The organism is Brevibacterium aurantiacum (assembly GCF_007558825.1).
GTDB classification, from domain to species: domain Bacteria; phylum Actinomycetota; class Actinomycetes; order Actinomycetales; family Brevibacteriaceae; genus Brevibacterium; species Brevibacterium aurantiacum_A.
Genome location: NZ_VLTK01000006.1, coordinates 115,344 through 297,035 on the forward strand (window position 1 = coordinate 115,344; position 181,692 = coordinate 297,035).

Genomic DNA, 181,692 nt, shown 5'->3' on the forward strand with positions numbered 1-181,692 from the left:
CGGACCTCTGACCAGGGAGTTCTCTCATGTTCTTGGTTTCGAGGTGACCTTCGGGTTCGTCGTCGATCCCGAGCTCGACGTTCCGATCAGGTTCGAAGATCTCATCGGCGAACCCACACCGGGATCACCCATCGAAATCGATCCGGAGACGTCCACCTCGGCGAGGGGATCTACCGGGTCTCCTGCCTATGCGCCGTCACAGACCGCGACCGCTCAGCCTCAGACCCCGGCACCCTACAACCGCGCCCCACATCCGCAGCCGCAGATGCCCAGGTACGAGGACACCGGGCCAGCGCCCAGCAACGGGGCACCTGTGGAAAGAACGACGCGAGAGATGAAGATCGCCGAGGCGACCGCCGCCCAGTCGACCCCACCGGTCGAGGTTCCCGGCGTCGCCCAGCTCAACCCCAAGTACACCTTCGACACCTTTGTCATCGGAGCGTCCAACCGCTTCGCCCATGCTGCGGCCTTCGCCGTGGCCGAGGCACCGGCCAAGGCCTATAACCCACTGTTCATCTACGGCGATTCGGGGCTGGGCAAGACACACCTCCTGCACGCGATCGGGTACTACGCGACGCAGCTGTTCCCCGAGATCAGAGTGAAATACGTCTCGAGCGAAGAATTCGTCAACGACTTCATCAACACGATCGGTTCGTCGAAGACCTCGAACTCCCTGCGACCAGCATTTCAGCGTCGCTACCGCGAGGTCGACATCCTGATGATCGATGACATCCAGTTCCTGCAGGGCAAGGATGCGACGGTCGAAGAGTTCTTCCACACATTCAATGCTCTGCACAATGAAGTCAAACAGGTCGTCATCACCTCTGACCAGCCCCCGAAAATGCTCAAGGGCTTCGAGGAGCGACTGCGCTCACGCTTCGAGTGGGGCCTCCTGACAGATGTGCAGCCCCCGGACATGGAGACGCGCTTTGCGATTCTGCGTCGGAAGGCGGCCGGCGAACAGCTCGATGTTCCCAATGACGTGCTCGAATACATCGCCTCGCGGATCTCCTCTAACATCCGCGAACTCGAGGGGGCTCTCATTCGTGTGACAGCCTTCGCCAACCTCAACGATCAACAGGTCGATGTCAGTCTGGCCGAGACCGTCCTGAAGGACTTCATCACCCAGGACGACACCCCAGCCATCACCGCTGCCGACATCATGGGTCAGACCGCTGCCTACTTCAGCCTCACTCTCGATGATCTGTGCGGCACGTCCCGATCACGGACACTGACCACTGCTCGACAGATTGCCATGTACCTGTGCCGTGAACTCACGGAACTGTCGCTGCCGAAGATCGGACAGGCATTCGGCGGCCGCGATCACACCACCGTGATGCACGCGAACAAGAAGATTCGAACTCAAATGGCTGAACGACGGGCGGTCTACACTCAGGTCACCGAGCTAACAAACCGCATTAAACAGCAACATCGCCTATAGAACGCGGTATACACATCTGTGGATAACCATGGGGACAAACCACGTAACCTGGGGATAGAATGGTGGATAACTTCACGAAGTGAGTGGACGGATGTGAACTACATGGATGTGCTTACCCAGGCGCCCACCGAAGCATGCGTGAGCGTACACAGGGGATCCACACCCTCGGAGGTCGCTCAGCCCTTGATTACTAGGGCGTAACAGTTGGTTGTCCACAATCTCCACAGGTGCTAATACTTCTACTCCATGAATTGAAGTTGTAAGAGGGTGACCGCCACCGACTGCATCGGCTCGGTCGGGAAGCTCTCGAGGAAGAGCTCGATACAGACTTTGACCGCAGCCAAATATTCGAACACATGGTCACGGTCGATTCTCGAATGCGAGATCCTGCAGGTCCTAGTCTGAGCAGAGCCTGCGGCTGATCATGTTGTTGTCAGCCCGATGCCCCGAGGCTGAGATTTCCGCTAGGCTGTGTAGAGTTTTCCGAGCAACGTCAAGCCAGTGTCTTGAAGACGTCGGGTGGTCGCCCCGAAGGAGTAAAGTGAACGCCGAAGCATCTCCCCTGAAGTTCAAAGTCAACCGCGATGTCCTTGCCGATGCGGTGACTTGGGCTACCAAGACCCTCCCCAGTCGTCCTTCCGCACCAGTGCTCACCGGCATTCTCATCACCGCCGAGGCTGGTGGGACCGTTCGTCTCTCCGTCTTTGACTACGAAGTCTCATCCCGAGTCGAGATCTCAGCCGAGGTCGTCACCCCCGGCACCGTCCTCGTCTCCGGCCGACTCCTTGCCGACATCTCCAAGGCCCTCCCGAACCAGGAAGTCACCCTCGAGCAGATCGATTCGAAGGTCGACGTCACCTGCAGCTCGTCTCGGTTCTCACTGATGACGATGCCTGTAGGCGAATACCCATCGTTGCCACAGGTCCCCGACGCCTCAGGAACCGTGGCCGCCGGCGAATTCCAGAACGCCGTCTCACAGGTCACGATCGCAACTTCGAAAGACGACACTCTGCCGATCCTGACCAGCGTTCGGGTCGAGATCGAGGGCGAAAAGGTCACGCTTCTGGCCACCGACCGCTATCGACTCGCTGTCCGGGAGTTCACCTGGAATCCCGGACGCCCTGACGTCTCCGCTGTCGCACTGCTGCGCGGACGCACTCTCTCCGATGTCTCGAAGTCACTCGGCGGTGATGTCACGATCGGTCTGAGCAACGATGCAGGCAAGGATCTCATCTCCTTCACCTCGGCGGGCCGAGTCACAACCTCACTCCTCGTCGAAGGCGAGTACCCCAAGGTTCGTTCGCTGTTCCCTGATTCCGTGCCGATCCACGCAATCGTCGAAACCGGCGTTCTGCGTGAGGCTGTCCGTCGTGTCTCCCTCGTCGCCGAACGGAACACTCCGCTGCGCTTCGAGGTCAGCGACGGAATGCTCACACTCCACGCCGGAACCGGCGACGATGCCCAAGCGTCGGAAGCCGTCGAGGCAGTGCTCCAAGGTGACCCGATCACCGTGGGCTTCAACCCTCATTACATCGCCGAAGGTCTCGCTGCCATCGAGAGCCCATATGTGAACTTCTCGTTCACCCAGCCGATGAAGCCCGTCATCATCTCGGGTCAGAAGGATCTGGAATCGTCGGCCGACGAATCGTATCGGTACTTGCTCATGCCAACGCGTATCTGAATGTGGATATCCCGACTTTCGCTGCGTAACTACCGGTCCTATCCCGAACTCGACCTCGAGTTCGAACCCGGGGTGACCACATTCGTGGCCGACAACGGGACCGGCAAGACCAATATCGTCGAAGCCATCGGGTATCTTGCTCATCTGCGCTCTCATCGAGTTGCCTTTGATGCGCCGCTGGTCAATGAATCCGCCCAGACGGCAACCGTGTCCGCTCTCGTCAACCGCGATCAGCGACATGCCACGGTCGAAGTCTCGATTCAGTCCAAGGGCGCGAACCGGGCACGGGTCAACCGCTCCCCGGTGAAGATGAAGGAGATACTCGGACTCGTCTCCTGTGTCGTCTTCGCACCAGAGGATCTCAGCCTTGTCCGGGGCGAACCAGCAGAACGACGTTCATGGATCGATACACTGGTTGTGTCCCGCAATCCTCGCTATTCCTCGGTGATCACAGATTTCGAACGTGCTCTCAAACAGCGCAACGCGCTGCTCAAACGTCTGCGCGAGGATCGCGACCCCGGCCTCGAGGCTACTTTGGACATCTGGAACATGGCCTATGCGGACTCCGCCTCTGAGCTCGTGTACGGCAGGCAGAGGATCCTCGCCGATATCGTCGAGCCGTTGCAGAAGAACTTCGCCTATATCGCTGCCGATGCTCGACTGGAACGCCAGGGAATCAAGGCTCGCTACGAATCACGCATCGACTATTCTCAGGCCGAGTCCGCTGCCGAATGCCGGGAGCTGCTGCTGGCCGCCCTCGAGCGCAGACGCACCACGGAGATCGAACGGGGTCTGACCCTGCACGGTCCCGGTCGTGACGATCTGGCTCTGACCATCGGCGAACATCCGGCGAAGGGCTACGCCTCACACGGCGAAACATGGTCGCTGGCTCTTGCCATGCAGTTGGCCGGATGGGATCTGCTGAGTTCCGATGCCGGGTCGGCCGCCGAGCAGCCGGTCCTTGTCCTCGACGATGTCTTCGCCGAACTCGACACTGGGCGTCGGAACCGACTTGCCTCTCGGATCACTGAAGCTGAGCAGGTATTCATCACTGCAGCCGTCGACGGAGATCTGCCAACAGGTCTTGAGGGCCGAAGGATCGGTCAGGAGCGTCTGCTCCCATGAGCGGGATCGAGAAGGACACCTCAACTCCGGTCGCGGCACTTGAAGCTCTTGATCGGGTGCGTCGGATGGAAGCGACCGAGGCGAAGTTCGTCCGCAGCCGTCGTCGGTCACGACTGCGAGGCGAAGCCATCTACTCCTCGCCGGGCAAGGACAAACGTGACCCTGCGGCGATCTCATCGGCGCTGGGAAAGCTGATCTCCTCCCGAGGTTGGTCATCTTCCATCGACATCGGCAAGGTGCTGGGCCGGTGGCCCGATCTGGTGGGACAGCAGGTCGCAATGCACTGCAAACCCGTCGACTTCTCTCCTCCGCTGCTGATCATCGCCGCCGACTCGACGACATGGGCGACTCAGCTGCGGGTGCTCAAGCCCACGATCCTCAGAGCATTGGAGGCTGGTCTCGGCTCGCAGACGATCACGGAGATTGAGATCCGCGGGCCACGAGGACGCAGTTTCAAGAAGGGTCGGCGCAGTGTGTCCGGTCGGGGGCCACGGGACACCTTCGGCTGAGGAGTTTCTGAGTCTGCACGGTGGAAGAGATGAGAAACCATAGAGGGCCTTAAACGGCGATAGCCGGTCCCGTTCGTGCCCGGGGGTACATCTGGGGCTTCAAAAATCCGCATATGCACCTTAATGGGCCGCTTACGGGCATTTCAGGGTGTGGCGCGGTAGAATAGGAAGCTGTTAGCGCCCACCCGCACTAGGAGTCATATGACGACCGAGGATCTACCCCATTACGATGCCGGGGATATTACGGTACTTGAGGGTCTCGAAGCAGTTCGCAAACGACCTGGCATGTATATCGGTTCGACTTCGGAACGCGGTCTCCACCACCTGGTTCAGGAAATCGTCGACAACTCCGTCGATGAGGCGATGGCCGGGTACTGTGATCACATCGAGGTGACGATCCTCGCCGACGGCGGTGTGAGAGTCGTCGATGACGGGCGTGGAATGCCGGTGGCGATGCACCCCACAGAGGGTAAGCCCACCGTTGAGGTGATCCTGACCGTTCTGCACGCCGGCGGCAAGTTCGGCGGAGGCGGCTATGCTGTGGCCGGCGGTCTGCACGGCGTGGGTTCGACAGTGGTCAATGCGCTGTCCGAGCGCCTGGAGGTCGAGGTCCGACGCGACGGCTACGTGTGGAACATGGACTTTGAGAAGGGTGTTCCCACCGGGGAGCTTCGCCGCGGCGAGGAGACTTCCGAGACCGGCACGATGGTGACCTTCTGGCCGGACTCGACGATCTTCGAGACCACCGATTTCTCGTATGAGTATCTGCGCGCCCGCTTCCAGCAGATGGCGTTCCTCAACAAGGGCCTGAAGATCAGCCTGACCGATGAACGGCACGTTCAGATCGACGACGACAACGTTCAGATCGACGAGGACGAAGACACAGACGCCAAACCGCGTGAGGCGACGTATCACTACGAGCACGGTCTGCTCGACTACGTGCAGTACCTGAACGCGACGAAGAAGGCCGATCTCATCCACCCGGATGTCATCGTCTTCGAGTCCGAGGAGCCCGGCGAGACGCTCTCTCTCGAAATCGCGATGCAGTGGACGACCTCCTACAGCGAATCGGTTCACACCTACGCCAACGTCATCAACACTCATGAGGGCGGCACGCACGAAGAGGGCTTCCGCACGGCACTGACCTCGCTGATCAACAATTACGCTCGGGAGCAGAAACTCCTGCGGGAGAAAGACGCGAACCTCACCGGTGACGACATCCGTGAGGGGCTGACAGCTGTCATCTCGGTCAAGCTCGGCGATCCGCAGTTCGAAGGCCAGACGAAGACGAAATTGGGCAACTCCGAGGTCAAGGGCTTCGTCCAGCGCGTTGTCCGCGATGAACTCGGCCACTGGATGGAATCCAACCCGGCTCAGGCCAAAGACGTTGTACGCAAGGGCCTCCAGGCATCCCAGGCGAGATTGGCTGCACGCAAGGCCCGTGAAGCCACGAGGCGCAAGGGACTGCTCGAATCCTCGGGCATGCCCGGCAAGCTCAAGGACTGCCAGTCCAAAGACCCGACGATCTCCGAAGTCTTCATCGTCGAGGGTGACTCCGCAGGCGGCTCCGCAACACAGGGGCGCAACCCGAATACCCAGGCGATTCTGCCGCTGCGCGGCAAGATCCTCAATGTGGAGAAGGCTCGACTCGACCGGGCGCTGGGCAACAATGAGGTCCAGGCCATGATCACGGCCTTCGGCACCGGCATCGGCGAAGAGTTCGATCTTGACAAGCTGCGTTACCACAAGATCGTGCTCATGGCCGACGCGGATGTCGACGGCCAGCACATTACGACGTTGCTGCTGACCTTGATCTTCCGTTACATGAAGCCGTTGGTCGAACACGGCTACGTCTACCTGGCGACTCCTCCGCTGTATCGGCTCAAGTGGTCGAACGCCCCACACCAGTTCGCCTACACCGACAATGAGCGCGATGGTCTGCTCGAAACCGGACGAGCCTCCGGTAAGCGTCTGCCCAAGGACATGGCGATTCAGCGCTACAAGGGTCTGGGCGAGATGAACTATGAGGAGCTGTGGGAGACCACGATGGATCCTGACCACCGGTTGCTCAAGCAGGTGTCGCTCGACGATGCGATTGTGGCCGATGAGATCTTCACGGTGCTCATGGGCGATGACGTGGATTCGCGTCGACGCTTCATCCAAGAGAACGCGAAAGACGTTCGCTTCCTCGATATCTGATCCTCACCGTCGGTTCTCGGCCATTGCCGGGAGCCGACGGTCACAAAGACTCTCACGAATTCACTCACCGCCGTGCTGCGCGGGTTAAGACACAAGGGAAGAGCCCACATTGGCTGACGAAAACGATATCGGAACCGAAATCAACCGTGTCGAACAGGTTGATCTCAATCTGGAGATGCAGAGGTCGTACCTCGATTACGCGATGAGCGTGATCGTCGGCCGTGCCTTGCCGGATGTCCGCGATGGACTCAAGCCCGTCCACCGGCGCGTGCTGTACGCGATGTTCGACGGCGGCTACCGCCCGGACCGCAACTTCTCGAAGTGCTCACGCGTCGTCGGCGACGTCATGGGCCAGTACCACCCGCACGGCGACTCTGCGATCTACGATGCGATGGTCCGCCTCGTGCAGCCGTGGACGATGCGCTATCCGCTCGTCGCCGGACAGGGCAACTTCGGGTCACCAGGAGATGACGGTGCTGCCGCTCCTCGTTACACCGAGTGCAAGATGGCTCCTCTGGCTCTTGAGATGGTCAGGGACATCGAAGAGGGCACTGTCGATTTCCAGGACAACTACGACGGTAGGAACCAAGAGCCGACGGTTCTGCCCTCGCGGTTCCCGAACCTGCTGGTCAACGGGTCCTCTGGTATCGCCGTGGGTATGGCCACGAACATTCCGCCGCACAATCTTCGTGAGGTCGCTGCCGGAGCTCAGTGGCTTCTCGCCCACCCCGAAGTCAGCAAGGAAGAGGCGCTGGAGGCGCTGCTCGGCATCGTCAAGGGCCCCGACTTCCCGATGGCCGCGACGATCCTGGGCCGCAAGGGCATCGAGGACATGTATCGCACCGGCCGCGGTTCGATCACGCAGCGCGCCGTCGTCGAGGTTGAGGAGATCCAGGGACGCACCTGCTTGGTCGTCACGGAGCTGCCGCATATGGTCAACCCCGACACCTTGGCAGCGAAGATCGCCTCCTACGTCAAGGACGGCAAGGTCGCCGGCATCGCAGACCTCCGTGACGAGTCATCGGGACGCACCGGACAGCGTCTGGTCATCGTGCTCAAGCGCGATGCGGTGGCGAAGGTCGTACTCAATAACCTCTACAAGCACACCTCGCTGCAGGAGAACTTCTCTGCGAACATGCTGGCGATTGTCGACAGCGTACCGCGCACCCTCAGCCTGGACTCGTTCTTGCGCCTGTGGGTCAAGCACCAGATCGAAGTCATCGTCCGGCGCACCGAATTCCGTCTGCGCAAGGCCGAGGAGCGCGCGCATATCCTGCGCGGCTACCTCAAGGCACTCGATGCCCTCGACGAGGTCATTGCTCTGATCCGTCGTTCACCTTCATCAGACGAAGCTCGCACAGGTCTGATGGAGCTCCTCGAAGTCGATGAGATTCAGGCCAACGCCATTCTCGATCTGCAGCTGCGCCGCCTCGCCGCCCTGGAACGTCTGAAGATTCAGGAAGAGGCCGAGAAGATCGAACAGCAGATCGCTGAGTTCAAATACATCCTCGCGACTCCCGCCCGCCAGCGTGAGATCGTCTCGGAAGAACTCGATGAGATCGTCGATCGCTACGGTGACGACCGCCGAACCAAGATCCTGGCCGGATTCGACGGAGATGTGTCGATGGAAGACCTGATTCCTGAGGAAGAGGTCGTCGTCACCATCACCCGCGGCGGATATGCCAAGCGCACCCAGAACCACCTGTACCGGGCACAGCACCGGGGTGGAAAGGGCATCAAGGGTGCAAACCTGCGCGGCGACGATGTCGTCGAGCAGTTCTTCGTCACATCCACACACAACTGGCTGCTCTTCTTCACAAACACCGGTCGCGTGTACCGGGCCAAGGCCTACGAGCTCCCAGAAGGATCACGGGATGCCAAGGGCCAGCACGTGGCGAACCTGCTTGCTCTGCAGCCGGGTGAGACGATCGCCAAGGTGCTCTCCATCCGAGATTACGAAGAGGCTGACTTCCTCATCCTGGCCACGATGTCCGGTGTCGTGAAGAAGACCCGTCTGAGTGAGTACGACTCGAACCGCACGGGCGGCGTCATCGCGATCAACCTCCGTGAGTACAAGGGTCAGCCGGATGAGCTGGTCTCGGCACGGATCGTCAGCTCCGAGGACCATCTCCTGATGATCTCCCGCAAGGGAATGTCGATCCGGTTCGCAGCCGACGACGACTCGATTCGCCCACTGGGACGGGTCACCGGTGGTGTGACAGGAATGAAGTTCAAGGGTGATGACGAGCTGCTGACCATGGATGTCATCCAGCCCGACACCTTCGTCTTCGTCGTGACAGAGGGCGGCTATGCGAAGCGGACTCCGGTCGACGAATACCGTCTGCAGGGCCGCGGCGGCCTGGGAATTCGGGTTGCCAAGATCACCGAGCAGCGCGGAGACTTGGTGGGTGGACTGATCGTCGATGAGGGAGAAGAAGTCCTCGTCGTCATGGAGCGCGGTAAGATCGTTCGGTCGAATATCGATGAAGTTCCGGCTAAGGGACGCAACACGATGGGTGTGGTGTTCGCGAAACCGGGCAAGAATGATCGTATTATCGCAGTAACGCGTGGACCCGAGACCGTGGTCGAAGAACTTGACGAAGAAGCTGAGGAACCGGAGGGTGAGGACGTAGAGCCTCAGACCGGCAGCGAGGATGTGGAAGAGTGAGCGACAACAAACAGCCAGGCTCAGGCAAGATCATACGCACGTCCAGTGGTTCCACCCGCTTGACGGCAGATTCGTCGAAGAACGGGAAGAAGGCTGACCCTTCGGCCAGCCCCGGAAACTCGGCAGGTTCGGGCAGCTCCGGGAATTCGGGCAAGTCATCCGATAAGACCCGGGTGGTGGCTCCTCCTGCCCCCAAAGCCTCGCCGAAGCCCAACCGGGCTCCTTCTGCCGGGCAGTCCTCAGGAGGTTCGGCTGCGGCTGGACAGCCTTCGTCTGGAACTGCCGCAGGCGGCTCCGCGCCGTCGAGCCAGGCAACCGGGTCACAGAAGGCCTCGTCCGGAAGTGGTCCTGCCACCTCGGCGATGGGATCAGCGGCCAACACCATTCGCGCCAGCTCCGGCAGCGTGAAAATGGGCGTCAAGAACATGGTCGACAGCGGCAAGGGCAATAAGAAGAAGAAGGGTCCGCGTACGGTTCGCCTCACCGTGTCGGCGGTCGACCCATGGTCGGTCATGAAGATGTCGTTCCTCATGTCCGTGGCCATCGGCATCGCCACCATCGTGGCTTTCGTCGTGCTCTGGATCGTCCTTCAGGCCACCGGCGTCATGAGCGGTCTGGAAACGACGATATCCGAAGTTGCGGGCGCGGAATCAGCTGAGAAGATCGTCGGGATCTTCGGGTTCGGCCGAGTCGTGGCAGCCGGCTTCATCATCGCAGTCATCAACATCGTGCTGATGACTGCCCTGTCGACTTTGGCTGCGTTCATCTACAACATCGGATCCCTCATCGCGGGTGGATTCCATCTGACGCTGACCGACGACTGAGAACCGACGACTGAGAGTTGCAGTACCCCGCTTAGGCTCTCATCTGCCCCTCCCTGACTCCAGAAGCCGACGCCGGCTCGGAATCCCAACTCGGAAATTCCGAGCCGCTGTCAGGCGGTTCTGGACAGATCTCAGAGTATGATGAGGTCATGTGAGGCGAGTCACTGTCAGCCGATTTGTGTTGGAATGAGCCGTTGGGTATCGTTTTACTTCGGGTTCACCCCCTGAAAAGGGCCTATAGCTCAGGCGGTTAGAGCGCTTCGCTGATAACGAAGAGGTCCCTGGTTCAAGTCCAGGTAGGCCCACATCCTTTCGAGGAGGATCATGAAGAAATGGATTCTCAGCAGTCTCACTCTGGTGGGGCTCGGTGCATTCTTCGGGTGGCGGCACAAGAATCAAAGTGCCCAAGCCGAATGGTCCGAACACACCGATTCGGTGTGAAGGTGAATCCCTTATGGGGGGGTATGGCGCAATTGGTAGCGCACCTGCTTTGCAAGCAGGGGGTTAGGGGTTCGAGTCCCCTTACCTCCACCATCGAACGAAGGCTTCGAACCATTGTGGTTCGGAGCCTTCGTTGTATCTCTGCGGCGACGACGGAACCTTTACCTTCCGTATTGCTCTCACCCCTATGTAGGCAGACGAGGGTCAGTGATCAAAGGGACAATGATCAGAATGGAGCCGGAAGCCATTTCCATTCTGTTCGGATGCCGGCCCTGCCGAGTTCGATCCGTCCGTTTGCCCATAGCAGCGTGAACTGGATCGTTGCCGAGTTCGACCTCGGGAAACAGGCGCTTGAGTACCTTGGCAGTGAGTTCCACGTCCGGCCGAAAATCCAGCCCCAGCCCGTCAATCGCATCCCAGGTATGCGTCGATCTCACGGTCTTAGATATGGAGGGTCCGGTCGCCTCTGTCGTTCTGCTGACAGACAACAAGGACCACAAGAGAGTTGTATCACGATACTGTCAGATTGAGGTTTTCCCCACCGACAATTCGGAGCCGACGGAATAAGCTGGAGTGTATCCTCGTTGACCCCTTTGTCTGCACGCACAGTTGGCGGCTGTGAGCAGTTTCCCGCCCAGTCCGGGCGATGACAGAACCTTTGATCGGAGCACCCCTTTGTCCAGCGACACCTCCCACTCACGTGCGAATGACGCACAGGCTGAATCCATCGATCCTGCCGGAATGCGGGTGATCTGGCTGCTCCTGGTGGCCGCCTTCGTCGCGATCCTCAACGAAACGACGATGGCCATTGCAATCCCAGAGCTCAACGCTTCGCTCGGGATCCCGCCGGAGCTCGGCCAGTGGCTGACCAGTGCGTTCATGCTCACCATGGCCGTCGTCATTCCGACGACCGGATTCCTCTTGCAGCGCTTCACCACCCGCCAGATCTTCCTGGCAGCGATGATTCTGTTCTCCACGGGCACCCTGATCTGCCTCGTGGCTCCCGGATTCTCCGTCCTGCTCGTCGGACGCGTCGTCCAGGCAGCGGGCACGGGCATCATGATGCCCCTGCTGATGACGACCATGATGAATGTCGTCCCAGCGCACTCGCGCGGTCGCATGATGGGCCGAGTCGGCCTCGTCATCTCACTCGCACCCGCAATCGGTCCGACGATGTCGGGCATCGTGCTCGACTCTCTGGGCTGGCGCTGGCTGTTCGCCATCGTCCTGCCGATCGCGCTCATTGCACTCGGCCTCGGCGCGAAGTGGATGACGAACCTGGGTGAGAGCACCCACACACCGATCGACTACGTCTCCGTCGTTCTCTCCGTCTTCGCCTTCGGCGGAATCGTCTTCGGCCTCAGCCAGTTCGGCGGAGGACATGGCGACGCGGGAGGAAGTTCTTCAACCGGCTTCGCCTGGACTGCGATCGCCGCCGGACTCGTCTTCCTGGCCCTGTTCGCCTGGAGACAGCTGATACTGCAGAAGGAAGATCGGGCGCTGCTCGACCTGCGCGTCTTCTCCGCGAAGAACTATGTCATCGCGGTCATCATCATGGCCGTCGTCGCACTGGCTATGTTCGGCACCTTCTCCCTCCTTCCGCTGTACCTGCAGAACGTTGCCGGGCTCAACGCCACTCAGTCCGGTCTCGTCCTGCTGCCGGGATCGATCCTCATGGGCGTCCTTGCTCCCGTCATGGGCCGCATCTACGACGCACGAGGCCCCAGGACCCTGCTGGTGCCGGGATCGATCATGATCGCTGCAGCGATGTTCGCGTACTCCATGGTCGGCGCGGGTACTCCGACCTGGGTCCTCGTCGTCATCCAGACCGTGATGTCGTTGGGACTGGCCGGGTCGTTCACACCCCTGTTCTCCGCCTCCCTGGGGTCGCTCGAGCGCAAGCTGTACTCGCATGGATCCGCTGCGCTCAACACCATGCAGCAGGTGGCAGGAGCGGCCGGAACCGCGCTTCTCATCTCGATCTACTCCTCCGCCCTGCACTCGGGCGAGGCCGCAGGACGCTCCGTTGCGGAGTCGGGTGCGCCAGGAGCGCACAATGCGTTCCTGCTGGCCGCAATCATCGCTCTGGTGCCCGTGGTGCTCTCGTTCTTCATCAAGAAGCCTGAAGACCAGGACGAGGCCCACGCCGAGGTGGTCGACTCAGCTGCGGAAACGTTAGCCGAATGATGTGATCTGAGGTTCGATGCGGCCCAGGTGGCTGGCCCTGAGGGGTCAGCCACCTGGGCCGCATCGCTTTGCGGACCGAGGCAGGGTCAGGCGGACTGCCCGGACTGCGCGGTCACATTCGATGCGGTCACAGTCTGTGGCTCCCCGGCTGCTGATTGCTGCCCGGCATCCGCCGCGGTTGAACTGCGACGCAGCTCTCCGCCCCGGCTGAAACCGGCGNCTGCCCGGCATCCGCCGCGGTTGAACTGCGACGCAGCTCTCCGCCCCGGCTGAAACCGGCGATGACGAGAACGACGAGGCCGACGGCTGTGACCAGAGACCCTGCCCACAGCGGAGATGCGTAGCCGAGGCCGGCGGCGATGGTGATTCCGCCGATCCAGGCACCGAAGGCGTTGCCCACGTTGAAGGCCGCGATGTTGGCTCCCGATCCCAGCGTCTGAGCCTCTTTGGAGTGACGCATGATGCGCATCTGCATTGCCGGGACTGTGGCGAAGCCGAAAGCGCCCATGAATACCAGTGCGATGATCGTCGCGATCTGGCTTCCGGCGACCTGGGAGAACACAGCCAGGATGATGACGAGTCCGATGAGCAGGGTGATCAGCGTGGCCCCGAGGCTCTTGTCTGCGGCCCGTCCCCCGAGGAAGTTGCCGATGAACAGTCCGACTCCGAAGAGGACGAGAAGCCAGGGCACCGATGAGCTGGCAAATCCCGAGACCCCCGTCAACGTGAATGCCATATAGCTGAAGGCGCCGAACATTCCCCCGTAGCCGAGGACCGTGATGAGAATCGATGCCCATACCTGCCCGGACCGGAAGATGCGGAACTCGCCGAGGATGCTGCCGGTGCCGCGCGCCTGTGCAGCGGTCGCCGGGATGAGAAGGACGATGCCGACGAGCGCGATGACCCCGATGATGGAGATCACCCAGAATGTCGATCGCCAGCCGGCGGCCTGACCGAGGAAGGTGCCCAGAGGTACGCCGAGAACGTTGGCGCTGGTGAGACCGGCGAACATCATTGAAATCGCAGCTGCTTGGCGATTTGGTGCCACGAGGCCGGCGGCGACGACGGAGCCGATTCCGAAGAAGGCACCGTGGCAGAGTGCGGCGACGATTCGACCGATCATCATCATGTCGTAGCTCGGTGCGAGAGCGGAGAGGACATTGCCGATGATGAACAGAACCATGAGCACGACGAGTGCGACCTTGCGGTTGACGCGGGTCAGAGCCACAGTTATGAGGATGGCGCCGACGGCGACAGCGAGGGCATATCCCGAGATCAGATAGCCGGCGACGGTCTCGGAGACCCCGAAGTCGGCGGACACCTCGGGCAGCAGTCCCATGATGACGAACTCCGTGAGTCCGATTCCGAACCCGCCGATGGCGAGAGCGAGAAGTGCGAGTGGCATGGTGTGTAACTCCCTTCGCGCCAAGATGGCGGACCACCTCGGCGCGTGTGCAATAGAAGGCGTATGCAGTAGTTGCAAACGCAACGGTATAAATACTTGCACACGCGTTCTATCCGCGCAAGTGGTGTATTCTGTGATGAAGACGATCCGAAGGAGAGACACATGGGCATCAGAGATGACGCAGTCGAGATCCGGTCTCGTGGCTGGCGTACTCTTGCTGCTCTGCACGCATTGATCGAGGCCGAGCTGGAGCGCTCTCTGCAGCGCGAGCATCAGCTTTCGGTCGTCGAATATACTGTCCTGGACGCACTCAGCCGGCAGGACGGCTGGCACATGCGGATGCGGCAGCTGGCCCGTGCGGCAGCCCTGTCGAGCAGCGCCACGACGCGTCTTGTCACCCGTCTTGAGGATCGCGGACTTCTGACAAGGATCCTCTGCGATGACGACCGTCGGGGAATCTACACCGAACTCACCGAGTCCGGATGGAAACTGTTCGCCGCCGCCCGCCCGACGCATGATCGGGTTCTCGAAGCGGCGCTGGCCGATGCCGTAGAAGTGCCGGAGCTGGAGCCTTTGGTCACTGCTCTGCACTCCGAGGTGGCCCAGGCTTAGGCTGCTCCGTGCGCGGACATCCTGGCCGATGAGAGTCGGCACTGTGGTCACGTCGGGCGTGCGGGAGTAGTGTGTCCGACACAGTTCGGAATCAGGAGAGGCTCATGGACACTCAGATCCTTCCCGCCACAGCAGAGCGCTTCGATGACGTGGAGACGATGCTCGGACCCAAACGCGGCCCCGATGCCATCGCCTGCTGGTGTCTGACCTATCGGCTCGGCGGCAGAGCGTCCTCCAGGCTCGATGCTGTCGACAGGAGGGACGCCGTCTACGATCTGTGCTCCCAGTCGCCATCACCGGGGATTCTGGCCTATCTCGAGGATGAGGTCGTCGGGTGGTCTTCGGTGGCACCTCGCTCACAGGTTGCAGAACTGGCCGATCCCAAGAAATATCCGAGAGTCGATGATGTCGAACCCTGGTCGATCTTCTGTCTGCGTACACGCGGAGGGAAGCGACGGCAAGGAATCGGACAGCAGATTCTCCGGGGAGCAATCGATTTCTCCTGGGCCAACGGCGCCGAGGTGATCGAAGGCTACCCGCTCGACACCACGGAGAAATTGGCACCGATCTTCACCTATCCCGGTCTGCGGTCGATGTTCGAGAAGGAAGGATTCACGAAGGTCGCCGACACCGATTCCGAGGTGGGAGGCGCGAGGCGCGTAGTGATGCGGCTGGAGTCCGCGTGAGCAGCAGAACCCTCGTTCTTGCGTCCGATTGCGCAGTCAGCGTCTGAGCGGGTAATATCGGCCTGTACTCCGGGGGTATGGCGCAATTGGTAGCGCACCTGCTTTGCAAGCAGGGGGTTAGGGGTTCGAGTCCCCTTACCTCCACTCGAGAAGCTATTGAGACAGCACTCGTAAAAGAAGATCCCGCCGACAGCGATATGGACGCTGTCGGCGGGATCTTTGTCTGTACTCTTATCCGTGTGTCTGAGCCGAAGACCAAGGCCTGGAGCTCAGGCCTTGGTCTCTCAGTTTCAGGCGTGAACGCGGATCAGGTGCTCATTCGTGAAGGCCTGGAAAGCCCACTGAGCGTTCTCGCGACCGTAGCCTGAGCGGTTGATGCCGCCGAACGGGTACTCCGGTCCCGATTCCATGTGTCCGTTGATGAGAGTCATTCCTGCGTTGATCTTGGCGCCGAATTCCTCTCCCTTTTCGAGGTCATCGGTCCACACCGAGCTCATGAGCCCGTATTCGGTGTCATTGGCCAGACGCAGCGCATCCTCTTCGTCCTTGGCCCGGTAGATCATGACCGCGGGACCGAAGAGCTCATTGCAGCCGAGGTCCGACTTCGGGTCGATGTCGGAGATGACTGCCGGCGACATGAACCAACCAGGGCGGTCGAGCTTCTTGCCACCGGTGTGCAGAGTGGCACCATCGGACACAGCCTTGTCGATCATGGCGACGATCTCATCAAGTGCACCCTCGGAGGAGACAGGGCCCATGCCGACATCCGGGTCGTCGAAGGTCGAGACCTTCGTCGCCTCGGCGGCCTTGACGGCCTCGGCGAGGAACTCGTCATAGAGATCATCGACGACGATCATGCGCTTCGGCGAGGTGCAGACCTGACCGGCGTTCGCCAGACGCAGGCCCACGAGCTTCTTGGCCACAGCCGGCACGTCCTTCGAATCGAGGACGACAGCGGGGTCGTTGCCGCCGAGCTCGAGGACGGCGCGCTTGTAGTACTTCGCAGCGATGGAGGCCACGGAGGCACCTGCTCCCTCGGAGCCCGTGAGGGAGAAGCCTTTGACGCGGAAGTCCTTGAGGACCTCCTCGGCGTGGGAGCTGTCGAGGTAGATGTTCTGGTACACGCCCTTGGGCAGACCCGCCTCGGTGAGGAGATCTTCGAAGTACTGCGAGGACTTCGGGCAGATCGAGGCCTGCTTCATGATGATCGCGTTGCCGACCATGAGGTTGGGCAGCACGAAGCGGGCGATCTGGTTATAGGGGAAGTTCCACGGCATGATGCCCAGCAGAACGCCCAGCGGCTGGTGGCGGACGTAGCTGCTGGCCGCACCCGCTGCTGCGAGGTGTGTGGGTGCCAGGTGGGTGGCGGCGTTGTCGGCCATCCACCGTGCCGTGCGAGCAACCTTGTCCACCTCGCCGAGGCCCTGCTTCTTGACCTTGCCCATCTCGCGGCCGATGATGTCGGTCATCTCGTCGGCATTGGCATCGACGAGGTCGGCGAACTTCCGGAGGATCGTCGCGCGCTCATGGAGCGGCGTCTCCTTCCACGAAAGGTGAGCCTCGTGGGCACGATCGATGTAACCGGGGATCTCTTCCTTCGTGACGGAAGCGAACTCTTCCTCAACCTCACCGGTGTTGGCGTTTGTCACTGCGAACTTGCTCATAGGACGTCCTCTCGTGAATAGATTCACCTAAGTATGACAACACGCGGAATGGCCCGGCAATTCCCTCTCCATCGTGAGACAAGAGGGCAATCGGGTCGAACTGTGGGGACCCGTCTTCGCATGAAACGGGTGTGGCTCAGTCCTCGGTCGACGATGTCACCTGAGCAGCCGCCTCGGCGGGGACGATTGTCCTCTCACGTGCCTGACGATTGCGTCTGACCGCGAATGACAGGGCGGCAGCGACAGCGCACATCACGGCCCCGCCCCACCAGGCATAGGTGTATTCGCCGAAGACATCGCGGATGACACCGGCGCCGAAGGCTGCAGCCGCGGCGCCGAGCTGGTGCGCTGCGAAGACCCAGCCGAAGACGATCGTGCCTCGATCGCCGAAGACCTCACGACACAGCGCCGAGGTGGGCGGAACGGTCGCGACCCAGTCGAGGCCGTAGATGACGATGAAGAGCACCATGGACGGATGCACGATGTCCGAGAGCAGCCAGGGCAGGAGCAGGAGTCCGACGCCGCGGAAGGTGTAGTAGGTGAGCAGAAGGATGCGCGGGTCGAATTTGTCGGTCAGCCACCCGGAGAACACGGTTCCGGCGATATCGAAGATCCCGACGACCGCAAGCAGGCCCGCCGCTGTGGTCGTCGGCATGCCGTGGTCGTGTGCGGACGGGATGAAGTGAATGCCGATGAGACCGTTGGTCGTCGCCCCGCAGATGGCGAACGCAATGGCCAGAGCCCAGAACGATCGATGTCGAGCAGCGAAGGCCAGGCCGGCGAAGGCGCGCTTGGCGGCTCCGCCTGTAGGCCGCTCGTCGGGCATATAGGTCTCGGGATCGGCGCCATAGGGCAGGACACCGCGGTCCTCTGGACGGTCGCGGAGGACGAACCACACGACCGGCACGGCCACGAGAGCCGCTGCCGCGATGAGCAGAGAAGCCGGACGCCACCCCGTCGACTCCGCGATCGCGGCGACAGGAGGCAGGAAGATCAGCTGGCCGGTGGCCGAGCCGGCGGTGAGTATGCCCATGACCAGTCCTCGGCGGCGGATGAACCACCGATTGGCGATGGTTGCGGCGAAGACCATGGCCATCGACCCAGTACCCAGCCCGATGAGCAGCCCCCAGAAGACGAGCAGCTGCCACGAGGCGGTCATGATCACGCTGCCCCCGGCGCCCGCTGCGACGAGGATGAGAGCAAGCGCCACGATCTGGCGGATTCCGAAGCGATCCATGAGTGCCGCGGCGAATGGGGCCGTGAGCCCGTAGAGGATGAGATTGACGCTGACTGCCAGGGACATGACGCTCATCGACCAGCCGAAGTCATTGTGGAGCGGGATCATGAGCGCGCCCGGGGCTGCCCGGAAACCTGCCGCGGCGAGCAGTGCGAGGAACGCGACTGCGGCCACCCACCAGGCGGGGTGGATGCGGCGACGCTTGCTCGTCTTGGCGCCAGGGGGACCCACTGGAGTGGTCGACATCGATCCCTCATACTTTCTTGAAAGAAGTTATACTGGAGGCAGTATAACCAGACTTCTCTGAAGAAAGGTAACGCTCATGGCGTTGAGATCCGACTGGTCCGAGGCGCTCTGCCCCGTCGGGCGCTCTCTCGACGTGCTCGGCGATCCCTGGGTGCTGCTCATCGTCCGCGACGTGCTCCACGGACACGGACGCTTCGACACACTGCGCGAGAATCTGCGGATCTCCGAGGCGGTCCTCAGCAGACGTCTGCACTCGATGGTCGAGGCCGGTCTGTTGGAGAGAGTCGACTATCAGGATGGGGCACGCACCCGTCAGGGCTACGCCGCCACTGAGGCCGCGGCCGATCTGCTGCCGATCCTTCAGCAGCTCGTGGTCTGGGGCGAGAAGCACACCACTATGCCGACCGGCGGCGCACACATGCCGATGATCCACGACACCTGCGGGCAGGAGACGACCCAGGGTGAAGTCTGCAGCTCCTGCGGCGAAGTCCTCGTGTCCGAGGCGATGACCTGGGTCAAGCCCTGGAAGGTCGAGAAGGGCGGCGAGGGGCAGGGAGGACAGAAGGGCACCCGTGAGAAGCTCCAGCCCGCGGGGACGCTGGTCTAGACTGATTCAGAAACGCCGAACTGATTCAGAGACGCCGAGGAGCAACGATGCCCCAGCACCGCAGACTGAAGTACTTCGTCGCACTCTCAATCGACGGCTTCATCGCCGGCCCAGATGGCGGCGACCCCAGCGGATGGTGGCCCATCACCGATGACTACATCGACTTCATTCGCACCGAGTATCCCGAAACCCTGCCCGGACCAGCCAGAGACGCGATGGGAATTGCGGGCCCGGGACTCCACTTCGACACAGTCATCGAGGGACGCCGGTCCTTCGAACTCGGCCTGGCCGCAGGACTGCCCGACGCCTACCCTCACCTGCGGCATCTCGTCGTCTCTTCGACGCTCGGGGCCTACCCGGAGTCCGCTGTCGAAATCATCAGCGATGATCCCGTAGGACGGGTCCGCGATCTCAAGGGTGAGCAGGGCAAGGACATCTGGCTCGTCGGCGGCGGAACGCTGGCCTCGAGCCTGCGTTCGGAGATCGATGAGCTCATCATCAAACTCGGTCCTGTCACCCTCGGCACGGGTGTGCCGCTGTGGGGCTCTGAGTGCGACTTCAACACGGAGATCTGGACGAACACCGAGGTGCGAGCGTTTCCGGGCGGAATGACCTTGTTGCGGTTCGAGCGGGCCGGGGACCGCTGACGGACGGTCGTCGGCTGTGCTGACTCAAGACCCGTCCGGGGCGATGTGCACTGTGAATGGTCGAGTAGCTGAGTCATAGGCAGCTGTCGTGCCGGTGGCCGGGACAGCGGCAATTTGTCTGTCGCTGGAGGCGTACTACCGCTTCATGACCGATCGGATTCAGGAGCTGTTCCGGGAATACTGTGAATCGGAGGCGTCAGGCGACAGCGTCTGAGGAATCTTCGGGCGTCGCGACACCGATACGAGGGGTCCAGACCCGTTCGACTCGGATCGCAGCCGCGACGACGACGAGGGAGGCCAGCGCGAGGACGATCGCGACGACGACGGGAGCCTTGAACCCCCATCCGAATGCGATGACTGCGGCGCCGAGGGCAGGCCCGACGGCATTGCCGACGTTGAACGCCGAGGTATTCACGCTGGCCGCCAGGGTCGGCGCCTGTGTGGCGATCTGGAATACCCGGGCATTGAGCGCCCCGGCAATCGAGAAGCCGCTGGCACCGATGAGGACGATCATGACGATCGCCGCCCAGCCGGTATCGGCCACCAGCCACAGAGCGAAGAGACTCAGTGCCAGGGCCGCGAGGCTGCCGATGATGTTGCCGAAGATGTTCCTATCGGCGAAGCGTCCGCCCGCGACGACTCCGATGAAGGCACCGATGCCGAAGGCAGCCAGGACTCCGGGGACCTGGTCGTGGGAGATTCCCGACACCCGGGTGAGCAGCGGCGAGAAATATGAGAATGCGGCGAAGACCGAGGCTTGGAAGAGTGCGGTCGTTGCCAGTGCCAGCCAGATTCGTGGGCCCTTGAACGCTGCGAGCTCGGCCTTGAGGAGAGTGGGCAGGTGCTGGCTTGACCCGGTGTCTTCATGCGCCGGGTTCCGAACTGTGAGCGCGACGAGGACCGCGGCGAGTGCGGTGACGATGGCGACGGCCCAGAAGGTCGCTCGCCATCCGTACTGCGTACCCACCCAGGTGCCCAAGGGCACGCCCACGAGGTTGGCAACTGTCAGCCCGCCGACGAGGCTGGCCAGGGCACGACCATGCACCTCGGCGGGGGCGATGCGCGTCGTATGGACAGCGGCCACTGCCCAGAACCCTCCGCAGGCGATGGCCGCCAGGACGCGGGTGACCATGAGGATCGAATAGCTCGGCGACAGCGCGGCCAAGATGTGCAGTGCGGAGAACGCAATGATCGAGATGATCATCGTGGCCCGACGGGGAAGCTTGAGCGTCAGCAGTGCCATGGCCGGTGCCCCACCGATCATCCCCACCGCGAATCCGGTGATGAGCAAGCCGGCCTGTGGGATGCTGACCTGCAGATCCGCACTGATGGGCTCGAGGATTCCGGCGATCATGAACTCGCTGGTGCCGAGGCAGAAGATCACTGCTGCCAGAAGGTAGACCTGACCTGGGACACGGACTCTTGCCTGAGTCGAAGTCGTCACTGTGCGCTGCCTTCGGTAGAGATGAGATGTCCGGGCGCTTTGCCGTCATATGTGTTGAGTGCCGTGTGGTTGTGAAGCGCTGTGATTCCTTCGGGTGTGCACAGTGCTTCGATGAACGCGCTCGCCTGAGCCTGGACGTTGTCAGCAGGCATGACCCGAGCAGCGATCCTCAATCCGGCGAGGACGCTGTAAATGAGCTCCGCGTGCACTTTCGTGTCGACATCGGGGCGGATGTGGCCCTCGACCTGTCCGCGCTCGAGGACGATGCTGTAAGTCTCCAGCCAGGCCCGGCGGTCGGGATCGAGGATCGTGCACACCGCGTCGACGTCGCGTCCGAGTTCGGCTGCGGTGTTGGCCGACAGGCATCCGATTCGCTTATCGTCCTCGCACTGTTTGGCCAGTTCCCCGCCGAGGCGGTGCATGATGAGCGTCGGAGCCGGTGCTGTTCCTGTGCGCAGCTCCTCACGAAGCGAGGTTCCGGAACCTGTGTATTCGCGCAGTGCCCGCAGGAACAGGGTATCGAGGCTGTCGAAAGTGTTGTAGAAGCTTGAGCGGCCGATGTTCGCACGTTCGCAGACCAGGCCGACGTCGGTGCCGGTGTAACCGTGTTCGCTGAAGACGGCGATGGCGGCCTTGATCACCATCTGCTCGTCGAAGGTCTTCTTCCTGCCCATGGTGCGAGCCTAGAGTATTTTGGACAGTTCTGTCCAATAAACTTTCGGAGCGCGTTCTGGGCTGTTCTGACATCGCTGGACGTTGACAACAGGTGTAGCGTGACGGCAAGGAACGATGGCACCATTTCGCGTGGGATGCCCGAGCGAGCTGTCCGCGGTGAAGAAGGGAACACGTATGAGCCCAGTGAGCAAGGAACGCAGGAAGCAGCTTCGCGATGATGATGCGAACTGGAAGCTCGGAATCTTCTACTTCTGTCCTCGGGACCCTTCGTTCTTAATTCCGAAGCGTGTCGGCATCGGATGGTCGCTCAACTTCGGGAGTCCGTGGTCGCTGCTGTTACTCCTCGTCGTCATCGCGGTACTGGTGTGGGGCGTCTTCTTCTGAAGAAGGGTTCGGGCACCGAAGGCGTCGGGCAGACAGGGTCCAATAGATTCCTGCGCTGCGCCCACGCACTACTTTCTGCGTGATGAGAGCACGCAGAACTCGTTGCCTTCCGGATCGGCCAGGACAACCCAGGGTTCGTCCTCGGTCTGGCCCACATCGGCTCGGTGGGCGCCGAGTGCGAGGAGTCGATCCACTTCGGCGGACTGGTTTTCGGGACGGAAGTCGAGGTGAAGGCGATTCTTCACGGTCTTGGTCTCCGGGTCGACTCCGAAGAGAAGGCCTGGGAGAGAGTGTTCCTCGGCTCTGATCTCCACTTCGTCCTCGTCCTCATAGATGACAATCCATCCGAGAGCCTCCGCCCACCAGTGGCCGAGCACATGCGGATCGTGGGCATCGACGACGAGCTGTTCCCATTCCAGTCCCATGTCCACAGACTAATGTGTCCATAGTCGACTGTGAATGGACCTATGCTGCTTCAGGCACCGACATCCTGCAGGTGGTGCTTGAGTTCGTGAAACCCATAGCGGGTCAGCGAGGTCACCGTGAACCCGCACTCGGCGCACCCGGCCTCGAGTACATCAGCCCAATCCCGTGTGTCCGGTTCGATGCCGCGCTGGACATCGGTATTGGGCTCGGTGCCCTCTGGCTCTGTTTCGCTCACGTCATGTCCCTGTCCGGTTGTGGTGTGGTTCCAGCCGTGTCGCAGCTGCGACTGCCGGAGACTTATTTCCTATCCAGAACTTGTTTGAGCACCGTCGCGTCGCTGATGTCGTCGCGCTTCGAAGCCGTGATGAGGGTCAGTTTGCCCTTCTTCGCGTACTCCTTGAGCTGCTCGAGCGCCGCGGCATGGTAATCGTCCTTGAGCTCGTCGCGGTAGCGCCGCGAGAACTCCTCGAACTTATCGGGATCGTGGGAGTACCACTTGCGCAGATCACTCGAAGGAGCCAGTTCCTTGAGCCAGTCGTCGAGTTCGGCCTTGTCCTTGCTCACTCCGCGTGGCCACATCCGGTCGACGAGGATACGAGTGCCATCGTTGTGAGCCGGGTCGTCGTAGGCCCGCCGAACCTGTACCTGATGCTTCTGCGTCATGAGCGGCCTCCATGCTGTCGTGCTGGCCTCAGTGCTGTCGTCCTGACCCCAGTGTAGAACAGACGAAGTGCGCGGCAAGGGGCACGTTCGCGGTTGTCGAAGACGGATATCTCCCGTTGTCAGAAGGTTGCCGACCGTTGTCACAGGGGGCGTATACTGACCAGTCAAGCACCATTGCGATGGCGCAGTTCACCTCGATGATCATTCTTGCGACCGAGGAGATGACGGCGTGACGGTACAGAACACGGCGCTTCCGAACGGGAGGACCCCGCGGCACATTCTGGGTCCGCCTGCCCCCTTCGCGATCTTCCTCGTCGTCGACGTCCACCCGGGCGCGGAAGCTGAGGTCAAGGACTTCCTCGGTGATGTCAGCGGACTCGTGCGCAGATGTGCTGTTGATGGGTGACGCACCAGCCGACGCACCAGCCGACGCCTCGAACGTGAACAGGCTGTTCCCCGCACCACTGGCGACGGTGACTCTGCCTGAGGCCTTCGCCTTCCCCGAGGATGTCGACCAGTGGGTGCGCGCAGTGTTCGTGGCCTCGGTCGATGGGGCCGGGACCATCGCCGGTCACGCCGGAGGTCTGGGCAATGACATCGACAAGCAGCTGTTCGCCCTCAACCGGGCATCGGCAGATGTCATCCTCGTCGGCGCCGGCACTGCCAGGACCGAGGTCTACGGTCCCGCCGAGGACGATGCGCAATGGCGGCATCTGCGTGAGAACCGCAGCCCCACGGCACCAATGGCGGTGGTCTCACACAGTCTGGATCTCGATTTCTCAGCCTCGCTGTTCACCGAGGCTTCCCGCTCTGCCCGGACCATGCTCATCACCTGCGCAGACGCACCCGCTCAGGCACGTGCACAGGCTGCTGAGGTCGCCGAGGTGATCGTGACCGGTCAATCGTCGGTGGACCTGAGCGCGGCGATCGCTGAACTCCGGTCGCGTGGATTCGCCAGGATCGTGTGCGAGGGCGGACCCCAGCTGTTCACCGACCTGCTGGAGGCAGGAGACGTCGACGAACTGTGTCTGACCCGCAGCCCGACTCTGGTCGCCGGGAACGAGACGAGGATCCTGCGCGGTGCCCAGTTCGATCCGCCGGTCGAACTCGAGCTGAAGACCCTCTACGGCACCGACGACGGATTTCTCTATCTGCTCTACCAACCTGCAGGTCGGTAGAGGCGAGCTGAGACACCACGGGAGCAGCGGACGCTAGTTCAGCTTCACTCTCTTCCGCGCGCTATCGCTGAGGTTGCTCAGCACCACGGTGCGAACCTGCCGGTCGATGTACTGGCCGAGACTGACCTGCGTCTGCTGGAAGTACCAGTGCTTGAGGGCCCACATATGAGCCAGCGTCATGAGGTTGTGTCCGAGCGTACTCGCATCGACCTCGTGCAGGTCACCCTTGTCGGCAGCCTCGGCGACGACATCGATGAGCGGCTGCAGTGTGGCCAGCTCCTGGGACTGGATGGACGCCAGTCCGGCGCGTGAGAGCGACCTGGACGTCTGATAGGTCAGGACGACGGCCTGACGATGATCATCGACGACCTGACAGAACTCGGTGAAAGCCGCAATGATCCGATGCACGGGATCCTCGGTCGCCTCGATCACCGCCGGCACGCGCAGCCGGAAGTCCTCGAGAACCCGGGTGATCGCGGCCAGCACGATCTGCTCCCGATCTGAGAAGTACTTGTACAGCAGTCCGACGCTGACACCGGCAGATTTGGCGATCGCCTGCATCGACACGGCATGTGAGCCCTTCGTCTGCATGAGGCGGACGGCGGCATCGACGATCTGCTTCTCACGGAATTCCGCGCGAGCACCGCGAACTACGGCGTTGACGTCATGAGTCTCACTTGTCATGTCTGCTGACCACTTCCTCCCGCAGCTTGAACTTCTGAATCTTACCGCTCGGGGTCCGCGGGAACTCATCGAGGCACTGCAGGGTCTCCGGCCAATAGTGTTTGGTCACGCCCTTGGAGGCGAAGAATTCGCGCAGGTCATCCATGGTGAACGTGTGGCCTTCTCGCAGTGTGACCACGGCACACGCGATCTCCTGCAGGCGGGGGTGGGGCACCGCCACTATCGCCACTTGGGAGATGGCGGGGTGCTCGTACAAGATGTTCTCGACGTAGGCGACGGGAATGTTCTCTCCACCGCGGATGATGATGTCCTTCGATCGACCGCCGATCTTGATGAAGCCCTCACCGTCCATCTCTGCGATATCGCCGGTGTCCAGCCAGTCGCCGTCGAAGGCTTCGTCGGTGAGCTTCGGTTCGCTGAGATACCCGACGAACAGGAACGGGCCCTTGACCTGCACCTTTCCCTCGGTTCCGGCGGGGACCGGTTCGCCGAGCGGATCGACGATACGCACCTGCATATCGCCGAGCGCACGACCGTCTGTGCTCGTGACCTTGTCATCGGAATCGCCGGGGGCGGTCATGGTGACCAGTCCGCATTCGGTCTGCCCCCAACCGCCGAAGACGTTGAGGTTGGGGAGCAGCTCCTTGGCCTCGTGGACCATGACGCGTGGAATCGGAGCGCCCATGCAGCAGAAGTGTCTGAGACTCGAGAGATCACGATCCGTGGTCTTGGCGGCCTCGATGAGATCGTGCAGGAATGGGGTGGCGCCCGAAGTGTGCTCGATGCCGAACTCTTCGATCAGTCGCGCGAACTCCTCGCCGTTCCAGACATCCTGGAACACACCGCTCCCGCCGATGAGCAGCGGTAGGCAGACTCCGTACATGTACCCGGTGAGATGGCCGAAGGTCGAGGCCATGTGGATGACGGAGCCGTTCCCGAGGCCCAGGCGATCGGGCCAGGGCAGTGACGCGGAGAGCACCGAATTGTGTGTGTGCATGACCCCCTTGGGGTCACCTGTCGTCCCTGAGGTGAAGAGGATCAGACCGACATCATTGGGATCGGGCCTCCGCGTCTCCCAGTCGATGCTCGCCGCTGCCGCGGCCGGTCCTGACGAACCAGCTGACCCCGGTGAGCTTCCCGTGCCGCGATCCAGGAAGTCCGTCCATCGTTCGAAGCCCTCGCGGGAGGTGAATGGATCTTCTCCGGGGGCGTCGAGGACGATCGTATGCCGCAGATCAGGCAGTTTGTCCCTGAGGCGGTCGACCATATCCGGGTAGTCGAATCTGCGGAACCGGTTGGGGACGAAGAGAACCGTGACTGCGGCCTTCTTCGCCATGTATCCGATCTCGCGGTCGCGGTAGATCGGGATGAGACCGTTCGTGACCGCCCCCGCCTTGAGGGCGCCGAGGTGGATGACCAACCATTCGTACCAATTGGGCAGGTGGATGCCCACCACCTCACCCGGTTGCACACCGAGGTCGACGAGGGCTCTGGCACACGCCTCGGCGTCGGCGGAGAGCTGTCGGTATGTGTGGCTTCCATAGGGGTCTCGAGACACGACCGAATCGGGAGTCTCGCTCGTCCAACGGTCCAGATGATCGAGCAGCGTCTTGTTCTTCCAGGCACCTGTCGAGGTGTGCTTGTCGATGAGGGTGTCGGTGAGGATCGTGTCGAATCGGGTTGGCATGTCAGGGCTCCTTTGCGCTGGTCTCGTGCCGGTGGTTGTGGATCGTTGAGGTGAATCGGTGGGAGAGGGTCAGGCCATGGTGAGTCCGCCGGAGACGGAGAGCGTCTGACCCGTGACGTAGGTGGATTCGGGACTGGCGAAGAAGGCGACGGCATTCGCCAGATCGTCGGGCTGTGCCAGGCGGCGCATGGGGATCGCCTTCTCCAGTGCAGTGCGCAGCTTCGGGTTGTCCTCGGAGATCTCAGCGAACAGCGGAGTGTCGGCCGGTCCCGGGCACACGCAGTTGGAGGTGATGTTGTGCCGTGCGACCTCGCGGGCGAAGGTCTTGGAGAAGGAGATGATGCCGCCCTTGGCCGCCGAGTACACGGCCTCACCGCTCGAGCCCACGCGTCCGGCATCGGAGCCGATGCTGATCACAGCCCCGGATTCGGCGGCGATCATGTGGGAGGCGACCGACTGCGTGCAGTTGAGGGTGCCGATCAGGTTGATCGCGATGACTCGGTCCCAGGTCTCGGCTGTCGAGTCCATGAAGGGTTCGACCTTGTCCCAGCCGGCATTGTTGACGAGGACGTCGATGCGGCCGAACGTCTCTATCACCTGGGTGGTCATGGCATCGACCTTGGCCCGATCGGTGACATCGACGGCGACGCCGATGGAATCATTTCCCAGCGCCGAGGCGGTTTCCTGTGACTTCGTCGCGTCGAGGTCGGCGACGACGACGGTGGCTCCGTCTGCGGCCAGGCGGGTGGCGATGCCTTTGCCGATCCCCGAGGCGGCGCCGGTGACGATGATGATGCGATTGTCCAGTGCAGACATGATGTGTGGTCCCTTCGGATGGTGCTCAGATGTGCTGGTCAGCTGCCTTTGTCGAATGTGTGCGGGCCAAGATGTGTGCTGGTCAGGGGGCGAAGGCACGCCCGGCCGACTCCCTGGCGATGACGAGTTTCATGATCTGTGCGGTTCCGTCCCCGATCTGCATGCCGAGCACGTCCCGGAGACGCTTCTCCACGTCACGATCCTGCTTGTAGCCGTTCTGGCCGTGCAGAAGAAGGCATTGATGGATGGCGTGATAGGACTCCAGGGGAGCCCACCACTTGCACATCGCCGCCTGTGAGGTGTGAGGCAGACCTTCGTCGCCGAGCCATAGAGTGTTCAGACACAGCAGCCTGGCGGCGGTCATCTTCGTCTCCGCCTCGGCGAGGGGAAATGAGACGCCCTGGAACTTCGACAGCGGCTGGTCGAATGCCTCCCGGCCCTTCACATAGTCCCAGGCGTCCTCGATCGCTCGGGTGGCACTGCCCGTGCACTGCAGGCCGATGAGAGCACGGGAGAAGTCGAAGCCCTGCATGACCTGGGAGAACGCTGCTCCCTCCGCGCCGAGGAGGTGATCGCCCGGAACCCTGACATCGGTGAAGTCCACCGAGCCACGGGCCACCGCGGACTGTCCCATATCGGTGATCGGGGTGCGGACGACTCCCGGGGTGTCGAGGTCGACGAGGAAGGCGGAGATGCCCTTGCCTCGTTTCGCGTTCGGATCGGTCCTCGCGAAGATGACCGTGGCCGTCGAGGTCAGCGCCAGTGACATCGATTTCGTGCCGTTGATGATCCAATCCCCACCGTCACGCTTGGCGGTGCTCTGGGGATTGCCGGCATCCGAGCCGGCGTCGGGCTCGGAGAGGCCGATGGCCACTGTTTCGGCACCGGAGGTGATGAGGCGGCAATAGTGTTCGGCCACCTCGGCGCTCGCGTTCCGCGCGATGACCTGACCCATCAATGAGCCCACCACCTGCAGATACGCCACGTTGAGGTCGCCGCGAGCAATCGCCTCGGTGACCAGTCCCGCGGTCACCTTCGTCTGGCCCTGCCCGCCGAGGTGGGGCGAGAGTTCCGGGGCGATGAGACCGGCGCTGCCCATCTCCAGTGTCAGATCGGTGCCGATCTTTCCGGCATTCTCCCGGTCACGTGCCTCGGAGATGAGGCGCTCCTCGAAGGCCGCTGCAGTGTCGAGCAGCGACTGGGTCTCTGGGGTGATTGCGAAGTCCACTGTGATCCTCTGTTCTGGTGGGCTGGTCCGCCTGATTGCCTGTGGTTCAGTACGCGTTGTCGAAGCTGCTGAAGTCGGGATCGCGCTTCTCGGCGAAGGCGGCAGCGCCCTCATGTGACTCGGGTGAGTGCGCGTACAGGTCGAGGGCGCTCATTGCCAGATTGGTGAAACCGGTCTGCATCTCGGAGTCGGCATTGAACGACTGCTTGAGGAAGCGCAGGGCCGTCGGCGCTTTGAGACCCAGTGCTCGGGCTCGTTCCTTGGCTCGGGGTATGAGCTGGTCAGCTTCGACGATCTCATTGGCCAAGCCCCACATCTCGGCCTTCCGGGCGTCGATGAGTTCGCAGAAGTACCACATCTCCCGTGCCCGCTTCTCGCCCACGACTCGGGCCAGGAACGCCGTGCCGTAGCCGGCGTCGAAGGATCCGACCTTGGGTCCGGCCTGGCCGAACCGGGCATGGGAGGCGGCAATCGTGATGTCGCACAGCGTGTTGAGGACATTGCCCCCGCCGACGGCGACGCCGTTGACGGCGGCGATGATGGGTTTCGGCACGGATCGCATGGTCTTGTGGAGTTCAGAGATGCGGAACATCCCGTAGCGGCTAGGGCCGTAGTCGCCGGTCTTCGCTTTCTGCTTGACGTCCCCTCCGGCACAGAATGCCTTCTGCCCGGCACCGGTGAGGATGATCGAGCGGACTTGATTATCGCCCCAGGCCAGGGTCAGCGCCTCGATGAGCTCGTCGACTGTCTGTGAGCGGAAGGAGTTGAACGACTCTGGGCGGTTGATGGTGATGACCGCATAGGATTCCTCGACCTCGTAGAGGATGTCGGCGAACTCCTGCGCAGCGGCCGCGGATCCGTGTGTAGCTGGCATCTTTGCCTCCTCAAGCTGGTGTCCTTCGGGCGGCGGCAGCCGATCCCGAAAGTAGGTGAATCAACGTTCACCCCAAGTGAACACCAGTTCAGCGCGAAGGTCAATACCCTTGAGTCGGTGAGGTCTGAGTGGTGAAGTCGGAATCGTGAATCTCCATCGTTTCTGCGGGTTCACCGGAACATCCGGTGCGGAGTGCGAGAATGTGAGGGTAGAACCGATCCTCGTATTCCCGTGGTATCCGTGCACACTCGAGAGGGCAGTGATGACTCAACCCCGTAAGACCCGACCGCAACCGGCTGCCGGTGCGGAGGTCGGCTCCCTCATCGGCGGAGCATTCGGTTTGGTGTTCCTCATCATCAACAGCGCATCGTTTTCGACCCTGGGCCGTATCCTCGTACTCGTCACGGGGATTGCGGCCTTCGCCGTCATCGTGTTCTTCGCGATTCGTTCACTGAGCCGCATGAAGCGCGCCCAGGTCTCCTCCGCTGCGTCCGTTGAGTCCGCCGAGGGGCAGGCTGCGGCCGGGCCGCGTCGGACCGTTCCCTTCGGACGCAGCTACTGGATCATTGTCGGGATCGAAGCACTGGCGCTCTTCGGCGGCACGCGCCTGCTGAGCGGTTTAGGACATCCAGAACTCGGCGTGGCCTGGGTGGCGTTCGTCGTCGGCACCCACTTCTATGCGCTGGGCCACGTGTTCAAACTCGACCGGTTCCATATTCTCGCCACAGTCGTCACCCTGTGCGGCATTGCCGGCTTCATCGCCTTCTTCGCCTCGATTCCAGCATTCATCCCCATCTTCAGCGGGATCGTCTCCGGATTCGTGCTCCTAGCGTTCGGCCTGTGGGCACTCGTTGCCGTTCACGGTGAGCGTGCGTGAAACGCCGATTTGCTGTCCACAAACGGTCGCCAGGTCGTTCTACGGCGAACGTTTATAGACAGTGAAAACCGATTGCGGACAGTAATCGGCTGACCGAAGCCCGTGGCCAGTCACTATTGACGAACAGATCGCACCGCAGGCTGTAGCGTTTGTGCAGGCCCAGGCCCAGGCCCAGATCCTGGGCCTGAGCCTGGTGCTTCGTTGGAGGGCCGGCTCCGTGGGCGTTGGAGGGCCGGCGCCGCCGGGACTACTCCATGGCGCCGCCGCGGGGACTATTCCGTGGGCGTCGCCGGGACTACTCCGTGGGCGTCAGAGGGCTGGCGTCGCCGCGGGGACTACTCCATGGCGCCGCCGCGGGGACTACTCCATGGCTCCGTCGCGGGGACTACTCCATGGGCGCCGCTGGGGCTTGAGGCTTCGGGGGTGTTTGCACGCGCGGGGCCGGGAAGTCCGGGGGCATGGCCGCAGGGGTCTTCTCCAGGCTGGAGAGCACCTCGGCGATGGCACGGTCGAGTTGCAGATCGTCGTCACTGAACAGCTGTGAGGGGTCATGCTCGACCTCGATATCAGGTTCGACGCCGTAGTTCTCAACATCCCAGCCTTTGCCCTCAAGCCAGAAGGAGTAGCGCGGCTGAGTCACACCGGTGCCGTCGACGAGGTCGTAGCGGCCGTCGATGCCGACAACTCCGCCCCAGGTGCGCACACCGATGACGGGTCCTAAGCCCTTGGCCTGAGCACGGGCATTGATGATGTCGCCGTCGGAGCCCGAGAACTCGTTCGCGACGAAGGCCACGGGCCCTCGGCGTGCGTCTTCGGGGTCGGCGATCATGGCATCGTAGTTGCGCACAGCGTTCCAGGCGATGACACGATCGGCGAAGCGTTCGGCCACCAGCGCGCTGGTATGGCCGCCGCGGTTGAATCGGACATCGACGATGACAGCGTCGGCCGACATCGCCTGTCTGAGGTCGCGGTGCAGCTGTGCCCAACCGTTGGGCATCATATCCGGGATGTGCACATACCCGACACGTCCCTCGGACTTCGACGTCACATATTCCCGCCTCGACCGTACCCAGTCCTGGTACCTCAGCTTCTCCTCGCTGGTCAGCGGCACGATTGCCACCACGCGGTCCTTGCGGCCACGGCGCAGGGTGAGTTCGACGATCCTGTTGCCGGCTCCCTGCAGGTGGGCGGCGGGGCCGCGTACCTCATCGACCCGTTGGCCATCGACAGCCAGGATGATGTCGCCCTCCTGAGCTCCGACACCTGCCTGGCGCAATGGCGATCTTGCCGCGGGTTCGCTGCTCTCACCGGGCAGAATCCGTGCGATCTGCCAACCGCTCGGCGTCCGTTCCAAGTCAGCACCGAGGAAGCCGAGTCGTTTCGACGGGTTTCCCAGGGCATTCGAGGGCGTGACATAAGCATGAGAGGTGTTGAGTTCTCCGACCGTCTCCCACAGCACATCGACGAGATCATCATGGGTCAGTGCCTTCGCGGCGACTCGGCGCCACCGCAGGGTGACCCCTTCCCAGTTCACGCCGTTCATGTCTGCACGCCAATAGTGATCGCGCATGATGCGCGAGTTCTCTTCGAACATCTGCAGCCACTCGGCACGCTGGTCGAGTTCGAAGCGCAGCCGGGAGAGATCCACCGCGACGCACTCGTCATCGTCGTCTTCGACCTTGCGGTTGCTGGGACGCACCGTCACATCGCCGTCATCGTAGACGACCATGAGCTTGCCGTCTCCACTCACCCAATAGGCATCTGCCTTGTCGACGATGGTGACGAGTTTGCGTTTGGCGAAATCGAAGTACTGGATCGACTCTGTGGGAGGGGCATCAAGGTCGGTGCCGAGCACGCCGTCCTCGGATTCCCCGGCACGGATCCACAGGACACCGCCGACAGCCGCCTCAAGCTTCCGGAAGACACCGGCAGAGACGGGGAACGCGAGGATCCGCTCCTCGGCGCCCTCGACATCCAATTCGACGGTGGTGACCTTGGACTTCTCCGCCTTGGTCTTGTCTGTCTTCGACGCCTCATCGGTCAGTTCGCTGATCGCCCAACCGCTCGAGGTCGGTCCGAAGGGAGCCGGCTCAGTGGCGCTCAACGGCAGCAGCCACGGTCTGGTCACACCGTTGAACGACAGATCGAAGGAGTGCTGATTGTAGGCAGGATCGAAAGTCCGGTCAGACAGGAATACCACGTATTTGCCGTCGGCGGTGAATGCGGGGGAATAGTCGTTGTACTTCCCGCTGGTCAGCGCCAGCGCCTCACGGTCTGATTTGGTGTCGACGAGCATGAGCTGCGCCAACTGCTCCTCACCCTGAGTGGGCTGTGACCAGATGAGGTACCGTCCGTCGGGTGAGAACTCGGGAGACCTGGCCTCACCGAAGCCCGAATGTCCAACCAATCGGGTCTTGCCGTTCCCGGCCTCGACGAGACGGACGCTTCCGTCGTGGGAGATCGTGGCTAAGGTCTTTCCGGACGGATCGGAGGTCATGTGCAGAACTCGGCCGAGAGCGCCCGCTCCTATCCGACGTTCCGTAGCCGTCGCCGAGGTGGCGCGAACTTCGATGGCATCCTCGCCTTCGACGTCGGTGACGTAAGCCGCCTGTCCAGTCTGTCCTAGCACCACTGGGAGGCGTGTGCGGATCGAAGAGTCCGCGCACAACGCTCGTGCGGGGCCCTCACGATGAGCCAACCAGAAGGTCTTTCCTCGCCATTCGATGAGGGAGGCGTTACCCTCGTGATCTGGGGCGATGGCGCCGATCCTGGACTTCGAGTCGAGGTTGAGCGGCTGCACTTGGGTGCCCGGAAGCTGTACCGCGAGGGTCCGGATGTTGGCATCGAGGCTGTCGAGGATGCGGATCTCACCGCGGCTGTGCCACACGATGCGCGTGCCGTCGGTCGTCGCATTGCGGACGTACCCTTCGGCTTCGGTTTGGAACGTCAGCTGTCGAGGTTCACCCGGATCCCCACCGCTGCGTGTGGCCAGGCCGTCCCAGATCCAGAGGTTCGCCTGCTCGTTGGCATGATGGGGGAAGCTCGCGGCCTTGTCAGAAGTGATGACCAGTGAGTCTCCCACCCACAGAGGGTCGGTCAGTGATGCCTCTTCGTTGCGCAGCAGCCGCTGCCACTGGACTCCGCTGCCCGTGGCGTCTGCGCTGCGATCAAGCCAGAGTCGCGGAGCGGTTCCCCCTCGGTAGCGCTTCCAGTGCGCGGGTTCACGACTGTAGGGAGTGGACAGGGCGGTCACCGATGAGTGATGGTGGGCCATTCCCGAGGCTCTGCCCCAGGACAGGCGTTCGACGCTGCCGTCGATTCCGACTGCTCTCACCACGTGATTGCGTGACTCGAACTCGCTGGCGTTTGAGCCGATGAGGACGCGTTCATCGTCGGCCCAACCGAGCATCGTCATCGCCGTCGACCCCAGCCAGGTGAGCCGGTGCAGAGAACCGGAAGCCACCTCGCCGAGCATGAGCTCAGGGTGGCCGTCGCGGTGCGAGACATAGGCGATATGGGATCCATCAGGAGAGAACCTGGGGCTGCGCGCGGGAGCATGATCCGAAGTCAGGCGCCAAGCACGCCCACCCTCGGCGGCGACGAGCCACACGTCATCGTCGGCAACGAAAGTGATGAGATCACCGTGGATGTGCGGGTACCGGAGATAAGTGTTGGAATTCACGTGACCCACATTACAAGCATGCACGGACACGGAGCTGTGAAAGAGGAGGATGCCCAGCCAATTTGCACGCTCTGCGAGATCTCGTCGGCGCAGATGCTCGGGCTTGGGCGCCGAGGTGACGCGGCCCATGCGGCGCAGTCGGGCCCTGACCAATAGAATAGTGTCATGCCATCTTTGACTTCGCTTCTCAACGATCGTTTCGCACTCGCCCTCGAACAGTCCTTCGGCGAGGATTTCACGCGACGCGACCCTGTGATCAGGAGCAGCCAGTTCGCCGACTTCCAGGCCAACGTGGCTCTGCCCTTGGCGAAGGAGCTGAAGTCCAAACCGCGCGACATCGCGACCACGATCGTGGCCAACCTCGATCTCGAGGGGATCTGTGAGACCCCGGAGATATCCGGTCCCGGCTTCATCAACCTCACCTTCACCCCCGAGTTCCTGGCATCGACCCTGAACCAGGGAACCGCCACCGAGGTCGAGCCAGAGACGAGCCCAGCGCGGATCGTCATCGACTATTCGGCGCCCAACGTCGCCAAGGAGATGCACGTCGGCCACCTGCGGACCACCGTCGTCGGCGACGCGCTGGCCAGGACCCACGAATACTTCGGCAACACGGTCGTGCGCCAGAACCACATCGGTGACTGGGGCACTCCCTTCGGCATGCTCATCGAGCACCTCCTCGACGTCGGCATCGAATCGGAGACGGCCCAGGACATCTCGGCCAACCCGAATGCCTTCTACCAGGCCGCGCGCGCGAAGTTCGACAGCGACGAGGCTTTCGCCACTCGCGCACGTGCCCGCGTGGTCGCGCTGCAGGGCGGCGATGAGCAGACCTTCGAACTCTGGGAGCGCCTCGTCGGGTTCTCAAGGATCTACTTCAACAACATCTACTCACTCCTCGAGGTCACCCTGACCGATGAGGACCTGGCAGGTGAGAGCATCTACAACGATGACCTTGCCGCGGTCTGCGCAGAGCTCGAGGAGAAGGGCCTGGCCCGCATCAGCGACGGTGCACTGTGCGTCTTCCCCGAGGGCTTCACCGGTCGTGAGGGCGAACCTCTGCCGCTCATCATCCGCAAGTCCGACGGCGGCTACGGCTACGCCACGACGGACCTCGCGGCTGTCCGCCATCGGGTGCGCACACTCAGTGCCGATCGTGCCCTCTACGTCGTCGGCACCCCGCAGGCGATGCATTTCGAAATGATCTTCTCCATCGCTCGAGCCGCCGGTTGGCTGCCCGAGGAGGTTGCGGTCGAGCACGTGAAGATCGGCAACGTGCTCGGTGACGACGGGAAGATCCTGCGTACCCGCAGCGGTGCCCCCGTGCGCCTGGCCGAACTCCTCAATGAGGCCGTCGCCCGCGCGAAGACCACACTGCAGGAGTCGAACGCCGAATTCAGCCCCGAAGAGGAAGCCGAGGTCGCACAGATCGTGGGCATCGGTGCCGTGAAGTACGCCGACCTCTCCGTCGCCCACGACACGAGCTACACCTTCGACCTCGACCGGATGCTCGCCCCGATCGGCAACACCGCACCCTATCTCCAGTACGCCGGAGCCCGGATCCGCTCGATCCTGCGCAAGGCCGACGGGGATGCGTTCACGGCTGCGCCGATCCACCTCGGCGAGGCTGCCGAACGTGACCTTTCACTGGCGATCCTCGGGTTCTCCGATGTCCTCGCCGAGGTGGTCGCCGGCTCCACGCCGCACCGGCTGTGCACGTACCTCTTCGACCTCGCCCAGTCGTTCACCTCGTTCTACGAGCAGTGCCCGGTCCTCATCGCCGAATCCGTCGAGGTGCGCGATTCCCGGCTGCGTCTGAGCCAGACGGTCCTCGAGGTGCTTGAGGCCGGCCTCGGCGTCCTGGGCATCCGCGTGCCCGAGCGCATGTGAACCAGCCGGACCCGTTCGTCGCCCGGCGGATGCTGCCGTGGATGGTCGTGGGCATCGTCGTTCTGGCGATCAATCTGCGGGCACCGATCATCGCACCGACCGCCGTCCTCGGTGACATTCAGGACGACACCGGGCTGAGCGCTGCCGGGGTGGGCCTCCTCACCGGTCTGCCGGTGCTGCTGTTCGCCCTCGTCACCCCTGTTGCGGGGAAGACCATCGGACGCTTCGGTGCGGAGGCGACGGTGCTGTCCTGCCTCACCGGTGTGCTCCTCGGAACCGTGCTGCGCTCGCTCGGTCCGCCTTGGCTCGTGCTCGCGGGCACCGGAATCATCGGCTTCGCCATCGCTCTGGGCAATATCGCTGTGCCGGTGATCATCCGGCGCGAAGTCCCATGGAGCCAGGTGTCGATGGTGACGGGCCTGTACTCGGCCACAATGAATGTCGGCTCCATGATCACCCTGCTCGGCACGGGTCCCCTGGCTGCAGCAGTCGGGTGGCGGTGGGCCGTGGCCATCTGGGGTGCTCTGGCCGTGATCGGACTCTTCTACTGGCTGTTCGTGATCCGGCTGCGGATCCGACGCAACGCAATCCTCGCAGCCTCGGCGGATGCGCCGGCATCACCAGCACCCACACCGGCACGTCGTCCTTGGCGCGAGGCACCTCCCGAATTCCGTGCCATCATCGCACTGCTCGTGATCACCTTCAGCGGACAGTCGATTGCCTACTACACGACCACCACGTGGCTGCCCTCGATTCTCTCCGAAACAGGAGGGTTAGACTCGGCAGCCTCGGGCGGGACCGCCTCGCTGTTTCAGATCGCTGCCATCCTCGGAGCATTCGGTGTTCCGCTGCTGGCGGCCAGAACCAAGCCCTGGGTGCCGGTGGCGATCATCGCCGCGCTGTGGCTCTCGCTCCCGACAGGGCTGCTGCTCGCTCCGAGCTCATACGTACTGTGGGCGATCACCGGCGGAATCGCCCAAGGTGGCGGATTCACCGCGATCTTCTCCATCATCGCCCGCTCCGCCGGAAGCGACCGGGAAACCGCCTCTGCCTCGGCGCGGGTGCAGGGAGGCGGTTACCTCGCTGCCACGTTGGCCCCGCCGTTCGCAGGTTGGCTGGGCAACGTCACCGATGGGTGGACGGCCCCGATTCTGCTCATCCTCGCAGCGACTCTTGCCTTCACGATCGCGGGGCTGCTGGCGGTCCGCATCTCGGGTCGCTTCCGGGGTGGTGGGCCGGCCAACAAGCGTGAGGTTCTGGGTGAATGACGAACGGCCCCCGCAGCTGTTGTTCTCACGTCTTCACGTGAGCGAACTTCAGCGGCGGGAGCCGTTCTCTCTGTCTGGGCCGGTCGATCGACCGGTCAGTTGACCATGTCAGTCGACCTCTCCGGACAGATCAGTGCTTGGCGTTCTTGTCTTCCACCGTCTCGGCGGCTGACGTCGAATCCTCGGCAGGCTTGACGATGGTCGCCGGCGTTGCCTTGGTGTCCTTGGCCTCGGTTGCAGGCTTCGGAGTCGGTGCTGCCGTGGGGGCGGCCTCGGCAGTCTTCGACTCGGGTACTGCAGTCTGCGAAACCTCGGGTGCCGTTCCCTGGCGGGACGCGGGGGTCGAGCCCACCGGACGAGCATCTTCCGGACGGTTGTTGGGCAGCGGTGTCGACCATGGGTCCTCGACCGGCTGCGCCTTCTTCCACACGTAGTAGCCGATTCCGGCTGCCGAGCCGATGACCAAGGTCCACACGACTGCGGCCTTGCGGCCGCCGGACTTGCGTGCAGTGTCCTTCTGGATCCGCTTTCCGGCGTTCGTGAGGGCCTTGCGGGCCTTCTTCACGGCCTTCTTGTCGCCGGTCAGGCGCACAGCGAGATCGTCGACGAGCTGGGGGGTCTCAACGGCTGCCAGCGAGTTGGCGGCATTGGTCGCGAACTTGCCGGCACGTTCGGTGGCCTCGGGGCGGTAGGCATCGAGCTTGTCCGCCCAGGCGTGAACCTGGTCATTCGCCTTGTCGGCGAATGCTTCGACCTGAGGGCGGGCTTTGACGGCAAGACCTTCGGCCCGATCGGCCAGTGCTTCGACCTGCGGTCGAGCCTTTTCTGCAAGCGCCTCGACCTGAGGGCGTGCCTTGTCAGCGGCTTCGCGGAGTTTTGGACTTGCGGCCCCGCTGGCATCGGCCAGGACTCGGAGTGACGTCTTCTTCGCGGAATCGAGCTTCGAAGTGAACGGATCTCGAGCTGACTTCTTCGACATGAACATTCCCAATCCTCTTTGTCGGGGTCAATTGATCAGTCTCAGTCTACGGCCTAGGTGCAAGCCGCCGGACATCACGCCGTCATGAAATTGTCTGCAGATACGCTGACAGAGTCTGCAAACCGAGCCGGCCGAATCTGCGGAAGACTCCGGGGCGTGGAAGAATGGCCCTATGACTACAGCTTCTACGCATACAGCAGTCCTGCACACCAACCATGGTGACATCACCATCAACCTCTTCGGCAACCACGCGCCGAAGACTGTTGCCAACTTCGTGGAACTGGCCAAGGGTGAGCGCGAATTCACCGACCCTGCCACCGGCGAACCCACCAAGCGCCCCTTCTACGACGGCCTCAACTTCCACCGCATCATCTCGGACTTCATGATCCAGGGCGGTTGCCCGCTGGGCACCGGCACCGGCGGCCCGGGCTACACCTTCGATGATGAGATCCACCCGGAACTCCAGTTCGATCGCAAGTACCTGTTGGCCATGGCCAACGCCGGGAAGCAGATGGGACGCGGCACCAACGGCTCGCAGTTCTTCATCACAACCGCCGAGACCCCATGGCTCAACGGCAAGCACACCATCTTCGGCGAGGTCGCCGATGAAGCCTCGCAGAAGGTCGTCGACGAGATCAACAACGTCCGCACTGCTGCCATGGACAAGCCAGTCGAGCCAGTCGTCCTGGAATCGGTCGACATCAACGGCTGACTCCGATTCGCCGGTGAGCATCGGTACCTGCTGTCCTGGGGTACTGAGACTGACTGAACTGAGTACCATGGTGTGATGGACACACCTCAGGAGGGCTCGGCCCGGGAGACCGGCCGGGCCCTTTCTGTGACCCCTCCGCTGGTCACCAGTGTGATCATGATCCTCACGGGCGTGATCTTCCTGGCTCAACTGCTGCCCAGCCTGGATCTGACCCATCGGCTGAGCTTCGTACCCGCCCTCGTGCTCGAACAGCCGTGGCGGGTTCTCACGGTGGCACTGGTGCACGACCAGCCCTCACCGTTCCACCTCCTGGCCAATATGATCGGCCTGTTCTTCTTCGGATCATTCGTCGAGCGAGCTCTTGGCCGCTGGCGATTCCTCGTCCTCTATCTGCTGGGAGCGATCGGTGGATCCGTCATGGTCCTCGTTCTCGCGAAGCCGTTCTCTGTGGATTGGGTGACGAACAACATCGGTGCCTCCGGTGCGGTCTTCGCGATCATCGGCGTGCTGCTGGTGCCGACCCGGAAGCTCGACCGCAACATCACGGGGGTCGTGCTGTTCGTTGCCCTCAACTTCGGATACGGATTACTCGTCGCAGGAGTGTCCTGGCAGGCCCACCTCGGCGGACTCATCGCCGGTTTCGTGCTCGGCTGCGGTGCTCTGTTGGTGCCGAAGAAGCAGTCGACGCTGATGTTCGCACTCGCGGCCCTCGGGCTGCTTCTCATGATGCTCGCTGCCAGCGCGTGGCAGATCAACGACGCCTGGCAGATCGCCGCCAGGTGAAGAGCACCGCCTTGTGAAGAGCACCGCTGACCATCCACACAGGTGCGCGCAACGACTCTCAGGCTTGTATCAGACTTCCGCGAACAATTGGCGTTCTCGCGGACCGAATATAGTTGTCCACAGCCTTTATCCACATGGTGGATAACTTACATGCGTGTATTTCGCCAGGTCACAGGCTCATAATAAGTTATGCACAAGCGACATTCCCGGCTTGGGTATAACTTCGTCCCTGTGGACAAGTGCCAGTCGAGGCCGTTGAAACGTCAATTGCGGTCCGACAACTCACCCGCAGGTGACCTCCGTGGGGCCTGGGGTGACGACGGGAACGTCAACGAAAAACGGGGGCCGCGTCGACTTGCGGGTGCGCACACCCGGTTGTCGACGCAACCCCCGTCATTCGTAGGCAGGCGCGGTGCCTGCCGCCTACCTCCAGCGCGTGGACATGATCAGCCCCGCGACGAAGAAGGCGAAGCCGATGAGGATGTTCCAGTTCTGCCAAGCCTCGACCGGGAACGCTCCCTGCGAGACATAGAAAGTCACGAGCCAGATCAGGCCGATGAGCAGGAGGCCGATGAGCACGGGCAGGAACCAGCGAGGATTCGGCTTGATCGTCTGCTGGCCGGACTGCGAGGTGTAAGAGGCGGTCTTGCGACCCTGAGGGCGCTTGGCCGGATTGCCAGAACGCGAGGTGCGCTTGGCCGATGAACCCTTGGCAGCAGAGGCCTTAGCCGATGAGTCCTTGGCAGCAGAGCCCTTAGCCGATGAGTCCTTTGCGGAGGCACCCTTGGTGGTCTCGCTCTTCTCGGCAGGCTTGCTGTCCTTGCTGTCCTTGCTGTCCTTGTCGGACTTGGCTGCCTTGTCGACCTTCTCTGACTTCTCAGTCTTCTTGGCGTCGGCGGTGGACTCGTCGGCCGTGTCGGCTGCATCAGCCTTATCGGCGGCGGCAGTCTTCTTGGACCCGGAGCCCTTCGATGTGGACTTCTTGCCGGTGGCGGCTGCCGCTGCCGTGGACTTCTCGGCCGACTCGTCAACTGCAGCGTTGTCATCGCCGAGCGTGGAGGCATCGGCGTCGGCAACTCCGGCGTCGGCAACTCCAGCGTCGCCGTCGATGTCATCGTCGTCGGCAAGCACGTCGGATTTGTCGGAGGAGTCATCCAGGTTGAGGAGGTCGCCCTCGAGGTTCTCGTTCCCCAGATCCTCCGTCTGTTCGACCTGCGAGTCCTCTACTGCCTCGACATCGTCGTTCGGCTGGGTCTTGGTTTCGACATTGGCCTTCGACGAGTTGCGAGAAGTGCGCTGGGGGCGCTGGGTCCGTCCGTTGGACTTGGCCACGAGTACTCCTTATACGGCCGACCATTGCTGAGGTCAGACGATTGATGAATAGGGACAATCGGACATCAGTCTACTCGTGACATCCGGCAGTTTTAAAAACTCCAACTACCCTGAGAACGACCTGTTTGTGCAGTTTCATGCGATAAAGTGCAATACGGTGTCCCCGCTTGCCCTCTGGGCGAGCTCCGGATTCGAAACAATAGGCACGGTGCAGCAGTGGTGAATGGTCCCTTCCCGGGTAACGAATCAGACGCAGACGCGTCATCGCGACCCACTATTCGTCCTGCTCAGAGGCAGAACTCCTCGCATTACCCGGCCACTGAACGACACCAGTCACAGGGTGGATACGGCGGTTACGAAGCGAACCCGTCCACAGAACCCATGACCTCCGCACCCGACCTCGGCGGGGCACCGAATTCAGGCGCAGGTTCGAACCCGGGATCCGGCTCGCTTTCAGCGACCGATCAACCACTTCCCAGCCGTCGTGAACTCCGACGTCGCGAGGCTGAAGCTGCGGCCGCAAACGGGGCTCCGACCGCCGTCTACTCCGATGCGCCGCTCGGTTACTCGGACTCGACTCAGGTCATGCCCGCGGTCAACAGCGGAACGGATCCCAACCTCGGCGCGCATGCGGGAGCAGGTGCGGACGCTGCGAACTACAGCGCACAGAACTACAACGCACACAACGACGGCGGACACAACGACGGCGGTCGTCGCACCAACCGTCGGAGGCAGAAGCCGGAGCGTGAGCCGCTGGGCCCAGTTCGCGGCACCATCCGCACCTTCGGTGAGCTCTGCATCACCGCCGGAATGGTTCTCATCCTGTTCGTGGTCTGGCAGCTGTGGTGGACCGATATCGAAGCCAACCGCGACAACGAGGTGCTGGCCGACCAGCTCACCGATGACTGGCAGAACCAGGACCCCAACGAGCTTCCGGACGATCCGGATGAACCTGTCGTGGCGGATCCGGTGGAGAAGAACGAGGCGTTCGGCATCTTCTACATTCCGCGCTTCGGCGACGACTACTACCGCACGGTCGCCGAGGGCGTGGATCTCGAACCCGTCCTCAATCGGATGGGCGTGGGTCGGTACCCGAACTCGGCGATGCCGGGCGAAGTCGGCAACTTCTCGATCGCCGGCCACCGCGTCACCTACGGCAAACCGCTCAACCAGATCGCGAAGCTGCGTCCCGGCGATGAGATCATCGTCCAGACCAAGGACGGCTTCTACACCTATACGTTCCGCAACTTCGACATCATCCTTCCCGATGCTGTAGAGGTGCTCGCACCGGTCCCCAACGAACCGAAATTCAAGGGCAAGGACCGGATCCTCACGATGACGGCCTGCAACCCGATGTTCTCGGCCCGAGAGCGCTACGTCGCCTACGCCGAGCTCACCGACTGGACTCCGGCCGGCGACGGTGCACCGGAGAACATCAAGGACTCGAAAGCCTACGACAAGGTCAGCAAGAACGGTGGTGCCTGAGAATGTACGGTCTGATCTGGCGACTGCTTCCGGGCAATTGGTTCATCAAACTCATCTTCGCCCTCATCCTCATCGCGGCTGTGGTGCTGCTGCTCATGCAGTACGTCTTCCCGGTCGTCGCCCCGTACATGCCCTTCAACAACGCAACTGTGACTGATGGAAGCGGTGGCCAATGACAAAGATCCTCGTCGTCGACAACTACGACAGCTTCGTCTACACGCTCGTGTCCTACGTCCGCGAGCTCGGAGCCGACACTCACGTCATCCGCAATGACGATCTGAGCGCCGAGGCTGTCGTGGCCCTGGCATCGGAGTACGACGGTGTCCTACTGTCACCGGGTCCGGGAGTGCCGGCCGAATCGGGAGTCTGCCCGGACCTCATCGCCTGGGCGGAGACGACTGGCACCCCGGTGTTCGGAGTCTGCCTGGGCCATCAGGCGCTGGGAGAGGTATTCGGCGCCACAGTGACCCACTCGCCGGTGCTCATGCACGGAAAGACGTCGGTGATCACCCACGACAGTCAGGGCATCTTCTTCGGCTGCAAGAACCCGCTGACCGTGACTCGCTATCACTCGCTGGCGATCGTTGATGAGACCATCGATCTCGAGAAGTTCCTGGTCACTGCCCGCACCGATGATGGAGTAGTGATGGCCATCGAACACCGTGAACAGCCATTGTTCGGTGTTCAGTTCCACCCGGAGTCCGTGCTCACGGAATGCGGCTATCTGATGCTGGGCAACTGGCTCGAGGTCTGCGGCATCGACGGTGCCGCCGCGCGGGCCGCCGCGATGTCCCCGATGGCCTCGGCGATCGCGGCGAAACCCATCCCGGCCGCCTCTCCGGCTTAAGCTGCGGTTCCGGCTTACGCGGCCGCCACTCCGGCTTAGGCACCTGCCTCGGCTGAAACAGCTACTCCGGCTCAGACGGTCACCCCGGCTCAGACGGTCACCCCGGCTCAGACGGTCACGACAACGAGTCAATCCCGCTCAGACTCTTCCTGCGGCCCTACTCGGCATATTAGGATCGTGAGACACCCTGAGAGGACCTACTGATGTCAGAGTCGAGTATCAACCGGAGCGAACCATTCCTCGAACTCACCGTGTTCGAGGCGACGTCGGTCCCCACCGCCGTCGTAGAGGTCAGGAATGTCGCCATGGAGGACCTTCCAACCCACTTCGACGCCGCCTTCTCCGGGCTGTTCCCTGCCCTGGCAGAGGCTGAGCAGGAAATCGCTGGTCCCGCATTCGCGCTGTACACGCGCCAACCCAGCGACACCGTCGACCTGGAGATCGGCCTTCCGCTCACCTCGGGGCTGAAGCAGGCCCTGCCTCTGGGCGAGGGCCTCATCGCGATCCCGTCCCAGCTGCCCGGCGGATCGATCGCCGCACTGACCCATACCGGTGGATATGACGGATTGGGTGAGGCTTGGGCGGGGTTGATGAAGGCGGTCGTCGACGCCGGACACCACCCGGACCTGCCGTTCTTCGAGGTCTACGTGACAGAGCCGAAGCCTGATATGGACCCGGCGGATCTGCGCACCGACCTCTTCCTCACTCTGTCCTGAGAAGACGAACTGGGGCCGCCACCGAGACTTCTCGGTGGCGGCCCCAGCCGTTTCAGACCTTCGGCTTGGTCGGACTCACTCAGCGGTTGCCGTCGGCGCCTGAGTCGGAGAAGCCGTCAAACCAGTCGCCTCCGCCTCCGCCTCCGCCGATGGCCTCGGCATCCGAGTCACTGTCCTTGTCTTTGTCCTTCTCGCCGCTACCGGTGTCATCGCCGCTGTCATCGCTGCCACCGTCGTCAGACGGCGACGTGGGGACCCCTCCGGGGATGGACGGAATGCTTGGCGACGATGGCTCCTCCGGCGGCTTCTTGGCTACCTTGACCGTGATCTCCGAGCCCTGCTTGACCTCGCTGCCGCCAGCCGATGACTGTTCGAAGACCTTCTTCGCGGGTTCGTCTGCGGTCTCGACCTCTTCGGTGGTGCACCCCAGCTGGTAGTCGTCGCCCTCGAGGATCTCACATGCCTCCTCCGCGGACTTGCCCGTCACATCGGGGACCTCGACCATTCCCGAGGACACGACGAGGTCGACGTTTGAGTCCACATCCACCTCGGAGCTGGCGCCGGGCTTCGTCTCGATGACGACACCCTTCTCCACGTCCGGAGAGTTCTGGGAGATATGCGTGCCTGCCTGGAGCTTGGCGTCGTTGAGGATCTTGCGGGCACTTTGCTCGGATTTGCCGGAGACATCGGGGACCTTGACGCTTTCGGGGCCGGAGGAGATGACCAGCTTCACGACGCTGTCCTGCTCCACCCGCTGGCCGCCGGCGGGATCGGTCTTGATGGCCTTGCCCTCGTCGACGTCCTCGCTGTACGACTCGTCTCTGTCGACTCTCAGGCCCTGTTGGATGAGAGCGGACTCGGCCTCATCGGCGTCCATATTCGCCACGTCAGTGACCTCGACCTGGATGATGTCCGGTGGTTTGTTGATCTCGTAGACCCACAAAGCGATGGCGGCAAGAGCCAACAGCACGAAGATGCTGCCGATCCAGATCCAGGCGCGCGAACGCCTCGGCGGCGGTGGTTCGTCCTGCTTGGCCATGATCGTCGACACGGCACCCGTCTCAGGCTCCACCTCGGCGTCCTGAGCATACTGCGGAGGACCCATCATGGCCCCGGCCATCGGGAACGCCTGGGTGCGATCCATGTCGTCGTCGAAACTCAGGGGACGACCGTCACGAGCCGCGAGGACATCCTCACGGAAGATGTAGGCGTCCTGGTAGCGCTCGTCACGATCCTTCAGCAGCGAATGCATGAGGAGGCGGTCGACCTCGGGGGGAACATTCGGATTGTAGAAGCTCGGAGGCTTCGGCGTCTCGCCCACGTGCTGGTAGGCGACCGCCAGCTGCGAATCTCCGACGAACGGGGGCCGGCCGACGAGGAGTTCATAGAGCAGGCAGGCCGTCGAATACAAGTCCGAACGGGCGTCGACGACCTCACCACGGGCCTGCTCGGGGGACAGGTACTGGGCGGTGCCCACGACCGACTGGGTTTGGGTCAGCCCGCTGTTGTCCTTGAGCGCGCGGGCGATGCCGAAGTCCATGACCTTGATGTCACCCTCGGGGGTGAGCATGACGTTGGCTGGCTTGATATCGCGGTGGACGATTCCGTTGCGGTGGGAATACTCGAGTGGGGCGAGCACACCGGCGACAACGTTGAGCGCTTCGTCGATGGTCAGGGTGCCGTGCTCGTTGAGGACCTCGCGCAGCGTCTGGCCCTCGACATACTCCATGACGATGAAGGGCACGGAGACATTGGAGCCTCCGGTCTCCACGAAGTCCTCTTCGCCCGAGTCGTAGACAGCGACGATGCCCGGATGGTTCAGCCCTGCCGCGGACTGCGCCTCACGCTTGAGACGTGTGTGGAACGAAGGATCACGAGCGAGATCGGACCGCAGAAGCTTGATCGCGACGCGCCGGCCGAGCCGGTTGTCGACGCCCTCGTGCACTTCTGCCATGCCCCCACGGCCGAGGAGCGCACGAACCTCGTACCGCCCCGACAGCACCTTGGGTTCATTCATTCTGGTCCTCCGCTTGGTTCACCCACGTCGTGGGAAAGTACTCCGCATGTCAAGTAGATTACTCGTCTTCTCAGCGCATGGTGTCAGCCAAAGATCGACTCGTCCAAGTCTGTGCCGGCACTGGGGTCTTCGTTGCCGCCGCCTCCGGACTGGTTTCCGCCGCCGTCGTCGGAGCTGTCGGACCCGCTGTTCGGGTTCGAACCGCTGGTGTCATTGCCGTTCTGGCCGCCGTTCGGATCGCTGCTCGAGCCCGAGTCGGTGTCAGCTCCGTCGTCTGTGCTGCTCGAGTCGCTGCCCTCGGAATCACTGGCCGAAGCACTGTCGGAATTCGACGAGCCGGTATCGTTCGAGTTGCTGCTCTCGTTGCTCGAGGAGCCCCCATCGTCGTTGCTGCTCGATCCCGATCCATCGTCGCCGCTGGTCTCTGACGGTGTGGGAGTGTTCGAAGGTTCAGGTTCCTCCGTCTCCACCGGCTCTTCGGCCGGGCCAGAGGAGATGTAGAGCGTGACGGTATCGCCCTCTTCGAAGGTGTAGCCGTTGTCGCCCTCACCCACATCGGCGACCGTGCCCGCTGCGCGGGAGGACTCGATGGTCTGGGTCTCGGCTTCCAGCCCCTGCCGTTCGAGGTTCTGAGTCGCCGAGGATTCGGTCAGTCCGATGTAATCGCTCTTGTCGATTTCGATCGTCTTCGCTGCCTGCGACGTCGTGGGGGCGCTGGTGCTGGGGTCCGGCTCGGGCTCGGCATTGCCTCCTCCGAGGAAGAACCACAGCAGCGAACCGACGGCGATGAGTGCGACGATCGCGAGGATCCAGATGAGGGCGCGGCCCTTCTTCGACTGCTTCTCGTCGAGCTCCTTGTCCTCTTCGTTCTCAGCGTCGAGTTCGCTGCCATTTGCAGCTCCGGCGCCCGCTGCACCGGCCGCACCTGCACCAGCAATACCTGCGGCAGCTGCACCCGGGTAGGCACGAGTCTCCTCGTTGGACGCCGTGACCGGCATCGCCTTGGTCGTCGGCACGGGTTCGGGGCTGTTGAAGACCTGGGTCAGTGCATCGGAGGCGGCGCTGCCCAGTCGCATCTGCGGCAGAATCTCTTCGGCACCTGCGACATCGCCTGCGGCCAGCGCATCGGCGGCCCGGGATACCGCCATGGCATCCGAGGGCCTGCGTTCGGGCTTCTTCTCAAGCAGGCAGTCGACGAAGCGCCGCAATGGCTCGGACACTGTGTCCGGAAGCGGCGGATGCTGCTGGTTGACCTGGGCGATGGCGATCGCGACCTGCGAGTCACCGGTGAACGGACGTTGCCCGGCCAGTGCCTCATAGGCGATGATGCCCAGAGCGTAGAGGTCGGAGCCGGACCCCGAACCCTTGCCTGTGGCCTGCTCCGGTGCCAGGTACTGGGCGGTGCCCATCACCTGGCCGGTCTTCGTCAGCGGGGCCTGGTCGGTGACGCGGGCGATGCCGAAGTCCGTGATCTTGACCCGGAAGTCCGGGGTCATGAGGATGTTGCCGGGTTTGATGTCGCGGTGGATGACTCCCACCTTGTGGGCCGCCCCCAGCGCCTGCGCGGACTGGGAGACGATGCTCAGAGTATCCGTCTCCGACAGGGGTGCGCTGCGCTCGATGATCGCCGACAGTGCCTCACCTGGCACGTACTCCATGACGAGATAAGGGGATCCCTGCTCATCGCCGTAGTCGAAGACACCGGCGATACCGGGGTCCGATGCGCGTCCCATGTTCTGTGCCTCGGCGCGGAACCGCGCGAGGAAGGTCGTATCCGAAAGGTATTCGTCCTTGAGGATCTTCGCCGCAATCTCACGGCCGAGCACGGAGTCGACGCCCTTCCAGACCTCGCCCATGCCGCCCACGGCAATGCGAGAGGTGAGCTTGTATCGGTTTCCCAACAGGGTGCCTTCGACGGGTCTCATTTTTCGACCACCGCTTCCATCATGTCCTTGGCGATCGGTCCTGCGACCGTCGCTCCATAAGCTTCGTTGCCCGCGTTTCCGCCGTTCTCCACGACGACCGCGACTGCGATCTTCGGATCATCGGCTGGGGCGAATGATATGAACCACGCGTGCGGGGCCGCACCGGGTCCGTGCTGTGCGGTGCCGGTCTTCGCGGCGACCTTCGTGCCGTTCATCTTGGCCACCGAGGCGGTTCCGTCCTCGACCACGCCTTCCATCATCGTGGTCAGCTGATCGGCGGTCTTACCCGAAACGGGCCGCGACATCTGCGCTGGGCGCATCTCCTTGATGGGTTCGAGAGTGCTCGCGTTCAGAACCCGGTCGACGAGCTGCGGCTTCATCATCTTGCCGCCGTTGGCGATTCCCGCCGTCATCATCGCCATCTGCATCGGCGTGGACCTGACCTCGTACTGTCCCAGCGAGGACTGAGCCAACTGGGGTGGATTGAGGTCCTTCGGGAACGTGGACGCACTGACGTTGAGCGGAATCTCCATCTCCTGGCCGAATCCGAACTTCTCCGCCTGTTCCTTGATCGCATCCTCGCCCAGATCCATTCCGAGTGAGGCGAATGAGGTGTTGCAGGACTCGGCGAGCGAATCGGCCAGGGACGGGCTTCCGCCGTTGCGGCAGGCGCCCGGATGGGAGTTGCCGATCGTGGAGGTGGTCTGGGGCAGGTCGAGCTCTGCCGGACCGTTCAGCGTCGAATCCGGCTTGTAATCGCCCGATTCCAGCGCGGCCGCAGCCACGAGGACCTTGAACGTCGAGCCCGGAGGGTACAGGTTTCCGCCGATGGCGCGATTATAGGCAGGCTTGTCCTCAGCGTTGTTGAGAGTCTCGAAGGCGGACTGCGCGGTCGAGGAGTCATGACTGGCGATGGGGTTGGGGTCCCAGCCAGGTGTCGAGGCCATGGCGAGGATCTTGCCGGTCTTCGGATCGAGTGCGACCGCTGCACCGTTCTGGTTGCCCAGTCCGTCCCAGGCGGCCTTCTGCACCTTCGGGTCGATGCTCAGCTCCACGGCCGCACCGCGGGGCTGCTCACCTGTGACCAGGCTGCCGACCTTGTCGTAGAACAACGCGTCGGAGTCGCCGGAGAGGTACTCGCCGGAGGCACGCTCCATGCCCGAAGCTCCCGAGACGATGGAGTAGTACCCGGTCATGGAGGCGTAGGCACGGGGATCGAGGCCCTCCGAGCCGTACTTGCGCTGGAACTTGTACTTGTCGTCGACTGGTTCCGAGTAGGCGATCTTCTTGCCGTCGACGAGGATCGGACCCCGGTCGCGAGCCAGCTGGTCGAGGACCTTCCGGTTGTTGAGCGCATTGTTGTTCAGTGAGTCGGCGGTGACGAACTGAACCCAGCTGGTGGAGCTGAACAGGAGCGCGAACATGACGAACCCGACGATGCTGATGTGCTTCAGTGGCTTCTTCATCGTTCACCTCCGGTAGTGCCCAGATTGGTCGTCGGGTCCTCATCGGACCGGTCTGTCTCGAGATCGGCGGCGCCGAAGTTGGTCGTCGGCGCATCGTCGCTGGTGGCGCGATTCGTGGCGAGACCGCCAGTCGCGTGTTCGTGTGCTCCCTCGACACGTCTCGTGTCATTGCGATTCCCGGCCGCCCGCGCCGAGGCGGTGGCGTCGTCGGGATCCTCCGTGATCTTGAGGACACCGGTGTGGAACTCCTCCACCGGTCGCCTGGCATTGTCGGAGATGCGCAGGAGCAGCGCGATGATCATCCAGTTTGCGATCAGAGATGACCCGCCTTGGGCGAGGAACGGCGTGGTCAGACCCGTGAGCGGAATGAGGCGGGTGACGCCGCCGACGACGACGAAGACCTGGAGGGCGATCGTGAAGCTCAAGCCCGTGGCCAGCAGGGTGCCGAAACCGTCGCGCAGCTGCTGGGCGGTCTTGATGCCGCGCTGGAAGATGAACAGGTAGCAGAGCAGGATCACGAAGAGCCCCGCCATGCCCAGTTCTTCGCCGAGGCTGGCGTAGATGAAGTCGGATTCGGCATAGGGGACCATGTTGGGTCGGCCCTCACCGAGTCCGGTTCCGGTCAGCCCGCCGTTGGACATGCCGAACAGACCTTGGACCAGCTGGTACGAACCACCAGGGGTTTTGTTGTACTCCTCGGCAGTGAGTGCATTGAGCCAACCGTCGACACGCTGCCCGACGTGGGAGAAGAGGAAGGTCGCTGCGACCGCGCCGGCAGCGAAGAAGCCGAGTCCGAGGATGATCCAGGAGACCTTGCTCGTCGCAACATAGAGCATGGCGACGAACAGGCCGAAGAACAGCAGCGAGGTGCCCAGGTCCCTCTCGAATACGAGGATGCCGACGCTGGCCACCCAAGCGATGATGATGGGACCGAAGTCACGCAGGCGCGGGAAGCGGATGCCGAGGATCTTCGGGCCGGCCAGAACCAACTGGTCACGATAGGACACGAGGTAGCCGGCGAAGAAGATGGCCAGCAGGATCTTGGCGATCTCACCGGGCTGGAAGGACATCGGGCCGACGCCGATCCAAATGCGCGCACCGTTGACCGTCTTGCCAAGGCCGGGAAGCAGCGGGAGCATGAGGAAGATCAGCGCAGCGAACCCCGAGAGGAAGGTGTAGCGGCGCAGCCACCTGTGGTCACCCAAGAAGATGATGATGCCGACGGCCAGAGCGACGCCCAAGGTCATCCAGATCAGCTGGGTGACTCCGCTGTTCTGGTATTCGTCCCGGCCGAGGTCGACGCGGTAGATCATCGCCAGGCCCAGGCCGTTGAGCAGAACCGCGATCGGGATGAGGACAGGGTCGGCGTACTTGGCCTTCCACCACACGACGATGTGGATGATGAGACCGAGTGCGGCCAACCACGCCGCGTACTGGTAGACATTGGCGGGGATCGTGTCCTCGGTGCCGAGTCCCACGAGGGCATAGGCGCTCGTGGATACGGCGATGGCGAGGATGAGGAGGCCGAGTTCCGCCAAGCGATAAGGCCGTGGCCGCGCGCCTTGGTTGGGATTCGCGGACATTATTGTGACTCCTCAGTGATGGCATCACTGGGATCGACCGCTTGGGAACTCGGTGGTGACGGTGCGGGATCGCTGGGGCTCGCGGCGTCTTCGGCATTGCCTGAGACAGTGCCGGACTTGTCGGCTTCCTGACGCAGGTTCTCGATGATGCGATCGGCCTCGTCGCGGGAGTCAGCCTGGATGGAGCCGCGCAGACGATCCTGCGAAAAGCTGTTGAGGGTGCCGACCTCGATGTCGGTGGTGTCCTCGAGCTGGCTGAGTTCGATGGGTCCCAAGGTGGTGTCGAGGCCCCGATAGAGGGTGACTTTCCCATCGAGATTCGTCAGGTAGTAGTGGTTGTTCATGTAGTTATAGGCGAAGAATCCGCCCACGGCGATCGCGACGATGACGATGGCCGCGATGATCCAACCCAGGTAGGACCGCTTTTCGACCTCGTCGTCGTCAGCGTCGAGGTCATCCTCCTCGGTGGGTTCGTCCCTGTCGGACGTCTCCGTGTCGGTGCGCTGGGAGGGTGGGACCACCTCGGCGGTGGGCTCCTGCTTATCGGAGTCGGACACCGCCTGCAGGGGAACGGTGTCGGTGGGGATGTCGCCGTTGCCGTAGTGGGGCTGAGTCTCCGTGGTGGCTTCGTCGACGTCGGGGTTCGTGCCGATCGTGGCGTACTTCGGGTTGAGGTGGACGGAGCCGACGGAGCTGCCGTGCACGGTGTCGACGGTGCCCTCGAGCACGTCGCCGATGACGACGGTGACGTTGTCGGCACCGCCCCCTGCCAGGGCCAGGTCGATGAGCTGACGGCAGCATTCGTCGGGATCGGAGACCTCGGCGAGGATGCGGGCGATGTCGTCGATGTCCGCGAAGCCGGTCAGTCCGTCCGAGCACAGCATCCAGCGGTCGCCGACGTGGGCTTCACGCAGAGTGAGGTCGAGATCGGGGGAGGCTCCGACGTCGCCGAGGACCTTCATGACGACCGATCGCTGCGGGTGGGTCTCCGCCTCGTCAGCGGTGATGCGACCTTCGTCGACGAGCATCTGGACGAAGGTGTGGTCGTGGGTGACGGTCTGAAGTTCCCCGTCGCGCAGCACGTAGCCGCGGGAGTCGCCGATGTGGGCGAGTGCGAACCGGTTGCCCGGTGCCCTCAGCAGAGCGGTGACCGTGGTGCCCATGCCGGCGAGCTCGGGCTGTTCGGCGACACCGCGGCAGATGCGGTCATTGGCCTCGAGGATCGAGGTGCGCAGGATCTCCAGAGCGTCCTCGCCGCTGGGTTCGCGATCGAGGTCGGCGAGGCGGGAGACGGTGATCGCCGAGGCGACGTCCCCGCCTGCGTGACCGCCCATTCCGTCAGCGATGAGTAAGAAATTCGGACCCGCATAGCCGGAATCCTGGTTGTTCTTACGCACCAGCCCGGTGTGAGACCGGGCTGCTGAACGGAGGGTGATCGTACCGTCGGTCGTCACGATTGGGTCTCCAGCGTCGTATGGCCGATGGTGATCTGGGTGCCGATCCGCAGACTGATGGGCGAATGCATGGGCGAGCCGTCGACGATCGTCCCGTTCGTCGAGCCCAGATCCTCAAGGACCCAGGAGCCGTTGGCGGCCACGATTCGCGCATGATGGCTGGAGGCGAAATCGTCATTGATGACGATCGAGTTGTCCGGCGCACGCCCGAAGGTCACCGGCGCCCCGGAGAGAGTGATCAAGGTCCCGGTCAAGGGCCCACCGGTGACGCGGACAGATCCCGGATGCGCTTGAGACCTCGCGGGAGCAGGCGTCGGCGCGGGGACCGGTGCTGGTCTGCTCGGTGCCGGGCTCGGAGCTGCATTACGGGAGGCTCTGCCACCTCGGCGAGACTTCCTGGGGGCCTTTTTGGCACCGAAGATGTCGCGTCTGAGGACACCGGCCACTCCGAGCACGAAGAGCCAGAGGATGATGAAGAAGGCGAACCGGAAGACGGTGACGGTGAATTCGCTCACTGGGCGTCCTGTTCGATCTCGTGGTAGCGCACCTCTGCATCTCCGGCCATGAGGACATCACCGTCGGCGAGGTTCGCCGAGGTGAGCTTGCGGCCGCGCAGAAGTGTTCCGTTGGTCGATCCGAGGTCGTTGGCGACCGCGTGATCGCGCTCGACGGTGATCTCGAAGTGCCGGCGGGAGACGCCGGGGTCGTCGATGACGTAATCGGAGCTGGATGAGGAGCGTCCGAAGACGTTCGTGCCCTGGTGCAGTGCGTAGTCCTGTCCGTGGATGGTGACGCTCGCATCGATCGTGCGCGACCTGGACGGTGCGGCCTGGCGCACTGGCGCTGGTGTGGGTTCCGGGGTGCGCCTGGGCGGGACCGGACGGGAACCGGAGTTGGCCTGTCCTTCACCCACGATGTTGTGTGAGCGGGACACGGGGTCGTAGCCGCCGCGGTTGGCCGGTTGGGCTGCGGGCGATCCGTCGGGACGCTGTGTGCTTGAGACGACACGGTACATTCCGGTGTCGAGATCTTCTGCTTCGACGAATTCGACGGAGACGGGACCGACGAAGCTGTAGGCCTGCTCGACCGCGTGATCACCGATCACCTGTCGCAGGTCCGAGCGGAGTTCATTCTCAAGCCCCGAGAGCCGGTCGAAATCTGTGGGTGACAGCTCGATGCTGTAGTGGTTGGCGGTCAGTGTCCGTCCGCGCGAGACGACTGCGGCCTTGTTATCGGCTTCGCGTCGCAGTGAGCCGGCCAGCTCGACCGGTTCCACCTGTGAGCGGAACGCTTTGGCGAAGGCGCCGTTGACGACATTCTCCAATCCCTTCTCGAAACGATCGAGAATCCCCATGGCACCTCCTCATCCAGGTATCGTGCGCGTGACGAACGTTTCGCCACCAGCCCGGACTGTGCGTCCGAGCGAGTCTGTCTAGGTGATTCCACGCTCGGAAAAGGACACCGAGATGGAGACACCAACACCCAATCCTAACGCGGTGAAGCTCTCAACTCACGTCACTGGGTATTTCGGGGCCGAGGTCTGCTCGGATTCCCGGCGGTCGTCCAGCTTAGGGGTTGTCGCTGAGTACTCCTTGAGCCTCTGACGAGCGCCGATGTCATGGGAGATGAGGCGTGCGTCACCTCAGACGCGAAGCGGACGGGCATCGAATGTGAACGTCGACACGTTTCGGGCGTTTCGGCTGAGCTCGGTTTCATTCTTCGGGGTCGCGATGCTAGAGTTTTCTCTTGTTCGCGCGAGTGGCGGAATTGGTAGACGCGCTGGCTTCAGGTGCCAGTGATCGCAAGGTCGTGGGGGTTCAAGTCCCCCCTCGCGCACAGTGAACAACAGCCCTTCACCAGGGTCCTTCGGGGCCACGGTGGAGGGCTGTTTCGCGTCTGCATACGTGTGAGGTGCCCCCCTGAGAGTTGAGAGGCGATCGAAGGAGGTCACGCTGAGTAGGCCTGAACCAGCTGAGTTTGACTTCGACTGTGGACTTCCACCCTCACGCCGGTCGCCGTGGGTGGGTTCTGCAGCAGTGGGCAGGATCTGTCCGATCCATCAGGATTCGAGAAGTGCCGCCTCGCGGACACAAGTACTGTGGGGATACGGATACCCCACAGCAAGTCGAAGTGAGGAACGCGCGATGTCCCCCAACGCCACAGACGACAGCAATGCCAGAGACGATGGATTCTCTGACCAGGAGCGCGCGGCGATCAAAGATCGGGCAAAGGAGCTCAAGACCCAGGCGAAGCGACGCAAGTCTGAGGACAAGGCCGCGGCGGATGAGGCCGACCTGCTGGCGAAGATCGAGCAGATGCCCGCCGGTGATCGTGAGATGGCCGAACGTCTCCATTCGATCGTCGGCTCCGTCGCACCGGATCTGGCGCCCAAGCTCTATTACGGACAGCCCGGGTATGCCCGGAAGGGGAAGGTCATCTGCTTCTTCCGCAGTGGAGGGATGGACAAGGCCCGCTACTCCACATTCGGGTTCAGCCCGGAAGCCGCACTCGACAACCCGGATGGATTCTGGCCGACCTCCTACGCCTTGGAGGATCCGAGTGAGGCTGCGTGGGAGGCCATCGCGGACCTCATCAGTTCAGCGACCGCCTGATGACCCTGGGTGGATGACATGCTCACAAGCGTTCTCACAAGCTGTCTTCTCCTTGCGATCGTCCTCAACGGGCTGTTGGCCGGACTGTTCTTCGCCTTCAGCATCGCCGTCATCCCGGGCTTCCGACGTGTCGATGACAGTACCTACGTTCGATCCTTCCGGGCGATCAACACTGCAATCCTCAATCCACTGTTCCTGCTCGTGTTCTGTCTGGCACCCTTGTCGGCTGTGGTATCTGTGGTCCTTCGGCTGTGGGGCGGAGGTGCGGAACCCGTGTTGTGGCTGGTGATCGCGGCTCTCTGTTCGATGTTGACCTTCGTCATCACTGCCGGCGCGAATGTTCCCCTCAACAACGCCTTGGACAGGTCAGAAGTCGACACCGAGGCACGTCAGAGGTTCGAGTCTCGCTGGAATCGGTGGAACCATGCTCGGACTCTCACCAGCATCGGTGCGTTCGCCTGCTTCACTGCTGGAATGGGTCTCGGATAGATGCCCCGGATGCTCCGATGACCGAGAGCAGCTGAAGCTTCGCACTGGAATCGCTGCCGAGTTCGGTGATGACCCCACCGAAACGGCAGACGACCGACGACGGCTTCGAGCTCCACTTCGGCTCCAACCACCTCGGCCACGTCGCACTTGTCGGTCGTCTGCTCCCGCTGTTGAGAGAGGGGCGGGCGCAAGTGACTTCGCAGGTCAGCATCGCGGCCAACCGAGGCGGCACCAACTGGGAGACGCCCTTTGACCGAATGAGGGCCTACAAGTGAAGTGAGAAGTCACCCTGAGTCCTGGGAACACAGCCTGCCGAGGTCAATCCTGACAGCGATCGCCAGCACAGCCGTCGGCCTCGTGTTCGCCGGTGAGCACAGACACTGGAGCGGCGCAGCATGCGTCCCCGCGCCACGACTCGATACCCTCTCTGATGGCGAAGACGGCGATCACGAGAGCAGCGAGGGAGTCCGCCCATGCCCACCCGAGGATGCTGTTGAGCAGCAAACCTGCGAGCAGAGCGACAGAGAGATATGTGCAGATCAGGGTCTGTTTGGAATCTGCGATCGCCGAGGCGGACCCGAGTTCGCGCCCCGTGCGACGTTCGAACCAGCTGAGGAACGGCATGACGAGAAGGCTCAGGGCGGCGATGACGATGCCGACGGTGGAATGCTCTGGATCGCGCCAACCGGACAGGGAAGCGATCGCATCGACGCTGACGTAGATTGCCAGGGCGAAGAAGGACACCGCGATCACGCGCAGGGCCGTCTTCTCCCTTCTCTCGGGGTCGGGCGCTGCGAATTGCCATGCCACGGCTGCCGCAGAGAGGACTTCGACGATCGAGTCGAGTCCGAAGCCGATGAGCGCCGCCGAGGAGGCTGCCCCACCTGCGATGAGAGCCACGACGGCCTCGATGACGTTCCACGTGATGGTGATGGCCACGACGATCCTGATGCGTCGACGCAGAACCTGTATGCGTGGTGGAGCTATGAGAACAGCCGTGTTGCTCACGCCTTGGCCCGATTGTCACGGTCGTCGGCAGGTTCGCGATCGCAGCAGCCGGGCACGGTGCAGGAGGGGTTGAGGCAGGGGGCGCTCTCGTCGACTGCGAGAGTGACGTCGAGCAGACTGTTGAGGGCCGAGCTGATGTGGGGATCCGCGATCTCGTATCTGGTCTGTCGCCCCTGCGCCTCGGCCACGACTATTCCGCATCCGCGCAGACAGGCGAGATGATTTGAGACGTTCGTCCTGGTCAGATCCAGATCGCGCGCGAGCTGCGCAGGATATCCGGGACAGTCCAACAGCGAGAGTAGGATTCGCGAGCGGGTTGAATCGGCCATGGCCCGACCCAGACGGTTCATCACGTCGACGCGAGAAGCAATGGTCAGCATATGCTGACCATACAGTATGCGCTGACCTATATCGAGAGGGCTGAACGTATTCGTCGGCCTGTTGGATCCTGCACGACAACGAAATTCACCGGCTCCGGACAGCGCAGAACACGACATTTGCGGGCCGGATCTCACTCTGTCCTGCACAGGCAGTAGTTTGGTTCCATGACCTCACCCGATTCTGCCCCCGCTGCGTGGTGTGTGATCGGCCGTGCGCCCGATCGTGCCCTTGGCGGCGTTCGGGGTATGGGTTCGATGATCGCCGTCGTCGACCTCGACGATGCCAGGCAGCGGATCGGGCGCCACCAACTCGGCGTGGATGAGCTGCCGGAATTCGTGCGAAGCCGAGAAGCAGAGGACCGGCCCAGGTGGGTCTTCAGCGACACTCCGAATTGGTACCCAGCCCTGTTGGCCGCCGGGGTGCAGATCGAACGCTGCTATGACCTGCGACTGACCCACGCGATACTCATGCGCTCGGAACTCGTGACCGACCGCGGAGGGGTTGCGGCCGCCGAAGAATGGGAGGCGGGCCCCGTGAGCGCCCCGACCGCGCCCGAGGCGGAGGCGCTCTTCGAAGTCACCGAACGACGCAGCCACATCAAAACGGTCCCGCACGACATCGAGTCTGCGCTCGCCGAATTCTCCCGTCAGTCCACCGCCGTGCAGACTGCCTCCGATCCCGGCCGGCTGCGTCTGCTGCTCGCCGCGGAATCCGCCGGTGGGCTCGTGGCCGCGGAGATGCAGGCGGCCGGAGTGCCCTGGGACGTCGCCGAACACGACCGAATCCTCGCTGAGGAGCTCGGGCCCCGTCCTGCGCGGGATGCGAAGCCTGCGAAGATGCTCGCCGTCGCCGAGGAGGTCAGAGCCGCTCTCGACGATCCGCGGGCCAATCTCGACTCCCACGTCAAACTCCTCCACTCCCTGCATGCCGCCGGAATCAATGTCGCCTCGACGTCGAAATGGGAGCTCGAGCAGAGCGAACACCCCGCCATCGCACCCTTGCTGCAGTACAAGAAGCAGTCACGTCTGCTGACTGCCAACGGTTGGCATTGGCTCGACGAATGGGTCTCCGAGGGCCGGTACCGTCCCGTCTACGTGCCCGGAGGAGTCGTCACCGGTCGCTGGGCAGCCAGCGGCGGCGGTGCTCTCCAGATTCCCCGTCAGCTGCGACCGGCCCTGCGCGCGGACCCCGGCTGGCGGCTGATCTCGGCCGATGTCGCCCAGCTGGAGCCACGGGCGCTCGCCGCCATGTCCGGGGACGCAGCTATGGCCGAGGCCGGTCGTGGCCGTGACCTGTACTCCGGCCTCGTCGCCGAAGGCATCGTCGGCACCCGACAGGAGGCGAAGATCGCCGTGCTCGGCGCCATGTACGGTTCCACGACCGGTGACAGCGGCAGACTCGTGCCCCGCCTGCGCACGAGCTTTCCCGCCGCGATGGGCCTGGTCGATTCCGCCGCCGAGGTGGGTTCACGCGGAGGAGTCGTCTCCACGTGGTTGGGCAGGACCTCACCGGCGCCAGGCGAAGGGTGGCGTCGTCTCCAGTCCGCGGCGAACCAGTTCGACGCCACCCCACAGGACGAGAACCGTGCCCGGCGCGCCGCCGGTGACCAGGGACGCTTCACTCGCAACTTCGTCGTCCAGGGAACCGCCGCCGAATGGGCACTGGCCTGGCTGGCCGACTTGAGACTGAGGTTGGGCCGGCTGCCGACCGTCGATGACGGGAACCCGGGAGCTGCCTCGGCGGGGGAAGCGATGGGGAACGTGGCCACGGCCTCGGGGCCGGTGTTCTCACGACGAGCTCACCTGGTGTTCTTCCTCCACGATGAGGTCATCGTCCATGCCCCGGCCCAGCAGGCCGAAGCCGCGGCGGAGGCGATCAGGGAAGCGGCCGCCTCGGCGGGGAAGCTCCTGTTCGGCAATGCACCGGTCGACTTTCCTCTCGATCTCACGATCTCCGAGCGGGCGGCCAAGGGCTGACGGCGGGCGCACATCTCGGGACGGGCTCTGAGGCCCACCTCACGACAGATAAGTGCCCGCGCATGGAATAGGACCCGCGTGATGCGTGTTTGGGTTGTGGCGCTGTGCCCACAATCGGCACCGGAGCCCATCTTCAGCAACGGAAACACCACTGACTTCGAGGAGTTCACATGAGCATCACCGTCAAGGCACTGCAGAAGACCGGCCCCGACCAGCCGTTCCAGGTTGCCAACATCGAACGCCGCGACCCACGGGCCGATGACGTGGTCATCGACATCAAGGCCGCCGGAATCTGCCACAGCGACATCCACACCATCCGCAACGAATGGGGCGAGGCGCATTTCCCCCTGACCGTCGGCCACGAGATCGCAGGCGTCGTCGAGGCCGTCGGCTCCGACGTCACCGACTGGAAGGTCGGCGATCGCGTGGGCGTGGGCTGCATGGTCAACTCGTGCGGAGAGTGTGAGGAGTGTCGGGCAGGGCAGGAACAGAACTGCCTCAAGGGCCAGGTCGGGACCTACAACTCCACCGACGTCGACGACACCATCACCCAGGGCGGCTACGCCGAGAAGGTCGTCGTCAACGAGCGCTTCGTCTGCCGTATCCCCGACGCTCTCGACTTCGACGTTGCGGCCCCGCTGCTCTGCGCCGGCATCACCACCTATGCGCCGCTCAACCGCTGGGGCGCAGGTGAGAGCAAGGACGGAGCACCGAAGAAGGTCGCCATTCTGGGACTCGGCGGACTCGGCCACATGGGTGTCCAGATCGCCGTTGCCATGGGCGCGGACGTCACCGTCCTCTCCCGCACCCTGAATAAGGAGAAGGCGGCGCTCGAGCTCGGCGCGAAGCAGATGCTCGCGACGACAGAGGAGGACTTCTTCAGCAAGCACCGCGGAGAATTCGACCTCATCCTCAATACGATCAGCGCGGACATTCCCGTCGACAAGTACCTGAGTCTGCTCAAGGCCCGAGGAGTCATGACCGTCGTCGGTATGCCTCCGGAGAAGCAGTCGCTGTCCTTCGCCTCCGTGATCGGCGGCGCCAAGGTGCTGGCCGGATCGATGATCGGCGGCATCGCCGAGACACAGGAGATGCTCGACTTCTGCGCGAAGCACGACATCGCCGCCACAATCGAGACCGTGAGCATCGACGAAGCGGATGCGACCTATGACCGCGTCGTCGCCGGCGACGTCTACTTCCGTGCCGTCATCGACACCGCAACATTTGAGGGCGCCGAGGTGACCGCGCTCGCCTGATTGCTGAGGTGAAGGGGCCGTTTCGCTGATTATTCAGCGAGGCGGCCCCTTTTCTGCAATGCAGCCTGTCCCTGCGCTGGAACCGCTCACGCCGGTCCTCGGGGTGGTTCTCAGCGATGAGGATCGACGAACTCAGTGCCCGATTCGTCGGCTGAACGGTCGAGGCCCCGGATTGCGGGTTACCGCAATCCGGGCGCTGTCATCAGGTATCGGCGGTAGTCTGAGCCGCATGGCGAGTCGGCAGAGACGGATGGGCGATATGCCCCTGGTGCTGCTGATCTTCTACACCGTCTTCATCGGCTTCATGACGCTGACCCCCTACCAGCTCGACGTCAGCCCGGCGGGTCCGATCGGCAGGCTGCTCCAGTTCTTCGCCGATCATCAGGTGACGTCATGGCTGACTTATACACTCGTCGAGAAGCTGGCGAATGTCGCCATGTTCGTTCCCTTCGGATTCCTGCTCGCACTGCAGATGGGGCGTCGGCGCTGGTGGGTCGGTTGGGTGGCGGGCGCGGCCTTCACGTGCCTGATCGAGGGGGCCCAGGTGACTCTGCTCTCGCCCACTCGCTACGGCACGATCAGCGATCTCATCACGAACACGCTCGGTGCCGTGATCGGTGCCGTCCTCGCGCTGGTCCTCATGGTCCTGCTGCCTTCTCGAGATGAACCGGACGAGGTCGATCGCGTCGTGCGTTGAGGACCCGCACCTCGGCGACCTCAGCTCTCGGGTGCGCCCTTCATGTCCTCATTCTCGAGGGCGCTGATGCACAGATCGAGAGCCTCGCCGAGGTGGCGTTTGAGTTCCTCGTCGAGCGGGGAGACCATGAGTGCCGAGATCCTCTCAACACGTTCGACGGCCCGGTCGAGGGTCCTCCCTCCTTCATCGGTCAGGGTCGTCGGCAGTGCCCTGCCGGTTTCAGCTTTCGCCGCCCGCGTCACGAGACCCCGGTCCTGCAGGCCCTTCAGCAGGGTATTCATCGTCTGCCGGGTGACGAAGGCCCCGCGGGCGAGTTCCGAGTTCGACGCTCCCGGAGCCCGACGCAGCAGCTCGAGGCAGGCATACTGCGGTGTTGAGATGCCCAGCGGTCGCAGCGCCTCGTCCATGTGCGAGCGCAGCACCGACTGCAGGTGCTTGAGCTGATATCCGATCAGGGCTTCGAGTGCATCTGGTGCCTGTGGTGGCTCTTGACTCATGTAAGTATTCTGACATACATTGCTTATGTCAGAACCCTGACATATATTTCAGCGGCAAGAGATGGGAACGATCATGACTGTGACAGGACCGGATTTCCTCGCACTGCAGGTGCGAGACCTGGAGAAGTCGGCCGAATTCTACGAGGAGACGATCGGCCTGACGCGGGCGCCAGCAGGGCCGCCCGGAGCGGTGGTCTTCGCGACCTCTCCGATATCGTTCGCCGTGCGTGAGCCATTGCCCGGCGTTGATCTCGACTCGGTCGATCGCCCCGGAATCGGGGTGGCGCTGTGGTTCAACTGCGATGATGCCCAGGCTCTGCACGACCGCCTCGTCGAATCAGGGGTCGAGATCCTGCGCTCCCCGGCGCCGAGCCCCTTCGGCCTGACGTTCGCCTTCGTCGATCCCGAGGGCTACACGGTGACCATGCACGACGCCAGGTGAGTCTTCGGCACCCGGCCGGCTGAGGAGTGCCTGACGGTGACCTGGGATGTTGACCTCTCGCAGGGTGCTCACCCCAGGGAATCGACGATCTTCGCGATCCGGCGCTCCCGCGTGGCCTCGGCCTTTGCCGATTCGACCTGACGCACATGCTCCTTGCGCTTCGAAGGGGCCAGCCCGTCGAAGACCACACGGACGCCGGCACTGTCGAGCGCCTCGGCGAGGTCATCGGGAACCGGGGTCTCGCGCGACGAGGTGTCGTGGGTCAGTGTCACCTCGTGGGTCTCGTTGCCGGACACGCCCGCCGCCTCACGATGTTCCTTGGCCAATGGGAGGAGGAACTTTCCGCCCATCACCGCGGTCGTGGAGGGATAGGAGTACTCGGCGATCGTGACGATGACCGGGACTCGTTTGCCGACTCCGAAGCCGAGCACGATGTCCTCGGGCACCTCGATGCCGACATTATTGCCCAGCTGCAGGAGAGTCGTTGTGAAGGTGACCATGGCCGAAGCCTACGCCCGAATGGGCGCGTGCTCTAGTAGTCGTTGCGGTCGGCGCGGGCCCCGTCGGCGTCGACGTGGATGTCCGCGGCGCGGTCCTGTTCGGCCGCAGCGTGGTCATGTTCGACCTCGGCATGGTCCGCATCGGCCTCGTCCTCATCGTCATAGTCCTCGTCGGCCTGTGAGAACGTCGGGATCCAGCAGGAGACTCGTGCCGCGTAGTCGTCGTACTCGGCCCCGAAGCGCTGATGCAGGTCGGCTTCCTCGTGCGGGCGGATCAGCCAGTTCCACAGCAGAGAACCGGCGATGGCGTAGGCGATGACCATCCATGAACCGATGAAGAGCCCGATCGCCACACCCTGGACGATGCCGGCGATGGCCATGGGATTGCGAACGAAGGCGTACGGTCCCCGCTTGACGAAATGGTGGGCCATCGCGGCGGGCAGGGGTGTACCGGAACCGAAGTTCGCGATCGTCCGCGCAGACCACACGCCGAGGACGGTGCCGAAGGCGAGAAGGGCGAAACCGGCGACGATCACAAGGATCGGGAACTTCACGGACAGGTTCCAGCGTTCCTCGAACGAATTGATGATCCCCGGAATGACGATGAGGAACAGGCCCCAGAAGACCACGATCTGGATCGTGGTTCTGATCAGGAGCTGAGACCTCACGCGGGTGTGAGAGCTGCGGAAGGCGAATGGGCCGGTGACGAGGCGTTCGGATGGGATCCTGCCGAGGATCATGAGTGTCCCGGCGAGGACGCTGCCCACTGCTGCGGCCACCATGAGGACGGCGCCCAGGCCCGCCTCGGTGGTGACGGTGGCATAGATGACCATGCAGAGGGCGACGAGAGTCGTCCAGGCGGTGGCCACCCAGACGGCCCAGCGGAAGTTGAGTGCTGCCAGAGCCGAGCCGATGACGAACAGCGGGACGTCGACGATGGCGACGAGCAGCGGACTGAGACCACCCAGCGTCGCCTCACGCAGTGCTGGAAGCGTGATGGTGCCGAGCCACCACGCGGCGCCGGCGAGTGCCTGGAGGGCGAAGTACATTCGACCGTGGAAGATCCGCACCGGCTTGTTCTGTGCGGTGGGCTTTTTGTGCCTGCTCGGCATCTTCATCGATCGGCTCATGCGAACGCCGTCCCTCGGAAGCACACGGTCGTGGATCCGCCGACCCAGACCTCATCGTTTTCATGGGAGATCGAGACGACACCGGCTCGTCCGAGCGCGGTGCCCTGCGTGACGGTGTACTTCTCCGGCGCAATGCCGGAAGCGATGAGCCACTGCGCGACTGAGGCATTGAGGCTGCCCGTCACGGGATCCTCGGCCACGCCTGCGCCGGGGACGAACGCTCGGATCTCGAACTCATGCTCGCTCTCATCCGGGTGGGAACCCAGGACGCCGAGCTTGGCGTCGGGAATCTGCGAGAAGTCAGGTTCGAGGTCGAGGACCTGCTGCGCACTCGTCAGTCTCACTGCGGCCCAGCCTGGTCCGTTGTCGACCCACTGATGACCGAGGATCTCTGCGCGGTCGATGCGGAGTGCGGAGGCGATCTGCTCGACGAAGCCTTCGTCGAGGTCACCTGTGCGGATCGGGTCGGGAGCGGCGAACGACAGGGTCTGGCCACCTCGGCGAAGATTGACGAGTCCGGCACCGCACTCCTGGACCACGGTCGACTCGCTGCGCGGGACGCCTCCTGCCTCCAGCCATGCGGCCGCCGAGCCGAGTGTGGGGTGCCCGGCGAAGGGGAGCTCGCGGGCAGGAGTGAAGATCCGCAGGCGGTAGTCGGCGCGTGGGTCGCTGGGTGGGAGGACGAATGTGGTCTCCGAAAGATTCGTCCAATTCGCGATCCGAGCCATGTCCTCATCGGCCAGCCCCTCTGCGTCGAGGATCACGGCCACAGGGTTGCCGCGAAAGGGCTCGCTGGAGAAGACATCGACCTGGGCGAATGCTCGATTATGAGGCAAGAGGGGGAACTCCTTCGTTGAAAGGGCGCTGTTTCTTGAGGGTGCGCACTTCCCATGGTAATGGGGTGAAGCTCCAGGTGGGGGATCAGGTCCTGTTGCGTCGGAGTGTCAGAACCGCTGTGGGCACCGCGAGTGACAAGATAGCCTGCTATTTGTGCTGACGTGGTCTGTCGTGTGTCGAGTCGTCGTCACCGGTTGAGGGCGGCAGCGATCCGGTCGGGAGACAGGGCCGCATCGATGGCCAGATGCGCCGCGCCCAGTATGGCGGCATCTCCGGCTGCGCGCGAGGGGGCGATCGTCAGGTGTTCGGTCGACAAAGGGATGGAGCGCGCATAGACGACTTCGCGAACACCGGCCACGAGATGTTCGGCCGCCTGCGCCATGGTCCCGCCGATGAGGATGAGGGAGGGATTCATCAGGCTCACGCATGTGGTGAGGACCTCGCCGAGGTCGCGGCCGGCCTGACGGACGGCCTGTATCGCCGCCAGATCACCGGCCTTGACGAGCCCCACCACGTCGGCCGGAGTCCTCGTCCCCAGCCCCGACCGCGCGAGCTCGCGCGCAATCGCACGCCCCGAGGCGACCGCTTCCAGACACCCGCGATTGCCGCAGGCGCACGGAACGTCGGCCGCGCGAGGCAGGGCGACGTGGCCGATGTCACCCGCGGCTCCGTGCGAGCCGCGGCGCAGTGAGCCGCCGGAGATGATGCCTGCTCCGATTCCCGTGGCGACCTTGACGAAGATGAGATCCGTGGTGTCGGGCCAGGCTGAGCTGCGTTCGCCGAGGGCCATGATGTTGACGTCGTTGTCGACGAGAACCGGGGCGGAGAACGTCTCCTTGAGGGCACCCGGCAGATCGAACCGGTCCCATCCGGGCATGATCGGCGGATTGATCGGACGACCCGAGGAGAATTCGACCGGACCGGGCAGGCCGATGCCCACCCCGACGACATCCACGGCACTGCGATCAGCCTCGGCGAGCAGGCGCAGCGCCGAAGTGGTCAGCCACTCTATGGCGCTGACGGGTCCTTCGGAGATCTCGCGTTCCTCGCCGAGTTCCGCGAGGACGGCGCCGGTCAGATCCGTCACCGCCAGCCGAGCGTGTGAGGCGCCGAAGTCCGCGGCGACGACCACTCTGGCTCGAGGATTGAAGGCGAACTGCGAGCTCGGCCGGCCGCCTGTCGACACGGCGTCGCTGACGGGGGTGATGAGCCCCAGGCCGAGAAGCTGGTCGATCCTCTGCGCGACGGTGGGACGTGAGAGACCGGTCGACTTCGCCAGATCGGCCCGAGTCCGCGGCTGACCGTCGCGCAGGAGTTGAAAGAGCCCGCCGGCATGCGACAGGTCAGGGGCTTGCGAAACTGTCACCTGGCTCATCCCTTCAGTAAAGCACATTCGGTAAAGCACATTGCCCAAAGGTGACGATTGATAACTTACTTTTAAAAAAGGCTTGACAGAAGTAGGCAAGCTGGCATCAGAATGATTCATGGACACTGTCGCCCAGGCTTTCGCCCCTCCACCTCGAATCGGGATGGTGGGTGGCGGCTTCATGGCCCGCACGCATACCCGTGCCGCTCGCGCCGCCGGAGCTCACCTCGAGGTGATCGCAAGCTCGAGCGCCGCCGGCAGCCGCAGCGCTGCAGCTGAACTCGGCTACCGGGCAGCCGCGACCGGTGACGATCTCTTCGACCACGAGCTCGACGTCGTCCATGTCTGCACCCCGAACAGCACCCACGCCGAACACTCACGGCGAGCCCTCGACTCCGGCTCCCACATCATCTGCGAGAAGCCGCTGGCCGTTGACGCAGCCACCGCGCGCTCGATCCTCGAGCATGCGACATCGTTGGGACTGGGCGGAACCGTTCCGTTCGTCTACCGCTATCACCCGATGGTGCGTGAGGCCCGCGCCCGAATCCGGCGAGGAGACACCGGGGCTCTGCTGACCATCGATGCCAGCTATCTTCAGGATTGGATGCTCAGCGCCGATGACGACAACTGGCGTGTCGATGCCGGCTCCGGAGGCCCCTCCCGCGCCTTCGCGGACATCGGCTCCCACCTCGTCGATCTCATCGAGTTCATCACCGACGAACGCATAGTGTCCCTGGTCGCAACGACGAGAACCGTCCACCCCCGCCGAGGCGGAGCGACGGTGACCACGGAAGACACAGTTGCGATGACGGTCGAGATGAGCGGCGGTGGAATCGGCTCGGTCCTCATCTCCCAGCTCGCGCCGGGACGTAAGAACGGCCTCGTCATCGAGGTCGCGGGATCCAAGGAAAGTCTGCGATTCGCCCAAGAGCAGCCCGAAGAGCTGTGGGTGGGCCGTCGTGCCGGCAGTCTGCTCTTGATGCGCGACCCAGAGGTCCTGTCGGCCGATGCCGCTCGGCTGTGCAGGGTCCCGGCAGGACATCCGCAGGGCTATCAGGATGCATTCAATGCATTCGTCGCCGATTCCTACGCTGTCTTCGCCGGTGAGGAGCGTGAAGGTGTGCCGACCTTGGCCGACGGCGTTCGCGCGGCATCCGTGACAGAAGCCGTGCTCACATCGGCAGCCGAGCGCACGTGGGTCGAGGTCGAAGCGCCATGACCGATGCACCGGTGCTGCGCGCCACGGGGATCAGCAAACAGTTCTTCGGAGTCGAAGTGCTGCACGATATCGCGCTCGAGGTGCACGCCGGCACGGTCCACGGCCTTGTCGGGGAGAACGGAGCCGGAAAGTCCACGCTGATGAAGATCATCGCCGGCGTCTACCGCAGGGACGGCGGCGAGGTGCGCATCGATGGCCAGGTCGTCGACTTCTCCCATCCCGTCGATGCCGGCCGGGCAGGCGTGGCGACGGTCTTTCAGGAATTCAACCTGCTGCCCGATCGCACCGTCGCGCAGAACGTCTTCTTGGGTCGAGAGCCCCGAAGACGCGGCCTTGTCGATGTGCGCACGATGCGGTCGAAGACCCAGACTCTCCTCGATGAACTCGACGTTCAGGGAATCACCCCCGATGCGAAGGTCGGCTGGCTGACCGTGGCCGAACAGCAGATCGTCGAGATCATCAAAGCACTCTCCGTCGATGCCCGGGTGATCTCCATGGACGAACCCACCGCGGCGCTGTCCGACAATGAGGTTGCAGTCCTCTACCGGGTCATCGAGACTCTCAAATCCAAGGGCGTGGCGATCATCTACGTCTCGCACAGACTGCAGGAGGTCTTCGACCTCTGCGACACGATCACCGTGATGAAGGACGGTGCTCTCGTCACCAGCGAACCGGCGTCCCAGATGGATCAGGCGGGGCTCGTGCGCGCCATGGTCGGCAGGCCCATCAGCACGTTCTTTCCCGAGGCCGAGACGGGAACGGAGATCGGCGACACAGTGCTCTCGGTGACCGGCGGAGGCAACGAACAGCTTGACGGCATCGCCCTCGACCTGCGCGCCGGTGAGATCCTCGGGCTGGCCGGCCTGCAGGGTTCGGGACGGTCGGAACTGCTGTCCGCGGTCTTCGGTGCTGAGCCGTTCACCCGCGGTACGCTGCACCTCGACGGCGAGGCGGTCCGCATCGCCTCCGCCCGACAGGGCGTCCGGCGGGGTCTGGCTCTGGTCACGGAGGACCGCAAGGGCACAGGTCTGGTGCTCTCCCAATCCATTCTCGACAATGCGCTGCTGGCGATCCGCGCTGTCTTCCCCTCCCGCACTTCCGGTATGCGCGCCGAGATCCCGGGGATCCTCGAATCTCTCGAGGTCATCAGCCGCAACGCGGACCAGGAGGTCCGAGCGCTGTCGGGCGGCAACCAGCAGAAGGTCGTTCTGGCCAAATGGCTGGCCACCTCCCCACGTGTGGTGCTGCTCGACGAACCGACCCGAGGAATCGACGTCGGCGCGAAGGTCGCGGTCTACAAGCTGATCCGCAGCCTCGCCCGCCGAGGTGTGGCGATCGTCCTCGTCTCCAGCGAACTTCCCGAGGTCCTGGGAATGTCTGATCGGGTTCTCGTCATGTCGGATGGCCGAATCGCCGGGGAGCTTCCTCCGAGTTCGACGGAGGAAGAGGTCCTGGCCCTGGCCACCGGCACCGAGGCCCAGGTGGTCGGTGATGACGCGCACGTCAGCGCTGACTCCCGGGCCAGCGCTGACTCCCGGGAGGTGGGGGAACGATGAGAACCCAGCTGCGTCGCCTCGATACCACCGCACTCGTCTATCTCGCACTCATCGGAGTGCTCATCATCGGTGCCGTCCTCGTGGCCACGACCGGTCGCAACTTCTTCAGCCCGGGCAATGTCCGTGACATTCTCACCGGGATGAGCGTCTTGGGTCTCGTCGCCATCGGACAGACGCTCGTGATCCTCGGAGCATCCCTTGACCTCTCCGTTCCCTATGTCATGAGCTTGGCCAGTCTGGTCGCAGCGCAGACGATGAACGGCAGCGATGCATTGGTCCTCCCTGCGGTGCTGCTGACGTTGGTGGTCACGGCCGGCATCGGTCTGGCCAACGGACTCATCGTCACCGTCCTCGGAGTCCACGGTTTCGTTGCGACTCTGGGAGTCGGTCTCATCCTCAAGGGGTATCTGGACACGAACTACCAGGGCACAGAGGGCAGTGTTCCCTGGTCGTTCCAGCTCTTCGGCGCCACCGGCGTCGGACCGGTGCCGATCTCGACGATCGTCATGCTCGCCCTTGCCGGCCTCGTGGCATTCCTCCTGGTCCGGACCAGATTCGGCCACCACCTGTTTGCCGTCGGCGGCAACTCGGAGGTCGCCCGACTCTCCGGCGTCCGGCAGCGCCTGCCACTGATCGGAGCTCACATCGGCAGCTCCGTCTGTGCAGGATTGGCGGGTCTGCTGCTGGCGAGTCGCCTGGGTGTAGGCAGCCCGACCGTCGGCTCACAGGGCAGCTACGATCTGCTCTCGATCGCCGCGGTGGTCCTCGGCGGAACAGTTCTCATGGGCGGACGCGGTTCGATCTGGGGGACCATCGGCGGTGTCGCGATCTTCGCAGTCCTCGACAATCTCATGAGCGTCATGCAGTTCAACCCCTTCCTCAAGGACGTCATCCGCGGACTCGTCATCATCATCGCCGTGGCGCTCTACGCTCGCCGCCGGGTCATCGCCCGCAGAATCCGCTTCGCCGATGCGCCACCAGGACCGAACATCGCCACCGGGGCTGTGCCCGAGCGTGACCCCGAGACTGACCGTGACCCCGAGCGTGACCTCGAGACCGACCGTGAAGGGAGCCGAGGATGATTCCGAGAACTCCGGAGACCCGCCTCGGCGATGGGGGACTTCGTCGACTGATCGAACGGGCTGTGGATCCGCGGGGAGCCGTGGTCGTCCTCCTCATCGTCATCCTGATCGCCATCGTCGTCCTCAACCCGAGTTTCGCAGAGCCGGGTGCGCTCATGCGCTTCATCCAGCGGGTCTCGCCCGTGGTCATCGTCGCCATCGGCCAGTACTTCGTCATCGTCAGCGGCGAATTCGACCTGTCGATGGGCGCAGTGGTCACCGCGCAGGTGATGACCGCTGGCCATCTCATCGGCGAGGACGACTCGAAGACGGTGCCGGTGCTCATCATCATGCTGGTCATCGGCGTCGTCGTCGGCATCGTCAACGGGCTGGCCACGACGCTGCTCAAGGTTCCCTCGTTCATCGTCACCCTCGGCACGATGCTCGTCATCCACGGCGCAGTCATGTGGTGGACGGGCGGAGCGGCGACAGGCAATCCCGCCGAATCCTTCCGGCAACTCGGCCGGGGCGGGATCGAGGGGATCGCGATCCTCGGCCTCCTACCCTATGCCGTCCTGATTCTGGTGGCAGTCATCGTCTTCGCCGTCTGGATCTCCCGGAGACCATTCGGCAGGACCGTGGTCGCCATCGGCGACAACGCAGAGGCGGTGGCCTTCGCCGGAGCGAACGTGTGGAGGACGAAGACTCTCGCCTTCGTCCTGTCCTCCCTCGCAGCGACAGTGGCAGGAGTACTCCTCGCCGGCTATGCCGGGGTCCATCCCTCAGTCGGCCAGGGCTACGAATTCACCGCCATCACGGCAGTCGTTCTGGGAGGCGTGGTCCTCGGCGGCGGACGGGGAACCGTCCTCGGCGCACTGATCGGAGCCTTCACGCTCGAGTCACTCTTCACCCTGCTCAACTTCACCTCGGTGCCGGCAACGATGCGCGACGCGATCCAAGGAGCCATCATCATCGCTGCGGTCGCATACTCCGGTGTGGTCTTCGCGAAGAAGCGCAGACGGCCTGCCACCTCGGCGACCACGAGCCCGACGAATGAACAGACCGACCCAAGCACAACCTCGGCGGGGACACCTTCGCCGATCCAACTCACCGGCGGCGACGAAGCCGCACGGAAATGACAAGGGAGAGAACATCATGAGAAGAGGACTGAGGAGCGCGCTCGGCATTGCCAGTGCCGCCGCTCTCATCGCATTGGCGGGGTGCACGACCGACCCGTCTGTGGAACCGGCGGACGAAGGCGAAGGTGCGCAGGAGGAGGCACCGGCCGAGGAATGGTTCGACCAGGAGCTCTACGACCAGCAGTTCAAACAGCGTGAGGTCGAACCGGATGGCGCGGAGGACAAGCCCTACCTGCAGATGATCAACCCGAAGATGGGCGACACCTCGGAGTTCAAGTCCGATGGTGGGAAGAAGATGTGCTTCGCGAATGCATCGATCTCCAACCCCTGGCGCCAGACGGGGTGGATCACGATGAACGAGCAGCTCAAGGAGCTGAAGAAGAACGGTGTCATCACTGAGATGGAGACGCGTGATGCTCAGGACAACGACGATACGCAGATTGCGGACATCGACTACTTCATCGCCGAAGGCAACTGCGATGGCTTCATCATCTCGCCCAACTCGACGGCCGCAATCACACCGGCCGTCGAACGCGCATGCAAGACAGACAAGCCCGTGATCGTCTTCGACCGTGGTGTCGAAACGGACTGCGCCGTGACGTTCATCCACCCGATCGGCGGATTTGCATGGGGCATCGACACCTCGCAGTTCCTCATCGACAACCTCAGCGAGGGCGACAAGGTCGTGGCGCTGCGGATTCTGCCAGGTGTCGACGTGCTCGAACAGCGCTGGGCGGCAGCGGACAAGCTCTTCGGTGAGGCCGGAATCGAGGTCGTCGACTACTTCACCGAAGGTGACCCGGCCGAGATCAAGAAGGTCGTCTCAGATGAGCTGGCGAAGGGCGACGTCCAGGGCATCTGGATGGATGCGGGAGACGGCGCCGTATCCGCGATCGAAGCATTCGAGGATGCTGGCAAGGACTACCCGGTGATGACCGGCGAGGACGAGCTGAGCTTCCTGCGGAAGTGGAAGGACACCGAGATGACCGCTCTGGCTCCCGTGTACACGAACTTCCAGTGGCGGACCCCGCTGCTGGCCGCGGAGAAGATCTTCCAAGGTGAGGACGTCCCGACCGAATGGGTGCTGCCCCAGAGCCCGATCACGGCCGAGGACCTCGATGAGTACCTTGACCGGAACAAGGGAATGCCCGATGGCCACTATGCGAAGTTCGGCGGCGAGGACATGGCCGGATATCCAAAGGTGTGGCAGGACCGAGTCATCCCCTGATCGGGGAATGGGGATGACTCGGCGTGTGCGGATGAACGGGAGTGAGGACATGATCGGACCCCGTGAGATCGGCGTCAACACCTGGGTGTGGACGTCTCCGCTGACGACGGAGAACCTCGGCGATCTGGCGGACCGGGCCCGACGATTCGGGTTCGGTCTGCTGGAACTGCCAGTGGAGAACCCGGGTGAATGGGACCCGAACTCCGCCGCTGAGGTGCTTGCCGGGTACGGAATGGGTGCGCGGATCGTGGGGGCGATGGGTCCCGGTCGTGACCTCATCGACCCGTTGTATCGTGCGGATACCCAGGACTACCTCCGGCACTGTGTGGATGTGGCTCTCGCCGTGGGCTCGCCCACCGTGGCGGGTCCGTTCACGGCCGCGACCGGCCGAGTGTGGCGGATGGATGCGGGCGATCGGAGCAGGGTCGTGGAGGTGCTTCGGGAGGCACTGCGTCCCGTTGCCGACTATGCCGCCGAACGCAGCGTGACCCTGGCTGTGGAACCTCTCAATCGGTACGAGACCAGCATCATCAACACCGTCGACCAGGCCCTTTATGCTCTCGAACCCCTGCTGGACCGTGGTGTCGGGCTGGCTCTGGACAGCTATCACCTCAACATCGAGGAGCGTTCCCCGGCAGCCGCGATCCGGGCCGCCGGGGAGCATTGTCGGGTCGTGCAGGTATGCGGCAACGATCGCGGGGCCGTGGGCGGGGACCACACCGACTGGGACTCCTTTCTCGATGCTCTCGATGACATCGCCTACGCGGGACCGCTGACACTGGAGAGCTTCACCGCAGACAACGACACCATCGCCGTGGCTGCGTCCATCTGGCGTCCCCTGGCAAGGACCCAAGACGAACTGGCAAGATCCAGCGCCGAATTCCTCACCGAACTGCAGCTTTCGCGGGCTTCCGGTACGGGAGCGGCGGGCAGGAATTCAGCCGACGGGGACGCGGCGGACGGGGATTCGGCGGACAGGGTCCCGGCGGACACGAGCCCGGCGGACAAGGCAGCGAATATATCTGCGAGGGAGCAGCAATGACCGATTCATCTCATCCAGTCACTCTATTCACTGGTCAATGGGCCGATATGCCGTTCGAGGAGGTGGCTCGGCTGGCGGCATCCTGGGGCTATGACGGGCTGGAGATCGCGTGTTCCGGTGATCATCTCGACCTCGCCAGGGCTGACGAAGATCCTGCGTACCTGCAGTCACGCCTCGATGTTCTGGACAGGTACGGTCTCAAGGTGTGGGCGATCTCGAATCACCTGGCAGGCCAGGCCGTGTGCGACGACCCGATCGATTTCCGCCATCAGGCGATCGTGCGTGACTACGTCTGGGGCGATGGCGACGCGGAAGGGGTGCGCCGACGAGCCGCTGAAGATATGAAGCGGGCAGCCCGGGTGGCCCGAAAGCTCGGTGTAGACACTGTAGTCGGGTTCACGGGATCGAAGATCTGGCCGTATGTGGCGATGTTCCCACCTGTCCCAGCCGAGGTCATCGATGCCGGCTTCGAGGACTTCGCAACTCGGTGGAATCCGATCCTCGACGTCTTCGATGGCGAGGGGGTGCGCTTTGCTCACGAGGTTCATCCGTCTGAGATCGCCTACGACTACTGGACGACGGTGCGGGCACTGGAGTGCATCGAACACCGGGAAGCCTTCGGCCTCAACTGGGACCCGAGCCACCTGCTGTGGCAGGGCCTGGACACGATCGGCTTCATCACCGACTTCGCCGATCGCATCTACCACGTCGACTGCAAAGACACACGACTTCGGCCTGCGAGCGGGCGAAGCGGCATCCTCGGTTCGCATCTTCCGTGGGGTGATCCTCGGCGAGGGTGGGATTTCGTGTCGACGGGGCACGGGGACATGCACTGGGAGGACGCGTTTCGAGCGCTGAGGTCGATCGGCTACACCGGGCCGATCTCGATCGAATGGGAAGATGCCGGGATGGATCGTCTCCACGGTGCCGCCGAGGCGGTCGTGCGCATCCGTGAACTGCTGTGGAAGAAGCCTGACGCGTCCTTCGATGCCGCGTTCTCGAACCAGTAGGTGCTGCTCGGATGACTGAGCGCAGTGACCCGGACCAGTGGGCGCAGTGACCCGGACCAGCGGGCGCAGCAACTCGGACCAGTGGGCGCAACGGTGTCCGTCTACTGACTGGCGAAGGCCAACGTTCCGCCCAAGCCGATGAGCATGCCGCCGCCGATTCCACGGATGCGCGACATCCGCCTCGGCGAGCGAGCGAACCAGCTGCGCGCGGTACCGGCGATGAAGGCCCACGACCCGTCCGAGAACAGGGCAAGAGCCTGGAAGAGGAGACCGAGGACGATCATCTGCAACGGCACATGCCCGGCCTCGATCGAGACGAACTGGGGGAGGGCTGCGACGAAGAAGATGATGGTCTTCGGGTTCGAGATGCCGACGATGAAGCCCTGCATGAACATCGAGCGATAGGTGACTTCACGACCAGCGGGGACGAAGGAATCCGCTTCGGTCTCAGCCTCCAGCGCCGATGATGGGTCCTCGGGCACCTCATTGCCGACCTTGCGGTGTCGGATGCCCTGGACGCCCAAGTATACGAGGTAGCCGGCGCCCAGGATCTTGACGATCGTGAAGATGACGACCGATTGGGCGACGATGGTGCCCACCCCGAAGGCCACGGCCACGATGATCGGGATGATGCCGACGCTGCCGCCGAGCACGCTCGTCAGGCCTGAACGTCTGCCGTGTGAGAGTGATTGGCCGACGACGAAGAGCACCGTCGGCCCCGGAATCACGATGATGACGAGGGCTGCGGCGAGAAAGGCGAGAAGAGCGTCGGTGGTCGGCACAGAAGAATTCTATGGTCGCGGCTCAACCGCAGGTAAGGGTCTGACGCGGAGAGTTCGATCACATGACCGACGACCCGTGCGGACTTTCGGAACGGAGCCTGAAGACGTCACTCAGGGTCGGTTCATAGACTGGGCCGCTATGAGTGAGCAATTGACGACGGAGGTGCGTGCATGGACCTGAAGCAGGGAGTTTCAACCTGGTGGGAGGCCATCACTTCCGGGTTCGGGCGCCAGGACGGGCTGGAACCCGATGCCGTGCAGCTGGTCCTCGTCATCGGCATTCCTCTTCTCGTCACGCTGACGCCGGGAATCTGGCGATTCTTCGGCATGTTCGTCACCTTCGTGCACGAACTCGGCCACGCCTTCGCCGCATTGATGACGGGGCGGGTCGTCAAGGGAATCTCCCTGAACTTCGACCATTCCGGTCAGATGAACTCCTTCGGCAAGGTCGGATTCTCGGCGACGTGGTCGGGATTCTGGGGATATCCGGCACCCGGTGTCCTTGGATTGGTCCTCATCACCTCGGCGACTCAGGGGTGGGCGCCACTGGCTCTGTCAGTTGGGGCGCTCATCCTTCTGGTTGCGCTCATCTTCATCCGGAACCTCGCTGGTGCCATGATCGCAGTGGTCACGGCGGTGGCCGCGCAGCTCGTCGTCGTATTCCTGCCGGTCGAGTGGCTCGCCGTGTTCGTCGCCGGCCTGGGAACGGCCCTGATGATCGGCTCGCTCAAGGACCTCGTCAAGGTATTCCGCGTCCATACCCGCAGGCGCCACGTCCAACAGTCGGATGCCTACATCCTCGCCCAGGGTTCGAGCCTGCCAGCGGGAGCCTGGCTGAGCCTGTTCGCACTGGTGATCATCGTCTGCGCGCTCGCCTCCGCATACATCCTGTACTCGGCGTCCACGATTGCGATCGGCTGATCTGAGGTCACGCAGGGTCACTTGGGGCAGTTCGGATCTGGGGTCGCAGCAGTTGGGTGGGGGCTGGAAGTAGTTGGGTCGGTGCTGGAAGCAGCCCGCGCCCAGGGGCGGGAGTAGTCGGGTCAGTGCCGGATGGCAGAATCGGAGTATGAATCCGAGCCCGAAGTATGCTGCTGTGCTGTTCGACTGCGACGGGGTGCTCGTCGATTCTGAGCGCCTCACGAACTCGGTTCTCTGGGAAATGCTCAATGAGCTGGGGTGGCAGATCTCGCGAGAGGAATGTGTGTCCCGATTCGTCGGGAAGATGCTCCGCGACGAGGTGGACGTCATCGAGGAGCATTCCGGTTTCCGTATCGACGCTGAGTGGCTGAGTGTGTTCCGTGGGCGTCGCAATGATGCTCTGGAGGCTTCATTGGAAGCAATACCGGGAGTCGCCGAGGCGGTCCGTGTCCTTGACACGGCTTACCCCGGTAGGCTCGCGTGCGCGTCGAGCGCTGACCGCCCCAAGATCAACCTGCAGCTGCAGAAGATCGGGCTCTTCGACGTCTTCGACGGTCGGATCTTCTCCGGAATGGAGCTGCCTCAGTCGAAGCCGGCGCCGGACGTGTATCTGGCGGCCGCCGATGCTCTCGGCGTCGATCCTACGGAGACAGCAGTAATCGAGGATTCGCCGACCGGTGTGACAGCAGGAGTTGCGGCTGGCGCACGCGTGCTCGGTTTCTGCCCCGACTCGCCAGTCCATCAGAGACCCGAGGCGCTCGAAGGCGTGGGAGCCCATGAGATCTTCACTGCGATGGAGCAGCTGCCGGGCCTGCTCTTGCGCTGAGGTGCGCTCAGAAGCGCGCGGGATTCCCCGGACTTCGGTGTCAGGTGGTTGGCCGGTTGAGGGAGCAGGTGATGGTTGAAAAGATCCTCTCTGTTACGTCCATTATGGCTTCATGATCGAATAAGGATCGAACGAATATATCGTTTGTTATCGACTCGTGATGTTAATCACTGACGATCACGACTAGAATTGAGGTAGGCACTCACATCGACGTGAAGATCAGGTGACCACCAGTGAAGTTCCCCTCCGAATCCGACAGCACCGGTTCCGAACCTGCTCGTGACTCCGATGGAACCTCTCATTGCGCTGAGAAGCCTCAACCCAATGCCACTTCAAACTCCGATGGGTCCACTTCGGGCGACGAGACTGGTCCGGCATCTACCGCTGGCGCCGATACCGATACCGATACCGATACCGATACAGGTGCTGATGCTGGCGGAGCGGCCCGCGGGCCAACTCATTTCTCTCGCCGCCTCCGCATTGATGCGGATTCACCTTTTGCGGACGCTGCGAAAGTATTCGCCGTGAGCGATCAGGCGCAGCTATGGGCACTGGACGTCTCTGCTGAACTCTTCTTCAATGAAACTGTAGAGAATCTGCGCCTCCACAATCCTCATCCTGGGCAGCCATATGCTCACGCGACGATCGCCGAAACCGTTCGCCGGTTCCAGCGTGACCGCCGCTCTTCCGGAGCTGCGAAGTCCAAGAACCCGGAGAACCCCAAGAAGGGCAAGCGGCAACTCCCGTCCTTTCCTCGATTCAGGCTGGACCAGACCTTCTACGGCTGGGTTCACGAACTCTCCCAGGCCGAAGACATCGCGGAGTTCACAGCCGTTCTGGGGACGACGACCGCGCGGGCGTATTCCCAGATAACCTCGGCGATGATTCTCTTGCATGGGCTGCCCAAATTCTTTGCGCGCTGCCTCGCCGGTGAGTTCACGATCGAACACGCCCATGCCACCGCTCATGCCTGCAGGGACATCAAGTTTGAGAACCTCCCTCTCATCGACGACTACCTTGCGGATCGTCGCGCGGACATCACGCTCGAAACCTTCAAGAAGTCTTTGGGCATGAAGATCGCAGTCGTCGAACCTCTTGAGGAACGTGTGGAAGAGGCGAGCAAGCGTCGACGTGTCGATATAACGACGACCGCCGATGGAACTGCGTTCCTCACCTTGGCTGGACCAGCGCCCGAACTACAGGCCTGCTATCTGCGAATAGCGGCCTTTGCGCGAGCGATACGGTCCGGGAACATCGCGGCCTTCAGTGACCAGCTGGCGCCGGGCACCGAGATCGACGATGACCGGGGAATTGACGCACTCATGTTCGACATTCTCACGCGAACCATCCCGCAGCTCAGCATTCAGGTCACTGCGACCGATACGACGACAGGGGAGACGTCAACACACGACATTCCTCTCGATGTGCCCGCTGAGCAACCGCCTAGCCCGGCCTCTGTCATCAACGCTGTGAACGAACGTATCACCGAGGCTGGTGACGCGAGCGCCAGCGCCGCTGCCGCCGCCACCGCCTGCGGATCCATTTCGGAAGCCGACGAAGAGGCGAGCAGAGTGGAAGTCGCTCTCACGATGCCCACTCACGAGCAGTGGCTGGGCTCGCAGGCCAAGATGATCACCACAGTCCCCTTCCTCACGCTCGCTGGCTCCTCAGAACTTCCCGGCACATTCTCCGACGGCTCTCCGATCCCAGCAGATACTGCGCGTCGCGTCGCCAGACATGCGAAGTCCTGGACGCGGATTCTCACGGACCCTGCCAGCGGCACACCGGTCGATGCGAAGGCTACGACCTACCAAATACCCGAGAGCGTCCGTCAGACCTTGATCGCCAAATGGCAGGCATGCACGATTCCCGGTTGCACGCGCAGGGCAGAGAGCACGGAGATCGACCACATCGTGCCCTTCGACCATGATCATCCGGCAGAAGGCGGGCTTACCCGATTCGGCAATCTCCACCCGCTGTGCAAACTGCATCATCAGGCGAAGACTGATCGCAAATACTCGGTGCGGATGAACCGCGCAGGATTCCTTCAGTACGTCTTTCGACACGGAATGAGAACCGAGGTGGCGGCTGGCGACCATCCGATCAATGCCGCTCACGCGAAGATGTTCGTTGAGATGCAGCGACAGGCTGCCCGCACATCTGATCCGCCGAAGACGAAAACACGTGCGGCAGATGAGCCGTGGCATGGCGACAAGCGAATATCTCAAGAATGTCCGGGGCCACTCGCTGCCGACGGTCAGGCCGGGTGGGTGAAGAACACCTCAATGCTCAACGACCGCGCGAAGGAAAACGAATGGATCTGGGACGCCGGTGGTCCACCGCCATTCTGAACTTCCGATCCCAGTAGAAAGCCGCCGGTGGTGGGCGCGCATGCACCACCACCGACGGCTGGAACTGAGGGTCTAGGCGGAACCTCTGGACGGAACTGCTTGTTCAGCAGGAGAGCGTCAGTCTTCTGTCTCTCTGATCACTCGGCGCACATCGTCTTGAGTCTGCGCCTCGCCCTTCTTGATCGCCTCCACAACCTTTTCGTGCTGCTGCTCCGTGACGACAGGAACCTCCTCGCCGTTGCAGTCGACGATCTTCCCGTCCTTGACGGTGTCGCCCTCGGCGAGCAGTGCCTCATGGTTGATGAGTCGCTCGAGCTCGTCTCTGCGGATGACTCGGCCGGTGCCTGCAACGAACACCGAACGTTCGGTGCGGTCCTTGTTTTTCACACCGATGTGGTTGAAGACCAGGTTGAGCAGCACGGCCATGAGAGTGGCCGAGGAGATTCCTGAGTGGAGGATGATTCCGACCCACGAGGGGAAGGAGTTGTAGAAGTCGGGCTGGACGACCGGGATGATGCCGAACGCCAAGGACACCGCCACCAGGATCATGTTGAGGTTGCCCTCGTACTCGACCTTCGACAGGGTGCGGATGCCCGAAGCAGCCACCGTGCCGAAGAGGACGATGCCTGCGCCGCCGAGGACGGGGGAGGGTATCGCGGCAACGACTCCTCCCATGACAGGCAGCAGGCCGAGGACGACGAGAATGACACCGCCGGCTGTGACCACGAAACGAGACTTCACCCCGGTGATCGCCACAAGTCCGACGTTCTGGGCGAAGGCCGACTGGGTGAAGGAGTTGAAGATCGGTGACACTGCCGAGGACAGCATGTCCGCGCGCAGGCCATTGGAGATCCGCTTGGAGTCGACCTTGGTCTTGACGATTTCGCCCACCGCGATGATGTCGGCAGTGGTCTCTGCGAAGGTGACGATGATGACGATGAACATCGAGATGATCGCCGCAGCAGAGAAGGTCGGCATTCCGAAGGCAAACGGTTCGGGGAACGCAAACACGCCCCGATCGAGCACGTGAGAGAAATCGGCCCAGCCGAAGATGAGGCAGATGACAGTTCCGACCACGATTGCCAGAAGGATGGACAGGCGGGAGATCGCGGCCACGGGAATTCGGCTGAGTAGGAGGACGACGGCAAGGGTACCGACAGCGATGAGGATATTGCGACCGCTGCCGTAATCGGGTGCCTCTGCGTTTCCGCCCATGGCCCAACCTGCGGCCACTGGCATGAGGGACAAGCCGATCGTCGTGATGACGGTGCCTGTGACGACTGGAGGGAAGAACTTCACGATGAGCGCGAAGCCTGGAGCGACGATGAGGCCGATCACCGAGGCGACCAGGACAGCGCCGAAGACCTCCGGAAGCCCTTCACCTCCCGCGAGGATCGAGGTCATGGTGGCGACGCCGGCAAATGACACTCCCTGCACCAGCGGCAGCTGTGAGCCGAAGAACGGAACGCCGAACGACTGCAGAATCGTGGCCAACCCGCCTACGAACAGGCATGATGCGATCAGCACGCTGATTCCGGCGCCATCGAGGCCGGCGGCCTTGCCGATGATGAGGGGGACGGCGATGATGCCGCCGTACATGGTCAGAACGTGCTGAAGACCGTAGGCAAATGAGGTGCCGACCGGAAGCCGTTCATCCTCCGGACGGGCCGCTTCTGCCCGGGAATTCTTGGGCGTCTGCTTTGATGTCGACATCTATCTCTCCGTTGAGTTCTTCCCTGAGTAACAGCCTCGGGGCCCTCGCTTGGATAAGCGATTCGGGTGGTCGACTGAATGTGAGGGATCTATTTCAATGCTTCCAGGATGCGAAAATTTATTTCCTTATCGCAAAATGCTAGGCGAATCTTTTGGGGATGGCAAACTCATTTCGTGATCTGCCGCACATGCTAGAGTGCAGTCTTGCCGGTGGATGCCTTGGAGGACAAATAAGTCACACCTGAGGTGCAGCACCTGGAGCTGGGCGGTAGAGCGCGGTATCACCTCGAGTGCGGAACACACTCACGGACCTGCGTCCCGTACACCTTCACCGGACGGCGGAGCAGCAGACGCCGAGAAACCTGAGCTGGCGGCGATTCGCCCCAGTCGTGTCGCCGCACAACGGTCGATGTGATGATTCGGCCGAATCAGCATTGAAAGGCGGCAGATATGACCACAGGTATCGAACCCTCAATACCCAGTGCGAATGCAGCTGGAACTCCGGCAGCCGGCGCCCGAACAGAGGGCACCCAGACAGCCAGCACCCAGACAGCCAGCACCCCAACGGCTGGCGCTGCGAATGGCTCCACGCTGTGGCTGCGCAATCCCATGGCCGTCCATCTCGGCCGCGACACCGCCCCGTCTCTGGCTTCTGGCGGAATCGTCGTGGACACACAGTCCGGGCTGATCGTCGAACTTGTTCCCGCAGGTGGCGAGCCCACCGGAGGGGCGCAGTCCGTCGCCGAGGTGGTCGATGCGAGTGCGCATGTCATCACTCCGGGGCTCATCAACACTCACCATCACTTCTACCAAACCCTGACACGAGCGTGGGCTCCCGTCGCGGACCTGCCACTCTTCGGATGGCTGACAAATCTGTACCCGGTCTGGGCCCGACTGACGCCGAAGGCCCTCGAGCTGGCCACTACTGTGGCCATGGCCGAACTCCTCGAATCCGGGTGCACAACAGCCGCCGACCACCACTACCTGTTCCCCACCGGCATGGACGATGCGATCGATATCCAAGTCGAAGTGGCCAGGAAGCTCGGCATGCGCGCCATGCTCACCCGCGGATCCATGTCTCTGGGCGAAAAGGACGGCGGGCTGCCGCCGCAGCAGACCGTGCAGGATGCCGACGTGATCCTCGCCGACTCCCGCCGCCTCGTCGAGGCCTATCACGAACGGGGTGCTGGGGCGCAGGTGCAGATCGGATTCGCCCCCTGCTCGCCCTTCTCCGTGACCACCGAACTCATGCGCGACAGCGCGATCCTCGCCGAGGAGCTCGACGTCCGACTTCACACCCACCTTGCAGAGACCCTCGACGAGGAGGAGTTCTGCCGGGAACGATTCGGGCTGCGCACCGTCGACTATCTCGAGTCCGTGGGATGGCTGAGTGACCGATCGTGGTTGGCCCACGGTGTGCACTTCGATACGGATGAGATCACTCGCCTCGGCGAGGCAGGTGCCTCCGTGGCGCACTGCCCGACGTCGAACATGCGCCTGGCCTCGGGCATCGCTCGGGCTGTCGAGCTCGAAGACGCCGGTGTCAACGTCGGCCTCGGTGTCGACGGATCGGCATCGAACGATGCCTCGAACCTCATCCGTGAAGTCCGGCAGGCGCTCTACATCCAGCGCCTGCGCTACGGCTCGGTCGACGTCACCTGCGCTCGCGTGCTCGACTGGGCCACTCGCGGATCAGCGGCGGCACTGGGGCGTGAAGACATCGGACGCATCAAGGTTGGCAAGCAGGCGGATCTGGCGATGTTCCGCCTCGACGGTCTCGCCTTCTCCGGCTCACACGATCCGATTCCTGCCCTCGTGCTCTGCGGAGCGGAGAAGGCGGACAGAGTCATGGTCGCCGGTCAATGGCGAGTGCTCGACGGCAACGCGATCGGCAGCAACGGTGGACAGCTCGACAAGGAAGCTCTCATCGCGGCCCACCAAGAGGAGGCCCGCAAGCTCGTGGCCGGCTGAGACGCAGTCCACAGCCCGAGCTCAACCAAGCTCGAGCTCAACCAAGCCCGAGCTCAGCTCTCGGGCTTCCGGAACACCTTGCGCATATGATCACTGGTGAGGAAGTCACCGACGCCGATCATAATGAGGCTGAAGACGATCGGCTCGGTGATCATCCAGACCGGATAGAGGCCGGGGATGGCCGCCATGACGAGGGTGATGACCGGGAAGATCTGGGCGAAGAGGCGCAGTCGCTGGTAGCCCCAGTAGTAGCCCTTCGTCGAGCGCCAGAAGAAGTAGAACATGGTGGCGGTCATTCCGAGAACGACGACGGTACGCATCCAGACTGCGAACGGCACGGGTTCGCCCGCGCGGGCGATGATGACTGCGAAGACGACAGCAGCGACGCCGAGGACCAGCTCGAACGCGAGCAGCCCTGTGATCCACGCGAACGCGCGCGTCGTCTTCGGGTGGGCGAGCCCTTCGGCAGGAACGATGAGTCCTGCTTTGCTGCCGCCCGCAATGCGGTCGATCTTTGCGAACAGATTCTCCATGGACATGCTGTCAGGCTAACCGTCACTGGGCCGGATTCCCTGCGAAATGGGGAGGTTTGAGGGTGTGAGGACGAACATCAATCAAAAGTTGGGATAAGAGTTCAATCCTCTGGGTCAGGATTCGAATGCCGGATCTTGATGAAGTAGAAGCATGAAGAAGATATTCAACGCGGCATTCGCATACATGATCATCGGCGTCCTCTCCGGCCTGTTCTACCGGGAGTTCACCAAGGCCAACGATTTCCCAGAAGGAGGCTTCACCCAGCTCAGTGTCGTCCACACCCACCTGCTCACGCTCGGCTTCATCGTCCTGCTCATCGTCCTCGTCCTCGACAAGGTCTTCGGCCTCTCGGGAACCAAGATGTTCTCCTGGTTCTTCTGGACCTACAACGCAGGCATCATCCTGACCACAGGCACTATGATCTGGCACGGCATGCTCACCGTGCTCGGCCTGGAGTCCAGCGCCATGATCTCCGGCATCGCCGGACTCGGGCACATCGCGCTCTCCGTCGGCATGGTTCTGCTCTTCCTGTCACTGCGCAAAGCCATCGTCGCGGACAAGGTCGTCACCACGTCCAGAGCTCGGTCGATCGTCGGCTGACCACCCCTCGGATCTCAGCTCAGATCTCAATTCGGAATAACCACTCAAATAGGAATAACCACTCAAACACCGCCGCCGAGGTGGTGCCGGGGTCCGTGCTCAACGACGTCATCGTCGAGCACGGACCCCGCTTCGTCTGCCTATCTGTCACGTTGTCGGCTTCAGAGTTCTGTTGCAGTCGAGACCTTGTCGGCTTCATCCCATTCTCGGATTCGAGACCTTGTCGACGGCTCCGGTTCGCATCGGTGACAATGGTCGGCATGAGCGAAGTGAGAATCCTGGTCATCGAACACGAGAGCGGCGCTGGCCCGAAGAGGTTCGGCGAGTGGCTGTCCGAAGCTGGCGCCGAGGTGGTTGTCGTTCGTCCCTACCTCGGCGATGAGATTCCTTCCGCTCTCGACGGCTCCGCTGAGCTTGTCGGCTCCGCTGATAGTGACAGCTATGCCGCTCTCCTCGTCCTCGGCGGGTCTGCCGGGCCCCTCGAGGACACCGTCAACCCATGGCTGCCCCAGGTCAGGGACCTGTTGCAGCGATCGGCGGCGGGGGAGTTCCCGAGCTTCAACATCTGCCTCGGCGGGGAGCTCCTGGCCGCGGCCACCTCGGCGAAGATCATCCGCCGGGAACACCCGCAGATCGGGATCTACGATCTGCACACCACCTCGGCGGGGGAGGAAGATCCAGTGTTCTGCGCCATTGCAGGGGAGACGTTTCCGGCGGTCCTCTTCCACCAGGAGGAGATGGAGCTGCCAGACGGCGGTGAACTCCTGGTCACCGGGTCCGATGCTCCGATCCAGGGTTACCGGGTAGGGGAATTCGCGTGGGGAACACAGTTCCATCCCGAATCCGACGCCGCGCAGGTTCAGCAGTGGCTGAGCTCGGACCCGCTACAGCTGCCCGACGGCAAAACCAACGAATCCATCAAGGCGGAGGTAGCCGAGGCGGACGCCGATCTGATCCGGATCAACCGGACACTTGCGCACGGCTTCGTTGACTTCCTGCGCGGACGCCAGTGACTAGTGGATGAGGGCGGTGGCCCCAGGCTTCGTTGAAAGCTGAATATCAGCTGACAGCTTGTGAAGTTGTTGCTAGGTTGTCTTCAGGCGCCGGTGCCGGACCGATCCTCCGGACGAATCGCAACCAAGCGCCCGTGAGAATGAATCCCATAATTGAAAATTCTGACCAAGTCCACGACATCGCTGTCTTGGATTCCATGCCGATCAGTGCCGACCGGATGATTACCGCTTCCCCAGCCCTTGACGTTTCAGTGGCCCCCGATGTCACAGCAAGCCCTGTCATCACAGCAAGCCCTGACATCACAGCTTCAGGCGTCGACCAGGCAATCGAATCGTTCTTCGGTCCGATCGCGCAGGCCTTCAGCAACATCGTCTTCTTCGAGCTCACGATCGGCGACCTAGCCATTCCGCTCATCGTCGTCTGGCTCATGGCAGCCGCCGTCTTCCTCACCGTCTATCTGAGATTTCAGCCGGTCACAGGGTTGAAGTACTCGCTCGGAATCATCCGCGGGCGATTCACACGCAAGACCGACCCTGGTCAGGTATCGAGCTTCCAGGCGCTCGCCACAGAGCTCTCCGGCACGGTGGGCCTGGGCAATATCGCCGGTGTGGCCGTCGCCATCACCATCGGCGGGTCCGGGGCTGCTCTGTGGATCATCATCTTCGGCTTCTTCGCCATGACCGTGAAGATGGCCGAGGCGACCCTGGGTGTGAAGTACCGAAAGGTCCATGCCGATGGGACAGTCTCCGGTGGCCCCATGTACTACCTGCGTGACGGGCTGGCCGAGATCGGCCGCCCCAAGTTGGGAAGATTCCTCGCAGTCTTCTACGCCGCAACCACTGTGATCGGTGTGATCGGAGCAGGCAACCTGTTCCAGGCCAATCAGGCCGCCTCGATCCTCGTCAAGGCCACCGGTGGTGAAGGCAGCTTCCTCGACGGAAAATCGTGGCTCATCGGTGTCGTGTTCGCGGCTCTCACAGCTCTGGTCATCCTCGGCGGAATCAAGAAGATCGGGCAGTGGACCTCGAAGCTGACCCCGATGATGGCGGTCCTCTACTTCCTCAGCGTTCTCGTCATCCTCACTATGAATGTCAGCGAGATCCCGCACGCATTCGTGCTGATGTTCACCGGGGCATTCAGCCCCGACGGCGTCACCGGCGGAATCATCGGCGTCGCCATCGTCGGCATCCAGCGTGCCCTGTTCTCAAATGCGGCAGGCGTCGGCTCGGCCGGTATGGCCCATGCCGCATCGAAGACGACGAAGCCGGCGACAGAGGGCTTCGTGGCGATGTGGGAACCGCTCATCGACTCGGTCATCGTCTGCACCCTGACCTCCCTGGCCATCATCACCACAGGCCTCTACGATTCGACCTCCGAAGACGGAATCGGCTTGACGTCCGAGGCCTTCGCGAGTGTCGCCGGATGGTTCCCGGTCCTGCTCACGATCTGCGTCGTGCTCTTCGCATTCTCGACGATCCTTGCCTATGGCTACTACGGCCAACAGGCTCTGGGGTACCTGACGGGCAGCTCGAAGAAGGCAGACAAGGCGTACCAGGTCTTCTGGATCCTGGCCGTCATTGTGGGTGCGTCGATGTCGCTGGAGTCAGTCATTGCGTTCTCAGACGCGATCTTCTTCCTCATGGCCTTCCCCAACCTTCTGGGCCTGTACTTCTTGTCCAGGATCCTGCGTCTTGAGATTCTGCGGCTGCGCAAGCGCATCGATGTCGGCATCATGCGTGAGATCACACCCGCCGAGCTGCAGGTCGGCATGGGTGATCATGAGCCGACGATGGAGCAGATCAGAGCCGCGGAAGCGGGCCGTCGTCGTAAGCGCGACAAATTGCGTGAGGTGCGGGATTCGCTGAAGGCCAAGAAGCTGGCGCGTGCCCAGAAGGGCAGCTGACCCCGGTGCTCGTGGAAACTGCGTGGTGAGCATCGTTGCGGCGTTGCCCTGGCAGTGATTCGGTGGGAAACTTCTGAGGAGAAAATTCTTGGGCGCAGGACCGCTTGGCCTACAGCCGTCGTGAAAAAGTCGAATCGAAGTGTTGACTCGACGTCGAGGACCGATATACTCGCCAGTAACACCTGCTAGTAACTTACGTCACGATATCGGCGCCGACATAGCAGTCGGTGTCGTGAGGAGAATCAATGAAGTTCCCCAGCATTCGCAAAATCGGTTCGTCACATGCAGGGCGCATCGCGCTCGTGGCAATTCCTACCGGAGTCGTATCCGCCATTCTGATGGGAGGAGTGGCTCAAGGCGCCGTCCCAGTCTCTTTCGCAGTCTCGGGAAGTCAGTTCAAGATCACCTCCTCGCAGCTTGAGGGGACCGGGTTCTCCCAGTACAGCGGAACCGCGAAGGGCAGCGAAGGTGAAAAGCACTCGGTCGTGATGGCCAACATCAAGGACGCGACGCTCGCCGACCTCTGCCAGTCGGCGGTCACCGACACACCGATGGGCAAGGTGGGCGTCCTCATCACCGCCGGTGGCGGCAAAGAACCGGCATCCGCCAAAAATCTTCAGATCGGCATGACTGGGCTCGAGGGCGACGCCGAGTTCAAGAACATTCGGATCGGCGTTGACGCATCCGATGTCAACACCAAGGAAAAGGGTGACAAGGGAGACTTCGCCCAGGACTCCGACACGGTCTCGATTACGGACCTGAAGCAGGACTCGTGGACCACCACGGCTTCGGTATTCACCCTCAAGGACATGAAGTTGAAGCTGACAGACGGATCTGAAACGTGCGATTGATGGAAGATCCACCAACCGACGGGCAGCGGAGCACAGGGATCCTGACTTCGCGACGGAGCCGTCGCGAAGCTGAGGAGGCGGCCATCGGCATGGAGAATTCCGAACCGGAGAACGACGAGTTAAAACAGTCCACGGCGAAGAAGAGTCACCGTTTCCGCAACTGGCGTCGGCAACGCCCCTTCGTCGGCGGACTGCTGGTCATCATCGGAGGAATCGAACTCTTCTTCTCCGGACAGCTCGACACCGGAAATCTGCAGATTCAGTTCGGTATCGAGGGGCTGCAGGCCACGGTTGTTCCGATTGCACTTGTGGCGCTTGGGCTCTTCGCGACCTACAAGCCGACCCACCACATGTTCTACGGAATCATCGCGCTCGTGCTCGCGGTCTATTCCTTGGTCGGAGTCAATCTCGGCGGTTTCATCATCGGCATGTTGCTGTCCACCATCGGTGCAATTCTTGTTGTTGCTTGGATGGGACCGCGCGACAAAGTCGCTGGCACCGAGGGGCAGGGTCCCGGGAAGCCGGCAGCAGATGCGCCTCGTTCCGAGGACCAGGAGACTGAGGAGTTCGAGGCACTGAGTGCCGAACGGAGGGGAGACGCGGAGTCCGCCAGCGAAGAGGAGAGCTCATGAGGAAGTCCAGCCGCCGTGGCGCGCTGCTCCTGGCAGTACTCGCCTTGAGCGTTCCCTCGACGTTGGGATTGGCGTCGATGACAGCCCAATCAGCCCCACTGTGCACCCCGAAGACCGGGTGCGAGAGTCCGGATACATCCGGTCCAGGAACGGATACGAGGCCCTCGACTCCGATCAAGCCGGGAACTCCGACGGAGACACCGACGGATCCGGCTGCTCCGGGACCCAGCGAATCACCGACACCATCGGATGAGCCGACAGATCCAGCGACACCGGATCCCACCGAATCTGGAATTCCGACCAAAGAGCCGACCGAAGAGCCGACCGAGCCTGTCGAGGCGACGAAAGACGACGACGCACCGATGTTCACGGAGACTCCTGCGGCGTTGGGTTCGGAGTCGCTGTCGTTCAAGGGTCTCAGCGGGATCGCGATCGTCAGTGTTCCCACAGCTGATGGGGGATCCACCCGCGCACTGAAGATCTCGGCGGACGAGATCTCGATCGCCGGATTCTCACTCACGGTCAGTCCGCCCTACGAGCCCGAGGGCGGTGGGCTGTTGACTACGGCCGACACGATGACGCTCAAGGGAGACGTCGAAGTGTACATCGGTTCGATCACCGCCACGACAAAGGATGGTTCTTCGCTGACGATCGGCACCGACACACCGCCGACTCTGGATGACGTCAAGCCAGGACTGCTCCGGGTGACGATGGGACTGGTCGGCGCCACTGCCGGTTCGATCGAATACTCCAACACAGACCAGGAGATCGTCGAACCCTGAACCGCCTCGTGCTGCGTTCGTACGCTGCCCATCGATCAGGCCCCCGCCCCCGCCGCTTCACAGCGCCGGGAGACGGGGGCCTGATCTGACTCGGGGCTCCGAGGACCTGCCGAACCGAATGGGGTGTCCCCCATCGGATTCGACCCGATCACCGCACCGGAGCGTCTGGGCCCAGCGGGATGCCCAGGCCCCACCAGAGGAAGAAGAGCAGGCTCCACATGATTGTCATGCACACCGCCAACGGCAGGGTGTGGGAGGCGAGGGTGCCGATGCCGGCGGACTTCTGGTAGCGCTGCATGAAGCCGAGGGCAAGGATGAAGTAGGGGCTCATCGGGGTGATCGAAGTCGAGCCCGAATCGGCGATGCGGAAGATCGCCTGCGAGGTCTCAGGCGGAACGTCGAGGAGCATGAGCATCGGCACGATGACCGGGGCCATGATCGCCCACATGGCCGATCCGGAGGTGATGAGGACGTTGACGACCGAGAGGACGAGCAGCACGAGGATGAAGATGACCCAGGTCGGCAGACCGAGGCCGGTGAATAGTTCCGAGCTCGACACTGAAACCAGCATGCCGATGTTCGTCCACTCGAAGTACTCGAGGAACTGCGCGATCGCAAAGAACAGGACGAGTACCGGGGCCATGGACACGATGCCCTGGCTCATGAGCTTGGGGACGTCGGCGAACTTCTCGATCGTGCCCTCACGGAACCCGTAGACCATGCCGCCGACGCCGAAGAGCATGGCGATGATGAACGCGATGCCGGTCAGAAACGGGGACTCTCCGATGGGACCGTCTCCGCGCAGGGGAGCGTTGTCCGGGACCACCAGGACGACGACGAAGAGGAGCATCGCGATCACTGCGAACATCGAGTACCGCAGGGCTGAGCGTTCCCTGTCGGTGATGACGAGGTCTTCGTGCTCGGCGTCCTCGTCGGCCTCGAGGTTCTGCCGCTTCGTGAGCACGAGCTCGGTGACGATGGTGATGACGATGGCCAACAGGATTGAGCTGGCGATGTTGAAGTACCAGTTGCCGATCGGGGTGACCAGATAGTCGGGATCGATGATGTGGGCCGCCGCCGAGGTGATTCCTGCGAAGATCGCATCATTGGGAGTCGGGATCGGGCTGGCGTCATATCCCGAGGCGATCGAGGTGTACGCGACGATGACGCCGAGGACGGGAGAGCGGCCGACCGCCTTGAACACCATGCCGCCCAGCGGGACGAGGATGACGTAGGCCGCGGCCGAAGCAACGTGGGAGACCGTCCCCATGAACGCGACGGTGAAGACGATGAGGGATGCGGGTACCCGTGCGATCGAGACCTTCATCGCCGTGGACAGGAGTCCGGTGCGCTCTGCCAGGGCCACGCCCATGATGACGACCATGATCGTGATCAGCGGTGGGAAGGCCTGGTAGGCGTCGAGCGAGGTGCTCACCGCCATCGCGATCCCGTCGCCGCTGAGCAGGTTGTTCACCGGTGTCCATTCTCCGGTGCCGGGGTCGTTGACCCCGACTCCCATGAAGGAGAGGACGAGGCTGAGGACGGCGAGGATGCCTGCCAGGATCCAGAACAGCCAGAAGGGGTGCGGGAGTCGGTTGCCGACGTTCTCGATGACGTTGAGGAATCGGATGACGCCTGGGAGTCGCTCCCGAGTGGGTTTGTCGGTGGTGGTCGTTTCCATGGCTGGCTCCTGTTTGTCCAGGTGATGAAGGAGCATTTGGGCACGACTCGGCGCTACCCGTGAACTCCATTGGTCAGAGAGGTGGGACTGAGATGGGGAAGGTGTGGCGGTGGCGGAAGTCTGCTGGGGCAGACGACCGCTGAGATCAGGCGGCGAAGGCTGTCATAGGCGCAGCATCTCCCGGGAGTAGGCGACTAGTGCAGAGATGACCTCGCCGAGGATGTCCTGCCCTGCCGCAGCCGTGGCGGTACGTGGATCCCCGAGGACCCCGTTGTCAGAGTATTGGTCGAAGGTGACGGCGCTCGACGGTGATTTGGTCCGGGTCAGTCGCGCCCGCGGAGACAGTTCGTCTAATGCTGTGGCTCCGGCGCTCAGATGGGCCGAGTCGACGAGGCGGTCGTCGATGGCCAGCATCTGCGAGGTCTCTGATTCCCCGGAGTGCCCGCTGACTTCGGTGCGGGGCAGTGCCGCCGTGGTCTCGGTGGCCAGGCCGCTGACCGGTGAGTAGGCGAAGGCGAGTTCCGGGTGGGAGCTCAACAGCACCTGTTGGGCGACGCCGAGGGCGGCGATATTGCCCCCGTGGCCGGTGATCACCAGGATGCGGGTGAAACCGGAGTCGCAGAGCTGGCCGGCGATCGTGGTGACGACGTCGACGAAGGTCCGCGGATCGAGGCTGACCGTCCCGGGCAGATTCCCGTGATGAGGAGACACTCCGTAGTCGATGCTCGGGAGGACGAAGGCCCGGCCAGGCACGGTTCTGTCACTGCCGACCAGATCTTCGGCCGCCGCCGGTTCTTCGGCCACTGCCAGTTCTTCGGCCACCGCCATGGCCACATGGTCGGCTCGGATGCTGTCGGTGCTCAGAGGGAGTCCGTCGCCGTGCTGCTCGCAGGCACCGACAGGCAGGATGAGGAGAGCGTTGTCCTCCTTCGCGACTTCGACCTCGAGCGAGGTCAGTTGCCCGTACTTGCGAACCTGTGGTCGGATCACGGTCACGCTCTGACGGGTCACTGCTCGGTTCCTTCGGTGAGTGCGGGCGAATCGGTCGCAGCGAGGGACTCGGCGGCCGTGGCCTCCTCGGCGTCGGTGCGTTCCGACCAATCGGCGAGGACGGCGGCCCTGATGCTCTCGAGGTGCTTACGGGTCCGATGTGACGCTTCGAGTCCGTCGCCGCGCTTGATGGCATCGAGGATGTCGGCGTGCTCATCGTGGTCGCGGAGACGGTCGTAGGTGAACCGGGCCGCCTGCTGAGTGCGGGAGTGGATGGCCAGCAGCGAGACGAGCATCTCGTGCAGGGCTCGGTTCCCCGCGGCCTTGGCCAGCTCCACGTGGAAGTGTCCCGCAGGCACCTCGGTGTGCAGCTGCAGTGCATTGTCGACCGCGGTCTCCATCGTCTGCACGGCATCCTTGCCCTGAACGCTCGCCGCAAGCTCTGCGATGCCGGGTTCGATGGCGATGCGAGCATCGAGCAGCTCGATGGCGGCGGCGAGGTCGACGGGCACATAGTGCGGGTTGTCGAGGATCCGGCGGTTGATCGCCTCCCGCACATAGGTCCCGGAACCGTGCTTGAGCTCGACCGATCCGGTGGCCTCGAGGCGGCGCAGGGCCTCGCGGACGGTGGGGACTGTGACCTCGAAGCGTTCTGCCAGGGCTTTGGCCGAGGGCAGGGTCTGGCCGGGTTGCAGGTTCTGTGAGCGAATGGTCTCGACTATCTCACGAGTGAGTCGTTCGACGAGTCCGATGGGTGTTGTCATGGCTCTCTCCTTCAAGTGTTTAAGTCATCTAATCACTTAGTGAATCGAGTGTCAAGGGTCACTCATCGATGCGTGGGTGATTCTCGAAGAAGGCCCATATCGTTTCCGTGGCGGAGAAGTGCTCGGTGACATAACCGCCTCCGCTGTACATGGTCTCACCTGGCCAGACGTGCCCGCCGTCGGCAACAGAATAGAGTTCGACATCGGCCCCGTCCTGGCAGTTCTGCCACTGGGTGCGCACGACTTTCTCACCCTTCTTGCCGACTTTCCTGTCCTTCGAGCCTGTGCAGCCTGCGGCCTCTGTCCATGGCTCCAGCCAGGTTCGCACTGCCGGATAGATCTCACCCTGGCGCTCGCCCCCCTCATAGTGCATGGTGGCGTCGCCGGTGCCGTGGATGGCGAGCATCGGCGTCGGATCGGAGTAATCACATCCCGCGAAGGACTGCGGGTAGTAGGCGCCGGCGACGGTGGCGAAGGCGGAGAATCTGTCCCGCAGCTGGCAGGCGAGGACCGAGACCATCCCGCCGCCGTTAGACTTTCCGGTCGCGTAGACGCGATCGAGATCGATGCAGTATTCACTTTCGATCGAGTCGAGCAGATCGGCGACGAAGCGCACGTCGTCGGCTCCGCTGGCGTATGGCGCGCCCTGCCAGGCACGTTTTCCGTCCTCGGCGATGCCGTCGGGGAAGACCGTGATGGCAGGCAGTGCGGGGAGTCCGGTGTAGTTCTGAAACTCCGCTCCGTCGGAGCCCCTGCCGTGGAAGCCGAGGATCAGCGGCAGCGGGGCGGTGAAGTCGTAGTCGCGGGGAATGTTGACCCGGTAGGTTCGTTCCTCGCCCGCCGAGGTGATCGTGCCCTGGTCGTTCCCTGGCTTATTCTCGACCCCGCACCCCGATGAGGTGTGACTCTGGTCCTGGCTGGGCGGGGAGGCGGCGGCGTCGGTTCGCGGTGTGAGTGCAAGTGCCAGGCCGAGCACGAGGGCCAGGATCAAGCTGATGGGCAGTGTGCGTTTCATCATCGAATGCAATGTTCTTCCTTTGATCGTCGGTGATCGTGGGCATAACAATACACGAGACATCTAATCACTTGATGAATTAATTTGAACGCGCACTATCCCGGTTGGGTCAGCAGGCGGGGTCAGTCGGCCCTATCGCTGGTGAGTGTTGACCAGTTCTCGCATGTCAGTGCCATCGCCCGGTCGGCGTCGCCGGCACGGACGGAGGCAACGATCTCCGCGTGCTGCTGGGGCGAGGCGGATCCCTTGACGGAATCGAAATGCAGATATTCGGCTCGGCGCAGCGTCGCGGTGACGACTTCCAGATGATCGGGAATGAGGGGATTGCCGCTGCGAGCCAGTGCGACCTCATGGAATGCATCATCGGCGGTGATGGCAGCGTCGATGTCGGCATTGCGCAGGGCCGATCTCAGCTCTTCGTTGGCGGCTTCCATTCCGGAGATATCGGATTCGTTGAGGTGCGGGAATGCGAGGCTCATGGCTAAAGCGTGCAGCTGAGCCGCGATCTGGCGGGCGTGGACGACTGCCTCGGGATTCTCCGGTGCCACGCGGGTCATGCGTCCCGGTTCGGCCACGACCAATCCGGCCTGTGCCAGGCGCTGAAGAGCCTCGCGGACAGGAGTGCGTGAGACCTGCAGCCATGCGCCCAGCTCCTGGTCACGCAGCTGTTCCCCGGGAGCCAGTTGGCCCCGAACGATGGCGTCGCGGATCGAGCGATAGACGTCATCGCGCAGCAGCCTCCGCTGGGGGATCGGCGCATTCGTGGGAATCGGCACTCTCGACCTCTCGATCCTGATCTATGGGGTGGATGTCTACAGGGTGGACGCGCCCGGCAGTCCTGGCATGTGGGACAGGGCGCTGGCCCCATTGTAGTCCTCACCAGAATGCAATATATTGCATATCGCCGGCACTTATCGGCAGCGGCTTGAAGCAGCTGCTCTCCAGCTTCCAGCACCACCAGACGAAGAGGACACCATGCCAATCACCGATTTCGAACGCTACCCGCTGACCTTCGGGCCCAGCCCGGTCCACGAGCTGAAGCGACTGAGCGACCACCTCGGTGGGGCTCGGGTGTGGGCCAAGCGAGAGGACGTGAACTCCGGTCTCGCGTTCGGGGGCAACAAGACCCGCAAGCTCGAATACATCGTTCCCGACATCCTCGCCTCCGGCGCGGACACGCTCGTCTCGATCGGCGGTTACCAGTCGAACCACACTCGCCAGGTCGCTGCCGTCGCGGCGCACCTGGGGCTGAAGTCGCGCCTCGTGCAGGAGCGCTGGGTCGACTGGGATGACCCGGTCAACGACAAGGTCGGCAACATCGAACTCTCCCGCATCATGGGCGCCGATGTGCATCTCGACTCGGCTGGATTCGACATCGGCATCCGGTCCAGCTGGGAGAATGCCATCGCGGAGGTTGAGGCTGCAGGAGGCAGGCCCTACCCCATCCCGGCCGGTGCCTCTGAGCACAAGTTCGGTGCACTCGGATTCGTCAACTGGGCCTACGAGGTCGCCGAGCAGGAGAAGGAGCTCGGCGTCTTCTTCGACACGATCATCGTATGCACGGTCACCGGCTCCACCCACGCGGGAATGATCGCGGGCTTCGCCGCACTCGAGGCGGCAGGAGGTCCACATCGCCAGGTCATCGGCATCGACGCCTCTGCAACCCTGGACAAGACCCGTGATCAGGTCAAACGCATCGCGAACAACGCAGCAGGTCTCATCGGACTCGGTCGGGAGATCACCGATGAGGATGTCGACATCCGCTCCGGCTGGGAAGGCCCGGCCTACGGCATCCCCGACGAATCGACCATCAACGCGATCCGCACAACCGCGGAACTCGAAGGTGTCATCCTCGACCCTGTCTACGAGGGCAAGTCGATGGCTGGCCTCCTCGACCTCGTCGGCCAAGCTGATGCCGTCGGCCCAGCTGGTGCCGACGGTCAGGCTGAAGACGAAGGCCAGGCTGATGCCGGAGACCGGGGCGCAGTGGCGAAGGATTCGACGGTTCTCTACGCTCACCTCGGCGGACAGCTGGCGCTCAATGCCTACAGCTCGATCTTCTGAGCCGTTCCGTCACAACGAAGGGTTGGCCGCCTCGTTCAACGCTGAGTCAGAATTTCGCTGTTGCCTTGACGCAAAAACCTGACTCAGCCTTGAATGAGCGCCGCGGCGCGGTGCAGATATCGTGAGCCCGTCGTGCCGTGGATGCGGATTTCGTGACATCACCCGCGAAATCCGCACAACCTCGGCGAGGGTGGTCCGGGCTGTCGCGAACTGATGATTCCCCCAGGTTCCGCCACTTGTTGCGCACGTCACGTGTTGATAGCGTGAGAGGCAGGCATACGCGATCCGTCGATTTCGGCGGTGAACAGCGATGCAAACGCCTTATCCGGCGCCACCAGGGCGCCACTAGTCAAAGGAGTCTGGAATGAGCAATGTAGGCAGTGCTGCAGGCGGCTACCGTGTCGAGAACCCAGCCACGGGCGAGGTCGTCGAGAGATTCGACAACGCCACTGACGCGCAGATCGAGGAGACTCTCGACGCAGCTCACAAGGGCTTCCTGAGCTGGCGCGAGAAGACGATTGAGGAGCGCGGTGCGATCGTGAACAAGGTCGCCGCCCTGTTCGGTGAGCGCAAGGAAGAACTCGCGACGGTCATCGCCTTGGAGATGGGCAAGCCCGTCGCCGAAGGCATCGAAGAGGCCGAGTTCTGCGAGGCCATCTTCAACTACTACGCGGATAACGGCCCGAAGTTCGCCGCGGACGAGCCGATCGAATCGATGTCGGGCGGCAAGGCATTCATCCAGCGCCGACCCGTCGGAGCACTCCTGGGCATCATGCCCTGGAACTTCCCGTACTACCAGGTCGCCCGCTTCGCGGCGCCCAACCTGGTGCTGGGAAACACGATCATCCTCAAGCATGCGGAGATCTGCCCCCGTTCATCGGCGATCATCGCCGACATCATGAAGGAGGCAGGAGTTCCCGAGGGCGTGTACAACAACATCTACGCCACGCATGAGCAGATCGAGACCGTCATCGCCGATGACCGGGTCGAAGGCGTCTCGCTGACAGGCTCCGAGCGTGCCGGTTCGGCCGTGGCCGCCACAGCGGGCAAGAACCTCAAGAAGGCTGTCCTCGAGCTCGGCGGCTCCGATCCCTACATCGTCCTCGACACTGACAACATGGACGAAGCTGTGGACACGGCGTGGGGCACCCGCCTCTACAACACCGGTCAGGTCTGCAACGCGAACAAGCGGATGATCGTCATGAATGACATCTACGATGACTTCGTGTCCGGACTGACCAAGCGCGCCCAGGATTGGACGAAGGGCACCCCCGACGAGGCGGGCGACGGCAAGTATTCGCCCATGTCCTCACGTGGTGCTGCGGAGAACCTGCGCAAGCAGCTCGACCGTGCAGTCGAGCAGGGTGCGAAACTCGTCGGCGGCGAGCTCGCCAGCGACGGTTCCGCCTACGTATCGCCAGCCGTGCTGACCGGGATCACCTCGGACATGGACGCCTACCGCGAGGAGCTTTTCGGACCCGTGGCCACCGTCTACAAGGTGAGCAGCGACGACGAAGCACTCACGCTGGCCAATGACACCCGCTTCGGTCTCGGCGGCGCCGTGTTCTCGAAGGACGAAGAGCGTGCTGCGAAGCTGGCTCAGCGTCTCGACGTGGGCATGACGAACGTCAACACACCAGGCGGCGAAGGTGCGGAGATTCCGTTCGGCGGCACCAAGCGTTCAGGCTTCGGCCGCGAGCTCGGCCCCTACGGCATGGACGAGTTCGTCAACAAGCGCATGTACTACGTCGCTGACTGACCGTCACGCTGAGCTGCAGTTGACCGGCGCGTAACGTCGATCGCTGCTGAGTAAAGGAGCAATCAGTGCGGAATCCGACGTGATTCTCGCACCGATTGCTCCTCTACTCTCTTTCGCGGACGATGGGAGTGAATATAGTCGGAGCCTCGACATGTGTGTGGGGCGGCACAGAAGTTTCAGCTGGTCGCGATGCGGTGAGAGCGCAGCCCGCCCAGTGCTGTCGTCACCTGGGCGGGATCAGTGCTGGTGTCGGCGAACCATTTCTGAGCCGCCGCCTCCGCGAGCCCTTCGGCCTGGTCGATGAGGAAGGCTCCGCTCTCGGTGAGGACGAAAGTGCCGCTCTCGGATCGCTCGACCCAGCCGAGCTTCTCCAGGGGCCGCACTGCGCGCAGAGCCTGTGAAGCTGACTCATCCATCGCCTCGGCGAGCTCGGAGCGGGTCAGCCCTTCGTCCGAGGTCTTCGAGCCGTCGTCGCGGCGGCCGATGGCCCGCAGGCGTCGCAGATCGTCGAAGGACAAGCCGACCCGTTCGAGTGCTCCGGATATGCGCATGTCCAGTCCGCTCTTCGAGCAAGACACAAGCAGTGCAGCCGCGAGGCTCATCGACTCACCCTTCGACACAGCTTGACGTCCTCGACGCAGACCGATGAGATGTCGACGAGTCTGCCGCTTAGGCCCCTCTTGTCGAGGTCGGCCTTCGCGAGCTCTTCGGCGCGCAGATGGGCGATCACTTCGGCATCGTCGGGAGATTCCTCCTCGACAACGATCTCGAACCGGTGCTGATAAGTGACCAGTTCGGACGTGTAGAGGAACGTGCCCTCCGAGGTGAAGCGCGCGGTGAACATATCGTGATCGTCCTGCGCCGCTCGCAGTGCTGTGCGCTGGGAGTCGTTGAGGTCGGCGAAGCGGCCTCGGACCGTAGTGCGGTAGGTGCGGATCATGAATGTGTTCCTTGTGGATCTGCGGTTGTGGTGCTGCGGGTGGCGTGGTCGAAGAGTGCCAACAACTCAGAGGTCATGGCTTCTGTATGGGCGGATCCTCCTCTGCGGCTCAGGCTCGCGGCCGTCGTGTCGAGGACCGAACGGAGTGCCAGAGCCATCGTGAGCGGGTCGAATCTGCGCATCTGCCCGAGTCGTTGTCCCTCCTCGAACAGTGCGACCAGATCGCCGGCGGAGTCCTTGGCCCGATCGTCATAAGATTCGGCGCCGCTGCGGCTGAGGTACTCGACCGCGGCGACGATGGCTGCCGCCGAGGCCGGTTTGGTTCGGGAGTAGTCCATCGAGGTGGTGATGTAGTTCGCCAGCCGTGTTCTGGTTGAGGCGGGGCGGGACAGAACTTCAGTCAGCTGTGTGCCCAGGTCAATCGCGACCGAATGGACCACGGCGCTGGCGAGTTCGACCTTGTCGGCAAAATTCCCATGTATCGCACCCCGGCTGAAGCCTGCGTGCTCGGCGACCGCATTGAGCGGGGAGCCCGCCACGCCATTCGTGGCAAAGAGGTCGATTGCCGCAGCGATGAGGTCGCTGCGAGTTCTCTCCTGGCTCTCTCTGCGTGTGAGGCGGGGACGCTTGGGTGATGATGCCATGCATTCAGGATACATCAAAGTATCTGAATACTTTAAAGTATATTAAATTCAAATCTATGGTCATCGACGCGAACTCGCCCGTGCCTCCAGATCTCAGGGCGCGGGCGAGTGCGGTGGTGCGCGGGGAGCTCGTCGAGAAGCTGTCAGTTTCCGGCGGACTTTGCAGCGGCGCGCTCCTCGGCGGTTGGGATCTGAACGATCGGTCCGAGCACCACCGTGTAGAAGAAGATGCCGATGCCCAGGATGACTCCGCAGACGATGAACGCGGCTCCGAAACCGCCGGTGGCCTGAACAACGAAGCCAGTGACGATCGGTGCCGAGACGCCGATGAGGTTGTTCACCGAGTTCATGATCGAGCCTGTCGCACCGATCCCGCCCTCGGGGGCGATGAGCGCAGGCAGGGAGTTGGTGACGCAGAAGGAGACCGTGATCCCGCTGGTGCCCAGGGTGATCCAGAACAGGGCCCAGCCCGGGTCCTCTGTGAAGGCCGCCCCCATCACCGTCATGGCCAGGAGCATCCCCGCAACGATGAAGGTCTTGCGGACAGCCGTGCCTGACTTCCCGATCCGCATCAGGTGGTCAAGCAGCCAGCCGGGGAAGATGAACTCGACGGCCACGGCGACGAGCCAAGGCAGGGCAGTGAAGATACCCGAGGACATCACGCTCATGCCCATCTCCGACTGCAGGTAACCAGGCAGCCACGTCAGGAGCATCCACTGCGTATAGCCGGCGCATCCGAGGCCCAGGGACATGCCCCAGACTTTGCGCTGCTTGAGGATGTAGCCGAGGTTGGCCAGAGGGTTGGGGCGAGGTGCGTCCTCGTCCTGCGCTCCACCCTCACGTATGTATTCGAGTTCGGAGTCGTTCAGCTTGCCAAGACGGTTCATCTCCTTGGGGTCGCGATACTTCCAGAAGAAGACGAACACATAGGCAAGGCTGAGGATGCCCATGGCCACGAAGGCTCCGCGCCAGCCGAAGGACACGACGGCAATGGCCACGAGTGGGAAGCCGATGACATTGGACAGGCGCTGACCGGAGTCGAAGATCGCTGTCGCCGTTCCGCGTTCGGAGCGCGGGAACCAATAGCCCGTTGCCTTCATCGCTCCGGGGAAGATCGGTGATTCGGCCATGCCGAGGATGATGCGAGCCAGAATGAGCAGACCGGTGCCGCTGATGATCGCAGTGATGAAGCAGGAGACGCTCCACATGATCGTCGCGACCCTGAAGACCCACTTGATGCCGATCTTGTCGAGGAGGAGGCCGGCAGGAATCTGCATGAGCACGTAGGACCAGCCGAAACTGGACAGGACGATGCCCATCTCACCAGCGGTGAGCCCGAAGTCCTCCCGAATATGGCCCTCTGCCACAGCGATCGAGCTGCGGTCGATGTAGTTGATGAGCACACCGAAGAACAGCAGGATCGCAATCGCCCACCGCATCTTGCCGATGCCCGACCGGTTGGGTTTCACCCCCGGAGTGTGGGTTTCCTGCGGGGTGAACTTGAGCTCGTCCGGATCGGCGCTGTTCGCCTGGGGCTGAGGCTCCACAGTGAGTCCCTTCGTTGGTATCTCGGTATGGGTGTCTCGGTCGTCGATGACCGAGCGACATGGGAATGGACTCTGGGGCGGCAACGCCCGTGATTCCACGATATGGAAATGGTATTTCGTTAGAGCCAGGTCAACGTATAACGGCAGTTAATGGAATGTCAAAGAGCCTGCTTTGCTGAGTAGTTCCGGGCGGTTATCGAAAGCAAGGGAAAATGGATGATGCGCCACGTCTGCGCTGGTAGCAGGGTCAGGTCGAAATTTAATCCGATATTTCGGATTGTCGTCTCCGGTTAGACAATTGCGCGTTTTCGCGCCGATCGACCGAAGCCCGATAATTGAATGATTACAGATTAAGAATTGAAACCGGTGACTCCTATACTGGGGAAGCGGCCCAGACCGGGCCCATCGGCAGGCTGAGGACGCACCCGGATCCGGCCAGGCCGCAGCTATCTGGAGGTCATACGTGCCGATCACCTCGACAGTTCTCAACGTCGCTGGGAGCCATCCCGAGCAGCTCGCCCTCGTCGGCGCTGACGAGCGGCTGACCTACTCCGAACTCGTCGAAGACTCTCGCCGGATGTTCGCCGTCGTCGATGAACTTCATCGAGCGCAGACCGACCCGCCGATGCCCGCGCCGGAGACCGACGGCATCCCTATCACTGCCATCAGCATCACCTCGGCGTTTCACACCTCGCGCATCATCGCCGGGCTTGCCGGGTACCGCGCCGTGTCCGCGACCATCGATCCGCGCTGGCCGCTGACCCACCAGGTCGGTGTCATCCGGGCCACCGGAATCGGTGTGATCATCAGTGACTCACCCACTCTCGCCGAGGCGCTCGCCTCCTCCTGGACCGGTACAGTCATCAGCCTCGCCGACTTCCGCGCCCGCGAAGCCGCCCGCACACACGCCACCGCCTCCACTCACGGGACCGTCGCCGCCGGTGAGCCGCCCGCGAGTCCGACCCCCGCACCCGCCGTCCGCGATGCGTCCGAGCCCTTCCTGATGCTCTTCTCCTCGGGCACGACGAGCAACCCGAAGGCCTTCATCAAGACGCGGCAGCAGTATCGCGACAATGTCTCAGTCTCCTCAGCCCACCTCGAACCGCTGCCCAGAGTCGCGACACTGGCACCTGGCCCTGTGTCCTACAGCCTCACGCTCTACGCGATCATCGAGAGCCTCGCGACCGGGGGCAGCGTGCACGTCGCCGACGAGTTCGACCCGATCACAATGGGTCGGCGCATCGAATCCGAGGCCATCTCCCGTGTCGTCGCAGTTCCCGCAGTCGTCCGCGCCCTCGCCGAGGCGGCCCGCCGTGACCCCGAACGTTTCACCCACCTCGACCTCGTCGTCACCGGCGGAGCCAATCTGCCGGCGAGCATCCGCGACCGCCTCGCCGAGATCCTCCCGGAAACACGACTGATCAGCTACTACGGTGCCGCAGAGATCGGTTTCATCGGCGACAGCCGTGACGGTGACGGCACCTGGATCACCGTCTATCCGACCATCGGTGCTCAGATTCGGGACGAGTCCGGCGCCGAGGTTCCCGAGGGAGAACTCGGCACGCTGTGGATCCGGGCCGCGGCCTGCTCATACGGCTACGTCACCGGCACCACCGACGCGGTGCTGCGTGGAGCAGACGGTTGGGCCACAGTCGATGACCAGGGGCGGATCGAGAACGGCAGGCTGCAGCTGGCCGGTCGGGCCGGCGATATCGCCATCACCGGTGGTCACAAGGTCTCATTGCCGCAAGTCGAGCGGGCATTCGAAACGTACGACAACCTCGGCGAGGTATGCGCCATCGCCCTCGAGGACCCGGCGTTGGGCAGCCTCATCGCCCTCGTCATCGAAGTGAGCGCAGACAAGACCGCGCTGCTGAAACATGCACGTGCCCGCCTGGCGCCGCAGTTCGTTCCCCGTCGCGTCTATCGGCTCCAGCACCTGCCAAGGACGGTCGGCGGGAAGATTCGGCGCGTCGAAACCGTTGACCTCATTATGGACGGACTAGGACAGCGACTGTGAGCGGACAGGTCTCCACAGGCCGGGGCGCACCGACCACCGAAGGCAGCCGCGTCGTCATCACCGGAATGGGCGCGATCACGCCGAGCGGCAACGACGTCGACGCACTGTGGGACTCCGTGGTCACCGGCCGCAGCGCAATCGGTCGACTCGAGGGGGAGCAGTTTGCGGATCTGGCGGTGCGCATCGGTGGCCAGGTGACAGGTTTCGACGCTGAGGCGGTCCTGCCCCGATCTCTCGCTCGCCGACTCAGCCCGGTCCAGCACTGGGCCATCGCCGCCGCAGACCAGGCCCTGGTGCAGGCAGGAATCGCACGCCCGGACACGGGGGCGAAAACGGATGCAGGAGCGCAGGCCGATGACGCTGACGGCCTCCCTTGGGACCGATCCCGCGCAGCCGTCATCGCCGCCACCGGCTCCGGCCCCGTCGATGCCATGCAGAACGCCACACGCTCACTGCTCGACGGCGGCCCCCGCTCGGTTCCCCTGACATTGGCGATCCACGGTGCACCCGACTCGGCCGCGGCGCTGCTGAGCCAGCGCTACGATTTCCGCGGGCCCGGGCAGGGAATCTCGGCCACCTGCGCCAGCGGGGCCATCGCCCTCGGCGAAGCAATGCGCCGCATCCGTCACGGATACGCCGATGCGGTGCTCGTCGTCGGAATGGAGGACTGCCTCAACGCGGTCAACCTGGCCTCGAACGCGAACATGCGAGCGCTCGCCGCCGGCTTCGAAGACGATCCCACATCCGCCAGCCGGCCCTTCGACAGTGCGCGATCCGGGTTCGTCATGAGCCAAGGCGCCGGTGCGATCCTCCTCGAATCCGAGGCCGGAGCCGCCGCCCGCGGGACCACCGTGCTCGCCGAGCTGGCAGGATTCGGAGCCGCCAGCGACGCCCACCACCCGACGAACCCGCACCCCGATGGCCGAGGTGCCGCCTCAGCGATGAGCCAGGCCCTGGCCGACGCTGGGCTGGACCCGGAGGGTATCGACCACATCAACGCCCACGCCACCGGCACCCCCGCCGGCGATGCGGCAGAGCTCAAGGCCTTCGACGCCGCACTCGGCGCCACCGCCCACTCGATTCCGATCAGCGCCACGAAGTCGTCCACGGGCCACCTCCTCGGTGCCTCGGGGGTCGTCGAAGCCATGATTGCCATCCGAACGATGATGGAGCAGACGCTGCCCCCGACTCTCAACCTCGAGACCTGCGAATTCGACGGATGGAACATCGTTTCAGGTCAAGCACGCAACATCGGCCGTGACGGTGTCGACGATGCGCCGATCGCCACAGTCCTGTCGACCTCGTTCGGATTCGGCGGGCACAACGGTGCGATCATTCTGCGTCGGCCCCGCTGATCAACGTGGGACTTCGACTCGCTGCCCCCGATCCAATGGGGAATCTGACCCCGTCCGCTAGGAGACATGATGACCGACCGTGAGACCCGCCTCGGAGAACTGGCCGAGAAATACCTTCCCGCCGAGGTGTGTGAGCGTTTCCGCGAACGTGCGGGCGTCTACGACCGTGAGAACCGCTTCTTCGACGAAGACCTCGAGGAGCTGAAGTCTCTGGGCTACCTCACTCTGTTCGTTCCGGACGCCTACGGAGGTCCGGGGCTGAGCCTGCACGAGGTTTCGCGTCTGCAGCAGCGCCTGGCCTCGGCGGCTCCGGCCACGGCATTGGCGATCAACATGCACCTCATGTGCACCGGTGTCGTCAAGGCACTCAACGACCGCGGCGATGCCTCATTGAACTGGGTGTTCGACGAGGCGATGGCGGGGGAGATCTTCGCCTTCGGCATCTCCGAACCCTCCAACGACTGGGTCATGCAGGGGTCGAACACTGAGGCTGAACCGACCTCTGACGGCGGCTACCTGCTCACCGGCGTGAAGATCTTCACCTCACTCTCACCCGTGTGGACGCGCCTCATCGTCCACGGAGAGATCGCCTCCGAAGAGGAGGGAATCGCCGGCCCCGATGCAGACCAGCCAGCCGAGGGTCAGTTGGTCTACGGCTTCATCGAACGCGGAGCCGAGGGCATCACGGTCTCCGACCATTGGGACGTCATGGGAATGCGGGCCTCCCAGTCACGGGCGACGATGCTTCACCAGGTGCCCATGCGCCCCGAACGGGTCTCGCGCACCATCCCGGCAGGCAAGCACCCCGACCCGCTGACCTTCGCGATCACCAGCAACTTCCAACTGCTCATCGCCTCCGTCTATGCCGGCGTGGCCGCCCGCGCGCTCGAACTCGGCGCTGCCGGGCTGAAGAAGCGGAAGTCTGCGAAGTCCGGGACCACCTTCGCCGAGGTGCCCGAGACTCGCGCTCGCCTCGCCGACGCGCACCTGGACTACCTCGCCGTCCCCGCCATGCTCGACGCCTACACCAGGGACTTCGACGCACTGGTCGACCACGGGGCCGGTTGGCCGCTGCGATTGGTGGGAGCCCGGATCAAGGCCTCCGATGCGGCCAGGAACGCGGCTGAGACGGCTCTCATGTGTTCCGGTGGCGGCGGCTTCGACAACAGCCACGAACTCTCGCGCCTCTACCGGGATGCGACCGCCGGACTGTTCCATCCGCCGAGCGCTGACGCCGCCCGCCCGATGTACGCGGCAGCCCTCCTCGACGACTGAGCGGCCCGAGCGGTGTTCGTCCGACCGGGCAAGCTGTCAGGGCGGCGCGACGGGTCTACAGCGCTGAGGGGTGAACGGCGCTGAGGGTTGAACGGCGCTGGGTGCTGAACGAGGCTGAAGGTTGAACGGCGCTGTCGGGTCTGGCGTGGCACGATGGTGGGTAACTCACACCAGCTGCAGAGACGGAGCATCCGATGGACGAGAGAACACCGACGATCGTGCGCGCGAACTCGATCGTGTCGCAGGCGAGGACGCGGCAGGGCGCCCACAGGTCCCTAGCAACGCCTGATTCCCTCACCGGCTCAGCCGCCAGCTCGGCTCTCGAACCTGAGGCGTTGGCGATCACCGGCGAGACCATCACCGCCACCGGCTCAGTGTCAGAACTGCGAGACAGGTTCCCCGCCGCCGAGGTGCTCGACTTCGGCGACTCGACCATCATCCCCGGTCTCAACGACGCCCACATCCACCTCGCCCTGACTGCCGGTGACGCCCTCCACCTCGACCTGTCCCATGAAGCAGTCAGAGACGTTCCCACCCTGTTGGACACGATCGCCGCGGAGGTGAGGGCAGCCTCGGCGGGGGTGTGGGTCAAAGGCAGTCGCTATGACGATGAGAAGACCGGGATCGTCCTCCGCGACGAACTCGACCGGATCGCGCCCGAGACCCCGGTTCTCGTCAACCACGTCGCCGGACACTGGGGCGTGGTCAATTCGGCCGGACTGCGATTCCTCGGCATCGACGAGTCCTCACCCGACCCGGACGGCGGCCGCAATGACCGCTATTCCGACGGTCGGCTCAACGGGAAGCTCATCGAGCGGGCGCTGATGAACGTCCTCATGCCGGCCACTGCCCGCGGGGAGCGTTTCATTCCCGGGGACACGGTCGAGGACCTGCAGCTCGGCGCCGCGCGGACGATCGCTAAGTGGAATGCCGCGGGCCTGACCTCGATCTGCGACGCACTCATCAGCCCCCAGGACATCGGGATCCTCTCAGCATTGCGCGCCGACGATGCACTCGGCCTGCGCATCGGCATGCTTCTGTCCATCGACCACTATGACAAGGCCGCCGAGTTCGGAATCGGCAGCGGTTTCGGAGACGATCGTCTTAAGCTCATCGGTGTCAAAGCCTTCCTCGACGGGGCGATCGGTGGGCGGACCTGCCTGCTCTCCGAGCCGTTCAACGACCCGAGCTATCAGGGTGTGCAGACCACTTCGACCGAGGAGCTGCGAGCCGACGTCGAGCGCGTCCATACCGACGGCAACCGCATCGGCGTCCACGCGAACGGCGACGCCGCGATCCGCCTCGTCCTCGATGCCTTCGAAGACGTTGCTGCCCGGATCCCGCGCCCTGGTCTGCGGCACCGGATCGAACACTGCAGCCTCATCGACGACGACATCCTGAATCGGATGAACCGCCTCGGCGCCGTTGCTGTCCCCTTCGCCGGATATCCGGGCTATCACGGTGGGGCGCTGAACTCCTGGTACGGCGAGGAGAGGATGGAGCGGATGTTCGCCCACCGCTCGTTCCTCGACGCCGGAGTCACGGTGGCCGGATCATCGGACTATCCGTGCGGGCCCTATCAGCCGCTTTTCGGACTGCAGTCGCTGGTGACGAGGACCGGCGTCGACGACGGGATCACCGTCGGAGCCTCGCAGAAGGTCACAGCAGCCGAGGCGCTGTCGATCTTCACTCTCGGATCCGCCGAGGCCTCAGGGGAGGAGTCCTGCAAGGGCAGACTGGCACCGGGATACCTCGCCGACTTCACCGTCCTCGGAGACAACCCACTGACAGTCGACCCTCACGGAATTGCGGACATCGACGTGCGCGCGACGTATGTCGGTGGGAGTGAGGTGTACGGGGGCTGAGGCCCAGAGGGTGTTCGTACAGCTGGCCACGTCCTAAGACAGGGTCGAGACCTGCTGCTCGAGCACCATCTGGCGAAGCATGTCGAGACGGATTGAGCGCGCGGTGGTGAAGTGGCCGCGGGCGATCTCGCGAGCCCGAACGGGATCCCTATTCTCGATGGCGTCGATGAGGGCTTCGTGCTCGTCGAGCGCTTCCGCCCAGCGGTTGCCGATCGAGAGTGTGGAATGCGGGGCGTGGACCAAGTGGGTCGTCAGCCTGTTGAGCAGATCTTCGAGCACGGGATTGTGGGCAGCGGACCACACCGCGGCGTGGAATTCCAGATTGCTGCGGATCAGTGTGCGGTCACTGGCGTCATCTAAGCCGCGGTCTCGTTCGAGCAGCGCCTGCAGCTGGAACACGTCGCGGATTGAGCGCTCCATCGCGGCCTGTCCGGCCACTTCCTCTTCCAACAGGATCCGGGTGTCATAGACCTGGACGATCTTCTCGGTATCGATGGCCGCGACCTCTAATCCACGCGCCTTGCGAGAGACGAGGCTGGCTTCCTCCAGTCGGCTCAGCACTTCCCGAATGGGGGTACGTGAGACTCCGAAGCGCTCGGCAAGGGCAACTTCCTTGAGCTGAGTCCCCGGGGTGATGGTTCCGTCAAGAATGTCCATCCTCAGCGCTTCGAAGATCGAATCGCGATCTGTCAGTTGAGCGGCAGCGGAGTTCTTCATACGACCGCACGTCCCTTCTGGCTGGTTTGTATCGCATTCAAGCACTATGTATACAGTACGCCATGGCTCCCGACTCGACAGTGCGAGAACGAGAAGCCATGGCGTACCGAACACCTGATTCCAGAGCGAACCGATAGACGGATCGCTCTGGAAACAGTGCGATCCTGCTCAGGCGATGGAACCGGCGCGGCGACCGAAGACGCAGCCTGCGGCCAGTCCGGAACCGCCGGGGTAGTTGAGGCTGAAGAGGCCACCGAGCATCTCGCCAGCCACCATCAGCCCGGGAATCGGCTGACCCGATTCGTTGAGCACACGTCCCTCGAGATCGGATTTCAGGCCTCCGAAGGTGAAGGTGATTCCGCACGTGACCGGGTAGGCGTAGAAGGGGCCCGACTCGATCGGTGCCGCCCAGTTGCTCTTGACCGGAGTGACATCGGAGCTCTTTCCGTCCTTGATCGTCGGGTCGAAGTCGACGTCGCGACGAACTCCTACGTTGTATTCCTCGATCGTGGCGGTGAACGCGTCCGGATCGATATTCAGCTTCTCGGCGAGCTCAGGCAGAGTATCGGCGATGACCTCGGAGATCTCCGGCATTTCGTACTCTTCGCTGCGCAGCATCGGGCGCAGATCGCGGTCGAAGATCTGATACGCGGTGGAGTCCGGCTGTTCCAGAATCACTTTGCCGTACTTCGCATAGGTGTAGTTGCGGAAGTCCGCCCCCTCATCGAGGAACCGCTGGCCCTCATTGTTGACAAGAACGCCGAGGTGGTAGGACTGCCGGGTGAGACGGTTCGTGAGTTCCCGGTTGGATTCGTTCTTCGGGGTGAACGCATCCCACTGGACGCTGTGGCAGGTCGACCAGTCTCCACCGCGTGCGGCCCCCAGATCGAGGGCGGCACGGAGCATGTCTCCCTTGTTGAGGGGAGTGCCACGGACCTTGGCATTGGCCCAGCGCTCGCCCATGTGCTCGGCGCGCATCTCGGCATTGGCTTCGAATCCGCCCGCAGTGAGGACAATGGATTCGGCGCGCAGGGTGACCACTCCGTCCGGGGTCTCGGCGCTGACTCCGCGCACCTGACCGTCTTCGACGAGCAGTTCCGTGGCGCGATGGCCGTATCGGACGTCGGTGCCCATCTGCGTCGCGACTTCGGTGTGGTCGGCGATGAGGCCCTGGCCGCCGTCGACGTTGCCCACGTGCAGTCCGCCCCAGAACAGGTAGGAGCCGTCGGGACGTTCATAGGCCTGTCGTTCATACATCAGGCGGTACTTCAGACCCAGCGACTTCAGCCACCTGAGGGTCGAGTGAGACTCCTCGGCGAGGACGTCGGCGAGCTCGAGGTCGGTCCGTCCTTCGGTGACCCGGACAAGGTCGGCGATGTACTCGTCCTTCGAATAGGGCGGGACCTCACTGACGGGGTGGCGGTCATCGGCCTCCACCAGGTCGGTCAGGTCATCGATCCCGTTGTGGACGATGCGGGTGGCACCCGCAGTGTAGAAGCTGTTTCCGCCCGCACTGCCGTCGCTTCCTGCCTCGAGAAGGATGACTGAACGTCCTCTTTCGCGGGCGGCATGTGCTGCAGTGAAGCCGGCATTGCCGCCGCCGACGACGATCACCTCAGCATCGAGTTCCTGATTCTCTGTGCTCACAACGAGCCTCCCTTTATGTGTATCAATGGTCTGAGAAAAATGCAGACGCTTCAGAAAAAGTACTTGCAGTATACGAGTGTACTCGCTTACGCTTCAATGTATACACGGAATTCGAGTGGCGTCACAGGTGCCGCCCGAAGGAACGGCGATGGAACGAGGAGGTTCCCTACGACATGATCAAGACACGATGGGTACAGACAGGGTTCGCCGCAGTGGCTGCCGTCGTAACTGTGCTGGCCGGCGTCAGCGCAGCGACATCTGCAGGAGAGGCCTCAGCGAGGAGCAACCTCACGGCGATCGTCCCAGCAGCCACAGGCGGAGGATGGGATGGATTCACCCGCGAGGCACAGCAGGTGCTGCGCTCCGATGGGATCGTCAACAATGTTCAGGTCGTCAACATCCCCGGTGCCGGCGGAACGATCGGACTGAGCCAATTCGTCCAACAGGAGGGCAGCGACGACACGCTGATGACCAGCGGCGGAGTGATGGTCGGCGCGATCGCGCTCAATGACAGCGAGTACGACCTCGGCGATGTCACACCGATCGCCAGAATGGCCGACGACTTCTCCGCATTGGTCGTCCCCGCTGATTCTGACATTCAGACACTCGATGACTTCATTGCCCAGTGGAAGAAGGATCCGCAGGGACTCTCCATCTCGGGTGGCTCCTTGGGTTCAATCGACCATCTGCTCTCCGGCATGTTGGCGAAAGAGGTCGGCATCGATCCGGCACAGGTCAATTACATCGCCTATTCCGGGGGCGGCGAAGCGCTCAACTCGCTCCTGTCGCACTCGACGACTGTGGGAGTCTCCGGTTACAACGAGGTTGCCGACCAGATCGATGCCGGTACCCTTCGTGCCATCGCGATCTCCTCGGAGGAGAGGGTCCCAGGAGTCGATGTGCCGACCTTCAAAGAGTTGGGCGCCGATGTGTCGATGGCGAACTGGCGCGGTTTCGTGGCTGCTCCCGGCATCTCCTCCGAGACCAAGGCCGAATACCTCGAAATCATCGACGAACTCCATTCGAGCAAGGCATGGAAGCAGACGCTGAAGCGAAACAACTGGACGGATTCGTACATGGTCGGTGATGAACTCGACCGCTTCATCGCGGACGAGACCGAAACCGCCGAACGCACCGTCGACGAACTGGGAATGTGATGAGTACGAAGACTAAGACCACAGACAAGGCAACGGTTTCAACCCCCGCCGCGACCACCTTCTTCTGGCGCCGCAGCGAATTCGTCATCGTCGGCATTCTGCTGGCGATCGGCATCACCCTGGTGGTGGGGTCGCTGACCATGGACATCCTCGGTGACTCGGTTCCCGGTCCGGAGTTCGTGCCCAGGATTCTCGGAGTGCTCCTCATCGCGAACGCTGTGGTGCTCGCCGTCGACGTGTATCGGCGGCCCGAACTCGATCAGTCCTCCGGCGTTCCCGATCGCGCGAACTTCTCCACAGACATGCTCCACGATCTGGGGCGTATGGAAGATTCAGATGACTCGGTGCACCGGGTGGGCGACCGCGAGGGCCCTGCCGATAAGCGGATGCACAGTGACTGGAAGACCATCGGCATCGTCGTGGCGGCATGTATCGGGTTCGTCGTTCTGCTGCAGCCCCTCGGGTGGATTCTGACCGCAGCAGCTCTGTTCTGGACGATTGCCCGTGCCTTGGGCTCTGTGCACCCGATCATGGATATCTGGGTGGCGGTGTTCCTGTCCTCGACGGTCCAGCTGCTGTTCGGCGGACTGCTGGGCCTGCCATTGCCTGCCGGATTCATCGGGGGTCTGTGATGGAACAGCTGCAACTTCTTCTGGAAGGGTTCGGCGCCGCGCTCACGCCCGCGAATCTGCTCTTCGTCTTCATCGGTGCCGTCTTGGGCACAGCAGTCGGTGTGCTCCCGGGTCTGGGATCGTCGATGGCGGTCGCACTCCTCCTGCCGATCACTTTCTCACTCGACCCGACGGCGGCGTTCATCATGTTCGCCGGAGTCTACTTCGGCGGTCTGTTCGGTGACTCCACAGCGGGAATCCTGCTGAATACTCCGGGACAGTCCTCGGCGATCGCCTCGACCTTCGAAGGCCACCGCATGGCTAAGAGCGGTCGTGCGGCAGCGGCTCTGGCCACTGCCGCGATCGGAGCGTTCATCGGTGGTCTGATCTCGACGACGATCGTGGTGTTCTTCTCGCCCTACCTGGTCAGACTGGCGACCATGTTCGGCCCCGCCGAATACTTCGCTCTGGCGGTCTTCGCCTTCATCGCGGTGAGCTCTGTCGTATCGGAATCTGTGGTTCGCGGCCTGGCATCGCTGGGCATCGGTGTTTCGCTGGCCTTCGTGGGCATCGACGGACCATCGGGAACTTCGCGGTTCACCTTCGATGTTCCGCAGCTCTTCGATGGCATCAACATCGTCGTCATCACCATCGGGCTGCTCGCCCTCGGCGAGGTCTTCCACGTGGCCTCGCGGATCCACCGGGATCCGGAATCGCTCAAGGTCTCATCGGAGGGAATCGCCCGACTGAGCCGCAAGGACTTCCGTGCCGCACTGCCAGCATGGCTGCGCGGTGCCGCCTTCGGAGCCCCGTTCGGGCTTATTCCTGCAGGCGGAGCCGAGGTCCCCACCTTCCTGGCCTATGGCACGGAGAAGCGCCTGGCCACTATGCGCGGCGACAAGGAGTTCGGCACGGTCGGTTCGATCAGAGGACTGGCGGCACCTGAGGCTGCCGGCAATGCCACCGCCGGAACTGCGATGGGAACGATGCTGGCACTCGGCCTGCCGGTCTCTGCCACCGCAGCCATCATGCTCGCGGCGTTTCAGCAGTACGGTCTGCAACCCGGACCGCTGCTGTTCGAACGATCAGGTGATCTTGTCTGGACTCTGTTGGCCTCACTCTTCATCGGCCTCGTCGTCCTTCTCGTGATCAACCTGCTGGCAGCCCCGGCCTGGGCCCGGCTGCTCCGCGTTCCACAGCACTATCTCTACGCGGGAATCACGGTCATCGCCATGTTCGGCGCCTATGCCATCTCGGCGTCGTTAGTCGACCTGATCATCCTCATCGTCCTGGGGTTCCTCGGTCTGCTCATGCGCCGTTACGCGATCCCCGTCGCGCCACTGCTCATCGGCGTCATCCTCGGGCCCCTTGCCGAGACCGAGCTGCGGCGCGCGCTGGCAGTCGCTGACGGTGATGCCGCTGTGCTCGTGGGCAGCCCGCTGACAATCGGAATCTATGCCGTGCTCGCCATTGCGGTGCTGTTCACAATTGTGCAGCACTTCAGGCACTCACAGTCGACGAAGAAGCAACAGGGACCAGCACTGACGGAAGCAGTGTGACAACCACCCTCGCCGAGGTGGGCCCCAATCTCGCCGAGGTGGCCCCCAATCTCGCCGAGGTGGCCCCAGCTGAGGGCCGACCTCGGCGGTGGATGGTGTGCCTAGGTCACTGCCTCAGGCATTCACCGGCACCCGCTCGGTGGCCGGGACCCAGCGTGGGTCCGGCTTGGCGAGGGTGACGATGACGACGATGATGAGGTTGACCGCGACTGCCCACAGGCCGCCGTTGATGCCCACCAGCGGATCGTGGCCCGTGTAGTGCAGGGCCACCATGGTCACCGAGCCGACGATGAGGCCGGCGGCAGCGGCCTGCTTGCTCATCCGCGGCCAGTAGAGTGCGAGCAGTGCGGCGGGCACGACTTGGGCGAGACCTTCGTAGCTGAGCACGGAGAGCTCTACGAGGGCATCGGGCATGAGCAGGCTCATCACCAGCGCAATCACACCGACGATGAGGCACACCCACTGGGACAGCGTCTTCTGACGCAGACCCCGCGCGGCCAGCTGTTCCTTCGTCATCGACGCGGAGTTCTTCGGGCCGGACAGCCCTCCGCCAAGAACCGTGCGACCCCACATCGAACCGATCGAGAGCATGTACACGCTCATCGGCACGATGGCTGACAGTGCACCGGCGACACCGATGACGGCGACGAGTGGGGCCGGCAGTGAGTCGATGACCACGGAGAACAGTGCCAGGTCCGCATCCTTGAGGGCGGGAATGACGAAGAGCGCGGCCACGCCGACCATCATCGGCACGAGGAGCAGCAGCTGATACCAGGGCAGGATGATGGAATTGCGGCGCAGGGTGTTCGCCGAGGTGCCGGACAGGTATCCTGCGATCGACGTGGGGAAGACGGTGATCGTGATTCCGTTGAGGATGATCGTCGAGATGAACCAGGCGCTTCCATACGTTCCTTCGCCGGCACCGGGGAAGGTCAGCCACTGAGACTTCTCACTCACGAGCCGGTCAAGGAGTTCGCCCAACCCGTCGAAGTAGTGCAGCGGCACGTAGATTGCGAGGAAGGCGACGGCGAGGATGACGAGGCCGTCCTTGAGGGCGCTGACCCATGCGGAACCGCGCAGACCGGAGAAGAGGATGAACGCCTCGGCGACGATGAAGGAGATGATGGCGGCGACCTTGAGGTCGATCGCCCCATAGCTCATGGCGTTGACGACGGCACCCATGCCCTGGATCTGCAGCTGGATGTAGGGAACGATGAACACGGTCGCGAGCACGGCGACGAGGATCGCCAGACCCCGCGAGCGGAAGCGGTGCTCGACGATGTCGGAGAGGCTGACGAGCTTGTGCCTGGCCGCATAGGTCCAGAACAGCGGGCCGACGAGGTAGGCGACCACGAGTCCGACGCTGAGGTAACCGATGAGGTAGAGGATCGGCACACCATAGGAATACGACCAGCCGGCTGTACCGAGGAACGAGAAGCTCGTATAGGTCTCGCCCGCCATGAGCAGGAGGATGAAGACGAACCCGAGTCCGCGCCCGGAGACCGACCATTCGTCGAGTGACTTCTCACGCCCGCGGCCCGACCAGATGCCGATGCCGATGGTCGCGAGCATGGCAACGCCGAAGATGATGCAGGCGATGATCGCTGAAGTGCTCATCTGTCGGCCTCCTCGATCGGGTGATCCTCACCGAATGCCACATCGGCCGGGACGTATTCGGCCTTGTCACCGCGGTAGTAATGATCACCGCGGGCGGCCATCCAGACGAAGAACCAGGTGAGGATCGTGACGCCGATCGTGTAGGTGAGGATGAACGGCATCCCGAAGATGCGTGGCTCGATCGAATTCGCGACGAACGGCGTCAGGACGTAGCCCACGACGGGAACGATGAGGAGCAGCAATGAGTACCGCCGCCGAGGTGGCCTCGACGGCGGTGGTGAATCGTGAACTCCCGACATGCGCAACCTCTTCCGCCTCGAATGGACACCGCTGGTGAGCGGCCTGCGCCAGGCTAGTGGTGCGTGTCACGGAAGGTGGAGATCAGTCCGAAATGTGGAATCGGGGGTGTCTCCGAGGTCAGTATGCGCAGAGAATAAGGCGAATCAGCTGATCACAGCTCCGGCAGCAGCGAGATCGGGTTCTCGATGCAGTCGGCGACGAACGTGAGGAATTGGCTCGGTTCGGCACCGTCGCAGGCGCGGTGGTCGAAGACGAATGACAGGAACATGACCTTGCGGACGGTGAGTTCCCCGTCGACAACCCAGGGGCGGTCCTTGATCCGCCCGAGTCCGAGCATCGCGACCTCCGGCAGGTTGATGATCGGCGCAGAGCCGTCGACCCCGAACACGCCGTAGTTATTGAGAGTGAATGTGCCGCCCGTCAGCTCGGCCGTGTTGAATTTGCCCGTCGACGCCTTGCCGACGGTCTCGGACACGGAGTCGCGCAGCTGCCGCAGGCTCATCTCATCGGCGCCGTGGACGACGGGAACCATAAGGCCACGCGGGGTCTGCGCGGCCAGGCCGAGGTTGATGTCACCGTGGGTGACGATCTCGTTGGCTCCGGTGTCGATCGAGGAGTTGATGATCGGGTGCTTCTTCAGCCCCGCAACGACGAAGCGGGCCACCAATGAGAGAAGAGAGTACTTTTCTCCGGTCCTGGCTTCGAGAGTGCGCTTGGTGCTCAGCAGCTCCGTGGCGTCGACGTCGAGCCAGATGGTGGCCTCGGGAATCTCCTGCCGCGATTTCGTCAGTCGTTCGGACACGACCTTGCGCAGTCCCGTGATCGGGGTCCGGGTATCGCGGTTGGCAGACGCCCCGGAAGGGGCCGCTCCCGCCGAGGTGGTGGGGCCGCCCTGGTCGGCACTGGTCAGGGTCATGTTCTTCGGGACCGAGGCAGTCGTTCCGGTCGTGGGTGCTGGTTCCGGCAAGGTTGTGGTGCCCGAATCGATGGCTGTGAGCACATCTGCCCTGGTGACGATGCCGCCAGGGCCGGTGCCTAGGAGATGTTTGGCACTGAGTCCATGATCCTTCGCAAGCTTGCGAACGAGAGGAGAGGACACCGGAGAGATGACGGCACCGGCACCGGACCCGGATGCGGCACCGGACTGGGGTGTGGGCTCGGAATCGGAGGCCGGGGGAGTGGCCGCCGACGAAAGTGTCGTCGGGCCCGGTGAGGACGGTTTCTGCGTTGAGGGCGCTGTCGCTCCACTGCTCTTCGTCCCACCGTTCTTCGCACCGAAGGACCGCTGCTTCATCGACCGTGCTTTGGGCTCGGACGTTCCGTAGCCGATGAGGTTCGCACCGCCGCTGTCAGTCGCGGCCCCCGAAACTGATGCCTTGCTTGAGACAGGGCCGGCACTGGAGTCCATGTCCGCACTCGAACCAGTACCCGCCTCGGCGACGGAGAGCAGGGCCTGACCTGCGGACACCGTGTCACCGGCGTTCGCATGCAGCGCCTCGATCCGACCGGCGAACGGGCACGGCAGCTCGACGACGGACTTGGCGGACTCGACCTCGACGACCATTTGGTCGACGTGGACCTCATCGCCGACATTGACAAGCCAGCTGATGAGCTCGGCCTCGGTCAGTCCCTCGCCCAGGTCGGGGAGGATGAAATCGCGGGCGCTCGTCGTGCGTGCGGAATTCCCAGTGCCGGCAGCACCGGACACACTCGTCTCGGCACTCATCACAGCTCCCAATCCCAGGATTCGAGAGCATCGAGAATGCGTTCGGCGGTCGGCAAGAAGTACTCCTCGAGCTTCGGGGACGGGTAGGGCACATCAAATCCGGTGATCCGCAGGATCGGGGCCGACAGATGGGTGAAGTTGGCTTCGGTGACCCGGGCGGCCACCTCGGCGCCGTAGCCTCCGAACTGGGCGGCCTCATGGATGATCGCGGCACGGGACGTCTTGCGCACCGATGCGGACACGGTCTCATCGTCGAAGGGCGAGAGCGACCGCAGGTCGATGACCTCGATCGACAGTCCGTGCTCGGCCCCTTCCTCGGCCGCGGCCAGAGCGGTGCGCACGGTGGGCCCGTAGGCCAGAAGAGTCACGTCCGACCCAACGCGTACAACCTGAGCACGATCCATCGGCGCGGTCTGCACGGGCAAGCTGAGCTCGTCCTTCATCCAGTACCGCGACTTCGGCTCCATGAAGATCACCGGATCGTCGGAGGCGATGGACTCGCGCAGCAGCGAATAGGCGTCGGCCGGATTCGACGGGGTGACGACGGTCAGGCCCGGGGTAGAACACCAGTAGGCCTCGGACGAGTCCGAGTGGTGCTCGACGCCGCCGATATCGCCCGCATAGGGAATCCGGATCGTCAACGGCAGGCTGACCTTGCCCTTCGTACGGTTGCGCATCTTCGCCACATGGGACACGATCTGCTCGAACGCAGGATAGGCGTAGGCGTCGAACTGCATCTCGACGACCGGGCGCATCCCGGCCATCGCCATGCCGATCGCGGTGCCGACGATCCCCGACTCCGCTAGCGGAGAATCCCAGACCCGTTCGGGTCCGAATTCCTTCCGCAGGCCCTCGGTGACACGGAATACCCCGCCGAGGCGACCGACGTCCTCACCGAAGACCAGGACGTTCTCGTCTTCGCTCAGGCCGTCGCGCAGAGCCTGGTTGAGCGCTTTTGTCATCGTCACCGAGACCGGCGTCGGAACATCCTCTGCCGTGGTGGCAGTGGTGACGGTCATGCCTGTGCCGCCGTTGCCAGCTCTGCCTCGAGCTTCGCCTGCTGTGTGGCAAGGTTCGCGCGAGGGGTCGCATAGACGTAGGCGAAGAGTTCGCTCGGATCGACCGCGGCATCGGTGTTCATGGTGTCACGGACCGAGGTGGCAAGCTCTTCGGCGCTCGCCGTGATCTCTGCGGCGGTCGCGTCATCGAGGACCCCGGCGGCGCGCAGGTGCTTCTCGAGGCGATCGATGGGATCGAACTGCTTCCAGTGCTCGACCTCTTCGGAGTCACGGTACTTCGTGGGATCATCGGAGTTGGTGTGCGATTCCATCCGGTAGGTCAGGCACTCGATGAGGGTCGGGCCCTCGCCGTTGCGGGCGCGTTCGAGAGCCGCTGTGACGGCGGCGAACACAGCGGCGATGTCGTTGCCGTCGATCCGGAGGCCGGGCATTCCGTATCCGGCGGCGCGGTCGGCGAGCATCGTCGCATTCGACTGTTCACGCAGCGGTGTCGAGATCGCATACTGGTTGTTCGCCAGCACGAAGACGGTCGGGGTCTGCCATACCGAGGCGAAGTTGAAGGCCTCATGAGTGTCACCCTCACTGCTGGCGCCGTCGCCGAGGAAGGTCAGGGTGCAGGCGTCTTCGCCCTTGAGCTTGGCGGCCATGGCGAAGCCGGTCGCGTGCAGAGTCTGCGTTGCCAGCGGTGTCGCCGCAGGTGAGGTGTGATACTCGTTCGGATCGAATCCACAGTGCCAGTCGCCGCGGAAGGCGGAGAGGATCTCGGTCACGGGAACCCCGCGGGTCAACAGCGAGGCAGAGTCGCGGTAGGTGGGGAACAGCCAATCGCCCGGTGCCAGAGCAGTGGTGGCACCGACCTCGATGGCCTCCTGGCCGGCGGCAGACGGGTAGGTCGCGAGTCGTCCCTGCCTGGTCAGGTGGGTGACCTGAGCCTCGAACCGACGGACCTGCACCATCTTCTGGTAGAGCCCCAGGAGGGTGCGATCGCTGGGGATTGTCAGCCCATCGGTGGGGACATCGGTGGGCTGACCGTCTGCACCGATGAAGCTGACCGGCTGCAGCTGGGGCAATGAACGCTGAGAGCGGGAGGTGGGAACGTCAATGGTCATGACCCCATGGTGGCGTGACCCGCATCACCGATCCAGGGTCTGCGAGCAGGTCCGGACGGGGGTGCCACTTGTGTCGGGAAGAGTGGACGAAGTGCTCGGTTGCCCCGTGGGCAGAGGGACGTTTGGCCCGGGTGGTGGACGCAGGTTTCGGGGATCGAACTCAGTCTTCGTTGGTCAGATCTCGCCCCACCGGTAGCCGCGTGAGGTGAATGCCTCGGCGACCTTGTCCTTCTTCCCTTCGACGTCGCCCCTGTACGCCTGGTGTCCCCCTTGTGTGAGGATGGTCAGCTTGCCGTCGTCGAAATAGGCGGTCGAGAACGAGGCCCGGGTGATCCGCAATGGGTGATCATCGGCTCTGCCGATGACGATCTCGTCATCGGCGACGGCCAGGGGAGTGGTCGAGACGCTGATGACGACAGCGGTGATCACGCCGAGGACGGCGCCGATGATCGGACGGGCGATGACGACCCAGGCCTGGTCGAACTTACTCAGCTTCTCGATGACGTCTCCGAACGGGATCGGGAACCGCGCCGCGAAGGCCCCCACTGCCGGGAGAAAGAATCCGAGGGCGATGCCGACGCCCACGCAGACGACGCCGACGACGAGGATGTCGGCCCGGCTCAGTGCGAACACCTCGGCGGACGTGCGCGCTGCGGAACTGCTGTTCATGGTGTTCCCTGTGGAGCCGCCGTCCGAGGTCGGATCCCTGTGTGTCTCTGTGTGATCGATGTCGTGATCGCGCTTTGCCATGGTCCTACTCCGAGTTATGTTCCAGCGCTTCTCGATGTCGTCGAGCTTGAGGAGTGCTGGTATGTCGAATTCCTATGTGGGATAAAATTGTACCAAAGTGGAACACGCATGTACCACAATGAATGTGATCGGGCATGATGGGTTGAAGCCAAGGCTGGCCGAAGGGGTGAGTGGTTGTGGTGAGTTCAGGGGGCAGGGGAATGCGCCGGCTGGGGAAAGATGCCCTGGTAGCAGAGGCGATGTCGGTGCTGGCCGAGAATTCTCGGGCGTCGATGATCGAGATTGCGAATGAGATCGGCGTCGGGCGGACGACTCTCTATCGGCACTTCGGTGACCGCGAAACCTTGATCGCCGAGGTGGCGCGGCAGGGGGCACGCCGGTTCATGGATGCCCTCGTGAGCGCTCGCCCTCACGTCGGCCCCGGTCTCGAAGCCGTGGAGCGCGTATGTGCACAGCTGTTCACCATCCCCGATGCCCTCACCCTCATGTTTGCCGACAACCCGATCATCACCGACGACTCCTTCGCCGAGGCTGCACCTGAGCGTCAGGGTGAGGCGGACGGCGAACCGAGCGCCGATGCTGCGGGCTTCGACACGTCGACGCCGGGTGAGCGGGACCCCCTGGAGGCGGTGATCGGCAGGGGCCAGGCCGATGGGTCCATCGCCCCTGATCTGCCGGTCGAATGGGCCGCGATGTATGTCTTCCTGACCATCGGCTCGGGGCACCTCTTCGATGTGAGTTCTCGTTCTGGACGTCGAGACCCAGGAAACCGCGCCCTAGCTCTTGACCTGACGATCCGGGCAGTCAGGAAAACACTGAGCGCAACGTAGGGCCTCCTCGGCGACGAACATCGCGGTGTTGGGCGACGAAAGCCGCGAATGATCAGTTGTGAGCCGCTCCTAACTTAGGTTAGGCTGACCTCTGAGACTCAAGGGGCATCTGTGTGCATGAAGGCGGTTGACACCTGCTTGAAGCTGCGAACCCCTGGTCTCGATGTTTCATCCGTCAAGAGACCCTCGGAGCCGAATTCATGCCGCGTACTTCCAGGCCCATGCAGGTGTTGCCGATCGTCCTGCGTGAGGTGGAAGTCACCGGCATCGCGGATATCACGCCGAACATGCGGCGCCTGACAGTAGCGGGCGACCAATTGTCGGCAGGTGTGGTGAACGGGATGCCGCGGCCGCAATTCCACTCCGAGGGTTTCGGCGATCACGTGAAGCTCGTCATACCGACTCCCGAGACCGAATCCCTTGACATCGGTGAGCAGGGGGAGTTCCGGTTCAATTGGAACCGAGAAGCTCTCCGTTTCACCCGCGATTACACGGTCAGCAGTGTCGATGCAGATTCGAATTCGTTTACCGTTGACGTCGTCCGTCACGACTCGGGCCTTGCCGCTGAGTGGGCCTTCAGCGCCTCTGTCGGCGACTCTCTGAAGTTCGCGGGCCCGAAGACCAGCGCCGGCATCAGCGAAGGCATCGACTTCCACCTGCTCGTGGCCGATGAGACCGCCCTGCCCGCAGTTCGCCGCTGGCTCGAGACCGCACCTGTCGGAACTAGCGGACACGTCATCGTCGAGGTCCCGACCGCCGAGGACATCCAGGAGATCTCCACCGCCGCAGACGTCGAGATCGATTGGCTGATCCGCAGCGGCACCTCTCCTGGGGACTCCACCCTCATGTATGAGGCCGTGAAGAACCTGGTTCTCCCGGTCGGGCGAACCTACGCGTGGTGCGCAGGCGAGGCCCTGACCATCGCGCCCATCCGCCGTCACCTGCGCCGCGAACTCGGCCTGCCCAAGGAGGACGTCGAAGTGATCGGGTATTGGCGCAAGGTATCCGCCGTCACGAAGACCGGGTCGGCATCGGGCGAGATTGCTGGAGATGCCACGAGCGAAACCGTCACCTCTCAAACCGCTGGCTCCCAGGCCGCCACCTCCCAAGCCGCTGCGTCCGACGGTGTGACCACCGCAGGCGGCGATGAGGTCGCGGACGTGTCCGAAAGCAGCCAGAGCATCGTCGGCAACGTCCACGAGATGACCGAGATGCTGCCCCCGATCATCACTCGGATCGCGGTCACTCTCGGCATCGGCGATCTCGTGGCAGGAGGAATCACCACCGCCGAGGCGATCGCCACGGCGGCCGGCATCGATACCGAAGGCGCACGCGTCGTCCTCACTGCGATGTGTGCTCTCGGACTCCTCGAACGTGACGGTGCAACGTATCGCAACACCCAGGCCGGTGCGGTGCTCATCGGTGACGGCGCAGGGGACGGACTCAATCTCGACGATCCAGCAATTCGAGATCTGTTCTCAATCGTCAATCTGCTCGACGTTCTCAGGAACGGACATGGCGACAAGCCCGCACCCGCCTCGGCGGGCAAGGCTCTGACCCCGGCGGGCGAGGTTCTGACCCCGACGCTGAAGGCTCCCACCTGGAGGGCCCAGCGTGGAGTCGATGCCGCCCTCGACACCGCTCACCGATCTCACACCCTCGATCACCTGCGCTACGTCCTCGATATCATCCTCGAGCTCGAGCCCATTGCCACAGCTGCAAGCGTTGCCCTGGCGGGTGATGTCGAAGCCGAGGTGTCGGCCGCCCTCACGCGCAAGGCATCGGAGTCCGACCGGAGCGTCCACATTCCCGGCACCGCCAGCGTCGGCGGCGATCAGCCCTGGCCAGTCGTCGACTGCACCCTGATGCTCGCGGGCCTGACCGGACGCTGCCGCACAGAAGCACAGGCTCTCCTGGCACGCATCCTCGAATCCAGCGCCAGCATCGTGATCGTCGAACCCCTCACCGATGAGGCCGAGCGCGATGATCATCAGGCAGAAGAGCTCGTCGCAACATACGCCATGACAGGCAATGCGTCATGGACGAGCGAGGAGCTGCGCGAATGTCTCAGCGATCTCGGCGTCGCTGCGGTCGAGGTCGTCGACATCGGGTGGGGGTTCGGACGCTTCCGCAGCGCCGTCATCGCCCGCATGGCCTGAATCTTCCCTCTGCCCTAGAGGGTTCATCAGTCGCGAGCCACAGGCTCGACGTTGAAAGGAACACATGAAACTCAATCGCATCATCACAGCTGTGATCGCGTCAGTGGCGAGCGTCGGCCTCCTCGCCGGGTGCTCAGGCGATGGAAAAGGTGACTCCGAGGCCTCTGGCGGCGCCGAGACCCGCACTGTCACTGATTCCAGCGGCGCCGACGTCGAAGTCCCTGCCGACCCGAAGAATGTGGCGACCCTGCACTACGCTGCGACCGAGACCCTCATGGACCTCGAACTGCCTCCCGTCGGGCAGGGCGGCTACCAAGAGCCCACCGTTCCCAAGGACTGGGTGGATGAACTCAGTGACATTCCGGTCGTGGCCCAGGAAGAGCCCGACCTGGAGAAGCTCGCCGAGGTGTCGCCCGACCTCATCCTCGCCCCCAACATCCTTGAGCCCGACATGATCACGCAGATGGAGGAGATCGCGCCGGTCTACCAATTCACCCTGCGCGGCGGCGACCGGGCGAACTGGCAGCAGCGAGTCCAAGAAGTCGCCGACGCCATCAACCAGACCGACCAGCTCGCGAAGCTCGATGCCGACTTCGAAGCCGAACAGAAGCGGATCGCGAAGGAATACGGTGACGCCATCGAGGGCACGAAGCTCGGCGTCGTCTCCTCCTACGAAGACAACTCCGCCTATCTGTGGGGCAGTGAGAACATGGTCAGTTCCCTCTTCACGCCACTCGGATTCGACTGGTCGGCCAAAGAGGATGAGTCCATCAAGAAGTACGCGAAAGCCACTCAGGGCGGAAATAAGTCGGGCATCAAAGAGCCGGAGGCACAGATCTCGATGGAGGTCCTCGACAAGAGCCTGTCCGATGCCGACATCATCTTCGTCACCTCGAATATGCGCGGAGAGTACGACGAACTGACACAGAAGATGCTCGACTCTGCGGTGTTCAAAGATCTGCCTGCAGCCAAGGCTGGGCACGTCTACCCGCACGGCAAGGCCACGATCGCCGGATACGCCGATGCGAAGTACGGAGTGGACATGGCCGAGAAGGCGATCCGGGACTACCAGAAGGGCTGAGCCCGAGGATCAGTGACCCGAACCGGGACGGTGTCCTTCCGCCTCATCGAGGATGAGCAGCGAGCGGGAGGAGACCACACCCGGAACTTCGTGGATCCTGCGCAGAATGACCTGGGACAGTGCAGTGTTGTCGGGGGCATTCACGGTCACCAGGGCATCGATGTCACCGCTGACGGCTTGGACCTTCTCGACGAACGGCAGTTCGGCGAGGTCATCTCGCACCCCTGGCCACGGCCGATCACCGATCTTGACGACGACCACAGCGGTCACGGTCATTCCGAGGGCGCTGCGGTCCACCTCGGCGGTGAATTTTCTGATCGCTCCGGATTCGACGAGCAGGGAGAACCGCTTGTGGGCGGCCGATCGCGAGATGTGCACCTGCTCGGCCAGCTGGCGGACGCTCAGGCGCGAGTCGTCGACAAGGGCAGCGATGATGCTGCGGTCGATGTCGTCGAGGTCGAATGCCACGAGGCGCTCCTTCAGCGTTGATGCGGGCGTCGGACTCACCGGGTCGCTTCCGTTCCCAAGGGCAGTCGTTGCCTGGTCACGGTCGGTGGCTCCATTCTAGGGCCCGTTCCTTGAGCGCGCTCTCACTCCTTCTGCAATCGCTTGAGTCGCCACGATGAGGGCGCAATCGGTCTGTGCGGGTAGAATTTGTTCGAACGTTCGTACAATAAGCATGTTAGCTGCAGCACACAGGAAGTAAGATGTCTGACTGAGTACTTTTCCGGGCTTCCTCGCGGACCCGGGTGTCGGACGAGAACGTGCTGACTGTAGATTATGAGGCAGAAGTCTCATTTGCAGATGAATTGCCTCACGGAAATAGGAGTCATCCTTGAAGATCGCGGTGTTGGTCAAAGAGGTCCCGGACACATACGGGGATCGGAAACTGAATTTGGAGACCGGTTTGGCGGATCGTTCCGCTTCGGAAGCGGTCCTCGACGAAATCGGCGAGCGTGCCCTCGAAGTCGCTCTCTCGTATAAGGATGGCAGCGACGGAACCGAGGTGACCGTCATTTCGATGGCACCCGACACCGCGACCGCCACGATTCGCAAGGGCCTGGCCATGGGCGCAGACAACGCCGTGCACGTGTCTGACGAGGAGCTCCTCGGTGCCGATCTCGGCCTCACCGCCGAAGTCCTGGCAGCAGCCATTCGCCGTGGCGGCTTCGACCTCGTCGTGACCGGCAACGTCTCCACCGACGGCAACGGCGGCATGATTCCCGCAATGCTCGGCGAGCACCTGGACTTCCCGCACGTGACCGGCCTGACCTCGGTTGAGATCAGCGACGGCAAGGTAGCAGGAACCCGCGGAGTCGAGGGCGGCAAGCAGGAAGTCAGCGCGCAGCTTCCAGCCGTCATCTCCATCACCGAGGCGCTTCCCGAGGCCCGGTTCCCGAACTTCAAGGGCATCATGGCGGCCAAGAAGAAGCCGTTCGAGGTCATCAGCCTGTCCGACCTCGAGGTCGATGCCAACGACCAGTCCACAGCACGATCGATCATGGTCACGGTGGCCGAGAAGCCGCCGCGTGAAGCCGGAGAGAAGATCGTCGACGAAGGTAACGGCGGAGCAGATCTCGCCGAATACCTCATCAAGAACCGCTTGGCCTAAGGAGAATCGATATGTCCGAATTCCCACAAGACTCCATTCTCGCCGTCCTCACCGCCGATGCCGAAGGTCAGCTGGAGAAGCCTGCCGCTGAGCTGCTCGGCGGCGCCGGTGAGATCGGTTCGCCTGTCGCGCTGGTCCTTGCACCTGCCGGCCAGGGCGAGGCAGCTGCGCAGCAGGCCGCATCTTTGGGCGCCGTGCAGGTTCTCACCGCCGAGGTGCCCGAGGGCAACTCAGCTCTCGGAACCTTCGCAGTCGACGCCCTGGGTGCTGCGAGCGATCTCGTCGCCCCCGACGCCGTCCTCCTCTCGCACTCGATCGACGGGCGCGACATCGCCGCACGCTTCGCGGTCCGCAGCGGTTCGGCTCTGTCCGTCGATGCCCTGGGTGTCGAGCGTGACAGCGAAGGCGTCGTGGCCAACCACTCCGTCTACGGTGGCGGCTACACCGCATCGTCGGCACCGACTTTCGGCGCCCCGGTCATCACCGTTCGTCAGGGATCCATCGAGACCCGTGGCGAAGCACAGTCGGCGAACTCTCAGGCTCTCGAGGTTGCCGATTCCGGCAAGCGCTCGGCCCAGATCGACTCCTTCGATGCCGTCGTCGAGACCTCATCTCGACCCGAGCTGCGCGGTGCCTCGAAGGTCGTCTCCGGTGGCCGCGGTGTCGGCTCAGAGGAGTCCTTCGAACTCGTCGGCGAACTCGCCGATGTCCTCGGTGCCGCAGTCGGTGCCTCACGCGCGGCCGTCGATGCCGGCTACATCGCCCAGTCCCATCAGGTCGGACAGACCGGTGTCTCCGTGTCGCCGCAGCTCTACGTGGCACTCGGCATCTCCGGCGCGATCCAGCACAAGGCCGGCATGCAGACTTCGAAGACCATCGTCGCTGTGAACAAGGACGGCGAAGCGCCGATCTTCGACATCGCCGATTACGGCGTCGTCGGCGACCTGTTCAAGGTCGTCCCGCAGTCGATCGAGACCTTGAAAGCGAAACAGTCCTGATATGGCCACATATTCCAGTTCGCTGCGCTCGGGCCTGCCCAGAGTTGAGGGCGGTGATCCGTGGCCACCTGAAGGTGTCATCGGTGAGCCGCTCGAGCCGGGCGCCTCAGTTGTGTCGGAAGAGTCCTTCGAGCCGGAAGATTCGGCTGCCCCGAACGAATCCGTCGAGCCGGATTCCACTGATGCCAGCGCCGAGGTGGATAGCTCGGTAGACGCGGGTGAACCCGCAGTCGCCGAGCAGGCGGTTGAGACCGAAGAGCCCGCCGAGGATTCCGGCTCAGTCGGGACCGGTGCGGCCGTTGGAACTGGTGCTGCCGTTGGCGCGGCTGGTGTCGCGGCGGGTGCAGCTGCTGGTACGGCCGCCGTTGCCTCCGATTCGAATCCGGAAGCGGATTCAGTTGATGACTCGGAGGCTGAAGAAGGCCCAGGATCTCTTGAGGGCTCAGCGCCCGTTGAGACGCTGGAGCAGCCGTCTGAGTCGTCCGAATCTGTCGCCGAGGCGAGCCGTGAGGTTCCGCTGCGTCGTGGTCTGCCCCGCGTCGAAGGCGGCGATCCGTGGCCGCCGGAAGGCCTCGCACCTGCCGGTGTGAAGGCTCCGTCCAGCGGCTCGGCTGCTTCTGCCTCTGCAGACTCTGTCTCCGGGCAGGTACCAGTCGCTTCGGATGCCGAGAGCGAACCGGAATCTCAGTCCGACTCTGAGTCCTCTGCTGCTCCGGCCGCCGCTGTCGCGACCGCGGGTGCAGGAGCAGCTGTCGGCACAGCCGCAGTGGCATCAGGCTCCGGCGCTCAGGACGCAGCCGCGTCGGATGAACCTGCTGCAGCTGAGCCTGCGCCGATTGAGTCCGCACCTGCTGAGTCCGCAGCGACCGAGTCCGCAGGGACTGAGCCTGCACCTGCTGGCGAAGTTCCTCTGCGTCGGGGACTGCCTCGCGTTTCCGGGGGAGATCCGTGGCCACCAGAAGGTCTGGCTCCGGCTGGTGCGAAAGCCTCCTCGGCCACATCTGCATCCTCATCGGCGCCGGCAGCTGCGGCTGCTCCGGCCGCCGAAACCTCAAGCGCATCGACAGATCAAGAAGCTCCAACTGCAGGTGAACAGCCTGCTGAGGCGGACAAGTCGTCGGCGGTTCCAGCCGCTGCAGCAACTGCCGGTGTCGCCGGTGCTGCTGTCGGCGCTGGTGCGGCGGTTGCCGCGTCCGGGAAGAAGTCCTCCGGCGAACTCAGTGACACACCACTTCGCCGCGGATTGCCGCGAGTCGCCGGTGGCGACCCATGGCCGCCCGAGGGCTTTGCTCCAGCGAGTGCAGGTGCCACCTCTGCGTCGACTTCTGCCTCGACTTCTTCCTCGACCAGCGCGGACGCTTCAAGCGCAGACCCGGCCGACAGCTCGTCGACCGGCGCCGCTTCGACGCCTGCTGCTAAAGACGCGGACTCTGCTGCCCAGGCTGAGGAGCCAGCAGCGGACTCGTCTGCACAGGCAAGCACTTCCGCACAGGCGGATTCCTCCGCACAGGCGGATTCCGACTCCTCTTCGGCGGCTCCGGCCGCCGCCGCGGCCGTCGGTGCAGGTGCGGCCGGTGCCGTGGCGGCGTCGTCGAGCTCGGACGAGAAGCCAGCAGCCACCTCGGCGGACGACAAGCCTTCCCGATCCGGACTGCCGAAGTCCACAGGACCGGCGCAGCGGAAGCCGATGGCCAAGCCTGCTGCTAAGGCCACGGACAAGCCGACTGCGAAGCCAGTAGCCAAGCCGGCAGCCAAGCCGGCAGCCAAGCCTGCCGCGAAGTCGAGCTCCGCACCGGCGAAATCGGCCTCTGCCCCGAGCCCGGCCGCAGCCAAGCCTTCTGCCGCGAAGAAGAAGGAACCGACGATGATCGGTTCGAAATCCGTGGGTCAGTGGGCGAAGCTCGGTGGCCTCGGACTCGGCGGACTCATCGTGGCTGCAGGGATCATCATCCTCGCGGCTCGGGGAGTTACGACTCTGCCCGGTGTGCCCGAGTTCCTCGAACGCTACCCGGGCGAATACCACCTGCCCGAGTTCGTCGACCCAGGGTTCCCGGCGTGGGCACGCTGGACGCACTTCCTCAACATCTTCTTCATCGTGCTCATCATCCGTTCGGGTCTGCAGGTGCGTCACCAGCAGAAACCGCCGGCCTTCTACACCCCGAAGAAGGGTGGCAAGAAGGTCAGCATCAACCTGTGGCTGCACACGAGCCTGGACTTGCTGTGGTTGGCAAACGGTGTTGTCTTCGTCGTCCTGCTGTTCATCTCCGGACACTGGGCGCGGATCGTGCCGACCAGCTGGGAAGTCTTCCCGAATGCTGTATCCGCGATGCTGCAGTACATGACTCTCGAGTGGCCCGCTGAGAACGCGTGGGTCAACTACAACTCGCTCCAGCAGCTCATGTACTTCATCGTGATCTTCATCGCGGCTCCCCTGGCTGCGATCACCGGCGTGCGGATGAGCGAATGGTGGCCGAAGGACGCCACCAAGCTCAACAAGTTCTACCCTGCACCACTGGCTCGTGCGATCCACTTCCCGACGATGATCTTCTTCGTCGTGTTCGTCCTCATCCACGTGTTCCTCGTGTTCACGACGGGGATCCTACAGAATCTCAACCACATGTTCGCAGGCACCCACGCGGATAACTGGGTCGGATTCATCTGGTTCGTGGTCTCGCTGGCAGTCGTCGTCGGTGGTTGGTTCGCCGCCAGACCGATGCTGCTGGCACCGATCGCGAATATGTTCGGCCGGGTGTCCAGCCGGTAGCGAAGCTGGCTCCGGCGGACTGGCTCCGGTGGCGCAATCCGGCGGATTGTTCCGGCGGCGCAATCTGGTATCGGGTCGCGCGCCACGCGGGCAGGAAAACGCGGCATAGGCGAAGGCCCTGCGGGACGATCATGTCCCGCAGGGCCTTTTTCGCGCCCTATGGCACGGCCTTGGTGCAACGGTTGGTAAGTTCGTGTCGATCAAGACCGATTTTTCGAAGCGAACTTACCAACCGTTGGCGCGCGGCGGCTGGCGCGGGTGCGAGGCAGTTGGCGGCAGGGGTGTTGGCGCGGGCGCGGGGTGGTTGGCGGCGGCTCCCTTGGGGTCAGGGCTTCGGCGCTGACGCTCGAGCGCCAGCGCAACTCAGCGCAACTCAGCGCAACTCTGCGCAACTCAGCGCAACCGCTCGAGCCGCAGCGCAACTCTGCGCAACTCAGCGCAGGGCGGCGCGCAGGGTTTTGTCGAACTCGCGGACGTGCTCGGCGGCGTGGGCTTCGACGGCCGACTCCTTGCCCTCGAGGATCGCTTCGAGCAGATCGATGTGCTCGCGGATGTGGGTGATGAGGTCGGGGATGCGGGGGATGACCAGGCACCAGATCCGAGTCGCCAGGTCATCGAGGCGCACCAGAGTCTCCATGAGATGCGGATTGTCCACCGAGGAATAGATGAGGCGGTGAACCTCGAGGTCGCGCTCCATGAGGGCCCGCGGAGCGTCGGTCTCTTTGAGCGCCCGTAGGTCAGCGATCGTGGCTTCGAACTCGCGACGGCGTTCAGAGGTGAGGTTGAGGGCGGCCTTGCGGGCGGCGATGGGTTCGAGGACCTCGCGCATCTCGGAGATCGTCGACAGGTCCTTGAGGTCGACATTGCTCGCGAAGGTTCCGCGTCTGGAGTAGGAGACGACGAGATGGTCGCTCTCCAGACGCTTGAGCGCTTCCCTGATCGGGGTTCGTCCGACCTCGAGCTCTGCGCTCAGGGCAGCCTCGTTGATGGGGTCACCCGGGGCGATGTCGAGCATGATGAGGCGGTGCCGAAGGATCTCATAGGCGCGTTCGGCCAGGGAAACCTTCGGTGAGCTCACGGTAGCCGACGACGACATTATCAATCTCCTGAAATCACCCATTGCACTTTCGTGTTTTCTCGTCATAGGCTACAGGAACGCATCTGATATATTAGTTGACGATCAAATGGTCGAAGGAGATCACATGACAGAACAGCTCGTCGAGCCTCTCGAGTCGCCCACCCAGTCGCAGGCGCAGCCGTCTGCTCAGTCGCTCGTGCCCTCGTCCGTGGACTTCTCCAGCCGGGAGCCGGTCGAACTGAGCACCCCCCTCGGGCAACTCGACCCCGAGATCGCCGGACTCATCGATGCCGAGCTCGCTCGTCAGCGCGAGGGGCTCGAGATGATCGCCTCGGAGAACCACACCGCCTCCGCCGTCATGGCCGCGCAGGGATCGGTGTTGACCAACAAATACGCAGAGGGCTACCCCGGGCGTCGCTACTACGGTGGCTGCGAGCACGTCGACGAGGTCGAGCGCCTCGCAATCGCCCGTGTCAAGTCACTCTTCGACGCCGAATTCGCCAACGTGCAGCCCCACTCCGGCGCTCAGGCCAACGCCTCTGTCATGCACGCACTCATCCGGCCAGGCGACACCGTGCTCGGTCTCGACCTCGCCGCCGGCGGGCATCTCACCCACGGCATGAAGATCAACTTCTCCGGTCGTCTCTACAACATCGCCGCCTACGGTGTGCGCGAGGACACCAACTGCATCGATATGGCCGAGGTCGATCGCCTCGCCCAGGAACACCAGCCCAAACTGATCGTCGCCGGCTGGTCGGCCTACTCCCGCCAGCTCGACTTCGCCGAATTCCGCCGCATCGCCGATTCCGTCGGTGCCTACCTCATGGTCGACATGGCTCACTTCGCCGGGCTCGTCGCGGCAGGGCTGCACCCCTCTCCGGTCCCACATGCCCACGTCGTGACCTCGACGACGCACAAGACCCTCGGCGGTCCTCGCGGCGGGATCATCCTCACCAACGACGCCGACATCGCGAAGAAGGTCAACTCCGCAGTCTTCCCCGGTCAGCAGGGTGGGCCGCTTGAGCACGTCATCGCAGGCAAGGCCGTGGCCTTCGGTCTCGCTGCCTCCGAGACCTTCGTCGAGAAGCAGCAGCGGACTTTGACCGGTGCCGCGGAACTCGCTCGACGCCTCGGCGAATCCGATGTTGCCGACCTCGGGATCACCGTCCTCACCGGCGGTACCGACGTCCACCTCGTCCTCGTCGACCTGCGCAACTCCGTCCTCGACGGTGGACAGGCCGAAGACCTGCTCGCCTCGATCGGCATCACCGTCAACCGCAATGCCGTGCCGAACGATCCGCGTCCGCCGATGGTCACCTCCGGCCTGCGGATCGGCACCCCGGCCCTGGCCAGCCGTGGGTTCGGTTCCGCCGCCTTCGCCGAGGTGGCCGACATCATCGCCGAGGTGCTCAAGGCCGGTGCTGCCGAGGCTGGTGCCGAGTCCGGTGCCGAACCGCAGGTCATCGCCGAGCTCAGCGACCGTGTGTCGGCTCTGGCGACCGCCCACCCGCTCTACCCCACCATGAACGAAATCGGAGCACGCTGATGGCTGATCAACTCCCCGAACACCCCGACTTCCTGTGGCGCAACCCGGAACCGAAGAAGTCCTACGAGGCCGTCATCATCGGCGGCGGCGGGCACGGTCTGGCCACTGCCTACTACCTGGCCAAGAATCACGGCATGACCAACATCGCCATCCTCGAACGTGGTTGGCTGGCCGGCGGCAATATGGCCCGCAACACGACCATCATCCGCTCGAACTACCTGTGGGACGAGTCCGCAGCCATGTACGAGAAGTCGCTCAAACTCTGGGAACAGCTGCCGGAAGAGCTCGACTACGACTTCCTCTTCTCCCAGCGTGGAGTCCTCAACCTCGCCCACACCCTGCAAGACGTGCGTGAATCCCAGCGACGGGTGAATGCGAACGCACTCAACGGAGTCGATGCCGAGTGGCTCGACCCTCAGCAGGTCAAGGAAGTCTGCCCGATCATCAACATCGGCGACGACCTGCGCTACCCGGTGATGGGCGCGACCTATCAGCCGCGCGCCGGCATCGCCAAGCACGATCACGTTGCTTGGGCATTCGCCCGCAAGTGCGATGAGATGGGCGTCGATATCATCCAGAACTGCGAGGTCACCGGGATCGAGCGCATCGGCGACAAGGTCGTCGGTGTCGAGACCACCCGCGGCCACATCGCCACCGAGAAGGTCGCCATGTGCGTGGCCGGAGATTCCTCGGTGCTCGCCGACATGGCCGGCATCCGTCTGCCGATCCAGTCCCACCCGCTGCAGGCGCTCGTGTCCGAACTCTTCGAACCCGTGCACCCGACCGTGGTCATGTCCAACCATGTCCACGTCTACGTCTCCCAGGCGCACAAAGGCGAACTCGTCATGGGTGCCGGGGTTGATTCCTACAACGGCTATGGCCAACGAGGCGGCTTCCACGTCATCGAAGAGCAGCTGGCCGCCGCTGTCGAACTGTTCCCGATCTTCGCCCGAGCCCATGTGCTGCGCACCTGGGGCGGCATCGTCGACGTCACTCTCGACGCCTCGCCGATCGTGTCGAAGACCGAGGTTCAGGGCCTCTACGCCAACTGCGGCTGGGGCACCGGCGGCTTCAAGGGCACGCCCGCCGCCGGGCTCACCTTCGCGCACACGATCGCCAATGACGAACCCCACCCGCTCAACGCCCCCTACGCCCTCGACCGGTTCGAAACCGGCCACCTCATCGACGAGCACGGCGCTGCAGCCGTGGCGCACTGAGCGAATACGAGACAGAAGGACCTGCCATGCTTCTCATCAGCTGCCCGTACTGCGGGCCACGCGACGAAACCGAGTTCCACTACGGCGGCCAGGCACACGTCGCCTACCCGGCCGACCCCCACGCGCTCAGCGACAAAGAGTGGGCCGAATTCCTCTTCTACCGCGACAACGACCGCGGTGCCTACGCCGAACGGTGGAGTCACAGCCTCGGGTGCCGCAAATGGTTCAACGCCATCCGCGACACCGTGACCTATGACTTCAAAGCCATCTACCCCATGGGCGAGGCCCGTCCTACGACTGCGGACCCTGCGACGAAGCAGCCGGCGACCGCGGAACCGACTCCAGCACAACCGGCACCGACTCCAGCAGAAGGCGAGGGTGCACGATGACCACCGCAGAAACGAACTCCCGCCTCGAGAACGCGAACGGCATCGACCGAACGCGTCCCATCCGCTTCAGAGTCGACGGCCGGCAGTACTCGGGTTTCGCCGGTGACACGATCGCCAGCGCCCTCATCGCCGCCGGACGCATCGACTGCGGCAACTCGACCTACCTGGGCCGGGCCCGTGGCATCCTCGGCGCCGGAATCGAGGAGTCGAACGCCCTCGTCCGAGTCAAGGGACGCATCCCCGGCGACGTCAGCGAATCCATGCTGCCCGCCACCCGTGTGCCCATCACCGAAGGACTCGAGGCCGACTACCTCGCCGGACTCGGAATCCTCGACCCGGGCCAGGACGAGCTCGTCTACGAACACAAGCATGTCCACACCGATGTGCTCATCATCGGCGCCGGACCCGCCGGACTCGCCGCCGCCCGTGAGGCTGGAAAGTCGGGAGCCAGAACGCTGCTGCTCGACGACAGGTCCGCTCCCGGAGGGTCACTGCTGTCGAGTTCGGCCGACAGCGTCGACGGCATGCCCGCCGCCAAGTGGATCGAGTCCACCGTGGCTTCCTTCGCCGAGGCGGAGGAGCTCACCTACCGAGGAAACACAACGGTGTTCGGCAGCTATGACTCGAACTACTTCGTCGCGCTCGAGGACCGCACGCTCGACCTCGTCGAAAGCGGGGGATCGGGTGCACAGGAGCGCGGCACTTCCCGCCCGGGCACCCGCCAGCAGGTCTGGCACATCCGGGCCCAGCAGGTCGTGCTGGCCACCGGAGCCCATGAACGCCCGATCGTCTTCGCCAACAACGACCGTCCGGGCATCATGCTCGCCTCGGCCGTGCGCACCTACCTCAATCGCTACGGCGTCGCGGCAGGACAGTCCGTCGCGATCGCTGCGACGAACGACTCGGCATACGAACTGCTCGCCGATCTGCACACGGCAGGCATCGAGGTGCCCGCGGTCATCGACTCGCGGACAACCGCCTCGGCGATGGCAGAGTACGTTGCCCGGGAAACCGGAACTCGGCTCATCCTCGGGTCCGCGGTCAGCGACACTGCAGGTGAGGGACCTGCCGGGCGCGTCAGCGCGATAAGTGTCTCCGGTCTCGACGAAGACGGTGTGGCCATCGGTGACCCTGAGATCATCGATGTGGACCTGCTGGCCGTGGCCGGCGGATTCTCCCCTGTCATCCATCTGCACGGACAGCGCAAGGGGCCAATCGCCTGGCGACCCGACATCGCTGCCTTCGTTCCGACAGCACCCGTGCGCGACCAGTTCACCGTCGGTGCGCTCACCGGCGACTACTCGCTCGAATCGGCCCTCAGGCAAGGTTCGGAGGCTGGTCATGAGGCTGCCAAGCGCACGGGGTTCTCCGCTGCCCTGAGCGTTCCGAGAGCGGCGTCGGTGCCCTTTGCCGAGGCCCGCCCACTGTGGTTGGTCACCTCGGCCAGCGCCGATCACGCCGAGCTGACCACGCATTTCATCGACTTCCAGCGTGACCAGTCCGTTGCCGATGTGCAGCGGGCGATGAACGCAGGCATGCGCTCGGTCGAGCACATCAAGCGCTACACCTCGATCTCGACGGCCAATGATCAGGGCAAGACGAGCGCGGTCAACGCCATCGGTGCCATCGCGCAGGTGCTGGGCGAGTCCGACCTGGGCTCGGTCGGCCACACGACCTTCCGTGCGCCCTTCGCGCCCGTGCCGTTCGCGGCGTTGGCCGGCAGGCGCAAGGGCGAGCTCTTCGACCCGGCGCGGGTCACCTCGATCCACCCCTGGCACATCGCCCACGGTGCCGAATTCGAAGACGTCGGTCAGTGGAAGCGGCCCTGGTACTACCCGGCCGACGGGGAGGACATGGACGCGGCGGTGCTGCGCGAATGCAAGGCCGTTCGCGAATCGGTCGGTTTCCAGGATGCCTCAACCTTGGGAAAGATCGAGATCCGCGGCACCGACGCCGGCAAGTTCCTCGGCCAGATCTACACCAACGGCTTCGCCAAGCTCAAGGTCGGCAAGGGCCGCTACGGACTCATGTGCAAACCCGACGGAATGGTCTTCGACGACGGGGTGACCCTGCGTGTGGCGGAGGACCGCTACTACATGACCACGACCACCGGTGGAGCAGCGACCGTACTGGAATGGCTCGAGGAATGGCACCAGACCGAATGGCCCGAACTCGACGTCGTCTTCACCTCGGTGACCGAGGAATGGTCGACCGTCGCGGTCGCCGGACCGAAGTCCCGCGAGGTCATCGCCAAACTCGCTCCGAATCTGGACGTGTCCAACGAGGCCTTCGAATTCATGGGCTTCAGGGAGACCACCCTGGCCAACGGGATCCCGGCTCGCATCTGCCGCATTTCGTTCTCCGGTGAGCTCGCCTTCGAGATCAACGTCGACACCTTCTACGGGCTCACCGTCTGGGAGGCCGTCGCCGAGGCGGGTGCAGAGTTCGGCATCACCCCCTACGGAACCGAGACCATGCACGTTCTCCGTGCCGAGAAGGGCTTCATCATCGTCGGTCAGGACACCGACGGGACCGTCACCCCGCAGGACGCGGGCATGGACTGGATCGTCTCGAAGCTCAAGGACTTCATCGGCAAGCGCTCGTACTCGCGGATCGACACGTCACGTGAGGACCGCAAGCACCTCGTCGGAGTCCTCCCCGTCGACGGCACGACCCGTCTTGCCGAAGGTGCCCAGCTCATCACTTCGGGCACACCTCTGACCCCGGAGGCGGGCCCGGTCCCGATGATCGGACACGTCACCTCGTCCTATATCTCACCGAGCATGGACCGACCCTTCGGCCTTGCGCTCGTTGAGAACGGCCGGAACCGGATGGGTGAGATCGCCCAGTCTCCGGTCGGCGGCGAGCTTGTCGACGTCGAGATCACCTCACCCGTCTTCTACGATCCAGAAGGGAACCGCCGCGATGGCTGAAACCACCCAGAGCACACAGACGCTCGAGGCAACTGACGAGATCAATGCCCTCCGCGTCTCCCCGGCAGCGCACCTCACCGAGGAGATGGCGACCGCCACCAAGGCGGGCGGGCGGGCCGTGGGCCTGCGCGAACGAGCGTTCACCGTCCAGATCGGTCTCAGATGCACCCCGGGAACCGCCTCGGCGGATGCCCTCGAGTCCGCACTCGGGATCACGCTGCCCAAACAGGTCGGCGAAGTCACCGGGGACGGGACCGGTCTGCACACGATCTGGCTGAGCCCCGACGAATTCCTCGCCGTCGATGTCTCGCGCCAGCAGCGTCCGGGCGAGACCCTCGTCGCCGAGGCGGCCCTCGAAGGACTGCCCGGACAGGCCGTGGATCTGTCCGCGAACCGAACGATCATCGAGCTGACCGGGTCGAAGGCCCGTGAGGTGCTTGAGAAGAGTGTCCGCGCCGATCTCCACCCCCGTGCCTTCGGCGTGGGCACGGCGCTCGTCACCCAGCTGGGGCCGGTGCCGGTCATCCTGCACCACTCCTCGGAGGGTGAATACCGTGTGTACCCGCGGGCGAGTTTCGCGGACTTCACCGTCCGCTGGCTGCTCGATGGAATGGCTGAGTTCGTCGCCGACGACGCCAGGGCGCCCGCCGACGATTCCGAGAGCACCGGCTGATGGCACTCGGCGTTCTCGACCTCTTCTCCATCGGCCTCGGCCCGTCCTCCTCGCACACAGTGGGCCCGATGCGGGCGGCCGTGCGATTCGTCGATGAGCTGGCTGCTGATGGTCACTTCGCTCGAGTCGAGAAGGTCAGCGTCGGTCTCTTCGGCTCCCTGGCCGCCACGGGAATCGGGCACGGCTCCGATTCCGCGGTCCTCGCCGGGCTGAGCGGGTGCGAGCCCGAGACTCTCGATCCTGATGCCGTGGGTCCGCTGGTCGCCGAGGTGCGAGAGCAGGGGACGATCAACCTCGGCGGACGCAGGACCATCCCCTTCGATCCGGAGGCCGACCTCACGCTGCATCGGCGTGAATCCCTGCCGCAGCATCCCAACGGGATGCGGATGAGCGCCGAGGTGGACGGGGAGGTCATCGAACGCGAGTACTTCTCCATCGGCGGTGGCTTCGTCGTCACCGCCGATGAGATGGGAGTCGAGTCAGCGGACTCCCGCGACGTCCTCGATTTCGCCACCGCCGATGAGCTGCTCGAGCAGTGCAGCCGGCATGGGGTGTCCATCGCCGAACTCATGGCCATCAACGAACGCGAACGTCAGGACGACGAGCTCCTGCGCAAGCAGCTGCTCGACATCTGGGCGGTCATGCGCGAATGCGTGCACAACGGGTGCACACGCACTGAGACCGAGCTTCCCGGCGGGTTGAAGGTGCGCAGACGCGCGCCGGAACTGCGGGCGCGGCTCGAGGACGCAGAGTACAGAGCCTCGGGTTCCCTCGATGCGCTTGAATGGGTCAACCTCTACGCACTTGCCGTCAACGAGGAGAATGCCTCGGGCGGACGCATCGTCACGGCACCGACGAACGGGGCCGCCGGCATCATCCCGGCGGTGCTGCACTACATGGATCGCTTCGTCGTCGGCGACGGGGAGGCCGGTGACGATGCTGCGGGTGCCGAGGATGACGGACGAGCCGGCGACGACGCCGTCGTGAAGTTCCTGCTGACCGCGGGGGCCATCGGGATCCTGTTCAAGCGCAATGCCTCGATCTCCGGGGCTGAGGTCGGCTGTCAGGGCGAGGTCGGCTCCGCCTGTGCGATGGCTGCCGCAGGTCTGTGCGCCGTGCTCGGCGGCAGTCCCGAGCAGATTGAGAACGCCGCAGAGATCGGACTCGAACACAACCTGGGTCTGACCTGCGACCCCGTCGGGGGCCTGGTGCAGGTCCCGTGCATCGAGCGCAATGCCATTGCCTCGGTGAAGGCGATCAACGCTGCGAGACTGGCCATGCACGGCGACGGCAGTCACCGGGTCAGTCTCGACCAGGCGATCGAGACGATGCGCCAGACCGGCGCGGATATGAAGTCGAAGTACAAGGAGACGTCACTCGGCGGACTCGCCGTCAATGTCATCGAGTGCTGACGAACGAGCAGACAACCTCGGCGGGTCGAAGTTGACCGTCTGAGCCGAATCACCCAATGATTAGGTACACCCTATCGAGCAAGGAAGCAGTGGATATGCAGGACTACATCTTCACCCTGGAATGCGACGAACGACCAGGCATTCTCCATTCCGTCACCGGCGCCCTCCTGACCCACGGCGGTGACATCAAGGAACTCAAGCAGTTCGACGATCAGTATGCCGAACGTCTGTTCCTCCGCATCGACTTCAGCATCAAGGAAGGCTCGAACGGAGCGATCGACGACCTGCGTCGGGACTTCGAAACCATCGGCACAGACTTCGATGCGACCTGGCAGCTATGGCCGCAGGGGGAGAAGCGCCGGGTACTCATCATGGTCTCGAAGTTCGAGCACTGCCTCAACGACCTGCTCTTCCGTTCCCAGATCGGCGAACTGCCCATCGAGATCGCGGCCGTGGTGTCCAACCACCCCGACCACAGGGAGCTCGTCGAATGGCACCACATCCCGTTCTTCCGCATCCCGGTGACCAAGGAGACCAAGCCCGAGGCGGAGGCGAAGCTGCTCGAACTCGTCGATCGCTTCGAGGTCGACCTTGTCGTGCTCGCCCGCTACATGCAGGTGCTCTCCGATGATCTGGCCCGTGAGCTGACGGGGCGGGCGATCAACATCCACCACTCGTTCCTGCCCTCGTTCAAGGGCGCCAAGCCCTATCACCAGGCCTGGGAGCGGGGAGTCAAGACCGTTGGGGCGACCGCGCACTTCGTCAACAGCGAACTCGACGAGGGGCCGATCATCGCCCAGCAGCTCGTCGAGGTCGATCACGCCTTCGGCCCACAGGACCTCGTGGCCGCCGGTCGCGACGCCGAGTGCAAGGCCCTGTCCAATGCCGTCAAATGGCACTGCGACGGCCGGGTGTTCCTCTCCGGGAAGCGCACAGTCGTCCTGCGGTGAGTCAGCGGGGCCGGGTCGCAGCGCCGCTGCGTTGCATCGCGGGGCGACCTTGGCGTCGAGAGCAGACTCTGGGGAGTGTGCTCTCGACGCTGAGCTGTGCCCTCGACGCCAACCTGTACCCTCGGCAGCGGGCATGCTCCTCACGCTACCGCAGGAGGTTCAGTCCGACTCAGCCACGACGTTGAAGGTGTCCATCCTCGAATCCTGGGCTCCGCGGACATAGCCGGAGGGAGCGGCCGCTGTTGTACGAAGGAAGTCGACCACCTCGGCGCTGAGCACCTCACCAGGCAGAACATTGGGCACGCCGGGAGGGTACGCGGCAAGAGCATCGGCAGAGACCTGGCCGACCGCCTCGGCGAAGGGAACCGTCCGGGGTGTCGCGAAGTACGCATCGCTGATCTCCAATCGCTTCTCGCAGCTGCCGGGCAGAACGATGGGACGCTCCGGCTCGGACTCAGAGCGCGGCAGTTCCTGCAGCGCGGTCCAGAATCGTTCGACATCGACCGGTGAGGTTGCACCGATGAGCAGGAGCAATGCCGAGGGCGTCGCCAGCTCGCAGTAGATCCGGTGGTCGCGGATGAGCTGGTACTGGGCATCAGCGCCGGTGATCCCGGCACCGCGGGTGTCGATGACGACCTTGAACGGATCGTTGGCGATCGCATCATGGCCGCCGAGGATGTCAGGGGTCGCGTCGCGGAACCTCGAGTCGTTCTGAACTCGAGTTCGGATCTCCTCGGCGGTGGCCAGTGCTTCGTCGATCGCCTCCGGGTGGGTGACGAGATGACGACGTGCCTCGTCGAGGGAGGACAGGAGGATGGCACTGGACGAGGTTGACTGATAGGACTTCACGACCCGATCGACCAGGGTCTCGATGCGCTGTGCCTGCCGTCCGTGGCCGAGGTGGACCATCGCGGACTGCGCCAAAGATCCGGCGCCCTTGTGGGTGCTGGAGACGACAAGATCGGCACCGAGGCGGACCGCATTGACGGGCAGCTTCTGGTGCATGCCGAAGTGGGAGCCCCAGGCCTCATCGACGATGAGGGGAACATCGTGGCGATGGGCCACCTCGGCGATGGCGCCGATGTCGGCCACAGCGCCGAAGTAGCTGGGGGAGACGAGGTAGACGGCGGCGGACTCCGGGTACTCGCTCAGGGCGTACTCGACCTGGGCCGGAGTCACACCGTGGGAGGAGCCGAGGCCAGGATCGACGCGACCGTGGATGAAGTGCGGGCGCAGTTCGGCGTGTGTGACGCCATCGATGACCGAAGAGTGGACGCTGCGCTGGAGGACGAATTCGCGTCCCAAGCCGCGCACAACGGTCGTCGCGATGTGGTTGCCTCCGGAGGCGCCATTGGTGATGAACCAGGTGCGGGCTGCGCCCCAGGCATCGGCGGCGAGCTGCTGGGCAGCCATGATCGGAGTCACGCGGTCATGATTGATCATCCGCCAGTCCTCCTGGTCCACACCGCTGAACAGCATGGGGAAGTCGATGCTCATGCCGGCCTCGCCGACGACCTCGGCCAGTCCCGGTGCATGGTCGCGGCTGCCCTGGTGGCCGGGCACGTGCAGACGCTGCCAGTCCTCGGCGGCCAAGGAACGCAGCGCCTCGGCATACGGCGCGGTGTATTGGCGAGGGTCGATGGCGGTGGCCGCGGTGGGGCGCGAGACTGGTGTTTCGCGGGCGGCTGACGTTGCGTCGTTCGCGGTCGCAGAGGTAGTCGCGGTGTCCGGGTGCAGATGAGTTTCGGCGAGCATGAGTCCCACACTAGGACTCGAAAGCTAGCTAGGATATAGCAAGAAATCGTTCACAGTGGCATAGTCTCTAGGCCATGATGAATCTGCAGCAGTTTCGGGTGCTCTTAGCGATCAGGGACGAGGGAAGTCTCAACCGGGCCGCCGAGGTGCTCGAACACGGAGTCCCGACCGTGACCCATCACCTGCGCACCCTCGAATCCCATCTGCGGGTCAAGCTGGTCGACCGGGCGCGGAACGGAACTCGACTGACGCCCTTGGGCGAGTCCTTCGCCGAGGAGATCGAACCGGTGCTGGCACGCATCGATCGGGCCGAGCAGCTCGTCACCGCACAACGCGATGCCGGAGTGGTGTCCCTGCGCGTCGGGTCGTTCTCCTCGATCGGCTCAAGACTGCTCCCGGCCGCAATCGCAGAGCTCCAGCAGCGGACGTCCGTGCGCGTCGAGGTCGTCGAAGCCGAACCCAGCGAGGTCGTGCGGATGCTCCACAGCGGTGAGGTCCACGCCGGCCTCATCTACGACATCCCCGAACTGCCTGAATTCGCGGGCCCCGAGCTGCGGCTGCGCACCCTCCTCGACGAGCCCTACCGGGTCATGGTCGCCGGCAACGGAGAGCTGGCGGGACACGAGATCCTCGACTTCGCCACGATGGGCGACGTCGACTGGGTGCTCAGCCGAAACGAATCGGAAGCCTCCGTGCGGGTGCTGCGGCGGATCTCCCGGGGACTGGGATACGAGCTGCGCGAACTCATGCGCAGCGACGACCTCTACATGATCCACGGGCTGGTGGCCGAAGGTCTCGGATGCGCATTGACCACCGAGGTGGCCGTGGACACCGACTTCGACGTCGTCCTCAGGCCGGCCAAGCAGGATCTGGGTCAGCGTCGGGTCTCGTTCGTGACCAGACCCGGCCCGAACCCGGCAGCGGTGGGGTGGCTGGGCGAGATCCTGAGTGCGGTGGCCACGCGACTGGAGGCCGCCTCGGCGGGATGAGTGGCGGTGTCGGTGCGAGGGCGGTGATCAGGGATCGGCCTGCGTGCCCAGCGCCTCGGCGATGGCTTTGGCCTCGCGACGGAGCAGAGCGACGAGGCGTTCGACGCGGGAGCCGGTGACGCGGTCGGCGATGCTCGCGATCGACAGGGCCGCGCGAGGGCGGCTGCCGCGGATCCGCAGCGGCACGCCCACGGCCCACGACCCCTGGGCGAAGAGGCCGGGATTGTGGACGAAACCGTCGACTCGAGCCCGGTCGATGATGTCGCGCAGCTGCGCGACCGAAACCTTGGGATACCGTTCGGCGAAGATCTGCGCGTTGGCCTCGAACTGGGCGTCCACCTCGGCGGGGGAGAGTTCGGAGAGAATCGCGAGACTGCCCGCGCCGATGCCCAGCGGGTGGCGATCGCCCACGGACAGGGCGTTGTTCAGAATCTCACCGAAGCCCTCCTCGCGGCGGGCGCAGATCGAGTAGTTGCCGGTGCGCAGAGTCAGGAAGGCCGTGTCCCGGCTCAGCTCGGCCAGTCGCAGCAGGCTTGACTCCGACTCTGTGACCAGGGGGTCTACGGATTTCTGGGCGAGCTGACCGAGGATCTGCGACTGCACGCCGAGGCGGTAGCCGCCCTCCTCGAAGCGTTCGACGTACCCCATGGCGATGAGCGCCTGGAGCATTCGGTGGACGCTGGCCTTGGGGCGGCCGCTGATCGAGGCGACCTCAGATAGGCTGGCTCCGCTGCTGCGCTCGCCGGCGATGAGTCCGACGAGGTTGAGCAGGGTCAGCGCTCGCTGGATGCTCTGGGCACCGGTGCCGGGCTCGAGGTCGTCGACGGCGTGGGCGACGTTGAACGACGCGGACCGTCGCAGGATCTTCCCACGCATCTTCATCCGGTGTTCTTCATTGGGGTCGGCGCCGTTGTGCATGCTTCCATTATGGTCGTCGTACTGCCGCTCACGGTACCCGCCGTATCACTGCCGGTTGACAGGTGCTCGATCACTGCCGGTTGACGGATACTCGTTGGAGCGGAGGGCCGATCGTGACTGTAGGGCCGATCGTTACCAGGGCACCGTGCCGTCGCTGTCGGTGAATGTTCCGGTCGGGCCGTCGCTGGGGATGGTTCGATCTTCGATGACACTTGGTCGCGAGTCATCGCTGTGGGTCGACCGCTGTTCGACGCCGCGCTGAGCGTTGGTCAACAGCCCTGGCCCAGTCACCGAGCTGGGGAGGCCTGGTCAACGGTCTGGGGAGGGCGCACACTGAAGGCACCGCATCCGCTCTGGGAGGAGCAATCATGAGTGCCACATACACCTTCGACGTGTTCTCGAGCCTCGACGGGTTCGCCTCGGTCAGTCCCGACGGTGACTGGGGAGGCTACTGGGGCAAGCAGGGGCCTGAACTCCTCGCTCACCGACTCGAGCTCTACAGCGGACCCAATCGGCTCGTCCTCGGTGCAACGACATTCCGCGAATTCGCCGCCATGCTCGCAAACACCGAGGATTTCCCTGATGTTCTCGATCCCTGGGTCAGCGCAATGCGCAATCTGCCGACAACCGTCATCTCAACCTCGCTGAGCGGACCGCTCGACTGGCCGCAGGCCGCCGTGGCAGACGGTGACGCGCTCGAGGTGGTGGCACAGATGAAAGAGGAGTCTGATGTGCCGATTCGTTCGCACGGAAGTCTGTCGATGAATCGTGCGCTGATGGGCGCTGGCCTCGTCGACCGGCTGCAGGTGACGATCTATCCGGTGATCACCGGACGCACCGGAACCCAGCCGATCTTCGCCGGATCGCAGGACTTCGATCTCGAACTCCTCGACCGCACGTCGCTGGGAGGCGGCGTCGAGGAGCTCGTCTACCGGCCGACGCTGCACTGACCACGGGCACCGTGGGCGCCGACAGCGGCGCACCGTGGCCCCGACAATGACGCATCATAGGCGTTGGGCTAAGGCTCGCGGTGGACTGCTGCAGCCGAGCTATCCATGATGTGGAACATCGTCCTGCCCGGGAACACCCACCTCGGCGAGCGATCGACCTAGAATCGGATCGGCCCCAACCGGGAGCCGACCCCGACTAGCGCAGGTGGTTCCTGCTGCAGCGACGCGATCATGACGAGGAAAGTGAGTGTGGACAAGGTGGGCACGACGGTCCTTGAACTCAGCGAAGTGACGTTCCGACGTGGGGAGACGAGGATCCTCCACGGCGTCGATCTGCGCATCGCGCGCGGTGAGCATTGGGTCCTCATCGGCCCCAACGGAGCGGGGAAGTCGACGATTCTCAGCTTCGCCTCGGCGCAGGTCTTTCCTACCTCCGGGACCGTGGACATCCTCGGCGACCGTATGGGTCGGGTCGAGCTCCAGGCTCTGCGCCGCCACATCGGGCACGTCAATCCGCGCCACCCTCTGCGCTCGAACCTGTCCGTGCGCGAGGTCGTCCTCACCGGCCTGACCGGCACGATCGAACGCCCCCTGCGCTGGGAACCCAGTCCAAACGAGATCTCGAGAGCTGATGACCTCATCGCCGAGGTGGGGCTGAGTGCCCGCGCGGACGCGGGGTGGAAAGTGCTGTCCCAGGGAGAGCGGGGCCGAGCGCTGGTCGCTCGAGCTCTCATCGCCGAGCCGCAGCTCCTCCTCTTCGACGAACCGACCACCGGCCTCGACGTGGCCGCCCGCGAACAGCTGTTGGAGACCATCGATTCGCTGTCCGTGACCTCGCCGGAGCTCACGACGCTGCTGGTGACCCACCACCTCGAGGAGATCCCGGAGTCCACGTCCCACGCGATGCTGATCTCCCACGGGCGGCTCACCGCTGCAGGTGAGATCGCCGAGGTGCTCAGCACCGACCAGGTCAGCGCGGCCTTCGAGCACCCGATCGACGTCGGTTTCGCCGACGGACGCTGGTCGGCTCGGGCGATCAGGCAACGAGTCGCGGCAGTCTGAGCGTCATGCCTGCTTCGTAAGCAGCTCGACCAGGCCATCGGCGATGGCAGACATTCCTGCCTCATCCGGGTGGAAGGAACCGGCGATCTTCATGGTCCGCGTCATTGCGCGCTCACATCGCGCCGCCTAATCTTGAGACATGAAGATGAGTACCGTATGGAGCATCGTCGGCGCGATCATTGCGATCATCATCGCGTGGTGGGTCGTCAACGTCGCGTTCTCAATCGCATGGTTCCTTGTCAAAGCGCTCATCACCGTCATCGTCGCGGTCGCCATCTTCTACCTGATCAAAGCATCCCTGAAGTCCAAGGACTGACACCGCTGACAACTGGCTGATCAAGCATGAGCGTCCGCCCAGTTCAGTTGTCGGTGGCCGGACGCAACGACCCGCACCGGAAGTCAGAGGTCGCCGAGGCTGGTGTTCGCCCCGCACAGGACGACGCAGACCTTTTCGTCGGGTTCCGGAACATAGCCTTCGGATGCACCTGAGCCGTGGATGCCGGCCAGCGCCGTTGCCGCCGCATGTTCTACGGCCAGGCGATGCTCACCCCAGAGATGATGCCGAGCCTCAATGATCTGTGCATCGTCGACGAGCACCGAGGTGACCAGGTCACTCTGTGCGGCCGCGACCGCCAGGGGTGTGGCTCGGCGGGCACCCAGGGAATCGGCCGCCACGGAATCGACGGGTACATCGACGGGCTCGCCCGCTTCCAAAGCCGCGTTCAGGGCGCGACAGTTCCTCGGCTCGACCGCAACCGTGCGCACCCCATGGAATGTGGCAGCCGTGGCCACCCCGGCGAACAGGCCGCCCCCGCCTACGGAGACGACGACCGTGTCGAGATCGGGGATCTGGGAGAGGATCTCGGTCATCATCGTGCCGGCGCCGGCCGCGATGAGCGGATGATCGTAGGCGTGGGAGGCCAAGGCCCCCGAGGACTCGACGAATTCATGGCAGGCCAGGGCCGCCTCGGCGTATTCAGAACCGACCAGACGCACCTCGGCGCCGTAGCTGTGCAGTCGCTCGACCTTGACGGTCGGGGCGTTGGCAGGCAGGAAAACGGTCGCCCGAACTTCGGCCTCGCGGGCGGCCCAGGCGCAGGCCAAGCCCGCGTTGCCGCCCGAGGCGATCGTGACGCCGGCGTCAGGGAAGGTTCCCTGGCCAATGTGCGTCTGAATGAAGTTCTGCGCCCCGCGGGCCTTGAAGGTGCCCGTGTACTGCATGAACTCGAGGGCGAAGTGGACGCCTGAGCCCCTCGGATCGGTGCTCGGCGGGGCGGACCATGTAGCCGCCGTCGGACTCGGGGCGCCGGAAGCACTCCCAGGCTGTGCTGATGCCACCGTGACCGGGCGAACGTACCCCGCGATCCGTGCGGCGGCCGCTTCGATGTCGTTGATCGTGAGTTCATTCATCGAACTTCTCCTGCTTCTGTAGGATCTCATCGTCATTTCGTGGACTCTCCGGGACGAACGGAAGCATCAGATGGAGACGTCCTCCGCCCTCGTCATTGCGCTCCAGGCGCAGCGAGCCGCCCCGGGATTCGGCCCGTGCCCGATGTCGTGCCAGGCCCGACAGGGGCGGGTCCTCGGACTCAGGGCCCGTACCGTTGTCGTCGATCCTCACATCGAGCACCCACTCTGTTCCGCGCTTGAGGGCCTCGACTCGCACGGTCACCCTATCTGCCCCGCCGTGCTTGATCGCATTCGTCACCGCTTCCTCGGTGGTGTAGATGACGACGAGGCGATCTTGCAGCGGCAGCGGTGCACGCAGCGTCCGGATGAGCTCCTTCATCGTCGGTCCGAGATCGACAGTCGTCGCGACGGTGGGCGGAAGACGGTCGAGAAGCGCTCGGATCGCCTCATAGGTGCCGAGGTCCGCTCCCGAGGGGAAGAGGCTGTGGCTGAGTGAGCGAACGTGCTCTTCGCGCAGCTCATCGAGGTCCAGGGCCCAGTCACGCAGGGTCGGAGCCCACTGTGCGGGATCATCGTCGCCTGCCATGAGGCGGTCCGCGACCTGATCAAGTCCTCCAGCGACGACGACGAGGCGGTGCTGAACCGTCCCGTGCAGGCGATCGGCAACGATCTTCCGCACTCTCAGTTCCTCCCGCTCAAGCTCGGAGACGGCTTCGCGGGTGCGGGCCTCTTCGTCCCTGCGGAGGGCTCGCTCCCGATCCTCGCGCTCGAACAGAGCAGCCACGAGGAAGCCGGTGGCGATGGCTAAGAGGTACCCGCTCATCCCGGTCACCCAGATGGTGAGGCCACCGTGAGTATCGCGTTCGAGGGTCGTCGCCGGAAGCAGAAGCGCCGTTCGCACGGAGGACTGGACGGCGGAGAGGAGGAGAGTGATGATGATTCGAATCCACCACGACGCCACGAGAGCGCACAGGGGGATCGTGATGATGATGAGAACGGCGCCGATGACAACGGTGAGCCCCCCGACCCACCAGAGGAGAGCGGCTGTTTCCCACCTGCTGCTCCATTCCGTCGCCTGTTCGGCGACGAGGGCGGAGAACGCGACGGTGTTGATTGCGGCGACAAGGGCCGCGATCCGTGCACGGGGCCAGCGGCCACGCACCGTCTCCCAAAGCGTCGTCACCTGTGCCATGTGCGTCCAGTCTGCTCGAGGAACGCAAGCACGGCGTGGACTCGCCGATTCGTCCCCGTCCGTTCGATCCCGAGTCTCCTGTAGATCGAGAGCAGGTGGCTTTCGACTGAACGTTCGGATATGTGCAGGCGCTGTGCCACTGCCTCGTTCGACAGGCCCTCCGCAACAAGCCTGAGCACCTCGAACTGTGCCTTCGTCAACCCCGCTACCTCTGTTCCGGCACGCGGCGTCGATCGCTGGACCAGTGATGGATCGATGACGACATCACCGTCTGCTGCGGCGGCGATGGCTCCGATGAGCACGCTGCTGGTGAAGGTCGAGCGCTTGGACAGATAGCTCCAGGGTTCGCTCACTTCGTCCTGGACGGAGAGGAACAGCCCCATGACGTCGAGGCTCGACAGCAGCATGACGGCAATCCTCGGGTCCCTGCGCTGCAGCTCGAGTCCGAGCGCAACTCCATTGCCGTCACCGAGGTTGACGTCGAGCAGTGCGACGTCTGTGCTGTGTTTGCCGATCGCAAGTCGAGCCGAGGATGCACCCTCGACGGCGTGGACGACACGCAGATCCTCGGACTCATCGACCGTTCGGACGAGCATCGATCGCATGAACGCCTCGTCCTCGACGATGCTCACGCGGATGGGGCGTGGGCGCTTCGGGGTGATCGGTCTGGCAGTCATCGATCGGCGCTTCCCTCCATCGGTGTCTCGATTCGCCCTGCGACGGTGCGACTGGGCCCTGCGGCCGGACGCTACCACCAGTCATTCTACGAGTTTCCACGTAGATCACACGGGTGAGTGCTGTTCTCGGAGGTTCACTGGAATCACCGGCAGGAAGCCGGGGAGCAGAGAGCGAACGAGGAGCAGCGATGACCGATAAGAACCACTTCACCGACCAGATGGCGTCAACCGAGAAGCCCGCGACGTCCGATCGTCGCCGCCGTCGCAAGCTGCTGGCCATCACCTCCGGCGGACTCGTCCTCGGCATCGGCGCGGCCATCACCCTGGCGGCATGGACAGACAGGGAATCCGCTCACGGTGACTTCAGTGCAGGTTCGTTCGCTCTCGAGAGCAGCGCGGACGGCACCAACTTCGCCGATACGACGGCACCCGGCGATGCTCTTGCCCTCACCTTCGACGACCTGGCGGAGAACCTGTCGCCGAAGGACACGGCGAGTGCGGTCTACGCGATTCGGCTCGATCGGTCGTCCACCTATTCGGCCGCGGTATCGGGGGCCGTCGAAGCCAGTGGCAGCGCCGCAGACAACCTCACCTATTCGGTGCAGAGAGTCTCAGATATCTCCGGCGGGAGCCCAGTCGGCGGTGCTCTCGTCAGTTCTGAGCCGGTGACGTCTACGACCGTGCACGAGGACATGTTCTCGGTGGGATCACTCAACGAGGTCGTCTTCCTCAAGGTGACGGTCAACGCCGACGCCGATCTCGGCCAAGGTGAGAGCGCTGATGTCGTCTGGAACCTCACCGGCACCTCGGTCGATTCGCTGTGACCGGTCGGCGAAGCTCGAACAAGCGGAGTGCCGCGGTTGCGGTCGGCCTTTCGGCCGTCACCGGCAGCTGTGTCTTCGGCGCGGTGGTGGGCACGACGCTTGCTTCGTGGCAGGACGAGGAATCATCGGCTACGAGCTTCGCCGCCGGTACATTCGAGACGCAGTCACAGGGTGACGGCGGCGAATGGGCCCATCACGCAGCGGGCTCCTCAGCCTCCCTTGGTGCCGAGATCGCCGACCTCGCGCCCGGTGGGAATGCCTCGGCCCCGAGCGCGGGTCAATCGCATTACAGCTCGTTCCGTGTCCGGACTTCTTCGGACAGCAGTCGCAGCGGGAAGGTTCGAGTCTCGGATCTGGCTGTCGACGGGGCGCTGGCCCGGGTCCTCGAATTCCGCGTCTTCGACGCCGGGGGCGATCGGAGCTGCGCCGCTGCGGCCGCCGGCCCCGGCACAGTGTTTCTGGTGGGGGGACCCCAGGACTATCAACAGGTGTCATCCGATGTGACAAGCGGGACCGGCATGACGATCGGCGCCTTCGGCAGTGACCCGGCCGAGCTGTGTCTTGAGCTGCGAATCGCCGCTCCAGCCGACTCGAATTCCGGAGACGAAGCCCAGGGTGCGTCTGCTGCGGCAGTGCTCACCGTCGCAGTCGCCCAGAACTGAATTTCCCACACACGAGAAGCACGAAATGACCGAGAAGGAGAAGACGATGTCGACATTCGAACATGCTCGGCCGGCTCGCCGGAGAGCGCTGGCAGAGGCTCGGGGGACGGCTCGTTCCCCACACAGTTCACGACAGGGCTCACGGGGGCGTGGTCTGCTGGCCATCCTGGCCGATCTGCTGCTGTGGACGACCGCAGCCGCAGGTGTGCTGTTCGCAGTGCTCGCTGTCCTCACCATGCTGTTGGGGTTCCGTGTGATGCTCTTCGCCACGGGCTCGATGGAACCGACGATCCCCACCGGATCCGCGGCGCTCGTCGCTCCGGTTGATGCGGCCCAGGTGAGAGTCGGCGATGTCGTCACGGTCGATCGAGGCGAGGGAAACCTGCCTGTGACCCACCGCGTGGTCGCAGTCGAGTCCGCCGACGGGCCGAACGAGCGGTTGCTGACTCTGCGCGGCGACGCGAACGATGAGAACGACCCTTCACCATATGAGGTCGACGAGGTGGGACGAGTCATCGTTTCGGTCCCGGGGGTCGCTTCGACCATCGCCGCCTTGGGGGAGCCGTCGATGCTTGTTCCGCTCGGGGCCGCTGCATCCGGGTTCGTGGTCTGGGGCCTCTGGCCGCGGAAGCGAGAAGGTAGTGAGAGGCGATGATGAAATCGCGCAGTTCGCGAGTACTCCTGTTCATCGCGCTCATTCTGTCCGCAGCGGCGGGATTCCTTGGGGTCTATGCGCCAGTCACCGGAGACCAGAGCATCGTCGGAATCACCGATGCCGCGTGGACGACCGAGGAATCGGGTGCGATCGCCGTCGCTGCAGGGACAGTCGAAGCCCCTGAAGCAAAGTGCGAGGGGCGCAATTCCGCGCCGAATCTGCTCCATCTCGCTGTACCGAGCGACGGTCTCGAGGTGACCGAATACCTTGTCACCGTGACTGCTGACGAGGCAGTCGGTGCGTGGCAGGCCGGTACGACGGACGAAGGTTACCCGCTCGTCTCCGATGCCGAAGCAGTTCGTGTGCCCGCGTCTACGGAGGCAGTCGCCTGGGGCATCGCCGGTCAGTGGAATCACACCTGGAGCGGAGACATCACAGTGAAGTCGGTGGGGCCGGGCGGCTGGACCTCGGCGCCGGTTCGCTACACGTGGTCGATCGGCTTCGACTGGCTCGGTATCGGATATGGCCAGTGTTCGGCAGCGGCCTGACTTCGCAGAGACAGAATCTATAACGAAACGATAACGCTGGAAAGACGGGGCAGACGGTTCGGCTATGCGAACTGATGCTCGACAAGGCAATTGCATTCACCGACGACTACACGTCATTCGTGTAATAGTTCCGACATGCGCGCTCAGGAGGCTCGGGTTGAGGGTAGCCTGCCGGAGGCGGATTGCGGGGTCGACGGCCGCGCAATCCGCCTTGTAGAGGGGTAGGGACCCCCGATTCTGACAACGATTGTGGTGTGTATGTTAGCGACCGTATGGCTGGTGATAGCTGTGAGCTTCGTCGTCGGCTTAGCTGTCAAGGCATCGACTCGAGCGGTTGGCACGGTCTTCGCCACGCTGTGGTTCGTCGCCATCATGGCAGATTCCGCGGTTCCGGAATCGCGGGAGACCCTGATAGCCACCGCGCAGACCTGCGCAGCGACATTCGCCGGCTCACTGGTGGCGTTCTTCGTCGGCTTCGTCCTCCTGGGTCTCCTGCGAGACCGGAGGAACCGAAAGAGCCGAGCCGCCTGATCCCCGGTGCCGCGGAAGCATGGTGCTGGCGAACTCAGCGGCGGCGGCTCACGCCTCTCCGTGGTGCTTGGCCACGCCCAGGGGCACGCCCTTCGTCTCCTTGACCAGGCTGACGGCGACCAGCGAGATGATGCAGACGATGATCATGTAGGCCGCGATCGACAGTGATGAGCCGGTGCGTGCCAGCAGGGTCTCCGCGATCGTCGGAGCAAAGGCGCCGCCGAGGATCGCGCCCAGAGCGTAGCCGATGGACACGCCAGAGTAACGGACCTGCGGTGGGAACATCTCCGCATACATCGCCGACATCGGACCGTAGGACAGGCCCATGCCCACGGTGAGGACGAAGATGCCGATCCCGTACATCCAGATGTTGGCCTGATCGATCATGAGGAACGTCGGGACCAACCACAGGATGAGGAGGACATAGCCGATCTGGAAGGTGCGCACGCGACCCAGCTTGTCCGACAGCGCCCCGCCCCACATGGTGAAGACCAGCCAGCCGAAGCTGGCCAGGGTAGTGGCCAAGAGTACGGGTGCTCGGTCGAGACCGACGGTGCCGCCTTGGTCCAATGGCCGCGACGCGTAGGCGGCGAAGAACGCGATGATCATGTAGCCCACGGCGTTGTTGCCGATGAAGATGAGCGCCGAGAGGACGACTTCCTTTGTGTTCTTCTTGAACAGGGTCGACAGCGGAGCCGAGGACTCGGCGCGGCGTTCGGCGAGTTCCGCGAAGACGGGGCTCTCCTCCACCTGCCGGCGAATGTAGTAGCCGACGAGGACGAGGACGACGGAGAACAGGAACGGGATCCTCCACCCGAAGCTCGCGAACTGCTCGGTGGTGAGCACGGTTGTGAGGATCCAGATCACGCCGGTGGCAAGGATCATGCCCACAGGCACGCCGATCTGCGGGTAGGCACCGAAGAGTCCGCGCTTATTCACCGGTGCGTGCTCGACCGAGAGCAGTGCGGCGCCGCCCCATTCTCCGCCGGCAGAGAAGCCCTGCAGGATCCGCAGCAGCGTCAGCAGGATGGGTGCTCCGATTCCGATGGCCGCATAGTTCGGCAGCAGCCCGATGAGCGAGGTCGCGGCCCCCATGAGGATGAGCGTGAGGACGAGCATCTTCTTGCGTCCGATGCGGTCGCCGAGGTGGCCGGCGATGATCGCGCCCAGTGGCCTGAACAGGAAGGAGATACCGAGAGAGGCCCAGGCCATGATCTGCCCGAGCGCCGGGTTGTCGGACGCCAGGGGAGCGAAGTACTGGACCGAGAGGATGAGGCCCGCGGCCTGTGCGTAGATGAAGAAGTCATACCACTCGATGGTGGTTCCGACGAGTGTTCCGGCAAGCACCCGGCGCTCCTCGCGAGTGATAGAGGCGGGAGCTGCCGCTGCGGGTGAAGATGTGGACATGAGAGAACTTTCCCTGGGTGATGTGGGCGACGCGGTGGTCCTCGGCTCTGAGTGATCGCCGGTGCTTTCGCGCAGGTGACTGAATGGTCAGTAATTGGTCTCGATCATAGTGCATGCAGTGATCGATGTCACTTGCCATCTCGCACCCTGCCTGTGCTGGCGAAGGTAAGGGCGGGTGGAAGTGCCTGGAAAGATCAGGTGAAGACGGCCGCGCAATGACAATAACCGACCAATTGGTTAGTATTGCAGTCAGGAATCGGCAGCGGTGCCGACGTCGGCCGCCGTGCACCCGGAGACATCGTTGAACAGGGAGAGCAGACATGACCGAGATTCTCAGTTCGTATGTGGCAGGTGACTGGCACACGCCCAGTGGGAGCATTGACGGCGCCCGAGCCGTCCATGACGCGACCAACGGGCAGCTCCTCCACCAGGTCTCCTCGGCAGGCATCGACTTCGCCGCAGTCGACGAATACGCGCGGAGCACAGGGGTCTGCGAACTGCAGAAGCTGACCTTCCACCAGCGCGGCGTCATCCTCAAGAAGCTCGGCGCCTACCTCATGGAACGTGCGAAGAAATACCACGAGATCTCCTTTTCCACCGGCACCACGAAACGCGACGGATTCGTCGATATCGAAGGCGGCATCGGCACCCTCTTCACCTATTCCGGCGTCGCCCGTCGGCAGATGCCCAACTCCACCGTCCACCTCGACGGCGGAGTCGAGCGTCTGTCGAAGAACGGCACCTTCGTCGGTCGTCACATCCTGACGCCCCGGCAAGGTTTGGCGGTCCAGATCAACGCCTTCAACTTCCCCGTCTGGGGCATGCTCGAGAAGTTCGGCCCCATGTTCGTCGCCGGTGTTCCCGTCATCGTCAAGCCCGCCACCGACACCGCCCACCTGACCCGTGCAGTGGTGGCCGACATGATCGAATCCGGCCTCCTGCCGGCCGGTTCCATCCAGCTCATCGCCGGAGACGTCACCCCGCTCTTCGACCATCTGGCCGAACAGGACGCGATCGCCTTCACCGGGTCCGCGGCCACGGCCAAGCACCTCGGCGGCCTGGACTGCGTGCGCGATCGCGGCACCCGATTCTTCGCCGAGGCGGACTCGCTGAACTTCTCCCTGCTCGGCCCCGATTCCGCCCCCGGCACGCAAGAATTCGACCTCTTCGTCTCCGGCGTCGTCGCCGAGATGACGATCAAGGCCGGCCAGAAGTGCACGGCGATCCGCCGCGCCTTCGTGCCCGAACAGCACAAAGAGGCCGTCGCCGAGGCACTCATCGCAAAGCTGGAGACTCAGGGCGTCGGCGACCCACGTGAGAAGTCCACCCGGCTGGGGCCGGTCGTGTCTGACAAGCAGCGAACCGACGTTCTCGATGCCATCGATGAGATCACCTCGGCGGGGGCGCATGTCCTCACCGGTGGCCGCGAGGCCTCTGATGAACTGGCGAAGAATCTGGGCGGGGCCTATGTCGCGGCCACCGTGCTCCAGGCCGACGGCCCCTGGGTCGACGCCGTCCACGATATCGAGGCCTTCGGCCCTGTGACCTCGCTCATCACCTATTCCTCCACCGAGGAGGCTGTCCGTCTGGCCGCTCGTGGACGCGGTTCCCTGGTCGGCTCGGTCGTCACCCACGATGCTGAGTTCGCCACCGAATTCGTCCGCCAGGTCGCACCCTGGCATGGACGCATCCTCGTCCTCGACCGCGATGATGCCGAAGAGTCGACCGGGCACGGCTCGCCGCTGCCTACGCTCATCCACGGTGGCCCAGGACGGGCCGGCGGAGGTGAGGAGATGGGCGGATTGCGCGGCGTCGAGCACTTCATGCAGCGCACCGCGATCCAGGCCTCCCCTGACATGCTCACCGCCATCGGCGGCGAATGGGTCGCCGGGGCGCAGCGCCGGACGGGGCAGCACCCGTTCACGAAGACTCTGGCCGATCTGCGCGTCGGCGACGCCCTCGAATCCGAACGGCGAACGGTCACACTTGAGGACATCTCGCACTTCGCGGAGTTCACCGGAGACACCTTCTACGCCCACACCGACGAGGAAGCGGCGGCCGCGAACCCGTTCTTCCCGGGGCGCGTGGCACATGGCTACCTCATCGTGTCCTTCGCCGCGGGACTCTTCGTCCAGCCCGATCCCGGCCCAGTCCTCGCGAACTACGGCCTCGAAGGACTGACCTTCATCACGCCCGTCTCACCAGGAGATTCGCTCAAGGTTACCCTGACAGCCAAGCGCATCACCCCGCGTGAGACCGATGAGTACGGCGAGGTCAGATGGGACGCCGAGGTGGTCAACCAGAAGGACGAGCCGGTCGCGAAGTACGACGTGCTCACGCTTGTCGCGAAGGAGTAGAGGCGACGCGGACCTTCAAGGATTCGGCTCGAATCGTCAGCGTCGCCGGGGTCAGCGCGATTGCGTCTCCGTCGGCGAAGATCTCGATCGGCGGTGCGCCCTCGGGTGTGGCGATGCGAACCTCGTGGGCGTGGCTGAAGCGGATGTGCGGGTGCAGATTGGGTCTGCCCAAGCTGTAGGGAACCAACTCCGCACCCAGCCTCGGCAGGAAGCAGTCCTTGAGCAGGACCACATCGATCAGGCCATCGTCGAGTTCAGCTTGGGGAGAGAGCTTGAGGCCGCCTCCATACCGACCGGAGTTGGCGAAGCCTGCCGTGAAGCCGCGGAAGTCGAGTCGGTCGCCGTCGATGGTCAGGGCCAGGTCGATGCGGCGCGGCTTCGCGATGGCGCGAGCGACGCCGTAGAGATAGACCCAGTGACCTTTGATCAAGCGGGCCGAGTCGGCGTATCTCTGCACGGTCGAATCCAGGCCAAGGCTGACGTTGCCGACACAGATCCGTCCGTCGAGGTCGAGGACATCGATGGTGCGAACACGACCGTTGCTGATGATGGAGGCTGCGGCAGCGATGTTCTTCGGGATGCCGAGCTTGCCGATGAAGTCGTTGCCGCGCCCACCGGGGATGATGCCCAGTGCAGTGTCCGTGTCGACGAGCCCGGCGGCGACCGCGCGCACCATTCCATCGCCGCCGAGCGAGACCACGGTCTCTGCACCCTGCGCTGCGAAGTCTGCGGCAAGATCGCTCGCATGTTGCTCGCTCGTGCTCGAGACCAGTACCGGCTCAAGGCCGTTGGCGGCGAAGGCCGTCCGCAGGGGTGCGATCCTCTTGCGCACAGCGCCGTTGCGCGCCGACGGGTTGAGGATGACGGGGACGGGGGTGGGAGGCGATTGCGTGCTCACAGCGCACTCGGCCCGTTCATGAGCTTGCCGGGGTTCATGATGCCCTCCGGATCCACCTCGGCCTTGGCTGCGCGCAGCATCCGCAGCCACAGCTCGCCGGTCTCCCGAGGGAGCCAAGGTGCATGGTCCGCTCCGGCGGCATGGTGGTGGGTGATCGTTCCGCCGTTGTCGACCATGGCATTGCCCGCGGCGGTCTTCAGCGTCTTCCACTGCTCCATCTCCTGACCGACCTGCTGCTGGGCGAAGACGGTGTAGTAGAGCGAGCACCCGGCGGTGTAGAGGTGCGATATGTGGCACAGCACCAGGGCCGGTGTGCCGCGGTCGGCCATCGCCTTCTCGATGTCGGCCTTGATCGTGTCGTGCAGAGACTCGATCCTGCTCCACGGCGCAGCCGTCTCCATCGTCTCGACGATGACGCCTTCGGTCATCAGCTGGTCGCGCAGGTACGGCGTCGAGAAGCGATGCTTCTCCCACTGGGTCTCGGGCGCTCCTCCCATAGTGACGCCCTGATGCTTCCTGGCGATCGCACGTCCGCCGGCCCGGCGTGATTTCGCGTCCGCCTTGCGTCCGTCGTAACGCAGCACCAGCATGCACGGGGTCGTGACTCCTCGGGCGCGCAGAAAGGCGAGGAGGCCCTTGCGCTGGATGTCGCTGCCCAGCTGCGCGAGACCGAACGCCGTCTCGTTGAGGTCGGACAGACGAGCGATATCGGGGCGCAGGCCACTCTGTTCGATCTCGCGCAGCGCAGCCGCGCCCGAGTGGAAGTCGGGGAAGAACCAGGCATCCGGCAGCGTCGTCTCAGGCAGACGCTTGATGCGCAGCGTGGCCTGGGTGATGATGCCCAGCGTGCCCTCTGAGCCGACGAAGACTTGGCGCGGATTGGGCCCAGCCGCCGTGGCAGGAGTGGAGCGCAGTTCGACCGGACCGCTCGGCGTCGAGCAGCGCAGGCCGAACACGTTGTCGTCGATACGACCGTAGCCGGTCGACTGCTGACCGGCCGAGCGTGTGGCGACCCAGCCGCCGACGGTGCTGAACTCGAACGATTGGGGGAAGTGGCCGAGCGTGAAACCGCTGGCCTGCAGCTTCTCCTCGAGATCGGGGCCGAAGACACCGGCCTGCACGGTCGCCGTCAGCGACTCCTCGTCGATGTCGAGGATCTGGTCGAGGCGGGCCAGGCTGATGCAGACGCAGCTACGGAAGCCCGGGCGAAATGCATCGATGCCGGCGACTACGCTGGTACCGCCGCCGAAGGGGACGACCGCGATGCGTTCCTGCGCACAGATGGCCAGCAGTGCGTCAACCTCGGCGTGGGATGCCGGGTAGAGCACGACGTCCGGGGCGAACGGCAAGTCTGCGCTGCGCAGACGCAGCAGGTCTGGCAGGCTGCGTCCAGCAGCATGGGAGACGCGGGTCGCGTGATCGTCACGGACGAACTCGGCGCCCAGCAGCTCTTCGAAGCGAGTGCGCGCGTCATCCGGGAGGCCAGCAGCGGGCAGTTGGACGGCCCCGAGTTCGACCGGTGGGTTGTTGACGCCATCGGGCCAGCCGCAGTTCTTGGTCAGCATCTTCTTAGCTCCGGGTTTGATCGGGCCGTCGTTGCCGTCCTCTCCCCAGCCCCACCAGCGCATGCGCGGTTGCGTATTGTCCATGAGGGTCATCCTTCTTCCTGTGTGGTCTCGATCAGTTCTGGAGCGTGTCTGCGCACTGCGGCGGCAAGGTCGCCGCGGTCGGCGTCGACGAGTCCCCACCGGGTCCGGCGGTCGATCACGTCCTCGACGGTGACGGCGAGTTCGTGTTCGACGGCGAAGCGGATCTCCGCACCGGTGAATGGGATTCCCGACCTCACCGGTTCGTTCAGCGCAGGGTCGTCGACGCCGTATGCCACCACCGTTTCGGCGTCGGTGCCGTAGCGCTGGACCAAGTGCTCCGGCAGACCGGGCCTCGGCGAACCGGCACCGACGAGGCTGAGCGTCGTGGTGCTGCAGGGCCGAGCTTTCAGCCCTCCGGCCTCGACTACCGCGTCGACGGCATCTTCGGCCATACGTCGATACCCTGTGAGTTTGCCTCCGACGATCGCGAGGGCGCCGGTGCGCGGATCGCGCAGCAGCGCGTGCTTGCGCGACAGGTCGGCGCTGGAGTTGCCCTTGCTTTTGAGCAGCGGCCGGAAGCCGGAGTAGCTGCCGACGATGTCGTCAGGGGTGAGCGGCTTCTGCAGAACGGCGTTGATGGTCTCGAGCAGGAAAGTCCGCTCGTCCTCGTCCGGGCGGGCTCGCTCGGGGATCGGCCCGTTGTGCGGGTCGTCGGTCAGGCCGATCATGACGAGGCCATCGTGCCACGGCACCGCGAACACGAATCTGCCGAAGTGGCCGGGCACCGGGGCCGTGACAGCGGCGGTCGGCGACCCGATGCGCTCGGCCCGGACAAGCAGGTGCGAGCCTTTGCTCGGGGCGAGTTCGACGTCATCGGAGAGCGTATCGGCCCAGACACCTGCGGCATTGACGATCTGCTTCGCGCGGATCACGCGGCGGTCACCCGTGAGCTGATCGGTGACGTGGACCTGGCCGGCCTCGATGCTGGTGGCGGCGGCATACGTGATGATGCGGGCTCCATGGGCGGCAGCAGTGCGGGCGAGGGCCACCACAAGTCGAGCGTCGTCGACGAGCTGACCGTCCCAGCTGAGCAGGCCGCCGCGCAATCCGGCCGTGGCCGTGGCCGGGGCGAGCTGATGGACGTCTGCAGCGGACACCCGGCTGGGATGGGGAAGCAGCGATTTGGGGGTGCGTGCCAGCATTCGCAGCACGTCACCGGCGAGGAAGCCGGCGCCGAGCATCGTGGCGTCCACGTGGCTGACCCCGGAGTGAAGCGGAAGGAGCATCTGCAGCGGCCGGATCAGATGCGGCGCGATCTGCCTCATCAGGTGGCCGCGCTCGACGGCGGATTCCCAGGCGATCGGGACGTCGCCCTTCGCCAGATAGCGCAGACCACCATGGGCGAGCTTCGAGCTCCAGCTGCTGGTGCCTGAGGCGAGGTCTCTGCGCTCGATGAGCACGACGCTCAGTCCACGGGCCGCGGCATCGAGTGCGACGCCGACCCCGGTGAACCCGCCGCCGATCACGACGAGGTCGACGGGCTCATCGGTGGAGAGCTCGGCGAGGTCCCGCTCACGCCGCGCGTCGTTGAGCGCAGCATCATGTGGGGTATGTGGAGCCATATTCGGCCTTTCTGGTACGAAGTCGTACCAGTTTGCATTCCTCGCGCTTTGTTGTCAAGATCACACTGTGACTGATCAGGGACGACCGTATGCAGGTGCGAGCCGCGAGGAGCGGGAGTACGCCCGCCGTGAGCAGCTCGTCGCGGCCGGGATCTCGCTCTTCGGCACTCAGGGGTATCGGGCGGCAACGGTTGGCGCGGTCTGTCAGCTGGCCGGTCTCAACAAGCGCTACTTCTACGAGTCATTCGCCACCCTGGAGGACCTCCTCTGCGAGGTCTACGAGCGGGTGGTCGCGGACCTGCGCGCCTCGGTCCTCGCCGGGGGCGGAGACGACCCATCGAGGGTGCTGCACGGGTTCATGGCCGGATTTCTGACCTGGGCGCAGGCCAACCCGGTGATGGCACGAGTCCACCTCTTCGAGGTCCTGGGAGTCAGTGCCCGCGTCGACGAGCTGTACCGTTCACACGGGCGAACAATCGGTGACGAACTCGCGAGTCGTCTGTCCGCGACGGTCGCCGGACCCCAACTCACCGCAGGCCAGCAGCGGGTACTCGGCGACATGCTCATCGGGGCTGGGGTGCAGATGGTCGTTGACTGGGTCATCAGCGAATATCAGCCCCCACGCGATGAGCTGCTCAACGAGATCGACGCGACCTTGGGGTGGGTCCTGGCGGCCGGCCTGGCAGCGCTGGGCTGACGAGGTCGCTGACGGTCATCGAAGTGCCTGCGACATCGGGGCCGACAGAGTAGCGTGGGCGACAGACACTACTCGGTCTTCGCCGAGCAGAAGCCCCATCGTCTTGAGCGCAAGCCCGTCGACAGGAGAGCACAGTGAACGCCAACCTCATCATCTGCGGTGCCACAGGAGACCTTGCCGGGCGGTTTCTGCTTCCGACACTGGCGGAGCTCGCTGCCATCGAAGCATTGCCGAATGATTTCTCACTCACGGCTTCGGCGACTTCGGAGATGACGAACGAGGTGTACCGCGACCACGCCGAGGCGAAGTTGAACGAACACGGTGCCGAATATCCAGAGGCTGCTCGCAGCTGGATCCTCGACCGGACGCAGTACAGGCAGACGGATGTCACCGACGCTGCCGACATGGCCGATCTCATCGGCACTGCAGGCCCCGACCAGAATTCGCCGGTCACCGTCTATCTCGCCCTGCCCACCGGTCTCATGCCCGATGCGCTGCGCGCCTTGGCCGCCGCCGGTCTTCCCCAAGGCGGTCGGATTGCGATGGAGAAGCCCTTCGGTGATGACCTCACCGGCGCACAGGACCTGGACAACCTCCTCGGCGAGCTCTTCGGCGACGATGCTGCGGAGATCGTCTTCAACGTCGACCATGCGCTCGGCATGGCTCCGCTGCAGGCGATGCTGCCGCTGCGATTCGCCAACCCGCTGCCCGAGGCCGTCTGGAACAGTGAGCACATCGAAGAGTTCCGGATGCTGTGGGATGAAGCCATCGCGCTCGAGGGGCGCGCCCGGTTCTACGACAGCACGGGAGCGCTCAAGGACGTCCTGCAGAACCACCTGATGCAGGTGCTCACGATGAGTGCCATGGAGCGGCCCGACGGAATCGAATCAGGGTGGCCGAGCGCCGCAGAACTGCGAGCTCGCAAGACGGAGGTTCTGTCCGCCGTACGGCCGCTGTCGGCCGCTGACGTCCTGACTTCCACCCGCCGGGCCCGCTACACGGCAGGAACCCTCGCCGATGAGCCGGAAGCCGCGGGGAAGAAGGTGCCCGACTATGTCGACGAGGACGGTGTCGACGGCGATGGCAATACCGAGACCTTCGCCGAGGTCGTCCTGAACATCGACTCGCCGCGCTGGGCGGGCACCCGGTTTCGACTGCGTACGGCAAAGGCGCTCGATCGCACGCGCAAGGGCATCGAGATCCTCTTCCGGCCGGTCGGTACCGCCCAACAGGGTGCACGACTGTGGATCGGCCTCGACGGGCCGTTCGACGTCGAGCTCGATCTCAATACGAGCAGCTCCCGCGACCGGCCGGCGTCGATGAGACTGATCGGTGAGCAGCCGCGGCCGGACTTCTCGCCGTACGGGCACGTGCTCAAGAACGTCCTCGAAGGCGAGTCGGATCTGGCGGCAGGGCAGGAGGAATCGAAGCTGGCTTGGCAGATCCTGACCCCGGTCCTCGAGGCGTGGAAGGCAGGTGCGGTGCCGATGGAAGACTATCGCGCGGGCAGCCCCGGCCCGGACTCGGAGCCACCGGCCGGGCCGGAGCCGGAACGAGACGCAGAACCGCCGTCGGACTCACGGCCGCAGCCCGGGACGAAGCCACCATCGGACTCACGGCAGAGGCCCGATGTGAGGGGACGGTCATGAGAGCCGAGCAGATCACCGACCCGATTGTCTATCACGGCGAAGGGCCCGCTTGGTCGCCGGCCTGGGGCGGTCTGCGCTGGGTCGACATGCTCGCCGGGGACATCCTGACACTGCGCGATGGTCGAGTCGAACGCAAGCACGTCGCCGAGGTGGCAGCAGCAGTGCGCCCTCGCCGAGGCGGTGGCGCGGTCATCGGAATCGAGCGCGGATTCGCCCTCGAATCTCCCGAGGGGCTCATCACCGCCCTGCCCGAGGTGTGGGGCCAGTCGGACATCCGCATGAACGAGGGCGGCTGTGACCCGCAGGGAAACTTCTGGTGCGGATCGATGGCATACGACCAGAGCCCTGGTGCGGCCTCACTCTATCGGCTCAGCACCGAGGGGCGAGTCGACGTCATGCTCGAGGGCGTGACCATATCCAACGGCCTCGAATGGAGTCCTGACGGTTCGCTCGCCTACTACAACGACACACCTACGGGCCAGATTGCCGTCTTCGACTTCGATCCCGATAGGGGATTGCGCAACCGTCGGGACCTCGTCGAACTCCCTGACGGCGGACGTCCCGATGGGCTCACCGTCGACAGCGAAGGCTGCGTGTGGGTGGCTGTGGTCAACAGGGGAGCGGTTCACCGTTACCGACCCGACGGCACCCTGGACGGAACTGTCGATGTCGGCGCCGGCAAAGTCACTGCCTGCGCCTTCGGTGGAGACAACCTCGATCGGCTCTTCATCACCACGTCGCAGGAGAATGTGGACACCGCGGCAGATCCGCTGGCGGGTGCCCTGTTCGTCGCCGAGGTGGGCGTGACCGGAATGCCGCTGCGCGAGTTCGCGGGATAGGGGCTGCGGCCGCGCGGGCGCCGTGGCCGGCCGTGGCGCCGTGGCCGCATTGACTTTCGCGTTCGCGTGCAGATCACCAACGGTTGGTACATTCACTTCGAAAATTTCAAGATCTTCGATCAGAAGGTACCAATCGTTGGTTCCTTGTGGAGGAAGGCGGGCCGACTCTCAGGCCTCGAGGCCGTTGAAGGCCATCGAGGTGACGGCGTCGGCGATGGCTTCAGGGTCGACGGGGTAGCTGGGGCGATACCACTCGGTGATGGAATTGACCATGCCGAAGAGCAGACGGGTGATCAGGCCCGGGGTGAAGTCTGAGCGCAGACCGCCTTCGCCGATCGCCTCGGCGACCAGCGCTCTGATCTTGTCATCGATCTTCCGGCGCTGCTCGAGGGCTTCGCGCTCGACGTCCGAGTTTCCGCGCACTCGCAGCAGCAGGGTCACAGAGTGGTGGTATTCGATGAGGATGACGACGCTGGCGTGAACGGCGGCACGCAGGCGCTCGAGCGCGGTGAGGCCGGTGCGTTGGCGTTCGTCCTCGACCGCGGAGTCCAGGGCGCTGATGCCGCGGTTGATCGCCAGATGCAGCAGCTCTTCCTTCGACTTCACGTGATGGTAGATCGCTGACTTGGTGATCCCGAGTTCTCGCGCCACGGTGTCCATGGACGTGCCGTCATAGCCGCGCGAAACGAAGACCTCGGTCGCCTTGTTGATCAGCGTCTCCCGGTCATAGCCGGGCCGCCCACGACGTGTGCGCTTGGGTGCTGCAGCCTCGGGCCCAGCTCCCGCCTCGGACCCAGCTCCCGAAACGGACCCAGCTCCCGAAACGGACCCAGCTCCCGCCTCGGCGCCGGTGGGCTCCGTCTGTGCACCCACGGCTGCGCCGACACTCGACTCAAGGTCAGATGTCGGCGCAGGTGAAGTCGTTTTCGGCATGCGCACCAGTCTAACCAGCCCGCAGCGCGGATGCCGCGTACGGCACCGCAGCCCACCGCCCGCGGGTGATCATCTGAGACCCTCGCGGCGGTCGATGATGCGCTTGAGCTTGCCGACCGAACGGGGCAGAACGCCGGGCTGGAGCACCGACACGGTCGATGAGACGCCCAGGCGCTCCTTGATCCGGGCGGCGACCAGCCCGTTCAGACCGTCGAGCTCAACAGCTCCGACGCCTTCGCGGGACTCGACCTCGACGGTGACCTCGTCCATGCGTCCGGGGCGGGTGAGCACCAGCTGGAAGTGGGGGCTGAGGTGTTCGAACTCGAAGAGCACGGACTCGACATTGGCCGGGTAGACGTTGACGCCGCGGATGATGATGAGGTCATCGGAGCGGCCGGTGATGCGCGAGATGCGACGGAAGTTCGGGTTCGCGGTGCCCGGCAGCAGGCTCGCCAGATCATGTGTGCGATAGCGGATGATCGGCAGCGCCTCCTTCGTCAGGGAGGTGAAGACCAGTTCGCCCTCCTCACCGTCGGGCAGGGCCTCGCCGGTGTAGGGGTCGACGATCTCCGGATAGAAGTGGTCCTCCCAGATCGTCGGGCCATCCTTGGTCACCGCGGATTCGCAGGCGACGCCGGGGCCCATGACCTCGGAGAGGCCGTAGATGTCGACGGCGTTGATGTTGAAGGACTTCTCGATCTCCTTGCGCATCTCATCGGTCCACGGTTCGGCACCGCAGATCGCGGTCTGCAGGCTTGTGGTCGTGGGGTCGATGCCCTGCTTGTGGAACTCGTCGAGGATCGTGAGCAGATAGGTCGGCGTGGCCGTGATGATGTCGGGCTTGAAGTCCTGGATCAGCTGCACCTGCCGCTGTGTCTGACCGCCGGAGATCGGGATGACGGTGAAGCCGTGGCGCTCGGCACCATGGACGCCCAGGCCGCCGGTGAACAGTCCGTAGCCGTAGGCGTTGTGCATCATCTGGCCGCGTTTGCCGCCTGCGCCGAGGATCGAGCGGGCGATGAGGCTTCCCCACTTGTCGATGTCACCCAGCGTGTATCCCACGACGGTCGGCAGCCCGGTCGTGCCCGAGGACGCGTGGATGCGAGCGACGTCTTCACGCGGAACGGCGAACATGCCGAATGGGTAGTTGTCGCGCAGGTCCTGCTTGTTCGTGAACGGCAGCTTCGCGATGTCGTCGAGACTCGTGATATCCGCGGGGGTGACGCCGAGATCGTCGAAGGCCTTCCGGTAGAACGGCACCTTCTCGTAGACCTTCGTGACAGTGGACTTGAGGTTGGCGAGCTGGTCGGCGCGCAGCTCGTCGAGGCTCATGCGCTGGCCGGCGTCGAGTTCAGTGGCAGTCATCGTTGTCTCCTTGGTCAATCCTGTTGTGCTTCGCAATTCGTGGGGCGCCGAGGTGGGGCGTCGTCTCCTGGGACCACAGGGTGAGGTGTCCCGGGGTTCAGATCGGGTGGGTCAGGGCGAAGTCGGCACCGGCGGTGCGGCGGCGTCTGAGGTTGTCGGCTTCCGTGCGGGCAGGGTGCGGGAACGTCCGCGGTAGACGGCGACGATCTCTTCGCCACGTGTGACCTCGATGTCGTAGATGCCAGATCGGCCCTGCTTGACGATCTCCTTGCCGCGGGCGACGAGGGTGTCACCGACGTAGGTGGGTTTGAGGAAGTCGATGTCCCCGCCCGAGGCGACGGTGGTGGAGCCGGGATAGTTGCAGGCCATCGCAAAGGTGGTGTCGGCGAAGAGGAAGATATAGCCGCCGTGGGTGATCTCGTGACCATTGGCCATGATGTCGGTGATCGTCATCGAGCACTGTGCCCAGCCGGGGCCGTGATCATCGACGGTGATGCCCAGATGCTGGGAGGCGCGATCGTTGGCGAACATAGCCGCGGCGCCGGTCAGCTCCTCGGCGTGGTTACCGCGAGCAGTGGTCGTGGCCTCGCTGCTTAGGTCCTCTTGGGGCGCAGTCGTGGCCTCGTGGCTGGGTTCTCCCATGTCAGGCTCCTCCTCGAGTCGCTGATTGATGCGCCCGCCGGTGTTGGGTTGCCGGGCGAATTCAATTGTGGTGATGGCACGCGTAGCCGCTGAGACTGCACGTGAGTGATGGAGATCGATTCCTCGCGGAACCCGGCAGGAGTGCCCTGGAGCGACGTCGGAGAATAAACGACCATCTGGTCAATAAATATGGTTGTGATCGGCGTCTCTGTCAAGTCGAGCGAGCACCACCGCCGAAGCAACGGCGGAGCGCCGAGGCGACGACGCGTACACCGTTGTCTCGGCGCAGCACCGTTGTCTCGAGTCAAGCATTGATGGCTGGGCCTGCACCTTGCCCCATCGCCCGCGTTTGCCCTGGCCGCGGACCGCGCGTTGCGCCGAGTGGCGCTGGGTCACCCGCGGACCGGGGGTCGTCTGCTCCGGTGCGTTGCGCCTCGGCGTGGGGTGTGCCACACTGAGAGTGAACAATACAGAACAAATGGTCAGTAAATGATTGTCCCGGGTCGGCGGTCTGAGGATGGTCGAACCGAACGCGCAGTCCTCAGTGGTGCGGCATTCGAAGCCACGCACTGCCGGAAAGGGCGCATCCAAGGGTGGAGTGGTCATGACGACGCAAATCAACGAAACAGAACTCGAGGCACAGTTCGCCGCGACGATCGAGTCCAAGGACCGGATCGAACCGCGTGACTGGATGCCGGAGAAGTACCGCAAGACTCTCGTGCGTCAGGTGGCCCAGCACGCGCACTCGGAGATCATCGGCATGCAGCCCGAAGGCAACTGGATCTCCCGTGCACCTTCGCTGCGACGCAAGGCGATCCTGTTGGCGAAGGTCCAGGACGAGGCTGGTCACGGTCTCTACCTGTACTCCGCCGCCGAGACCCTGGGCGCGACGCGCAACGAGCTCACCGAGAAGCTCATCGCCGGTAAGCAGAAGTACTCCTCGATCTTCAACTACCCGACGCTGGCCTACACCGATGTCGGCACGATCGGCTGGCTCGTCGACGGCGCCGCGATCTGCAACCAGGTGCCCCTGTGCCGAACCTCCTTCGGCCCCTACGGTCGTGCGATGATCCGAGTCTGCAAGGAAGAGTCCTTCCACCAGCGCCAGGGCTACGAACTGCTGATGACGATGATGCGCGGCACCGAAGAGCAGCGAGCCTCGGTCCAGGAATCGGTCAATCGCTTCTGGTGGCCCTCGCTCATGATGTTCGGCCCGCCCGATGACGACTCCCCGAACACCGAGCAGTCGATGGAGTGGGGCATCAAGACCCACACCAACGACGAGCTGCGCCAGAAGTTCGTCGACATGTCCGTCCCGCAGGCCGAGGCCCTGGGCGTGACTTTCCCCGATGAGGGCCTGAAGTGGAACGAGGAGCGCGGCCACTACGATTTCTCGACCCCGGACTGGGACGAGTTCTGGGCCGTCGTCAAGGGCAACGGTCCATGCAACGAACAGCGTGTGGCCCACCGCAAGCGTGCGTGGGACGAGGGAGCCTGGGTGCGTGAAGCCGCGCTCGCCTTCGCCGAGAACACCGCTGACGCAGCCGCTGACACCGCTGACGCAGCCGCTGACTCCACGAACACTGCCGCTGACACCACGAACACTGCCGCCGAGGAGACCGCCAAATGAGCGCAGAGACACAGACACCAGCGACTCGCGGCGAATGGCCCCTCTACGAGGTCTTCGTGCGCGGCAAGCGCGGACTCAACCACGTCCACGTCGGATCGCTGCACGCAGCCGATGACCAGATGGCGATCCACCATGCCCGCGACGTCTACACCCGCCGCAATGAAGGCGTGAGCCTGTGGGTTGTCCGCTCCTCGTCGATCACGGCCTCGAGCCCCGACGAGAAGGACCCCATGTTCGCCCCCAGCGGCGACAAGGTCTACCGCCACCCCACCTTCTACGACATCCCAGACGATGTCCCCCACATGTGAGGATGGCCTGACGATGACCAACGAACCTTCCATCCACGTCGACCACGACGAAGCCGGAGCCAACATCGACCACGAAAACGCCTACTCGGGGCTGCTGGTCAACGATGCACACTGGGCCTTCGGCACAGACTTCGAAGATCCCCTGGCCGGAGTCGACACCACCGTTCCCTCCGGCGTCGACCCGAAGGACCTCGCGGCCTACTGCCTCATGCTCGGCGACGATGCTCTCGTCTTCTCCCAGCGGATCTCCGAATGGTGCTCCAGCGCGCCCGACCTCGAAGAGGACATCGCGCTGGCCAATATCGCCCTGGATCTGCTGGGCCAGTCCCGGCTCCTGCTCGCCCGGAGCGCTGCCGCAGATCCGAGCCTCGTGCCGCAGCTGCCCGAGGGCTCACCTGTGCCTGACGAGGACCGTCTCGCGTTCTTCCGAGAGGACCTGCAGTTCCGCAACGTCCGCCTGGCCGAGGTCCCCAACGGCGATTTCGCGGAGGCGGTCGCGAAGATCCTCATCTACTCCACCTGGCGACTCGCGATCTTTGAACGACTCCAGTCCAGCAGGGACTCCGTGCTCTCGGCCATCGCGGTCAAGGGCGTGAAGGAGATGTCCTACCACCGTGACTTCGCCGGCCGCTGGGTCCTCACGCTTGCCCGCGGAACCGAGGAATCCAAGACTCGCCTGCTCACCGCACTCGAGGGACTCTGGCCACTGTGGGACGAACTCTTCGAGACCCACCCTGTCGAAGCCTCGGTGGCGGCTGCCGGAATCGGGGTCGATCCCGCCGAGGTGGCCGATGAGGCCGGCGTCATCCTCGACCAGGTCTTCGCCGCAGCCGGCATCGAGCGCCCCGAACGGGACGCGCTGGCCGGAGTGCGAGGCAAGAGAGGCCGCGACGGACTGCATACCGAGGCACTGTCGAAGATGCTCGCCGACATGCAGGTCGTCGCCCGCCAATACCCGGAAGGACAATGGTGACCGCAGCACTTCAGACCCCCGCGTCCACCGTCCGCGGAGACAGTGACGACCAGCGCACGCAGGTGCCCGCGGCCGACCACCGCACCGCCGAGGCGCTCGATCGTGCCCGAGTCGCCGCTGCTCGCGTCACGGACCCGGAGATGCCGATGCTCACGCTCGTCGACCTCGGCGTGCTCCGTGATGTCGCGATCGAAGACGGACGTGTCGTCACAACCATCACCCCCACCTACTCGGGATGCCCGGCGATGGCGACGATGCGCGATGATCTGCAGCGCGAACTCCAGGACGCAGGTTTCGAAGGCGCCGAGGTGCGTGTATCCCTGACTCCGGCCTGGACCAGTGATTGGATCACCGAAGAAGGACGGAAGGCGCTGAAGGGTGCCGGCATCTCCCCACCCGGGCAGGCGCCTCGGCGCACGGGACCTGTGGCTCTGACCCTGATGCCCACGAAGCGGGCCCTGACCTGCACCCTGTGCGGATCGGCCAATGTGAAGCTGTCCTCGGAATTCGGTCCCACGGCGTGCAAGGCGATGTACCAGTGCCTCGACTGCCTCGAACCGTTCCAGCATGTGAAGGAGATCTGAGATGACCGAGATGATCAATCAGAGCGCCGAGGCGACCGAGCCGACCGTTTCAGGTGCGGGCGCCCCCAGGTCGAGCTTCTACCCGCTGACCGTGAAGTCCGTCGACCACCTCACCGAGGACTCGGCGGCAGTGACCTTCGACGTCCCGGGCGAGTACGCGGAGCTCTTCGACTTCGCCGCAGGGCAGTCCCTGACTCTGCGCCGGATGATCGACGGTGCCGAGCACCGCCGTTCCTACTCCATCTGCGCCCCGGCCGGAACAAACCCGCGCATCGGTGTCCGCGAGATCCCCGACGGGCTCTTCTCCACATGGCTCGTCCGTGACGTCCGCCCTGGTGAGACCATCGAGGTCCAGCCGCCCAGCGGCAGCTTCCAGGCCGACGCTGACCTCGGCGGACGGCACCTGTGCATCGCCGCAGGTTCGGGCATCACCCCGATGCTCTCGATCGCCACGACCGTGCTGTCCAACCCCGAGGCTTCGGTGACGATGCTCTACGGCAACCGCACCACGAACACCGTGATGTTCGCCGAGGAACTCGCCGACCTCAAGGACTCCCGCAACCAGCAGCTCGACCTCATCCACATCCTCTCCCGTGAACCCCGGGAGGTCGAACTCTTCTCCGGCAGGCTTGATGAGGAGAAGCTGCGTGCGCTGCTGACGAACCTGGTGCCCATCGGCGATATGGACCACGTGTGGCTGTGCGGACCCTTCGGCATGCTCAGCGATGCTCGCGCCGTGCTCGCCGAATTCGGTGTGCCCAAGGACAAGATCCACTTCGAACTCTTCTACGTCGACGAACCGCCACCGGAGGTCGTCCACGCGGACAAGGTCGTCGAGGGCGCCACCAGCGAAGTCACGATCGTCCTTGATGGACGGCGGACCACCTCGGCGATGTCGCAGGGCCAGACGATCCTCGACTCCGCACAGGAATCGCGCTCGGATCTGCCCTTCGCCTGCAAGGGCGGAGTCTGCGGTACCTGCCGGGCCAAGGTCTGCGGCGGCGAGGTCGACATGGTGCGCAACTATGCCCTCGAAGACGCCGAGGTGGAGGCGAACTTCGTCCTCACCTGCCAGACCTTCCCCGTCAGCGACGAGGTCACGGTCGACTACGACTCGTGAACGAAGTTGCGCGAGCGCCGAGACTTCCCAGCGTCCGGCGCTTTCGGTCGCTAGGCTTGAGGGCCAGCGACGCTGCACCACACATCACACTTGAGGAGACCCATGCCCGAGGCATTCATCCTGGACGGACTGCGCACACCCATCGGCCGCTACGGCGGAGTCCTCGCTGATCAGCGACCCGACGATCTGGTCGCAACCACGCTCAAGGCCGTCGTGGACCGTTCGGGAATCGACCCGTCCGACATCGACGAGGTGATCCTCGGCTCGGCCAACCAGGCCGGTGAGGACAACCGCAACGTCGCACGCATGGCCGTGCTGCTGGCCGGTCTGCCCGAGTCCGTTCCCGGCTTCACCGTCAACCGTCTGTGTGCCTCGGGGCTGACTGCAATCACGACGGCACGGCAGATGATCGCCGCCGGTGACGCCGATGTGGTGGTGGCCGGCGGAGTCGAATCGATGACCCGCGCACCCTGGGTGACCGAGAAGCCCTCACGTCCCTGGGCCAAACCCGGCAAGTCCTGGGACACTTCGATCGGCTGGCGCTTCACCAACCCCGCCTTCGGCGAGGACACGACCCTGTCGATGCCCCAGACCGCCGAGCGTGTGGCCGAACAGTGGAAGCTGAGCCGCGAAGCCCTCGACGAATTCGCCTACGCCTCTCACCAGAAGGCACTCACGGCACAGGAGGCCGGCAAGTTCGATCCCGAAATCCTGCCCATCGGCGACATTAGCGCCGATGAGGGACCCCGGGCAGACACCACCGTGGAGAAGCTCGCCAAACTGCGCGCGATCCATGGACCCGGCGGCGTCATCACCGCGGGCAACTCCTCCTCCCTCAACGACGGCGCCGCTGTCACGATTCTCGTCAGTGAACGCTACGCCGAGAAGCACGGTCTGAGCCCCAGAGCGCGAGTCGTCACGGGTGCCAGTGCCGGCGTCTCCCCGGAGATCATGGGCATCGGGCCCGTTCCGGCCACTCGCAAGGTCCTCGACCGTGTCGGCTGGAGCGTCGGCGACCTCGAGGCCGTGGAACTCAACGAGGCCTTCGCCTCACAGTCCCTGGCCTGCATCGGCGACCTGGGCCTGGACCCGGAGACCGTGAACGCCTTCGGCGGAGCGATCGCACTGGGGCACCCACTGGGCTGCTCGGGCGCACGCATCACCCTGACCCTGCTCAACCGCCTCGAACAGGCCGACGCCAAGCGCGGACTGGCGACGATGTGCGTCGGCGTCGGCCAGGGCTCTGCACTGCTGCTGGAGCGGGCATGAGCGCGGGCGGCAGCGCTGAGAGCGCAGGGAGCGGTGCCGAGAGCGCAGGGTCGAACTCCCCGCTGCTCATCGAGCGCCTCGAGGATCGGACGATCATCCGGCTCAATCGGCCCAAGGTGCGCAATGCCATCGACCTCGACATGGTCGAAGCCCTCCACTCGGTGTGCGCCGAACTCGAGGCCACGCCGAAGGTCGCGATCATCACTGGTTCCGACGGAGTCTTCGCCGCCGGCGCAGACATCGCGCAGATGCGCAATCGTGGCCGTGAGGAGGCCCTGGCCGGCATCAACTCGAAGGTGTTCTCTCGCATCCAGGAACTGCCGATGCCCGTCATCGCTCTCGTTGAGGGGTACGCTCTGGGCGGCGGGGCGGAACTCGCCTTCGCGTGCGACTTCCGCATCGGCACTCCCACGACCAAGATCGGCAACCCCGAGCCCGGACTCGGAATCATCGCCTCGGCCGGAGCCGCCTGGCGATTGCGCGAGCTCGTGGGAGAACCACGAGCCAAGGAGATTCTCTTGGCCGGTCGCACCCTCCAGGCCGATGAGGCGAAGTCGATCGGACTGCTCAATGACGTCGTCGACCCCGAGGACCTCGAACTCGCCGGTGAGGCACTTGCCGACCGGATCGTGAGCTTTGCTCCATTGGCCGTGAGACTGAGCAAATCCGCATTCCACGCACCCCGTGAGGCCCATCCGCTCATCGATAACGTGGCCCAGGCAGTGCTGTTCGAGACCGAGGAGAAGTACGCGCGGATGGATGCGTTCCTCGCGAAACGAGAGGCCAAGAAGCGGAAGAAGGCCGGAGCGGTGGCGACGGAAGCCATCGACGAACAGCCCGTGCCGCGAACCGAACAGAAGGGCGACACAGAATGAGCGAGCAGGCCGCGCACGAACCTGACGCAGTTCACACCCCGAACTCGACAACGGACTCAAGCAGCGGCCCGCTGGTCCCAGAGACCGTCGGCGTCTACGGCGGCGGTCGGATGGGTGCAGGCATTGCCCACGCCTTCGCCAGCCCCGGTGCACGCGTCATCATCATCGAGAACACCGATGAGACCGTGGCCGCGGCCCAGGAGCGCGTGGACGCCTCGATCGAGAAGTCGAAGTCCAAGGGCCTCGACGTCAAGGGCAGCGTCGAGGTCGTACGCGATCCCACCCTGCTCGACCAGGCTCTTCTCGTCGTCGAAGCCGTCCCGGAGATCGTCGAACTCAAGCAGGAGATCCTGGCGGCCATCGCGAAGTACGCGCCGGCCGCGAGCATCGCCACGAACACCTCGGCCCTGTCGATCGATGAGCTCGCCGCCGCACTGCCGCGGCCACACGCCCTCATCGGACTCCACTTCTTCAACCCTGTCCCCGTCAGCGACCTCGTCGAGGTCGTCGTCGGCACCCATACGCAGCCAGCGCTCGTTGAGGTCGCGAAGTCCTGGGTTGCGGGTCTGGGGAAGACGGCGATCACGGTCAAGGACTCACCGGGATTCGCCTCCAGCCGCCTCGGCGTGGCCCTGGCCCTCGAGGCGATGCGGATGGTCGAGGAAGGAGTCGCGAATCCTGCGGACATCGACAACGCGATGACCCTGGGCTACCGCCACCCGGCGGGACCGCTGAAGACCACGGACATCGTGGGCCTCGAGGTCCGCTTAGGCATCGCCGAGCATCTGGAGGCAGAGCTGGGGCCTAGGTTTGCACCGCCACAGCTGCTCAAAGACAAGGTCGCAGCAGGTCAACTGGGTCGGAAGTCCGGTCAGGGCTTCTATACTTGGTGACACAACAGGTAACAAGCCTGCTTGTTACACTGTCATCTGCAACACCGTCAGCTGCAAGGGAGCACACGTGACCGAGATCCAACTGTCCAACCGGGGAAACATCGCAGAGATCGTCCTAGATGGCCCCGATTCCCGCAACGCCCTTGACGCTGACAACCTCCGCGACCTCGCGGCGGCAGTGTCCAAGGTCGCCGAGGCGATCCCGAGCGTTCGTGTGCTCCTGATCAGGGGAGAGGGCAAGGTCTTCAGCTCCGGCCGTGACATCTCGGCCGTCGACGTCGAGACCGATGACGCGCATGCATTCCTCGCCGAGGTCTTCACTCCTGTCTTCCAGGCCATCCGGGCACTGCCGATCCCTGTGATCTCGCAGGTCCAGGGCGCCGCCCTCGGCCTGGGCTTCGGAGTTGCAGCGGCCGCTGACATCATCATCGCCGCCGATGATGCGAAGTTCGGCTCGCCGTTCGCCGCGATCGGCGCCATGCTCGACTCGGGCGCCCACCACGTGTTCCTCGATCGGGTGGGCTATCACCGGACGATGGACCTCATCATCACCGGTGACTTCATGACCGGCGCCGAGGCGGCCGCTGCGGGCATCGTGTCCCGTGCGGTCCCAGCCGATGAGCTCTCCGAGTTCGTCGAGTCGAAGCTGGCCAAGATCGTGACCGGCCCAGCCGACGCGTTCGCGATGGAGAAGGGCTTCGTGCAGAAACTCGCCGACGACCGCCCACCCCTGGCGCAGGTGCTTGCGGAAGAGGCCAACCTCCAGGAGACCGCGCGTCAGACCCCGGACTATGCCGAAGGGTTCAAGGCATTTCAAGAACGCCGCGCGCCGCAGTTCGACTGAGCCGCCGTAGGACCTCGGTCCCCGACGCTGAGATCACTTGACTGGCTGGACTTCGTCCTCGGTGACCCATTTATGGTTCGTCATCGTCATGTCATCCATGTCGATATCGACCATGTAGACGGTGTCCTCAGTCGAACCCTCGATCGTTGCTTCGGCGCCCTTCATTCCGGGCATGTGGTCTGCGTTGAGAGTCGCCTTCGCCCCGTCCTTGAGGGGAGTCTCGCCGGGGTTCTTGAGTTCTTCGTGGACGACCCATCTGTGGTTCTTGACCGGGTCGCTGCCATCGGTGGGCGAGTAGCTGACCGAATACGTGGTGGTCTCGAACGCACCCGAGATCGTCGCCTTCGCCCCTTTCATCCCCGGCATATGGTCAGCGGTGAGAGTGACCTCATCACCGACGGCGTATGTGGGATCGGATGCCTTTTCGATGCCCTTGGGCGGCTGGCCGCCGTCTGCGGCGTGTTCATGGCTTTCGCCGTGGTCGGCATCCGATGCCGACTCGGACTGTTTCTCATGCTGTTCGTGCTGTGCAGCTTCGTCGCCTTCCGGGCTGGCGCATCCCGACAGCAGCAACGCTGATGCGGCTGCGACCGTAGCGATGGTCGTCAATGGGGTGGATGTCTTCATTTTCTCTCCCGGAGTATCCCTGGCAACGGCGGTCCGATCGCGGGCTGCACGAAGGCGCCCGGTATCGACGCTATACCTAGAGGGGGTATAGTTGTCAATGTGATTCAGACTCAGACGGCGCCTGCGGCGAACTTGTCGTCGACGATCGGGTGACCACGTTCGACAAGGGCTTCGCCGGCTTCTGGGTCCCAAGCGACATCGAAGGAACCATCGACATCACCCATGAGGGGAAGTCCGGATCTGTTGATTTCTCGACCGGGGAAGACGGTGCGACGTGCGCCACCGGCCTTCGCCTCGCCTGATCTGAAGCCTCGGCTATCCGGTTCTGATCAGGTCTCGGGCTTCGCCTCAGGCTCGCTCTCCGGTTCGGGCCGCCACTTGGCCTCAGTCTTCTGACCTTCGATCTCGGGTCCGTCTTCGCACTTTGTCGTCGCCGGATGCTTCTGCTCTGATTTCCACCGGCGAAAGGTGAGGATCGTCAGCACGACGACCAGGGCCCACGAGATGCCGACGGCGATGCCGTTGATGATGCCGGGCTGTCCGATGAAGGCACCGACCGCGACAAGGGACAGCTGACCCGGCAGGGCCGAGATCACGGTGGCGATGAGGAACGTGCGGCTTCTGATCCCCAGTGCCCCGCTGCCGTAGTTCACCGGCCAGTATGGAAACCCAGGCATGAGGCGAAGGATGCACACCGCATAGAACCCGCCGTTGGTCAGCCGTGACTCGATCGCCTCTGCGTGATTGCCCAACAACTTCATCACGGTGTCGCGACCAAGTCCGCGTGCGATCCAATAGCCGCCGACGCAGCCGGCAAGAACTCCGATCATCGACAGGATCGTGCCGAAGATGAGGCCGAAGGCGAGACCGCCGGCTACGGCCATGATGGTCACCGGGATCGGCGTTGCCGCAACGAGCGCATAGAGAATGATGAAGATGCCGAAGCCCCAGAAACCGGCATCGGCAATCTGCTTCTGGATTCCGTCAAGAGAGGGCAGGTGCACGTTGAACACCAGCCACAATCCGGCGAGCACAGCCAGCGCCAATGCCACATTGCGCAGGACCGAGCCCCACGGCACTCGAGATTCGCCGTGAGAGCTCGGTTGCGGTGCGGAGTTCTCATCGTTCGGCATGGAACGATCCTACGTGTCGCGCCCGAGTGCGATCACATCCGGTTGAGCCGCGACCTCGACGACGAGCGCTGCCGCGCCGCATTCCGCGGCAAAGAGCGAACCGCCCGCCTCTGGATAGAGACGAGCGGTTCTCAACTTCGAGAGAAGTGGAATCAGGGGAGATCGAGCGATCCGATGATCTCTCCATCGACGCTGACCTTGAGGTCGAGCAGACCTGAAAGCAGGTCATCCAGCAGATCGGAGGCGTCGAGATGGATGTGTGCTTCGCCGTCGGCATCTGCGGTGGCGCTGCCGACGACAGCGCCGTCAGCCAGGAGTTCAACGGTCTCCCCTGGGGTGCCGGTCTTGACGACGACATCGACGGAACCATCGAGGTTGACCTTGACGTCGGCATCGATCGAGGCGTCGACGGATACCGAGGAGGAGGGTGCGGTCTCGACCGGGGCGGCCGAGGCGTCAGCGGCTGCACCGACGGACAGGCCTCCGGCGAGGACGATTCCGGCTGAGACGAGCAGTGAGGCTTTGAGGGACATAAGTGACCTTTCGACGGGCACGGGTCTCGATAACCCGCGTCTGCGTTCGTAGTGCAGTCCCCACAGTAGTAAGGTTACTTGTCAGTACTCAAGGTGCGCAAGTGAGAATTCTCCCTATGTTTCCTTGGCAGACGCCGGGTGTCCGGAAGGTGCACCGTCCCTCACATTCAGCGGTCGCCCCGGCGAGATTCGCAGCGAGGGGCTCTCGCTCAGCCGGTGAAGATCGCGACGGCCTTGACCACGGTCAGGGTCAGGCCCCAGACGAGGCCTCCGACCACGACAACGGTCAAGGTCGAACCGACCGCCTTATAGGCACCGCCGACAGGGGACTGAGGTGAGCCCTCGGGCGGGACGTGTGCTGTTGGAGTGGAGTTGCTCATGAGATGTCCTTCCCTGCTTTCAGTTGTCGACTTCGAGGGCGGCGGCCTGCTTGGCCTTGACGTCCTCTTCCCGTTCGAAGAATTTCTCCTTGACGGGGCGGACGAGGATGTTGGCGATGAAGCCGATGGCGAGTGCGCCGACCATGATGTACATGCCCGGAGTGTAGAGCTCGGGGCCTGTCTTTCCGGCCTTCTCTCCTGCCTCGACGACGGAGTTGACGATGAGGGGACCCGCTACGCCCGCCGCTGACCATGCGGTGAGCAGGGCGCCGTGGATGGCCCCGACCTGATAGACGCCGAAGAGATCCTTGAGGTAGGCGGGAATGGTCGAGAATCCGCCGCCGTAGAACGAGATGATGACCAGCGTCGCAAGAATGAACAGGACGATGGAGTTGCCTCCGAAGAGTGCCACGACCAGGTAGAGCAGCAGTCCGACGCCGAGGTACATCATGTAGTTGTTCTTCCGCCCCAGGTAGTCCGAGGTCGTCGACCAGATGAAGCGGCCGCCCATGTTGCCGATCGACAGCAGCCCCACGAAACCGGCGGCGGCTGCGGCCGTGATGCCGAAGTAGGACTGAATCATCGGAGCGGCGTTTTCGAGGATGCCGATGCCGGCAGTGACGTTGAGGAAGAGGACCACCCACAGCAGCCAGAACTGCGGTGTGCGGATCGCATTGCGCACCGAGACATTGCCCGTTGTCTGCATGGGTTTGGTCGTCGCTTTGGCGGGGTCGAAGTTCTTGGGCGTCCACTCGGGGTGGGGCACGCGGATGACGAAGGCCCCGGCGGCGATGACCACGGCGTAGACGATTCCGAGGGTGACGAAGGTCGGAGTCAGCCCGGCAACGAGATTCTCCGGTTCCGGACCGCCTCCGTAGAGGCTCATCAGCTGGTTCGACATCGGGCTGGCGATGAGTGCGCCGCCGCCGAAGCCCATGATGGCCAGGCCGGTGGCCAGGCCGGGGCGGTCCGGGAACCATTTCATCAGAGTCGAGACCGGGGAGATGTAGCCGATGCCCAAACCGATGCCGCCGATGACGCCGTAGCCGAGGTAGACGAGCCAGAGCTGACCGGTCATGATTCCCAGCGATGCGATGAAGAAGCCGATCACCCAACAGGTGCCCGCAGCGACCATTGATGCGCGCGGGCCGTTCTTCTCCACCCAGGGACCGAAGATGGCCGAGGAGATGCCGAGCATGAGGATCGCGAGCGAGAAGATCCAGCCGATTGAGACTTCACCGGCGTCGAAGTGCGTCATGAAGGGGATCTTGAACACGCTGAACGCGTAGACCTGTCCGATGCACAGGTGGATGGCAAGCGCGGCCGGCGGGATCAGCCACCGGTTGAAGTTCTTCGGCGCGACGATCGCTGATCGCGTGAGGACGGAAGCCATGGAGGGATCCTTAGATTGGTGTGCTCTGCGTGCGACTGTCATCGGTCGCACGTGCTGTGAGGGCGAGCGTGTCAGGACGACACGTTTCTGTTCTCCTACAGGTTAGAGCGCACGCAAGGATTTGGCGAGGAACACTCAGGAATTCCCCAAGAATGAGACTCGGGACTCTCCGGCCCGAGTCTCTGGCAGTGGGCTCGTTGGTCCGTGCCTGTGGAGGTCCGGTCAGAGGTTGATCGTGACCTCGCCCTGTTTGCGAAGCTTCTTGGCATACTTCTGAGTCGCCTCGGTCGACTTCTGGCTCTTCACCTGCTTCTCGAGCTGGGGACGCATCTCCTCAAGAGGTGGGACTTCCTGAGCCTGCTGGCCGCCCTGCTGTGCCATCTGCTCCTGCTGCGTCTTCGCCTGCTGGTAGGCCTGGCCGATCTCTTCGCCACTGACCTTGAACTCGCCGTATTCGTCCTTGATGAGGTCTTCGATCGACAGCTGGGTCTTCAGCTCGGAGTGCACCTTCTTCTCGTCCATGCCCTGCTTCTTCATGGCGGCGAGGAAGTCCTTCTTGCTCATCTGGCTGGACTTGGCGGACTCTCCGAGAGCCTTGTCGATGTCCTTGTCGGAGATCTTGATGTCGCGCTTCTCGGCTTCCTGGCTGAGCAGCTCGGTGCTCACCAGGTTCTCAGCCGTCTGGGTCTTGAGCTGCTTCTCATCGACCTGCTGGCCCGACTGCTGAGACTGCATCTGCATCTGCTGGTACTGAGTTTCGTAAAGGGGGACGAAGTCATCCTTTGTGATCTTCTTGCCGTTGACCTCGGCGACGACCTTGGGGATGCCATCAGTGTTCGGCTTGCCTTCTTGGCTCTTGCCCTGGCCCTGGGCTTGGTCTTGCCCCTGCTTCTGCTCAGCCGCGGCGGAGGTCTGCTCGTCCGCTGGTTTGTCCTCGGCTGAACCGCAAGCGGCGAAGGACACCACGGATACGGACAAGGCGAGGCCCAGCAGCCACTTGCTCTTCTGCACATTCACTCCTGAAATCGGGATCAGCCTGTCAGGCTAACAGTCGCGATTCACCGAAGTATGTGTGGAGTATGAATGTCGCTTGGCAAGCCGGATTGTGGCGGTTGGGCATGAAGGTGCCCATGGTGGTGCTGAGCGCTTCAGATCTTGCCCGTGCTTCCCCTATGTCGAGTCAGTGACTGCAGATAGACTCGGGATGAACCGGATGTGCGGTAGGCCCCAGCGGCGGCCGGGCTGCGGACGGAGGTGTCCACAGATGCAATCGAAATTTCGCGCAGTGTTCCTGACCTGCGACGACGCCGAGGTGACTGCTGACTTCTACAGGGACGTTGCCGGGGTGCCCTTGGAGGCCGTCAGCAGCGACGAGTACACCTATTGGATGTCGGATATCGGCGGTCTCCAGATTGCTCTTCATGACGCGAAGTCCTTCGCCGACTACAGCTATCCACCCAACTCCTCCTCCAATCTCACCCACCTCTATTTCCGGATACCCGATCTGGAGGGGTTCCTTGATCACGTGCAGAGCGTTGGTGCGCCACTCATCGAGGTCGATGATGTCGTCGTCACGGTCGAAGACCCTGACGGGCGGAAGGTCATGTTCGGGACGGCGTGAGTCGCTTCACTGCTGTGGCCTGTAGGCCGAATAGACGACGCCGCAGACGAATGACTTCGAGTTAAGCAGCTGCAGTCGGGGCCGGGCGTCTTCGGGGAAGAAGCCGCGGCCTCGCCCCTGCCACACCGGATAGGTGAACATCCGGTACTCGTCGACGAGGCCGGCGCCAATCAGTGAATGCGCCAGGGTGATGCTTCCGGTGAGGATGACGTCGCGACCTGGCTCCTCGCGCAGGGCGGCGACAGCCTTGAGCGGATCCTCGCCGATGACGGTTGAGTTCTGCCAGTCCGGGTCTGCCAGTTTCGTCGACACCACCCGCTTGTCGACCTGATTGAGGTGCTCGGCGACCCCTGTGGTGTCATCGGTCTGCAGCGGCCAGTAGCCGCGGAAGTCCTCGAATGTCTGCCGACCCAGCAGCAGGACGTCCTCGTTGGCCGACTGACGCATGAGCTCGGCGGACAGCTCTTCATCTTGGGCCTGCGGGTCGAACCAGTCGTCGAGCATTTCGATTCGACCGTCAAGAGTCGTGTTCTGAGTGATGATGATGCGCACGGTGGGCTCCTCGTCGAGTGGTGGCGTCACCGTCCACGGTACGCACGACGCGACCCGAGATCCATAGTTGGGACGACCGCCTTCACCTCCGGCCTCGACGCGCTCGGGGACCGGGTCGATGGCGTCCTTGCGGACTCCACCCGATTCGTCGCAGCTTAATTCAGCGCGGTCAGGTCGGAATCTCAGTAGAGTCGGATTCACAGCTCATTTGGCCCGAAGGAGAACCGCGTCCATGTCCGCATCACTATCCTCATCCATTCCTGATTTCCGCACCGAGGCCCAGGACCTGCTAGGCGATCTTGTGAGACTGCGTCGTACCCTGCACGCGAATCCCGAGCTTGGGTACCAGCTGCCGTTCACCCAGAAGACCGTCCTCGACGAGATTGCAGATCTGGGCCTCGATATCAGCACAGGGGAGTCTCTGACCTCGATCGTGGCGGTGCTCAAGGGCGGACGTCCCGGGCCTGCAGTTCTGCTGCGTGGGGACATGGATGCCCTGCCGGTGGTCGAGGTCACCGGACTCGACTACGCCTCAACGAACGGCAACATGCACGCCTGCGGCCATGACCTGCATACCGCCGGTCTTGTCGGCGCTGCTCGTCTGCTTGCCGCGCACCGAGACGAGCTGCCCGGGTCCATCGTATTCATGTTCCAACCCGCCGAGGAGGTCGAAGGAGGCGCCGAGCCGATGATCGCCGAGGGCGTGCTCGAGGCGGCGGACGTGCCACTTGTCGCGGCTTACGGAATTCACGTCGAGGCTGATGTGCGCGGACGGTTCACCACCAAGGGCGGACCGCTTATGGCGGGGTTCGCCGATCTCAATCTGAAGGTCCACGGCGCAGGAGGCCACAGCTCCCAACCCCAGGCCACTCGCGACCCCGTGCCTGCGGTGGCCGAGATCGCGCTCGCCCTCAACACGATGGTGTCGCGGTCGTTCGACATCTTCGACCCCGTCGTCGTGTCCGTGACCCAGCTGGAAGGCTCGCAGGCCAGCAACATCATCCCCGACACCGCGAAGCTCACCGCCTCGGTCCGCTACCTCTCAGCCGATTCGATCGCGCTGCTGCAGGAGCGTGTGCCTGAGATCGCTGAGAACATTGCCCGGGCACACCGGTGCACCGCCGAGGTGGACTTCCGGATCGGCTTCCCCGTGACCGTGAACAACCCTGCCGAAACTCAGTTGGCCATCGACCGCCTCGGCGAGGTCTTCGGTTCTGACCATGTTCAGGAGATGGCTGCCCCGCGGATGGGATCCGAGGACTTCTCCTATGTGCTGCAGAATGTGCCGGGTACTTTCGTGTTCCTCGGAGCCACTCCAGAGGGTGTGGACCCGAACGCGGAGACGAACCACTCGCCCAGGGTCGTCTTCGACGACGGGCTGCTTGGGGACCAGGCCGCCGCCCTGGCCCACCTCGCCTTCACACGCCTGGTCG

General features: G+C 63.7%; 165 protein-coding genes, 4 tRNA genes and 1 pseudogene (1 of these 170 cut by a window edge). 99 read left to right on the forward strand and 71 right to left on the reverse strand.

Annotated elements, in window-relative coordinates:
- The 10 genes from dnaA to FO013_RS11885 all read left to right on the forward strand — a co-directional run.
- Positions 1-1,441: the 3' portion of a chromosomal replication initiator protein DnaA gene (gene dnaA / locus FO013_RS11840; RefSeq protein ID WP_143922744.1), read on the forward strand. Its footprint begins 194 nt before the window's first position; only the last 1,441 of its 1,635 coding nucleotides appear in the window; the start codon falls outside the window, past its left edge; the stop codon is at positions 1,439-1,441.
- Positions 1,442-1,982: 541 nt separating this feature from the next.
- Entirely contained in the window at positions 1,983-3,122 is a 1,140-nt protein-coding gene (dnaN, locus tag FO013_RS11845; RefSeq protein ID WP_186293075.1) for a DNA polymerase III subunit beta, read from the forward strand.
- Positions 3,123-4,247, forward strand: a complete 1,125-nt coding sequence (gene recF, locus FO013_RS11850; RefSeq protein ID WP_143922745.1) for a DNA replication/repair protein RecF — start codon at positions 3,123-3,125, stop codon at positions 4,245-4,247.
- Positions 4,244-4,756 carry a DciA family protein gene (locus tag FO013_RS11855; protein WP_143922746.1) on the forward strand — a complete coding sequence of 171 codons (513 nt, stop codon included), beginning with the start codon at positions 4,244-4,246 and terminating at the stop codon, positions 4,754-4,756. Before recF ends, FO013_RS11855 begins: the two co-directional genes overlap by 4 nt.
- A gap of 201 nt (positions 4,757-4,957) precedes the next feature.
- Positions 4,958-6,955: a DNA topoisomerase (ATP-hydrolyzing) subunit B gene (gene gyrB / locus FO013_RS11860; protein WP_143922747.1), complete on the forward strand. Its 1,998-nt coding sequence runs from the start codon at positions 4,958-4,960 to the stop codon at positions 6,953-6,955.
- Positions 6,956-7,064: 109 nt separating this feature from the next.
- Positions 7,065-9,623, forward strand: a complete 2,559-nt coding sequence (gene gyrA / locus FO013_RS11865; RefSeq protein WP_143922748.1) for a DNA gyrase subunit A — start codon at positions 7,065-7,067, stop codon at positions 9,621-9,623.
- A complete protein-coding gene (locus FO013_RS22860; RefSeq protein ID WP_260848115.1) occupies positions 9,620-10,447 on the forward strand; it encodes a DUF3566 domain-containing protein in 828 nt (275 codons plus the stop codon). Before gyrA ends, FO013_RS22860 begins: the two co-directional genes overlap by 4 nt.
- 231 nt (positions 10,448-10,678) lie before the next feature.
- Positions 10,679-10,752, forward strand: a tRNA-Ile gene (locus tag FO013_RS11875).
- A 153-nt stretch (positions 10,753-10,905) separates the two neighbouring features.
- Positions 10,906-10,981 (forward strand) — tRNA-Ala (locus tag FO013_RS11880).
- Positions 10,982-11,629: 648 nt separating this feature from the next.
- The gene (locus tag FO013_RS11885) at positions 11,630-13,075 is read left to right on the forward strand and encodes an MDR family MFS transporter (RefSeq protein WP_143922908.1); all 1,446 of its coding nucleotides are present in this window, start codon (positions 11,630-11,632) and stop codon (positions 13,073-13,075) included.
- Positions 13,076-13,202: 127 nt separating this feature from the next.
- Here FO013_RS11885 and FO013_RS11890 read toward each other — a convergent pair whose 3' ends face one another.
- Positions 13,203-14,480, reverse strand: a complete 1,278-nt coding sequence (locus FO013_RS11890) for an MFS transporter (RefSeq protein ID WP_143922749.1) — start codon at positions 14,478-14,480, stop codon at positions 13,203-13,205.
- Between the two features lie 162 nt (positions 14,481-14,642).
- On the opposite strand from FO013_RS11890, the gene FO013_RS11895 reads away from it, so the two are divergent.
- The 3 genes from FO013_RS11895 (at position 14,643) to FO013_RS11905 (ending at position 15,922) form a co-directional block, all read left to right on the forward strand.
- Positions 14,643-15,092, forward strand: coding sequence for a MarR family winged helix-turn-helix transcriptional regulator (locus FO013_RS11895; protein ID WP_143922750.1), 450 nt, complete (start codon positions 14,643-14,645; stop codon positions 15,090-15,092).
- Between the two features lie 104 nt (positions 15,093-15,196).
- Positions 15,197-15,778, forward strand: a complete 582-nt coding sequence (locus FO013_RS11900) for a GNAT family N-acetyltransferase (RefSeq protein WP_143922751.1) — start codon at positions 15,197-15,199, stop codon at positions 15,776-15,778.
- A 71-nt stretch (positions 15,779-15,849) separates the two neighbouring features.
- Positions 15,850-15,922: transfer RNA gene (locus FO013_RS11905), tRNA-Ala, on the forward strand.
- 146 nt (positions 15,923-16,068) lie between these two features.
- Here the strand turns inward: FO013_RS11905 and FO013_RS11910 are convergent.
- Entirely contained in the window at positions 16,069-17,442 is a 1,374-nt protein-coding gene (locus FO013_RS11910; protein WP_143922752.1) for an NAD-dependent succinate-semialdehyde dehydrogenase, read from the reverse strand.
- A gap of 136 nt (positions 17,443-17,578) precedes the next feature.
- Positions 17,579-18,925: an MFS transporter gene (locus FO013_RS11915; RefSeq protein WP_143922753.1), complete on the reverse strand. Its 1,347-nt coding sequence runs from the start codon at positions 18,923-18,925 to the stop codon at positions 17,579-17,581.
- Between the two features lie 76 nt (positions 18,926-19,001).
- Here FO013_RS11915 and FO013_RS11920 point away from each other — a divergent pair, with 76 nt between their 5' ends.
- Both FO013_RS11920 and FO013_RS11925 read left to right on the forward strand, forming a co-directional pair.
- Positions 19,002-19,532, forward strand: coding sequence for a winged helix-turn-helix transcriptional regulator (locus tag FO013_RS11920; RefSeq protein WP_092105102.1), 531 nt, complete (start codon positions 19,002-19,004; stop codon positions 19,530-19,532).
- 47 nt (positions 19,533-19,579) lie between these two features.
- A complete protein-coding gene (locus tag FO013_RS11925) occupies positions 19,580-20,179 on the forward strand; it encodes a dihydrofolate reductase family protein (RefSeq protein ID WP_143922754.1) in 600 nt (199 codons plus the stop codon).
- A gap of 196 nt (positions 20,180-20,375) precedes the next feature.
- Here the strand turns inward: FO013_RS11925 and FO013_RS11930 are convergent, their stop codons facing one another.
- Positions 20,376-21,623, reverse strand: coding sequence for a Cmx/CmrA family chloramphenicol efflux MFS transporter (locus tag FO013_RS11930; protein WP_260848116.1), 1,248 nt, complete (start codon positions 21,621-21,623; stop codon positions 20,376-20,378).
- A complete protein-coding gene (locus tag FO013_RS11935; RefSeq protein ID WP_143922755.1) occupies positions 21,620-22,297 on the reverse strand; it encodes a TetR/AcrR family transcriptional regulator in 678 nt (225 codons plus the stop codon). Before FO013_RS11935 ends, FO013_RS11930 begins: the two co-directional genes overlap by 4 nt.
- 115 nt (positions 22,298-22,412) lie before the next feature.
- Between FO013_RS11935 and FO013_RS11940 the strand changes: the two genes are divergently transcribed.
- On the forward strand, positions 22,413-22,682 hold the full coding sequence (locus FO013_RS11940; RefSeq protein WP_260848117.1) for a DUF5808 domain-containing protein: 270 nt from the start codon (positions 22,413-22,415) through the stop codon (positions 22,680-22,682).
- A 68-nt stretch (positions 22,683-22,750) separates the two neighbouring features.
- On the opposite strand, the gene FO013_RS11945 is transcribed toward FO013_RS11940, so the two are convergent.
- From FO013_RS11945 to FO013_RS11955, 3 genes are all read right to left on the reverse strand, one after another.
- Complete coding sequence (locus FO013_RS11945; protein WP_143922756.1) at positions 22,751-23,107, reverse strand: VOC family protein; 357 nt, start codon at positions 23,105-23,107, stop codon at positions 22,751-22,753.
- A gap of 50 nt (positions 23,108-23,157) precedes the next feature.
- Positions 23,158-23,343: a hypothetical protein gene (locus FO013_RS11950; protein WP_143922757.1), complete on the reverse strand. Its 186-nt coding sequence runs from the start codon at positions 23,341-23,343 to the stop codon at positions 23,158-23,160.
- Positions 23,344-23,405: 62 nt separating this feature from the next.
- Positions 23,406-23,771 (reverse strand): DUF488 domain-containing protein, encoded by a 366-nt coding sequence (locus FO013_RS11955; protein WP_143922758.1) that lies wholly within the window; start codon positions 23,769-23,771, stop codon positions 23,406-23,408.
- A gap of 229 nt (positions 23,772-24,000) precedes the next feature.
- On the opposite strand from FO013_RS11955, the gene FO013_RS11960 reads away from it, so the two are divergent.
- The gene (locus FO013_RS11960; RefSeq protein WP_186293076.1) at positions 24,001-24,177 is read left to right on the forward strand and encodes a hypothetical protein; all 177 of its coding nucleotides are present in this window, start codon (positions 24,001-24,003) and stop codon (positions 24,175-24,177) included.
- Positions 24,170-24,949 carry a pyrimidine reductase family protein gene (locus FO013_RS11965; RefSeq protein ID WP_143922759.1) on the forward strand — a complete coding sequence of 260 codons (780 nt, stop codon included), beginning with the start codon at positions 24,170-24,172 and terminating at the stop codon, positions 24,947-24,949. Before FO013_RS11960 ends, FO013_RS11965 begins: the two co-directional genes overlap by 8 nt.
- A 33-nt stretch (positions 24,950-24,982) precedes the next feature.
- Here FO013_RS11965 and FO013_RS11970 read toward each other — a convergent pair whose 3' ends face one another.
- The 5 genes from FO013_RS11970 to FO013_RS11990 all read right to left on the reverse strand — a co-directional run bounded on the left by FO013_RS11970 (position 24,983) and on the right by FO013_RS11990 (position 30,238).
- Positions 24,983-25,633, reverse strand: a complete 651-nt coding sequence (locus FO013_RS11970) for a TetR/AcrR family transcriptional regulator (RefSeq protein WP_186293077.1) — start codon at positions 25,631-25,633, stop codon at positions 24,983-24,985.
- On the reverse strand, positions 25,623-27,320 hold the full coding sequence (locus tag FO013_RS11975) for an AMP-binding protein (protein WP_143922761.1): 1,698 nt from the start codon (positions 27,318-27,320) through the stop codon (positions 25,623-25,625). The genes FO013_RS11970 and FO013_RS11975 overlap by 11 nt, the downstream gene beginning before the upstream one ends.
- A gap of 69 nt (positions 27,321-27,389) precedes the next feature.
- Complete coding sequence (locus FO013_RS11980) at positions 27,390-28,136, reverse strand: SDR family NAD(P)-dependent oxidoreductase (RefSeq protein ID WP_143922762.1); 747 nt, start codon at positions 28,134-28,136, stop codon at positions 27,390-27,392.
- A gap of 82 nt (positions 28,137-28,218) precedes the next feature.
- Complete coding sequence (locus FO013_RS11985; protein WP_186293078.1) at positions 28,219-29,364, reverse strand: acyl-CoA dehydrogenase family protein; 1,146 nt, start codon at positions 29,362-29,364, stop codon at positions 28,219-28,221.
- A gap of 46 nt (positions 29,365-29,410) precedes the next feature.
- The gene (locus FO013_RS11990; protein WP_143922764.1) at positions 29,411-30,238 is read right to left on the reverse strand and encodes an enoyl-CoA hydratase-related protein; all 828 of its coding nucleotides are present in this window, start codon (positions 30,236-30,238) and stop codon (positions 29,411-29,413) included.
- 262 nt (positions 30,239-30,500) lie between these two features.
- On the opposite strand from FO013_RS11990, the gene FO013_RS11995 reads away from it, so the two are divergent.
- Positions 30,501-31,115, forward strand: coding sequence for a hypothetical protein (locus FO013_RS11995; RefSeq protein WP_143922765.1), 615 nt, complete (start codon positions 30,501-30,503; stop codon positions 31,113-31,115).
- A gap of 385 nt (positions 31,116-31,500) precedes the next feature.
- On the opposite strand, the gene FO013_RS12000 is transcribed toward FO013_RS11995, so the two are convergent.
- Positions 31,501-34,797, reverse strand: coding sequence for a S41 family peptidase (locus FO013_RS12000; protein WP_143922766.1), 3,297 nt, complete (start codon positions 34,795-34,797; stop codon positions 31,501-31,503).
- Between the two features lie 165 nt (positions 34,798-34,962).
- Between FO013_RS12000 and argS the strand changes: the two genes are divergently transcribed.
- Together argS and FO013_RS12010 are read left to right on the forward strand one after the other, a co-directional pair.
- The gene (argS, locus tag FO013_RS12005) at positions 34,963-36,687 is read left to right on the forward strand and encodes an arginine--tRNA ligase (RefSeq protein ID WP_143922767.1); all 1,725 of its coding nucleotides are present in this window, start codon (positions 34,963-34,965) and stop codon (positions 36,685-36,687) included.
- Positions 36,684-37,955 (forward strand): MFS transporter, encoded by a 1,272-nt coding sequence (locus tag FO013_RS12010; RefSeq protein ID WP_143922768.1) that lies wholly within the window; start codon positions 36,684-36,686, stop codon positions 37,953-37,955. The genes argS and FO013_RS12010 overlap by 4 nt, the downstream gene beginning before the upstream one ends.
- 130 nt (positions 37,956-38,085) lie before the next feature.
- On the opposite strand, the gene FO013_RS12015 is transcribed toward FO013_RS12010, so the two are convergent.
- Positions 38,086-38,934 carry a hypothetical protein gene (locus tag FO013_RS12015; protein ID WP_260848118.1) on the reverse strand — a complete coding sequence of 283 codons (849 nt, stop codon included), beginning with the start codon at positions 38,932-38,934 and terminating at the stop codon, positions 38,086-38,088.
- Between the two features lie 172 nt (positions 38,935-39,106).
- On the opposite strand from FO013_RS12015, the gene FO013_RS12020 reads away from it, so the two are divergent.
- Positions 39,107-39,646: a peptidylprolyl isomerase gene (locus FO013_RS12020; protein ID WP_143922770.1), complete on the forward strand. Its 540-nt coding sequence runs from the start codon at positions 39,107-39,109 to the stop codon at positions 39,644-39,646.
- 75 nt (positions 39,647-39,721) lie between these two features.
- Positions 39,722-40,429: a rhomboid family intramembrane serine protease gene (locus FO013_RS12025; RefSeq protein ID WP_143922771.1), complete on the forward strand. Its 708-nt coding sequence runs from the start codon at positions 39,722-39,724 to the stop codon at positions 40,427-40,429.
- A 423-nt stretch (positions 40,430-40,852) separates the two neighbouring features.
- Here the strand turns inward: FO013_RS12025 and FO013_RS12030 are convergent, their stop codons facing one another.
- Entirely contained in the window at positions 40,853-41,761 is a 909-nt protein-coding gene (locus FO013_RS12030; protein ID WP_143922772.1) for a cell division protein CrgA, read from the reverse strand.
- Positions 41,762-42,142: 381 nt separating this feature from the next.
- Here FO013_RS12030 and FO013_RS12035 point away from each other — a divergent pair, with 381 nt between their 5' ends.
- The 4 genes from FO013_RS12035 (at position 42,143) to FO013_RS12045 (ending at position 44,809) form a co-directional block, all read left to right on the forward strand.
- Entirely contained in the window at positions 42,143-43,246 is a 1,104-nt protein-coding gene (locus FO013_RS12035; RefSeq protein WP_143922773.1) for a class E sortase, read from the forward strand.
- A gap of 2 nt (positions 43,247-43,248) precedes the next feature.
- Positions 43,249-43,422, forward strand: coding sequence for a hypothetical protein (locus FO013_RS22375; RefSeq protein WP_186293079.1), 174 nt, complete (start codon positions 43,249-43,251; stop codon positions 43,420-43,422).
- A complete protein-coding gene (locus tag FO013_RS12040) occupies positions 43,419-44,093 on the forward strand; it encodes an anthranilate synthase component II (protein WP_143922774.1) in 675 nt (224 codons plus the stop codon). Before FO013_RS22375 ends, FO013_RS12040 begins: the two co-directional genes overlap by 4 nt.
- Positions 44,094-44,296: 203 nt before the next feature.
- Positions 44,297-44,809: a GyrI-like domain-containing protein gene (locus tag FO013_RS12045; RefSeq protein ID WP_143922775.1), complete on the forward strand. Its 513-nt coding sequence runs from the start codon at positions 44,297-44,299 to the stop codon at positions 44,807-44,809.
- A gap of 79 nt (positions 44,810-44,888) precedes the next feature.
- On the opposite strand, the gene pknB is transcribed toward FO013_RS12045, so the two are convergent.
- The 7 genes from pknB to FO013_RS12080 form a co-directional block, all read right to left on the reverse strand.
- Positions 44,889-46,826 carry a Stk1 family PASTA domain-containing Ser/Thr kinase gene (pknB, locus tag FO013_RS12050; RefSeq protein WP_143922776.1) on the reverse strand — a complete coding sequence of 646 codons (1,938 nt, stop codon included), beginning with the start codon at positions 46,824-46,826 and terminating at the stop codon, positions 44,889-44,891.
- Positions 46,827-46,909: 83 nt separating this feature from the next.
- Complete coding sequence (locus FO013_RS12055; RefSeq protein WP_143922777.1) at positions 46,910-48,751, reverse strand: protein kinase domain-containing protein; 1,842 nt, start codon at positions 48,749-48,751, stop codon at positions 46,910-46,912.
- A complete protein-coding gene (locus FO013_RS12060) occupies positions 48,748-50,217 on the reverse strand; it encodes a peptidoglycan D,D-transpeptidase FtsI family protein (protein ID WP_143922778.1) in 1,470 nt (489 codons plus the stop codon). Before FO013_RS12060 ends, FO013_RS12055 begins: the two co-directional genes overlap by 4 nt.
- Positions 50,214-51,800: an FtsW/RodA/SpoVE family cell cycle protein gene (locus FO013_RS12065; protein ID WP_143922779.1), complete on the reverse strand. Its 1,587-nt coding sequence runs from the start codon at positions 51,798-51,800 to the stop codon at positions 50,214-50,216. Before FO013_RS12065 ends, FO013_RS12060 begins: the two co-directional genes overlap by 4 nt.
- Complete coding sequence (locus FO013_RS12070) at positions 51,800-53,254, reverse strand: PP2C family protein-serine/threonine phosphatase (RefSeq protein WP_143922780.1); 1,455 nt, start codon at positions 53,252-53,254, stop codon at positions 51,800-51,802. Before FO013_RS12070 ends, FO013_RS12065 begins: the two co-directional genes overlap by 1 nt.
- Complete coding sequence (locus FO013_RS12075) at positions 53,251-53,769, reverse strand: FHA domain-containing protein FhaB/FipA (RefSeq protein WP_143922781.1); 519 nt, start codon at positions 53,767-53,769, stop codon at positions 53,251-53,253. Before FO013_RS12075 ends, FO013_RS12070 begins: the two co-directional genes overlap by 4 nt.
- Positions 53,766-54,608 carry an FhaA domain-containing protein gene (locus tag FO013_RS12080; protein WP_143922782.1) on the reverse strand — a complete coding sequence of 281 codons (843 nt, stop codon included), beginning with the start codon at positions 54,606-54,608 and terminating at the stop codon, positions 53,766-53,768. The genes FO013_RS12075 and FO013_RS12080 overlap by 4 nt, the downstream gene beginning before the upstream one ends.
- 398 nt (positions 54,609-55,006) lie before the next feature.
- On the opposite strand from FO013_RS12080, the gene FO013_RS12085 reads away from it, so the two are divergent.
- The 4 genes and pseudogenes from FO013_RS12085 to FO013_RS12100 all read left to right on the forward strand — a co-directional run.
- A tRNA-Leu gene (locus FO013_RS12085) sits at positions 55,007-55,090 on the forward strand.
- 308 nt (positions 55,091-55,398) lie between these two features.
- Positions 55,399-55,866, forward strand: a complete 468-nt coding sequence (locus FO013_RS12090; protein WP_143922783.1) for a DUF1801 domain-containing protein — start codon at positions 55,399-55,401, stop codon at positions 55,864-55,866.
- 18 nt (positions 55,867-55,884) lie between these two features.
- A complete protein-coding gene (locus tag FO013_RS12095) occupies positions 55,885-56,355 on the forward strand; it encodes an anthrone oxygenase family protein (RefSeq protein ID WP_143922784.1) in 471 nt (156 codons plus the stop codon).
- A gap of 59 nt (positions 56,356-56,414) precedes the next feature.
- Positions 56,415-56,627: pseudogene (locus tag FO013_RS12100) on the forward strand (short chain dehydrogenase); the annotation flags it as partial.
- Positions 56,628-56,673: 46 nt separating this feature from the next.
- Here FO013_RS12100 and FO013_RS12105 read toward each other — a convergent pair.
- Positions 56,674-57,294 (reverse strand): cation diffusion facilitator family transporter, encoded by a 621-nt coding sequence (locus tag FO013_RS12105; RefSeq protein ID WP_313900583.1) that lies wholly within the window; start codon positions 57,292-57,294, stop codon positions 56,674-56,676.
- Between the two features lie 65 nt (positions 57,295-57,359).
- Positions 57,360-57,743 (reverse strand): Cd(II)/Pb(II)-sensing metalloregulatory transcriptional regulator CmtR, encoded by a 384-nt coding sequence (cmtR, locus tag FO013_RS12110; protein WP_143922786.1) that lies wholly within the window; start codon positions 57,741-57,743, stop codon positions 57,360-57,362.
- A gap of 165 nt (positions 57,744-57,908) precedes the next feature.
- Here cmtR and FO013_RS12115 point away from each other — a divergent pair, with 165 nt between their 5' ends.
- The 3 genes from FO013_RS12115 to FO013_RS12125 all read left to right on the forward strand — a co-directional run bounded on the left by FO013_RS12115 (position 57,909) and on the right by FO013_RS12125 (position 61,673).
- On the forward strand, positions 57,909-59,720 hold the full coding sequence (locus tag FO013_RS12115) for a bifunctional 3'-5' exonuclease/DNA polymerase (RefSeq protein WP_143922787.1): 1,812 nt from the start codon (positions 57,909-57,911) through the stop codon (positions 59,718-59,720).
- Positions 59,721-59,890: 170 nt separating this feature from the next.
- Complete coding sequence (locus FO013_RS12120) at positions 59,891-60,976, forward strand: NAD(P)-dependent alcohol dehydrogenase (RefSeq protein ID WP_143922788.1); 1,086 nt, start codon at positions 59,891-59,893, stop codon at positions 60,974-60,976.
- Positions 60,977-61,205: 229 nt separating this feature from the next.
- The gene (locus FO013_RS12125; protein ID WP_260848119.1) at positions 61,206-61,673 is read left to right on the forward strand and encodes a VanZ family protein; all 468 of its coding nucleotides are present in this window, start codon (positions 61,206-61,208) and stop codon (positions 61,671-61,673) included.
- A 20-nt stretch (positions 61,674-61,693) separates the two neighbouring features.
- Here the strand turns inward: FO013_RS12125 and FO013_RS12130 are convergent, their stop codons facing one another.
- Positions 61,694-62,170, reverse strand: coding sequence for a MarR family winged helix-turn-helix transcriptional regulator (locus FO013_RS12130; protein WP_143922789.1), 477 nt, complete (start codon positions 62,168-62,170; stop codon positions 61,694-61,696).
- A 73-nt stretch (positions 62,171-62,243) separates the two neighbouring features.
- Between FO013_RS12130 and FO013_RS12135 the strand changes: the two genes are divergently transcribed.
- Positions 62,244-62,612: a VOC family protein gene (locus FO013_RS12135; protein WP_143922790.1), complete on the forward strand. Its 369-nt coding sequence runs from the start codon at positions 62,244-62,246 to the stop codon at positions 62,610-62,612.
- Positions 62,613-62,680: 68 nt separating this feature from the next.
- Here the strand turns inward: FO013_RS12135 and FO013_RS12140 are convergent, their stop codons facing one another.
- The 4 genes from FO013_RS12140 to FO013_RS12155 all read right to left on the reverse strand — a co-directional run bounded on the left by FO013_RS12140 (position 62,681) and on the right by FO013_RS12155 (position 66,454).
- On the reverse strand, positions 62,681-63,112 hold the full coding sequence (locus FO013_RS12140) for a YdeI/OmpD-associated family protein (protein ID WP_143922791.1): 432 nt from the start codon (positions 63,110-63,112) through the stop codon (positions 62,681-62,683).
- Positions 63,113-63,144: 32 nt separating this feature from the next.
- Positions 63,145-64,242, reverse strand: a complete 1,098-nt coding sequence (locus tag FO013_RS12145) for a methyltransferase family protein (protein WP_143922792.1) — start codon at positions 64,240-64,242, stop codon at positions 63,145-63,147.
- Entirely contained in the window at positions 64,239-65,078 is an 840-nt protein-coding gene (locus tag FO013_RS12150; RefSeq protein ID WP_143922793.1) for a PhzF family phenazine biosynthesis protein, read from the reverse strand. Before FO013_RS12150 ends, FO013_RS12145 begins: the two co-directional genes overlap by 4 nt.
- Positions 65,079-65,266: 188 nt before the next feature.
- Positions 65,267-66,454: an ROK family transcriptional regulator gene (locus FO013_RS12155; RefSeq protein WP_143922794.1), complete on the reverse strand. Its 1,188-nt coding sequence runs from the start codon at positions 66,452-66,454 to the stop codon at positions 65,267-65,269.
- A 109-nt stretch (positions 66,455-66,563) separates the two neighbouring features.
- Between FO013_RS12155 and FO013_RS12160 the strand changes: the two genes are divergently transcribed.
- From FO013_RS12160 to FO013_RS12190, 7 genes are read left to right on the forward strand one after another with little or no spacing between them, the layout of a single operon-like run.
- Positions 66,564-67,664: a Gfo/Idh/MocA family protein gene (locus tag FO013_RS12160; protein WP_143922795.1), complete on the forward strand. Its 1,101-nt coding sequence runs from the start codon at positions 66,564-66,566 to the stop codon at positions 67,662-67,664.
- On the forward strand, positions 67,661-69,220 hold the full coding sequence (locus FO013_RS12165) for a sugar ABC transporter ATP-binding protein (RefSeq protein WP_143922796.1): 1,560 nt from the start codon (positions 67,661-67,663) through the stop codon (positions 69,218-69,220). Before FO013_RS12160 ends, FO013_RS12165 begins: the two co-directional genes overlap by 4 nt.
- Positions 69,217-70,302 carry an ABC transporter permease gene (locus tag FO013_RS12170; protein WP_260848120.1) on the forward strand — a complete coding sequence of 362 codons (1,086 nt, stop codon included), beginning with the start codon at positions 69,217-69,219 and terminating at the stop codon, positions 70,300-70,302. Before FO013_RS12165 ends, FO013_RS12170 begins: the two co-directional genes overlap by 4 nt.
- Positions 70,299-71,420: an ABC transporter permease gene (locus tag FO013_RS12175; protein WP_143922797.1), complete on the forward strand. Its 1,122-nt coding sequence runs from the start codon at positions 70,299-70,301 to the stop codon at positions 71,418-71,420. The genes FO013_RS12170 and FO013_RS12175 overlap by 4 nt, the downstream gene beginning before the upstream one ends.
- 16 nt (positions 71,421-71,436) lie before the next feature.
- The gene (locus FO013_RS12180) at positions 71,437-72,648 is read left to right on the forward strand and encodes a substrate-binding domain-containing protein (RefSeq protein ID WP_143922798.1); all 1,212 of its coding nucleotides are present in this window, start codon (positions 71,437-71,439) and stop codon (positions 72,646-72,648) included.
- Between the two features lie 49 nt (positions 72,649-72,697).
- On the forward strand, positions 72,698-73,690 hold the full coding sequence (locus FO013_RS12185) for a sugar phosphate isomerase/epimerase family protein (protein WP_143922799.1): 993 nt from the start codon (positions 72,698-72,700) through the stop codon (positions 73,688-73,690).
- Entirely contained in the window at positions 73,687-74,700 is a 1,014-nt protein-coding gene (locus FO013_RS12190; protein WP_143922800.1) for a sugar phosphate isomerase/epimerase family protein, read from the forward strand. Before FO013_RS12185 ends, FO013_RS12190 begins: the two co-directional genes overlap by 4 nt.
- 101 nt (positions 74,701-74,801) lie before the next feature.
- Here the strand turns inward: FO013_RS12190 and FO013_RS12195 are convergent, their stop codons facing one another.
- Complete coding sequence (locus FO013_RS12195) at positions 74,802-75,482, reverse strand: LysE family translocator (RefSeq protein WP_143922801.1); 681 nt, start codon at positions 75,480-75,482, stop codon at positions 74,802-74,804.
- Positions 75,483-75,653: 171 nt separating this feature from the next.
- Here FO013_RS12195 and FO013_RS12200 point away from each other — a divergent pair, with 171 nt between their 5' ends.
- The 3 genes from FO013_RS12200 to FO013_RS12210 all read left to right on the forward strand — a co-directional run bounded on the left by FO013_RS12200 (position 75,654) and on the right by FO013_RS12210 (position 79,580).
- Positions 75,654-76,403: a M50 family metallopeptidase gene (locus FO013_RS12200; RefSeq protein ID WP_143922802.1), complete on the forward strand. Its 750-nt coding sequence runs from the start codon at positions 75,654-75,656 to the stop codon at positions 76,401-76,403.
- A gap of 148 nt (positions 76,404-76,551) precedes the next feature.
- Complete coding sequence (locus FO013_RS12205) at positions 76,552-77,229, forward strand: HAD family hydrolase (RefSeq protein ID WP_143922803.1); 678 nt, start codon at positions 76,552-76,554, stop codon at positions 77,227-77,229.
- Positions 77,230-77,753: 524 nt separating this feature from the next.
- Positions 77,754-79,580 carry an HNH endonuclease signature motif containing protein gene (locus FO013_RS12210; protein ID WP_186293080.1) on the forward strand — a complete coding sequence of 609 codons (1,827 nt, stop codon included), beginning with the start codon at positions 77,754-77,756 and terminating at the stop codon, positions 79,578-79,580.
- 117 nt (positions 79,581-79,697) lie between these two features.
- On the opposite strand, the gene FO013_RS12215 is transcribed toward FO013_RS12210, so the two are convergent.
- The gene (locus FO013_RS12215; RefSeq protein ID WP_143922805.1) at positions 79,698-81,293 is read right to left on the reverse strand and encodes a nucleobase:cation symporter-2 family protein; all 1,596 of its coding nucleotides are present in this window, start codon (positions 81,291-81,293) and stop codon (positions 79,698-79,700) included.
- 450 nt (positions 81,294-81,743) lie between these two features.
- On the opposite strand from FO013_RS12215, the gene FO013_RS12220 reads away from it, so the two are divergent.
- Complete coding sequence (locus tag FO013_RS12220; protein WP_260848121.1) at positions 81,744-83,264, forward strand: 8-oxoguanine deaminase; 1,521 nt, start codon at positions 81,744-81,746, stop codon at positions 83,262-83,264.
- A 53-nt stretch (positions 83,265-83,317) separates the two neighbouring features.
- Here FO013_RS12220 and FO013_RS12225 read toward each other — a convergent pair whose 3' ends face one another.
- Positions 83,318-83,803, reverse strand: a complete 486-nt coding sequence (locus FO013_RS12225) for a hypothetical protein (RefSeq protein ID WP_143922806.1) — start codon at positions 83,801-83,803, stop codon at positions 83,318-83,320.
- Positions 83,804-83,948: 145 nt separating this feature from the next.
- Between FO013_RS12225 and FO013_RS12230 the strand changes: the two genes are divergently transcribed.
- The 6 genes from FO013_RS12230 (at position 83,949) to FO013_RS12255 (ending at position 89,580) form a co-directional block, all read left to right on the forward strand.
- Positions 83,949-84,398: a DUF2871 domain-containing protein gene (locus tag FO013_RS12230; RefSeq protein ID WP_143922807.1), complete on the forward strand. Its 450-nt coding sequence runs from the start codon at positions 83,949-83,951 to the stop codon at positions 84,396-84,398.
- 260 nt (positions 84,399-84,658) lie between these two features.
- Positions 84,659-85,411, forward strand: coding sequence for a type 1 glutamine amidotransferase (locus FO013_RS12235; RefSeq protein WP_143922808.1), 753 nt, complete (start codon positions 84,659-84,661; stop codon positions 85,409-85,411).
- A gap of 197 nt (positions 85,412-85,608) precedes the next feature.
- On the forward strand, positions 85,609-87,315 hold the full coding sequence (locus FO013_RS12240) for an alanine/glycine:cation symporter family protein (protein ID WP_395949669.1): 1,707 nt from the start codon (positions 85,609-85,611) through the stop codon (positions 87,313-87,315).
- A 245-nt stretch (positions 87,316-87,560) separates the two neighbouring features.
- Positions 87,561-88,166 (forward strand): DUF6230 family protein, encoded by a 606-nt coding sequence (locus FO013_RS12245; RefSeq protein WP_143922809.1) that lies wholly within the window; start codon positions 87,561-87,563, stop codon positions 88,164-88,166.
- On the forward strand, positions 88,166-88,798 hold the full coding sequence (locus FO013_RS12250; RefSeq protein ID WP_186293081.1) for a DUF6114 domain-containing protein: 633 nt from the start codon (positions 88,166-88,168) through the stop codon (positions 88,796-88,798). Before FO013_RS12245 ends, FO013_RS12250 begins: the two co-directional genes overlap by 1 nt.
- Positions 88,795-89,580 carry a hypothetical protein gene (locus FO013_RS12255; protein ID WP_143922810.1) on the forward strand — a complete coding sequence of 262 codons (786 nt, stop codon included), beginning with the start codon at positions 88,795-88,797 and terminating at the stop codon, positions 89,578-89,580. Before FO013_RS12250 ends, FO013_RS12255 begins: the two co-directional genes overlap by 4 nt.
- 148 nt (positions 89,581-89,728) lie before the next feature.
- Here FO013_RS12255 and FO013_RS12260 read toward each other — a convergent pair whose 3' ends face one another.
- The 5 genes from FO013_RS12260 to FO013_RS12280 form a co-directional block, all read right to left on the reverse strand.
- Entirely contained in the window at positions 89,729-91,261 is a 1,533-nt protein-coding gene (locus FO013_RS12260; RefSeq protein ID WP_143922811.1) for an AbgT family transporter, read from the reverse strand.
- A 162-nt stretch (positions 91,262-91,423) separates the two neighbouring features.
- Entirely contained in the window at positions 91,424-92,272 is an 849-nt protein-coding gene (locus FO013_RS12265) for a creatininase family protein (protein ID WP_186293082.1), read from the reverse strand.
- Complete coding sequence (locus FO013_RS12270) at positions 92,269-93,015, reverse strand: FadR/GntR family transcriptional regulator (protein WP_143922813.1); 747 nt, start codon at positions 93,013-93,015, stop codon at positions 92,269-92,271. The genes FO013_RS12265 and FO013_RS12270 overlap by 4 nt, the downstream gene beginning before the upstream one ends.
- 58 nt (positions 93,016-93,073) lie before the next feature.
- Positions 93,074-94,033 (reverse strand): CE1 family esterase, encoded by a 960-nt coding sequence (locus tag FO013_RS12275; RefSeq protein ID WP_186293083.1) that lies wholly within the window; start codon positions 94,031-94,033, stop codon positions 93,074-93,076.
- 119 nt (positions 94,034-94,152) lie between these two features.
- Complete coding sequence (locus FO013_RS12280) at positions 94,153-94,806, reverse strand: GntR family transcriptional regulator (protein WP_143922815.1); 654 nt, start codon at positions 94,804-94,806, stop codon at positions 94,153-94,155.
- Positions 94,807-95,005: 199 nt separating this feature from the next.
- Here FO013_RS12280 and FO013_RS12285 point away from each other — a divergent pair, with 199 nt between their 5' ends.
- Both FO013_RS12285 and FO013_RS12290 read left to right on the forward strand, forming a co-directional pair.
- Positions 95,006-96,094, forward strand: coding sequence for a 1-aminocyclopropane-1-carboxylate deaminase (locus FO013_RS12285; protein WP_143922816.1), 1,089 nt, complete (start codon positions 95,006-95,008; stop codon positions 96,092-96,094).
- Positions 96,095-96,458: 364 nt separating this feature from the next.
- Positions 96,459-97,853 (forward strand): NAD-dependent succinate-semialdehyde dehydrogenase, encoded by a 1,395-nt coding sequence (locus tag FO013_RS12290; RefSeq protein WP_143922817.1) that lies wholly within the window; start codon positions 96,459-96,461, stop codon positions 97,851-97,853.
- A 176-nt stretch (positions 97,854-98,029) separates the two neighbouring features.
- Here FO013_RS12290 and FO013_RS12295 read toward each other — a convergent pair whose 3' ends face one another.
- The 4 genes from FO013_RS12295 to FO013_RS12310 all read right to left on the reverse strand — a co-directional run bounded on the left by FO013_RS12295 (position 98,030) and on the right by FO013_RS12310 (position 100,984).
- Entirely contained in the window at positions 98,030-98,404 is a 375-nt protein-coding gene (locus tag FO013_RS12295; RefSeq protein ID WP_143922818.1) for a helix-turn-helix domain-containing protein, read from the reverse strand.
- A 47-nt stretch (positions 98,405-98,451) separates the two neighbouring features.
- Positions 98,452-98,793, reverse strand: a complete 342-nt coding sequence (locus FO013_RS12300; protein WP_143922819.1) for a DUF6204 family protein — start codon at positions 98,791-98,793, stop codon at positions 98,452-98,454.
- A complete protein-coding gene (locus FO013_RS12305; protein WP_143922820.1) occupies positions 98,790-99,437 on the reverse strand; it encodes a TetR/AcrR family transcriptional regulator in 648 nt (215 codons plus the stop codon). The genes FO013_RS12300 and FO013_RS12305 overlap by 4 nt, the downstream gene beginning before the upstream one ends.
- Positions 99,438-99,580: 143 nt before the next feature.
- Entirely contained in the window at positions 99,581-100,984 is a 1,404-nt protein-coding gene (locus FO013_RS12310) for an MFS transporter (RefSeq protein ID WP_222103611.1), read from the reverse strand.
- A gap of 463 nt (positions 100,985-101,447) precedes the next feature.
- On the opposite strand from FO013_RS12310, the gene FO013_RS12315 reads away from it, so the two are divergent.
- The 4 genes from FO013_RS12315 (at position 101,448) to FO013_RS12330 (ending at position 107,499) form a co-directional block, all read left to right on the forward strand.
- Entirely contained in the window at positions 101,448-103,004 is a 1,557-nt protein-coding gene (locus FO013_RS12315; RefSeq protein ID WP_143922821.1) for an AMP-binding protein, read from the forward strand.
- 65 nt (positions 103,005-103,069) lie between these two features.
- Positions 103,070-104,359: a beta-ketoacyl-[acyl-carrier-protein] synthase family protein gene (locus FO013_RS12320; protein ID WP_143922918.1), complete on the forward strand. Its 1,290-nt coding sequence runs from the start codon at positions 103,070-103,072 to the stop codon at positions 104,357-104,359.
- 69 nt (positions 104,360-104,428) lie between these two features.
- Positions 104,429-105,634, forward strand: a complete 1,206-nt coding sequence (locus FO013_RS12325; RefSeq protein WP_143922919.1) for an acyl-CoA dehydrogenase family protein — start codon at positions 104,429-104,431, stop codon at positions 105,632-105,634.
- Between the two features lie 194 nt (positions 105,635-105,828).
- A complete protein-coding gene (locus FO013_RS12330; protein ID WP_143922822.1) occupies positions 105,829-107,499 on the forward strand; it encodes an amidohydrolase in 1,671 nt (556 codons plus the stop codon).
- A gap of 33 nt (positions 107,500-107,532) precedes the next feature.
- On the opposite strand, the gene FO013_RS12335 is transcribed toward FO013_RS12330, so the two are convergent.
- Positions 107,533-108,216: a GntR family transcriptional regulator gene (locus FO013_RS12335; protein WP_143922823.1), complete on the reverse strand. Its 684-nt coding sequence runs from the start codon at positions 108,214-108,216 to the stop codon at positions 107,533-107,535.
- Positions 108,217-108,384: 168 nt separating this feature from the next.
- A complete protein-coding gene (tcuA, locus tag FO013_RS12340; protein WP_143922824.1) occupies positions 108,385-109,863 on the reverse strand; it encodes an FAD-dependent tricarballylate dehydrogenase TcuA in 1,479 nt (492 codons plus the stop codon).
- Positions 109,864-110,036: 173 nt separating this feature from the next.
- Here tcuA and FO013_RS12345 point away from each other — a divergent pair, with 173 nt between their 5' ends.
- Genes FO013_RS12345 through FO013_RS12355 form a run of 3 tightly spaced genes read left to right on the forward strand, consistent with a single transcriptional unit; the run spans position 110,037 to position 113,190 of the window.
- Positions 110,037-111,020, forward strand: a complete 984-nt coding sequence (locus FO013_RS12345; RefSeq protein WP_143922825.1) for a Bug family tripartite tricarboxylate transporter substrate binding protein — start codon at positions 110,037-110,039, stop codon at positions 111,018-111,020.
- Positions 111,020-111,652: a tripartite tricarboxylate transporter TctB family protein gene (locus FO013_RS12350; RefSeq protein ID WP_143922826.1), complete on the forward strand. Its 633-nt coding sequence runs from the start codon at positions 111,020-111,022 to the stop codon at positions 111,650-111,652. Before FO013_RS12345 ends, FO013_RS12350 begins: the two co-directional genes overlap by 1 nt.
- The gene (locus FO013_RS12355; protein ID WP_143922827.1) at positions 111,652-113,190 is read left to right on the forward strand and encodes a tripartite tricarboxylate transporter permease; all 1,539 of its coding nucleotides are present in this window, start codon (positions 111,652-111,654) and stop codon (positions 113,188-113,190) included. Before FO013_RS12350 ends, FO013_RS12355 begins: the two co-directional genes overlap by 1 nt.
- 114 nt (positions 113,191-113,304) lie before the next feature.
- On the opposite strand, the gene FO013_RS12360 is transcribed toward FO013_RS12355, so the two are convergent.
- The 6 genes from FO013_RS12360 to FO013_RS12385 form a co-directional block, all read right to left on the reverse strand.
- On the reverse strand, positions 113,305-114,807 hold the full coding sequence (locus FO013_RS12360; protein WP_143922828.1) for a sodium:solute symporter family protein: 1,503 nt from the start codon (positions 114,805-114,807) through the stop codon (positions 113,305-113,307).
- The gene (locus tag FO013_RS12365) at positions 114,804-115,106 is read right to left on the reverse strand and encodes a DUF3311 domain-containing protein (RefSeq protein WP_143922829.1); all 303 of its coding nucleotides are present in this window, start codon (positions 115,104-115,106) and stop codon (positions 114,804-114,806) included. Before FO013_RS12365 ends, FO013_RS12360 begins: the two co-directional genes overlap by 4 nt.
- Before the next feature lie 152 nt (positions 115,107-115,258).
- Complete coding sequence (locus FO013_RS12370; protein WP_143922830.1) at positions 115,259-116,833, reverse strand: 2-oxo acid dehydrogenase subunit E2; 1,575 nt, start codon at positions 116,831-116,833, stop codon at positions 115,259-115,261.
- The gene (locus FO013_RS12375) at positions 116,833-117,852 is read right to left on the reverse strand and encodes an alpha-ketoacid dehydrogenase subunit beta (protein WP_143922831.1); all 1,020 of its coding nucleotides are present in this window, start codon (positions 117,850-117,852) and stop codon (positions 116,833-116,835) included. The genes FO013_RS12370 and FO013_RS12375 overlap by 1 nt, the downstream gene beginning before the upstream one ends.
- Complete coding sequence (gene pdhA / locus FO013_RS12380) at positions 117,849-118,961, reverse strand: pyruvate dehydrogenase (acetyl-transferring) E1 component subunit alpha (RefSeq protein WP_143922832.1); 1,113 nt, start codon at positions 118,959-118,961, stop codon at positions 117,849-117,851. Before pdhA ends, FO013_RS12375 begins: the two co-directional genes overlap by 4 nt.
- 174 nt (positions 118,962-119,135) lie before the next feature.
- Positions 119,136-119,711 carry a YqeB family protein gene (locus FO013_RS12385; RefSeq protein ID WP_260848123.1) on the reverse strand — a complete coding sequence of 192 codons (576 nt, stop codon included), beginning with the start codon at positions 119,709-119,711 and terminating at the stop codon, positions 119,136-119,138.
- A gap of 200 nt (positions 119,712-119,911) precedes the next feature.
- Between FO013_RS12385 and FO013_RS12390 the strand changes: the two genes are divergently transcribed.
- The 3 genes from FO013_RS12390 (at position 119,912) to FO013_RS12400 (ending at position 123,781) form a co-directional block, all read left to right on the forward strand.
- The gene (locus FO013_RS12390; protein ID WP_143922833.1) at positions 119,912-120,541 is read left to right on the forward strand and encodes a TetR/AcrR family transcriptional regulator; all 630 of its coding nucleotides are present in this window, start codon (positions 119,912-119,914) and stop codon (positions 120,539-120,541) included.
- 200 nt (positions 120,542-120,741) lie between these two features.
- Positions 120,742-122,700 (forward strand): siderophore-interacting protein, encoded by a 1,959-nt coding sequence (locus FO013_RS12395; protein ID WP_143922834.1) that lies wholly within the window; start codon positions 120,742-120,744, stop codon positions 122,698-122,700.
- Between the two features lie 64 nt (positions 122,701-122,764).
- Positions 122,765-123,781, forward strand: coding sequence for an ABC transporter substrate-binding protein (locus tag FO013_RS12400; protein WP_143922835.1), 1,017 nt, complete (start codon positions 122,765-122,767; stop codon positions 123,779-123,781).
- Between the two features lie 9 nt (positions 123,782-123,790).
- Here the strand turns inward: FO013_RS12400 and FO013_RS12405 are convergent, their stop codons facing one another.
- A complete protein-coding gene (locus FO013_RS12405; protein ID WP_143922836.1) occupies positions 123,791-124,249 on the reverse strand; it encodes an Lrp/AsnC family transcriptional regulator in 459 nt (152 codons plus the stop codon).
- Positions 124,250-124,616: 367 nt separating this feature from the next.
- Between FO013_RS12405 and FO013_RS12410 the strand changes: the two genes are divergently transcribed.
- The 3 genes from FO013_RS12410 to FO013_RS12420 are packed head-to-tail and all read left to right on the forward strand — an operon-like array spanning position 124,617 to position 129,155.
- Entirely contained in the window at positions 124,617-125,393 is a 777-nt protein-coding gene (locus FO013_RS12410) for an electron transfer flavoprotein subunit beta/FixA family protein (protein WP_143922837.1), read from the forward strand.
- Positions 125,394-125,404: 11 nt separating this feature from the next.
- The gene (locus FO013_RS12415) at positions 125,405-126,391 is read left to right on the forward strand and encodes an electron transfer flavoprotein subunit alpha/FixB family protein (RefSeq protein ID WP_143922838.1); all 987 of its coding nucleotides are present in this window, start codon (positions 125,405-125,407) and stop codon (positions 126,389-126,391) included.
- Position 126,392: 1 nt separating this feature from the next.
- Complete coding sequence (locus FO013_RS12420) at positions 126,393-129,155, forward strand: cytochrome b/b6 domain-containing protein (protein ID WP_143922839.1); 2,763 nt, start codon at positions 126,393-126,395, stop codon at positions 129,153-129,155.
- A 433-nt stretch (positions 129,156-129,588) separates the two neighbouring features.
- On the opposite strand, the gene FO013_RS12425 is transcribed toward FO013_RS12420, so the two are convergent.
- Positions 129,589-130,251 carry a GntR family transcriptional regulator gene (locus tag FO013_RS12425; RefSeq protein WP_143922840.1) on the reverse strand — a complete coding sequence of 221 codons (663 nt, stop codon included), beginning with the start codon at positions 130,249-130,251 and terminating at the stop codon, positions 129,589-129,591.
- Positions 130,252-130,357: 106 nt separating this feature from the next.
- Here FO013_RS12425 and glyA point away from each other — a divergent pair, with 106 nt between their 5' ends.
- The 7 genes from glyA (at position 130,358) to purU (ending at position 139,353) form a co-directional block, all read left to right on the forward strand.
- Positions 130,358-131,779, forward strand: a complete 1,422-nt coding sequence (glyA, locus tag FO013_RS12430; RefSeq protein ID WP_143922841.1) for a serine hydroxymethyltransferase — start codon at positions 130,358-130,360, stop codon at positions 131,777-131,779.
- Positions 131,779-132,996, forward strand: a complete 1,218-nt coding sequence (locus FO013_RS12435; protein WP_143922842.1) for a sarcosine oxidase subunit beta family protein — start codon at positions 131,779-131,781, stop codon at positions 132,994-132,996. Before glyA ends, FO013_RS12435 begins: the two co-directional genes overlap by 1 nt.
- A 26-nt stretch (positions 132,997-133,022) precedes the next feature.
- Positions 133,023-133,385 carry a sarcosine oxidase subunit delta gene (locus tag FO013_RS12440; protein ID WP_143922843.1) on the forward strand — a complete coding sequence of 121 codons (363 nt, stop codon included), beginning with the start codon at positions 133,023-133,025 and terminating at the stop codon, positions 133,383-133,385.
- On the forward strand, positions 133,382-136,318 hold the full coding sequence (locus FO013_RS12445; protein ID WP_143922844.1) for a 2Fe-2S iron-sulfur cluster-binding protein: 2,937 nt from the start codon (positions 133,382-133,384) through the stop codon (positions 136,316-136,318). The genes FO013_RS12440 and FO013_RS12445 overlap by 4 nt, the downstream gene beginning before the upstream one ends.
- Positions 136,311-136,991 (forward strand): sarcosine oxidase subunit gamma, encoded by a 681-nt coding sequence (locus FO013_RS12450; RefSeq protein WP_143922845.1) that lies wholly within the window; start codon positions 136,311-136,313, stop codon positions 136,989-136,991. The genes FO013_RS12445 and FO013_RS12450 overlap by 8 nt, the downstream gene beginning before the upstream one ends.
- Positions 136,991-138,403 carry an L-serine ammonia-lyase gene (locus tag FO013_RS12455; protein ID WP_143922846.1) on the forward strand — a complete coding sequence of 471 codons (1,413 nt, stop codon included), beginning with the start codon at positions 136,991-136,993 and terminating at the stop codon, positions 138,401-138,403. Before FO013_RS12450 ends, FO013_RS12455 begins: the two co-directional genes overlap by 1 nt.
- A gap of 95 nt (positions 138,404-138,498) precedes the next feature.
- Positions 138,499-139,353: a formyltetrahydrofolate deformylase gene (gene purU / locus FO013_RS12460; RefSeq protein ID WP_143922922.1), complete on the forward strand. Its 855-nt coding sequence runs from the start codon at positions 138,499-138,501 to the stop codon at positions 139,351-139,353.
- Positions 139,354-139,512: 159 nt separating this feature from the next.
- Here the strand turns inward: purU and FO013_RS12465 are convergent, their stop codons facing one another.
- On the reverse strand, positions 139,513-141,108 hold the full coding sequence (locus FO013_RS12465; RefSeq protein ID WP_260848125.1) for an aminotransferase class I/II-fold pyridoxal phosphate-dependent enzyme: 1,596 nt from the start codon (positions 141,106-141,108) through the stop codon (positions 139,513-139,515).
- A 74-nt stretch (positions 141,109-141,182) separates the two neighbouring features.
- On the opposite strand from FO013_RS12465, the gene FO013_RS12470 reads away from it, so the two are divergent.
- Entirely contained in the window at positions 141,183-142,097 is a 915-nt protein-coding gene (locus FO013_RS12470; protein ID WP_143922848.1) for a LysR family transcriptional regulator, read from the forward strand.
- A gap of 27 nt (positions 142,098-142,124) precedes the next feature.
- Here the strand turns inward: FO013_RS12470 and FO013_RS12475 are convergent, their stop codons facing one another.
- Positions 142,125-143,015 (reverse strand): IclR family transcriptional regulator, encoded by an 891-nt coding sequence (locus FO013_RS12475; protein ID WP_143922849.1) that lies wholly within the window; start codon positions 143,013-143,015, stop codon positions 142,125-142,127.
- Between the two features lie 368 nt (positions 143,016-143,383).
- Here FO013_RS12475 and FO013_RS12480 point away from each other — a divergent pair, with 368 nt between their 5' ends.
- From FO013_RS12480 to FO013_RS22380, 3 genes are all read left to right on the forward strand, one after another.
- Positions 143,384-143,965 carry a dihydrofolate reductase family protein gene (locus FO013_RS12480; RefSeq protein ID WP_143922850.1) on the forward strand — a complete coding sequence of 194 codons (582 nt, stop codon included), beginning with the start codon at positions 143,384-143,386 and terminating at the stop codon, positions 143,963-143,965.
- 231 nt (positions 143,966-144,196) lie between these two features.
- Positions 144,197-145,027 carry an ABC transporter ATP-binding protein gene (locus FO013_RS12485; protein WP_143922851.1) on the forward strand — a complete coding sequence of 277 codons (831 nt, stop codon included), beginning with the start codon at positions 144,197-144,199 and terminating at the stop codon, positions 145,025-145,027.
- Between the two features lie 139 nt (positions 145,028-145,166).
- Positions 145,167-145,343 carry a hypothetical protein gene (locus FO013_RS22380; RefSeq protein ID WP_186293084.1) on the forward strand — a complete coding sequence of 59 codons (177 nt, stop codon included), beginning with the start codon at positions 145,167-145,169 and terminating at the stop codon, positions 145,341-145,343.
- Between the two features lie 83 nt (positions 145,344-145,426).
- Here FO013_RS22380 and FO013_RS12490 read toward each other — a convergent pair whose 3' ends face one another.
- Genes FO013_RS12490 through FO013_RS12500 form a run of 3 tightly spaced genes read right to left on the reverse strand, consistent with a single transcriptional unit; the run spans position 145,427 to position 148,306 of the window.
- Entirely contained in the window at positions 145,427-146,437 is a 1,011-nt protein-coding gene (locus FO013_RS12490; protein ID WP_143922852.1) for a threonine/serine dehydratase, read from the reverse strand.
- Positions 146,430-147,629 (reverse strand): sensor histidine kinase, encoded by a 1,200-nt coding sequence (locus FO013_RS12495; protein ID WP_143922853.1) that lies wholly within the window; start codon positions 147,627-147,629, stop codon positions 146,430-146,432. Before FO013_RS12495 ends, FO013_RS12490 begins: the two co-directional genes overlap by 8 nt.
- Positions 147,617-148,306, reverse strand: a complete 690-nt coding sequence (locus tag FO013_RS12500) for a response regulator transcription factor (protein ID WP_143922854.1) — start codon at positions 148,304-148,306, stop codon at positions 147,617-147,619. The genes FO013_RS12495 and FO013_RS12500 overlap by 13 nt, the downstream gene beginning before the upstream one ends.
- 188 nt (positions 148,307-148,494) lie before the next feature.
- Here FO013_RS12500 and FO013_RS12505 point away from each other — a divergent pair, with 188 nt between their 5' ends.
- The 5 genes from FO013_RS12505 to FO013_RS12525 all read left to right on the forward strand — a co-directional run bounded on the left by FO013_RS12505 (position 148,495) and on the right by FO013_RS12525 (position 151,526).
- The gene (locus FO013_RS12505; RefSeq protein ID WP_143922855.1) at positions 148,495-149,130 is read left to right on the forward strand and encodes a SipW-dependent-type signal peptide-containing protein; all 636 of its coding nucleotides are present in this window, start codon (positions 148,495-148,497) and stop codon (positions 149,128-149,130) included.
- Complete coding sequence (locus tag FO013_RS12510; protein ID WP_186293085.1) at positions 149,127-149,792, forward strand: SipW-dependent-type signal peptide-containing protein; 666 nt, start codon at positions 149,127-149,129, stop codon at positions 149,790-149,792. Before FO013_RS12505 ends, FO013_RS12510 begins: the two co-directional genes overlap by 4 nt.
- Positions 149,793-149,817: 25 nt before the next feature.
- Complete coding sequence (locus FO013_RS12515; RefSeq protein WP_222103612.1) at positions 149,818-150,447, forward strand: signal peptidase I; 630 nt, start codon at positions 149,818-149,820, stop codon at positions 150,445-150,447.
- The gene (locus FO013_RS12520; protein ID WP_143922857.1) at positions 150,444-150,995 is read left to right on the forward strand and encodes a hypothetical protein; all 552 of its coding nucleotides are present in this window, start codon (positions 150,444-150,446) and stop codon (positions 150,993-150,995) included. Before FO013_RS12515 ends, FO013_RS12520 begins: the two co-directional genes overlap by 4 nt.
- 258 nt (positions 150,996-151,253) lie before the next feature.
- Entirely contained in the window at positions 151,254-151,526 is a 273-nt protein-coding gene (locus FO013_RS12525; protein WP_143922858.1) for a hypothetical protein, read from the forward strand.
- A 48-nt stretch (positions 151,527-151,574) separates the two neighbouring features.
- Here the strand turns inward: FO013_RS12525 and FO013_RS12530 are convergent, their stop codons facing one another.
- Positions 151,575-152,933, reverse strand: a complete 1,359-nt coding sequence (locus FO013_RS12530; protein WP_143922859.1) for an MFS transporter — start codon at positions 152,931-152,933, stop codon at positions 151,575-151,577.
- A gap of 320 nt (positions 152,934-153,253) precedes the next feature.
- On the opposite strand from FO013_RS12530, the gene paaZ reads away from it, so the two are divergent.
- Positions 153,254-155,290: a phenylacetic acid degradation bifunctional protein PaaZ gene (gene paaZ / locus FO013_RS12535; protein WP_143922860.1), complete on the forward strand. Its 2,037-nt coding sequence runs from the start codon at positions 153,254-153,256 to the stop codon at positions 155,288-155,290.
- On the opposite strand, the gene FO013_RS12540 is transcribed toward paaZ, so the two are convergent.
- Genes FO013_RS12540 through FO013_RS12550 form a run of 3 tightly spaced genes read right to left on the reverse strand, consistent with a single transcriptional unit; the run spans position 155,268 to position 159,399 of the window.
- Entirely contained in the window at positions 155,268-156,188 is a 921-nt protein-coding gene (locus FO013_RS12540; RefSeq protein ID WP_186293086.1) for a diacylglycerol/lipid kinase family protein, read from the reverse strand. The genes paaZ and FO013_RS12540 overlap by 23 nt on opposite strands.
- A complete protein-coding gene (locus FO013_RS12545; protein ID WP_143922862.1) occupies positions 156,185-157,837 on the reverse strand; it encodes an FAD-binding oxidoreductase in 1,653 nt (550 codons plus the stop codon). Before FO013_RS12545 ends, FO013_RS12540 begins: the two co-directional genes overlap by 4 nt.
- A 5-nt stretch (positions 157,838-157,842) precedes the next feature.
- Positions 157,843-159,399, reverse strand: coding sequence for a glycerol-3-phosphate dehydrogenase/oxidase (locus tag FO013_RS12550; RefSeq protein ID WP_143922864.1), 1,557 nt, complete (start codon positions 159,397-159,399; stop codon positions 157,843-157,845).
- Between the two features lie 67 nt (positions 159,400-159,466).
- Between FO013_RS12550 and FO013_RS12555 the strand changes: the two genes are divergently transcribed.
- From FO013_RS12555 to FO013_RS12565, 3 genes are all read left to right on the forward strand, one after another.
- Positions 159,467-160,096, forward strand: coding sequence for a TetR/AcrR family transcriptional regulator (locus FO013_RS12555; protein WP_186293087.1), 630 nt, complete (start codon positions 159,467-159,469; stop codon positions 160,094-160,096).
- 134 nt (positions 160,097-160,230) lie between these two features.
- Positions 160,231-161,745, forward strand: coding sequence for a glucose-6-phosphate dehydrogenase (locus FO013_RS12560; protein WP_143922868.1), 1,515 nt, complete (start codon positions 160,231-160,233; stop codon positions 161,743-161,745).
- Positions 161,742-162,584 (forward strand): SMP-30/gluconolactonase/LRE family protein, encoded by an 843-nt coding sequence (locus FO013_RS12565; RefSeq protein WP_143922870.1) that lies wholly within the window; start codon positions 161,742-161,744, stop codon positions 162,582-162,584. The genes FO013_RS12560 and FO013_RS12565 overlap by 4 nt, the downstream gene beginning before the upstream one ends.
- A 168-nt stretch (positions 162,585-162,752) precedes the next feature.
- Here the strand turns inward: FO013_RS12565 and FO013_RS12570 are convergent, their stop codons facing one another.
- From FO013_RS12570 to paaI, 3 genes are all read right to left on the reverse strand, one after another.
- The gene (locus FO013_RS12570) at positions 162,753-163,517 is read right to left on the reverse strand and encodes a TetR/AcrR family transcriptional regulator (RefSeq protein ID WP_260848126.1); all 765 of its coding nucleotides are present in this window, start codon (positions 163,515-163,517) and stop codon (positions 162,753-162,755) included.
- 69 nt (positions 163,518-163,586) lie between these two features.
- Complete coding sequence (gene paaK / locus FO013_RS12575) at positions 163,587-164,882, reverse strand: phenylacetate--CoA ligase PaaK (protein ID WP_143922871.1); 1,296 nt, start codon at positions 164,880-164,882, stop codon at positions 163,587-163,589.
- A gap of 111 nt (positions 164,883-164,993) precedes the next feature.
- Entirely contained in the window at positions 164,994-165,524 is a 531-nt protein-coding gene (paaI, locus tag FO013_RS12580) for a hydroxyphenylacetyl-CoA thioesterase PaaI (RefSeq protein ID WP_143922873.1), read from the reverse strand.
- 604 nt (positions 165,525-166,128) lie between these two features.
- On the opposite strand from paaI, the gene paaA reads away from it, so the two are divergent.
- The 9 genes from paaA (at position 166,129) to FO013_RS12625 (ending at position 174,020) form a co-directional block, all read left to right on the forward strand.
- Entirely contained in the window at positions 166,129-167,154 is a 1,026-nt protein-coding gene (gene paaA, locus FO013_RS12585) for a 1,2-phenylacetyl-CoA epoxidase subunit PaaA (RefSeq protein ID WP_260848127.1), read from the forward strand.
- Positions 167,151-167,462, forward strand: coding sequence for a 1,2-phenylacetyl-CoA epoxidase subunit PaaB (gene paaB, locus FO013_RS12590; RefSeq protein WP_143922875.1), 312 nt, complete (start codon positions 167,151-167,153; stop codon positions 167,460-167,462). Before paaA ends, paaB begins: the two co-directional genes overlap by 4 nt.
- Positions 167,463-167,475: 13 nt before the next feature.
- Positions 167,476-168,435 carry a 1,2-phenylacetyl-CoA epoxidase subunit PaaC gene (gene paaC, locus FO013_RS12595; protein WP_143922877.1) on the forward strand — a complete coding sequence of 320 codons (960 nt, stop codon included), beginning with the start codon at positions 167,476-167,478 and terminating at the stop codon, positions 168,433-168,435.
- On the forward strand, positions 168,429-169,019 hold the full coding sequence (paaD, locus tag FO013_RS12600) for a 1,2-phenylacetyl-CoA epoxidase subunit PaaD (RefSeq protein ID WP_395949684.1): 591 nt from the start codon (positions 168,429-168,431) through the stop codon (positions 169,017-169,019). Before paaC ends, paaD begins: the two co-directional genes overlap by 7 nt.
- Before the next feature lies 1 nt (position 169,020).
- Positions 169,021-170,139, forward strand: coding sequence for a 1,2-phenylacetyl-CoA epoxidase subunit PaaE (gene paaE, locus FO013_RS12605; protein WP_222103613.1), 1,119 nt, complete (start codon positions 169,021-169,023; stop codon positions 170,137-170,139).
- Positions 170,140-170,241: 102 nt separating this feature from the next.
- On the forward strand, positions 170,242-171,408 hold the full coding sequence (locus FO013_RS12610) for a thiolase family protein (protein ID WP_143922879.1): 1,167 nt from the start codon (positions 170,242-170,244) through the stop codon (positions 171,406-171,408).
- Entirely contained in the window at positions 171,405-172,283 is an 879-nt protein-coding gene (locus FO013_RS12615) for an enoyl-CoA hydratase/isomerase family protein (RefSeq protein WP_143922880.1), read from the forward strand. Before FO013_RS12610 ends, FO013_RS12615 begins: the two co-directional genes overlap by 4 nt.
- The gene (locus FO013_RS12620) at positions 172,280-173,176 is read left to right on the forward strand and encodes a 3-hydroxyacyl-CoA dehydrogenase family protein (protein WP_143922882.1); all 897 of its coding nucleotides are present in this window, start codon (positions 172,280-172,282) and stop codon (positions 173,174-173,176) included. The genes FO013_RS12615 and FO013_RS12620 overlap by 4 nt, the downstream gene beginning before the upstream one ends.
- A gap of 67 nt (positions 173,177-173,243) precedes the next feature.
- Positions 173,244-174,020: an enoyl-CoA hydratase/isomerase family protein gene (locus FO013_RS12625; RefSeq protein WP_143922883.1), complete on the forward strand. Its 777-nt coding sequence runs from the start codon at positions 173,244-173,246 to the stop codon at positions 174,018-174,020.
- A 33-nt stretch (positions 174,021-174,053) separates the two neighbouring features.
- Here the strand turns inward: FO013_RS12625 and FO013_RS12630 are convergent, their stop codons facing one another.
- Entirely contained in the window at positions 174,054-174,647 is a 594-nt protein-coding gene (locus FO013_RS12630; protein ID WP_143922884.1) for a YdhK family protein, read from the reverse strand.
- A 149-nt stretch (positions 174,648-174,796) separates the two neighbouring features.
- Between FO013_RS12630 and FO013_RS23255 the strand changes: the two genes are divergently transcribed.
- Positions 174,797-174,949, forward strand: coding sequence for a hypothetical protein (locus tag FO013_RS23255; RefSeq protein WP_186293088.1), 153 nt, complete (start codon positions 174,797-174,799; stop codon positions 174,947-174,949).
- Between the two features lie 27 nt (positions 174,950-174,976).
- On the opposite strand, the gene FO013_RS12640 is transcribed toward FO013_RS23255, so the two are convergent.
- The 5 genes from FO013_RS12640 to FO013_RS12660 all read right to left on the reverse strand — a co-directional run bounded on the left by FO013_RS12640 (position 174,977) and on the right by FO013_RS12660 (position 179,097).
- The gene (locus FO013_RS12640) at positions 174,977-175,780 is read right to left on the reverse strand and encodes a TVP38/TMEM64 family protein (RefSeq protein WP_143922886.1); all 804 of its coding nucleotides are present in this window, start codon (positions 175,778-175,780) and stop codon (positions 174,977-174,979) included.
- A 152-nt stretch (positions 175,781-175,932) separates the two neighbouring features.
- Positions 175,933-176,313, reverse strand: a complete 381-nt coding sequence (locus FO013_RS12645) for a hypothetical protein (RefSeq protein ID WP_143922887.1) — start codon at positions 176,311-176,313, stop codon at positions 175,933-175,935.
- Positions 176,314-176,522: 209 nt separating this feature from the next.
- Positions 176,523-176,693, reverse strand: coding sequence for a hypothetical protein (locus tag FO013_RS22385; RefSeq protein ID WP_186293089.1), 171 nt, complete (start codon positions 176,691-176,693; stop codon positions 176,523-176,525).
- Positions 176,694-176,712: 19 nt separating this feature from the next.
- Positions 176,713-178,086: an L-lactate MFS transporter gene (locus FO013_RS12650; RefSeq protein WP_143922889.1), complete on the reverse strand. Its 1,374-nt coding sequence runs from the start codon at positions 178,084-178,086 to the stop codon at positions 176,713-176,715.
- A 222-nt stretch (positions 178,087-178,308) separates the two neighbouring features.
- Entirely contained in the window at positions 178,309-179,097 is a 789-nt protein-coding gene (locus FO013_RS12660; RefSeq protein WP_260848128.1) for a SurA N-terminal domain-containing protein, read from the reverse strand.
- 253 nt (positions 179,098-179,350) lie between these two features.
- Between FO013_RS12660 and FO013_RS12665 the strand changes: the two genes are divergently transcribed.
- A complete protein-coding gene (locus FO013_RS12665; RefSeq protein ID WP_143922890.1) occupies positions 179,351-179,707 on the forward strand; it encodes a VOC family protein in 357 nt (118 codons plus the stop codon).
- A 6-nt stretch (positions 179,708-179,713) separates the two neighbouring features.
- On the opposite strand, the gene FO013_RS12670 is transcribed toward FO013_RS12665, so the two are convergent.
- Positions 179,714-180,460: a dihydrofolate reductase family protein gene (locus tag FO013_RS12670; RefSeq protein WP_260848129.1), complete on the reverse strand. Its 747-nt coding sequence runs from the start codon at positions 180,458-180,460 to the stop codon at positions 179,714-179,716.
- 31 nt (positions 180,461-180,491) lie between these two features.
- On the opposite strand from FO013_RS12670, the gene FO013_RS12675 reads away from it, so the two are divergent.
- Positions 180,492-181,692: M20 metallopeptidase family protein (locus FO013_RS12675; protein WP_143922892.1), on the forward strand; the 1,201-nt coding region annotated here is incomplete at its 3' end.

Excerpts from the sequence above, each read along its gene's own strand:
- FO013_RS12160 (WP_143922795.1), top strand. The coding sequence starts at position 66,564 with ATGGACACTGTCGCCCAGGCTTTCGCCCCTCCACCTCGAATCGGGATG.
- FO013_RS12235 (WP_143922808.1), top strand. The coding sequence starts at position 84,659 with ATGAGCGAAGTGAGAATCCTGGTCATCGAACACGAGAGCGGCGCTGGC.
- FO013_RS12215 (WP_143922805.1), bottom strand. The coding sequence starts at position 81,293 with ATGTCGACATCAAAGCAGACGCCCAAGAATTCCCGGGCAGAAGCGGCC.
- FO013_RS12440 (WP_143922843.1), top strand. The coding sequence starts at position 133,023 with ATGCTTCTCATCAGCTGCCCGTACTGCGGGCCACGCGACGAAACCGAG.
- paaK (WP_143922871.1), bottom strand. The coding sequence starts at position 164,882 with ATGACTGCCACTGAACTCGACGCCGGCCAGCGCATGAGCCTCGACGAG.
- FO013_RS11995 (WP_143922765.1), top strand. The coding sequence starts at position 30,501 with ATGACTCAACCCCGTAAGACCCGACCGCAACCGGCTGCCGGTGCGGAG.
- FO013_RS12500 (WP_143922854.1), bottom strand. The coding sequence starts at position 148,306 with ATGACTGCCAGACCGATCACCCCGAAGCGCCCACGCCCCATCCGCGTG.
- FO013_RS11910 (WP_143922752.1), bottom strand. The coding sequence starts at position 17,442 with ATGAGCAAGTTCGCAGTGACAAACGCCAACACCGGTGAGGTTGAGGAA.
- paaC (WP_143922877.1), top strand. The coding sequence starts at position 167,476 with ATGACCAACGAACCTTCCATCCACGTCGACCACGACGAAGCCGGAGCC.
- FO013_RS12360 (WP_143922828.1), bottom strand. The coding sequence starts at position 114,807 with ATGAGCACTTCAGCGATCATCGCCTGCATCATCTTCGGCGTTGCCATG.
- FO013_RS12155 (WP_143922794.1), bottom strand. The coding sequence starts at position 66,454 with ATGAGCCAGGTGACAGTTTCGCAAGCCCCTGACCTGTCGCATGCCGGC.
- FO013_RS12620 (WP_143922882.1), top strand. The coding sequence starts at position 172,280 with ATGAGCGAGCAGGCCGCGCACGAACCTGACGCAGTTCACACCCCGAAC.
- recF (WP_143922745.1), top strand. The coding sequence starts at position 3,123 with ATGTGGATATCCCGACTTTCGCTGCGTAACTACCGGTCCTATCCCGAA.
- FO013_RS12385 (WP_260848123.1), bottom strand. The coding sequence starts at position 119,711 with ATGGCAAAGCGCGATCACGACATCGATCACACAGAGACACACAGGGAT.
- FO013_RS12445 (WP_143922844.1), top strand. The coding sequence starts at position 133,382 with ATGACCACCGCAGAAACGAACTCCCGCCTCGAGAACGCGAACGGCATC.
- FO013_RS11955 (WP_143922758.1), bottom strand. The coding sequence starts at position 23,771 with ATGACGCAGAAGCATCAGGTACAGGTTCGGCGGGCCTACGACGACCCG.
- FO013_RS12180 (WP_143922798.1), top strand. The coding sequence starts at position 71,437 with ATGAGAAGAGGACTGAGGAGCGCGCTCGGCATTGCCAGTGCCGCCGCT.
- FO013_RS11975 (WP_143922761.1), bottom strand. The coding sequence starts at position 27,320 with ATGCCAACCCGATTCGACACGATCCTCACCGACACCCTCATCGACAAG.
- FO013_RS12250 (WP_186293081.1), top strand. The coding sequence starts at position 88,166 with ATGGAAGATCCACCAACCGACGGGCAGCGGAGCACAGGGATCCTGACT.
- FO013_RS12485 (WP_143922851.1), top strand. The coding sequence starts at position 144,197 with ATGACGAGGAAAGTGAGTGTGGACAAGGTGGGCACGACGGTCCTTGAA.
- FO013_RS12550 (WP_143922864.1), bottom strand. The coding sequence starts at position 159,399 with ATGGCTCCACATACCCCACATGATGCTGCGCTCAACGACGCGCGGCGT.
- FO013_RS12245 (WP_143922809.1), top strand. The coding sequence starts at position 87,561 with ATGAAGTTCCCCAGCATTCGCAAAATCGGTTCGTCACATGCAGGGCGC.
- FO013_RS12175 (WP_143922797.1), top strand. The coding sequence starts at position 70,299 with ATGATTCCGAGAACTCCGGAGACCCGCCTCGGCGATGGGGGACTTCGT.
- FO013_RS11925 (WP_143922754.1), top strand. The coding sequence starts at position 19,580 with ATGCCCCAGCACCGCAGACTGAAGTACTTCGTCGCACTCTCAATCGAC.
- FO013_RS12455 (WP_143922846.1), top strand. The coding sequence starts at position 136,991 with ATGGCACTCGGCGTTCTCGACCTCTTCTCCATCGGCCTCGGCCCGTCC.
- paaZ (WP_143922860.1), top strand. The coding sequence starts at position 153,254 with ATGACCGAGATTCTCAGTTCGTATGTGGCAGGTGACTGGCACACGCCC.
- FO013_RS12415 (WP_143922838.1), top strand. The coding sequence starts at position 125,405 with ATGTCCGAATTCCCACAAGACTCCATTCTCGCCGTCCTCACCGCCGAT.
- FO013_RS11980 (WP_143922762.1), bottom strand. The coding sequence starts at position 28,136 with ATGTCTGCACTGGACAATCGCATCATCATCGTCACCGGCGCCGCCTCG.
- FO013_RS22380 (WP_186293084.1), top strand. The coding sequence starts at position 145,167 with ATGAAGATGAGTACCGTATGGAGCATCGTCGGCGCGATCATTGCGATC.
- FO013_RS12630 (WP_143922884.1), bottom strand. The coding sequence starts at position 174,647 with ATGAAGACATCCACCCCATTGACGACCATCGCTACGGTCGCAGCCGCA.
- FO013_RS12240 (WP_395949669.1), top strand. The coding sequence starts at position 85,609 with ATGCCGATCAGTGCCGACCGGATGATTACCGCTTCCCCAGCCCTTGAC.
- FO013_RS12375 (WP_143922831.1), bottom strand. The coding sequence starts at position 117,852 with ATGACCGTCACCACTGCCACCACGGCAGAGGATGTTCCGACGCCGGTC.
- argS (WP_143922767.1), top strand. The coding sequence starts at position 34,963 with ATGCCATCTTTGACTTCGCTTCTCAACGATCGTTTCGCACTCGCCCTC.
- FO013_RS12060 (WP_143922778.1), bottom strand. The coding sequence starts at position 50,217 with ATGAAGAAGCCACTGAAGCACATCAGCATCGTCGGGTTCGTCATGTTC.
- FO013_RS12300 (WP_143922819.1), bottom strand. The coding sequence starts at position 98,793 with ATGATCCGCACCTACCGCACTACGGTCCGAGGCCGCTTCGCCGACCTC.
- FO013_RS12225 (WP_143922806.1), bottom strand. The coding sequence starts at position 83,803 with ATGTCCATGGAGAATCTGTTCGCAAAGATCGACCGCATTGCGGGCGGC.
- pknB (WP_143922776.1), bottom strand. The coding sequence starts at position 46,826 with ATGAATGAACCCAAGGTGCTGTCGGGGCGGTACGAGGTTCGTGCGCTC.
- FO013_RS12470 (WP_143922848.1), top strand. The coding sequence starts at position 141,183 with ATGATGAATCTGCAGCAGTTTCGGGTGCTCTTAGCGATCAGGGACGAG.
- FO013_RS12350 (WP_143922826.1), top strand. The coding sequence starts at position 111,020 with ATGAGTACGAAGACTAAGACCACAGACAAGGCAACGGTTTCAACCCCC.
- FO013_RS12650 (WP_143922889.1), bottom strand. The coding sequence starts at position 178,086 with ATGGCTTCCGTCCTCACGCGATCAGCGATCGTCGCGCCGAAGAACTTC.
- FO013_RS12645 (WP_143922887.1), bottom strand. The coding sequence starts at position 176,313 with ATGTCCCTCAAAGCCTCACTGCTCGTCTCAGCCGGAATCGTCCTCGCC.
- FO013_RS12295 (WP_143922818.1), bottom strand. The coding sequence starts at position 98,404 with ATGCGCATATCCGGAGCACTCGAACGGGTCGGCTTGTCCTTCGACGAT.
- FO013_RS12355 (WP_143922827.1), top strand. The coding sequence starts at position 111,652 with ATGGAACAGCTGCAACTTCTTCTGGAAGGGTTCGGCGCCGCGCTCACG.
- FO013_RS11885 (WP_143922908.1), top strand. The coding sequence starts at position 11,630 with ATGCGGGTGATCTGGCTGCTCCTGGTGGCCGCCTTCGTCGCGATCCTC.
- FO013_RS12495 (WP_143922853.1), bottom strand. The coding sequence starts at position 147,629 with ATGGCACAGGTGACGACGCTTTGGGAGACGGTGCGTGGCCGCTGGCCC.
- gyrB (WP_143922747.1), top strand. The coding sequence starts at position 4,958 with ATGACGACCGAGGATCTACCCCATTACGATGCCGGGGATATTACGGTA.
- glyA (WP_143922841.1), top strand. The coding sequence starts at position 130,358 with ATGACAGAACAGCTCGTCGAGCCTCTCGAGTCGCCCACCCAGTCGCAG.
- FO013_RS12035 (WP_143922773.1), top strand. The coding sequence starts at position 42,143 with ATGACCTCCGCACCCGACCTCGGCGGGGCACCGAATTCAGGCGCAGGT.
- FO013_RS12515 (WP_222103612.1), top strand. The coding sequence starts at position 149,818 with ATGACCGAGAAGGAGAAGACGATGTCGACATTCGAACATGCTCGGCCG.
- FO013_RS12345 (WP_143922825.1), top strand. The coding sequence starts at position 110,037 with ATGATCAAGACACGATGGGTACAGACAGGGTTCGCCGCAGTGGCTGCC.
- FO013_RS11945 (WP_143922756.1), bottom strand. The coding sequence starts at position 23,107 with ATGGGACTGGAATGGGAACAGCTCGTCGTCGATGCCCACGATCCGCAT.
- paaA (WP_260848127.1), top strand. The coding sequence starts at position 166,129 with ATGACGACGCAAATCAACGAAACAGAACTCGAGGCACAGTTCGCCGCG.
- FO013_RS12370 (WP_143922830.1), bottom strand. The coding sequence starts at position 116,833 with ATGAGTGCCGAGACGAGTGTGTCCGGTGCTGCCGGCACTGGGAATTCC.
- FO013_RS12395 (WP_143922834.1), top strand. The coding sequence starts at position 120,742 with ATGCCGCGTACTTCCAGGCCCATGCAGGTGTTGCCGATCGTCCTGCGT.
- FO013_RS12525 (WP_143922858.1), top strand. The coding sequence starts at position 151,254 with ATGTTAGCGACCGTATGGCTGGTGATAGCTGTGAGCTTCGTCGTCGGC.
- FO013_RS11920 (WP_092105102.1), top strand. The coding sequence starts at position 19,002 with ATGGCGTTGAGATCCGACTGGTCCGAGGCGCTCTGCCCCGTCGGGCGC.
- FO013_RS11895 (WP_143922750.1), top strand. The coding sequence starts at position 14,643 with ATGGGCATCAGAGATGACGCAGTCGAGATCCGGTCTCGTGGCTGGCGT.
- cmtR (WP_143922786.1), bottom strand. The coding sequence starts at position 57,743 with ATGCTGACCATTGCTTCTCGCGTCGACGTGATGAACCGTCTGGGTCGG.
- FO013_RS12145 (WP_143922792.1), bottom strand. The coding sequence starts at position 64,242 with ATGAGCCGATCGATGAAGATGCCGAGCAGGCACAAAAAGCCCACCGCA.
- FO013_RS22375 (WP_186293079.1), top strand. The coding sequence starts at position 43,249 with ATGTACGGTCTGATCTGGCGACTGCTTCCGGGCAATTGGTTCATCAAA.
- FO013_RS12120 (WP_143922788.1), top strand. The coding sequence starts at position 59,891 with ATGAGCATCACCGTCAAGGCACTGCAGAAGACCGGCCCCGACCAGCCG.
- FO013_RS12065 (WP_143922779.1), bottom strand. The coding sequence starts at position 51,800 with ATGTCCGCGAATCCCAACCAAGGCGCGCGGCCACGGCCTTATCGCTTG.
- FO013_RS11990 (WP_143922764.1), bottom strand. The coding sequence starts at position 30,238 with ATGCCAGCTACACACGGATCCGCGGCCGCTGCGCAGGAGTTCGCCGAC.
- FO013_RS12390 (WP_143922833.1), top strand. The coding sequence starts at position 119,912 with ATGCGCCGGCTGGGGAAAGATGCCCTGGTAGCAGAGGCGATGTCGGTG.
- paaI (WP_143922873.1), bottom strand. The coding sequence starts at position 165,524 with ATGGGAGAACCCAGCCACGAGGCCACGACTGCGCCCCAAGAGGACCTA.
- FO013_RS12020 (WP_143922770.1), top strand. The coding sequence starts at position 39,107 with ATGACTACAGCTTCTACGCATACAGCAGTCCTGCACACCAACCATGGT.
- FO013_RS12200 (WP_143922802.1), top strand. The coding sequence starts at position 75,654 with ATGGACCTGAAGCAGGGAGTTTCAACCTGGTGGGAGGCCATCACTTCC.
- FO013_RS12040 (WP_143922774.1), top strand. The coding sequence starts at position 43,419 with ATGACAAAGATCCTCGTCGTCGACAACTACGACAGCTTCGTCTACACG.
- FO013_RS11935 (WP_143922755.1), bottom strand. The coding sequence starts at position 22,297 with ATGGGCAGGAAGAAGACCTTCGACGAGCAGATGGTGATCAAGGCCGCC.
- FO013_RS12465 (WP_260848125.1), bottom strand. The coding sequence starts at position 141,108 with ATGCTCGCCGAAACTCATCTGCACCCGGACACCGCGACTACCTCTGCG.
- FO013_RS12450 (WP_143922845.1), top strand. The coding sequence starts at position 136,311 with ATGGCTGAAACCACCCAGAGCACACAGACGCTCGAGGCAACTGACGAG.
- FO013_RS12080 (WP_143922782.1), bottom strand. The coding sequence starts at position 54,608 with ATGGGGATTCTCGATCGTTTCGAGAAGGGATTGGAGAATGTCGTCAAC.
- FO013_RS12260 (WP_143922811.1), bottom strand. The coding sequence starts at position 91,261 with ATGGAAACGACCACCACCGACAAACCCACTCGGGAGCGACTCCCAGGC.
- FO013_RS12565 (WP_143922870.1), top strand. The coding sequence starts at position 161,742 with ATGAGAGCCGAGCAGATCACCGACCCGATTGTCTATCACGGCGAAGGG.
- FO013_RS12325 (WP_143922919.1), top strand. The coding sequence starts at position 104,429 with ATGACCGACCGTGAGACCCGCCTCGGAGAACTGGCCGAGAAATACCTT.
- FO013_RS12290 (WP_143922817.1), top strand. The coding sequence starts at position 96,459 with ATGAGCAATGTAGGCAGTGCTGCAGGCGGCTACCGTGTCGAGAACCCA.
- FO013_RS12220 (WP_260848121.1), top strand. The coding sequence starts at position 81,744 with ATGACCACAGGTATCGAACCCTCAATACCCAGTGCGAATGCAGCTGGA.
- FO013_RS12520 (WP_143922857.1), top strand. The coding sequence starts at position 150,444 with ATGATGAAATCGCGCAGTTCGCGAGTACTCCTGTTCATCGCGCTCATT.
- FO013_RS12305 (WP_143922820.1), bottom strand. The coding sequence starts at position 99,437 with ATGGCATCATCACCCAAGCGTCCCCGCCTCACACGCAGAGAGAGCCAG.
- FO013_RS12025 (WP_143922771.1), top strand. The coding sequence starts at position 39,722 with ATGGACACACCTCAGGAGGGCTCGGCCCGGGAGACCGGCCGGGCCCTT.
- FO013_RS12490 (WP_143922852.1), bottom strand. The coding sequence starts at position 146,437 with ATGAATGAACTCACGATCAACGACATCGAAGCGGCCGCCGCACGGATC.
- FO013_RS12545 (WP_143922862.1), bottom strand. The coding sequence starts at position 157,837 with ATGGACAATACGCAACCGCGCATGCGCTGGTGGGGCTGGGGAGAGGAC.
- FO013_RS12475 (WP_143922849.1), bottom strand. The coding sequence starts at position 143,015 with ATGCACAACGGCGCCGACCCCAATGAAGAACACCGGATGAAGATGCGT.
- FO013_RS12365 (WP_143922829.1), bottom strand. The coding sequence starts at position 115,106 with ATGTCGGGAGTTCACGATTCACCACCGCCGTCGAGGCCACCTCGGCGG.
- FO013_RS12480 (WP_143922850.1), top strand. The coding sequence starts at position 143,384 with ATGAGTGCCACATACACCTTCGACGTGTTCTCGAGCCTCGACGGGTTC.
- FO013_RS11940 (WP_260848117.1), top strand. The coding sequence starts at position 22,413 with ATGGCACCATTTCGCGTGGGATGCCCGAGCGAGCTGTCCGCGGTGAAG.
- FO013_RS12205 (WP_143922803.1), top strand. The coding sequence starts at position 76,552 with ATGAATCCGAGCCCGAAGTATGCTGCTGTGCTGTTCGACTGCGACGGG.
- FO013_RS12140 (WP_143922791.1), bottom strand. The coding sequence starts at position 63,112 with ATGGTCACCTTCACAACGACTCTCCTGCAGCTGGGCAATAATGTCGGC.
- FO013_RS11915 (WP_143922753.1), bottom strand. The coding sequence starts at position 18,925 with ATGTCGACCACTCCAGTGGGTCCCCCTGGCGCCAAGACGAGCAAGCGT.
- FO013_RS12125 (WP_260848119.1), top strand. The coding sequence starts at position 61,206 with ATGGCGAGTCGGCAGAGACGGATGGGCGATATGCCCCTGGTGCTGCTG.
- FO013_RS11900 (WP_143922751.1), top strand. The coding sequence starts at position 15,197 with ATGGACACTCAGATCCTTCCCGCCACAGCAGAGCGCTTCGATGACGTG.
- pdhA (WP_143922832.1), bottom strand. The coding sequence starts at position 118,961 with ATGACCATTGACGTTCCCACCTCCCGCTCTCAGCGTTCATTGCCCCAG.
- FO013_RS12185 (WP_143922799.1), top strand. The coding sequence starts at position 72,698 with ATGATCGGACCCCGTGAGATCGGCGTCAACACCTGGGTGTGGACGTCT.
- FO013_RS12270 (WP_143922813.1), bottom strand. The coding sequence starts at position 93,015 with ATGACAACACCCATCGGACTCGTCGAACGACTCACTCGTGAGATAGTC.
- FO013_RS12285 (WP_143922816.1), top strand. The coding sequence starts at position 95,006 with ATGCCAATCACCGATTTCGAACGCTACCCGCTGACCTTCGGGCCCAGC.
- FO013_RS12275 (WP_186293083.1), bottom strand. The coding sequence starts at position 94,033 with ATGATGAAACGCACACTGCCCATCAGCTTGATCCTGGCCCTCGTGCTC.
- FO013_RS12170 (WP_260848120.1), top strand. The coding sequence starts at position 69,217 with ATGAGAACCCAGCTGCGTCGCCTCGATACCACCGCACTCGTCTATCTC.
- FO013_RS11970 (WP_186293077.1), bottom strand. The coding sequence starts at position 25,633 with ATGACAAGTGAGACTCATGACGTCAACGCCGTAGTTCGCGGTGCTCGC.
- FO013_RS12435 (WP_143922842.1), top strand. The coding sequence starts at position 131,779 with ATGGCTGATCAACTCCCCGAACACCCCGACTTCCTGTGGCGCAACCCG.
- FO013_RS12045 (WP_143922775.1), top strand. The coding sequence starts at position 44,297 with ATGTCAGAGTCGAGTATCAACCGGAGCGAACCATTCCTCGAACTCACC.
- FO013_RS12505 (WP_143922855.1), top strand. The coding sequence starts at position 148,495 with ATGACCGATAAGAACCACTTCACCGACCAGATGGCGTCAACCGAGAAG.
- purU (WP_143922922.1), top strand. The coding sequence starts at position 138,499 with ATGCAGGACTACATCTTCACCCTGGAATGCGACGAACGACCAGGCATT.
- FO013_RS12190 (WP_143922800.1), top strand. The coding sequence starts at position 73,687 with ATGACCGATTCATCTCATCCAGTCACTCTATTCACTGGTCAATGGGCC.
- FO013_RS12320 (WP_143922918.1), top strand. The coding sequence starts at position 103,070 with ATGGGCGCGATCACGCCGAGCGGCAACGACGTCGACGCACTGTGGGAC.
- FO013_RS12425 (WP_143922840.1), bottom strand. The coding sequence starts at position 130,251 with ATGTCGTCGTCGGCTACCGTGAGCTCACCGAAGGTTTCCCTGGCCGAA.
- FO013_RS12055 (WP_143922777.1), bottom strand. The coding sequence starts at position 48,751 with ATGAGACCCGTCGAAGGCACCCTGTTGGGAAACCGATACAAGCTCACC.
- FO013_RS12615 (WP_143922880.1), top strand. The coding sequence starts at position 171,405 with ATGAGCGCGGGCGGCAGCGCTGAGAGCGCAGGGAGCGGTGCCGAGAGC.
- FO013_RS12130 (WP_143922789.1), bottom strand. The coding sequence starts at position 62,170 with ATGAGTCAAGAGCCACCACAGGCACCAGATGCACTCGAAGCCCTGATC.
- FO013_RS12095 (WP_143922784.1), top strand. The coding sequence starts at position 55,885 with ATGCTCACAAGCGTTCTCACAAGCTGTCTTCTCCTTGCGATCGTCCTC.
- FO013_RS12165 (WP_143922796.1), top strand. The coding sequence starts at position 67,661 with ATGACCGATGCACCGGTGCTGCGCGCCACGGGGATCAGCAAACAGTTC.
- FO013_RS12665 (WP_143922890.1), top strand. The coding sequence starts at position 179,351 with ATGCAATCGAAATTTCGCGCAGTGTTCCTGACCTGCGACGACGCCGAG.
- FO013_RS12015 (WP_260848118.1), bottom strand. The coding sequence starts at position 38,934 with ATGTCGAAGAAGTCAGCTCGAGATCCGTTCACTTCGAAGCTCGATTCC.
- FO013_RS12610 (WP_143922879.1), top strand. The coding sequence starts at position 170,242 with ATGCCCGAGGCATTCATCCTGGACGGACTGCGCACACCCATCGGCCGC.
- paaE (WP_222103613.1), top strand. The coding sequence starts at position 169,021 with ATGACCGAGATGATCAATCAGAGCGCCGAGGCGACCGAGCCGACCGTT.
- FO013_RS12640 (WP_143922886.1), bottom strand. The coding sequence starts at position 175,780 with ATGCCGAACGATGAGAACTCCGCACCGCAACCGAGCTCTCACGGCGAA.
- paaB (WP_143922875.1), top strand. The coding sequence starts at position 167,151 with ATGAGCGCAGAGACACAGACACCAGCGACTCGCGGCGAATGGCCCCTC.
- FO013_RS12400 (WP_143922835.1), top strand. The coding sequence starts at position 122,765 with ATGAAACTCAATCGCATCATCACAGCTGTGATCGCGTCAGTGGCGAGC.
- FO013_RS11855 (WP_143922746.1), top strand. The coding sequence starts at position 4,244 with ATGAGCGGGATCGAGAAGGACACCTCAACTCCGGTCGCGGCACTTGAA.
- paaD (WP_395949684.1), top strand. The coding sequence starts at position 168,429 with ATGGTGACCGCAGCACTTCAGACCCCCGCGTCCACCGTCCGCGGAGAC.
- FO013_RS12420 (WP_143922839.1), top strand. The coding sequence starts at position 126,393 with ATGGCCACATATTCCAGTTCGCTGCGCTCGGGCCTGCCCAGAGTTGAG.
- FO013_RS12135 (WP_143922790.1), top strand. The coding sequence starts at position 62,244 with ATGACTGTGACAGGACCGGATTTCCTCGCACTGCAGGTGCGAGACCTG.
- FO013_RS12115 (WP_143922787.1), top strand. The coding sequence starts at position 57,909 with ATGACCTCACCCGATTCTGCCCCCGCTGCGTGGTGTGTGATCGGCCGT.
- FO013_RS12255 (WP_143922810.1), top strand. The coding sequence starts at position 88,795 with ATGAGGAAGTCCAGCCGCCGTGGCGCGCTGCTCCTGGCAGTACTCGCC.
- FO013_RS12230 (WP_143922807.1), top strand. The coding sequence starts at position 83,949 with ATGAAGAAGATATTCAACGCGGCATTCGCATACATGATCATCGGCGTC.
- FO013_RS12530 (WP_143922859.1), bottom strand. The coding sequence starts at position 152,933 with ATGTCCACATCTTCACCCGCAGCGGCAGCTCCCGCCTCTATCACTCGC.
- FO013_RS12090 (WP_143922783.1), top strand. The coding sequence starts at position 55,399 with ATGTCCCCCAACGCCACAGACGACAGCAATGCCAGAGACGATGGATTC.
- FO013_RS12570 (WP_260848126.1), bottom strand. The coding sequence starts at position 163,517 with ATGCCGAAAACGACTTCACCTGCGCCGACATCTGACCTTGAGTCGAGT.
- FO013_RS11965 (WP_143922759.1), top strand. The coding sequence starts at position 24,170 with ATGGGTGACGCACCAGCCGACGCACCAGCCGACGCCTCGAACGTGAAC.
- FO013_RS22385 (WP_186293089.1), bottom strand. The coding sequence starts at position 176,693 with ATGAGCAACTCCACTCCAACAGCACACGTCCCGCCCGAGGGCTCACCT.
- FO013_RS12335 (WP_143922823.1), bottom strand. The coding sequence starts at position 108,216 with ATGAAGAACTCCGCTGCCGCTCAACTGACAGATCGCGATTCGATCTTC.
- FO013_RS12330 (WP_143922822.1), top strand. The coding sequence starts at position 105,829 with ATGGACGAGAGAACACCGACGATCGTGCGCGCGAACTCGATCGTGTCG.